At 51.4% G+C, this 230,686-nt stretch carries 192 protein-coding genes, 11 tRNA genes, 18 pseudogenes and 31 other annotated features (2 of these 252 cut by a window edge); of the genes and pseudogenes, 106 read left to right on the forward strand and 115 right to left on the reverse strand.

Going from position 1 to position 230,686, the window contains the following annotated elements; all coding sequences use genetic code 11:
* Nucleotides 1–581, reverse strand: partial view of a DNA-binding transcriptional activator AllS gene (ybbS, locus tag SF0443; RefSeq protein NP_706390.1) — the 5' portion only. It extends 346 nt beyond the left edge of the window; only the first 581 of its 927 coding nucleotides appear in the window; its start codon is at nucleotides 579–581; its stop codon lies off the left edge, out of view.
* Between the two features lie 229 nt (nucleotides 582–810).
* On the opposite strand from ybbS, the gene ybbT reads away from it, so the two are divergent.
* The 3 genes from ybbT to gcl all read left to right on the forward strand — a co-directional run bounded on the left by ybbT (nucleotide 811) and on the right by gcl (nucleotide 4,057).
* On the forward strand, nucleotides 811–1,293 hold the full coding sequence (gene ybbT, locus SF0444; RefSeq protein ID NP_706391.1) for an ureidoglycolate hydrolase: 483 nt from the start codon (nucleotides 811–813) through the stop codon (nucleotides 1,291–1,293).
* Between the two features lie 77 nt (nucleotides 1,294–1,370).
* Complete coding sequence (gene ybbU, locus SF0445; protein NP_706392.1) at nucleotides 1,371–2,186, forward strand: DNA-binding transcriptional repressor AllR; 816 nt, start codon at nucleotides 1,371–1,373, stop codon at nucleotides 2,184–2,186.
* 89 nt (nucleotides 2,187–2,275) lie between these two features.
* Entirely contained in the window at nucleotides 2,276–4,057 is a 1,782-nt protein-coding gene (gene gcl, locus SF0446) for a glyoxylate carboligase (RefSeq protein ID NP_706393.2), read from the forward strand.
* Nucleotides 4,058–4,346: 289 nt separating this feature from the next.
* Nucleotides 4,347–5,114 (reverse strand) — a mobile genetic element.
* Here the strand turns inward: gcl and insB (SF0447) are convergent.
* From insB (SF0447) to ylbB, 4 genes are all read right to left on the reverse strand, one after another.
* Nucleotides 4,362–4,757 carry an insertion element IS1 protein InsB gene (gene insB, locus SF0447; protein NP_706394.1) on the reverse strand — a complete coding sequence of 132 codons (396 nt, stop codon included), beginning with the start codon at nucleotides 4,755–4,757 and terminating at the stop codon, nucleotides 4,362–4,364. Its footprint overlaps the feature before it by 396 nt.
* Complete coding sequence (gene insA, locus SF0448; protein ID NP_706395.1) at nucleotides 4,784–5,059, reverse strand: insertion element IS1 protein InsA; 276 nt, start codon at nucleotides 5,057–5,059, stop codon at nucleotides 4,784–4,786. It lies within the feature at nucleotides 4,347–5,114.
* Entirely contained in the window at nucleotides 5,088–5,759 is a 672-nt protein-coding gene (ylbA, locus tag SF0449) for a hypothetical protein (protein NP_706396.1), read from the reverse strand.
* 10 nt (nucleotides 5,760–5,769) lie before the next feature.
* A complete protein-coding gene (gene ylbB, locus SF0450) occupies nucleotides 5,770–6,927 on the reverse strand; it encodes a hydantoin utilization protein (protein ID NP_706397.4) in 1,158 nt (385 codons plus the stop codon).
* A gap of 137 nt (nucleotides 6,928–7,064) precedes the next feature.
* On the opposite strand from ylbB, the gene ylbF reads away from it, so the two are divergent.
* A complete protein-coding gene (ylbF, locus tag SF0451) occupies nucleotides 7,065–7,652 on the forward strand; it encodes a carboxylase (protein ID NP_706398.1) in 588 nt (195 codons plus the stop codon).
* Nucleotides 7,649–8,542, forward strand: a complete 894-nt coding sequence (arcC, locus tag SF0452) for a carbamate kinase (protein NP_706399.1) — start codon at nucleotides 7,649–7,651, stop codon at nucleotides 8,540–8,542. The genes ylbF and arcC overlap by 4 nt, the downstream gene beginning before the upstream one ends.
* Nucleotides 8,543–8,678: 136 nt before the next feature.
* Here the strand turns inward: arcC and purK are convergent, their stop codons facing one another.
* From purK to ppiB, 4 genes are all read right to left on the reverse strand, one after another.
* A complete protein-coding gene (gene purK / locus SF0453; protein ID NP_706400.2) occupies nucleotides 8,679–9,746 on the reverse strand; it encodes a 5-(carboxyamino)imidazole ribonucleotide synthase in 1,068 nt (355 codons plus the stop codon).
* Nucleotides 9,743–10,252, reverse strand: coding sequence for a 5-(carboxyamino)imidazole ribonucleotide mutase (gene purE, locus SF0454; RefSeq protein NP_706401.2), 510 nt, complete (start codon nucleotides 10,250–10,252; stop codon nucleotides 9,743–9,745). Before purE ends, purK begins: the two co-directional genes overlap by 4 nt.
* A gap of 117 nt (nucleotides 10,253–10,369) precedes the next feature.
* Nucleotides 10,370–11,092 carry a UDP-2,3-diacylglucosamine hydrolase gene (gene ybbF, locus SF0455; protein ID NP_706402.1) on the reverse strand — a complete coding sequence of 241 codons (723 nt, stop codon included), beginning with the start codon at nucleotides 11,090–11,092 and terminating at the stop codon, nucleotides 10,370–10,372.
* Between the two features lie 2 nt (nucleotides 11,093–11,094).
* Complete coding sequence (gene ppiB / locus SF0456; RefSeq protein NP_706403.1) at nucleotides 11,095–11,589, reverse strand: peptidyl-prolyl cis-trans isomerase B; 495 nt, start codon at nucleotides 11,587–11,589, stop codon at nucleotides 11,095–11,097.
* Nucleotides 11,590–11,762: 173 nt separating this feature from the next.
* Between ppiB and cysS the strand changes: the two genes are divergently transcribed.
* Entirely contained in the window at nucleotides 11,763–13,148 is a 1,386-nt protein-coding gene (cysS, locus tag SF0457; RefSeq protein NP_706404.1) for a cysteinyl-tRNA synthetase, read from the forward strand.
* Between the two features lie 35 nt (nucleotides 13,149–13,183).
* Here cysS and ybcI read toward each other — a convergent pair whose 3' ends face one another.
* The 3 genes from ybcI to folD all read right to left on the reverse strand — a co-directional run bounded on the left by ybcI (nucleotide 13,184) and on the right by folD (nucleotide 14,881).
* Nucleotides 13,184–13,693, reverse strand: a complete 510-nt coding sequence (gene ybcI, locus SF0458) for a hypothetical protein (protein NP_706405.1) — start codon at nucleotides 13,691–13,693, stop codon at nucleotides 13,184–13,186.
* A 107-nt stretch (nucleotides 13,694–13,800) separates the two neighbouring features.
* Nucleotides 13,801–14,034: a hypothetical protein gene (gene ybcJ / locus SF0459; protein NP_706406.4), complete on the reverse strand. Its 234-nt coding sequence runs from the start codon at nucleotides 14,032–14,034 to the stop codon at nucleotides 13,801–13,803.
* On the reverse strand, nucleotides 14,015–14,881 hold the full coding sequence (gene folD / locus SF0460; RefSeq protein ID NP_706407.1) for a bifunctional 5,10-methylene-tetrahydrofolate dehydrogenase/ 5,10-methylene-tetrahydrofolate cyclohydrolase: 867 nt from the start codon (nucleotides 14,879–14,881) through the stop codon (nucleotides 14,015–14,017). The genes ybcJ and folD overlap by 20 nt, the downstream gene beginning before the upstream one ends.
* 447 nt (nucleotides 14,882–15,328) lie before the next feature.
* Between folD and sfmA the strand changes: the two genes are divergently transcribed.
* The 3 genes from sfmA to SF0463 all read left to right on the forward strand — a co-directional run bounded on the left by sfmA (nucleotide 15,329) and on the right by SF0463 (nucleotide 17,347).
* On the forward strand, nucleotides 15,329–15,904 hold the full coding sequence (gene sfmA / locus SF0461; RefSeq protein NP_706408.1) for a type-1 fimbrial protein subunit A: 576 nt from the start codon (nucleotides 15,329–15,331) through the stop codon (nucleotides 15,902–15,904).
* Between the two features lie 219 nt (nucleotides 15,905–16,123).
* Nucleotides 16,124–16,816, forward strand: a complete 693-nt coding sequence (gene sfmC / locus SF0462; RefSeq protein ID NP_706409.1) for a fimbrial chaperone protein FimC — start codon at nucleotides 16,124–16,126, stop codon at nucleotides 16,814–16,816.
* Between the two features lie 30 nt (nucleotides 16,817–16,846).
* Nucleotides 16,847–17,347, forward strand: coding sequence for a hypothetical protein (locus SF0463; protein ID NP_706410.1), 501 nt, complete (start codon nucleotides 16,847–16,849; stop codon nucleotides 17,345–17,347).
* Nucleotides 17,343–18,110, reverse strand: a mobile genetic element. (Overlaps the previous gene by 5 nt.)
* On the opposite strand, the gene insB (SF0464) is transcribed toward SF0463, so the two are convergent.
* The 3 genes from insB (SF0464) to SF0466 all read right to left on the reverse strand — a co-directional run bounded on the left by insB (SF0464) (nucleotide 17,358) and on the right by SF0466 (nucleotide 18,382).
* Nucleotides 17,358–17,753: an insertion element IS1 protein InsB gene (gene insB, locus SF0464; protein NP_706411.1), complete on the reverse strand. Its 396-nt coding sequence runs from the start codon at nucleotides 17,751–17,753 to the stop codon at nucleotides 17,358–17,360. It overlaps the preceding feature by 396 nt.
* A complete protein-coding gene (insA, locus tag SF0465) occupies nucleotides 17,780–18,055 on the reverse strand; it encodes an insertion element IS1 protein InsA (RefSeq protein NP_706412.1) in 276 nt (91 codons plus the stop codon). Its footprint lies within the feature at nucleotides 17,343–18,110.
* On the reverse strand, nucleotides 18,089–18,382 hold the full coding sequence (locus SF0466) for a hypothetical protein (RefSeq protein ID NP_706413.1): 294 nt from the start codon (nucleotides 18,380–18,382) through the stop codon (nucleotides 18,089–18,091).
* A gap of 179 nt (nucleotides 18,383–18,561) precedes the next feature.
* Between SF0466 and SF4444 the strand changes: the two genes are divergently transcribed.
* Nucleotides 18,562–18,638: transfer RNA gene (locus SF4444), tRNA-Arg, on the forward strand.
* A 45-nt stretch (nucleotides 18,639–18,683) separates the two neighbouring features.
* Here SF4444 and envY read toward each other — a convergent pair.
* From envY to ylcA, 6 genes and pseudogenes are all read right to left on the reverse strand, one after another.
* A complete protein-coding gene (gene envY / locus SF0467) occupies nucleotides 18,684–19,445 on the reverse strand; it encodes an envelope protein (RefSeq protein NP_706414.1) in 762 nt (253 codons plus the stop codon).
* 182 nt (nucleotides 19,446–19,627) lie between these two features.
* Nucleotides 19,628–20,518 carry a hypothetical protein gene (gene ybcH, locus SF0468; protein NP_706415.1) on the reverse strand — a complete coding sequence of 297 codons (891 nt, stop codon included), beginning with the start codon at nucleotides 20,516–20,518 and terminating at the stop codon, nucleotides 19,628–19,630.
* Nucleotides 20,519–23,487 (reverse strand) — a sequence feature ('Similar to Escherichia coli K12 bacteriophage N4 receptor, outer membrane protein gi: 1786780 (991 aa). BLAST with identity of 97% in 989 aa. This CDS contains an in-frame stop codon. The sequence has been checked and is believed to be correct.').
* Nucleotides 20,519–23,487, reverse strand: a pseudogene (gene nfrA, locus SF0469). It overlaps the preceding feature by 2,969 nt.
* Nucleotides 23,474–25,711: a bacteriophage N4 adsorption protein B gene (gene nfrB, locus SF0470; protein NP_706416.1), complete on the reverse strand. Its 2,238-nt coding sequence runs from the start codon at nucleotides 25,709–25,711 to the stop codon at nucleotides 23,474–23,476. The pseudogene nfrA and the gene nfrB overlap by 14 nt, the downstream one beginning before the upstream one ends.
* A 149-nt stretch (nucleotides 25,712–25,860) precedes the next feature.
* Nucleotides 25,861–27,303: a sensor kinase CusS gene (ybcZ, locus tag SF0471; protein ID NP_706417.2), complete on the reverse strand. Its 1,443-nt coding sequence runs from the start codon at nucleotides 27,301–27,303 to the stop codon at nucleotides 25,861–25,863.
* A complete protein-coding gene (ylcA, locus tag SF0472) occupies nucleotides 27,293–27,976 on the reverse strand; it encodes a DNA-binding transcriptional activator CusR (protein NP_706418.1) in 684 nt (227 codons plus the stop codon). Before ylcA ends, ybcZ begins: the two co-directional genes overlap by 11 nt.
* Before the next feature lie 156 nt (nucleotides 27,977–28,132).
* Between ylcA and ylcB the strand changes: the two genes are divergently transcribed.
* Both ylcB and ylcC read left to right on the forward strand, forming a co-directional pair.
* Complete coding sequence (gene ylcB / locus SF0473) at nucleotides 28,133–29,515, forward strand: copper/silver efflux system outer membrane protein CusC (RefSeq protein NP_706419.1); 1,383 nt, start codon at nucleotides 28,133–28,135, stop codon at nucleotides 29,513–29,515.
* A 23-nt stretch (nucleotides 29,516–29,538) separates the two neighbouring features.
* Nucleotides 29,539–29,871: a periplasmic copper-binding protein gene (gene ylcC / locus SF0474; RefSeq protein NP_706420.1), complete on the forward strand. Its 333-nt coding sequence runs from the start codon at nucleotides 29,539–29,541 to the stop codon at nucleotides 29,869–29,871.
* 1,261 nt (nucleotides 29,872–31,132) lie between these two features.
* Nucleotides 31,133–32,438 (reverse strand) — a mobile genetic element.
* Here ylcC and SF0476 read toward each other — a convergent pair.
* Nucleotides 31,175–31,843, reverse strand: a pseudogene (locus SF0476). Its footprint overlaps the feature before it by 669 nt.
* Nucleotides 32,058–32,384, reverse strand: coding sequence for an insertion sequence element IS629 protein (locus SF0477; protein NP_706422.1), 327 nt, complete (start codon nucleotides 32,382–32,384; stop codon nucleotides 32,058–32,060). Its footprint lies within the feature at nucleotides 31,133–32,438.
* Nucleotides 32,437–33,515, forward strand: a sequence feature (Similar to Shigella flexneri Bifunctional tail protein sp: Q9XJP3 (624 aa). BLAST with identity of 96% in 392 aa. This CDS has been truncated. The sequence has been checked and is believed to be correct.).
* Here SF0477 and SF0478 point away from each other — a divergent pair.
* Nucleotides 32,437–33,515: pseudogene (locus SF0478) on the forward strand. (Overlaps the previous feature by 1,079 nt.)
* Nucleotides 33,514–34,844, reverse strand: a mobile genetic element. It overlaps the preceding pseudogene by 2 nt.
* Here the strand turns inward: SF0478 and SF0479 are convergent.
* Together SF0479 and SF0480 are read right to left on the reverse strand one after the other, a co-directional pair.
* Entirely contained in the window at nucleotides 33,525–34,316 is a 792-nt protein-coding gene (locus SF0479; RefSeq protein NP_706423.1) for an insertion element IS2 transposase InsD, read from the reverse strand. It overlaps the preceding feature by 792 nt.
* Entirely contained in the window at nucleotides 34,388–34,798 is a 411-nt protein-coding gene (locus SF0480; protein NP_706424.1) for an IS2 repressor TnpA, read from the reverse strand. It lies within the feature at nucleotides 33,514–34,844.
* Before the next feature lie 726 nt (nucleotides 34,845–35,570).
* Here SF0480 and ybdE point away from each other — a divergent pair.
* Complete coding sequence (gene ybdE, locus SF0481) at nucleotides 35,571–38,714, forward strand: cation efflux system protein CusA (protein ID NP_706425.1); 3,144 nt, start codon at nucleotides 35,571–35,573, stop codon at nucleotides 38,712–38,714.
* Between the two features lie 100 nt (nucleotides 38,715–38,814).
* Complete coding sequence (gene pheP, locus SF0482) at nucleotides 38,815–40,191, forward strand: phenylalanine transporter (protein ID NP_706426.2); 1,377 nt, start codon at nucleotides 38,815–38,817, stop codon at nucleotides 40,189–40,191.
* Between the two features lie 67 nt (nucleotides 40,192–40,258).
* On the opposite strand, the gene ybdG is transcribed toward pheP, so the two are convergent.
* Nucleotides 40,259–41,506, reverse strand: a complete 1,248-nt coding sequence (gene ybdG / locus SF0483; protein NP_706427.2) for a transporter — start codon at nucleotides 41,504–41,506, stop codon at nucleotides 40,259–40,261.
* A gap of 107 nt (nucleotides 41,507–41,613) precedes the next feature.
* Nucleotides 41,614–43,605 (reverse strand) — a sequence feature (Similar to Escherichia coli K12 oxygen-insensitive NAD(P)H nitroreductase gi: 1786792 (218 aa). BLAST with identity of 98% in 663 aa. This CDS has been disrupted by insertion. The sequence has been checked and is believed to be correct.).
* A pseudogene (gene nfnB, locus SF0485) lies at nucleotides 41,614–43,605 on the reverse strand. Its footprint overlaps the feature before it by 1,992 nt.
* Nucleotides 41,950–43,278 (reverse strand) — a mobile genetic element. It overlaps the preceding pseudogene by 1,329 nt.
* Nucleotides 41,963–43,171 (reverse strand): insertion element iso-IS10R transposase, encoded by a 1,209-nt coding sequence (locus tag SF0484; RefSeq protein NP_706428.1) that lies wholly within the window; start codon nucleotides 43,169–43,171, stop codon nucleotides 41,963–41,965. Its footprint overlaps the feature before it by 1,209 nt. Before nfnB ends, SF0484 begins: the two are co-directional and overlap by 1,209 nt.
* 93 nt (nucleotides 43,606–43,698) lie before the next feature.
* Nucleotides 43,699–44,067, reverse strand: a complete 369-nt coding sequence (gene ybdF, locus SF0486) for a hypothetical protein (RefSeq protein ID NP_706429.1) — start codon at nucleotides 44,065–44,067, stop codon at nucleotides 43,699–43,701.
* Between the two features lie 64 nt (nucleotides 44,068–44,131).
* Complete coding sequence (gene ybdJ / locus SF0487) at nucleotides 44,132–44,380, reverse strand: hypothetical protein (RefSeq protein NP_706430.1); 249 nt, start codon at nucleotides 44,378–44,380, stop codon at nucleotides 44,132–44,134.
* A 65-nt stretch (nucleotides 44,381–44,445) separates the two neighbouring features.
* Nucleotides 44,446–45,564, reverse strand: a complete 1,119-nt coding sequence (ybdK, locus tag SF0488; RefSeq protein ID NP_706431.1) for a gamma-glutamyl:cysteine ligase — start codon at nucleotides 45,562–45,564, stop codon at nucleotides 44,446–44,448.
* 384 nt (nucleotides 45,565–45,948) lie between these two features.
* Nucleotides 45,949–46,430: a mobile genetic element (partial), on the forward strand.
* Between ybdK and SF0489 the strand changes: the two genes are divergently transcribed.
* On the forward strand, nucleotides 45,995–46,477 hold the full coding sequence (locus tag SF0489; protein ID NP_706432.1) for an insertion element IS150 protein: 483 nt from the start codon (nucleotides 45,995–45,997) through the stop codon (nucleotides 46,475–46,477). Its footprint overlaps the feature before it by 436 nt.
* Nucleotides 46,431–47,414, reverse strand: a mobile genetic element (partial). Its footprint overlaps the gene before it by 47 nt.
* Here SF0489 and SF0490 read toward each other — a convergent pair.
* The 4 genes and pseudogenes from SF0490 to SF0493 form a co-directional block, all read right to left on the reverse strand.
* Nucleotides 46,474–47,292 carry an insertion sequence element IS600 protein gene (locus tag SF0490; RefSeq protein ID NP_706433.1) on the reverse strand — a complete coding sequence of 273 codons (819 nt, stop codon included), beginning with the start codon at nucleotides 47,290–47,292 and terminating at the stop codon, nucleotides 46,474–46,476. Its footprint overlaps the feature before it by 819 nt. The genes SF0489 and SF0490 overlap by 4 nt on opposite strands.
* Nucleotides 47,415–48,720: a mobile genetic element, on the reverse strand.
* Nucleotides 47,457–48,340 (reverse strand): annotated as a pseudogene (locus SF0491). (Overlaps the previous feature by 884 nt.)
* Nucleotides 48,340–48,666 (reverse strand): insertion sequence element IS629 protein, encoded by a 327-nt coding sequence (locus SF0492; protein NP_706435.1) that lies wholly within the window; start codon nucleotides 48,664–48,666, stop codon nucleotides 48,340–48,342. (Lies within the feature at nucleotides 47,415–48,720.) Before SF0492 ends, SF0491 begins: the two are co-directional and overlap by 1 nt.
* The gene (locus SF0493; RefSeq protein ID NP_706436.1) at nucleotides 48,718–48,939 is read right to left on the reverse strand and encodes an insertion sequence element IS600 transposase; all 222 of its coding nucleotides are present in this window, start codon (nucleotides 48,937–48,939) and stop codon (nucleotides 48,718–48,720) included.
* Nucleotides 48,720–49,003, reverse strand: a mobile genetic element (partial). Its footprint overlaps the gene before it by 220 nt.
* Nucleotides 49,004–49,964: a mobile genetic element (partial), on the forward strand.
* On the opposite strand from SF0493, the gene SF0494 reads away from it, so the two are divergent.
* Together SF0494 and SF0494a are read left to right on the forward strand one after the other, a co-directional pair.
* Nucleotides 49,089–49,940 carry an insertion element IS150 protein InsB gene (locus SF0494; protein NP_706437.1) on the forward strand — a complete coding sequence of 284 codons (852 nt, stop codon included), beginning with the start codon at nucleotides 49,089–49,091 and terminating at the stop codon, nucleotides 49,938–49,940. Its footprint overlaps the feature before it by 852 nt.
* Before the next feature lie 71 nt (nucleotides 49,965–50,035).
* Entirely contained in the window at nucleotides 50,036–50,188 is a 153-nt protein-coding gene (locus tag SF0494a; protein YP_008439230.1) for a hypothetical protein, read from the forward strand.
* Between the two features lie 624 nt (nucleotides 50,189–50,812).
* On the opposite strand, the gene entD is transcribed toward SF0494a, so the two are convergent.
* Together entD and fepA are read right to left on the reverse strand one after the other, a co-directional pair.
* Nucleotides 50,813–51,442 (reverse strand): enterobactin synthase multienzyme complex phosphopantetheinyltransferase, encoded by a 630-nt coding sequence (gene entD / locus SF0495; protein NP_706438.2) that lies wholly within the window; start codon nucleotides 51,440–51,442, stop codon nucleotides 50,813–50,815.
* Nucleotides 51,443–51,607: 165 nt separating this feature from the next.
* Nucleotides 51,608–53,848, reverse strand: a complete 2,241-nt coding sequence (gene fepA / locus SF0496) for an outer membrane receptor FepA (RefSeq protein NP_706439.1) — start codon at nucleotides 53,846–53,848, stop codon at nucleotides 51,608–51,610.
* 242 nt (nucleotides 53,849–54,090) lie between these two features.
* Between fepA and fes the strand changes: the two genes are divergently transcribed.
* The 5 genes and pseudogenes from fes to fepE all read left to right on the forward strand — a co-directional run bounded on the left by fes (nucleotide 54,091) and on the right by fepE (nucleotide 61,480).
* Nucleotides 54,091–55,293: an enterobactin/ferric enterobactin esterase gene (gene fes, locus SF0497; protein NP_706440.1), complete on the forward strand. Its 1,203-nt coding sequence runs from the start codon at nucleotides 54,091–54,093 to the stop codon at nucleotides 55,291–55,293.
* Between the two features lie 216 nt (nucleotides 55,294–55,509).
* The gene (gene entF, locus SF0498; RefSeq protein NP_706441.1) at nucleotides 55,510–59,355 is read left to right on the forward strand and encodes an enterobactin synthase subunit F; all 3,846 of its coding nucleotides are present in this window, start codon (nucleotides 55,510–55,512) and stop codon (nucleotides 59,353–59,355) included.
* 28 nt (nucleotides 59,356–59,383) lie between these two features.
* Nucleotides 59,384–60,151 (forward strand) — a mobile genetic element.
* The gene (gene insA, locus SF0499) at nucleotides 59,439–59,714 is read left to right on the forward strand and encodes an insertion element IS1 protein InsA (RefSeq protein NP_706442.1); all 276 of its coding nucleotides are present in this window, start codon (nucleotides 59,439–59,441) and stop codon (nucleotides 59,712–59,714) included. (Overlaps the previous feature by 276 nt.)
* Nucleotides 59,741–60,136: an insertion element IS1 protein InsB gene (gene insB, locus SF0500; protein NP_706443.1), complete on the forward strand. Its 396-nt coding sequence runs from the start codon at nucleotides 59,741–59,743 to the stop codon at nucleotides 60,134–60,136. Its footprint lies within the feature at nucleotides 59,384–60,151.
* 195 nt (nucleotides 60,152–60,346) lie before the next feature.
* Nucleotides 60,347–61,480 (forward strand) — a sequence feature (Similar to Escherichia coli K12 ferric enterobactin (enterochelin) transport gi: 1786802 (378 aa). BLAST with identity of 97% in 378 aa. This CDS contains an in-frame stop codon. The sequence has been checked and is believed to be correct.).
* Nucleotides 60,347–61,480 (forward strand): annotated as a pseudogene (gene fepE, locus SF0501). It overlaps the preceding feature by 1,134 nt.
* Here fepE and fepC read toward each other — a convergent pair.
* From fepC to fepD, 3 genes are all read right to left on the reverse strand, one after another.
* The gene (fepC, locus tag SF0502; RefSeq protein ID NP_706444.1) at nucleotides 61,477–62,292 is read right to left on the reverse strand and encodes an iron-enterobactin ABC transporter ATP-binding protein; all 816 of its coding nucleotides are present in this window, start codon (nucleotides 62,290–62,292) and stop codon (nucleotides 61,477–61,479) included. The pseudogene fepE and the gene fepC overlap by 4 nt on opposite strands.
* Entirely contained in the window at nucleotides 62,289–63,281 is a 993-nt protein-coding gene (gene fepG / locus SF0503; RefSeq protein NP_706445.1) for an iron-enterobactin ABC transporter permease, read from the reverse strand. Before fepG ends, fepC begins: the two co-directional genes overlap by 4 nt.
* On the reverse strand, nucleotides 63,278–64,294 hold the full coding sequence (gene fepD, locus SF0504) for an iron-enterobactin ABC transporter permease (protein ID NP_706446.1): 1,017 nt from the start codon (nucleotides 64,292–64,294) through the stop codon (nucleotides 63,278–63,280). Before fepD ends, fepG begins: the two co-directional genes overlap by 4 nt.
* Nucleotides 64,295–64,392: 98 nt before the next feature.
* Between fepD and ybdA the strand changes: the two genes are divergently transcribed.
* A complete protein-coding gene (gene ybdA / locus SF0505) occupies nucleotides 64,393–65,625 on the forward strand; it encodes an enterobactin exporter EntS (protein ID NP_706447.1) in 1,233 nt (410 codons plus the stop codon).
* A 3-nt stretch (nucleotides 65,626–65,628) separates the two neighbouring features.
* Here the strand turns inward: ybdA and fepB are convergent, their stop codons facing one another.
* A complete protein-coding gene (fepB, locus tag SF0506) occupies nucleotides 65,629–66,585 on the reverse strand; it encodes an iron-enterobactin ABC transporter substrate-binding protein (protein NP_706448.1) in 957 nt (318 codons plus the stop codon).
* 291 nt (nucleotides 66,586–66,876) lie between these two features.
* Nucleotides 66,877–68,052, forward strand: a sequence feature ('Similar to Escherichia coli K12 isochorismate hydroxymutase 2, enterochelin biosynthesis gi: 1786809 (392 aa). BLAST with identity of 97% in 392 aa. This CDS contains an in-frame stop codon. The sequence has been checked and is believed to be correct.').
* On the opposite strand from fepB, the pseudogene entC reads away from it, so the two are divergent.
* The 7 genes and pseudogenes from entC (at nucleotide 66,877) to SF0513 (ending at nucleotide 74,370) form a co-directional block, all read left to right on the forward strand.
* A pseudogene (entC, locus tag SF0507) lies at nucleotides 66,877–68,052 on the forward strand. Its footprint overlaps the feature before it by 1,176 nt.
* 9 nt (nucleotides 68,053–68,061) lie before the next feature.
* Nucleotides 68,062–69,672, forward strand: coding sequence for a 2,3-dihydroxybenzoate-AMP ligase (gene entE / locus SF0508; protein NP_706449.1), 1,611 nt, complete (start codon nucleotides 68,062–68,064; stop codon nucleotides 69,670–69,672).
* A gap of 13 nt (nucleotides 69,673–69,685) precedes the next feature.
* A complete protein-coding gene (entB, locus tag SF0509; protein ID NP_706450.1) occupies nucleotides 69,686–70,543 on the forward strand; it encodes a 2,3-dihydro-2,3-dihydroxybenzoate synthetase in 858 nt (285 codons plus the stop codon).
* Nucleotides 70,543–71,289: a 2,3-dihydro-2,3-dihydroxybenzoate dehydrogenase gene (gene entA, locus SF0510; protein ID NP_706451.2), complete on the forward strand. Its 747-nt coding sequence runs from the start codon at nucleotides 70,543–70,545 to the stop codon at nucleotides 71,287–71,289. Before entB ends, entA begins: the two co-directional genes overlap by 1 nt.
* Nucleotides 71,290–71,291: 2 nt before the next feature.
* Nucleotides 71,292–71,705: a thioesterase gene (gene ybdB / locus SF0511; protein ID NP_706452.1), complete on the forward strand. Its 414-nt coding sequence runs from the start codon at nucleotides 71,292–71,294 to the stop codon at nucleotides 71,703–71,705.
* Nucleotides 71,706–71,885: 180 nt separating this feature from the next.
* The gene (cstA, locus tag SF0512; RefSeq protein NP_706453.1) at nucleotides 71,886–73,991 is read left to right on the forward strand and encodes a carbon starvation protein A; all 2,106 of its coding nucleotides are present in this window, start codon (nucleotides 71,886–71,888) and stop codon (nucleotides 73,989–73,991) included.
* 181 nt (nucleotides 73,992–74,172) lie between these two features.
* Nucleotides 74,173–74,370, forward strand: coding sequence for a hypothetical protein (locus tag SF0513; RefSeq protein ID NP_706454.1), 198 nt, complete (start codon nucleotides 74,173–74,175; stop codon nucleotides 74,368–74,370).
* A 9-nt stretch (nucleotides 74,371–74,379) separates the two neighbouring features.
* On the opposite strand, the gene ybdH is transcribed toward SF0513, so the two are convergent.
* Nucleotides 74,380–75,468, reverse strand: coding sequence for an oxidoreductase (gene ybdH, locus SF0514; protein NP_706455.1), 1,089 nt, complete (start codon nucleotides 75,466–75,468; stop codon nucleotides 74,380–74,382).
* Nucleotides 75,469–75,576: 108 nt separating this feature from the next.
* On the opposite strand from ybdH, the gene ybdL reads away from it, so the two are divergent.
* A complete protein-coding gene (ybdL, locus tag SF0515) occupies nucleotides 75,577–76,737 on the forward strand; it encodes a methionine aminotransferase (RefSeq protein NP_706456.1) in 1,161 nt (386 codons plus the stop codon).
* Nucleotides 76,738–78,619 (reverse strand) — a sequence feature (Similar to Escherichia coli K12 conserved hypothetical protein gi: 1786817 (210 aa). BLAST with identity of 99% in 627 aa. This CDS has been disrupted by insertion. The sequence has been checked and is believed to be correct.). It lies immediately after the preceding gene.
* Nucleotides 77,249–78,497 (reverse strand) — a mobile genetic element. (Overlaps the previous feature by 1,249 nt.)
* Here the strand turns inward: ybdL and SF0516 are convergent.
* The 3 genes and pseudogenes from SF0516 to SF0517a all read right to left on the reverse strand — a co-directional run bounded on the left by SF0516 (nucleotide 77,257) and on the right by SF0517a (nucleotide 79,569).
* The gene (locus SF0516; protein NP_706457.1) at nucleotides 77,257–78,096 is read right to left on the reverse strand and encodes an insertion sequence element IS911 integrase core domain-containing protein; all 840 of its coding nucleotides are present in this window, start codon (nucleotides 78,094–78,096) and stop codon (nucleotides 77,257–77,259) included. It overlaps the preceding feature by 840 nt.
* Entirely contained in the window at nucleotides 78,123–78,461 is a 339-nt protein-coding gene (locus SF0517; protein ID NP_706458.1) for an insertion sequence element IS911 transposase InsN, read from the reverse strand.
* A pseudogene (locus SF0517a) lies at nucleotides 78,592–79,569 on the reverse strand.
* Nucleotides 78,592–81,044: a sequence feature (Similar to Escherichia coli K12 conserved hypothetical protein gi: 1786818 (407 aa). BLAST with identity of 98% in 817 aa. This CDS has been disrupted by insertion. The sequence has been checked and is believed to be correct.), on the reverse strand. (Overlaps the previous pseudogene by 978 nt.)
* On the opposite strand from SF0517a, the gene SF0519 reads away from it, so the two are divergent.
* Together SF0519 and SF0520 are read left to right on the forward strand one after the other, a co-directional pair.
* Entirely contained in the window at nucleotides 79,669–79,953 is a 285-nt protein-coding gene (locus tag SF0519; RefSeq protein NP_706459.1) for a hypothetical protein, read from the forward strand. Its footprint overlaps the feature before it by 285 nt.
* Nucleotides 80,010–80,822: a hypothetical protein gene (locus SF0520; protein ID NP_706460.1), complete on the forward strand. Its 813-nt coding sequence runs from the start codon at nucleotides 80,010–80,012 to the stop codon at nucleotides 80,820–80,822.
* A gap of 146 nt (nucleotides 81,045–81,190) precedes the next feature.
* On the opposite strand, the gene SF0522 is transcribed toward SF0520, so the two are convergent.
* Both SF0522 and dsbG read right to left on the reverse strand, forming a co-directional pair.
* A complete protein-coding gene (locus SF0522) occupies nucleotides 81,191–82,093 on the reverse strand; it encodes a LysR family transcriptional regulator (RefSeq protein NP_706461.1) in 903 nt (300 codons plus the stop codon).
* A 209-nt stretch (nucleotides 82,094–82,302) separates the two neighbouring features.
* Nucleotides 82,303–83,109: a thiol:disulfide interchange protein gene (gene dsbG / locus SF0523; RefSeq protein NP_706462.3), complete on the reverse strand. Its 807-nt coding sequence runs from the start codon at nucleotides 83,107–83,109 to the stop codon at nucleotides 82,303–82,305.
* Between the two features lie 311 nt (nucleotides 83,110–83,420).
* Here dsbG and ahpC point away from each other — a divergent pair, with 311 nt between their 5' ends.
* Nucleotides 83,421–83,984 (forward strand): alkyl hydroperoxide reductase, encoded by a 564-nt coding sequence (gene ahpC / locus SF0524; RefSeq protein ID NP_706463.1) that lies wholly within the window; start codon nucleotides 83,421–83,423, stop codon nucleotides 83,982–83,984.
* Nucleotides 83,985–84,198: 214 nt separating this feature from the next.
* Entirely contained in the window at nucleotides 84,199–85,794 is a 1,596-nt protein-coding gene (ahpF, locus tag SF0525) for an alkyl hydroperoxide reductase (RefSeq protein NP_706464.1), read from the forward strand.
* A 120-nt stretch (nucleotides 85,795–85,914) separates the two neighbouring features.
* Here the strand turns inward: ahpF and ybdQ are convergent, their stop codons facing one another.
* Complete coding sequence (gene ybdQ, locus SF0526) at nucleotides 85,915–86,343, reverse strand: universal stress protein UspG (RefSeq protein NP_706465.1); 429 nt, start codon at nucleotides 86,341–86,343, stop codon at nucleotides 85,915–85,917.
* A gap of 220 nt (nucleotides 86,344–86,563) precedes the next feature.
* Here ybdQ and ybdR point away from each other — a divergent pair, with 220 nt between their 5' ends.
* Nucleotides 86,564–87,802 (forward strand): oxidoreductase, encoded by a 1,239-nt coding sequence (gene ybdR / locus SF0527; RefSeq protein NP_706466.1) that lies wholly within the window; start codon nucleotides 86,564–86,566, stop codon nucleotides 87,800–87,802.
* 230 nt (nucleotides 87,803–88,032) lie between these two features.
* Here the strand turns inward: ybdR and rnk are convergent, their stop codons facing one another.
* From rnk to insB (SF0536), 10 genes and pseudogenes are all read right to left on the reverse strand, one after another.
* Nucleotides 88,033–88,443, reverse strand: a complete 411-nt coding sequence (gene rnk / locus SF0528; RefSeq protein ID NP_706467.1) for a nucleoside diphosphate kinase regulator — start codon at nucleotides 88,441–88,443, stop codon at nucleotides 88,033–88,035.
* A 228-nt stretch (nucleotides 88,444–88,671) separates the two neighbouring features.
* Nucleotides 88,672–89,496, reverse strand: a complete 825-nt coding sequence (rna, locus tag SF0529; protein ID NP_706468.1) for a ribonuclease I — start codon at nucleotides 89,494–89,496, stop codon at nucleotides 88,672–88,674.
* Between the two features lie 95 nt (nucleotides 89,497–89,591).
* Nucleotides 89,592–91,054 (reverse strand) — a sequence feature (Similar to Escherichia coli K12 a membrane protein gi: 1786829 (488 aa). BLAST with identity of 99% in 487 aa. This CDS contains an in-frame stop codon. The sequence has been checked and is believed to be correct.).
* Nucleotides 89,592–91,054: pseudogene (ybdS, locus tag SF0530) on the reverse strand. Its footprint overlaps the feature before it by 1,463 nt.
* Nucleotides 91,055–91,104: 50 nt before the next feature.
* A complete protein-coding gene (locus tag SF0531a; RefSeq protein ID YP_008439231.1) occupies nucleotides 91,105–91,983 on the reverse strand; it encodes a 2-(5''-triphosphoribosyl)-3'-dephosphocoenzyme-A synthase in 879 nt (292 codons plus the stop codon).
* Nucleotides 91,958–92,508, reverse strand: a sequence feature (Similar to Escherichia coli K12 conserved hypothetical protein gi: 1786831 (184 aa). BLAST with identity of 98% in 183 aa. This CDS contains an in-frame stop codon. The sequence has been checked and is believed to be correct.). Its footprint overlaps the gene before it by 26 nt.
* Nucleotides 91,958–92,508 (reverse strand): annotated as a pseudogene (gene ybdU / locus SF0531). It overlaps the preceding feature by 551 nt. The gene SF0531a and the pseudogene ybdU overlap by 26 nt, the downstream one beginning before the upstream one ends.
* 3 nt (nucleotides 92,509–92,511) lie before the next feature.
* A complete protein-coding gene (gene citF, locus SF0532) occupies nucleotides 92,512–94,044 on the reverse strand; it encodes a citrate lyase subunit alpha (RefSeq protein NP_706469.1) in 1,533 nt (510 codons plus the stop codon).
* Between the two features lie 10 nt (nucleotides 94,045–94,054).
* On the reverse strand, nucleotides 94,055–94,963 hold the full coding sequence (citE, locus tag SF0533) for a citrate lyase subunit beta (protein NP_706470.2): 909 nt from the start codon (nucleotides 94,961–94,963) through the stop codon (nucleotides 94,055–94,057).
* A complete protein-coding gene (citD, locus tag SF0534) occupies nucleotides 94,960–95,256 on the reverse strand; it encodes a citrate lyase subunit gamma (RefSeq protein NP_706471.2) in 297 nt (98 codons plus the stop codon). The genes citE and citD overlap by 4 nt, the downstream gene beginning before the upstream one ends.
* Nucleotides 95,257–95,270: 14 nt before the next feature.
* Nucleotides 95,271–96,416: a [citrate (pro-3S)-lyase] ligase gene (citC, locus tag SF0535; protein NP_706472.2), complete on the reverse strand. Its 1,146-nt coding sequence runs from the start codon at nucleotides 96,414–96,416 to the stop codon at nucleotides 95,271–95,273.
* 363 nt (nucleotides 96,417–96,779) lie between these two features.
* Nucleotides 96,780–97,547: a mobile genetic element, on the reverse strand.
* The gene (insB, locus tag SF0536) at nucleotides 96,795–97,298 is read right to left on the reverse strand and encodes an insertion element IS1 protein InsB (protein NP_706473.1); all 504 of its coding nucleotides are present in this window, start codon (nucleotides 97,296–97,298) and stop codon (nucleotides 96,795–96,797) included. Its footprint overlaps the feature before it by 504 nt.
* 813 nt (nucleotides 97,548–98,360) lie before the next feature.
* On the opposite strand from insB (SF0536), the gene ybhA reads away from it, so the two are divergent.
* Nucleotides 98,361–99,179, forward strand: a complete 819-nt coding sequence (gene ybhA / locus SF0538; RefSeq protein ID NP_706475.2) for a pyridoxal phosphate (PLP) phosphatase — start codon at nucleotides 98,361–98,363, stop codon at nucleotides 99,177–99,179.
* Here the strand turns inward: ybhA and modC are convergent, their stop codons facing one another.
* The 4 genes from modC to SF0542 form a co-directional block, all read right to left on the reverse strand.
* Nucleotides 99,180–100,238: a molybdate transporter ATP-binding protein gene (gene modC, locus SF0539; protein ID NP_706476.1), complete on the reverse strand. Its 1,059-nt coding sequence runs from the start codon at nucleotides 100,236–100,238 to the stop codon at nucleotides 99,180–99,182.
* Nucleotides 100,239–100,240: 2 nt separating this feature from the next.
* Nucleotides 100,241–100,930: a molybdate ABC transporter permease gene (gene modB / locus SF0540; protein ID NP_706477.1), complete on the reverse strand. Its 690-nt coding sequence runs from the start codon at nucleotides 100,928–100,930 to the stop codon at nucleotides 100,241–100,243.
* Complete coding sequence (modA, locus tag SF0541; RefSeq protein NP_706478.1) at nucleotides 100,930–101,703, reverse strand: molybdate transporter substrate-binding protein; 774 nt, start codon at nucleotides 101,701–101,703, stop codon at nucleotides 100,930–100,932. Before modA ends, modB begins: the two co-directional genes overlap by 1 nt.
* A 166-nt stretch (nucleotides 101,704–101,869) precedes the next feature.
* The gene (locus SF0542; RefSeq protein NP_706479.2) at nucleotides 101,870–102,019 is read right to left on the reverse strand and encodes a hypothetical protein; all 150 of its coding nucleotides are present in this window, start codon (nucleotides 102,017–102,019) and stop codon (nucleotides 101,870–101,872) included.
* Between the two features lie 128 nt (nucleotides 102,020–102,147).
* Here SF0542 and modE point away from each other — a divergent pair, with 128 nt between their 5' ends.
* From modE to gpmA, 7 genes are all read left to right on the forward strand, one after another.
* Entirely contained in the window at nucleotides 102,148–102,936 is a 789-nt protein-coding gene (gene modE / locus SF0543) for a DNA-binding transcriptional regulator ModE (protein NP_706480.1), read from the forward strand.
* A 67-nt stretch (nucleotides 102,937–103,003) separates the two neighbouring features.
* The gene (gene modF / locus SF0544) at nucleotides 103,004–104,476 is read left to right on the forward strand and encodes a molybdenum transport ATP-binding protein ModF (protein NP_706481.1); all 1,473 of its coding nucleotides are present in this window, start codon (nucleotides 103,004–103,006) and stop codon (nucleotides 104,474–104,476) included.
* A 260-nt stretch (nucleotides 104,477–104,736) separates the two neighbouring features.
* The gene (gene galE, locus SF0545; protein ID NP_706482.2) at nucleotides 104,737–105,753 is read left to right on the forward strand and encodes a UDP-galactose-4-epimerase; all 1,017 of its coding nucleotides are present in this window, start codon (nucleotides 104,737–104,739) and stop codon (nucleotides 105,751–105,753) included.
* Nucleotides 105,754–105,762: 9 nt separating this feature from the next.
* The gene (galT, locus tag SF0546; RefSeq protein NP_706483.1) at nucleotides 105,763–106,809 is read left to right on the forward strand and encodes a galactose-1-phosphate uridylyltransferase; all 1,047 of its coding nucleotides are present in this window, start codon (nucleotides 105,763–105,765) and stop codon (nucleotides 106,807–106,809) included.
* A gap of 3 nt (nucleotides 106,810–106,812) precedes the next feature.
* Nucleotides 106,813–107,961 (forward strand): galactokinase, encoded by a 1,149-nt coding sequence (gene galK / locus SF0547; RefSeq protein NP_706484.1) that lies wholly within the window; start codon nucleotides 106,813–106,815, stop codon nucleotides 107,959–107,961.
* Nucleotides 107,955–108,995: a galactose-1-epimerase gene (gene galM, locus SF0548; RefSeq protein NP_706485.1), complete on the forward strand. Its 1,041-nt coding sequence runs from the start codon at nucleotides 107,955–107,957 to the stop codon at nucleotides 108,993–108,995. The genes galK and galM overlap by 7 nt, the downstream gene beginning before the upstream one ends.
* A gap of 202 nt (nucleotides 108,996–109,197) precedes the next feature.
* Nucleotides 109,198–109,950 carry a 2,3-bisphosphoglycerate-dependent phosphoglycerate mutase gene (gene gpmA, locus SF0549; RefSeq protein ID NP_706486.2) on the forward strand — a complete coding sequence of 251 codons (753 nt, stop codon included), beginning with the start codon at nucleotides 109,198–109,200 and terminating at the stop codon, nucleotides 109,948–109,950.
* A 166-nt stretch (nucleotides 109,951–110,116) separates the two neighbouring features.
* Here gpmA and aroG read toward each other — a convergent pair whose 3' ends face one another.
* Entirely contained in the window at nucleotides 110,117–111,169 is a 1,053-nt protein-coding gene (gene aroG / locus SF0550) for a 3-deoxy-7-phosphoheptulonate synthase (protein NP_706487.1), read from the reverse strand.
* Nucleotides 111,170–111,484: 315 nt separating this feature from the next.
* Between aroG and SF0551 the strand changes: the two genes are divergently transcribed.
* Nucleotides 111,485–111,865, forward strand: a complete 381-nt coding sequence (locus SF0551; RefSeq protein ID NP_706488.1) for a homeobox protein — start codon at nucleotides 111,485–111,487, stop codon at nucleotides 111,863–111,865.
* A 113-nt stretch (nucleotides 111,866–111,978) separates the two neighbouring features.
* The gene (gene ybgR, locus SF0552) at nucleotides 111,979–112,920 is read left to right on the forward strand and encodes a zinc transporter ZitB (RefSeq protein NP_706489.1); all 942 of its coding nucleotides are present in this window, start codon (nucleotides 111,979–111,981) and stop codon (nucleotides 112,918–112,920) included.
* Here ybgR and pnuC read toward each other — a convergent pair.
* The 18 genes from pnuC to hrsA all read right to left on the reverse strand — a co-directional run bounded on the left by pnuC (nucleotide 112,917) and on the right by hrsA (nucleotide 129,879).
* Nucleotides 112,917–113,636 carry a nicotinamide riboside transporter PnuC gene (pnuC, locus tag SF0553; RefSeq protein ID NP_706490.1) on the reverse strand — a complete coding sequence of 240 codons (720 nt, stop codon included), beginning with the start codon at nucleotides 113,634–113,636 and terminating at the stop codon, nucleotides 112,917–112,919. The genes ybgR and pnuC overlap by 4 nt on opposite strands.
* Before the next feature lie 37 nt (nucleotides 113,637–113,673).
* Complete coding sequence (gene nadA / locus SF0554) at nucleotides 113,674–114,717, reverse strand: quinolinate synthetase (RefSeq protein ID NP_706491.1); 1,044 nt, start codon at nucleotides 114,715–114,717, stop codon at nucleotides 113,674–113,676.
* Between the two features lie 248 nt (nucleotides 114,718–114,965).
* Nucleotides 114,966–115,041: transfer RNA gene (locus tag SF4445), tRNA-Lys, on the reverse strand.
* Between the two features lie 3 nt (nucleotides 115,042–115,044).
* A tRNA-Val gene (locus SF4446) sits at nucleotides 115,045–115,120 on the reverse strand.
* A gap of 135 nt (nucleotides 115,121–115,255) precedes the next feature.
* Nucleotides 115,256–115,331, reverse strand: a tRNA-Lys gene (locus SF4447).
* A 164-nt stretch (nucleotides 115,332–115,495) separates the two neighbouring features.
* The gene (gene ybgF / locus SF0555) at nucleotides 115,496–116,287 is read right to left on the reverse strand and encodes a tol-pal system protein YbgF (RefSeq protein ID NP_706492.1); all 792 of its coding nucleotides are present in this window, start codon (nucleotides 116,285–116,287) and stop codon (nucleotides 115,496–115,498) included.
* A gap of 9 nt (nucleotides 116,288–116,296) precedes the next feature.
* Nucleotides 116,297–116,818 (reverse strand): peptidoglycan-associated outer membrane lipoprotein, encoded by a 522-nt coding sequence (pal, locus tag SF0556; RefSeq protein NP_706493.2) that lies wholly within the window; start codon nucleotides 116,816–116,818, stop codon nucleotides 116,297–116,299.
* Nucleotides 116,819–116,852: 34 nt separating this feature from the next.
* Nucleotides 116,853–118,145 carry a translocation protein TolB gene (tolB, locus tag SF0557; protein ID NP_706494.2) on the reverse strand — a complete coding sequence of 431 codons (1,293 nt, stop codon included), beginning with the start codon at nucleotides 118,143–118,145 and terminating at the stop codon, nucleotides 116,853–116,855.
* Between the two features lie 132 nt (nucleotides 118,146–118,277).
* A complete protein-coding gene (tolA, locus tag SF0558; protein NP_706495.1) occupies nucleotides 118,278–119,519 on the reverse strand; it encodes a cell envelope integrity inner membrane protein TolA in 1,242 nt (413 codons plus the stop codon).
* Nucleotides 119,520–119,583: 64 nt separating this feature from the next.
* Complete coding sequence (gene tolR, locus SF0559; protein ID NP_706496.1) at nucleotides 119,584–120,012, reverse strand: colicin uptake protein TolR; 429 nt, start codon at nucleotides 120,010–120,012, stop codon at nucleotides 119,584–119,586.
* A 3-nt stretch (nucleotides 120,013–120,015) separates the two neighbouring features.
* Nucleotides 120,016–120,708 carry a colicin uptake protein TolQ gene (tolQ, locus tag SF0560; protein ID NP_706497.1) on the reverse strand — a complete coding sequence of 231 codons (693 nt, stop codon included), beginning with the start codon at nucleotides 120,706–120,708 and terminating at the stop codon, nucleotides 120,016–120,018.
* Nucleotides 120,705–121,109: an acyl-CoA thioester hydrolase YbgC gene (gene ybgC, locus SF0561; protein ID NP_706498.1), complete on the reverse strand. Its 405-nt coding sequence runs from the start codon at nucleotides 121,107–121,109 to the stop codon at nucleotides 120,705–120,707. The genes tolQ and ybgC overlap by 4 nt, the downstream gene beginning before the upstream one ends.
* A 149-nt stretch (nucleotides 121,110–121,258) precedes the next feature.
* On the reverse strand, nucleotides 121,259–121,552 hold the full coding sequence (gene ybgE / locus SF0562) for a hypothetical protein (RefSeq protein NP_706499.1): 294 nt from the start codon (nucleotides 121,550–121,552) through the stop codon (nucleotides 121,259–121,261).
* Nucleotides 121,553–121,679: 127 nt separating this feature from the next.
* Nucleotides 121,680–122,819 (reverse strand): cytochrome d ubiquinol oxidase subunit 2, encoded by a 1,140-nt coding sequence (gene cydB, locus SF0563; protein ID NP_706500.1) that lies wholly within the window; start codon nucleotides 122,817–122,819, stop codon nucleotides 121,680–121,682.
* Between the two features lie 15 nt (nucleotides 122,820–122,834).
* Nucleotides 122,835–124,406: a cytochrome d terminal oxidase subunit 1 gene (gene cydA, locus SF0564; RefSeq protein NP_706501.1), complete on the reverse strand. Its 1,572-nt coding sequence runs from the start codon at nucleotides 124,404–124,406 to the stop codon at nucleotides 122,835–122,837.
* A gap of 593 nt (nucleotides 124,407–124,999) precedes the next feature.
* Nucleotides 125,000–125,227 carry a hypothetical protein gene (locus SF0564a; protein ID YP_008439232.1) on the reverse strand — a complete coding sequence of 76 codons (228 nt, stop codon included), beginning with the start codon at nucleotides 125,225–125,227 and terminating at the stop codon, nucleotides 125,000–125,002.
* A 24-nt stretch (nucleotides 125,228–125,251) separates the two neighbouring features.
* Entirely contained in the window at nucleotides 125,252–127,885 is a 2,634-nt protein-coding gene (ybgG, locus tag SF0565) for an alpha-mannosidase (protein NP_706502.1), read from the reverse strand.
* 17 nt (nucleotides 127,886–127,902) lie between these two features.
* Nucleotides 127,903–129,879, reverse strand: coding sequence for a PTS system 2-O-a-mannosyl-D-glycerate specific transporter subunit IIABC (gene hrsA / locus SF0566; protein NP_706503.1), 1,977 nt, complete (start codon nucleotides 129,877–129,879; stop codon nucleotides 127,903–127,905).
* A 109-nt stretch (nucleotides 129,880–129,988) separates the two neighbouring features.
* On the opposite strand from hrsA, the gene farR reads away from it, so the two are divergent.
* A complete protein-coding gene (gene farR / locus SF0567) occupies nucleotides 129,989–130,711 on the forward strand; it encodes a DNA-binding transcriptional repressor MngR (protein ID NP_706504.1) in 723 nt (240 codons plus the stop codon).
* A 102-nt stretch (nucleotides 130,712–130,813) separates the two neighbouring features.
* Here the strand turns inward: farR and sucD are convergent, their stop codons facing one another.
* The 9 genes from sucD to sdhC all read right to left on the reverse strand — a co-directional run bounded on the left by sucD (nucleotide 130,814) and on the right by sdhC (nucleotide 140,520).
* Nucleotides 130,814–131,683, reverse strand: a complete 870-nt coding sequence (gene sucD, locus SF0568; RefSeq protein ID NP_706505.1) for a succinyl-CoA synthetase subunit alpha — start codon at nucleotides 131,681–131,683, stop codon at nucleotides 130,814–130,816.
* Nucleotides 131,683–132,849, reverse strand: coding sequence for a succinyl-CoA synthetase subunit beta (gene sucC, locus SF0569; RefSeq protein ID NP_706506.1), 1,167 nt, complete (start codon nucleotides 132,847–132,849; stop codon nucleotides 131,683–131,685). The genes sucD and sucC overlap by 1 nt, the downstream gene beginning before the upstream one ends.
* Before the next feature lie 93 nt (nucleotides 132,850–132,942).
* A complete protein-coding gene (gene sucB / locus SF0570; protein NP_706507.1) occupies nucleotides 132,943–134,160 on the reverse strand; it encodes a dihydrolipoamide succinyltransferase in 1,218 nt (405 codons plus the stop codon).
* A 14-nt stretch (nucleotides 134,161–134,174) separates the two neighbouring features.
* Nucleotides 134,175–136,976 carry a 2-oxoglutarate dehydrogenase subunit E1 gene (gene sucA, locus SF0571; RefSeq protein ID NP_706508.1) on the reverse strand — a complete coding sequence of 934 codons (2,802 nt, stop codon included), beginning with the start codon at nucleotides 136,974–136,976 and terminating at the stop codon, nucleotides 134,175–134,177.
* A complete protein-coding gene (locus SF0572; RefSeq protein ID NP_706509.1) occupies nucleotides 136,958–137,218 on the reverse strand; it encodes a hypothetical protein in 261 nt (86 codons plus the stop codon). Before SF0572 ends, sucA begins: the two co-directional genes overlap by 19 nt.
* A 58-nt stretch (nucleotides 137,219–137,276) precedes the next feature.
* Nucleotides 137,277–137,993, reverse strand: coding sequence for a succinate dehydrogenase iron-sulfur subunit (gene sdhB, locus SF0573; protein ID NP_706510.1), 717 nt, complete (start codon nucleotides 137,991–137,993; stop codon nucleotides 137,277–137,279).
* Nucleotides 137,994–138,008: 15 nt separating this feature from the next.
* Entirely contained in the window at nucleotides 138,009–139,775 is a 1,767-nt protein-coding gene (gene sdhA, locus SF0574) for a succinate dehydrogenase flavoprotein subunit (RefSeq protein NP_706511.2), read from the reverse strand.
* The gene (gene sdhD, locus SF0575; protein NP_706512.1) at nucleotides 139,775–140,122 is read right to left on the reverse strand and encodes a succinate dehydrogenase cytochrome b556 small membrane subunit; all 348 of its coding nucleotides are present in this window, start codon (nucleotides 140,120–140,122) and stop codon (nucleotides 139,775–139,777) included. Before sdhD ends, sdhA begins: the two co-directional genes overlap by 1 nt.
* Nucleotides 140,116–140,520 (reverse strand): succinate dehydrogenase cytochrome b556 subunit, encoded by a 405-nt coding sequence (gene sdhC, locus SF0576; RefSeq protein NP_706513.3) that lies wholly within the window; start codon nucleotides 140,518–140,520, stop codon nucleotides 140,116–140,118. The genes sdhD and sdhC overlap by 7 nt, the downstream gene beginning before the upstream one ends.
* Before the next feature lie 693 nt (nucleotides 140,521–141,213).
* Here sdhC and gltA point away from each other — a divergent pair.
* The 6 genes and pseudogenes from gltA (at nucleotide 141,214) to abrB (ending at nucleotide 148,981) form a co-directional block, all read left to right on the forward strand.
* Nucleotides 141,214–142,497 carry a type II citrate synthase gene (gltA, locus tag SF0577; protein ID NP_706514.1) on the forward strand — a complete coding sequence of 428 codons (1,284 nt, stop codon included), beginning with the start codon at nucleotides 141,214–141,216 and terminating at the stop codon, nucleotides 142,495–142,497.
* A gap of 390 nt (nucleotides 142,498–142,887) precedes the next feature.
* Nucleotides 142,888–143,454 (forward strand): fimbrial-like protein, encoded by a 567-nt coding sequence (gene ybgD, locus SF0578; protein NP_706515.1) that lies wholly within the window; start codon nucleotides 142,888–142,890, stop codon nucleotides 143,452–143,454.
* A gap of 50 nt (nucleotides 143,455–143,504) precedes the next feature.
* Nucleotides 143,505–145,964, forward strand: a complete 2,460-nt coding sequence (ybgQ, locus tag SF0579; RefSeq protein NP_706516.2) for a hypothetical protein — start codon at nucleotides 143,505–143,507, stop codon at nucleotides 145,962–145,964.
* Nucleotides 145,965–145,978: 14 nt separating this feature from the next.
* The gene (gene ybgP, locus SF0580; protein NP_706517.2) at nucleotides 145,979–146,710 is read left to right on the forward strand and encodes a chaperone; all 732 of its coding nucleotides are present in this window, start codon (nucleotides 145,979–145,981) and stop codon (nucleotides 146,708–146,710) included.
* Nucleotides 146,677–147,783, forward strand: a sequence feature (Similar to Escherichia coli K12 conserved hypothetical protein gi: 1786935 (363 aa). BLAST with identity of 96% in 369 aa. This CDS contains deletion. The sequence has been checked and is believed to be correct.). Its footprint overlaps the gene before it by 34 nt.
* Nucleotides 146,677–147,783, forward strand: a pseudogene (ybgO, locus tag SF0581). It overlaps the preceding feature by 1,107 nt. Before ybgP ends, ybgO begins: the two are co-directional and overlap by 34 nt.
* A 106-nt stretch (nucleotides 147,784–147,889) precedes the next feature.
* A complete protein-coding gene (gene abrB, locus SF0582) occupies nucleotides 147,890–148,981 on the forward strand; it encodes a transporter (RefSeq protein NP_706518.2) in 1,092 nt (363 codons plus the stop codon).
* On the opposite strand, the gene nei is transcribed toward abrB, so the two are convergent.
* The 5 genes and pseudogenes from nei to ybgI all read right to left on the reverse strand — a co-directional run bounded on the left by nei (nucleotide 148,978) and on the right by ybgI (nucleotide 152,877).
* On the reverse strand, nucleotides 148,978–149,769 hold the full coding sequence (nei, locus tag SF0583) for an endonuclease VIII (protein ID NP_706519.1): 792 nt from the start codon (nucleotides 149,767–149,769) through the stop codon (nucleotides 148,978–148,980). The genes abrB and nei overlap by 4 nt on opposite strands.
* Before the next feature lie 35 nt (nucleotides 149,770–149,804).
* On the reverse strand, nucleotides 149,805–150,539 hold the full coding sequence (gene ybgL, locus SF0584) for a LamB/YcsF family protein (protein NP_706520.1): 735 nt from the start codon (nucleotides 150,537–150,539) through the stop codon (nucleotides 149,805–149,807).
* Nucleotides 150,529–151,461 (reverse strand) — a sequence feature (Similar to Escherichia coli K12 carboxylase gi: 1786930 (311 aa). BLAST with identity of 97% in 310 aa. This CDS contains an in-frame stop codon. The sequence has been checked and is believed to be correct.). (Overlaps the previous gene by 11 nt.)
* A pseudogene (gene ybgK, locus SF0585) lies at nucleotides 150,529–151,461 on the reverse strand. (Overlaps the previous feature by 933 nt.) Before ybgK ends, ybgL begins: the two are co-directional and overlap by 11 nt.
* A complete protein-coding gene (ybgJ, locus tag SF0586; protein ID NP_706521.1) occupies nucleotides 151,455–152,111 on the reverse strand; it encodes a carboxylase in 657 nt (218 codons plus the stop codon). Before ybgJ ends, ybgK begins: the two are co-directional and overlap by 7 nt.
* 22 nt (nucleotides 152,112–152,133) lie before the next feature.
* Nucleotides 152,134–152,877 carry a metal-binding protein gene (gene ybgI / locus SF0587; RefSeq protein ID NP_706522.1) on the reverse strand — a complete coding sequence of 248 codons (744 nt, stop codon included), beginning with the start codon at nucleotides 152,875–152,877 and terminating at the stop codon, nucleotides 152,134–152,136.
* Between the two features lie 270 nt (nucleotides 152,878–153,147).
* Between ybgI and ybgH the strand changes: the two genes are divergently transcribed.
* Complete coding sequence (gene ybgH / locus SF0588) at nucleotides 153,148–154,629, forward strand: dipeptide/tripeptide permease D (protein NP_706523.1); 1,482 nt, start codon at nucleotides 153,148–153,150, stop codon at nucleotides 154,627–154,629.
* A 149-nt stretch (nucleotides 154,630–154,778) separates the two neighbouring features.
* On the opposite strand, the gene phrB is transcribed toward ybgH, so the two are convergent.
* Together phrB and ybgA are read right to left on the reverse strand one after the other, a co-directional pair.
* A complete protein-coding gene (gene phrB, locus SF0589; RefSeq protein ID NP_706524.1) occupies nucleotides 154,779–156,197 on the reverse strand; it encodes a deoxyribodipyrimidine photolyase in 1,419 nt (472 codons plus the stop codon).
* Complete coding sequence (ybgA, locus tag SF0590) at nucleotides 156,194–156,703, reverse strand: hypothetical protein (protein NP_706525.1); 510 nt, start codon at nucleotides 156,701–156,703, stop codon at nucleotides 156,194–156,196. Before ybgA ends, phrB begins: the two co-directional genes overlap by 4 nt.
* A 128-nt stretch (nucleotides 156,704–156,831) precedes the next feature.
* Here ybgA and SF0591 point away from each other — a divergent pair, with 128 nt between their 5' ends.
* Nucleotides 156,832–157,119: a hypothetical protein gene (locus tag SF0591; protein NP_706526.1), complete on the forward strand. Its 288-nt coding sequence runs from the start codon at nucleotides 156,832–156,834 to the stop codon at nucleotides 157,117–157,119.
* 1,017 nt (nucleotides 157,120–158,136) lie between these two features.
* On the opposite strand, the gene SF0594 is transcribed toward SF0591, so the two are convergent.
* The 4 genes from SF0594 to ybfA all read right to left on the reverse strand — a co-directional run bounded on the left by SF0594 (nucleotide 158,137) and on the right by ybfA (nucleotide 162,936).
* Nucleotides 158,137–160,944: a Rhs-family protein gene (locus tag SF0594; protein ID NP_706529.1), complete on the reverse strand. Its 2,808-nt coding sequence runs from the start codon at nucleotides 160,942–160,944 to the stop codon at nucleotides 158,137–158,139.
* A 600-nt stretch (nucleotides 160,945–161,544) separates the two neighbouring features.
* Nucleotides 161,545–162,291 (reverse strand) — a mobile genetic element (partial).
* A complete protein-coding gene (gene insB, locus SF0595) occupies nucleotides 161,560–161,955 on the reverse strand; it encodes an insertion element IS1 protein InsB (RefSeq protein ID NP_706530.1) in 396 nt (131 codons plus the stop codon). (Overlaps the previous feature by 396 nt.)
* The gene (gene insA, locus SF0596; protein NP_706531.1) at nucleotides 161,982–162,257 is read right to left on the reverse strand and encodes an insertion element IS1 protein InsA; all 276 of its coding nucleotides are present in this window, start codon (nucleotides 162,255–162,257) and stop codon (nucleotides 161,982–161,984) included. (Lies within the feature at nucleotides 161,545–162,291.)
* Before the next feature lie 438 nt (nucleotides 162,292–162,729).
* On the reverse strand, nucleotides 162,730–162,936 hold the full coding sequence (gene ybfA, locus SF0597; RefSeq protein NP_706532.1) for a hypothetical protein: 207 nt from the start codon (nucleotides 162,934–162,936) through the stop codon (nucleotides 162,730–162,732).
* Nucleotides 162,937–163,337: 401 nt separating this feature from the next.
* On the opposite strand from ybfA, the gene kdpA reads away from it, so the two are divergent.
* From kdpA to potE, 6 genes and pseudogenes are all read left to right on the forward strand, one after another.
* The gene (kdpA, locus tag SF0598; RefSeq protein NP_706533.2) at nucleotides 163,338–165,011 is read left to right on the forward strand and encodes a potassium-transporting ATPase subunit A; all 1,674 of its coding nucleotides are present in this window, start codon (nucleotides 163,338–163,340) and stop codon (nucleotides 165,009–165,011) included.
* 22 nt (nucleotides 165,012–165,033) lie between these two features.
* Nucleotides 165,034–167,081: a sequence feature ('Similar to Escherichia coli K12 ATPase of high-affinity potassium transport system, B chain gi: 1786914 (683 aa). BLAST with identity of 97% in 683 aa. This CDS contains an in-frame stop codon. The sequence has been checked and is believed to be correct.'), on the forward strand.
* Nucleotides 165,034–167,081, forward strand: a pseudogene (gene kdpB, locus SF0599). (Overlaps the previous feature by 2,048 nt.)
* Before the next feature lie 573 nt (nucleotides 167,082–167,654).
* Nucleotides 167,655–170,335, forward strand: a sequence feature (Similar to Escherichia coli K12 sensor for high-affinity potassium transport system gi: 1786912 (895 aa). BLAST with identity of 97% in 894 aa. This CDS contains an in-frame stop codon. The sequence has been checked and is believed to be correct.).
* Nucleotides 167,655–170,335 (forward strand): annotated as a pseudogene (gene kdpD, locus SF0600). It overlaps the preceding feature by 2,681 nt.
* Nucleotides 170,332–171,017: a sequence feature (Similar to Escherichia coli K12 regulator of kdp operon (transcriptional effector) gi: 1786911 (226 aa). BLAST with identity of 96% in 229 aa. This CDS contains an in-frame stop codon. The sequence has been checked and is believed to be correct.), on the forward strand. Its footprint overlaps the pseudogene before it by 4 nt.
* Nucleotides 170,332–171,017 (forward strand): annotated as a pseudogene (kdpE, locus tag SF0601). It overlaps the preceding feature by 686 nt. Before kdpD ends, kdpE begins: the two co-directional pseudogenes overlap by 4 nt.
* 824 nt (nucleotides 171,018–171,841) lie before the next feature.
* Nucleotides 171,842–173,904, forward strand: a sequence feature ('Similar to Escherichia coli K12 ornithine decarboxylase isozyme, inducible gi: 1786909 (733 aa). BLAST with identity of 95% in 688 aa. This CDS contains an in-frame stop codon. The sequence has been checked and is believed to be correct.').
* A pseudogene (gene speF / locus SF0603) lies at nucleotides 171,842–173,904 on the forward strand. (Overlaps the previous feature by 2,063 nt.)
* Nucleotides 173,901–175,220, forward strand: a complete 1,320-nt coding sequence (potE, locus tag SF0604; protein ID NP_706535.1) for a putrescine transporter — start codon at nucleotides 173,901–173,903, stop codon at nucleotides 175,218–175,220. Before speF ends, potE begins: the two are co-directional and overlap by 4 nt.
* A gap of 55 nt (nucleotides 175,221–175,275) precedes the next feature.
* Here potE and pgm read toward each other — a convergent pair whose 3' ends face one another.
* Complete coding sequence (gene pgm / locus SF0605) at nucleotides 175,276–176,916, reverse strand: phosphoglucomutase (RefSeq protein ID NP_706536.2); 1,641 nt, start codon at nucleotides 176,914–176,916, stop codon at nucleotides 175,276–175,278.
* Nucleotides 176,917–176,941: 25 nt separating this feature from the next.
* Nucleotides 176,942–177,487: a replication initiation regulator SeqA gene (seqA, locus tag SF0606; RefSeq protein NP_706537.2), complete on the reverse strand. Its 546-nt coding sequence runs from the start codon at nucleotides 177,485–177,487 to the stop codon at nucleotides 176,942–176,944.
* A 185-nt stretch (nucleotides 177,488–177,672) separates the two neighbouring features.
* On the opposite strand from seqA, the gene ybfF reads away from it, so the two are divergent.
* The 4 genes from ybfF to fur all read left to right on the forward strand — a co-directional run bounded on the left by ybfF (nucleotide 177,673) and on the right by fur (nucleotide 180,275).
* Complete coding sequence (gene ybfF / locus SF0607) at nucleotides 177,673–178,437, forward strand: acyl-CoA esterase (RefSeq protein ID NP_706538.1); 765 nt, start codon at nucleotides 177,673–177,675, stop codon at nucleotides 178,435–178,437.
* A gap of 70 nt (nucleotides 178,438–178,507) precedes the next feature.
* A complete protein-coding gene (gene ybfE, locus SF0608; RefSeq protein NP_706539.2) occupies nucleotides 178,508–178,870 on the forward strand; it encodes a LexA regulated protein in 363 nt (120 codons plus the stop codon).
* Between the two features lie 139 nt (nucleotides 178,871–179,009).
* Nucleotides 179,010–179,540 (forward strand): flavodoxin FldA, encoded by a 531-nt coding sequence (gene fldA, locus SF0609; protein NP_706540.2) that lies wholly within the window; start codon nucleotides 179,010–179,012, stop codon nucleotides 179,538–179,540.
* Between the two features lie 288 nt (nucleotides 179,541–179,828).
* Nucleotides 179,829–180,275 (forward strand): ferric uptake regulator, encoded by a 447-nt coding sequence (fur, locus tag SF0610; protein ID NP_706541.1) that lies wholly within the window; start codon nucleotides 179,829–179,831, stop codon nucleotides 180,273–180,275.
* Nucleotides 180,276–180,358: 83 nt separating this feature from the next.
* Here the strand turns inward: fur and ybfN are convergent, their stop codons facing one another.
* The 4 genes from ybfN to nagE all read right to left on the reverse strand — a co-directional run bounded on the left by ybfN (nucleotide 180,359) and on the right by nagE (nucleotide 186,520).
* Nucleotides 180,359–180,685 carry a hypothetical protein gene (ybfN, locus tag SF0611; RefSeq protein NP_706542.2) on the reverse strand — a complete coding sequence of 109 codons (327 nt, stop codon included), beginning with the start codon at nucleotides 180,683–180,685 and terminating at the stop codon, nucleotides 180,359–180,361.
* A gap of 36 nt (nucleotides 180,686–180,721) precedes the next feature.
* On the reverse strand, nucleotides 180,722–182,128 hold the full coding sequence (gene ybfM, locus SF0612) for a hypothetical protein (RefSeq protein NP_706543.1): 1,407 nt from the start codon (nucleotides 182,126–182,128) through the stop codon (nucleotides 180,722–180,724).
* Between the two features lie 578 nt (nucleotides 182,129–182,706).
* The gene (gene glnS, locus SF0613; protein ID NP_706544.1) at nucleotides 182,707–184,371 is read right to left on the reverse strand and encodes a glutaminyl-tRNA synthetase; all 1,665 of its coding nucleotides are present in this window, start codon (nucleotides 184,369–184,371) and stop codon (nucleotides 182,707–182,709) included.
* Between the two features lie 202 nt (nucleotides 184,372–184,573).
* On the reverse strand, nucleotides 184,574–186,520 hold the full coding sequence (gene nagE / locus SF0614; protein ID NP_706545.1) for a PTS system N-acetyl glucosamine specific transporter subunits IIABC: 1,947 nt from the start codon (nucleotides 186,518–186,520) through the stop codon (nucleotides 184,574–184,576).
* Between the two features lie 332 nt (nucleotides 186,521–186,852).
* Here nagE and nagB point away from each other — a divergent pair, with 332 nt between their 5' ends.
* From nagB to SF4454, 12 genes and pseudogenes are all read left to right on the forward strand, one after another.
* Complete coding sequence (nagB, locus tag SF0615; RefSeq protein NP_706546.1) at nucleotides 186,853–187,653, forward strand: glucosamine-6-phosphate deaminase; 801 nt, start codon at nucleotides 186,853–186,855, stop codon at nucleotides 187,651–187,653.
* 59 nt (nucleotides 187,654–187,712) lie between these two features.
* Nucleotides 187,713–188,861, forward strand: coding sequence for an N-acetylglucosamine-6-phosphate deacetylase (nagA, locus tag SF0616; RefSeq protein ID NP_706547.1), 1,149 nt, complete (start codon nucleotides 187,713–187,715; stop codon nucleotides 188,859–188,861).
* Between the two features lie 8 nt (nucleotides 188,862–188,869).
* Nucleotides 188,870–190,090, forward strand: a complete 1,221-nt coding sequence (nagC, locus tag SF0617; protein ID NP_706548.1) for a nag (N-acetylglucosamine) operon transcriptional repressor — start codon at nucleotides 188,870–188,872, stop codon at nucleotides 190,088–190,090.
* Nucleotides 190,091–190,137: 47 nt separating this feature from the next.
* Nucleotides 190,138–190,890, forward strand: a sequence feature (Similar to Escherichia coli K12 N-acetylglucosamine metabolism gi: 1786890 (251 aa). BLAST with identity of 97% in 251 aa. This CDS contains an in-frame stop codon. The sequence has been checked and is believed to be correct.).
* Nucleotides 190,138–190,890 (forward strand): annotated as a pseudogene (nagD, locus tag SF0618). It overlaps the preceding feature by 753 nt.
* Nucleotides 190,891–191,286: 396 nt before the next feature.
* The gene (gene asnB / locus SF0619; RefSeq protein ID NP_706549.1) at nucleotides 191,287–192,834 is read left to right on the forward strand and encodes an asparagine synthetase AsnB; all 1,548 of its coding nucleotides are present in this window, start codon (nucleotides 191,287–191,289) and stop codon (nucleotides 192,832–192,834) included.
* Between the two features lie 380 nt (nucleotides 192,835–193,214).
* Nucleotides 193,215–193,291: transfer RNA gene (locus tag SF4448), tRNA-Met, on the forward strand.
* A 9-nt stretch (nucleotides 193,292–193,300) separates the two neighbouring features.
* A tRNA-Leu gene (locus tag SF4449) sits at nucleotides 193,301–193,385 on the forward strand.
* A 23-nt stretch (nucleotides 193,386–193,408) separates the two neighbouring features.
* A tRNA-Gln gene (locus SF4450) sits at nucleotides 193,409–193,483 on the forward strand.
* Nucleotides 193,484–193,517: 34 nt separating this feature from the next.
* Nucleotides 193,518–193,592, forward strand: a tRNA-Gln gene (locus tag SF4451).
* A gap of 15 nt (nucleotides 193,593–193,607) precedes the next feature.
* Nucleotides 193,608–193,684: transfer RNA gene (locus SF4452), tRNA-Met, on the forward strand.
* A 47-nt stretch (nucleotides 193,685–193,731) separates the two neighbouring features.
* Nucleotides 193,732–193,806 (forward strand) — tRNA-Gln (locus SF4453).
* 37 nt (nucleotides 193,807–193,843) lie between these two features.
* Nucleotides 193,844–193,918 (forward strand) — tRNA-Gln (locus SF4454).
* Nucleotides 193,919–194,071: 153 nt separating this feature from the next.
* Here the strand turns inward: SF4454 and ubiF are convergent.
* Nucleotides 194,072–195,247: a 2-octaprenyl-3-methyl-6-methoxy-1,4-benzoquinol hydroxylase gene (ubiF, locus tag SF0620; RefSeq protein NP_706550.2), complete on the reverse strand. Its 1,176-nt coding sequence runs from the start codon at nucleotides 195,245–195,247 to the stop codon at nucleotides 194,072–194,074.
* A 145-nt stretch (nucleotides 195,248–195,392) separates the two neighbouring features.
* On the opposite strand from ubiF, the gene yleA reads away from it, so the two are divergent.
* The 11 genes and pseudogenes from yleA to ybeW all read left to right on the forward strand — a co-directional run bounded on the left by yleA (nucleotide 195,393) and on the right by ybeW (nucleotide 207,418).
* Nucleotides 195,393–196,817: a (dimethylallyl)adenosine tRNA methylthiotransferase gene (gene yleA / locus SF0621; protein ID NP_706551.1), complete on the forward strand. Its 1,425-nt coding sequence runs from the start codon at nucleotides 195,393–195,395 to the stop codon at nucleotides 196,815–196,817.
* Nucleotides 196,818–196,930: 113 nt separating this feature from the next.
* The gene (gene ybeZ / locus SF0622; protein NP_706552.2) at nucleotides 196,931–198,010 is read left to right on the forward strand and encodes a pho regulon ATP-binding protein; all 1,080 of its coding nucleotides are present in this window, start codon (nucleotides 196,931–196,933) and stop codon (nucleotides 198,008–198,010) included.
* Nucleotides 198,007–198,474, forward strand: coding sequence for a metal-binding heat shock protein (ybeY, locus tag SF0623; RefSeq protein NP_706553.1), 468 nt, complete (start codon nucleotides 198,007–198,009; stop codon nucleotides 198,472–198,474). The genes ybeZ and ybeY overlap by 4 nt, the downstream gene beginning before the upstream one ends.
* A gap of 89 nt (nucleotides 198,475–198,563) precedes the next feature.
* Nucleotides 198,564–199,442, forward strand: a complete 879-nt coding sequence (gene ybeX, locus SF0624) for a magnesium/cobalt efflux protein CorC (RefSeq protein ID NP_706554.1) — start codon at nucleotides 198,564–198,566, stop codon at nucleotides 199,440–199,442.
* Nucleotides 199,443–199,466: 24 nt separating this feature from the next.
* A complete protein-coding gene (gene lnt / locus SF0625; protein ID NP_706555.1) occupies nucleotides 199,467–201,005 on the forward strand; it encodes an apolipoprotein N-acyltransferase in 1,539 nt (512 codons plus the stop codon).
* Between the two features lie 396 nt (nucleotides 201,006–201,401).
* Entirely contained in the window at nucleotides 201,402–202,310 is a 909-nt protein-coding gene (gene ybeJ, locus SF0626) for a glutamate and aspartate transporter subunit (protein NP_706556.2), read from the forward strand.
* A 169-nt stretch (nucleotides 202,311–202,479) separates the two neighbouring features.
* Nucleotides 202,480–203,220 carry a glutamate/aspartate transport system permease gene (gltJ, locus tag SF0627; RefSeq protein NP_706557.1) on the forward strand — a complete coding sequence of 247 codons (741 nt, stop codon included), beginning with the start codon at nucleotides 202,480–202,482 and terminating at the stop codon, nucleotides 203,218–203,220.
* Nucleotides 203,220–203,894, forward strand: a complete 675-nt coding sequence (gene gltK, locus SF0628) for a glutamate/aspartate transport system permease GltK (RefSeq protein ID NP_706558.1) — start codon at nucleotides 203,220–203,222, stop codon at nucleotides 203,892–203,894. Before gltJ ends, gltK begins: the two co-directional genes overlap by 1 nt.
* Nucleotides 203,894–204,619 (forward strand): glutamate/aspartate ABC transporter ATP-binding protein, encoded by a 726-nt coding sequence (gene gltL, locus SF0629; protein ID NP_706559.1) that lies wholly within the window; start codon nucleotides 203,894–203,896, stop codon nucleotides 204,617–204,619. Before gltK ends, gltL begins: the two co-directional genes overlap by 1 nt.
* Before the next feature lie 117 nt (nucleotides 204,620–204,736).
* On the forward strand, nucleotides 204,737–205,672 hold the full coding sequence (rihA, locus tag SF0630; protein NP_706560.2) for a ribonucleoside hydrolase 1: 936 nt from the start codon (nucleotides 204,737–204,739) through the stop codon (nucleotides 205,670–205,672).
* An 83-nt stretch (nucleotides 205,673–205,755) separates the two neighbouring features.
* Nucleotides 205,756–207,418, forward strand: a sequence feature (Similar to Escherichia coli K12 dnaK protein gi: 1786870 (557 aa). BLAST with identity of 98% in 554 aa. This CDS contains an in-frame stop codon. The sequence has been checked and is believed to be correct.).
* A pseudogene (ybeW, locus tag SF0631) lies at nucleotides 205,756–207,418 on the forward strand. Its footprint overlaps the feature before it by 1,663 nt.
* Nucleotides 207,419–207,485: 67 nt before the next feature.
* Here ybeW and ybeV read toward each other — a convergent pair.
* Together ybeV and ybeU are read right to left on the reverse strand one after the other, a co-directional pair.
* A complete protein-coding gene (gene ybeV, locus SF0632; protein ID NP_706561.1) occupies nucleotides 207,486–208,937 on the reverse strand; it encodes a hypothetical protein in 1,452 nt (483 codons plus the stop codon).
* Nucleotides 208,934–209,641 (reverse strand): tRNA ligase, encoded by a 708-nt coding sequence (ybeU, locus tag SF0633; protein ID NP_706562.1) that lies wholly within the window; start codon nucleotides 209,639–209,641, stop codon nucleotides 208,934–208,936. The genes ybeV and ybeU overlap by 4 nt, the downstream gene beginning before the upstream one ends.
* 101 nt (nucleotides 209,642–209,742) lie before the next feature.
* On the opposite strand from ybeU, the gene ybeT reads away from it, so the two are divergent.
* The gene (ybeT, locus tag SF0634; protein ID NP_706563.1) at nucleotides 209,743–210,297 is read left to right on the forward strand and encodes a hypothetical protein; all 555 of its coding nucleotides are present in this window, start codon (nucleotides 209,743–209,745) and stop codon (nucleotides 210,295–210,297) included.
* Nucleotides 210,298–210,306: 9 nt separating this feature from the next.
* Here the strand turns inward: ybeT and ybeS are convergent, their stop codons facing one another.
* On the reverse strand, nucleotides 210,307–211,734 hold the full coding sequence (ybeS, locus tag SF0635) for a hypothetical protein (RefSeq protein NP_706564.1): 1,428 nt from the start codon (nucleotides 211,732–211,734) through the stop codon (nucleotides 210,307–210,309).
* Nucleotides 211,731–212,438: a hypothetical protein gene (gene ybeR / locus SF0636; protein NP_706565.1), complete on the reverse strand. Its 708-nt coding sequence runs from the start codon at nucleotides 212,436–212,438 to the stop codon at nucleotides 211,731–211,733. Before ybeR ends, ybeS begins: the two co-directional genes overlap by 4 nt.
* 157 nt (nucleotides 212,439–212,595) lie before the next feature.
* Here ybeR and ybeQ point away from each other — a divergent pair, with 157 nt between their 5' ends.
* Nucleotides 212,596–213,579, forward strand: a complete 984-nt coding sequence (ybeQ, locus tag SF0637; protein ID NP_706566.1) for a hypothetical protein — start codon at nucleotides 212,596–212,598, stop codon at nucleotides 213,577–213,579.
* Between the two features lie 69 nt (nucleotides 213,580–213,648).
* On the opposite strand, the gene ybeL is transcribed toward ybeQ, so the two are convergent.
* The gene (gene ybeL / locus SF0638) at nucleotides 213,649–214,131 is read right to left on the reverse strand and encodes a hypothetical protein (RefSeq protein NP_706567.1); all 483 of its coding nucleotides are present in this window, start codon (nucleotides 214,129–214,131) and stop codon (nucleotides 213,649–213,651) included.
* Nucleotides 214,132–214,365: 234 nt separating this feature from the next.
* Here ybeL and leuS point away from each other — a divergent pair, with 234 nt between their 5' ends.
* The 15 genes from leuS to lipA all read left to right on the forward strand — a co-directional run bounded on the left by leuS (nucleotide 214,366) and on the right by lipA (nucleotide 229,899).
* Nucleotides 214,366–216,948: a leucyl-tRNA synthetase gene (leuS, locus tag SF0639; protein ID NP_706568.2), complete on the forward strand. Its 2,583-nt coding sequence runs from the start codon at nucleotides 214,366–214,368 to the stop codon at nucleotides 216,946–216,948.
* A gap of 14 nt (nucleotides 216,949–216,962) precedes the next feature.
* A complete protein-coding gene (gene rlpB, locus SF0640) occupies nucleotides 216,963–217,544 on the forward strand; it encodes an LPS-assembly lipoprotein RlpB (RefSeq protein NP_706569.1) in 582 nt (193 codons plus the stop codon).
* Nucleotides 217,544–218,575: a DNA polymerase III subunit delta gene (gene holA / locus SF0641; protein ID NP_706570.1), complete on the forward strand. Its 1,032-nt coding sequence runs from the start codon at nucleotides 217,544–217,546 to the stop codon at nucleotides 218,573–218,575. Before rlpB ends, holA begins: the two co-directional genes overlap by 1 nt.
* A 1-nt stretch (nucleotide 218,576) precedes the next feature.
* Nucleotides 218,577–219,218 carry a nicotinic acid mononucleotide adenylyltransferase gene (nadD, locus tag SF0642; RefSeq protein NP_706571.1) on the forward strand — a complete coding sequence of 214 codons (642 nt, stop codon included), beginning with the start codon at nucleotides 218,577–218,579 and terminating at the stop codon, nucleotides 219,216–219,218.
* A 23-nt stretch (nucleotides 219,219–219,241) separates the two neighbouring features.
* Complete coding sequence (gene phpB, locus SF0643) at nucleotides 219,242–219,853, forward strand: alpha-ribazole-5'-phosphate phosphatase (protein ID NP_706572.2); 612 nt, start codon at nucleotides 219,242–219,244, stop codon at nucleotides 219,851–219,853.
* A 259-nt stretch (nucleotides 219,854–220,112) separates the two neighbouring features.
* Entirely contained in the window at nucleotides 220,113–220,430 is a 318-nt protein-coding gene (gene ybeB, locus SF0644) for a hypothetical protein (protein NP_706573.2), read from the forward strand.
* A 3-nt stretch (nucleotides 220,431–220,433) separates the two neighbouring features.
* Nucleotides 220,434–220,901, forward strand: coding sequence for a 23S rRNA (pseudouridine(1915)-N(3))-methyltransferase RlmH (gene ybeA / locus SF0645; RefSeq protein NP_706574.1), 468 nt, complete (start codon nucleotides 220,434–220,436; stop codon nucleotides 220,899–220,901).
* A 30-nt stretch (nucleotides 220,902–220,931) separates the two neighbouring features.
* Nucleotides 220,932–222,833 (forward strand): penicillin-binding protein 2, encoded by a 1,902-nt coding sequence (gene mrdA / locus SF0646; protein ID NP_706575.1) that lies wholly within the window; start codon nucleotides 220,932–220,934, stop codon nucleotides 222,831–222,833.
* 2 nt (nucleotides 222,834–222,835) lie between these two features.
* Nucleotides 222,836–223,948, forward strand: a complete 1,113-nt coding sequence (gene mrdB / locus SF0647; RefSeq protein NP_706576.1) for a cell wall shape-determining protein — start codon at nucleotides 222,836–222,838, stop codon at nucleotides 223,946–223,948.
* 10 nt (nucleotides 223,949–223,958) lie between these two features.
* Nucleotides 223,959–225,047, forward strand: a complete 1,089-nt coding sequence (gene rlpA / locus SF0648) for a rare lipoprotein A (protein ID NP_706577.1) — start codon at nucleotides 223,959–223,961, stop codon at nucleotides 225,045–225,047.
* A gap of 138 nt (nucleotides 225,048–225,185) precedes the next feature.
* The gene (dacA, locus tag SF0649) at nucleotides 225,186–226,397 is read left to right on the forward strand and encodes a D-alanyl-D-alanine carboxypeptidase subunit A (RefSeq protein ID NP_706578.1); all 1,212 of its coding nucleotides are present in this window, start codon (nucleotides 225,186–225,188) and stop codon (nucleotides 226,395–226,397) included.
* A gap of 110 nt (nucleotides 226,398–226,507) precedes the next feature.
* Nucleotides 226,508–226,771: a hypothetical protein gene (ybeD, locus tag SF0650; RefSeq protein NP_706579.1), complete on the forward strand. Its 264-nt coding sequence runs from the start codon at nucleotides 226,508–226,510 to the stop codon at nucleotides 226,769–226,771.
* A gap of 166 nt (nucleotides 226,772–226,937) precedes the next feature.
* Nucleotides 226,938–227,513 carry a lipoate biosynthesis protein LipB gene (gene lipB / locus SF0651; RefSeq protein NP_706580.4) on the forward strand — a complete coding sequence of 192 codons (576 nt, stop codon included), beginning with the start codon at nucleotides 226,938–226,940 and terminating at the stop codon, nucleotides 227,511–227,513.
* Between the two features lie 411 nt (nucleotides 227,514–227,924).
* On the forward strand, nucleotides 227,925–228,725 hold the full coding sequence (gene ybeF, locus SF0652; protein NP_706581.2) for a DNA-binding transcriptional regulator: 801 nt from the start codon (nucleotides 227,925–227,927) through the stop codon (nucleotides 228,723–228,725).
* 208 nt (nucleotides 228,726–228,933) lie between these two features.
* The gene (gene lipA, locus SF0653) at nucleotides 228,934–229,899 is read left to right on the forward strand and encodes a lipoyl synthase (protein ID NP_706582.1); all 966 of its coding nucleotides are present in this window, start codon (nucleotides 228,934–228,936) and stop codon (nucleotides 229,897–229,899) included.
* A gap of 100 nt (nucleotides 229,900–229,999) precedes the next feature.
* On the opposite strand, the gene tatE is transcribed toward lipA, so the two are convergent.
* Together tatE and ybeM are read right to left on the reverse strand one after the other, a co-directional pair.
* Nucleotides 230,000–230,203: a twin arginine translocase E gene (gene tatE / locus SF0654; protein ID NP_706583.1), complete on the reverse strand. Its 204-nt coding sequence runs from the start codon at nucleotides 230,201–230,203 to the stop codon at nucleotides 230,000–230,002.
* Nucleotides 230,204–230,331: 128 nt separating this feature from the next.
* A protein-coding gene (gene ybeM / locus SF0655) for an amidase (protein NP_706584.3) crosses the window boundary here: on the reverse strand, nucleotides 230,332–230,686 show its end. The gene runs 434 nt beyond the window's last position; 355 of the gene's 789 nt are visible here — the last part of the coding sequence; the start codon falls outside the window, past its right edge; it ends in the stop codon at nucleotides 230,332–230,334.

Raw genomic sequence — 230,686 nt, forward strand, 5'->3', positions numbered from 1 at the left:
AAGCGACGCAACTGCGCTTCTGTTAGCGGCTCTTCAACGTTCGCCAGCGGATGATCCGCCGCCATGACAAATCGCCATTGCACCGATCCTAAGGGATCAAGACTAAAGGTATTTGCCAGCGCCTCAGTTCCCGTGACCCCGATAGCCAGCGAAAAACCTTCGTACAATAGCGAGTCCCAGACGCCCATATAGATTTGTCGGGAGATGTGAAACTGGGTAAAGGGGTAACGCTCATTCAGCCACGCCAGCAACTGGGCGACGGCCTGGGGGTTATAGAGCAGGTTGTTGATGACAATATTCACCTGGCGTTCCACGCCATCATTCACCTGTTGCAGCTCGCTGGGCATACTTTCCAGCCAGCTCAGCCAGTCTCTGGCCTGGGAAAGTAGATGCTCGCCAGCCGCTGTCAACGTTACGCTACGAGTCGTACGGAAAAACAGCGCTACTCCGGTATTCTCTTCCAGAAGTTTAATGCGATAACTGATCGTCGCCGTGGTTTTACATAATCGTTCTGCCGCTTTTGAAAAACTTCCTGTTTCAGCAACCGCAATGAAAGTCCGCAAGGTTTCTGGATCGAACATCTTCAGGTATCCCCTTTTAAATCCGCAAGTTGCGTGATTTTCTTATCCTCTGATTTATCAGTATTTTTACATGATAATCCTGTTCAATTTGTGGACTAAATCTAGTTTTGGAAAAACATTCCAACTTTTGTATTAATGTTGTTCTCTTAAGGTTTTAGATTGCCTGTTATTGAAACCAAGCTGACCGGTCGGCGGTGGTTGAACGGAATTATGTTACAAGGACAAAAAGATGAAACTTCAGGTATTACCGTTAAGTCAGGAAGCCTTTAGTGCTTATGGCGACGTAATCGAAACGCAGCAACGGGATTTTTTCCATATTAACAATGGCCTGGTGGAGCGTTACCACGATTTGGCGCTGGTTGAGATTCTTGAGCAAGACCGTACGCTTATCAGCATTAACCGCGCGCAACCGGCGAATCTGCCGCTGACCATTCACGAACTCGAACGTCATCCGCTGGGCACTCAGGCCTTTATCCCAATGAAAGGTGAAGTGTTTGTGGTGGTCGTGGCGTTAGGCGACGACAAACCAGACCTGTCAACGCTGCGGGCGTTTATCACCAACGGTGAACAGGGGGTGAATTACCATCGTAACGTCTGGCATCACCCACTTTTCGCCTGGCAGCGCGTCACCGATTTTCTGACCATCGATCGCGGCGGCAGTGACAACTGTGATGTTGAAAGTATTCCTGAACAGGAACTCTGTTTTGCGTGACGCCTGCAACCGACTTGCATAAGATAAACTAATTGTTCATTGTTTATGCTCACTTGTAGGTCGGAGTTAACGTAGGTATGACGGAAGTTAGACGGCGCGGCAGGCCAGGACAGGCGGAGCCTGTGGCACAGAAGGGCGCACAGGCGTTAGAGCGGGGAATTGCGATTCTGCAATATCTGGAAAAAAGTGGGGGAAGTTCGTCGGTTAGCGATATTTCTCTCAATCTGGATTTGCCGCTCTCCACGACCTTTCGCTTGCTGAAGGTTTTACAAGCAGCGGATTTTGTCTATCAGGACAGTCAATTAGGCTGGTGGCATATAGGATTAGGTGTCTTTAACGTCGGTGCGGCGTACATCCATAACCGCGATGTCCTCTCCGTCGCCGGGCCGTTTATGCGCCGCCTGATGTTACTTTCCGGCGAAACGGTCAATGTCGCGATCCGTAACGGCAATGAAGCGGTATTAATTGGTCAGTTAGAGTGTAAATCGATGGTCAGGATGTGTGCGCCACTGGGCAGTCGTCTGCCGCTGCATGCTTCCGGTGCGGGCAAAGCGCTGCTTTATCCGCTGGCGGAAGAGGAGTTGATGAGCATCATTCTGCAAACCGGTTTGCAGCAGTTTACGCCAACTACGCTTGTGGATATGCCCACCTTGCTGAAGGACCTGGAACAAGCGCGTGAACTGGGCTATACCGTAGATAAAGAAGAGCATGTTGTAGGTCTGAATTGCATAGCTTCAGCAATTTACGATGATGTCGGTAGAGTTGTTGCCGCTATCTCCATCTCCGGGCCTTCATCAAGACTGACAGAAGATCGTTTTGTCAGTCAGGGTGAGCTGGTCAGAGACACCGCCCGCGATATCAGCACGGCGTTGGGACTGAAAGCACATCCATAGTGTCTGTCGCATCCCGCTCTGCGGAGCGGGTTTTTTTGACAAAATTTGAAAGTTGGAAAATTTTTCCAACTAATGGAGGTAGGAATAAAATGGCAAAAATGAGAGCCGTTGACGCGGCAATGTATGTGCTGGAGAAAGAAGGTATCACCACCGCCTTCGGCGTTCCGGGAGCTGCAATTAATCCGTTCTACTCAGCGATGCGTAAGCACGGCGGTATTCGTCACATTCTGGCGCGTCATGTGGAAGGTGTTTCGCACATGGCGGAAGGTTATACCCGCGCAACGGCAGGGAATATCGGCGTATGTCTGGGGACTTCCGGTCCTGCGGGCACGGACATGATCACCGCGCTCTATTCCGCTTCTGCTGATTCCATTCCTATTCTGTGCATTACCGGCCAGGCACCGCGCGCCCGTCTGCATAAAGAAGATTTTCAGGCCGTAGATATTGAAGCAATTGCTAAACCGGTCAGCAAAATGGCGGTTACAGTTCGTGAAGCGGCGCTGGTGCCTCGCGTGCTGCAACAGGCATTTCACCTGATGCGTTCTGGTCGTCCGGGTCCGGTACTGGTGGATTTACCGTTCGACGTTCAGGTTGCGGAAATCGAGTTTGATCCTGACATGTACGAACCGCTGCCGGTCTACAAACCTGCTGCCAGCCGTATGCAGATCGAAAAAGCTGTAGAAATGTTAATCCAGGCCGAACGTCCGGTGATTGTTGCCGGGGGCGGGGTAATCAATGCTGACGCAGCTGCACTGTTACAACAGTTTGCTGAACTGACCAGCGTTCCGGTGATCCCAACGCTGATGGGCTGGGGCTGTATCCCGGACGATCATGAACTGATGGCCGGGATGGTCGGTCTGCAAACCGCGCATCGTTACGGTAACGCAACGTTGCTGGCGTCCGACATGGTGTTTGGTATCGGTAACCGTTTTGCTAACCGTCATACCGGTTCGGTAGAGAAATACACCGAAGGGCGCAAAATCGTTCATATTGATATTGAGCCGACGCAAATTGGTCGCGTGCTGTGTCCGGATCTCGGCATTGTCTCTGATGCTAAAGCGGCGCTGACACTGCTGGTTGAAGTGGCGCAGGAGATGCAAAAAGCGGGTCGTCTGCCGTGTCGTAAAGAATGGGTCGCCGACTGCCAGCAGCGTAAACGCACTTTGCTGCGCAAAACCCACTTCGACAACGTGCCGGTGAAACCGCAGCGCGTGTATGAAGAGATGAACAAAGCCTTTGGTCGCGATGTTTGTTATGTCACCACTATTGGTCTGTCACAAATCGCTGCGGCACAAATGCTGCATGTCTTTAAAGACCGCCACTGGATCAACTGTGGTCAGGCTGGTCCGTTAGGCTGGACGATTCCGGCGGCGCTGGGGGTTTGTGCCGCTGATCCGAAACGCAATGTGGTGGCGATTTCTGGCGACTTTGACTTCCAGTTCCTGATTGAAGAGTTAGCCGTTGGCGCGCAGTTCAACATTCCGTACATCCATGTGCTGGTGAATAACGCCTATCTCGGCCTGATTCGTCAGTCACAACGCGCTTTTGACATGGACTACTGCGTGCAACTCGCTTTCGAGAATATCAACTCCAGTGAAGTGAATGGCTACGGTGTTGACCACGTAAAAGTAGCGGAAGGTTTAGGTTGTAAAGCTATTCGGGTCTTCAAACCGGAAGATATTGCGCCAGCCTTTGAACAGGCGAAAGCCTTAATGGCGCAATATCGGGTACCGGTAGTCGTGGAAGTTATTCTCGAGCGTGTGACCAATATTTCGATGGGCAGCGAACTGGATAACGTCATGGAATTTGAAGATATCGCCGATAACGTAGCGGATGCACCGACTGAAACCTGCTTCATGCACTATGAATAAGGGAGATAAATGATGTTACGTTTCTCTGCTAATTTATCGATGTTATTTGGTGAATATGATTTTCTCGCCCGTTTTGAGAAAGCTGCGCAGTGTGGTTTTCGCGGCGTTGAATTTATGTTTCCTTATGACTACGACATTGAAGAATTAAAACAGGTACTGGCGAGTAATAAACTCGAACATACGCTGCACAATTTACCGGCAGGTGACTGGGCGGCGGGCGAGCGCGGTATTGCCTGTATTCCTGGCCGTGAAGAAGAGTTTCGGGATGGCGTAGCAGCAGCGATTCGTTGGTAATGACTCCAACTTACTGATAGTGTTTTATGTTCAGATAATGCCCGATGACCTTGTCATGCAGCTCCACCGATTTTGAGAACGACAGTGACTTCCGTCCCAGCCTTGCCAGATGTTGTCTCAGATTCAGATTATGTCGCTCAATGTGCTGAGTGTAACGCTTGCTGATAACGTGCAGCTTTCCCTTCAGGCGTGATTCATACAGCGGCCAGCCATCCGTCATCCATACCACGACCTCAAAGGCCGACAGCAGGCTCAGAAGACGCTCCAGTGTGGCCAGAGTGCGTTCACCGAAGACGTGCGCCACAACCGTCCTCCGTATCCTGTCATACGCGTAAAACAGCCAGCGCTGACGTGATTTAGCACCGACGTAGCCCCAATGTTCGTCCATTTCAGCGCAGACAATCACATCACTGCCCGGTTGTATGCGCGAGGTTACCGACTGCGGCCTGAGTTTTTTAAGTGACGTAAAACCGTGTTGAGGCCAACGTCCATAATGCGTGCACTGGCGCGACATCCGACGCCATTCATGGCCATATCAATGATTTTCTGGTGCGTACCGGGCTGAGAGGCGATGTAAGTGAACTGTAGTTGCCATGTTTTACGGCAATGAGAGCAGAGATAGCGCTGATGTCCGGCAGTGCTTTTGCCGTTACGCACCACGCCTTCAGTAGCGGAGCAGGAAGGACATCTGATGGAAATGGAAGCCACGCAAGCACCTTAAAATCACCATCAGACACTAAATCAGTAAGTTGGCAGCATTACCGAGGTTATAAACCCCCTGACCGGAAAGAATATAGGCACCATGTTCCTGAACGTGTGTTTCGATATAACCGTGGCTGGCACCTGGTGCAAAAGAGAGGATATGCATGTTCATATCAAAACCTAACTCTTTGGGCAGAAAATCCAGCAGGATCACATCATCCATACCTTCATAGTGAATGCGTTCCAGTTCGCTGGCATTGCCAGAAAACAGCCACGGTGCATGGCCTTCTACCGGAACATAGCGGCGCTTATATAAAAAGATTTGGCTGTCTTCGGCCTGGGCGTTAACAAACGTCATTAAGGAGCCTGGTGGGCAATAAAGATAGCCACCTTCGCTTAAGGCAAATGTTTTGCCTTCGGCTTTGGCAGTGATATTTCCAGAGATCACATACAGGAACGTTTCAATGCCTTCGCCACCGAAGCCCTGTTGGTTGCCACCGTTTTGATGCAGTGTGACCAGATAATCAACAAAAGAGGCACCCAGCTTTGGCGTGGAGAGGATTGTCGCGTCACAATTTTCAAAGTCCGGAATAATATTTTTTATCAGACCATCCGGGGTTAACAGTGCGAAATTACCGTGTTTAACAATCGCACGGTTAGCCAGTAAATCTTCGCGGTAACCGGTGACGTTATTTAAATATCCCATTTATGACTCCTTATTCCTGCCAGGCAAGTTGATAAAGCATGAGTGCCAACGTTTTGACCCCTTCGGCAAGGTCAGTAATATTGGTGCGTTCCGCCGGGTTATGGCTGATCCCGTTGATGCTGGGGATAAAAATCATGCAGGTTGGTACGCGAGGCGCGAAAATTTGCGCGTCGTGCCCGGCACCACTGTGCATCACCCGGTAATTCAGTTTTTCTCTTTCACACAATTCTGTCAGGGTGGCGACCAGCTCCTTATTCATCGGCACGGGTTCTTCGTCCATCCATAAATCGATATCAATACCAATGTCCATTTCATCGCAAATCGCCCGCATGTCGTTTTCTAACTGTTGGGTGAAATCGCGCAGCACGGCAGCGTCGGTATGACGACAATCAATGGTGAACGTGGTTTTACCCGGCACCACATTTACCGTATTCGGGCGCGGCTCTACTTTGCCAAAGGTCAGAACCAGCGGATCGCCCATCTTTTTCGCTTTTTCGATCGACTGATGGCAAATGCGACTGAAAGCGTAAACCGTATCACGACGATAACCCATCGGCGTGGTGCCTGCATGGTTTGATTCGCCGTTCAGCGTCACCGTATAGCGACGCTGCCCGACAATTGCATTCACCACGCCAATTGATTGCCCATTACTTTCCAGCACACAGCCCTGTTCAATATGCAGTTCAACAAAGGCTTTTATAGCCTGACGCGGAGTTAGTGGGGCGTTCGGCAGAGTAAATCCGCAAGCCTTCATCGCATCGGCAAAACTATTTCCTTTGGCATCACAGATATTCCGCACGTCGTCAGGATTCGCCAGCCCAAAGATATTTTTACTGCCCCAGAAGACATACGGGAAGCGGCTGCCTTCTTCTTCTGCCATCGCCACCACTTCGACCGTACGTAACGGTGCGCCGTATTGCGTTTTCAACCAGTCAATTGCCAGCCACGCCGCCAGCGCGCCGAATTGCCCGTCGAGGTTACCGCCGTTAACCACGGTATCGATATGCGAACCGCTCAGAACCACTTCCTGTGGATATTCGGTGCCACTCAGGCGACCGTATAAATTCCCCACTTCATCGAAACGTGTTTCCAGCCCACTTGCTGCCATTCTTTTTTTAAATTGCTGCTGGGTTTCCAGCCATTCCGGCGAATAAAGTAAACGGGTCATCCCACCCGTTGGGTCAGCGCCAAAAGAGGAAAGCCAGGGCAGCGTTTCTTCTATAGCTTGACGGGAATGTGTAATTTCGCCGCACGCAATTCGATGCGTTATGCGGTGGATTATGCGGCAATGAACGACCACAGGTTGTGGCTCAAGGGATTCGCCTCGGGCGTTTCACGGTTAAACAGCCACAGCGTTATTGTTTGCTGCGTATTACGCCGCCTTCGCATCCTCAACCGCTTGCAGCTGCATGGATGCAACGCGCGGAGGAAACCGGACTTTTCGGGCCACTGGCGATGGCGGCAAGCGATCCGCTGCCCGCTGAATTACGCCAGTTTCGTCACTGTTTTCAGGCCGCGCTCAATGGCGTTAAGACCGACTGGCGGCACTGGCTGGGTAAAGGCCCCGGATTAACGCCAAGTCATGATGACACGTTGAGCGGAATGCTGCTGGCGGCCTGGTATTATGGCGCTTTAGATGCGCGCGCCGGTCGCCCGTTTTTTGCCTGTTCCGACAATCTTCAACTCGTTACCACAGCGGTGAGCGTCAGTTATTTACGTTATGCCGCGCAAGGATATTTCGCCTCGCCACTCCTGCACTTTGTCCATGCTCTGAGTTGCCCGAAACGTACCGCTGTTGCGATTGATTCGCTGCTGGCGCTGGGGCATACGTCAGGGGCAGATACGCTGCTGGGGTTCTGGCTTGGCCAACAATTATTACAAGGAAAACCATGAAAACACTGGTTGTAGCTCTTGGGGGCAACGCCTTACTCCAGCGCGGTGAGGCGCTGACGGCGGAAAATCAATATCGCAATATCGCCAGTGCTGTACCCGCGCTGGCACGCCTGGCCCGTTCTTATCGGCTGGCGATTGTTCACGGCAACGGGCCGCAGGTGGGGCTGCTGGCGTTACAGAATCTGGCGTGGAAAGAGGTAGAACCGTATCCGCTGGATGTACTGGTGGCGGAAAGCCAGGGGATGATTGGCTATATGCTGGCGCAGAGCTTGAGCGCACAGCCGCAGATGCCGCCTGTTACGACGGTGCTGACGCGCATTGAGGTTTCGCCTGATGATCCGGCGTTTTTGCAGCCAGAGAAATTTATTGGTCCGGTTTATCAGCCAGAAGAACAAGAGGCACTGGAAGCGGCTTACGGCTGGCAGATGAAACGTGATGGTAAATATTTGCGCCGGGTGGTGGCGTCTCCGCAACCGCGTAAAATTCTCGACAGCGAAGCCATCGAGTTGTTGCTCAAAGAGGGGCATGTGGTGATTTGCAGTGGCGGCGGCGGTGTGCCTGTGACGGAAGATGGGGCAGGGAGTGAAGCGGTGATTGATAAAGATCTCGCCGCTGCGTTGCTCGCCGAGCAGATTAATGCCGATGGACTGGTGATCCTCACCGATGCTGATGCGGTATATGAAAACTGGGGAACGCCGCAGCAACGTGCCATTCGCCATGCCACACCGGATGAGTTAGCGCCATTTGCCAAAGCCGATGGTTCGATGGGGCCGAAGGTAACGGCGGTGAGTGGTTATGTCAGAAGCCGTAGTAAACCCGCGTGGATTGGGGCGTTATCGCGAATTGAAGAGACGCTGGCGGGCGAAGCGGGGACCTGTATTTCGCTGTAGTGATGAGAGCATCCGGCAATCGGTGCACCATGCCTGATGCGACGCTTGACGCGTCTTATCAGGCCTACAATGGGTACCGGAGCGGTAAGCCGGATAAGGCGTTTACGCCGCATCCGGCAATCAAATGAGCACCTGCTTAACTGAACTTACTCTGCGCCCAAATCACGCCGCTGGCATACTCTGGCGGCAGCAGCGGGATTAAGGCTTCCAGCGTCGCAGTCAGACGCGATGTGTCGCTGTCGGTCAAATTCAGATGCCCCACTTTACGCCCCGGACGGACTTCTTTGTCGTACCAGTGCAGATGCACCAGCGGCAATTTCAGCCAGTCATAATTCACATCGCTACCAATCAGATTGATCATCACCGACGGATTATTCACTACTGGTTGCGGTAACGGCAGATCGGTAATCGCCCGCAGATGCAGCTCAAACTGGCTGATGCTGGCACCGTTTTGTGTCCAGTGACCGCTGTTATGCACACGCGGAGCCAGTTCGTTGATCAGCAGACCTTGCGGGGTGACAAAACACTCCATCGCCATCACGCCCACATAGCCCAGCTCCTGCATAATCGCCGACAGCATCTCTTCGGCTTGCGCCTGCTGCTGTGCGTTGGCCTGCGGAAAAGCGACGCTGGTGCGCAAAATACCGTCCTGATGCAGGTTATGCGTCAGCGGATAAAACACGGTGCTGCCATCAAAGCCGCGCGCGCCAACCAGCGATACTTCACCAGAGAAGTTAATGCCCTGCTCGACAATACATTCACCGTAACACTCTGCCGGTAACTGTTCGGTTTCATTGGCGCGTAAACTCCATTGACCGCGACCGTCATAGCCACCAGTGCGACGCTTAACAATCGCCAGTTCACCTAAACGATCAAACACCGCAGGCCACTCGCTGCGATCGGCAAGTAACTGCCACGGCGCGGTCGGCAGGTGGAGCTTATCGAAAAGCTGTTTCTGAGTCAGACGGTCAGCAATAATCGGGAACACATCGCGGTTCACAAAGGCCGGATGACGCGCCAGCTCGCGGGTTAATGCGGTTTCCGGCCAGCGTTCGATCTCAGCGGTAATCACGCTTTGTTGAAAAGGCACCGCCGCCGGTTCAGCGTCCAGCCCGACCGGCCAGACAGCAATGCCTAACGGTTCGCCTGCCTGACGCAGCATACGGCCTAACTGCCCGTTACCGAGGACGCAAACCTGTTTCATGCCGCACCTCGCGGGTCCGGGTTTTCCAGCACTTCGTCGGTCTGGGCTTTGCGCCAGCCATTCAGACGCTGGTGTAGCTCTTTATCGTGAGTCGCGAGAATTTGTGCTGCCAGTAATGCCGCGTTTGCCGCGCCAGCTTTACCAATCGCCAGCGTACCCACCGGAATGCCGCGCGGCATTTGTACGATGGAGTAGAGGCTATCGACACCGCTCAGTGCGGCGCTCTGTACTGGCACGCCCAGCACCGGCACCAGCGTTTTGGCGGCAATCATGCCTGGCAGGTGCGCTGCGCCGCCTGCGCCCGCAATAATCACCTGATAACCGTTCTCTTCGGCGCTTTCGGCGAAGCTGAACAGTTTATCGGGGGTGCGGTGAGCAGAAACCACTTCAACGTGGTGCGGGACATTCAGGATTTCGAAGATTTCGACGGCGAACTGCATGGTAGCCCAGTCGCTTTTGGACCCCATCACGATGGCGACACGCGCCGGATTATTGCGGGAAGACATGCGTCTTAAAACTCCTGTGGTGCACAACTCTCGGCTTTAGAGGGCACAGAGAATAGCACGGAAAGAGAGCAAGGAAAACGGTTGCGTGGCTGTGAAATCAGCAAAGTTGTGGGTTTTTTAAAACGGAAAATGAATCAGCTCAACGTCATCAGCCGTGACTTTCACCATCGAACCTTCCGTATGCCAGGCACCCAGTACCACGCGAAAAGCAGGTTGCTGGTTGGCGATAAGTTCATGCACCGCCGGGCGATGGGTATGCCCGTGGATTAGCCATTGCACCTGATGTTTTTCCATCGCACTGACCACAGCGTTTTGGTTAACGTCCATGATCGCCAGCGATTTACTGCTGTTGGCTTCTTTGCTGTTCGCGCGCATTCGCGCGGCAATGCGTTTGCGCACAAACAACGGCAGGGCGAGGAATAGCATTTGCAGCCAGGGTTTGTGGACTTTGGCGCGAAAAGCCTGATAACCCGCGTCATCGGTGCACAGCGTGTCGCCATGCATAATCAACACCCGGCGACCATAAAGTTCGAGCACCTTTTCTTCCGGCAATAATGTCATGCCGCTTTCACGGGCAAAGCGTTTGCCGAGCAGAAAATCACGGTTGCCATGAATGAAATAACAGGGAACGCCGGAATCGGACACCGCTTTGATCGCTGCCGCCATCTGGCGATGGAGTGGGTTGGGATCGTCGTCGCCAATCCATGCTTCAAACAGATCGCCAAGAATATACAGCGCGTCGGCCTTGCGGGCTTCCCCCGCTAAAAAACGCAGAAAACCGGCGGTGATCGCCGGTTCTTCCACGCAGAGATGAAGATCTGCAATAAAGAGTGTCGCCACGATTACTCGCTAACGGTCACGCTTTCAATGATAACGTCTTCTTTTGGCACGTCCTGGTGCATACCGTTACGACCGGTTGCAACACCTTTGATTTTGTCTACCACGTCCATGCCGTCAACCACTTCAGCAAACACGCAGTAGCCCCAACCTTGCAGGCTTTCGCCAGAGAAGTTCAGGAAGTCGTTATCAACCACGTTGATGAAGAACTGTGCAGTTGCAGAGTGCGGAGCCTGAGTACGTGCCATTGCCAGCGTACCACGGGTATTTTTCAGGCCGTTGTTGGCTTCGTTTTTGATCGGTTCTTTGGTGGCTTTTTGTTTCATGCCCGGTTCAAAACCGCCGCCCTGAATCATAAAGCCGTTGATAACACGGTGGAAAATGGTGTTGTTGTAAAAACCTTCGCGGCAGTAGTCCAGGAAGTTTTTAACTGTTTCAGGTGCTTTATCGTCAAAAGTTTTGATGACAATATCGCCGTGATTGGTGTGGAAAGTAACCATTTTTGCATCCTGTTCCGTTTGATTGGTGCTTCAACCCAGTTCGGGTCATATATAGGGTGGTGTTATAGCATAACCGCACGATCGGATCATCACGCAATGTATGCTGATTCGCGCGGGAAATATGGGTATTATACGCAACTCAATTACCCACACATGTCTAAACGGAATCTTCGATGCTAAAAATCTTCAATACTCTGACACGCCAAAAAGAGGAATTTAAGCCTATTCACGCCGGGGAAGTCGGCATGTACGTGTGTGGAATCACCGTTTACGATCTCTGTCATATCGGTCACGGGCGTACCTTTGTTGCTTTTGACGTGGTTGCGCGCTATCTGCGTTTCCTCGGCTATAAACTGAAGTATGTGCGCAACATTACCGATATCGACGACAAAATCATCAAACGCGCCAATGAAAATGGCGAAAGCTTTGTGGCGCTGGTGGATCGCATGATCGCCGAAATGCACAAAGATTTTGATGCTTTGAACATTCTGCGCCCGGATATGGAGCCGCGCGCGACGCACCATATCGCAGAAATTATTGAACTCACTGAACAACTGATCGCCAAAGGTCACGCTTATGTGGCGGACAACGGCGACGTGATGTTCGACGTCCCGACCGATCCAACTTATGGCGTGCTGTCGCGTCAGGATCTCGACCAGCTGCAGGCTGGCGCGCGCGTTGACGTGGTTGATGACAAACGCAACCGGATGGACTTCGTTCTGTGGAAGATGTCGAAAGAGGGCGAACCGAGCTGGCCGTCTCCGTGGGGCGCGGGTCGTCCTGGCTGGCACATTGAATGTTCGGCCATGAACTGCAAGCAGCTGGGTAACCACTTTGATATCCACGGCGGCGGTTCAGACCTGATGTTCCCGCACCACGAGAACGAAATCGCGCAGTCCACCTGTGCCCATGATGGTCAGTATGTGAACTACTGGATGCACTCCGGAATGGTGATGGTTGACCGCGAGAAGATGTCCAAATCGCTGGGTAACTTCTTTACCGTGCGCGATGTGCTGAAATACTACGACGCGGAAACCGTGCGTTACTTCCTGATGTCGGGCCACTATCGCAGCCAGCTGAACTACAGCGAAGAGAACCTGAAGCAGGCGCGTGCGGCGCTGGAGCGCCTCTACACTGCGCTGCGCGGCACAGATAAAACCGTTGCGCCTGCCGGTGGCGAAGCGTTTGAAGCGCGCTTTATTGAAGCGATGGACGACGATTTCAACACCCCGGAAGCCTATTCCGTGCTGTTTGATATGGCGCGTGAAGTGAACCGTCTGAAAGCAGAAGATATGGCAGCGGCGAATGCAATGGCATCTCACCTGCGTAAACTTTCCGCTGTATTGGGCCTGCTGGAGCAAGAACCGGAAGCGTTCCTGCAAAGCGGCGCGCAGGCAGACGACAGCGAAGTGGCTGAGATTGAAGCGTTAATTCAACAGCGTCTGGATGCCCGTAAAGCGAAAGACTGGGCGGCGGCAGATGCGGCACGTGACCGTCTTAACGAGATGGGGATCGTGCTGGAAGATGGCCCGCAAGGGACCACCTGGCGTCGTAAGTAATTGCGCAATTGCCGGATGCGAGTTTTCGCATCCGGTTATCGTCTGCGCCACCACAACATTCCCATCAGTAGCATCCCCGGCAACCACACCCACATCAATTCGGAAATAATCACCTGATGCCCGTACGCTGTGGTGTAACGAGACAATGCAAACGGCGCGACTTTAATCACCTGCCAGGGAGCGAAAAAGCGTTCATCTGACCACGGCCACAGCCAGCCAACGCCCTTACCGCCAGTGGTTACCGAATCCAGTAAGCTGTGCGATAGCAACGAGACGGTTAAAAACAGCCAGCAGCGAATCAGCCCAGCCCTGAACCATCGACGTCCAATCAGCACACATAAGAGCGGGACAACAAACGCAAACACCAGCGAATGGGTAAAACCGCGATGACCAAAAACATTGCCGTAAGCAACGCCAAATTTAAACGACAATACGTCGGCATCGGGCAGCATCGCCAGGATGATTCCGGCAAATAACAGACCTTTCGAACCCAACCCTAAACCAATGCAAAGGGGAACGGCGGCGTGCGTAATAACGGTTGGCATGATGGTCGCTTCGGCAAAATGTCGATGCTATCAGCATGGATGAACGGGGCGTAGAGGGCAAAAGTCTGAAAAGAGAACCGGCCTGTTGATACAGGCCGGGAAAGGGATCAGGCAACAACCTGTACGCTGTGTCCTGCAAAACTCACTGTCTGACCGGCGACGATTTTGCAGCGTTTGCGCGTTTCAACCGCACCGTCGACTTTCACCTGGCCTTCGGCAATCGCGATTTTCGCCTGCGCGCCGCTTTCGCTCCAGCCTTCCAGTTTCAGCAAGTCGCACAGCTCAACGTGCGGATGTTTACCTAAAGAAAATGTCGCCATGTTACTCACCCTGTGGATCATGATATTCAACGCACGCCTGTAGCGTGTTTTCAATCAGCGTGGCAACCGTCATCGGGCCAACGCCGCCGGGAACAGGCGTAATGTATGAGGCGCGTTTAGCCGCGTCTTCAAACACGACGTCGCCCACAACTTTGCCATTTTCCAGACGGTTGATGCCGACATCAATCACAATTGCGCCTTCTTTGATCCAGTCACCGGGAATAAAGCCTGGCTTGCCAACGGCAACGATCAACAGATCGGCATTTTCTACGTGATGACGCAGATTTTTAGTGAAGCGGTGAGTCACGGTGGTGGTGCAACCTGCGAGCAACAGTTCCATGCTCATTGGGCGACCGACGATATTCGATGCGCCAATCACCACGGCGTTGAGGCCGAAGGTATCAATGTTGTAACGCTCAAGCAGCGTGACGATACCGCGCGGGGTGCAGGGACGCAGACGCGGCGCGCGCTGGCACAGACGACCGACGTTGTAAGGATGGAAACCGTCCACGTCTTTGTCCGGATGAATACGTTCCAGCACTTTGACGTTATCAATACCCGCCGGTAACGGCAGTTGAACCAGAATGCCATCGATGGTGTTGTCGGCATTCAGCGCATCGATAAGCTCCAGCAGCTCCGCTTCGCTGGTGGTTTCCGGGAGGTCATAAGAGCGGGAGACGAACCCGACTTCTTCACAAGCCTTGCGTTTGCTTGCGACATAAATTTGCGATGCAGGGTTACTACCCACCAGCACAACGGCCAGTCCTGGTGCCCGCAGTCCGGCTGCAATACGAGCCTGAACTTTTTGAGCAACTTCAGAGCGCACCTGCTGCGCAATCGTTTTACCGTCAATAATCTTTGCTGCCATCAGAGAGAGGATTCCATCTGTTACGTAGGTCGAAGGGGATGCGTCTATTTTGTCAGAAGCGGGGCGCGCTGTCAGGTTTCGTTTCAGATTTATCGCGTGAAGCGACCTCTTGCGAAGGTTAGGCGCACCGTCGCTGAGGTCGCTGAGATTGAAAGCTTCATTTTTCGTACATGATGGCGTTGTAAATCTGGAACTGATTTATTTCCTTGTTTAAGGATTAAGATAATTTAAGAAATACCTGACAATATAAAAAGAATTTTCAGCCTGGTAATTTACCGCTTCAGGTCTATATTTGTGGTGAATATATTTTGCGCGGAAGTATTCATCTAACGGGGCTCTCTATTTTTTAGAATAGAGTGCATATTTTCAATTAAGACATTCTTAGAGGATAAAAAGGAATTTTACTACTATCAGTGTCTTAAATAAAGTAATCGGTTATATACGGATGTGGAGTCGATAAATGAGATTGAAGGAATATATATGAAATTAAGATTTATTTCGTCTGCGCTGGCTGCCGCACTATTCGCCGCTACGGGTAGTTATGCTGCCGTTGTAGATGGCGGTACAATTCACTTTGAAGGCGAACTGGTGAATGCTGCCTGTTCAGTGAATACTGACTCGGCAGACCAGGTTGTCACACTCGGTCAATATCGTACCGATATTTTCAATGCTGTTGGTAATACCTCTGCATTAATTCCATTCACCATTCAGTTGAACGACTGCGATCCTGTTGTTGCCGCTAATGCTGCCGTTGCATTTTCTGGTCAGGCTGATGCAATCAATGATAATTTATTGGCCATTGTATCCAGTACAAATACAACAACAGCAACGGGTGTCGGTATTGAAATACTTGATAATACATCCGCAATTCTCAAACCTGATGGGAATAGCTTCTCAACCAACCAGAACTTGATCCCCGGGACCAACGTTCTTCATTTTTCTGCACGTTATAAAGGCACCGGTACAAGTGCATCAGCAGGGCAAGCAAATGCTGACGCGACTTTTATTATGAGATACGAATAATCAAAACCACGTTGTTTTGAATTATATATCACGTCTTATAACAAAGTAATGTACCGGTTGTCTGAAGCGGTATGGTGGCAATGTAAATCGAAACCACGTTCACTTTGTATCATGCCGCTTTATTAAATGAAAAGGGAATGATGTGTTGTAAGAAGCCAAAGCAATCATTTCTTTATACTCCTTATTTTTGCCGTCAGGAATACACAAGGCGTATTAACTATGATGACTAAAATAAAGTTATTGATGCTCATGATATTTTATTTAATCATTTCGGCCAGCGCCCATGCTGCCGGAGGGATCGCATTAGGTGCCACGCGTATTATTTATCCCGCTGATGCTAAACAGACTGCGGTATGGATTAAAAATAGCCATACCAATGAGCTCTTTCTGGTCAATTCGTGGATTGAAAACAGCAGCGGTGTAAAAGAAAAGTCATTCATCATTACACCGCCACTATTTGTTAGTGAACCCAAAAGCGAAAATACTTTGCGTATTATTTACACCGGTCCACCGCTGGCGGCAGATCGTGAGTCTCTGTTCTGGATGAATGTTAAGACGATCCCTTCGGTAGATAAAAATGCATTGAACGGCAGGAATGTTTTGCAACTGGCGATTTTATCGCGCATGAAATTATTTCTCCGTCCAATTCAATTACAAGAATTACCCGCAGAAGCGCCGGACACACTCAAGTTTTCGCGATCCGGTAACTATATCAATGTTCATAATCCATCACCTTTTTATGTCACCCTCGTTAACCTGCAAGTGGGCAGCCAAAAGTTGGGGAATGCTATGGCGGCACCCAGAGTTAGTTCACAAATTCCCTTACCCTCAGGAGTGCAGGGAAAGCTGAAATTTCAGACCGTTAATGATTATGGTTCAGTAACCCCGGTCAGAGAAGTGAACTTAAACTAACCGAATCATCTGACAATATCAGAGCTAATTATGAAAATACCCACTACTACGGATATTCCGCAGAGGTATACCTGGTGTCTGGCCGGAATTTGTTATTCATCTCTTGCCATTTTACCCTCCTTTTTAAGCTATGCGGAAAGTTATTTCAACCCGGCATTTTTATTAGAGAATGGCACATCCGTTGCTGATTTATCGCGCTTTGAGAGAGGTAATCATCAACCTGCGGGCGTGTATCGGGTGGATCTCTGGCGTAATGATGAGTTCATTGGTTCACAGGATATCGTATTTGAATCGACAACAGAAAATACAGGTGATAAATCAGGTGGGTTAATGCCCTGTTTTAACCAGGTACTCCTTGAACGAATTGGCCTTAATAGCAGTGCATTTCCCGAGTTAGCCCAGCAGCAAAACAATAAATGCATCAATTTACTGAAAGCTGTACCTGATGCCACAATTAACTTTGATTTTGCAGCGATGCGCCTGAACATCACTATTCCTCAGATAGCGTTGTTGAGTAGCGCTCACGGGTAATGACTCCAACTTACTGATAGTGTTTTATGTTCAGATAATGCCCGATGACCTTGTCATGCAGCTCCACCGATTTTGAGAACGACAGTGACTTCCGTACCAGCCTTGCCAGATGTTGTCTCAGATTCAGATTATGTCGCTCAATGCGCTGAGTGTAACGCTTGCTGATAACGTGCAGCTTTCCCTTCAGGCGTGATTCATACAGCGGCCAGCCATCCGTCATCCATACCACGACCTCAAAGGCCGACAGCAGGCTCAGAAGACGCTCCAGTGTGGCCAGAGTGCGTTCACCGAAGACGTGCGCCACAACCGTCCTCCGTATCCTGTCATACGCGTAAAACAGCCAGCGCTGACGTGATTTAGCACCGACGTAGCCCCAATGTTCGTCCATTTCAGCGCAGACAATCACATCACTGCCCGGTTGTATGCGCGAGGTTACCGACTGCGGCCTGAGTTTTTTAAGTGACGTAAAACCGTGTTGAGGCCAACGCCCATAATGCGTGCACTGGCGCGACATCCGACGCCATTCATGGCCATATCAATGATTTTCTGGTGCGTACCGGGCTGAGAGGCGGTGTAAGTGAACTGTAGTTGCCATGTTTTACGGCAATGAGAGCAGAGATAGCGCTGATGTCCGGCAGTGCTTTTGCCGTTACGCACCACGCCTTCAGTAGCGGAGCAGGAAGGACATCTGATGGAAATGGAAGCCACGCAAGCACCTTAAAATCACCATCATACACTAAATCAGTAAGTTGGCAGCATTACCCTTTTCAGGAAGGTAAAACCGTCTGTTCCGGGCAAGTCTATATCCATAATGATTAAATCAACAGGACGGGTTCGGAGATAATCGATGGTTATGCGGTAATCATCCGTTTTCAGGACAATCTGCAATTCACTGTTTTTTTGCAACAGAACTTCAATAGACATTCTGATGATAGGATGAGTATCCATAATGATCACCGACGTTGGTTTCATAGTTACCAGTCTCATAGGAGCGGACAATTTTCCGTTAGGGCGGTAAATTGTACTTTGATACATGAAAATACGGGTTTTCTTGATTCAGACGCGCAGCGGTGTGCGTTTGTTTGCCGCTATAGCGAAATAAATCAGAAAATCAGACGCGGTCGTTCACTTGTTCAGCAACCAGATCAAAAGCCATTGACTCAGCAAGGGTTGACCGTATAATTCACGCGATTACACCGCATTGCGGTATCAACGCGCCCTTAGCTCAGTTGGATAGAGCAACGACCTTCTAAGTCGTGGGCCGCAGGTTCGAATCCTGCAGGGCGCGCCATTTCTTCTTCATTTATGCCCGTCTTATCCGTTTCCGCTTTGCCCTTCACCACATCACTTTTTGTCGCTGTTTGGCGAGATAATTCAACGGTGTCAGGCTGTAAAACGCCTTAAAAACAGAGATAAAGTACGACGTGCTGCTATAGCCACATAATTGCGCCACCTGAGTGATATTTTTGTTATCCATCAATAACATCTGTACGGCGTAACGCATACGACACTCTGTGACAATCTGGCTATAGCTGGTATTTTCGTTTTTTAATTTCTTTTTGAGCAGGCTGGGGCTTAAACATAGCGAACTGGCGACAATTCGCAGATTCCAGTAATGCTGAATATCGCTTTGAATAATGCGGCAGACGCTGTCGCGGACGCTGCTGCGTAAGATATACATCAGTAGGGCAATAAACCGCGATTGCTCAAGAAAGTTAGACAATACGGTAAAAAGTAATGCGCGCGTCAACTCCGCTTCGCAGGGTTTGCTGGATTGCTGCTTGCTGTGGTTGGTGGCTAGCCGGAACACTTCCGGTGTACGGCTATGACAAGCGATAACCGGGGTTGCTAGCCGCGACCAGGGCTTTACACAGGTTAATTTCTTATTTAAAAACAACAGATAATCGTTGATGATGTTACGGTTGATGTGGGTGATTAATACGTGATTTAACGTTGAGAGTTCAATGACGTTATTGTTGCACGCGAAGGCGGCCAGGTAGTTTTTCGGAAGGGTAAACGTAGCATGGTTATTGACGCTTACCTCTACCTCTTTTTCGGTCAGGATCACCACGCAAGGTTCACTGCTGCTCAATTGCATTTCGCACTCCTCAGATATCAGAAACTCCGCTCAAAGGATCTATGCTTCCTGCATGAGTGATCGGCCCGTTCGCCGATAACGATCTTCTTTCTTTAGCATGCTTTTTAGTAATTAATCTTGATGGAATTCTGACGAGAGCGAAAGAGGTAAGCCAGGTCGTACCCGACTTACCTGGAGGGGATTTAATACTCGAGAATGCCGTGCGCGACGGGCAAATAGCGCAGAGAGAAATAGAGCATGTCTTTACCGCAAGAGGAACGTTTCGCTAACAGCGAGGCAATTTCTGCGTCCGGTTTCGGTTTCGCTGTAAAGGTTTTGCCTTTGCCGGCGACAAACAGTTCATAAACAATGCCGCTTGCTGGGGCGGAGCTTTGGCAATCGGCGCTGGCCTGTAGATAACGTTCACGCTGTTCAGCGGTAAGTTTATCCACGCCGCTGCCATCCTGTACCCAGACATTAACTCCGGTTGCTTTAACTTGTTCCAGCAGTTGGCGATAGCCATCGGGCGACATGTTTCCGGCGAAAAAACTACTGATATAAACCGGTTTTGCTGAAACATCGCTAATCAGCCGCTGCGCGTTGTTTAACCATGTTAGCAAAGGTTGACGGGCGGCTTCGCTGCGCCAGTTCAGGTCGTCAATTTCCGCGCTGATGTACCAGCCATCCGGCGTTATGCCAGGCGCGGCGCTCCATAATCTGGCTTGCTGGAGATCGGCAGCCAGCAGGCGATTAAGATAGCTTTCCAGCGCTGCAGGCGACTGTTTCTGGTGCATAAAAAATTCCGGATCGGCGTTCAGCCCGACAATCAGCTTCAGGCCAGTCTGTTGCGCAGCTGCGGCACGCTTAAACAATAACGTGCGCTGTTCTGGCTGGGTAAATGCATCGCCGTAACGGGTCCATTGCAAAACCAGGGTATCGAAGCCTTGAAAACGTAACTGACTCATCAGCCCCTGCCACTGGGTATCGGTAACCTGACTATCTCGGTTTTGTGGTTGCCAGATAATACCTTTCATCGCAAAGGAAAAAGGGCTGACCAAAAGCAGTGTCAGCAATACGAAAATGAACTTACGCATTTACCAGTGCACTCCAATGGTGAGAAACGCGTTGTTGCGCTCTCCGTTACGTTGATTAATCGCCTTAAAGGTATGTTGATACTCGACGCCGAGACTGACTTTGTGCGGCCAGGCGTCGTAGTGCGTCTCGCCGGTCCAAATATTCCAGCGGACCCCGACACCGCCAAGCTGCGCGCCCTGAGTGCCTTTATCACGATAGCCGTTGTCCTGAACGTGAGCGTAAGGCTCAATAGTCTGTCCGTTAGCTACCTTCTGATGCCAGCTGACGCGATAATCTGCCGTCCACGCCTGAATATCCTGGCGGATATATTGCGCCGCATCGAGGTACAGGTTTTGGGCAAACCAGCCTGAACCGTTCGGGTGCCATTCGTCGCTGTATTTGCCGCCATTAAAGAATGAGGCGCTGGCGCGCAGCATGGTATCGGATGCGCCATTTTGCCCGTTCAGCGGCAACTGCTGTTCGACGGCGAGGAAAAAGATCTGATCGCGCAGCGGCTTCCAGCGCAGACCGGTGCCGGACATCGGATTTTTCACCGGCATCATCACCCCGTTTTCTCCGGTATCGGCAAAGACGCGGCTATAAACTGAGAGCAGGTCGCCTTCCAGCAGCATATTGCGTCCGATGCGGTACTCGGCTTCCAGTTGTCCGTAGCTACGATAGCTTTTCCCAGGCGCTGCACCGCCGACATTATTGTTAGCGGTACTCATTGCGCCGGAACGCAAGCCGATGGAAGAATCGAAACTGAACGTCCAGCGGCGACCGACCTCCTCATGCAAACGGCGGAAATTGAAGCGTTGCTGATTTTGCTCTGGGGTCAGTGGGGTTATGCCTGATTATCAATGTCATCAATCACGAGCCGGGCGTAGTGCTGCGTCGCAGGCATGTCATCCAGACGCTGGTTCACGTAGGCCAGTTGTCGGATCAGTGCCGGATCGTCCGGAAGCCCTTTATGCGCCTGTTCGAGCATTTCCCGCGACTGTGCGATATCACCGCTATCCCACAAGGCGTAACCAAGCGCTGCCTGGGTGTTGCTATTATTTGGTTCCAGTTCCAGCGCGGCGCGCAAATCACTCACCGCGGCCGGAACATTATGACGTTGGCGATAAATTGTCGCCCGCGCAACGTAAGAGTTGGCAGAAGGGGCAATATTGATTGAGCGCGTGAGATCGTTCAGTGCGAGTTCTGGCTGAGCTGGGATATAACGTCGCGCATGCAGCCACCAGTATTGAGCATTGTTTCCCAGCTCACGTTGTTCTGCCTGTTGAAGCCAGCGATCGCGAGCTGCGCCATTTCCCGCTGCCTGAGCGGTGTTGGCGGCGGCGAGCAGATCATCATTGCTCATGTCGTGAAGACTGATTTTCTGCCAGGCCGCCAGTGCGGTGGCGTAGTCCTCAACCTGATACGCCTGATAGGCTACCGCACGATGTTGCCAGGCGCTCGGTTGTCGTTGTTCGGCCTGAAGCCATGCATACAACGCCACACCGGGTAGCGTGTCCCGATAACACTTTGCCAGACGGTTCCAGGCGGCAGCATCGTAGGAAGGCGACATATCGCCCAGCAAGCGAACTATTGCCGGGCAATTATCTGCAATACCCGGCAACTGACTTTGCCACTGACGTTGCTCCGCCAGCGGTAAGGGTTTCGATAAAATCGCCACCTTCGCCGGCGTTGCTAGGTAAGGATGACTTTCCAGCAGAGACGCCAGTCGCGCCATTAAAGTCTGGCTGACACGCGCATCGCCCTGGAAAGGATAGCGTTGCAGCAATAAATCGGCAGCTTCGCGTGACTGCTCGTTCTGCATCAGTTGCCAGGTCAGTTGATCCAGGCGGGGAAGATTTGTCGGTTCTTGCTGATACAGCAATCGTGCCAGACGCAGAGATTCAGCCTTGTTACGGGTCGCCACGCTGACAGCATAACGCTCCTCAAGCATTTCATTGGCGGGGAGGGTGGCGAGCAGTTTTTGCGCTGCGTCGTACTGACCTTCTTTTAACAGCACCGGTAGCGTCGCGCCAACAACATACTGGCGGTTATCGGCAAACTGCACCGTATAATTCGCCAATGCCTGAACGGGGTTGGCGCTGTATTTAGATAACAGATAGAGCCAACTTTTCTCTTGTGCGCCCGTGGTAAACAGCGGCTTATTTTCAATGAGATAATGCTGGAGGCGTGCTTTTTCGCCACGATAAGCCAGCGCGGTCGCGTAAGTAATATATGACTGAGGATCGGTGAAGATCCCCTGTGATTGCAGTGCCAGGATCCGATCGTCCAGCTGCCCGGCAAGAAGCACGTCAAACCACTGACGGCGTTCTGCCGCGCTTAATGTGTTCTGCTGGCGTGCTTCATTGTATAGCGTATCTGCCTGGGATCATTGTTTCAGGTAGATTGCCCGTTGCAGCAGATCGGTTCGCAGCGTTTTTCCTTCCGGCGATGCAGCAAACGTCGCATCGTTCAGTTGCGCTCTGGCGACAGGTAATTGTGCCAGCCGCAGGGCATTCTGCCCGACTTCACTGCGACAACGCAGGGTCGGCGCAGCGTCGCCCGCTTTTTGCTGGGCAAGCAGTTCTTCAACAGTCGTAACGCTTTTCACTTCAACTGGAATAGCCGCCAGACTGCGCTCAAGTCGGGCATCTCCTGGGTGACGTTTCAGTTGATCCTCAAGCAACAGCCGCGCCCGGTCATCATGACCAAAATGACGATAGGCTTCCGCAAGGTATAAAGTCAGCGGAATATTATCCGGCACCTGTTGGTGTATATATTCAAATTCGCGGATGGCGGTTGCTTCGTCGTTATTTTTCTGTGCCTTCAGCGCCTTATCGAGACGGGGATAAATAACAAAATGGCGATAATCGCTCAGCCCCAGCTCTTCTGCGCTGGTGCCGATATTGTCTGCGAGTGCGCTGGTACTCAATAAAGACGTCAGCAGTAAACCAGACCATCCGATGACGCGATTAAGGTTATTCTCCTTCATTTTCGGACTCCAGTTGCGCAACCTGTTCTGTGTTTAAACCTGCTTTGAGTAATAGTGATTGCATCGAAACTTGTAATTCGCGTTGAATTGTCAGGACGCGATCCAACGTTTCCTGGCTGATAACGCCTTCGGTGACCAAAAACTTGCCGAGCGGCAGAGAACTGCGTTCATGGCGCAATAACAACACGTTAATTGCTGAACGATTAATATGACCGAGCGTGGTCAGTATTTCGGCGAACAGGAACTGATGCGGCACATATTGCCGCCAGATTTCACCGGTCTGCTGTTCCGTGAGCCACTGATGCTGAACCGCATTGTACAACATTGCCCGCGGATCGTGACCGCGTCGGCGTGCATACCAGTGGCGTAACCCTGTGACAATTTGTCCCCGCAGAACAATGACGTAACGCACTTTGCGTCCGACTTTACGCGTCAGGGCCGCCAGCGAAACCGGGTCAATACCATCTTCACTGCCGACAATTAACTCATCATTTTCCAGACGCAGCGGCAGTACTGCATAATGCAGCGCTACGGAGGCTGGCATTTCGGCAATCAGCGAGGACGGGATCTGCCAGGCATCGATGGATTCCCACGCCACGCCGTTTTGCTCTGCCAGCGCCTGTGCCAGCTGCTCGGCGCTAATCAGCCCCTGCATCAGCATTGAACCGCCCAGGCGTAGACCTTCGACGCGATTACGCAGTGCTGTATCGAGTTGTTCTTCAGTGATGACCTGATTTTCCAGCAGAATTTGACCTAACGGGCGCAACGAGCGGGTATCGCCAGTGACGCTGGGGAAGTCATGCGTTGTTTTATCCCACGCGACGCGACGCGGATCGCCGTGCTGAAGAACCTGTTTCAGCACGCGCCAGTTAGCCATAAAGTTAATCAGGTTGCCCCAGAAAAGACGCAGGACGGAAAGCAGGCCCTGCGTGAGGCCGTAGTAGCCAGTGACGAAAATCACTCGCTGCACGATGCGGTTAACCATCAAGCCAAAGTTTAGCCACAGCAGGGTCATTAACCATGCGCTGCCGCTAAAAATAGAAAGGAAATGCCAGGCATCGGGCCACAAACTTTCATACGCCAGCAACAGCAAAAGCTGGATCATCACCAGCATCGCGAGGAAGCTGACAAAGTTACTGATTGCCCCTTTGCGGTCGCGCCAGAGAAAGTAGTTCAGCGTCAGGCTGGAGGTCCATTTATGGGTTTTAAAGCCCTGGAAAACAATGCCGATGATCCAGCGAGATTTTTGTCGAACCGCAGTCGAAAAGGTATCGGGGAAATATTCGCGCACGCAGATCATGTTTGACGTCCGTGCGTGCTGTAAAAATTTACGCTGCTCGCGTTCTTTGGCTTCGTCCACCACCGGAAAACGGACAAAAATTTCCGTCATACCTTTTTCTTTCAGGCGGAAGCCAATGTCGTAATCTTCAGTAAGACTCTGCACGTCGAAAGCAATACCGTTACCGTCAGCTAACAGTGCGGTCACGGCGCGGCGGCTGAAACAGGTGCCGACGCCTGCGCTGGGCACTTGTCCGGCGAGGGCTTCACGCACCGGAACATCTTTGCCATGCAGTTCTGAAAACTCATCAATGTAAGTCATGCTGGTGAAGTGCGTCCATTCGCGTTCAAACGGATACACTGGGATCTGAATCAGATCTTTACGCTCGACCAGATAGTTGAACAGACGCAATTCCATCGGTGAAATCACATCTTCGGCGTCATGCAGAATAAAACCAGCAAAAGCGAAATTGGCGCTACGTTCAAACTGGGTGATGGCGTCCAGCACGTTGTTCAGGCAGTCGGCTTTGCTGGTGGGACCAGGACGCGCGCAGACTACCTTATGCACGTTCGGAAAGCGAGCGCACACTTCGTCAACATCACGTTGAGTATCGGGGTCGTTGGGGTAGGTGCCAACAAAGATATGATAGTTTTCGTAGTCGAGCGTGGTCGCCGCCAGCTCGGCCATATTGCCGATGACGCCCGTTTCATTCCACGCCGGAACCATAATCGCTAACGGTTTTTCATCTGGTTTATACAGTTCGCGGTAACTCATTCGCGGGTAGCGGCGATAAACACTCAACTTGCGTTTAATGCGGCGTACCCAGTAGACGACATCAATAAAAAAATCGTCCAGCCCGCTGATGAACATGATGACCGCTAACGTTATCGCGATTACTTTTAAGCCGTAGAGCCAGGTAGCAAAAACATCAAGAAGCCAGTCCACACAAAAACCTTACATTAACGCTGGTTATGTTTAGGGTGGCGTATATTAAGGTTTTTTATGAATTGTGACAGCTTTTTACCATTAATATGTATGACTATTGCGGCACGTTATTTTTACACTGGTTATAAAAGTTGCCGTTTGCTGAATAATTAAGCGGGTAATGTGATAACAAACCTTGTCCCCCGCGCATCTGACGTTACCGCAACCGTGCCTTTATGCGCGACAACAATCGATTTCACTATCGCCAGCCCAATACCGCTACCTTCACCTTTTCGCTGGCGGGAGGGGTCAACGCGATAGAAACGGTCAAACAATCGCGGTAAGTGCTCGGGCGCAATGGGCGTACCGGGGTTTTCGACGGAAACTTGCACCTGGTGATCGACCGTCTGACAGCGTACTACAATTGTCTCTCTGGTTGGCGTATAACGAAGGGCATTAGAAAGCAGGTTGCTTAGCGCCCGACGCAGCATCAACGGATCGCCCGCAACCTGACGTTTGTCGCCAACAAACCGCAACTCCACGCCGCGATCTTCCGCTAGCGCCTCGAAAAAATCGAACACTTTGCCGACTTCATCCGCCAGGTTGAGCATTTTCTTTTCGGGGATTAGCTGGTTGTTATCGGCCTGAGCGAGAAACAGCATATCGCTGACCATTTTCGCCATTCGCGTCAGCTCTTCGAGATTAGAGTAGAGCACATCTTCCAGCTCCTTCTGGCTGCGCGACTGGCTGAGGGCGATTTCCGTTTGCGTAATGAGATTAGTAATTGGTGTGCGAATTTCGTGGGCGATATCCGCTGAGAAATTGGACTGGCGAGTAAAGACATCCTCAATACGCTCGATCATATGGTTGAACGACAGTACCAGCTGTTCCAGCTCAATCGGCACGGTCTGCGGGTCAAGGCGAACGTCGAGATCTTTCGAGGTGATATTCTGGATTTGACGGCTGACGCTGCGGATCGGCGCGTGACCTTTATGTACCGCCAACAGCACGATAAAGACGATCAGGATGCTGATTACCGATGCGGTCATAATAAGTTTATTCATCAAATCATTTATGTAATGAAGATGAAAATCGATCGACAGCGCGATGTAGAGCGTATAAATCGGTTTGCCGTCCACCAACGGGCCAACCGGCAAGTTAATCATCCGCCAGTTGCTGTGTTCCATATGCCCGTGACCGTGGCCTGGCATCATAATCGTCGGGCCGGAAAGGAGATACACCTCGCCACCCCGCGCGTCTTTATCGGGTATGGCATCACGTGCAAACTCGCGGATATCAGGCGCACCGGGGGAGTGATACACCGTTTTGCCGTGGCTATCTGCCAGGGAAATCAACACGTTGGAATAACCACTGACGATATCTTCCAGCGTCATTAAGCGTCGGGCTTGCGTTTCGTCAGGGTGATTTAGTACCCGTTCAAGGGTGGCGCTAATCTCTTTTAAATCATTAATGTCCTGCTCGGCAAAATGCACTTTTACTGAGTGGATTATGATCCATGCAAAGGCGAAAAACGCCGCGATGGTGGCCAGGCTGATAAAAAAGGTCAGGCGGGTTGCCAGCGAAAACGGGCGCTGAAATGGCTTACTGACCATCCGGCACCTCAAGCATGTAACCCACGCCGCGCACGGTTTGAATCAGCTTCGGCTCAAAGTCGTTGTCGATTTTGCCGCGTAGCAGCTTCACCGCCACATCAATGGCGTTAGTGTCGCTGTCGAAATTCATGTCCCATACCTGCGAGGCGATAAGCGAGCGGGGCAGCACTTCGCCCTGATGGCGGAGAAAAAACTCCAGCAGAGTAAATTCTTTACTGGTCAGAGTGATGCGCGTGCCGCTGCGGGTGACTTTGCGGCTGACGAGATCGACCATCAGATCGGCAACCTGAAACTGACTTTCGATAATCACCGCCGCCCCGCGCCGCAGGAGAGTGCGCACCCGCGCCAGCAGTTCAGCAAAAGCGAACGGTTTCACCAGGTAGTCATCTGCCCCCAACTCCAGCCCCTTGACGCGATGTTCAATGGTGCCAAGCGCGGTAAGCAACAGAATCGGCATCCCTTTATTGGCGGAGCGCAACATGCGCACGATATCCCAGCCGTTCACGTCTGGCAGCATAATATCGAGGATTATCAGGTCATAATCACCGGTCATCGCCAGATGGTAGCCATTCAGCCCGTTGTCGGCCAAATCGACCACAAAACCGGCTTCGGTTAACCCTTTGGTCAAGTATTCTCCGGTTTTCTTTTCATCTTCGACAATCAACAGTTTCATATTTCCTCCGCATGTTGCCCGGGCAATTCTAGAGTAGCGGGATCAGATGGCAATCGCTTATTGGCAAAATGACAATTTTGTCATTTTCCTGTCACCGGAAAATCAGAGCCTGGCGAGTAAAGTTGGCGACATAAAATCACCAGAAATTATGAGCCTATGTCTCCTTGTAAACTTCTGCCATTTTGTGTGGCCCTTGCGCTAACTGGTTGTTCACTGGCACCGGATTATCAGCGTCCGGTAATGCCCGTACCGCAGCAGTTCTCACTCAGCCAGAACGGCCTGGTTAACGCAGCGGATAACTACCAGAACGTGGGCTGGCGCACCTTTTTTGTTGATAATCAGGTGAAGACGCTGATTAGCGAGGCGCTGGTGAATAACCGGGATTTGCGCATGGCGACGCTGAAAGTGCAGGAGGCACGGGCGCAATATCGTCTGACCGATGCCGACCGCTACCCACAGCTCAATGGCGAGGGCAGCGGCAGCTGGAGCGGCAATCTTAAAGGCGATTCAGCCACGACGCGGGAGTTCTCGACTGGCCTTAACGCCAGCTTTGATCTCGATTTTTTCGGTCGCTTAAAGAACATGAGCGAAGCCGAGCGCCAAAATTATTTAGCCACTGAGGAAGCCCAGCGCGCGGTGCATATTTTGCTGGTTTCTAATGTCGCGCAAAGCTATTTCAATCAGCAGCTGGCGTATGCGCAATTGCAAATAGCCGAAGAAACGCTGCGTAATTATCAGCAGTCATATGCGTTTGTCGAAAAACAACTGTTGACCGGTAGCAGCAATGTTCTGGCGCTGGAACAGGCTCGCGGGGTGATAGAAAGTACCCGCAGTGACATCGCTAAACGTCAGGGGGAACTGGCGCAGGCGAATAATGCATTGCAACTGTTATTGGGAAGCTACGGCAAGCTACCGCAAGCGCAGACAGTAAACAGCGGCAGCCTGCAAAGCGTTAAATTACCGGCGGGCTTGTCGTCGCAAATCTTATTGCAGCGCCCGGATATTATGGAAGCTGAACACGCGTTAATGGCGTCTAATGCTAATATTGGTGCTGCGCGTGCGGCATTTTTCCCGTCTATCAGCCTGACCAGCGGAATATCAACCGCCAGCAGCGATCTGTCGTCATTATTTAACGCTAGCAGCGGGATGTGGAATTTTATTCCTAAAATTGAGATCCCCATTTTTAATGCCGGACGCAACCAGGCCAATCTGGATATCGCCGAAATTCGCCAGCAGCAGTCGGTGGTGAATTATGAACAGAAAATCCAGAACGCCTTTAAAGAGGTGGCAGATGCGCTGGCATTACGTCAAAGCCTGGACGATCAAATCAGCGCCCAGCAGCGTTATCTGGCGTCGCTGCAAATTACCCTGCAACGGGCGCGGGCATTATATCAGCACGGCGCGGTAAGTTATCTGGAAGTGCTGGATGCCGAGCGTTCTTTATTTGCAACCCGACAAACTTTACTTGACCTGAATTATGCCCGTCAGGTTAACGAAATTTATTTGTATACCGCCTTAGGGGGCGGTTGGCAGCAATAATTTTTAACTCCAGGAGAGAATAAATGAAAAAAGCACTGCAAGTCGCAATGTTCAGTCTGTTTACCGTTATTGGCTTTAATGCCCAGGCTAACGAACATCATCATGAAACCATGAGCGAAGCACAACCACAGGTCATTAGTGCCACCGGTGTGGTAAAAGGTGTTGATCTGGAAAGCAAAAAAATCACCATCCATCACGATCCGATTGCTGCCGTCAACTGGCCGGAGATGACCATGCGCTTTACCATCACCCCGCAGACGAAAATGAGTGAAATTAAAACCGGCGACAAAGTGGCGTTTAATTTTGTCCAGCAGGGCAACCTTTCTTTATTACAGGATATTAAAGTCAGCCAGTAACCCAGGTTTAATGAGATGAAAAAAATCGCGCTTATTATCGGCAGCATGATCGCGGGCGGTATTATTTCAGCGGCAGGTTTTACCTGGTTTGACCAGGCGGAACCGCACGCAGAAAAAATGCCGACCGCAGAACGTAAAATCTTATTCTGGTACGACCCGATGTATCCCAATACGCGGTTCGATAAACCAGGTAAATCGCCGTTTATGGATATGGATCTGGTGCCGAAATATGCCGATGAAGAGAGTTCTGCGTCTGGTGTGCGCATTGACCCGACTCAGACGCAGAATCTGGGGGTGAAAACGGCTACCGTCACGCGCGGGCCGCTGACTTTTGCCCAGAGTTTCCCGACGAATGTCAGTTACAACGAGTATCAGTATGCCATTGTGCAGGCTCGCGCTGCCGGGTTTATCGACAAGGTGTATCCGCTTACCGTGGGCGATAAAGTACAAAAGGGCACACCGCTTCTCGACCTGACCATTCCCGACTGGGTGGAAGCGCAGAGTGAGTATTTACTGTTGCGCGAAACCGGCGGTACGGCGACCCAGACTGAAGGCATTCTTGAGCGGCTGCGACTGGCGGGAATGCCGGAGGCGGATATTCGCCACCTGATCGCCACGCAAAAAATCCAGACTCGCTTTACGCTCAAAGCGCCCATTGATGGCGTGATCACCGCGTTTGATCTGCGCGCGGGAATGAATATCGCCAAAGATAACGTGGTCGCGAAAGAGGAAGGTAGGTTGCTTATCTGTGTCTGTCATTGTCTAGCATTGTCCACTGTAGTTAATTAACTGTCTGTTATAACTCGAAAAACAACCTTTTTTTCACCTGAGTATGTCTACGAACGTCAAATATAGTTGTTTACTGTGCGCTGTTGTCCATGTGATATTGTGTACCAGATGTGTACCAAACCATTATTTCTGAGCGTACCAAATATTATTTATGGCTATAAGCGACACAAAACTGCGTACTATTTATGGTAAACCATATTCTGGCCCACAAGAAGTGGCTGATGCTGATGGCCTCAGCGTACGAATTTCACCGAAGGGGGTCATCCAGTTCCAGTACCGCTATCGCTGGCATGGCAAGCCTAATCGACTTGGGCTTGGTCGATACCCATCCCTGTCTTTGAAGGATGCCAGACAGATCACTGCTGACTTGCGAAAGCTCTATTTCTCAGGAACGGATCCACGCACTTATTTTGAAGAGAAGGTGGAGAACTCCATGACGGTCGCCCAGTGTCTCGACTACTGGTTCGACAACTGAACCGCCCCGGGTTTCCTGGAGAGTGTTTTATCTGTGAACTCAGGCTGCCAGATCATCGTTTCCGATGGAAGCATAATAAGCTTTTTCTGCTTCTGCCGGAGGGATGTGGCCCAGCCTTTCCAGCAATCGTCGATTGTTATACCAGTCCACCCACGTTAGTGTGGCCAGTTCCACTTCTGCACGGTTTTTCCAGCTCTTACGGTGTATTACCTCCGCTTTGTAAAGACCATTGATGCTCTCCGCCATCGCGTTGTCATACGAGTCGCCTGTACTTCCTGTTGATGCCAGTAATCCGGCTTCCTTAAGCCGCTGTGTGTAGGCCAGCGATACATACTGAGAACCTTTATCACTGTGATGGACCGTGCCGGACGGTCGACGGGCCCATAACGCCTGCTCCAGTGCATCCAGCACGAATGTCGTTTCCATGGACGATGAGACCCGCCACCCCACGATGTATCCGGCAAACACATCAATGATGAACGCCACATAGACGAAGCCCCGCCATGTGCTGACGTAAGTAAAATCAGCCACCCACAGCTGGTCAGGTCGTTCTGCCACGAACTGACGGTTTACGCGGTCGCCTGCGGCAACGGCTTTCCGGCTGATGGTCGTACGGACCTTTTTACCCCGGAGAACACCGGCAAGTCCCATAACCGCCATGAGACGTGCCACAGTGCATCTGGCCACTCTGATACCTTCCCGTAACAACTGACGCCAGACTTTACACCGTATACCTTGTGATTTTCATCGTATACGCGCTGTATCTCTTTCTTCAGCCAGTCATCGCGCTGCGCACGGGCACTGCGTTTATCCGGATGATGTCGCTGTTGCTGACAGTGGTAATACGTTGACGGGGCAATATGCAGTTCGCTGCATAGCGGTCCGACCCCGTACTGCTCACGCAGCTTATCCAGCAGTGGCATCATTTTTTCCAGAGGCGGTCGAACTCCGCCTTCGCAAAATAAGCGGAAGCCTGGCGAAGGATATCGTTACTGCGGCGCAGTTCACGATTTTCACGCTCCGGCTCTTTCAGACGCTGACGTTCAGCGGTGGTGAGCCCTCCATCACCGCCCCCGGTATCCCGCTCATGCTGGCGAACCCAGACACGCAGAGTCTCCGGCGTACAGCCAATCTTTGGAGCAATGGAACAAATTGTCGCCCATTGTGAGTCATATTCGCCCTGACTTTCCAGAACCATACGGACTGCCCGTTGACGGACTTCGGGGGAAAAACGAGTATTTTTAGTCATCCTGTTTACCTCTTTCTCAGGAAGTTTAGTCTCCAGGATTCCCGGGGCGGTTCAGGATAACACCAAAGGCGATGCCATGATTGGCGTCAAGCAGCCTTTACCAAAAGCAGTTTTAAGAACTCAGCATGACAAAAATAAAGAAGCAATAAGTATCCTGGATTTTGGTGTTATTGATGATGGTGTGACAGATAATTACCAGGCAATACAAAATGCTATAGATGCCGTTGCTTCACTACCCTCCGGCGGGGAGCTGTTTATCCCTGCGAGCAACCAAGCGGTGGGGTATATTGTTGGATCCACTTTGCTTATTCCTGGCGGTGTTAACATCAGAGGAGTTGGTAAGGCATCGCAACTCCGAGCAAAAAGCGGACTTACAGGATCTGTGTTAAGGCTGTCTTATGATTCAGACACTATCGGCCGTTATCTGAGAAATATACGAGTAACTGGTAATAACACCTGCAATGGTATTGACACAAACATTACAGCAGAAGACTCTGTCATCAGACAGGTTTATGGCTGGGTATTTGATAATGTAATGGTGAATGAAGTTGAAACCGCATTATTTAATGCAAGGGCTCTGGCACTCAAAATTTATAGCATGTCAGGCTGGAACCTGTAGAGTCGGTCTTCACTTTTTAGGCCAGTGCGTAAGTGTTAGTGTCAGCTCCTGCCATTTCAGCAGAGGAAATTATTCTGCTGATGAAAGCTTTGGCATCAGGATTCAGCCTCAAACGTATGCGTGGTCGTCAGAGGCAGTTAGGTCAGAAGCAATAATTTTAGACAGTGAGACCATGTGCATTGGTTTTAAAAATGCCGTCTATGTTCATGATTGCCTTGATTTGCATATGGAACAACTGGATTTAGATTATTGCGGCTCAACAGGCGTGGTTATAGAGAATGTAAACGGAGGATTTTCTTTCTCAAACTCATGGATAGCAGCAGATGCCGATGGCACTGAACAATTTACGGGGATATATTTTAGAACGCCGGCCTCAACGCAGTCACATAAAATTGTCAGTGGTGTTCATATCAACACTGCAAACAAAAACACGGCTGCAAACAATCAAAGTATAGCGATAGAACAGTCGGCGATCTTCGTCTTTGTAAGTGGTTGTACGTTAACTGGTGATGGATTTGCCCCTATATTTCCAGACATCTGTTATCACTTAACCCATTACAAGCCCGCTGCCGCAGATATTCCCGTGGCGAGCGATAACCCAGCGCACTATGCGGATGCCATTCGTTATAATGCTCGAACGCCTCTGCAAGGTTCTTTGCTGCCGTTAACCCGTCTGGTTTGGGCATGATACTGATGTAGTCACGCTTTATCGTTTTCACGAAGCTCTCTGCTATTCCGTTACTCTCCGGACTCCGCACCGCCGTGTTCTTCGGTTCAAGTCCCAACATCCGGGCGAACTGGCGTGTTTCATTAGCCCGGTAGCATGAACCATTATCCGTCAGCCACTCCACTGGAAACGACGGAAGATCGTTGCCGAAGCGGCGTTCCACCGCTCCCAGCATGACGTCCTGTACTGTTTCACTGTTGAAGCCGCCGGTAGTCCTCGCCCAGTGCAGTGCCTCACGATCACAGCAGTCCAGCGCGAACGTGACACGCAGTCTCTCTCCGTTATCACAGCAGAACTCGAACCCGTCAGAGCACCATCGCTGATTGCTTTCTTTCACGGCCACTCTGCCTGTATGTGCCCGTTTCGATGGTGATACAGCAGGTTTTCGCTCAAGCAACAGCGCATTCTGGCGCATGAGCCGGTAAACACGTTTGGCATTGATCGCAGGCATACCATCAAGTTCTGCCTGTCTGCGAAGCAGCGCCCATACCCGACGATAACCATACGTGGGCAGCTCTCCGATAACATGGTGTATACGGAGAAGCACATCCGTATCATCAGTGTGACGACTGCGGCGGCCATCCATTCAGTCATCGGTTCGTCTGAGAATGACGTGCAACTGCGCACGCGACACCCGGAGACAACGGCTGACTAAGCTTACTCCCCATCCCCGGGCAATAAGGGCGCGTGCGCTATCCACTTTTTTGCCCGTCCATATTCAACGGCTTCTTTGAGGAGTTCATTTTTCATCGTTTTCTTGCCGAGCAGGCGCTGGAGTTCTTTAATCTGCTTCATGGCGGCAGCAAGTTCAGAGGCAGGAACAACCTGTTCTCCGGCGGCCACAGCAGTAAGACTTCCTTCCTGGTATTGCTTACGCCAGAGAAATAACTGGCTGGCTGCTACACCATGTTGCCGGGCAACGAGGGAGACCGTCATCCCCGGTTCAAAGCTCTGCTGAACAATTGCGATCTTTTCCTGTGTGGTACGCCGTCTGCGTTTCTCCGGCCCTAAGACATCAATAATCTGTTCTCCAATGACAAGTCTAAAAACTAGTATTAAGACTATCACTTAAATAAGTGATACTGGTTGTCTGGAGATTCAGGGGGCCAGTCTACCTGCGCATGAAGACGGAACTAGTCCAGATGTGATATTTGTGGTGATCACATACATCATCAACGATGCTCGTTATGGTGAGTTTGATGACTACCCGCTGAAGTGAAAATAGTGTTGTGTACCAAATTGCGTACCAAACTAAAATCACAAATCATGAAACCCTTGTTCATGGCGGTTCTCAGGGGGATTGCGCGTAATCGCGAATTCAGGGTATGGACCCGGTGTGGGTCACTGCTGCGATCCCGGAGTCCATCGCCTGGCTGGTGAAAGATGCCTCGCAGTTTACCCTCACCGTTCCGGCGCGACCGGATAAAACACTCACCATCCGCAAATGGACGCTGCTACCTGGCGTGGATGCCGCGACCCGCACGCTGCAGCTGCGTCTGGAAGTCGACAACGCCGACGAGGCGCTAAAACCGGGCATGAACGCCTGGTTGCAACTCAACACCGCCAGCGAACCGATGCTGCTCATTCCGTCACAGGCGCTGATTGATACCGGCAACGAACAGCGGGTGATTACCGTTGATGCCGACGGGCGCTTTGTACCGAAACGCGTTGCTGTTTTCCAGGCATCGCAAGGCGTCACCGCATTACGCTCTGGTCTGGCGGAAGGTGAAAAGGTGGTTTCCGGCGGCCTGTTCCTGATTGATTCCGAAGCCAATATTTCTGGCGCACTGGAGCGGATGCGCTCTGAAAGTGCTACCCATGCGCATTGAGGGAATAACCAATGATTGAATGGATTATTCGTCGCTCGGTGGCGAACCGTTTTTTGGTGCTGATGGGCGCGTTGTTTCTGAGCATCTGGGGCACCTGGACCATCATTAATACGCCAGTGGATGCGTTGCCGGATCTCTCCGATGTGCAGGTGATTATTAAAACCAGCTATCCCGGCCAGGCACCGCAAATCGTTGAAAATCAGGTGACTTATCCGCTAACCACCACCATGTTGTCGGTGCCTGGCGCGAAGACTGTGCGTGGTTTCTCGCAGTTTGGCGACTCTTATGTGTATGTCATTTTCGAAGATGGCACCGATCCGTACTGGGCGCGTTCGCGGGTGCTGGAGTACCTCAACCAGGTACAGGGTAAGCTGCCTGCGGGAGTCAGCGCCGAGCTGGGACCAGATGCCACGGGTGTTGGCTGGATCTATGAATATGCACTGGTGGATCGCAGCGGTAAGCACGATCTTGCCGATTTACGCTCATTGCAGGACTGGTTTCTCAAATATGAGCTGAAAACCATTCCTGACGTTGCGGAAGTGGCGTCGGTAGGCGGTGTGGTGAAAGAGTATCAGGTGGTTATCGATCCTCAGCGCCTGGCGCAGTATGGCATCAGTCTCGCCGAAGTAAAAAGCGCGCTGGATGCTTCAAACCAGGAAGCGGGCGGTTCGTCAATCGAACTGGCGGAAGCAGAATATATGGTGCGCGCCAGCGGCTATCTACAAACGCTCGACGACTTTAATCACATCGTTTTAAAAGCCAGTGAAAATGGCGTGCCCGTTTATCTGCGCGATGTTGCGAAGGTCCAGATTGGCCCGAAGATGCGCCGGGGCATTGCCGAACTAAACGGCGAAGGCGAAGTGGCGGGCGGGGTGGTGATCCTGCGATCCGGCAAAAACGCCCGAGAAGTGATCGCCGCCGTGAAGGACAAACTGGAAACGCTGAAAAGTAGTCTGCCGGAAGGCGTGGAGATAGTTACAACATACGACCGCAGCCAGCTCATTGACCGGGCCATCGACAACCTCAGCGGCAAGTTGCTGGAAGAGTTTATTGTGGTGGCGGTAGTCTGCGCGCCGTTTCTCTGGCATGTGCGCTCGGCGCTGGTGGCGATTATTTCGTTGCCGCTGGGGTTGTGTATTGCTTTTATTGTCATGCCCTTCCAGGGGCTGAATGCCAATATTATGTCGCTGGGTGGCATTGCGATTGCCGTCGGGGCGATGGTCGATGCCGCTATCGTCATGATCGAGAATGCGCATAAACGGCTGGAAGAGTGGCAGCACCAGCATCCTGACGCCACGCTGGATAATAAAACGCGCTGGCAGGTGATCACCGATGCGTCTGTTGAAGTGGGGCCGGCGCTGTTTATCAGTCTGCTGATTATCACGTTGTCGTTTATCCCGATCTTCACCCTGGAAGGGCAGGAAGGGCGTCTGTTTGGCCCGTTGGCGTTCACCAAAACGTATGCGATGGCGGGTGCGGCGCTGCTGGCGATCGTAGTGATCCCTATCCTGATGGGTTACTGGATCCGTGGCAAAATTCCGCCGGAAAGCAGTAATCCGCTCAATCGCTTTTTGATTCGTGTTTATCATCCGCTGTTGCTGAAAGTACTGCACTGGCCGAAAACCACGCTGCTGGTGGCGGCGCTTTCGGTGCTGACGGTTCTCTGGCCGCTCAATAAAGTTGGCGGGGAATTTTTACCGCAGATCAATGAAGGCGACTTGTTGTATATGCCATCGACGCTGCCGGGGATTTCCGCAGCAGAGGCGGCGAGTATGCTGCAAAAAACCGACAAGCTAATTATGAGCGTACCTGAAGTGGCGCGGGTATTTGGCAAAACCGGGAAAGCGGAAACCGCCACCGATTCTGCTCCGCTGGAGATGGTAGAAACGACCATCCAGCTTAAGCCACAGGATCAGTGGCGGCCAGGCATGACAATGGACAAAATCATTGAGGAACTGGATAACACCGTGCGTCTGCCGGGGCTGGCGAATCTGTGGGTGCCGCCAATTCGTAACCGTATCGATATGCTCTCAACCGGCATTAAAAGCCCCATCGGCATTAAAGTTTCCGGCACTGTGCTGGCGGATATCGACGCGATGGCTGAGCAAATTGAAGAAGTGGCGCGAACGGTGCCAGGCGTAGCTTCTGCGCTTGCTGAGCGGCTGGAAGGTGGGCGCTATATCAACGTTGAGATTAACCGTGAAAAAGCCGCACGTTACGGTATGACGGTGGCGGATGTGCAGTTGTTTGTGACTTCTGCGGTGGGCGGGGCGATGGTTGGCGAAACGGTGGAAGGGATTGCCCGTTATCCAATTAATCTGCGTTATCCGCAAAGCTGGCGCGATAGTCCGCAGGCACTGCGCCAGTTGCCGATCCTGACGCCGATGAAGCAGCAAATCACCCTGGCAGACGTGGCCGACGTTAAAGTCTCTACCGGACCGTCGATGCTGAAAACCGAGAATGCGCGCCCGACGAGCTGGATTTATATCGATGCCCGCGATCGTGACATGGTGTCGGTGGTTCACGATTTGCAAAAAGCGATAGCTGAAAAAGTGCAGTTAAAACCGGGCACCAGCGTGGCATTCTCCGGGCAGTTCGAGCTACTGGAGCGCGCCAACCATAAGCTGAAACTCATGGTGCCGATGACACTGATGATCATCTTCGTGCTGTTGTATCTGGCATTCCGTCGGGTGGGCGAAGCGTTGCTGATTATCAGCAGCGTACCGTTTGCGCTGGTGGGCGGCATCTGGTTACTGTGGTGGATGGGCTTTCATCTTTCTGTGGCGACGGGTACCGGCTTTATTGCCCTTGCCGGGGTCGCCGCCGAATTTGGCGTGGTGATGCTGATGTATTTACGTCACGCCATAGAGGCCGAGCCGTCGTTGAATAATCCACAAACATTCAGCGAGCAGAAGCTGGATGAGGCGTTGTATCACGGCGCGGTCCTGCGCGTGCGCCCGAAAGCGATGACGGTGGCGGTGATTATCGCCGGTCTGCTGCCGATTCTGTGGGGAACGGGGGCTGGTTCAGAGGTGATGAGCCGGATTGCCGCACCGATGATTGGCGGCATGATCACCGCACCTTTGCTGTCGCTGTTTATTATCCCGGCGGCGTATAAGCTGATGTGGCTGCACCGACATCGGGTACGGAATTAAAGCAGGATACCTCGTTTAACCGTGTGGATTGTGTCTTGCGACGATGGGCACTAAATGTTAAAAGGTGCCCCTCAACAAAAAAGACACACAGGGGAAAGGCGTGAAAAACGCGTCAACCGTATCGGAAGATACTGCGTCGAATCAAGAGCCGACGCTTCATCGCGGATTACATAACCGTCATATTCAACTGATTGCGCTGGGTGGCGCAATTGGTACTGGTCTGTTTCTTGGCATTGGCCCGGCGATTCAGATGGCGGGTCCGGCTGTATTGCTGGGCTACGGCGTCGCCGGGATCATCGCTTTCCTGATTATGCGCCAGCTTGGCGAGATGGTGGTCGAAGAGCCGGTATCCGGTTCATTTGCCCACTTTGCCTATAAATACTGGGGACCGTTTGCGGGCTTCCTCTCTGGCTGGAACTACTGGGTAATGTTCGTGCTGGTGGGAATGGCAGAGCTGACCGCTGCGGGCATCTATATGCAGTACTGGTTCCCGGATGTTCCAACGTGGATTTGGGCTGCCGCCTTCTTTATTATCATCAACGCCGTTAACCTGGTGAACGTGCGCTTATATGGCGAAACCGAGTTCTGGTTTGCGCTGATTAAAGTGCTGGCGATCATCGGTATGATCGGCTTTGGCCTGTGGCTGCTGTTTTCTGGTTACGGCGGCGAGAAAGCCAGTATCGACAACCTCTGGCGCTACGGTGGTTTCTTCGCCACCGGCTGGAATGGGCTGATTTTGTCGCTGGCGGTAATTATGTTCTCCTTCGGCGGTCTGGAGCTGATTGGGATTACAGCCGCTGAAGCGCGCGATCCGGAAAAAAGCATTCCAAAAGCGGTAAATCAGGTGGTGTATCGCATCCTGCTGTTTTATATCGGTTCACTGGTGGTTTTACTGGCACTCTATCCGTGGGTGGAAGTGAAATCCAACAGTAGCCCGTTTGTGATGATTTTCCATAATCTCGACAGCAATGTGGTAGCTTCTGCGCTGAACTTCGTCATTCTAGTGGCATCGCTGTCGGTGTATAACAGCGGGGTTTACTCTAACAGCCGCATGCTGTTTGGCCTTTCTGTGCAGGGTAATGCGCCGAAGTTTTTGACTCGCGTCAGCCGTCGCGGTGTGCCGATTAACTCGCTGATGCTTTCCGGAGCGATCACTTCGCTGGTGGTGTTAATCAACTATCTGCTGCCGCAAAAAGCGTTTGGTCTGCTGATGGCGCTGGTGGTAGCAACGTTGCTGTTGAACTGGATTATGATCTGCCTGGCGCATCTGCGTTTTCGCGCGGCGATGCGACGTCAGGGGCGTGAAACACAGTTTAAGGCGCTGCTCTATCCGTTCGGCAACTATCTTTGCATCGCCTTCCTCGGCATGATTTTGCTGCTGATGTGCACGATGGATGATATGCGCTTGTCAGCGATCCTGCTGCCGGTGTGGATTGTATTCCTGTTTGTGGCATTTAAAACGCTGCGTCGGAAATAAGGCATTCACGCTACATCCGACAAAACGATGTCCGCTCTCATCCATTCGATGAGAGCGGTTTTTTTAATTACTGCTTAAATGCACCCGCCAGAGAGCGAATATCATTGCCGGTTGGCGACTGATGAAGTCGCAGACCAAACTCTTCGACAATCGCAAATATGTGATCGAATATATCAGCCTGAATGCTTTCATATTCCAGCCACACCACGGTGTTAGTAAACGCGTAGATCTCGAGCGGTAAACCGTTATCACCTGGAGCCAGTTGGCGTACCATTAAGGTCATATCTTTACGAATCCGCGGATGGTTACGCAGATATTCGTTCAGATAGGCACGAAAGGTTCCAATATTGGTCATTCGGCGCAGGTTTAATACCGACTCCGTAGAACCTTGCTGGCGATTCCACTCATTAATTTCCTGATGGCGGCTGGTTAAATAAGGCTTTAACAAATGCGCTTTATTCAGACGTTGCATTTCGTCTTCATCAAGAAAACGAATACTGGTGACATCAATACTGATACTGCGCTTAATACGTCGCCCGCCAGATGCTGACATCCCGCTCCAGTTTTTAAAGGAGTCAGAAACCAGAGACCAGGTGGGAATAGTGGTAATGGTATTGTCCCAGTTACGCACTTTGACGGTGGTTAACCCAATATCGATCACCGCGCCATCCGCGCCGTATTTCGGCATTTCCAGCCAGTCGCCCAGTTTCAGCATATCGTTCGCGGAAAGCTGAATACCTGCCACCAGACCAAGAATCGGATCTTTAAATACCAACATCAGCACGGCAGCCATTGCACCAAGACCGCTGATTAGAATCGCTGGCGACTGACCAATCAGCAGCGAGATCATCAAAATGCCGACCAGGATTGCGCCGATCAGTTTAATCCCCTGAAATATCCCTTTCAGCGGTAACTGAGATGCCGCCGGGAATTTCTGCGCCAGATTCAAAATAACATCCAGCAACGAGAAGACTGAAAGCAGCGCATACATCATGATCCACAACTGCGCGCAGGTAGTCAGAATATCTGCCGCTTCGGTGCCTTTTTGCAGCCAGAATACCGCCTGAATATTGACGATAATCCCCTGCAGGGTAAAAGCTAAACGGTGGAAGAGTTTATTCTGGGTAATGATTTGCAACCAAAGCCGTGAACTGGCGATGGCACGTTTTTCGAAGGTCCGCAGTACCACCCAATGCAAAATAATATGCACCACGACGGCGGTCAGAAAAATAATACCGAAAATCATCACCATCGAGGTGGTGTGATCGATCTCAATACCCGCTAAATCTTCAACCTGGGATATTAAATCCTGCATAACGTCTCCTTTATACAACAGCAGCCTATGATGACGGCTGAAACAGGGTTATGCAAATCAGGAGAATCTGAGGGGAAATAGCCGGGCAGATGCCCGGCAAGAGAGAATTACACTTCGGTTAAGGTGGTGTTTTGCGGCAGACGAGATTTCGGCAGCGTAGCGTTAAAATCTTCAACGCTGTGATGACCTACCGGAACAACCACCAGACTGGTGTAGCCTTTCTCTTTCAGACCAAATTCTGCATCGAGGATTGCGGCGTCAAAACCTTCGATGGGCACCGCGTCCAGACCCAGCGCCGCCACGCCGAGCAGGAAGTTACCGACGTTGAGATAAACCTGTTTTGCCATCCACTCTGCATCATCATGCAGATCTTTACGGTGCATATAGGCGAAGAACTTGCGACCTTTATCGTTCGCGGCTTTCGCTTCCGGCGTGGCAAAGCGCTGAGAGATCCCCTCATAATTTCCCCAAAACGTAACCATGTGTGAATAGATTTTGAGTAAGCAGGGTTGCAGCCACGAGTGAGTCTTCCCTTGTTATTGTGTAGCCAGAATGCCGCAAAACTTCCATGCCTAAGCGAACTGTTGAGAGTACGTTTCGATTTCTGACTGTGTTAGCCTGGAAGTGCTTGTCCCAACCTTGTTTCTGAGCATGAACGCCCGCAAGCCAACATGTTAGTTGAAGCATCAGGGCGATTAGCAGCATGATATCAAAACGCTCTGAGCTGCTCGTTCGGCTATGGCGTAGGCCTAGTCCGTAGGCAGGACTTTTCAAGTCTCGGAAGGTTTCTTCAATCTGCATTCGCTTCGAATAGATATTAACAAGTTGTTCGGGTGTTCGAATTTCAACAGGTAAGTTAGTTGCTAGAATCCATGGCTCCTTTGCCGACGCTGAGTAGATTTTAGGTGACGGGTGGTGACAATGAGTCCGTGTCGAGCGCTGATTTTTTCGGCCTTTAGAGCGAGATTTATACAATAGAATTTGGCATGAGATTGGATTGCTTTTAGTCAGCCTCTTATAGCCTAAAGTCTTTGAGTGACTAGATGACATATCATGTAAGTTGCTGATAGGTTTCCAGTTTTCCGCTCCTAGGTCTGCATATTGTACTTTTCCTCTTACTCGACTTAACCAGTACCAACCCAGCTTCTCAACGGATTTATACCATGGCACTTTAAAGCCAGCATCACTGACAATGAGCGGTGTGGTGTTACTCGGTAGAATGCTCGCAAGGTCGGCTAGAAATTGGTCATGAGCTTTCTTTGAACATTGCTCTGAAAGCGGGAACGCTTTCTCATAAAGAGTAACAGAACGACCGTGTAGTGCGACTGAAGCTCGCAATACCATAAGCCGTTTTTGCTCACGGATATCAGACCAGTCAACAAGTACAATGGGCATCGTATTGCCCGAACAGATAAAGCTAGCATGCCAACGGTATACAGCGAGTCGCTCTTTGTGGAGGTGACGATTACCTAACAATCGGTCGATTCGTTTGATGTTATGTTTTGTTCTCGCTTTGGTTGGCAGGTTACGGCCAAGTTCGGTAAGAGTGAGAGTTTTACAGTCAAGTAAGGCGTGGCAAGCCAACGTTAAGCTGTTGAGTCGTTTTAAGTGTAATTCGGGGCAGAATTGGTAAAGAGAGTCGTGTAAAATATCGAGTTCGCACATTTTGTTGTCTGATTATTGATTTTTGGCGAAACCATTTGATCATATGACAAGATGTGTATCTACCTTAACTTAATGATTTTGATAAAAATCATTAGGGGATTCATCAGGGCAAAGCGGCCATCGGCATCTTCCTGGTCAACAACCAGCTTCAGCCAGGCATCGTCCATCGCGGTTTTTGCACAGAACACCACGACGTGCGAGGCATCAAGTATTTTACGTTTGTTGAACACATAATTACCGGCAGCGGATTTGGCAACACGCGCTTTACCTTCTTCCGTGCTGGCAACAATAAAATGCCACGGCTGGGAGTTGGTGCTGGATGGGCTGTATTGCAGTAGCGTTTTGATCTGCTCGGCCTGTTCCGGGGTAAGTTTTTTGCTGGCATCAAATGCCTTAGTGGAATGACGCTTTAAGGCGACAGAAATGATATCCATAAAGACTCCATGTGTAAGTAATTTTGCGTGCCAGCAGATTACAAGGTTCAACGAGAAATGGTAAGCGAGAAAAATGCGCTATAGATTCCCGCTTTAGCCTGGACGCACTCTTTTTTGATCGCGTTTAGCCAGACCATCAACCACCAGATTCCACGAATCGTTGATCAGATCGCGAAGTAACGCTTCGGAGATTTCCTCGCCGGAATACACCGAAATCCAGTGCTTTTTATTCATGTGATACCCTGGCTTAATGCTTGGGTATATTTGCTGATTTAACAGGGATTTTTGTGGATCGGACTTCAGATTGATAAAGGGGACGCCGCGTAGCTCCGACGACAGCATAAAAATCTTGCCGCCAATTTTAAAAACATCGAACTCCGGGCCAAAAGGCCAGCAAAGCTCGACAAAGGGTAACTCAAGAGCTAGGCGTTTCGCCGTTTCGTGCAGTGATTGCTTATCCATAAACGTTCCTTTAGGCGAAGGAGAATAAGCAAAGTATGCCGCGAAGTTCGGCGATAATCGACGTTTAATCCGCCAGCGAGAACCAGCGTCGCCAGATAAAGCGCAGAACAAAATACTCAATAGCGCTCAGCACTAAAAACCACAGACAAAACAATAAAGTGTAAAGCTGGCTAAGATCCATCAGATGGAACATGGTCACCAGTTTTTGTGCCAGCGTCAGCCCCAGTGCGGGGGCGGGCAGCAGCAGGCAAGAGAGGAAAGCCATCAGCAAAATGCCTGCTGCGGTGGTCAAGGTTTCTAAAGGGTGTTTCATAACATTGTTAAATGTAAGTTAAAACACCATTGTCAGGGATATTCTTCTGTAAGGCAATTCCCGGCTTAGTCACCGGCCCAGATCTCACAATGCTTTTTCACCAGCCCAATCAGCGAGCCGCCATCGGCGACGAAATCGCGCATCAGCTGCGCTTCATTCAGACCGCTGACGACCTGGCGATGCAGTGCTTCAATTGCGCTCGATGCGCCAATTTTATGTGCTGAAGGGGCGATTTTTTCCAGCAATCGCAAGGTATCTTCCGTTAGCGGTCGACGATCGCCAGTGTGCGGATCGGTAATGACGCCTTCCAGACCATAGCGACAGGCCTGGAAACGGTTGAATTTATACAGCAGGTAATCTTTCTCCTGATGTTTGAACGGGCGTTCCGTCAGTAACCAGTGGGCGGTGGCCTGAATTAATCCCGCCATATTTACCGCGTGGCTAAGGGTTAACGGGGTATCCATCACCCGAACCTCCACCGTGCCAAAATGAGGACTGGGGCGAATATCCCAGTGCAGATCTTTAATGCTGTCGATCATCGTGGTGTAACTCAGACAGCGAAACAGGGCTTCAAATTGTTGCCAGTTACTGACCCACGGCATCGGGCCATTATCAGGAAAGGCGGAAAAAATATTCGGTCGTGAGGGGGCAAAACGCGTATCCGTTCCCTGCATATATGGCGACGCGGCGGAAAGGGCAATAAAGTGCGGCACAAACCGTGACAAGCCGTGCAGCAAATAAATGGCGTCATCGCCACTGGCACAGCCAACATGGACATGCTGACCAAAAACGGTCGCCTGCTGGATGAGATAGCCAAAGTTTTCCAGCGTTCGTTGATAGCGTTCGTTGTCGCATACCTCCTGACGCTGCCATTTCTGAAACGGGGGCGTGCCACCGCCGCAAATTTCCAGATGATGGTCTGCGGCTGCCTGCAATACGACTTTCTGCATCGCTGAAAACTGCCCGGCAGCCTGGTTGATATCACGGCAAACATCCGTCGCCAGCTCCAGCATACTTTCGGTGATATCGTGCTTTACCTCTCCGGCCGTGATCTTATTTTTAACCGCGTCAATCAGCATTGAAGAGTCCTGGCTTAAGTCATAGCCCGGCGGATTAACCACCTGCATTTCCAGTTCAATACCGAGGGTAAAAGGTTCAGAAACATGAAAATCGGGTAATGGCATAGGTTTCTCTTAAGTTGACGTTTTCTATTCAGTATAGAAGTCGGAGCGGCTGGGCGAGATGCGGAAGTTCTGGAATGTTTCTTTTTTTTGGTGATGGTGAACTGATGGTGCCTGAAGCACTTTGGCTACTTTTTCAATGTGGCAAGTTATGGCAGAGCTGGCTGGTGGCGAAGAATTTTGACGATTGAGGCATGCAGAAAAAAACGGGTTCAGCTTCAGTTGATCAAATGGGGAGTGAGAAGTCCGAAACAGGATTTGCTGTATAAATAAACAGCTATTTTGTTGAGGAAGGGTAAGATAACTGCGGGTGCCTGAAGCTTTCCGATTTCAGGTTTACTCTGAGGTCTGGAAAGATGAAGCCCCAGGAGATATTTCTATCAACCCGTACTGCACCCATTTTGTTGGACGATGAAATGGAATAGCCCCTAATATGTCAAAGCCAAAATACCCTTTTGAAAAGCGCCTTGAAGTCGTGAATCACTACTTCACTACTGATGATGGTTACAGGATCATCTCGGCACGTTTTGGTGTCCCCCGAACCCAGGTCAGGACATGGGTTGCCCTCTATGAAAAACATGGAGAAAAAGGTTTAATTCCCAAACCTAAAGGCGTTAGTGCTGATCCAGAGTTGCGTATTAAGGTCGTGAAAGCTGTGATCGAGCAGCACATGTCCCTTAATCAGGCTGCTGCTCACTTTATGCTTGCTGGTAGTGGTTCTGTAGCCAGGTGGCTGAAGGTCTATGAAGAGCGCGGAGAAGCTGGTTTACGCGCGCTCAAGATTGGCACCAAAAGAAACATTGCAATATCAGTTGATCCAGAAAAAGCGGCATCAGCATTGGAGCTGTCAAAAGACCGACGCATTGAGGTGAGGTGTACTGGCAATAGCGGACACTACCATTTGTTCTTTTTTTAAGCAGTCATCTGATGATATTTTTCCCTGAAGGCTGCCGGGGAGATATTCCCCAGACGAGAGTGACGACGCTGACGATTGTAGAAAATCTCAATGTATTCCCGTATTACTGAGATGGCTTCATCCCGGTTATTAAAACGATAGTGGCTCAGGCTCTCATTTTTCAGCGTTCCCCAGAAGCTTTCCATCGGAGCGTTGTCGTAACAGTTACCTTTACGCGACATTGATGTTTTCAGACCAGACTGCTCCTGTATGACCCGGTAATCGTATGCGCAGTACTGTGAACCTCGATCAGAGTGGTGGATTAGCCCGGCAGGTGGGCGCTGGCTCCTGAGCGCCATAAACAGGGCTTTACCTGTCAGCTCTTTTGTCATGCGCTCTCCCATGGCGTAGCCGACAATTTCGCACGTATAAACATCTTTGATGCCAGCGAGGTACAACCATCCCTCCTGTGTGGCAACATACGTCAGGTCCGCCACCCAGACCTGATTTGGTGCTGTAGGAGCGAACGTCTGGTTCAGCAGATTTGGCGCAACTGGCAGATTGTGGTTCGGGTTCGTAGTCGCTCTGAACTTGCGTTTCTGCTTACAGCGTAGCCTCAGCTCCTTACGAAGACGTGCCAGTCGGTCACGACCAACGATGATGCCATTCTCTGCCAGCTCCGTCTGGAGCCGCCGGGTTCCATATGTTTCGCGAGTGCGGATATGTGCCACCTTAATCTCCAGCTTTAGCCGCTCATCACTTTGTTTTCTGTCTGAGGGTTCATGCTGTACCCAGTTGTAATAACCGCTCCTGGATACACCAAATACCTGACACATCGCTTCAATGGGAAATTGTTGTCGCCATTGTTCGATTAACGCGTATTTTTCAGCGACTCCTGTGCAAAATACGCTGTTGCTTTTTTTAATATATCTCGCTCAAGGCGAGCTTCATTTAACGCTGAACCGCCCCGGGTTTCCTGGAGAGTGTTTTATCTGTGAACTCAGGCTGCCAGATCATCGTTTCCGATGGAAGCATAATAAGCTTTTTCTGCTTCTGCCGGAGGGATGTGGCCCAGCCTTTCCAGCAATCGTCGATTATTATACCAGTCCACCCACGTGAGTGTGGCCAGTTCCACTTCTGCACGGTTTTTCCAGCTCTTACGGTGTATTACCTCCGCTTTGTAAAGACCATTGATGCTCTCCGCCATCGCGTTGTCATACGAGTCGCCTGTACTTCCTGTTGATGCCAGTAATCCGGCTTCCTTAAGCCGCTGTGTGTAGGCCAGCGATACATACTGAGAACCTTTATCACTGTGATGGACCGTGCCGGACGGTCGACGGGCCCATAACGCCTGCTCCAGTGCATCCAGCACGAATGTCGTTTCCATGGACGATGAGACCCGCCACCCCACGATGTATCCGGCAAACACATCAATGATGAACGCCACATAGACGAAGCCCTGCCATGTGCTGACGTAAGTAAAATCAGCCACCCACAGCTGGTCAGGTCGTTCTGCCACGAACTGACGGTTTACGCGGTCGCCTGCGGCAACGGCTTTCCGGCTGATGGTCATACGGACCTTTTTACCCCGGAGAACACCGGCAAGTCCCATAACCGCCATGAGACGTGCCACAGTGCATCTGGCCACTCTGATACCTTCCCGTAACAACTGACGCCAGACTTTACACCGTATACCTTGTGATTTTCATCGTATACGCGCTGTATCTCTTTCTTCAGCCAGTCATCGCGCTGCGCACGGGCACTGCGTTTATCCGGATGATGTCGCTGTTGCTGACAGTGGTAATACGTTGACGGGGCAATATGCAGTTCGCTGCATAGCGGTCCGCCCCCGTACTGCTCACGCAGCTTATCCAGCAGTGGCATCATTTTTTCCAGAGGCGGTCGAACTCCGCCTTCGCAAAATAAGCGGAAGCCTGGCGAAGGATATCGTTACTGCGGCGCAGTTCACGATTTTCACGCTCCGGCTCTTTCAGACGCTGACGTTCAGCGGTGGTGAGCCCTCCATCACCGCCCCCGGTATCCCGCTCATGCTGGCGAACCCAGACACGCAGAGTCTCCGGCGTACAGCCAATCTTTGGGGCAATGGAACAAATTGTCGCCCATTGTGAGTCATATTCTCCCTGACTTTCCAGAACCATACGGACTGCCCGTTGACGGACTTCGGGGGAAAAACGAGTATTTTTAGTCATCCTGTTTACCTCTTTCTCAGGAAGTTTAGTCTCCAGGATTCCCGGGGCGGTTCACGCCTTACGCAGTTGCAGAATTTCAGATTCCAGTTCAGCCACCGTGCGGGAACCAGGAGTACCGAGCCCTTTTCTGGCGGCGGTAACCCATTGTCCTAAAGTGCCTTCAGGAAGGGATAATCGGGAAGCGCCTTCACTGATCGAAAGTTGATTTTCAAGAACCGTTCTGACAGCTTCGGCTTTGAACTCTTTAGAGTAACGTTGGGTTTTTCTGCTCATTATTAGCTCCTTCTGATGCCATTCTATTTCAGGAAGGAGTGTCCGTTAAACTCAGGCTACCTCAAGGATCTTGAAAGGCAAGTTCGATTTCTTGAAACGCGGCTTATGTATCTAAAAAAGCTGAAAGCCTTAGCTCATCCCACGAAAAAGTGAAAGTACTCAACGAGCTAAGGCAGTTTTATCCTCTTGATGAGCTTCTCAGAGCTGCGGAGATACCGCGCAGTACGTTTTATTACCATCTAAAGGCTCTCAGCAAGCCTGACAAGTATGCGGACGTTAAAAAGCGTATTGGTGAGATTTATCACGAGAATAGAGGCCGATACGGATACCGTAGGGTAACGCTGTCTCTTCATCGAGAAGGGAAACAGATTAACCATAAAGCTGTTCAGCGCCTGATGGGAACCCTCTCACTTAAAGCAGCGATTAAGGTCAAGCGATACCGCTCTTACAGAGGAGAGGTAGGGCAAACCGCCCCTAATGTTCTCCAAAGAGATTTCAAGGCTACGCGGCCAAACGAGAAGTGGGTTACCGATGTTACTGAATTTGCAGTCAATGGGCGCAAGCTGTATTTGTCTCCAGTAATAGATCTCTTCAACAACGAAGTTATTTCTTACAGCCTTTCGGAAAGACCAGTGATGAACATGGTTGAGAATATGCTCGATCAGGCATTCAAAAAGCTTAATCCTCACGAGCATCCTGTTCTGCACTCTGACCAGGGATGGCAGTATCGTATGAGAAGATATCAAAATATCCTTAAAGAACATGGTATTAAACAAAGCATGTCCAGAAAAGGCAATTGTCTGGATAATGCTGTGGTGGAGTGTTTCTTTGGAACCTTAAAGTCGGAGTGTTTTTATCTTGATGAGTTCAGTAATATAAGCGAACTGAAGGATGCTGTTACGGAATATATTGAATACTATAACAGCAGAAGAATTAGCCTGAAATTAAAAGGTCTGACTCCAATTGAATATCGGAATCAGACCTATATGCCTCGTGTATAACTGTCCAACTTTTTGGGGTCAGTAACCCTGGGGCTGCCACTCCAAACCAGACAATTTGGATGGTAGTCCCTTCTTCGCATGGAGGTAATATAAACATGCTGACGAAATATGCCCTTGTGGCAGTCATAGTGCTGTGTTTGACGGTACTGGGATTTACGCTTCTGGCCGGAGACTCGCTGTGTGAGTTTACGGTGAAGGAACGTAATATTGAGTTCAGGGCTGTTCTCGCTTACGAACCGAAGAAGTAGCCGTTGTGCGGGGAGTAATCCCCGCATATCCGGTTGTCAGGTCAGGATGGTAAGGCACCTGCTTTACACTTTCGCCCGCGGTCAGTGATGGCTGCGGGCGATTTCGTTTTAAGAGCAATGATGAGTTTTGCCGACAGAAGTCCGAAACAGGACTCACTGTATAAATAAACAGCTATTTTGCTAAGGAAGGGTAAGATAACGGCGGGTGCCTGAAGCTTTCCGGTTTCAGGTTAACTCTGAGGTTTGGAAAGATGAAGCCCCAAGAGATATTTCTATCAATCCTGGGGCTGCCACTCCGAACCTCAACAACTCGGATGGTAGTCCCTTCTTCGCATGGAGGCAATATAAACATGCTGACGAAATATGCCCTTGTGGCAGTCATAGTGCTGTGTTTGACGGTGCTGGGATTTACGCTTCTGGTCGGAGACTCGCTGTGTGAGTTCACCGTAAAGGAACGTAATATTGAGTTTAAGGCTGTTCTTGCTTACGAACCGAAGAAGTAGCCGTTGTGCGGGGAGTAATCCCCGCATATCCGGTTGTCAGGTCAGAGTGGTAAGGCACCTGCTTTACACTTTCGCCCGCAGTCAGTGATGGCTGCGGGCGAATCGTACCAGATGTTGTCAATTAATCGTGTTGGCACAGAGTTATGACTATTTTTTCTTTTATCTGCCAGTGCACAGCAAACATCTCATTCTCACGATGAATGATGACCTGCTGTTTATTCCAGCTAATTATCTGATAGTCCAGAAAACCTGCATCAGTTTGGATCTCACTTGCCTTAAATGCGCTCTCTTTGGCGGAAAATGCAAGTGTCAGCGCCAGAGAAAAGGCTAAACCGCAGTCTGCGAGTCGCTCGTGTTCTGCTGGTGTAATAATGTTGTCTGTCAATTCGGTCGCTGTTTGCGCAGAAAAAATTTCTTCGATATCAACGCCAATCGGTTGACGGGAAACCACGGCCAATGCCGTAGCCCCGCAGTGGCTAATACTGCCGTATACCTCCGCAGGCCACACCGGTTGGCGTAGCTCGCCGATTGCGGGCACACATTTATAGCCATATTCCCGCAAGGCATAAACAGCAGCGATCCGTCCGGCTAAATGCTCTGTTTTACGTTTACGTCCAGCGTGTTGCAGTTGTGCGTAGTGCGGCAGCCAGAGTAAATCCTGCTCACAAAAATTCGCCGGATCGAACTCAACAAAATGCAGCGTATGTCCGGCAAAGGGGAGGGAGGTATGCGTAGTTTTCATATCGACCATATTCGAGACTGATGACAAACGCAAAACTGCCTGATGCGCTACGCTTATCAGGCCTACGTGATCCTGCAATATATTGAATTGGCAAGATCTTTGTAGGCCGGATAAGGCGTTCACGCCGCATCCGGCGTGAACGACGCGCACTTTGTCAACAATCTGACGTTAGCATCAGAAGTGAGTATTAATGCTCATATACCACGTACGTCCCGGCTCGTTATAGGTATACGCGCCGGCACCGGCGATATAGTTGGCTCCTGCCAGATCGCCCGTGGTCTGGGCATTACCTGCACGCCACAAACGTTTGTCGAACAGGTTGTCCACGCCGCCGGTCAGACTGACATTCTTCGTCACATCCCAGGTCGCGCTCAGACCCACAATGCTGTAAGGACTGATTTCTTTGGTTTCCGGGCCAACCGCTGGCTGACCTTTATAGTTGTACTTCTTCGGCTGCTGCTTGCCGTACCAGGTGAAGGTCGTTTGCATCGACAAATCTTCCCGTGCCTGCCAGCTCAGCGTTGAGTTCAACGTGTACTCCGGGATGATCGACAAACGGTCGCCCGTGGTTTTGTTTTCACTCTTCAGCATATAAGTGATGTTATTGGTCCACATCACCGTTTCGCTAACTGGTACGTTTAACGATCCTTCCAGACCTTCAACCACTGCTTTCGGCACGTTATCCCACTGATAGAGATCAGTGCCGACTGCGTTTTGCCCTACAGCCACATAGCCCGCTTCAATCTTATTGCGATAATCGTTACGGAACCAGGTGACGCCCGCCAGCCAGCCGTCGCGTTTGAACTCCAGACCAATCTCTTTGTTGATGCTGGTTTCTACTTTCAGGTCATCGTTACCTTGCAGATAGCAGCCGCCCGCGCTGGCATAGCAGCCCTGACCTTTACTGTAGAGAATGTAGTTCGGGTTAGTCTGGTATAGGCTCGGCGCTTTATAGGCGCGGGCAATGCCTATTTTCAGCGTGAAGTCATCGCCTAAACCTTGCGATATGTTCAGCGCCGGGCTCCAGTTATTGCCGACAATACTGTGATGATCGAAACGCAGCCCCGGCGTTACGATGGTGCTGTCAGTCAGCTCCATGTTGTTTTCGGCAAACAGCGAGAAAATTTCTGCTTTTGAATACGGGCTACGGTCGGTGGCACTCACGCCATCAATAGCGCCACCGGTATTCGTTCCGGTCAGTGCTTGGGTGTTGGAACTTAAGTCCTTCATCCGTTGCTGATTCCACTCCGTACCCAGCGTCAGCGTCTGGTTAACGAGGAAATCAATCGGCAGGTTAACTTCGCTGTGCAGCATCACGTCATCGAGATCGATATCGACGAAATCCTGTGTCGCTTTTTCGTTAAATTTCCCTTCGGTACCGCCCGCCAGACCTTCCGGAATACGCGAGTTACGGGTGTGTTCATACTGCACCCAGTTGCTGGTGGTCACGCCGTTATCCCAGCCACCGTTCCAGGTCAGCGCGTAGTTCTGGCGATACAGGCGGTTGGTTTCATCGCCATATTTCGAGCGAGTGTAAGCGTCAGAGTTGGTGTTCTGGGTATCGCCCGCATACAGGTTACCCTGGCGGCTGTAACCCGCTTCCAGTTCCAGCGATTGCAATGGTGCGAAGTCCCAGCGCACCACGCCGTTAATATCTTTATTGATCACCCCTTCGCGCCCGGCTGGTAACGTCGTGGCATACGTTCCGGCACGCGCGGACTGATGGCCCTGGTTGATATCCCACGCGTCAGCCTGAGTTTTGTCGAGGTTGCCATACAAGCGGAAGCTGAATTCGTCGCCCAGCGGACCGGTCAGGCTAAAGTTAGTGCGTTTGGTGGCACCTTCCTCTTTATGTTCTGGCGCATTGAAATATGCGTCCCAGGAGCCGTGCCACTCGCCGCTGCCTTTTTTGGTAATGATGTTAACCACGCCGCCCGCCGCGCCGTTGCCATAACGCGCAGCTGCCGGACCACGCAGAACTTCAATACGTTCAATCATTTCAGGTGGCACCCAGGAGGTATCACCACGGGTATCGCGCTCGCCACGCCAGCCCTGACGCACCGAGTTACGGCTGCTTACCGGCTTGCCGTCAATCAAAATCAGCGTGTTTTCCGGACCCATACCGCGAATATCAATCTGTCGGTTATTCCCACGCTGACCACTGGTGGAGTTACCGGTCAGGTTAACGCCTGGCATGGTACGGATGATCTCCGACACATCGCGGGCAACCGGGTTTTTGCGGATTTCATCTGCGGTGATGGTCGAAACGCCAGGAGCCTGCAAGTTCTGCTCGGCGGCGGTAACGACAATGGTATCGTCATGTGAAACAGGTGTATCGGTCGGCTCTTGTGCCTGCGCTACCCCATAAATCCCCAGATTGACCAACAAGGCCAGGGAATGAATCTTCTTGTTCATTGTTTTATTCCTGCATTTTTGCCACGAATTGCAACTGTCGGGCATGGTCGTCATCAACACGACGCATCCCGTTACCGCGAAAACCTTTGATCCTGAAAGACACGCAGTGCAGTTGGTTAATTAATGTCCGCGCTTCCCACGGCGCGCCATTACGCTATTGCAAATGCAAATAGTTATTAATAACATTATCAATATATTTCTGCAATCAATGAAAAATTGCACAGTAAACATGGGGTTATGGTGTGACGGCGTTAAAAGTAGGAAGTGAGAGCTGGTGGCAGTCGAAACATGGCCCGGAATGGCAGCGTCTGAATGACGAAATGTTTGAGGTCACTTTCTGGTGGCGTGATCCCCAAGGTTCTGAAGAATACTCGACGATAAAGCGCGTATGGGTCTACATCACTGGTGTGACCGATCATCATCAGAACAGCCAGCCCCAGTCGATGCAGCGAATTGCAGGTACTGATGTCTGGCAGTGGACGACACAACTCAATGCCAACTGGCGCGGCAGCTACTGCTTTATTCCCACCGAACGCGATGACATTTTTTCTGCACCATCCCCCGATCGCCTCGAATTACGTGAAGGCTGGCGAAAACTATTACCCCAGGCAATAGCCGATCCGCTGAATCCACAAAGCTGGAAAGGCGGGCTAGGGCACGCTGTTTCTGCACTCGAAATGCCGCAAGCGCCTCTGCAACCGGGATGGGATTGTCCGCAAGCGCCAGAAATACCAGCCAAAGAAATTATCTGGAAAAGTGAACGGTTGAAAAATTCACGTCGTGTATGGATTTTTACCACCGGCGATGTAACAGCAGAAGAACGCCCGCTGGCAGTTTTGCTCGATGGCGAATTTTGGGCGCAAAGTATGCCCGTCTGGCCTGTGCTGACTTCGCTGACCCATCGTCAGCAACTTCCTCCCGCCGTGTATGTGTTGATCGACGCTATCGACACCACGCACCGCGCCCACGAACTGCCGTGTAATGCGGATTTCTGGCTGGCAGTACAGCAAGAGTTATTACCCCTGGTGAAAGTTATTGCCCCTTTTAGCGATCGCGCCGATCGCACCGTGGTCGCCGGGCAGAGTTTTGGTGGGCTGTCCGCGCTGTATGCCGGACTGCACTGGCCTGAACGCTTTGGCTGTGTATTAAGCCAGTCAGGATCGTACTGGTGGCCGCATCGGGGCGGGCAGCAAGAGGGCGTGTTACTTGAAAAGCTAAAAGCTGGTGAAGTTAGCGCCGAAGGTCTGCGCATTGTGCTGGAAGCGGGTATTCGCGAGCCGATGATCATGCGGGCCAATCAGGCGCTGTATGCGCAATTACACCCTATAAAAGAATCCATTTTCTGGCGTCAGGTTGACGGCGGACATGATGCGCTTTGTTGGCGCGGTGGCTTGATGCAGGGGTTAATCGACCTCTGGCAACCACTTTTCCATGACAGGAGTTGAATATGGCATTCAGTAATCCCTTCGATGATCCACAGGGAGCGTTTTACATTTTGCGCAATGCGCAGGGGCAATTCAGTCGTGGCCGCAACAATGCGCCTTACCGGCAGGCTGGGACATTGTGTGTCAGCCGCAGTCACAAGAGTCCTGCCAGCAGTGGCTTGAAGCCCACTGGCGTACTCTGACACCGGCGAATTTCACCCAGTTGCAGGAGGCACAATGAGCCAGCATTTACCTTTGGTCGCCGCACAGCCCGGCATCTGGATGGCAGAAAAACTGTCGGATTTACCCTCCGCCTGGAGCGTGGCGCATTACGTTGAGTTAACCGGAGAGGTTGATGCGCCATTACTGGCCCGCGCGGTGGTTGCCGGATTAGCGCAAGCAGATACTTTGCGGATGCGTTTTACGGAAGATAACGGCGAAGTCTGGCAATGGGTCGATGATGCGCTGATATTCGAACTGCCAGAAATTATCGACCTGCGAACCAATATTGATCCGCACGGTACTGCGCAGGCATTAATGCTGGCGGATTTGCAACAAGATTTGCGCGTCGATAGCGGTAAACCACTGGTCTTTCATCAACTGATACAGGTGGCAGATAACCGCTGGTACTGGTATCAGCGTTATCACCATTTACTGGTCGATGGCTTCAGTTTTCCGGCCATTACCCGCCAGATCGCCAACATTTACTGCGCATTGCTGCGTGGCGAACCAACGCCTGCTTCGCCGTTTACGCCTTTCGCTGATGTAGTGGAAGAGTACCAGCAATACCGCGAAAGCGAAGCCTGGCAGCGTGATGCGGCATTCTGGGTGGAACAGCGTCGCCAACTGCCACCGCCCGCGTCACTTTCTCCGGCACCTTTAGCGGGGCGCAGCGCCTCGGCAGATATTTTGCGTCTGAAAATGGAATTTACCGACGGGGAATTCCGCCAGCTGGCTACGCAACTTTCAGGTGTGCAGCGTACCGATTTAGCCCTTGCGCTGACGGCTTTGTGGCTGGGGCGATTGTGCAATCGCATGGACTACGCCGCCGGATTTATCTTTATGCGTCGACTGGGCTCGGCGGCGCTGACGGCTACCGGACCCGTGCTCAACGTTTTGCCGCTGGGTATTCATATTGCGGCGCAAGAAACGCTGCCGGAACTGGCAACCCGACTGGCAACCCGACTGGCAGCACAACTGAAAAAAATGCGTCGTCATCAACGTTACGATGCCGAACAAATTGTCCGTGACAGCGGGCGAGCGGCAGGTGATGAACCGCTGTTTGGTCCGGTACTCAATATTAAGGTATTTGATTACCAACTGGATATTCCTGGTGTTCAGGCGCAAACCCATACCCTGGCAACCGGTCCGGTTAATGACCTTGAACTGGCCCTGTTCCCGGATGAACACGGTGATTTGAGTATTGAGATCCTCGCCAATAAACAGCGTTACGATGAGCCAACGTTAATCCAGCATGCTGAACGCCTGAAAATGCTGATTGCCCAGTTCGCCGCGGATCCGGCGCTGTTGTGCGGCGATGTCGATATTATGCTGCCAGGTGAGTATGCGCAGCTGGCGCAGATCAACGCCACTCAGGTTGAGATTCCAGAAACCACGCTGAGCGCGCTGGTGGCAGAACAAGCGGCAAAAACACCGGATGCTCCGGCGCTGGCAGATGCGCGTTACCTGTTCAGCTATCGGGAAATGCACGAGCAGGTGGTGGCGCTGGCGAATCTGCTGCGTGAGCGCGGCGTTAAACCAGGGGACAGCGTGGCGGTGGCACTACCGCGCTCGGTCTTTTTGACCCTGGCACTCCATGCAATAGTTGAAGCTGGCGCGGCCTGGCTACCGCTGGATACCGGCTATCCGGACGATCGCCTGAAAATGATGCTGGAAGATGCGCGTCCGTCGCTGTTAATTACCACCGACGATCAACTGCCGCGCTTTAGCGATGTTCCCAATTTAACCAACCTTTGCTATAACGCCCCGCTTACCCCCCAGGGCAGTGCGCCGCTGCAACTTTCACAACCGCACCACACGGCTTATATCATCTTTACCTCTGGCTCCACCGGCAGGCCGAAAGGGGTAATGGTCGGGCAGACGGCTATCGTCAACCGCCTGTTGTGGATGCAAAATCATTATCCGCTCACAGGCGAAGATGTCGTTGCCCAAAAAACGCCGTGCAGTTTTGATGTCTCGGTGTGGGAGTTTTTCTGGCCGTTTATTGCCGGGGCTAAACTGGTGATGGCTGAACCGGAAGCGCACCGCGACCCGCTCGCTATGCAGCAATTCTTTGCCGAATATGGCGTAACGACCACGCACTTTGTGCCGTCGATGCTGGCAGCATTTGTTGCCTCGCTGACTCCGCAAACCGCTCGCCAGAGTTGCGTGACGTTGAAACAGGTTTTCTGTAGTGGTGAGGCCTTACCGGCTGATTTATGCCGCGAATGGCAACAGTTAACCGGCGCGCCGTTGCATAACCTGTATGGCCCGACGGAAGCGGCGGTAGATGTCAGCTGGTATCCGGCTTTTGGCGAGGAACTGGCACAGGTGCGCGGCAGCAGTGTGCCGATTGGTTATCCGGTATGGAATACGGGTCTGCGTATTCTTGATGCGATGATGCATCCGGTGCCGCCGGGTGTGGCGGGTGATCTCTATCTCACCGGTATTCAACTGGCGCAGGGGTATCTTGGACGACCCGATCTGACCGCCAGCCGCTTTATTGCCGATCCTTTTGCTCCTGGTGAACGGATGTATCGTACCGGAGACGTTGCCCGCTGGCTGGATAACGGCGCGGTGGAGTACCTCGGGCGCAGTGACGATCAGCTAAAAATTCGCGGGCAGCGTATCGAACTGGGCGAAATCGATCGCGTGATGCAGGCGCTGCCGGATGTCAAACAAGCCGTTACCCACGCCTGTGTGATTAACCAGGCGGCAGCCACTGGTGGTGATGCGCGTCAGTTGGTGGGCTATCTGGTATCGCAATCGGGCCTGCCGTTGGATACCAGCGCATTGCAGGCGCAGCTTCGCGAAACATTGCCGCCGCATATGGTGCCAGTCGTTCTGCTGCAACTGCCGCAGTTGCCACTTAGCGCCAACGGCAAGCTGGATCGCAAAGCCTTACCGTTGCCTGAACTGAAGGCACAAGCGCCAGGGCGTGCGCCGAAAGCGGGCAGTGAAACGATTATCGCCGCGGCATTCGCGTCGTTGCTGGGTTGTGACGTGCAGGATGCCGATGCTGATTTCTTTGCGCTGGGCGGTCATTCGCTACTGGCAATGAAACTGGCAGCGCAGTTAAGTCGACAGTTTGCTCGTCAGGTGACGCCGGGGCAGGTGATGGTCGCGTCAACCGTCGCCAAACTGGCAACGATTATTGATGGTGAAGAGGACAGCTCCCGGCGCATGGGATTCGAAACCATTCTGCCGTTGCGTGAAGGTAATGGCCCGACGCTGTTTTGTTTCCATCCGGCGTCCGGTTTTGCCTGGCAGTTTAGCGTGCTCTCGCGTTATCTCGATCCACAATGGTCGATTATTGGCATTCAGTCGCCGCGCCCTCATGGACCCATGCAGACAGCGACAAACCTGGATGAAGTCTGCGAAGCGCATCTGGCAACGCTACTTGAGCAACAACCGCACGGCATTGCGGCGCGGCTGCGTGCCCGTGGCGAACAGGTGGCATTTCTTGGTTTGCTGGATACCTGGCCGCCAGAGACGCAAAACTGGCAGGAAAAAGAGGCTAATGGTCTGGACCCGGAAGTGCTGGCGGAGATTAACCGCGAACGCGAGGCCTTCCTGGCGGCACAGCAGGGAAGTACTTCAACGGAGTTGTTTACCACCATTGAAGGCAACTACGCTGATGCTGTGCGCCTGCTGACGACTGCTCATAGCGTACCGTTTGATGGTAAAGCGACGCTGTTTGTTGCTGAACGCACGCTTCAGGAAGGTATGAGCCCCGAACGCGCCTGGTCGCCGTGGATTGCGGAGCTGGATATCTATCGTCAGGATTGTGCGCATGTGGATATTATCTCTCCAGGGGCGTTTGTAAAAATTGGGCCGATTATTCGCGCAACGCTAAACAGGTAAATTAATATTATCTATAAACCCATAATTCGGTAATGCTGCCAACTTACTGATTTAGTGTATGATGGTGATTTTAAGGTGCTTGCGTGGCTTCCATTTCCATCAGATGTCCTTCCTGCTCCGCTACTGAAGGCGTGGTGCGTAACGGCAAAAGCACTGCCGGACATCAGCGCTATCTCTGCTCTCATTGCCGTAAAACATGGCAACTACAGTTCACTTACACCGCCTCTCAGCCCGGTAAGCACCAGAAAATCATTGATATGGCCATGAATGGCGTCGGATGTCGCGCCAGTGCACGCATTATGGGCGTTGGCCTCAACACGGTTTTACGTCACTTAAAAAACTCAGGCCGCAGTCGGTAACCTCGCGCATACAACCGGGCAGTGATGTGATTGTCTGCGCTGAAATGGACGAACATTGGGGCTACGTCGGTGCTAAATCACGTCAGCGCTGGCTGTTTTACGCGTATGACAGGATACGGAGGACGGTTGTGGCGCACGTCTTCGGGGAACGCACTCTGGCCACACTGGAGCGTCTTCTGAGCCTGCTGTCGGCCTTTGAGGTCGTGGTATGGATGACGGATGGCTGGCCGCTGTATGAATCACGCCTGAAGGGAAAGCTGCACGTTATCAGCAAGCGTTACACTCAGCGCATTGAGCGACATAATCTGAATCTGAGACAACATCTGGCAAGGCTGGTACGGAAGTCACTGTCGTTCTCAAAATCGGTGGAGCTGCATGACAAGGTCATCGGGCATTATCTGAACATAAAACACTATCAGTAAGTTGGAGTCATTACCCATAATTACAGAAAATAATTATGGGTTTTTTATTTGTTTGATTTATAGGTTTGATGAATATTTCTCTTAAATAGAGTGAATGTTGCATTCAGTGGAAGGAATTTACAAACTTCAGCTTCGGATAATTCTCACCAACTGGTAAAGTGAGCGCCGTGGAGATTTTCCCCTATTGGACTCATTTTCAGGTTATACCCCATGTCATCATTGAATATTAAACAGGGAAGTGACGCTCATTTTTCTGAGTATCCTCTGGCGTCGCCCAGTAATAATGAAATTGATTTACTTAATCTAATCGAAGTTTTATGGCGGGCCAAAAAAACGGTCATGGCGGTCGTTTTTGCATTTGCCTGCGCAGGTTTACTGATCTCTTTCATCCTGCCGCAAAAATGGACCAGCTCAGCCGTTATTACTCCCGCCGAAGCCATTCAGTGGCAGGACCTGGAGAAAACCTTTACCAAACTCCGCGTTCTTGATCTCGATGTTAATATCGACCGTGGCGGTGCATTTAACCTGTTTATCAAGAAGTTTCAGTCTGTTAGCTTGCTGGAAGAGTACCTGCGTTCATCACCTTATGTGATGGACTAATTAAAAGAGGCGAAAATCGATGAACTGGATTTGCATCGCGCTATTGTTGCATTGAGCGAAAAAATGAAAGCGGTTGATGACAATGCTAGTAAGAAAAAAGATGAACCGTCACTGTATACATCCTGGACGCTAAGTTTTACCGCGCCAACCAGTAAAGAGGCGCAGACCGTTTTGAGCGGGTATATCGATTATATCTCTGCGTTGGTGGTGAAAGAGTCGATAGAAAACGTCCGTAATAAACTGGAGATCAAAACCCAGTTTGAAAAAGAAAAACTGGCTCAGGATCGCATTAAAACGAAAAATCAACTTGATGCAAACATTCAGCGCCTCAATTATTCACTCGACATTGCCAACGCGGCAGGAATTAAAAAGCCCGTATACAGTAATGGTCAGGCCGTTAAAGATGACCCCGATTTCTCTATTTCCCTCGGCGCAGACGGTATTGAACGCAAACTGGAAATTGAAAAAGCGGTTACTGACGTTGCGGAACTGAACGGTGAATTACGTAATCGGCAATATCTTGTCGAGCAATTAACAAAAGCAAATGTCAACGATGTGAATTTTACGCCGTTTAAATATCAGTTAAGCCCGTCATTGCCAGTGAAAAAAGACGGTCCGGGTAAGGCGATTATTGTGATCCTTTCCGCGCTGATCGGCGGGATGGTGGCTTGTGGTAGCGTGTTATTGCGCTATGCGATGGCATCCAGAAAACAGGATGCCATGATGGCAGACCACTTAGTTTAACTATTTGCGGTTGAAGGTGCCGTTCGTCCGAGCGGCACCACAAGCGGCATTCCGGCTACCGGATCGTCAATGATCATGCATCGCAGACCATAAATGCGCTCAATCAGTTCAGCAGTGACAATCTCCTTCGGCGCTCCCTGAGCAACAATTTTCCCTTCCCGCAATGCAATCAAATGGCTGGCGTAACGACAGGCCTGATTAAGATCGTGCAGCACCGCCGCCAGGGTATAGCCTTTCTCGCGGTTCAGTTCGCTTAACAGTTCCAGTAGATCAATCTGATGACTGATATCCAGCCAGGTCGTGGGTTCGTCGAGCAGCATAATTGCCGTTTCCTGGGCCAGCACCATCGCGATCCACGCTCGCTGGCGTTGTCCGCCAGAAAGGGTATCCACGCTTTGATCTGCCAGATGAGTTATTCCCGTGGCCTGCATCGCTTTCGTTACCGCTTCTTCATCCTCTTTGCGCCAGCGGGTAAACAGCGGTTGATGCGGATAACGTCCACGCGCCACCAGCTCCTGCACGGTGATATCGCCCGGCGTGGTAGCATTTTGCGCCAACAGACCAATCCGGCGTGCAACTTCTTTACTGGCGTAATGTTGAATGTGCTCGCCATCCAGCCAGACATGCCCGTGAGCAGGCGTCATCAGGCGGCTTAAGGTACGCAGTAACGTGGATTTACCACAGCCATTTGGTCCGATAATTGCCGTGAAGTGACCATCAGGAATTTCTACAGTCAGATTTTCCGCAACGGTATATTTGCCATATCCCAGGGTTAACTGTTCGCCGCGCAAACGGGCTACTGATTCGGTCATTTTTTGCGAGACTCCTGAATTAACAAGACGATAAGGTAAATACCGCCGAGGCTGACGGTAACGACGCCAACCGGAAGTTGATACGGCATAAACAGTTGTTGGGCGCAGAGAACGGCCGCCAGCAGTAACAGCGCTCCGCACAGCGCCGCCTGGGTCAGCCCCCAGCGAGCGGTGCCGCTAATGCGTCGGGCAATGTGCGGCGCGACTAAAGCAATAAAGGAAATCGGCCCGGCAAGCGCCGTTGCCGCAGCGGTAAGCACCACTGCAACCAGCATCATTAACAGACGCGAACGCTCGACGCTGACGCCCAGCGCGCAGGCGGTATCATCGCCCATCTCCAGCAAGCGCATTCGCCGCACCAGCAAGGTGGCGGCAATGAGCATCAATATAATGATGGGTGCGGAAGGCGAGGTTTTTGCCCACGTCAGGCCGTTGAGCGATCCGGCATTCCACAAACCTGCTGTTAGCGCCGTTTCTAAAGACGCTTTCAGCAACAGCCAGGTATTAAAGGCCACCAGCATGGCGCGAACGCCGATACCGATAATAATCAACCGAAAGGTGTCGATACCGTTACGCCAGGCGAGCAGCCAGACCAACAGCGAAGTGATAATGCCGCCCACCATTGCTGCCAGCGCGATAGCCGTCAGATCCTGACCAAACAGCACCATCGCCACCAGCACGCCGCTCCACGCCCCGGTGTTAAAGCCCATTACGTCAGGGCTGCCGAGCGGGTTACGCATCAGCGACTGAAAAATCGCGCCGCTGACGCCCAGCGCCGCGCCAATCAACAGCGCCATCAGCACGCGTGGTAAACGCCATTCGGTGACCACCATCGTCATACTGCGCGGCGCATCGCCCATCAACGCGGCGAATACCTGCGAGATTTCCAGCGTGACGGCACCGCTGCGTAATCCCCAGATACCTGCAACCACACAGGCGGAAATCAGCAGCAAACAGGTGATGAGTAATCGGCGAGAGACGTAAATCATGCACCACCTCGCGTTTTACGTCGCACGAGGAAGATCAGCACCGGTGCACCAATAAACGCACTGACCACAGAAACGCGCAGTTCGCCGGGCACAATCACCCGCCCGATGATATCGGCAAACAGCAGCAGGGCAGGGGTAGCAAGTAGCGTGACGGGCAGCGACCAGCGATGATCGGCACCTACCAGCCAGCGCGCCATGTGCGGCATCATCAGGCCGATAAAGGCAATCGGGCCAACTACCGCCGTCGCACTACCACAAAGCACGGTAATCGCCAGCAGACCAATCAACTGTGTGCGCGCCACGCGACTGCCCAGCGCCGTCGCGGTGTCACTGCCGAGGCTCAAACTGTTCAGCGCGCGACTCAGTAATAGCGCAGTTGCTCCGGCGATCAGAACCGGGATCAGCACCACTTTTAAGGTATGTAGATTGCGAATATCCAGCGAACCGGCTTGCCAGAAACGCAGTTGATCGTAGACGTCAGGATTAAGCAGGGCGATGCCGCTGGTCAGTCCTTCCAGCACCGCCGCCAGCGCCACGCCCGCCAGGGTTAAACGCACCGGACTTAACTGCCCTCCACCCTGACTGCCGGTAAAGGCAACAATCAATGAGGCCACCAGCGCCCCGGCGAAGGCCATCGCCAGTTGTTCCTGTGCGGATGAGTAACCAAACAGCGCCGCACCCAGCACAATGGCAAAGCTGGCTCCGGCGTTCACGCCAAGCAAGCCGGGGTCGGCAAGTGGGTTTCGGGTGAGGGTTTGCATTAACGCCCCGGCAAGGCCAAGCGCGCCGCCTGCCAGTAAACCGGCAAGGGTACGCGGCAGCCGCGCGTCGAGCACGATGGTGCAGTCGGCGCTCTGGCAGGTGCCGGAGAAGGCCTCCAGCACTACGGAAGCGGGGAGTGATTTTGCCCCAATGAGCAGGCTTAATGCCGTCGCGATAATCAGTAATAACAGCAATCCGGGCACGGCAATGGCGCGTGTCACGGCAACAGAACCAGATATACGAACTTCCATGATAATGAAATTAATTATCGTTATCGATCTTATTTGGATATGTTAACATGTGCAGCCTAAGAATAGGTATTTAAAATATTTGATGGCAAGGCATTGTAATGAATAAACAATCCTGGCTGCTTAACCTCAGCCTGTTGAAAACGCACCCGGCGTTTCGCGCAGTATTCCTCGCTCGTTTTATCTCAATTGTGTCTCTGGGTTTGCTCGGCGTCGCGGTGCCGGTGCAGATCCAGATGATGACCCATTCTACCTGGCAGGTGGGGCTTTCGGTGACGCTGACCGGCGGCGCGATGTTTGTTGGCCTGATGGTTGGCGGTGTGCTGGCGGATCGCTATGAACGCAAAAAAGTGATTTTGCTGGCGCGCGGCACCTGTGGCATTGGCTTCATTGGACTGTGCCTTAATGCACTGCTGCCGGAGCCGTCATTGCTGGCAATCTATTTACTTGGTTTATGGGATGGTTTTTTCGCATCACTTGGTGTTACGGCGCTACTGGCGGCAACATCTGCACTGGTAGGGCGTGAAAACTTAATGCAGGCCGGGGCGATCACCATGTTGACCGTGCGCCTGGGGTCGGTGATTTCGCCCATGATTGGCGGTTTATTGCTGGCGACCGGCGGCGTAGCCTGGAACTACGGGCTGGCGGCGGCGGGCACGTTTATTACCTTGTTACCGTTATTAAGCCTTCCGGAGTTGCCACCGCCACCGCAGCCGCTTGAGCATCCGTTGAAATCATTACTGGCAGGATTTCGTTTTCTGCTTGCCAGCCCGCTGCTGGGTGGTTTATTGACGATGGCGAGCGCGGTGCTGGTACTGTATCCGGCGCTGGCTGACAACTGGCAGATGTCAGCGGCACAGATTGGTTTTCTCTACGCGGCGATCCCGCTCGGCGCGGCTATTGGTGCGTTAACCAGCGGGAAGCTGGCACATAGTGCGCGACCAGGGTTATTGATGCTGCTCTCCACGCTGGGATCGTTCCTCGCCATTGGTCTGTTTGGCCTGATGCCGATGTGGATTTTAGGCGTGGTTTGTCTGGCGCTGTTCGGCTGGCTGAGCGCGGTTAGTTCGTTGCTGCAATATACAATGCTGCAAACGCAAACCCCGGAAGCGATGTTAGGGCGGATTAACGGTTTGTGGACGGCGCAGAACGTGACGGGCGATGCCATAGGCGCGGCGCTGCTGGGTGGTTTGGGCGCGATGATGACACCGGTTGCTTCCGCAAGCGCGAGCGGTTTTGGTTTGTTGATTATCGGCGTGTTGTTATTGCTGGTGCTGGTGGAGTTGCGACGTTTTCGCCAGACGCCGCCGCAGGTGACAGCGTCCGACAGTTAATGCTTAAAACAGCGCCTTAAGCCGTTCCAGCACTTGCATGGCGCTGTAGTAATCCAGGCGGAACGTCTCGGTTCCCAGCGCATAAACCTGCTTGTTTTGTACCGCAGGCAGGTGCGCGAGCAGTGGATTGGCATAAATCGCATCGGCATCTTTCTGATCACCAGCGAACAGGAATAGCGATTCACCGTTTAACCCCGCAGCCAGATTTTCCCCACCAAGCTGAATGATGTCATGGCGTTTGCCCTGGCTTTGGCTGGCGTTTAACCCTGCGGGCAATTTCGCCAGCGTAAAGCCGAGTTGTTCCAGCATCTGCCCTTGTGCTGATTCCGGCGTCCAGAGATTGGCACTGTGTGCAGCGGCGGTATAGACAATGGCAGTGACCGGCTGCGGCGGTAATTTGATTTGCTCTTTCGCCGCTGCCAGTTGCTTATCAAACTGTGCAATCCGCTCTGCCGCTTGTTTCTCATGCCCGGTAATTTCGCCAAGCTGCGTTAACAGCGACTGCCAGCTTTTGTCGTCGTAATTGATGATTAATGTCGGGGCGATGGTGGAAAGCTGATCATACAGCGCCAGCGCCGAATCCCCGCCGGTTGCGCTAATTAAAATCAGATCCGGCATTTGCGCGGCAACGGCTTCGGCGCTCGGTTCGCCGATATAGAGCCGTTGCAGTTTGCGTTCTTTCGCCACCTTGCTCCACTGGCGTAAAAAGCCCTGGTCATCTGCGACGCGGTTATTCGGCGTGGTCGCGCCGCTGGCGATCACCGGAGCATCAATCGCCAGCAGTGATCCGGTCAGGGTGACGCTGGTGGAAACAATACGCTGCGGCTGGCTTTCCAGGGTATGAGTGCCCCGGCTGTCAGTAATCTGACGCGGCCAGTCGGCGGCCTGAACTACGGCTATTCCTGAAAGCAAAAGTCCTGTTAATAGAAGGGCGTTGCGGTAGAGCGGGGCGAGTCTCACAAGTCAGCTTCCTGTTATTAATAAGGTTAAGGGCGTAATGACAAATTCGACAAAGCGCACAATCCGTCCCTTTGGGGAGAGGGGGCAAAACGGCGCAGGACATCACATTGCGCTTATGCGAATTCATCAATAATGCTTCTCATTTTCATTGTAACCACAACCAGATGCAACCCCGAGTTGCAGATTGCGTTACCTCAAGAGTTGACATAGTGCGCGTTTGCTTTTAGGTTAGCGGCCGAAAATATAAGTGATAATCATTATTAAAGCCTTTATCATTTTGTGGAGGATGATATGGATACGTCACTGGCTGAGGAAGTACAGCAGACCATGGCAACACTTGCGCCCAATCGCTTTTTCTTTATGTCGCCGTACCGCAGTTTTACGACGTCAGGATGTTTCGCCCGTTTCGATGAACCGGCTGTGAACGGGGATTCGCCCGACAGTCCCTTCCAGCAAAAACTCGCCGCGCTGTTTGCCGATGCCAAAGCGCAGGGCATCAAAAATCCGGTGATGGTCGGGGCGATTCCCTTCGATCCACGTCAGCCTTCGTCGCTGTATATTCCCGAATCCTAGCAGTCGTTCTCCCGTCAGGAAAAACAGACCTCAGCCCGCTGTTTTACCCGCAGCCAGTCGCTGAACGTGGTGGAACGCCAGGCAATTCCTGAACAAACCACGTTTGAACAGATGGGTGCCCGCGCCGCCGCACTTACCGCCACGCCGCAGGTCGACAAAGTGGTGTTGTCACGATTGATTGATATCACCACTGACGCCGCCATTGATAGTGGCGTATTGCTGGAACGGTTGATTGCGCAAAACCCGGTTAGTTACAACTTCCATGTCCCGCTGGCTGATGGTGGCGTCCTGCTGGGGGCCAGCCCGGAACTGCTGCTACGTAAAGACGGCGAGCGTTTTAGCTCCATTCCGTTAGCCGGTTCCGCGCGTCGTCAGCCGGATGAAGTGCTCGATCGCGAAGCGGGTAATCGTCTGCTGGCGTCAGAAAAAGATCGCCATGAACATGAACTGGGGACTCAGGCGATGAAAGAGGTACTGCGCGAACGCAGTAGTGAGTTACACGTTCCCTCCTCTCCACAATTGATTACCACGCCGACGCTGTGGCATCTCGCAACTCCCTTTGAAGGTAAAGCGAATTCGCAAGAAAACGCACTGACTCTGGCCTGTCTGCTGCATCCGACCCCCGCGCTGAGCGGTTTCCCGCATCAGGCCGCGACCCAGGTTATTGCTGAACTGGAGCCGTTCGACCGCGAACTGTTTGGCGGCATTGTGGGTTGGTGTGACAGCGAAGGTAACGGCGAATGGGTGGTGACCATCCGCTGCGCGAAGCTGCGGGAAAATCAGGTGCGTCTGTTTGCCGGAGCGGGGATTGTGCCTGCGTCGTCACCGTTGGGTGAGTGGCGCGAAACAGGCGTCAAACTTTCTACCATGTTGAACGTTTTTGGATTGCATTAAGGAGCGAGGATGAGCATTCCATTCACCCGCTGGCCGGAAGAGTTTGCCCGTCGCTATCGGGAAAAAGGCTACTGGCAGGATTTGCCACTGACCGACATTCTGACTCGCCACGCTGCGAGTGACAGCATCGCGGTTATCGACGGCGAGCGGCAGTTGAGTTATCGGGAGCTGAATCAGGCGGCGGATAACCTCGCCTGTAGTTTGCGCCGTCAGGGCATTAAACCTGGTGAAACCGCGCTGGTACAACTGGGTAACGTCGCTGAACTTTACATTACCTTTTTCGCGCTGCTGAAACTGGGCGTCGCGCCGGTGCTGGCGCTGTTCAGCCATCAGCGTAGTGAACTGAACGCCTACGCCAGCCAGATTGAACCGGCGTTACTGATTGCCGATCGCCAGCATGCGCTATTTAGCGGGGATGATTTCCTCAACACATTTGTTGCAGAGCATTCTTCCATTCGCGTGGTGCAACTGCACAACGACAGCGGTGAGCATAACTTGCAGGATGCGATTAACCATCCGGCAGAGGGTTTTACTGCCACGCCATCACCTGCTGATGAAGTGGCCTATTTCCAGCTTTCCGGCGGCACCACCGGCACACCGAAACTGATCCCGCGCACTCATAACGACTATTACTACAGCGTGCGTCGTAGCGCCGAGATTTGTCAGTTCACACAACAGACGCGCTACCTGTGCTCGATCCCGGCGGCTCATAACTACGCTATGAGTTCGCCAGGATCGCTGGGCGTCTTTCTTGCCGGAGGAACGGTTGTTCTGGCGGCCGATCCCAGCGCCACGCTTTGCTTCCCGTTGATTGCAAAACATCAGGTTAACGTTACCGCGCTGGTGCCGCCGGCAGTCAGCCTGTGGTTGCAGGCGCTGGCTGAAGGCGAAAGCCGGGCGCAGCTTGCCTCGCTGAAACTGTTACAGGTCGGCGGCGCACGTCTTTCTGCCACGCTTGCAGCGCGTATTCCCGCTGAGATTGGCTGCCAGTTGCAGCAGGTGTTTGGCATGGCGGAAGGGCTGGTGAACTACACCCGTCTTGATGATAGCGCGGAGAAAATTATCCATACCCAGGGTTACCCAATGTGTCCGGACGATGAAGTGTGGGTTGCCGATGCCGAAGGAAATCCACTGCCGCAAGGGGAAGTTGGACGCCTGATGACGCGCGGGCCGTACACCTTCCGTGGCTATTACAAAAGTCCGCAGCACAATGCCAGTGCCTTTGATGCCAACGGTTTTTACTGTTCCGGCGATCTGATCTCTATTGATCCAGAGGGTTACATCACCGTGCAGGGGCGCGAGAAAGATCAGATCAACCGTGGCGGCGAGAAGATCGCTGCCGAAGATATCGAAAACCTGCTGCTGAGCCATCCGGCAGTGATCTATGCCGCACTGGTGAGCATGGAAAATGAGCTGATGGGCGAAAAAAGCTGTGCTTATCTGGTGGTAAAAGAGCCGCTGCGCGCGGTGCAGGTGCGTCGTTTCCTGCGTGAACAGGGTATTGCCGAATTTAAATTACCGGATCGCGTGGAGTGTGTGGATTCACTTCCGCTGACGGCGGTCGGGAAAGTCGATAAAAAACAATTACGTCAGTGGCTGGCGTCACGCGCATCAGCCTGAAGGAGAGAACACGATGGCTATTCCAAAATTACAGGCTTACGCACTGCCGGAGTCTCACGATATTCCGCAGAATAAAGTTGACTGGGCCTTTGAACCGCAACGTGCCGCGTTGTTAATCCATGATATGCAGGACTATTTTGTCAGCTTCTGGGGCGAGAACTGCCCGATGATGGAGCAGGTGATCGCGAATATTGCTGCGCTGCGCGACTACTGCAAACAGCACAATATCCCGGTTTATTACACCGCCCAGCCGAAAGAGCAGAGCGATGAAGATCGGGCGCTGTTGAATGATATGTGGGGGCCGGGCCTGACCCGCTCGCCGGAACAGCAAAAGGTGGTGGATCGCCTGACGCCAGATGCCGACGACACGGTGCTGGTGAAGTGGCGCTACAGCGCGTTTCATCGTTCTCCGCTGGAGCAAATGCTCAAAGAGAGTGGACGTAACCAGCTGATTATTACAGGAGTATATGCCCACATTGGCTGTATGACCACCGCAACCGACGCATTTATGCGCGATATTAAACCGTTTATGGTGGCGGATGCGCTGGCTGATTTCAGCCGTGACGAGCATTTGATGTCGCTGAAATATGTGGCCGGACGTTCTGGCCGGGTGGTGATGACCGAAGAATTACTGCCAGCACCTATCCCCGCCAGCAAAGCGGCGCTGCGTGAGGTGATCCTGCCGTTGCTGGACGAGTCCGATGAACCGTTCGATGACGACAACCTGATCGACTACGGTCTGGATTCGGTGCGCATGATGGCGCTGGCGGCGCGCTGGCGCAAAGTGCATGGTGATATCGACTTTGTCATGCTGGCGAAAAACCCGACCATCGACGCCTGGTGGAAGCTACTCTCCCGCGAGGTGAAATAATGGATTTCAGCGGTAAAAATGTCTGGGTAACCGGCGCAGGTAAAGGTATCGGCTACGCCACGGCGCTGACGTTTGTTGAGGCGGGAGCGAAAGTTACAGGTTTTGATCAAGCGTTCACTCAGGAGCAATATCCCTTTGCGACCGAAGTAATGGATGTTGCCGACGCCGGGCAGGTGGCGCAGGTATGTCAGCGACTGTTAGCTGAAACGGAGCGACTGGACGTGCTGATCAATGCGGCGGGAATTTTGCGCATGGGCGCGACCGATCAGCTCAGTAAAGAGGACTGGCAGCAGACTTTTGCGGTTAACGTCGGCGGTGCGTTTAACCTGTTCCAGCAAACCATGAACCAGTTTCGCCGTCAGCGGGGCGGGGCGATTGTCACTGTGGCGTCCGACGCCGCACACACGGCGCGTATTGGTATGAGTGCTTATGGCGCATCGAAAGCGGCGCTGAAAAGCCTGGCGTTGAGCGTCGGGCTGGAACTGGCGGGTAGCGGCGTGCGCTGTAATGTGGTTTCGCCTGGCTCCACCGACACCGATATGCAACGCACGCTGTGGGTGAGCGATGACGCCGAAGAACAGCGTATTCGCGGCTTTGGCGAGCAGTTTAAACTCGGCATTCCGCTGGGGAAAATCGCCCGTCCACAAGAGATCGCCAACACGATTTTGTTCCTCGCCTCTGACCTCGCCAGCCATATCACCCTACAGGATATTGTGGTCGATGGCGGCTCAACGCTGGGGGCATAAGCATGATCTGGAAACGCCATTTAACGCTCGACGAACTGAACGCCACCAGCGATAACACAATGGTGGCGCATCTGGGAATTGTGTATACCCTTCTGGGAGATGATGTGCTGGAAGCCGAAATGCCGGTTGATACCCGTACTCATCAGCCGTTTGGCCTGCTGCATGGCGGCGCGTCGGCGGCGCTGGCTGAAACGCTGGGATCGATGGCCGGATTTATGATGACCCGTGACGGGCAGTGTGTGGTGGGCACGGAACTTAACGCCACCCATCATCGCCCGGTGTCTGAAGGCAAGGTACGCGGCGTCTGCCAGCCGCTGCATCTTGGGCGGCAAAATCAGAGTTGGGAAATCGTCGTTTTCGATGAACAGGGGCGGCGTTGCTGCACTTGTCGGCTGGGTACGGCAGTTTTGGGATGAGCCCGACAGAATTAAATGAGATTGCAGGAAAACTCGGTTAACGGAGTGATCGAGTTAACATTGTTAAGTTAAATATTGGTTTCAACTCCGATTTACATGGTTACCGTGTTGTTAAATCGTACAAAGATGTTATAGAAACAAAATGTAACATCTCTATGGACACGCACACGGATAACAACTATGAACAAATCAGGGAAATACCTCGTCTGGACAGTGCTCTCTGTAATGGGAGCATTTGCTCTGGGATACATTGCTTTAAATCGTGGGGAACAGATCAACGCGCTGTGGATTGTGGTGGCGTCGGTCTGTATCTATCTGATCGCTTACCGTTTTTATGGGCTGTATATCGCCAAAAATGTGCTGGCGGTTGACCCGACGCGTATGACGCCAGCGGTGCGCCATAACGACGGGCTGGACTATGTGCCGACGGACAAGAAAGTGCTGTTCGGTCACCATTTTGCGGCCATTGCCGGAGCAGGGCCGCTGGTGGGGCCGGTGCTGGCAGCGCAAATGGGCTACCTGCCGGGGATGATCTGGCTGCTCGCCGGGGTGGTTCTCGCCGGTGCGGTGCAGGATTTCATGGTGCTGTTTGTTTCTACGCGCCGTGACGGTCGCTCGCTGGGTGAGCTGGTCAAAGAAGAGATGGGGCCAACTGCCGGGGTGATTGCGCTGGTAGCCTGCTTTATGATCATGGTCATTATCCTTGCAGTACTGGCGATGATCGTGGTGAAAGCCCTGACTCATAGCCCGTGGGGAACGTATACCGTTGCGTTCACCATTCCGCTGGCGATTTTTATGGGAATCTACCTGCGCTATCTGCGTCCGGGCCGCATTGGCGAAGTGTCAGTGATTGGCCTGGTGTTCCTGATTTTCGCCATTATCTCTGGCGGCTGGGTGGCAGAAAGTCCGACCTGGGCACCGTACTTTGACTTTACCGGCGTGCAGCTGACCTGGATGCTGGTGGGCTACGGTTTTGTGGCGGCGGTGCTGCCGGTGTGGTTGCTGCTGGCCCCGCGTGACTATCTCTCGACCTTCCTGAAAATCGGGACTATCGTCGGTCTGGCGGTAGGCATTTTGATTATGCGCCCGACGCTGACCATGCCTGCGCTGACCAAATTTGTCGATGGCACTGGCCCGGTATGGACCGGTAACCTGTTCCCGTTCCTGTTTATCACCATCGCCTGTGGTGCGGTGTCTGGCTTCCATGCGCTGATCTCTTCCGGCACCACGCCGAAGATGCTGGCGAACGAAGGGCAGGCGTGCTTTATCGGCTACGGTGGGATGTTGATGGAATCCTTCGTGGCGATTATGGCGCTAGTTTCTGCCTGTATCATCGATCCGGGCGTGTATTTTGCCATGAACAGCCCAATGGCGGTGCTGGCTCCGGCAGGGACGGCGGATGTAGTCGCTTCTGCCGCGCAGGTGGTGAGTAGCTGGGGCTTTAGCATTACACCAGATACGCTCAACCAGATTGCCAGCGAAGTGGGTGAACAGTCGATCATTTCCCGTGCGGGCGGTGCGCCGACGTTGGCGGTGGGGATGGCTTACATCCTGCACGGTGCGCTGGGTGGTATGATGGATGTGGCGTTCTGGTATCACTTCGCCATTCTGTTTGAAGCTCTGTTTATTCTGACGGCGGTAGATGCGGGTACGCGTGCTGCGCGCTTTATGTTGCAGGATCTGCTGGGCGTGGTGTCTCCTGGCCTGAAGCGGACCGATTCACTGCCTGCTAACCTGCTGGCAACAGCGCTGTGCGTACTGGCGTGGGGCTACTTCCTCCATCAGAGCGTGGTCGATCCGCTGGGCGGTATTAACACTCTGTGGCCGCTGTTTGGTATTGCCAACCAGATGCTGGCAGGGATGGCGCTGATGCTCTGTGCCGTGGTGTTGTTCAAGATGAAACGTCAACGTTACGCCTGGGTGGCGCTGGTACCAACGGCCTGGCTGCTGATTTGTACCCTGACCGCTGACTGGCTGAAAGCGTTTAGCCCGGATGCGAAAGTCGGCTTCCTGGTCATTGCTAACAAGTTCCAGGCAATGATCGACAGCGGCAATATTCCGTCGCAGTATACTGAGTCACAGCTGGCGCAACTGGTGTTCAACAACCGTCTGGATGCCGGGTTAACCATCTTCTTTATGGTGGTCGTGGTGGTCCTGGCACTGTTCTCGATTAAGACGGCACTTGCGGCATTGAAAGATCCGAAGCCAACGGCGAAAGAAACGCCGTATGAGCCGATGCCGGAAAATGTCGAGGAGATCGTAGCGCAGGCGAAAGGCGCGCACTAAAGTCAGAGTGAGGGGGGATGTTGGCGAATGTTGGCATAGTGCCGAGGGTTCCCCCTCACCCTAACCCTCTCCCCGATGGGGCGAGGGGACTGACCGAGTGCGTTGATAGCATTTGTAGGCCGGATAAAGCGTTCACGCCGCATCCGGCACTCTTTCAGCAACATGGTTAGCGGAGGCCAAGATGTTTGATTCACTGGCAAAAGCCGGAAAATATTTAGGTCAGGCGGCGAAGCTGATGATTGGTATGCCTGATTACGACAACTATGTCGAACATATGCGGGTTAATCATCCCGATCAAACGCCGATGACCTACGAGGAGTTTTTCCGTGAGCGGCAGGACGCGCGCTACGGTGGAAAAGGCGGCGCGCGCTGCTGCTAAATTTGCACGTCAGGCTTTAAACGATTCCACTTTTTCGAACGCTGCACGCAACGTATCTGGTGTCAGCGTGACTGGCAGGTAATGAATGGACTCCACCGGGCGCAAGGTGTGGGCAATCACTTTGTCGATCTCCGCCTGATTATTGATATCCACCTCCAGCTCCGCCAGCGTAGTCGGCAGATGAAAACGCTGATACGCCCCGGTTAATTGCGCCAGCACATCATCCTGACCCAGCAAGGCGCTTTGCACCAGAATTCCGTAAGCGACTTTGGTGCCGTGAAGAAACTTCTCGGTTTGCGGCAGGACAGTCAGACCGTTATGCACGGCATGAGCCGCCGCCACACGCGTAAAACGATCGCCCAGACCACCGACCATCCCACCACCAGCAATAATAGCATCCACCACATCGCAAAATGATTGCGTTAACTGCTGATTTTGCTGATCGGCAAGTGCCTGTTCGCTACTGTTTAACAAGACGTCGCGAATGGCCTGCGCATTATTGATCCCCAGCCGCACGGTTAGCGGCAACGTTTCTGGTTGCGGAGCCAGCACCACCGCTTCATACCATTTCGCCAGCGTGTCACCGATCCCCGCCAGCAGATATTGTTGCGGTGCATTGAGGATAATCTCCGGTTCCACCAGCACCATAAAATTGGCGTCGTCGAAAATCTCATAATGCAGCGCCTGTCCGGCATCGTTATACCAGACGGAGAGCGGTGTCCAGGCTGCGCAGGTGGCGGCGATCGTCGGAGCGGCAACAAATGGCAGACCGAGACGGCGGGCGAGGGCTTTCGCGGTGTCGAGCAGTGCGCCGCCGCCGACGCCAATCACCACGCTGCGATCGTCACCGGACTCAGCCGCCAGTTGCTGTACATCGCTTTCGCTGCAATGACCACGAAACAAAATATGCTTTGCCCCTGGAAGTCCAAACGCTGGCGGAAGTTTGGTTTGCGCCGCAGCAATGGCGCGTTTGCCGTAGATCCACACCGCGCGAGAAAGTTGTTCATCAGTGAAAAAATTGTGCAGGTGATTGAAACTTCCTGGATGTGAAAAGTAGTTAGCCGGGCCGACGACCACGCGGATAGGATTGTGAGGCATGTTGTGTTGTCCTTATTGTTTTATTTAGACATCTAAACGTCTTGATTGCCAAATACTGGCATCGTGTTATAGTGCCTTCAACACGCAACTTCGTCAGGTACAATAAAAATGACAAATAACCCTCTGATTCCACAAAGCAAACTTCCACAACTTGGCACCACTATTTTCACCCAGATGAGCGCGCTGGCGCAGCAACACCAGGCGATTAACCTGTCGCAAGGCTTTCCTGATTTTGATGGTCCGCGCTATTTACAGGAGCGGCTGGCGTACCACGTTGCCCAGGGGGCAAACCAATACGCGCCCATGACCGGCGTGCAGGCCTTGCGCGAGGCGATTGCTCAGAAAACGGAACGTTTGTATGGCTATCAACCAGATGCCGATAGCGATATCACCGTAACGGCAGGGGCGACGGAAGCGTTATACGCGGCGATTACCGCACTGGTGCGCAATGGCGATGAAGTGATTTGTTTTGATCCCAGCTATGACAGTTACGCCCCCGCCATCGCGCTTTCTGGGGGAATAGTGAAACGTATGGCACTGCAACCACCGCATTTTCGCGTTGACTGGCAGGAATTTGCCGCATTATTAAGCGAGCGCACCAGACTGGTGATCCTCAACACTCCGCATAACCCCAGTGCAACTGTCTGGCAGCAGGCTGATTTCGCCGCTTTGTGGCAGGCGATCGCCGGGCACGAGATTTTTGTCATTAGCGATGAAGTCTACGAGCACATCAACTTTTCACAACAGGGCCATGCCAGTGTGCTGGCGCATCCGCAGCTGCGTGAGCGGGCAGTGGCGGTTTCTTCATTTGGCAAGACCTATCATATGACCGGCTGGAAAGTGGGTTATTGTGTTGCGCCAGCGCCCATCAGCGCCGAAATTCGCAAGGTACATCAGTATCTGACCTTTTCGGTGAATACCCCGGCACAGCTGGCGCTTGCTGATATGCTACGTGCAGAACCTGAGCATTATCTTGCGTTACCGGACTTTTATCGCCAGAAGCGCGATATTCTGGTGAATGCTTTAAATGAAAGCCGGCTGGAGATTTTACCGTGTGAAGGTACATACTTTTTGCTGGTGGATTACAGCGCGGTTTCTACCCTGGATGATGTTGAGTTTTGCCAGTGGCTGACGCAGGAGCACGGCGTAGCGGCGATTCCGCTGTCGGTGTTTTGCGCCGATCCCTTCCCACATAAACTGATTCGTCTCTGTTTTGCCAAGAAGGAATCGACGTTGCTGGCAGCAGCTGAACGCCTGCGCCAGCTTTAGCTATTTAACCGTCCAGGCGCGGGAATATTGACGGTCGGCAAACAACTCTTGCAGGCCGTTAATTTGCTTCAGTCGCAGCACTTCGTCGCTGTCCATTCCCAGCTCTTTGCCAATTTTATTATCATCCCATCCCAACTGGCTAAGTTCACGGACGATTTCCGACATGGCGGTGATTTGATGGCGTCCACGAGCGCGATTATGACGAATAGTCGCGGCGATGCGTTGATTACGCGTACCTTCCAGACAGGTCACCGGCAAATAACCTTTTAAGCGTAATTTTAATGATGATGAGCCTTTACCAATTTCATGGCGGTGAAAACCATCCACGATTTCCATGGCATTTTTATCCGTATGTGTGACCACAATGGGTTGGGTAAAACCATCTATTTCAATGGATTTTTGCAGCAGTTTTTTTTCGGGTGGTGCCACGTTGTTTGGGTTGTAATCATTAGGCATAAGTTGGCTGTTTTTAACCCACAGAACGCAATCCACTGGCTTTTCACGAAAGGGGTGAAGTGGTCAACAAAAACTGGCCACCGAGTTAGAGTTTTTCCAGTATCGATTTTCCGATTCGTTTGGGGGTAACCCACCGTTATATTCGTGCGGTCTTAGTGCGCTGTAATATCCAACGATATAGTCCGTTATGGCGTGAGCTGCCTCGCTGAAGCTTACGTAACCCACCACCGGCATCCATTCGTTCTTCAGACTCCTGAAGAAGCGTTCCATTGGGCTGTTATCCCAGCAGTTTCCGCGCCGGCTCATACTCTGTCTGATCTGGTATCGCCACAATAACTGCCGGAACTGCCTGCTCGTATAATGACTGCCCTGATCGCTGTGGAACATCACCCCGCCGGGCTTACCACGGGTTTCCCATGCCATTTCCAGCGCTTTCATGGTGAGCCTGCTGTCCGGCGAGAACGACATGGCCCAGCCCACTGGTTTTCTTGCGAACAGGTCGAGAACAACGGCGAGGTACGCCCAGCGCTTACCCGTCCAGATATAGGTCACATCACCGCACCACACCTGATTTGGCTCGGTCACGGCGAACTGCCTTTCAAGGTAGTTAGGGATAGCAACATGTTCATGACCACCACGTTTATACCGGTGAGTCGGCTGCTGACAGCTGACCAGCCCCAGCTCTTTCATGAGCCTGCCAGCAAGCCAGCGTCCCATCTGGTAGCCTCTCCGGGTTGCCATTGTGGCGATGCTTCTTGCTCCGGCCGAACCGTGGCTGATGCCATGTAGCTCAAGTACCTGACTGCGTAATACAGCCCGTCTGCCGTCTGGTTTTTCAGGACGATTTTTCCAGTATCTGTAGCTGCTGCGATGAACCCCGAACACATGGCAGAGTGTGACCACAGGATAATGCGCTCTGAGTTTCCCGATTATCGAGAACTGTTCAGGGAGTCTGACATCAAGAGCGCGGTAGCCTTTTTTAATATTTCATTCTCCATTTCAATGCGTTGTAGCTTTTTCCTGAGCTCACGGATTTCAATTTGTTCCGGGGTAATGGGGGAGGCTTTTGGTGTTTTGCCCTGACGCTCATCACGCAGTTGTTTGACCCATCTTGTCATTGTGGAAAGGCCAACATCCATAGCTTTGGCGGCATCTGCCACCGTGTATTTCTGGTCAACAACCAGTTGAGCGGATTCGCGTTTAAACTCTGCGCTAAAATTTCTTTTTTTCATTGGAGCACCTGTGTTGTTCTGAGGTGAGCATATCACCTCTGTTCAGGTGGCCAAATTCAGTGTGCCACTTCAGGGCTAACCTGATGGATCGCCATGCGGATTTCATTAATCGCTTTGATGCGATCATCTTCCGGCAAGCTGGCGAGAAATTGCGTTAAATCCTGCGTTAATCGTTGTTGCATAGTATCCCCCATTCCTGACGTTTTCCTTTTATCCGTTCGTTATAACGCTGATAGTTCTTCGCTTTCGTAGGACTAAATGATAATGCCCGACACCAGTAATCGTTATTGAGTAAAACTTTGCATATCCGCCGCCAGGAGGGGATATCTTTCGCGCCAATGTCCCCTTGCTGGGTTTGTGGAACCTCGATGCCTTTTTTCTGATACCAGTGCAAATAAATGGCGATTTTATTGCGGTAATGCTCAGCTGTTTTTTCCGGCATGCTATTGAGCAGCAATAATGCATATTCTTGCCAGTCTAAATGTTCTGGTTTGAGGATTTTCCGATGCCCATAGAAATGATTGTCATGTCCGGCGTAAATGCCGCCACTTTTTACCCCGCTGACTCGTGCGCACATAGCAGCCCAGCGATCCGGTTCGATAACGTGACAGAGCCATAATCCTTGTCGTTGCTCCGGGCCAAAAGGTTCGCAAATTCGCATATGACGCAGAGGAACGCCTGCCTGATACATTAGGTTATACAGTGGGTTGCAGAGATTTTGATGATTTGCATATCAGGTCCAGATATCAGCCACTTTCCAGTCGTAAATGGGGTAAATGTACCAGCTATGACCGCCTGGTGCGGCCGTAGTCCATGGTTTATCGTCGGCAAAACGTTGTTTATTTAAACTGGCGATGGCGACAAAACGGTTGTAGGACTCATCCGCACGGATGCCGATCATCATCGCCGCCGGACGTTTTTGTGAAAACCATTCGGCAAACTCACGTACAAATTGTTCGAAGGTCATGCCTGGCTGGTAAAAGCAGAAAAAGTCAGGAGCGGTTATCGCATCTTGCGGGGGCTGACGCACCCATTCGACATCAGGTTCCCAGCACTGCCATTCGGGTTGGTATTGTGAAAGGGAATTTTGCGTCGTAAGCGGGAGCGCAACCCAGTAAAACTCTTCGATGACATCGGTGTACAACTCGCGCAGGGACTGAACATAGTTAATGGTGCAAGAGAATTGTGAATCGCCACGGGTTTAACAGACACCTCAGAGTCATTTAAGATGGTTTAAAGAGAGGTGCCCATGAGCGGTAAGCGTTATCCCGAAGAGTTTAAAACTGAAGCAGTCAAACAGGTTGTTGATCGCGGTTATTCTGTTGCCAGCGTTGCAACACGTCTCGATATCACCACCCACAGCCTTTATGCCTGGATAAAGAAGTACGGTCCGGATTCTTCCACTAATAAAGAACAGTCAGATGCTCAGGCCGAGATCCGCCGTCTCCAGAAAGAGCTGAAACGGGTTACCGACGAACGGGACATATTAAAAAAAGCCGCGGCGTACTTCGCAAAGCTGTCCGACTGAGGTACGCCTTTATCCGTGACAACTCCTGTTGCTGGCCTGTTCGCCTGCTCTGTCGGGTGCTGGATGTTCATCCCAGTGGTTTTTACGCCTGGCTTCAGCAGCCGCATTCACAACGCCATCAGGCAGACCTGAGACTGACAGGACAGATTAAACAGTTCTGGCTGGAATCGGGATGCGTCTATGGTTATCGCAAAATCCATCTGGATCTGCGTGACAGCGGACAACAGTGCGGAGTAAACAGAGTCTGGAGACTGATGAAACGTGTCGGAATAAAGGCTCAGGTCGGATACCGAAGCCCGCGGGCACGTAAAGGCGAGGCCAGTATCGTGTCACCCAACAGGCTCCAGCGACAGTTCAATCCGGATGCTCCTGATGAGCGTTGGGTAACGGACATAACCTACATCAGGACCCACGAAGGCTGGCTGTATCTTGCCGTTGTTGTTGATCTGTTCTCACGCAAAATTATCGGCTGGTCCATGCAATCCCGGATGACAAAGGACATTGTCCTGAACGCACTGCTGATGGCTGTATGGCGGCGTAATCCCGAAAAACAGGTGCTGGTTCATTCGGATCAGGGCAGTCAGTACACAAGCCATGAGTGGCAGTCGTTCCTGAAATCACACGGCCTGGAGGGTAGCATGAGCCGTCGCGGTAACTGCCATGATAATGCGGTTGCAGAAAGTTTTTTCCAGTTGTTGAAACGTGAACGGATAAAGAAAAAGATCTACGGAACGCGGGAAGAAGCCCGCAGTGATATTTTTGATTACATCGAAATGTTTTATAACAGTAAGCGTCGGCATGGTTCTAGCGAACAGATGTCACCGACAGAATATGAAAACCAGTATTATCAACGGCTCGGAAGTGTCTAGATTATCCGTGGCGATTCATTGCGCCTCCCAGTTGATAAACAAAACGCAGATTTTTTTGCCCATTTGTCGGGCAAGTTCGGCTGTCAGATGCAGCATTAAACCAGAGTCTTTGCCGCCAGAAAATGAGACACAAACGCGGGGTAGGGTGTTGAGTGTCTAGGTAATACGCTCTCGTGCAGCTTCCAGAATATTGAGCGGAAGAGGAATTTTATAAATAGACATCTGAAGACGCTCTCTGAACGTTACAGGGTGAACAGTGAGATAAGACTGTTAATTATAAAGTAAACACTGTAAAGCAGAGTGTTTTATTTTTCATTCGCGCTGTGAATAAATAGATGAAAGTTATAGTAGCTGTCTATAGTTATATATCAAAAACTCTCATTTAGACGGTCAATAAATCGGGAGAACACCAAATTATTTAAAGAAGATTTATTATAGGAAATGTAAAGCTTTATTGAAGGTAACGGATGTTCTAGTTTTATCTCTTTTAAATTAAGAAAGTCACGGTGGTAGTTATAAAGTTCATAGGGGACTATTCCCAGTAAATCTGTAACAGCAATGCTATTAATTATTGTCAGCAAAGAGGAACCACGAAATGAAATTTTGCGATTCATAAACTTCTCGTCTATTTCCATTTGAATATCATCAACTCCTGCTGATTTGGCTATTAATTGGGTGAACTCTTCTGCCATAATTTGTTCATAAGTGCTATTGTCAGTAATTCGCGGATGCTTATTACTACAAATTAGAGTATTGCGAATTGTATGCAATGGCATGCAAATGACGGAACGGCTGATCACTGGCATTTGGGTGATCACCAGATCGGCTTTGCGGTGAACCAACAGTTCTTCAGCATTCTCTGCTGACATGAGGATATCATGGCACTCAATCTCGACAGAGGCATCTTGCCGTAGGCAGCGGATCAGCATACTATTATTAGAGCAAGAAATGAGCTGAGGGCCGTAGATAATAAAGTTTTTCTTTAGTTCGGACTTATTGACTATATTAATTGTTTGTTCAAGGCCTTTGAGGTTTTTCTCAAGATGGTGATGCAGATTCAACCCTGTTGTCGTCGGCGCGATACCTTTTCCTGAGCGAATGAATAAAGGGTCATTAAATTGCGCACGTAAGCGTTGTAACGACTGGCTCACGGCTGATGGGGTGATATATAGTGATTCAGCAGCTTTGCTAATGCTTAAATGCTGGTAAATACACTCAAATATGACAAGAAGATTTAAGTCGAACTTTTTCAAGTCGTAGAGATTGGCCATACACTACTCCGGTTTATATTTTTCTTCCATGGTATATTCACTTAATCAATGTTTTTTGCGTATGTATTTTTATTGATTATGTTTTTTTGCTTAACTCAGGATTAAGTTTTTCTAAAATAGCACAGCCACTTAGGGTAGAGCGAGAAATTCATGCTTTTTTAGGATGGTTGAAAAGCAGGGATATAGTTCAACCATCCATGAATTACCTTTTATTTATTTCCCATAATGATATTAAGCGTTTTCTGATCGGGCAACCCCACGGCCTGTTGCAGCGTATTTTCCTTACTCATGTAATAGATAGCCGGCGTGACATTTGCCCCCAGATCGTCCATCAGTTTCTCATTGTCACTTAACACTTTCATTTGCTCTGTACTTACGTTTGCAGGCACGTTTAGCTTAAGCTTGCAACCAGAGGCTTCATATTGTTGCCAGGTTTTTGCGGGATCTTTGGAGGCAAGAATTGCCGCTGCTGTCGCCGGGCTTTCTGGCTTGATAACCCCAACCAACAATGTTCTTAATTGCACTTTGCCAGAATCTACCCACGGGCGCGCCTGCTGCCAGAACTGTTTACAATATGGGCAGAACGGATCGGAGAAGACGTAGACAATGACCGGCGCATCTTTTTTACCGTCGAGGAGCCAGTGGGATTGTTCCATCCGTTGCCACATTTCGCGTCCGGCTGGTGCGTAAATTTCTTTTTCGATAAGTGTGTTACTCAGGTTTTCACCTTTCTCGTTGTACATGTAACCAGAGATAGCGTGCTTACCATCGGGAGTCAGGTAGATGGTGACGCCCATATCCTGATACTTTCCGAGATAACCTTTCATTCCTCCGGGGGCATCGAACGTTTTGATGATTGTAATGCCCTGTTTTTCAATCGCTTTTACTGGGGAAGGAAGTTCCTCTGCGAAGGCGATTGCAGGAAGCAGAGCCAGTAAAAGTATCTTTTTTAACATTAATTTGTTCTTTTCAGTCAGTGCAAAAGTCGAGTAAAAGGCATAACCTATCACTGTCATAGGTAAGAGCTTAGATCAGGTGATTGCCCTTTGTTTATGAGGGTGTTGTAATCCATGTCGTTGTTGCATTTGTAAGGGCAACACCTCAGCCTGCAGGCAGGCGCTGAAGATACCAAAGGGTAGTTCAGATTACACGGTCACCTGGAAAGGGGGCCATTTTACTTTTTATCGCCGCTGGCGGTGCAAAGTTCACAAAGTTGTCTTACGAAGGTTGTAAGGTAAAACTTATCGATTTGATAATGGAAACGCATTAGCCGAATCGGCAAAAATTGGTTACCTTACATCTCATCGAAAACACGGAGGAAGTATAGATGTCCTTGATTAACACCAAAATTAAACCTTTTAAAAACCAGGCATTCAAAAACGGCGAATTCATCGAAATCACCGAAAAAGATACCGAAGGCCGCTGGAGCGTCTTCTTCTTCTACCCGGCTGACTTTACTTTCGTATGCCCGACCGAACTGGGTGACGTTGCTGACCACTACGAAGAACTGCAGAAACTGGGCGTAGACGTATACGCAGTATCTACCGATACTCACTTCACCCACAAAGCATGGCACAGCAGCTCTGAAACCATCGCTAAAATCAAATATGCGATGATCGGCGACCCGACTGGCGCCCTGACCCGTAACTTCGACAACATGCGTGAAGATGAAGGTCTGGCTGACCGTGCGACCTTCGTTGTTGACCCGCAGGGTATCATCCAGGCAATCGAAGTTACCGCTGAAGGCATTGGCCGTGACGCGTCTGATCTGCTGCGTAAAATCAAAGCAGCTCAGTACGTAGCTTCTCACCCAGGTGAAGTTTGCCCGGCTAAATGGAAAGAAGGTGAAGCAACTCTGGCTCCGTCTCTGGACCTGGTTGGTAAAATCTAAATTTCCTTCGTCTTTCACGCCATAGCGGCGTTGGCGTCGCCCGCTCACCCCGGTCACTTACTTGTGTAAGCTCCCGGGGATTCACAGGCTAGTCGCCTTGCTCTGACGCGAAATACTTCGGAAATTCACCTAATTCTTCGGGTGCTGCGGCACCCGATTTTCTTCCCCGCACCATGATGCAAGCTGCATCCAGGTAGCCGCAGAGGCCGCTTGCATGATGATGTTTAAAGCCCAGGAGATAAACATGCTCGACACAAATATGAAAACTCAACTCAAGGCTTACCTTGAGAAATTGACCAAGCCTGTTGAGTTAATTGCCACGCTGGATGACAGCGCTAAATCGGCAGAAATCAAGGAACTGTTGGCTGAAATCGCAGAACTGTCAGACAAAGTCACCTTTAAAGAAGATAACAGCTTGCCAGTGCGTAAGCCGTCTTTCCTGATCACCAACCCAGGTTCCAACCAGGGACCACGTTTTGCAGGCTCCCCGCTGGGCCACGAGTTCACCTCGCTGGTACTGGCGTTGCTGTGGACCGGTGGTCATCCGTCGAAAGAAGCGCAGTCTCTGCTGGAGCAGATTCGCCATATTGACGGTGATTTTGAATTCGAAACCTATTACTCGCTCTCTTGCCATAACTGCCCGGACGTGGTGCAGGCGCTGAACCTGATGAGCGTATTGAACCCGCGCATCAAGCACACTGCAATTGACGGCGGCACCTTCCAGAACGAAATCACCGATCGCAACGTGATGGGCGTTCCGGCAGTGTTCGTAAACGGGAAAGAGTTTGGTCAGGGCCGCATGACGTTGACTGAAATCGTTGCCAAAATTGATACTGGCGCGGAAAATCGTGCGGCAGAAGAGCTGAACAAGCGTGATGCTTATGACGTATTAATCGTTGGTTCCGGCCCGGCGGGTGCAGCGGCAGCAATTTACTCCGCACGTAAAGGCATCCGTACCGGTCTGATGGGCGAACGTTTTGGTGGTCAGATCCTCGATACCGTTGATATCGAAAACTACATTTCTGTACCGAAGACTGAAGGGCAGAAGTTGGCAGGCGCACTGAAAGTTCACGTTGATGAATACGACGTTGATGTGATCGACAGCCAGAGCGCCAGCAAACTGATCCCGGCAGCGGTTGAAGGTGGTCTACACCAGATTGAAACAGCTTCTGGCGCGGTACTGAAAGCACGCAGCATTATCGTGGCGACGGGTGCAAAATGGCGCAACATGAACGTTCCGGGCGAAGATCAGTATCGCACTAAAGGCGTGACCTACTGCCCGCACTGCGACGGCCCGCTGTTTAAAGGCAAACGCGTAGCGGTTATCGGCGGCGGTAACTCCGGCGTGGAAGCGGCAATCGACCTGGCGGGTATCGTTGAGCACGTAACGCTGCTGGAATTTGCGCCAGAAATGAAAGCCGACCAGGTTCTGCAGGACAAACTGCGCAGCCTGAAAAACGTCGACATTATTCTGAATGCGCAAACCACGGAAGTGAAAGGCGACGGCAGCAAAGTCGTTGGTCTGGAATATCGAGATCGTGTCAGCGGCAATATTCACAACATCGAACTGGCCGGTATTTTTGTCCAGATTGGTCTGCTGCCGAACACCAACTGGCTGGAAGGCGCAGTCGAACGTAACCGCATGGGCGAGATTATCATTGATGCGAAATGTGAAACCAACGTCAAAGGCGTGTTCGCAGCGGGTGACTGTACGACGGTTCCGTACAAGCAGATCATCATCGCCACTGGCGAAGGTGCCAAAGCCTCTCTGAGTGCTTTTGACTACCTGATTCGCACCAAAACTGCATAAGAAGAAGTAAGATTCACCTGCAATTGCTTAGCCGCCGGGGTCAAACCTGGCGGCTTTTTTATGGCATTAAAAAGCCCTGCCGGGATGTTCCAGGCAGGGCGGCATAAATACTTTTATCTGTTAGCGAACGACCAGTACAGGCAGATTGGCGTGGCGGATCACGCTCGAGGCGTTAGAACCTAACAGATGGGTCGAAATCGATGGGTTGCGAGAACCGATAACTACAACATCAGCCCCCAGTTCTTCTGCCAACTCATTGACTTCATCCCGCACGCTACCAAAACGGACATGTTGTTTAATGCGGGAAGGATCGATGGTGAAGTGGCTGACCATCGTTTGCAGACGTTCTTCTGCTTCATGTTGCAGATGCTCTTCAAAACGACGCACATCAGCGGCAAAACGGTGCAGGCTCAGGCTGGCTGACCCGGGTAGTACGTGAAGTAGATGAATAACTCCGTCATCCTGGGCGAGGAATTCAGCGTGGCGAACAGCTTTGTCGCTCAATTCCATTTCAAATACATCAACTGGCATAATGATTGCCTTATACATAACCCTTTCTCCCTGTTAATCATGAACAAATCATTCTCCATGATTATAATATTTATCCCTGATATTTGTCTGGTTCTTTTTCCTTACGAACGGTTTCTGTGATTAATATATTCTCACTGAACACTAGGAATTCTCCCAAAACCTGCGGTACCGCCCGTTTTCCCGCTGTGATAGCTACCCTTAAAGACTGACTCTTTTTTGAACTGTCTCTGGAGGTTGCATGAAAGCATTGACTTATCACGGCCCACATCACGTTCAGGTAGAAAATGTTCCCGATCCGGGCATTGAACAGGCAGATGATATTATTCTGCGTATTACGGTAACGGCGATCTGTGGCTCTGACCTCCATCTTTATCGAGGCAAAATACCCCAGGTTAAACATGGCGATATTTTTGGTCATGAATTTATGGGGGAAGTCGTTGAAACCGGGAAGGACGTAAAAAATTTGCAAAAAGGCGACCGGGTGGTAATTCCGTTCGTCATTGCTTGTGGCGACTGTTTTTTCTGTCGATTACAGCAATATGCCGCCTGCGAAAATACCAATGCGGGTAAAGGCGCTGCGCTCAATAAAAAACAGATACCTGCTCCCGCGGCATTGTTTGGTTATAGTCACCTGTATGGTGGCGTTCCTGGCGGGCAGGCGGAATATGTCCGCGTCCCGAAAGGGAATGTGGGGCCGTTTAAAGTACCGCCTTTGCTTTCAGATGATAAAGCCCTTTTCCTTTCTGATATTCTGCCAACGGCATGGCAGGCAGCAAAAAATGTGCAGATCCAACAAGGTTCAAGCGTTGCAGTCTATGGTGCTGGTCCTGTGGGATTGTTGACAATCGCCTGTGCACGGTTGCTCGGTGCGGAACAGATTTTTGTTGTTGATCATCATCCCTACCGCTTGCGTTTCGCCGCTGACCGCTACGGCGCGATCCCGATTAATTTCGATGAAGATAGCGATCCGGCACAGTCAATTATTGAACAAACGGCAGGTCACCGGGGCGTGGATGCAGTAATAGACGCCGTCGGTTTTGAAGCGAAAGGCAGCACCACGGAAACGGTGCTGACTAACCTGAAACTGGAGGGCAGCAGCGGTAAAGCGTTGCGCCAGTGTATTGCGGCGGTCAGGCGTGGCGGCATTGTTAGCGTACCGGGCGTCTACGCTGGATTTATTCACGGTTTCCTGTTTGGCGACGCCTTTGATAAAGGGTTGACGTTTAAAATGGGACAGACCCACGTTCACGCATGGCTGGGAGAATTATTACCGTTAATTGAGAAAGGATTACTGAAACCAGAAGAAATTGTTACCCACTATATGCCGTTTGAAGAGGCCGCCCGGGGATATGAGATTTTCGAAAAACGTGAAGAGGAGTGCCGTAAGGTGATTCTGGTACCCGGTGCACAAAGCGCAGAGGCGGCGCAGAAGGCGGTTTCAGGTCTGGTGAATGCGATGCCGGGGGGAACAATATGATCGTCAGGAGTGGTTTTCGAGGTAAAGGACAGCCATGACGATAATCGCCGCCATAATCAGAAATCCTATCAGGATGTAAAATGCTTCTGCCATGGTTATTCCCACAAACGAAACGGAATAATTTTGCAGCAAAAGTGAACAGTGAGAACCAGGAAAAATTGCTGATTTTGCGTAAAGAGGATGCGAGTGCATCCTCTGGGCAAAGCGAGTTATCGCTTGTGCAGATGGGATTAAAGCAGGTAGTCGCCAGCAGCTTCTGGCTGGTATTCGAGTTCCAGCACTTCAAGGTGGGTTGCAACGCCGCCCGGAAGTTCCCAGTGAATGGAATCGCCAACGCGCAGCCCCAGCAGTGCGGCACCTACCGGAGCCATAACGGAAAGCTGAGTATTGCTATCGGTCATTTTTGCCGGATACACCAGCGTGCGCACACGCACTTCGCCATCGCTAAGATTGCGGAATTTAACCCGGCTGTTCATTGTCACCACGTCGTGTGGCATCTCTTCTGGCGAACACATTTGGGCGCGATCCAACTCTGCGTTTAACGCGTCGGCGATTGGCAAACCAGCATAGGCGGGTTGCTCCAGCAGAATATCGATGCGTTCGGCATCCAGGTCGTTAATGATGATAGTTGGTCTGGACATTTTTACTCCATGTCGTCGGTACTGCGAGTGTCGCAGATAAACATACCCAAAAGAAAACCCTCACCGTCAGGCGGCGAGGGTTTAACTCACATGATGATACTGACTGTTGCTCACTCTTTGAAGTGATTTGCGTCACATTCAGGGAATTCCTCAATGCAGCGCATTATGTATAATTCTTAATCGGCATGGTTATGGAAGACGAATTAGCGTGTTTTGTAAATCAGAGGATTAATAACCCGCTTTATCAATCACAAAGGTTTTGCCACAGTTACCTGGGTGAGGTTGTGGCAAGAATGAGTTTGCAGAAAGCGGAGCGTTGATGGCGTCAGCTTTGATCGAGATCTGAATTTCAGTCAAATACGCAGGGTTACCCTGGCACGTTAGCTTAACTGCTTTCACGTTCTCTTTTCCCCAGCTTTTGGCAAAGGCGGCGTCAAAGTCACGGCGGCTCACTGTTTTACCGTAATTATCCGCAAGGAATTTTCCGGCTTCGCTCTCTTTAATTTCTTGATTCAGGCGTACCATCGTACCGAAGTATGCGTCCGGATCAAAACCAAAGCAGGCACCGTGTTTGGCATATTCGTAGCGTTCCAGGCAGGAACGTCCGCCAGCTCCTGGCATGACTTCACTTAGTTTAGCGGCCGTTTCCAGTGATAACCCGGTTTCCGGCGATGAACACATTCGGCTGGCGCGTGCTTCTGGTAGATTCGGGATTGGGCGAGTAGCGCAACCGAAGCGCATCCAGCGGCGTTCATCAACACCACGGGCAGCAACCGATTTAGGCAATCCTGGCCACAGACCATGTACGGTCAGAAAATCAGTTTTGTTGGTCGTTTCGGTTTGCAGGCGACATTCATCTCGTTCGTTACGATTTCGATCGTGTTGACTCTGGCAAAATCCGGTTTGCCAGGAGAGGGCCAGGACATAGCGATCAAAATCGCCATACTGTTTTGCCTGCAACGCTACGGCGTTGGCAGAAGATAAGGGAAGCAGAGAAACCGCGAGCAACGCGGCGTTACGGCAGAATGCTTTCATAATGGGTGTGGAACTCATACATACACTGAATACTATCTATTAAATCATAAAAAAGCCCGCCAGGTGGGCTTACCTGGCGGGCGTGATGATTTATTCAGCGTTTGGCGAACGTATTAGTTCCACATGGCGAGAATCGGCCAGCCAACCAACAGCAACATAGAGATGTAAATCACCCCGAAGATTGCGCCAAGACGCCAGTAATCTTTTGATTTCACATAGCCACAGCCGTAAATAATCACCCCAGGACCGGTTGCATACGGCGTCAGACAGCCCATGATACCGATAGACAGCACCAGCAGGATACACAGTTGTTCCATTGGTACGCCCGGAATACCTTTACCGACGGCCAGAATAACCGGCAGCATGGTTGCGGTGTGCGCAGACAGGCTGGCAAACAGGTAGTGTGCAAAGTAGAACACCAGAACCAGTACAATCACCGTTGCGTTTGGTGAGAATCCTTCCAGGTGCGTACTCATGGTACCGGCGAACCAGTCAATAAAACCAGAACGAGTCAGGCCGTTAGCCATCACAACCAGAGTTGCCAGGTTGACCAGCGTGTTCCATGCGCTGTTATAGCGGGTAATGTCTTTCCACGGCACAACGTGCAGAGCCAGCATTAGCGAAACTGCCAGCAGACCAACCGCAGTAGCATTAATGACTTCACTGCCAAATACCCACAAACCTAAGCTGAGCAATACAAGGCCAATCAGCGTCCACTCTCTGCGTGTCAGCGCACCCATGGTTTTTAGTTCATCACCCGCCCAGGTTGCCACTTCTTCACTGTGTGTGATTTCCGGTTTGTACAGCACGTAGGAAAGCCACGGCGCAATGATAAGCAAGATAACCCCAACCGGCAGGAAGCAGAGGAACCACTGCAACCAGCTAATCTGGATACCGGCAATTTTGCTGACGAACTCCAGACCCAGCACGTTTGGTCCGCACCGGTGACAAACATGGACGAACTCAGACTGGTACTAATGACCATCATCCACATCAAATAGCCGCCAATACGACGCGCGGACGGATCGTTCGGGAATGATTTAAACAACGGCGGCAGGTTTTTAATGACCGGAAAAACCGTACCCCCGGTACGCGCGGTGTTGGACGGTGTAAACGGTGCCAGCAGAATGTCGATAATGACAATCGCATAACCCAACGTCAGCGTGCGTTTGTCCATGAATTTCACCAGGAAAAGGGCAATGCGACGACCTAACCCGGAAACTTCATACCCTAATGCAAAAATAAATGCGCCAAATACCAGCCATACCGTGGTGCTGGAAAAACCAGCCAGGCCCCATTTCAGCGCCTGTTTTTGCGCATTAAACGCTGGGTCAGCTAATTCTTTGGCATCAAAGAGCAGGTAATTACTGCCAATAACGCAAATAGTAACCGCAATAAAACTGATCGCTGTTGCCGGAATTGGCTCGAGGATCATGCCGACAATCATTGCCACAAACACAGCGAAGTAATGCCATGCCTGCGGCGGCATACCGTCGGGGACAGGGATAAGAAACATGACACCCATCACCACCAGTGGGGCCAATAGTTTCCATATATTATCTTTTGCTAAAGACATACGGGTTCTCCGAAAATTAATATTTCCAAATTTATCAAGTGCTTAAATAATTAAATCTGTGCTAAAAAACAGGTAAGGATCAGCAGGTCGGCACTGCCGCCTGGACTGAGATTTCGTTCGATACACTCCCTGTCGAACTGCCGGAGATAATCGAGATCGGTGGGGGTTCGAATGCCCCCTTTTTGCAATAATGTTTGCGCCTCGCGCTGTAGCCAGCGCAGGCCCCCCTCGCCACCGCGCGATGCAACGTTGGTATCGCCGTTGGTAGCCATCAGTAGGAGCAAGGTATCGAGCAATGCCAGTTCAGGATCTAACCCCTGATCCAGCAGAGTGAGGTAATGCGGCAAGGCGTGGTTGATCACCAGTGGATAACCTGCTTCGGCTTCACCGCGTGCGCCGGTAAGGCCAAGCTGCTGGTACAACCGTTGACCTGCCGTCAGTCGTGAATTATTGGTACGCAGTTCGCGATCGGTCAGGCCACGGCAGAAACTTGCCGCCGTAGAACAAACGGTTGTTGGCGTAACCGGCTGGTTGAGCTGAAGCAAACGGCCAATTGCCGCACATAGCAGCCCTAAAGAAAAAATGCTGCCTTTATGCGTGTTTACGCCCGCAGTGGCGCGGAACATATCACCTTCGCAAGCCATACCAATTGGGCGTAATCCGTGGAGTACCGCTTCCGGTGCCATTTCTGCACTACAGGCACCAAATTCAATGAAACGGGGTAACCAGCCCTGAATCGCCAGCGCGCTGCGGTGGAAATCTTCCAGCGCCATATCTTTGTGCGCACCGCAGTTAATGCGATCCACGAGGCCTGGTTTCGGTGACAGATTGACTTCAGTCAGCATGGCGCGCCAGCCCAGCAGGGCGTACTCATCGATTAATGACGTCGCAAGCTTTGTGGTTTTAGTTGACGTTGCAGGCATCGACATCGTTCAGCAGTGCCTCCATGCGGTTGAGTAAATCGGTCAGTTGATGGGTTTTTCCACGCGCGCAGACGGCTGCGCTTTGCTCGCACAACAGGCAGCGGCGAGGCGCAGTGAATAGTCGCGGCGGGAGAGAATTTCGCCTTCGGGCGTCAGGACATCGATATCCCATAACCGCCCGAGAGGATGACTATGTTCAAGCTCAATGGTGGCGAGCTTGAGGTCGCGAGCCGGGGCGGCAATGCTCAACATGCCCTCCGGCCCGCTGGCGGAAACCAGTGCAGCCTGCTCCTGAATTTGCCAGCCCTGCTTTGTGGCTAAGGCACGCAAGGCTGTCACGCGATGATTAAAAATTCGGCGTGTGACCTCGCTGTCTTTAATCGGCCCAGGCGCAACCACGGTAAAGGAGACCAGTGGAACAGGATGGTGCTTGAGCCAGGCGTGTTGCCGTGCTTGCCTTTCATCCCGGCTGACGAGCAGCTCGGGAATTGACACCGCATGGTGGCTGGCGAGTTCAGGAAGCAGGTGCATGGCTTATTCCTTCACCTGATGCACAACATCGATCACCGAGCCATCGCGGTAACGCACAACGGCAACGACGCGGTCGGTGAATTCAATCGGCTGTGGTTCACCGGTCAGCAGACGCGCACGTTCGCGCAGCCACTCAATGGAAACCACTTTAATGCCCGCTTCCTGCAGACGTTCTGCTAGTTCCGGACGTGCCGGGTTAACTGCGATACCGTGGTCTGTGACCAGAATATCGACACTGGAGCCCGGGGTGATGCAGGTCAGCACGTTATCCACCAGAGTCGGAATACGACCGCGTACCAGTGGCGCGACGATGATGGAAAGCGCAGAGGCAATCGCGGTATCGCAGTGACCACCGGAAGCGCCACGCAGTACGCCGTCAGAACCGGTCAGCACGTTAACGTTGAACTGCCTGTCAATTTCCAGCGCGCTCAGTACCACCACGTCGAGACGATCAACCGATGCGCCTTTCGAACCCCAGTTAGCGTACTGGTTGGCGCTGATTTCGATGTGATTGGGGTTACGGGCCAGCGATTGCGCAGCATGGCTGTCAAAGCTCTGCACATCCAGCAGTTTGCGGATCAGACCTTTTTCGTGCAGATCAACCATCGTCGCGGTAATACCGCCGAGGGCGAAGTCGGCGCGAATATCGCGGCTACGCATTTTGTCTTCCAGGAAACGGGTTACCGCCAGCGAAGCGCCGCCGGTGCCGGTTTGCATGGAGAAACCTTCTTTGAAGTAGCCAGAGTTGACAATCACATCCGCAGCGCTACGGGCAATAAGCAGTTCGCGCGGGTTAGTGGTCATACGGGTAGTACCAGCGCCGATTTTTGCAGCATCGCCAACGCGATTAACTTTGACGATCAAATCAACCTGATCTTGCTCAATGCTTGCCGGATTATGCGGATAAGGCAGCAGTTCTTCGGTAAGCATCACGACCTGTTTTGCGTTGTCGGCATCAACCATTGCATAGCCGAGGGAGCCGCAGCAGGCTTTACCGGTGTAGCCGTTGGCATTACCGAATTCATCACAGGACGGGACGCCGAGGAAAGCCACGTCGATATTCAGTTCGCCGCTCTGTACCAGATGCACACGACCGCCGTGAGAGTGGATCTGCACCGGTTCCGCCAGCAGACCACGGGAGATCTCTTCCGCCAGTGGACCGCGTAGGCCAGAGGTATAAATGCGGGTAACCACGCCCTGGCGAATGTGTTCTACCAGCGGCGCATGGCAATCACTCAGGGAGCTGGACGCCAGGGTCAGGTTTTTAAAGCCCATCTTCGCGATGACGTCCATCACCATATTGACGGTCAGGTCACCGCCACGGAAAGCGTGATGGAAGGAAACCGTCATGCCGTCCTGTAAACCTGAGCGACGAATCGCTTCTTCCAGGTTGGCGCACAGTTTGCGATCGCGCGCTTTTTCAGCCTGGTAGGTTTGCTTTGGTGAGTTCTGGAAAGCGGCAAGATCGCATTCAGTGCGACGATTCCAGGCCGCTACCCGTTCTTGTCGTTGAGATTGTTCAATTTTCTGCGTCATTTTGATTGCCTTATTCTTCGCGGATGCCGGAAAGTTCTGCACGGGAGAGCACCAGACGGGCGCGATCGATAACCGGACCGTCCACCATCTTGCCGTTCAGGGAAACCACGCCGAGGCCTTCGCGAGCGGCGGCTTCAGCGGCTTCTACGACGCGGTGGGCGTGATCCACTTCTTTCTGGGTCGGTGCGTAGAGGTTGTGCAGCAGATCAATCTGACGCGGGTTGATCAGCGATTTGCCGTCAAAGCCCAGCTGTTTGATGTGGGCGGCTTCTTGCAGGAATCCGGCTTCGTTGTTAGCGTCGGAATAGACGGTATCGAACGCCTGAATACCCGCAGAGCGCGCGGCCTGCAAAATGGAACAGCGTGCGAACAGCAGTTCAGTTCCTTCCGGGGAGCGTTCTGTACGCAGGTTGCGCACATAGTCTTCTGCACCGAGGGCGATACCGATCAAACGCTCGGAAGCGTGAGCGATTTCCACTGCGCGGGTAATGCCCAGCGGAGATTCAATCGCCGCCAGCAGGCCGGTGCTGCCGGGTTCACGACCACAGGCTTTTTCTATACGCAGGATCTCTTTTTCAATATCCAGAACATCCTGAGCGGTATCGGTTTTCGGCAGACGCACAACGTCCGCACCACCGCGAACGACGGCTTCCAGGTCGTTAACACCCCATTCGGAATCCAGCGCGTTGACACGCACAATGGTTTCAATATCGCGATACAGCGGATGTTGCAGCGCGTGATAAACCATGCGGCGGGCGGTGTCTTTTTCACGTAATGCCACGGAGTCTTCGAGGTCAAACATCAGGGCATCAGCCGGGTAGATGAAGGAGTTGCTGACCATCGCGGCATTGGCACCAGGCACAAACAACATGCTGCGGCGGGTGCGAGTTTTACGTTGTTGCAGCGAAGCGGAAATCATTGGCAATCCTCCCATGGCAGAGCCGGGATACCGCTGGCGCGTGCCAGCAGGGCTTCCAGTCGTGCATGTAAAATGCAGTCCAGTGCGCCTTTGTCATCGACATTCAGCTGTACGCCGCGCACGTTGTAGCGGGCGAGAACGTCCAGAATGGTGGTGCGAATTGCATCGCCAAACTGTTTCTCAACGCTGCTATTGATTTGCAGGTCGATATCCTGCGTATCGAGTGGGGCGATGCGTATCATCACATCCCCAGACTCAAGGGTGCCTGCAACGGCGGGCTGGTTTATTTTCATTTTTCACCTGTTTCTCATGCGGGGGTCTTTTGACGAGCTGCCGCGTCCTGGCGGGAGTGCTCAAGCAGGTTCTGCAAATAATGCAGCGTGACTGCAGGGACCAGCGGCGCGATAGCCGTGAGATCGTTTTTCGCCAGCAGTTGACGTACCCGGGAAGCGGATATCGGCATCTCCTGGTAACGCAGCCGCTCAATTTCAACCAGTTCGATGGGCGCTGCGGAGATAGTCGGCGTTTCCAGCCAGTAGCGCATATCCTGGTTGTACTGGGCGGTAACGCGACAAAAGGGTTCAGTACCGACAAAGCGGTGAGTTACACCAAGCGCGGGAGCGAGGTACTGACGGAAAATCTTCAGATCAATTTCGGTGTAACAATGGTTAATGACGCTCTGTTCTTTAATGAAGTAGCAAGGGAACGTAGCGCGGGAGATGATGTATTCTGAGCCGCGATGCACAGTCAGGCGTGGAATATCGGCGGTGCCTTTTAACACCAGATCCAGCCGGTCTTCATAGGGGAAGCGTGAAGAATCTTCTTTGACTAAAAACAGATGCAACCAGTCGCACTGTGCCGCAGCTTGTTGAATCAGATAACGGTGACCATTCGTAAAGGGATTGGCGTTCATCACAATGCAGCCAATCTTGTTCCCTGGATGACGAAATTTTTTCAGCGATTCGGCATAGCGTTTCAGTCGCGTGGCGCTGTTTTCCATCAGCACCATCACGCCGGGTACGCAGGTCAGCGTGGAAAAACCGCACTGGCGGAACAGCGCCTCGTATTCGGTTTTGGTATAAATAAACAGATGCGTGCTGTGCCGCTCATAGGCGAGGTTTATCAGTTCAGTGGCTAATGTCAGCGCCAGTCCTTCACCGCGAACGGATTCACTGATAGCAACGCATTTAATAATATTTCCGGCAATTCCACCGCACGCGATAAGCTTTTCATCGCGGGTTACGGTAATAAATACTTCGACTGTGGTGTCAACGCTCAAATCATTTTCATGCAGGAATTGGGCGATTTCCGCCATTTTTTTATTTTCTGAACGTTTTACGCGGGTGAAAATATCATTGCCGAACATAATAAATAGTATCCTGAAGGTGCATGTTGTTATCGATTTGCAACGAATGTTGTTCAATGTTGCAAACTGATAACCTTTTATTTTCACTTGGGAGAAAGGGGGGTGATCGAGGTATATCTTTTTCTCCTTTCGCTATACATCCTAAGGAGTATTTCGGCGTGAAATTTTGATTTATTTCACATAGAGTTAGTGGTTTTTTATTTATTTAATGGTTTTAAGTTTTTTAATTAATGTAATTACGAAATGACTCGCAGGTTTAAGTGATTTAATTGATTTAATGAATAAAATTTGCCACGATCATAATTAATATCTATGTATTTTGATTCAACATTTTAATTACATCCGTCAAAGAGGCTCGGGACAACCCGCAAGGAAAACAATGTTGCAGCTTAACGAGAATAAACAGTTTGCATTTTTCCAAAGACTGGCATTTCCGCTGCGTATCTTTTTGGTAATGACTCCAACTTACTGATAGTGTTTTATGTTCAGATAATGCCCGATGACCTTGTCATGCAGCTCCACCGATTTTGAGAACGACAGTGACTTCCGTACCGGCCTTGCCAGATGTTGTCTCAGATTCAGATTATGTCGCTCAATGCGCTGAGTGTAACGCTTGCTGATAACGTGCAGCTTTCCCTTCAGGCGTGATTCATACAGCGGCCAGCCATCCGTCATCCATACCACGACCTCAAAGGCCGACAGCAGGCTCAGAAGACGCTCCAGTGTGGCCAGAGTGCGTTCACCGAAGACGTGCGCCACAACCGTCCTCCGTATCCTGTCATACGCGTAAAACAGCCAGCGCTGACGTGATTTAGCACCGACGTAGCCCCAATGTTCGTCCATTTCAGCGCAGACAATCACATCACTGCCCGGTTGTATGCGCGAGGTTACCGACTGCGGCCTGAGTTTTTTAAGTGACGTAAAACCGTGTTGAGGCCAACGCCCATAATGCGTGCACTGGCGCGACATCCGACGCCATTCATGGCCATATCAATGATTTTCTGGTGCGTACCGGGCTGAGAGGCGGTGTAAGTGAACTGTAGTTGCCATGTTTTACGGCAATGAGAGCAGAGATAGCGCTGATGTCCGGCAGTGCTTTTGCCGTTACGCACCACGCCTTCAGTAGCGGAGCAGGAAGGACATCTGATGGAAATGGAAGCCACGCAAGCACCTTAAAATCACCATCATACACTAAATCAGTAAGTTGGCAGCATTACCGTCTTGCCGAAGAAGATCCAGCTTCTGCAACCAGGCCATTCAGAACTGAAGTGAAGCGCAGTCGACTGTTAATTGACGAGTATCTGTTAATCAGGAAAATAGCAGACGTCCAGAACGAATGGTTCGGCCTTTGCATGGATCTTGCACTGGTAACAGGACAGCGCAAAGGAGATCTGGCGGCTATGAGATGGGAGGATATAAGAGATAGCAGGCTATACGTGGAACAACAAAAAACAGGGGCAAAAATTCGCATTTCTCTCCCCACCACGATTTCCAGATTGAATTTAACACTTGCCGATGTACTGGATAACTTGAAAAAAATAAACGGTAAAAACGAAAAGTTACTCGGAGGGAAGACAGCCAGGACAATTGCAGCACAGTTCAGGATTGCCCGAGACACATCCGGATTGAAATGGGAAGGTGACCCACCGCCATTTCATGAAATCCGAAGTTTATCCGGTCGCCTGCACTCAGCAGAAAAAGGCAGTGATTTCACTCAGGCGCTCCTTGGACATCGTTCATCCAGCATGACGGATAAATACCGTGACGGACGAGGGAGGGAATGGAAAGACATTTAGAATTAATTTCGAATGATTTCGAAATGCCACTTGTAATTAATTGATTATAAAGAATTAATTCCTAAAGAGCATTTGCTTCATGAATGCTCCTTTGCATTTAGCAACTGACTGTAACAGCTAAAATTAGTCGCTTTTGGCGGTGAATGCTGAATTAAAACGCAGAATTTTGTCCGATAGTGGTATCGGTGTACCATTCGCGCAGACGAAAATTCTTAACCTTAATCTGGAATACGCCATGACCACACGCGTGATTGCTCTCGACTTAGACGGCACCTTATTGACCCCGAAAAAGACCTTGCTTCCATCATCGATAGAAGCCCTGGCCCGCGCTCGCGAAGCAGGCTATCAATTAATCATCGTCACAGGTCGCCATCACGTCGCTATTCATCCTTTTTATCAGGCGCTGGCGCTGGATACACCTGCTATTTGCTGTAATGGCACCTATTTGTATGATTATCATGCAAAAACCGTGCTGGAAGCGGACCCAATGCCCGTTAATAAAGCCCTGCAACTCATTGAGATGCTGAATGAACACCACATTCACGGTCTGATGTATGTCGATGATGCAATGGTCTATGAGCACCCGACCGGGCATGTCATTCGCACGTCTAACTGGGCGCAAACCCTGCCGCCGGAACAGCGTCCGACTTTCACACAAGTCGCTTCTCTGGCTGAAACGACGCAACAAGTTAACGCCGTATGGAAGTTCGCCCTGACGCACGATGACCTGCCGCAATTGCAGCATTTTGGTAAGCATGTCGAACATGAACTGGGACTGGAGTGTGAATGGTCCTGGCACGATCAGGTTGATATTGCACACGGCGGCAACAGCAAAGGTAAACGTTTGACGAAATGGGTTGAGGCGCAAGGTTGGTCGATGGAAAACGTCGTGGCATTCGGCGATAACTTTAATGATATCAGTATGCTGGAAGCCGCTGGTACAGGCGTGGCGATGGGCAACGCCGATGACGCGGTAAAAGCGCGCGCCAACATTGTGATTGGTGATAACACCACCGACAGCATTGCCCAGTTCATTTATAGCCACCTGATTTAATCAGGCGGTTATCGACACACTTTTAATTTGCGCGTACAGCCACAGGCCAGGTTTGATCGCCAGTTCATCCCTGGCCCACGGGCTGATACGCGCCCACAGCGTTTTACCGCCGACTTCCAGCTCCACTTCCACCTGGCCGTTGTCGTCATAACTATTAACAACTTTTGCCCGCAATACGTTACGAATGCTGGTTTGCTGCGGCGGTTGTAAAACCAGAGAAACATCGGAAGCCTGAATGCGGATACGTAGCGCAGCTTGCAGCGGTTCGCCCAGCTTATTGACCCACAAATGCTGATCGCCCAGCGCCAGCGCGGTCATCGCGTAATGCGGATGATGCTCAAGCACCGTCACTTTCAGAATGCTACTTTGTTGCTCTTTCGGCAGCCACGGATTCATCACGCTACTGCCCCACACTTCCTCCAGCGCGCCAAAGGCTTTCACCTGACCGTTTTCCAGTACCATCACTCTGTCTGCCAGATGGAGGATCTCATCCAGCGAATGGCTGACATACAACATCGGAATGTTGATTTCCCGTGTCAGCCGTTGCAGATAAGGCAACAGTTCGCGTTTACGCGGAATATCCAGTGACGCCAGCGGTTCATCCAGCAACAGCAATTCCGGTGCTGTCAGCAAAGCCCGACCAATCGCCACGCGCTGTTTTTCGCCTCCGGACAGGCTGCCTGGTAAACGGTCAAGCAACGGTTCAATGCCTAAAAGCGCCACCAGCTTATCGAACTGATCGACCATACTTTTCGACATGCCGTAGCGCAGATTGCCACGCACTTTGTAATGCGGGAACAACCGCGCATCCTGAAAAACATAGCCAACACGACGCTTTTCCGGCGTCAGGCAGATACCTTTTTCGGCATCATTTAGTACCCGCCCATTGAGGACAATCCGCCCTTTTTGCGGGCGCGTCAGTCCACTGATGGCGTTAATCAGCGAAGTTTTTCCGGCACCGGAGACGCCAAAGATAGCAGTGATGCCATTGGCGGGCAGCGTTTCATTAATGGTCAGGCAATGGTTGCCCAACGTCTGGGAAAAATTCAGCTCCAGCATGATTAGCGCCCCGCCCGTTCACGGCTGATTCTGGCCAGCCATTCTGAAATCAACAGGGAGATCATCGCCAGCGCAATAGAAATAATGCACAGTCTCGCCGCGCCACTTTCCCCGCCGGGGGTCTGGATCAGGGTATACATGGCAGAAGGAATGGTTCGCGTTTCGCTAGGAATGTTCGACACAAAGGTGATGGTTGCACCAAACTCACCGAGAGAACGAGCAAAAGCCAGTACCGTACCAACAATAATTCCCGGTAAGGTCAGCGGTAACGTGATAGTAAAGAAAACGCGCCAGCGCCCGGCACCTAGTGTTCTTGCGGCCTGTTCCAGTTTGACATCAACCCCTTCCAGCGCCAGACGAATTGCCCGCACCATCAGCGGAAACGACATGACGGCGGCAGCGAGAACCGCGCCGCGCCAGCTAAAGGCGAAGGTAATACCAAACCAGTCATACAGACGTTCACCGATAAATCCGCGCCGTCCCATCGAAACTAATAATAAGTAACCGACGACCACGGGCGGTAACACCAGCGGTAGATGCAGTACGCTGTCGAGCAGAGCTTTGCCCGGAAACGTGCAACGCACCAGTAACCAGGCAAAAAAGATCCCAAACGGCAGGCTAAACAGCACAGCCAGGGAAGAAACTTTCAGGCTTAATAAAACTGCCTGCCATTCTGGATCGGTCAGTATCATTACTTGGTTGTAAATCCGTAACGTTTAAAGATTTCCGCTGCCTGCGGTCCCTTCAGATAATCATAAAATGCTTTCACTGTCGCATTGTTATGCCCTTCCACAACAGCAACCGGATATTCCACTTTTTTATGTGAATCTTCCGGGAAGGTGGCAACCACTTTTACCCCTTTGCTGGCAACTGCGTCAGAACCGTAGACAATGCCCAGAGGCGCTTCGTTACGTTCGACCAGCGCCAGCGCCCCACGAACATCTTCCGCTGGGGCCAGTTTCGGAGAGAGCGTATCCCATGCGCCCAGTTTTTGCAGTGCTTCTTTTGCATAAATGCCAGCGGGAACATGTTCCGGATCGCCAACCGCCAGGCGACCGCCATTCAGCAGCGAAGTCCAGTTAGTTTTGCTGTCGATGGTGAAATCTTTCTGCTCGCTGGCTTTCGGTGCTACAACGACCAGGCTATTGCCGAGCAGTGTCTGACGCGTAGCAGTATCGATCGCTTTTTTATCAACCGCATAATCCATCCATTTCTGATCGGCAGAAATAAACAGATCCGCAGGGGCACCCGCTTCAATCTGACGGGCGAGAGTAGATGACGAAGCGAAAGAAGAAACCACATCCACGCCTTTCTCTTTTTTATACTGCGTAGCAATGTCCTGCATTGCGTTAGTCAGTGATGCGGCGGCGAACACCGTGATTTTCCCTTCATCTGCCAGTGCATTGCCAGCAACTGCGAAAGAGAGTGCCGCCCCGGCAAACAAGTTCAACCATTTACGAGCCATTGGTAACCCCTTAATGTAACGTTATGTAGGCGACAATATAACGACTAACTCGGAATTTTCCCAGCAGTTATTGCTAACCTTTGTGAGGTAGATAAGAAAAAATATCGGCAGGAAAAGCAGGAAGTTGAGAAAAAGAAAATGCCCGACTAAGCGGGCACTCAGGGAATCAATGATTTTGTCCGGGCTGGTCTTTTTTACCAACACCAGAAAAGATGTTGAATACTTCACCAAGACCGTAAATCAGACCCAGGATGATGGCCATCACGACAGGTACCATGATTACGGCGAATACCAGACTTTTTAATAACTCTAACATGGTCAACTCCAGATATAGTCATGAGACTATTCTAACCGCTAAGCACAGAAAAGCACTCCCCTTTTGTGCGGTCAGCTTTGCGTGGCGTTCGTTTTCCGTCACAATAAGACTTTTGCCAGGACATTGTTATGCAGGCCGAAATCCTTCTCACCCTTAAGCTCCAACAAAAATTATTCGCCGACCCGCGCCGCATTTCGCTACTAAAACACATTGCGCTTTCCGGTTCCATTAGCCAGGGAGCGAAAGATGCCGGTATCAGCTATAAAAGCGCCTGGGATGCCATTAACGAGATGAATCAGTTAAGTGAGCATATTCTGGTCGAGCGCGCAACAGGCGGTAAAGGTGGCGGAGGCGCAGTACTGACCCGCTATGGTCAGCGACTGATTCAGCTCTATGACTTACTGGCGCAAATCCAGCAAAAAGCCTTTGATGTGTTAAGTGACGATGACGCCCTGCCGCTGAACAGCCTGCTGGCCGCGATCTCACGTTTTTCACTGCAAACCAGCGCCCGTAACCAGTGGTTCGGTACCATCACCGCCCGCGATCATGATGACGTTCAACAGCATGTTGATGTCTTACTGGCTGACGGAAAAACACGCCTGAAAGTCGCAATTACCGCACAAAGCGGCGCACGTCTGGGGCTGGATGAAGGCAAAGAAGTGTTGATATTGCTAAAAGCGCCGTGGGTAGGCATTACTCAGGACGAAGCGGTCGCACAAAACGCCGACAACCAATTACCGGGTATTATTAGTCATATTGAGCGCGGCGCAGAGCAGTGCGAAGTATTAATGGCGCTACCCGACGGGCAAACACTGTGCGCCACAGTGCCGGTAAATGAAGCGACTTCTCTTCAGCAAGGGCAGAATGTCACGGCCTACTTTAATGCCGACAGCGTGATTATCGCCACGCTGTGCTAAGCGTGTTGACAATTTGTTATGAAACACGTATCCCTGTCAGTAATCGCTGCACAAAATGGGATATAAAATGTCATCGTTGCAAATTTTGCAAGGCACGTTTCGTCTTAGCGACACAAAAACGCTGCAATTGCCTCAGCTAACGTTAAACGCGGGTGATAGTTGGGCGTTTGTCGGTTCGAATGGAAGTGGAAAGTCGGCGCTGGCCCGCGCGCTGGCGGGGGAACTTCCGCTTTTGAAAGGTGAACGGCAAAGCCAGTTTTCCCACATCACTCGTCTCTCCTTCGAGCAATTGCAAAAGCTCGTCAGCGACGAATGGCAACGGAATAACACCGATATGCTCGGCCCTAGCGAAGATTACACCGGACGCACTACGGCTGAGATTATTCAGGATGAAGTAAAGGATGCACCGCGTTGCATGCAACTGGCGCAGCAGTTCGGTATTACCGCCCTCCTCGACCGACGCTTTAAATACCTTTCCACTGGCGAGACGCGAAAAACCCTGCTGTGTCAGGCGCTGATGTCGGAGCCTGACTTGTTGATTCTTGATGAGCCGTTCGATGGCCTGGATGTTGCCTCACGTCAGCAGCTGGCTGAGCGACTCGCCTCGTTACATCAGTCCGGTATTACTTTGGTACTGGTGCTCAATCGCTTCGATAAGATCCCGGAATTTGTCCAGTTTGCTGGCGTGCTGGCGGATTGTACGTTAGCGGAAACTGGCGCTAAAGAGGAACTGCTCCAGCAAGCACTCGTCGCGCAACTTGCGCATAGTGAACAGCTTGAAGGTGTGCAACTGCCGGAGCCGGATGAACCTTCAGCACGTCACGCCTTACCCGCCAACGAATCGCGCATTGTGCTGAACAATGGCGTGGTTTCTTATAATGATCGCCCCATTCTTAATAACCTTAGCTGGCAGGTGAATCCAGGCGAACACTGGCAAATTGTCGGGCCAAATGGCGCGGGAAAATCGACGTTATTAAGCCTGATTACTGGCGATCATCCGCAAGGTTACAGCAACGATTTGACGCTTTTCGGCCGACGTCGCGGCAGCAGCGAAACCATCTGGGACATCAAAAAGCATATCGGTTACGTCAGCAGTAGTTTGCATCTGGATTACCGGGTCAGCACTACCGTGCGTAATGTGATTCTTTCTGGCTATTTTGATTCGATTGGCATTTATCAGGTCGTTTCGGATCGCCAGCAAAAACTGGTGCAGCAGTGGCTGGATATTCTCGGCATTGATAAACACACGGCTGACGCTCCGTTCCATAGTCTTTCCTGGGGACAGCAGCGTTTGGCGCTGATCGTCCGCGCACTGGTGAAACATCCGACGTTGCTTATTCTCGATGAACCACTACAGGGGCTTGATCCGCTCAATCGCCAACTTATCCGCCGTTTTGTTGATGTGCTGATTAGCGAAGGTGAAACGCAATTGTTGTTTGTTTCGCACCACGCTGAAGATGCGCCTGCCTGTATTACCCATCGCCTTGAGTTCGTGCCGGACGGTGGACTCTATCGCTATGTGCTGACAAAAATATATTGAGTCGGTAGTGCTGACCTTGCCGGAGGCGGCCTAAGCGCACTCTCCGGCCAACGGTTCGACGCATGCAGGCATGAAACCGCTTCTTTTTTCAGATAAAAAGCGCAATCATTCATAAACCCTCTGTTTTATAATCACTTAATCGCGCATAAAAAACGGCTAAATTCTTGTGTAAACGATTCCACTAATTTATTCCATGTCACACTTTTCGCATCTTTGTTATGCTATGGTTATTTCATACCATAAGCCTAATGGAGCGAATTATGAGAGTTCTGGTTACCGGTGGTAGCGGTTACATTGGAAGTCATACCTGCGTGCAATTACTGCAAAACGGTCATGATGTCATCATTCTTGATAACCTCTGTAACAGTAAGCGCAGCGTACTGCCTGTTATCGAGCGTTTAGGCGGCAAACATCCAACGTTTGTTGAAGGCGATATTCGTAACGAAGCGTTGATGACCGAGATCCTGCACGATCACGCTATCGACACCGTGATCCACTTCGCCGGGCTGAAAGCCGTCGCCGAATCGGTACAAAAACCGCTGGAATATTACGACAACAATGTCAACGGCACTCTGCGCCTGATTAGCGCCATGCGCGCCGCTAACGTCAAAAACTTTATTTTTAGCTCCTCCGCCACCGTTTATGGCGATCAGCCCCAAATTCCATACGTTGAAAGCTTCCCGACCGGCACACCGCAAAGCCCTTATGGCAAAAGCAAATTGATGGTGGAACAGATCCTCACCGACCTGCAAAAAGCCCAGCCGGACTGGAGCATTGCCCTGCTGCGCTACTTCAACCCGGTTGGCGCGCATCCGTCGGGCGATATGGGCGAAGATCCGCAAGGCATTCCGAATAACCTGATGCCATACATCGCCCAAGTTGCTGTAGGCCGTCGCGACTCGCTGGCGATTTTTGGTAACGATTATCCGACCGAAGATGGTACTGGCGTACGCGATTACATCCACGTAATGGATCTGGCGGACGGTCACGTCGTGGCGATGGAAAAACTGGCGAACAAGCCAGGCGTACACATCTACAACCTCGGTGCTGGCGTAGGCAGCAGCGTGCTGGACGTGGTTAATGCCTTCAGCAAAGCCTGCGGCAAACCGGTTAACTATCATTTTGCACCGCGTCGCGAAGGCGACCTTCCGGCCTACTGGGCGGACGCCAGCAAAGCCGACCGTGAACTGAACTGGCGCGTAACGCGCACACTCGATGAAATGGCGCAGGACACCTGGCACTGGCAGTCACGCCATCCACAGGGATATCCCGATTAAGGAACGACCATGACGCAATTTAATCCCGTTGATCATCCACATCGCCGCTACAACCCGCTCACCGGGCAATGGATTCTGGTTTCACCGCACCGCGCTAAGCGCCCCTGGCAGGGGGCGCAGGAAACGCCAGCCAAACAGGTGTTACCTGCGCACGATCCAGATTGCTTCCTCTGCGCAGGTAATGTGCGGGTGACAGGCGATAAAAACCCCGATTACACCGGGACTTACGTTTTCACTAATGACTTTGCGGCCTTGATGTCTGACACGCCAGATGCGCCAGAAAGCAACGATCCTTTGATGCGTTGCCAGAGCGCGCGCGGTACCAGCCGGGTGATCTGCTTTTCACCGGATCACAGTAAAACGTTGCCAGAACTGAGCGTTGCGGCATTGACGGAAATCGTCAAAACCTGGCAGGAGCAAACCGCAGAGCTGGGAAAAACGTACCCGTGGGTGCAGGTCTTTGAAAACAAAGGTGCGGCGATGGGCTGCTCTAACCCGCATCCGCACGGACAGATTTGGGCAAATAGCTTCCTGCCTAACGAAGCTGAGTGCGAAGACCGCCTGCAAAAAGAATATTTTGCCGAACAGAAATCACCAATGCTGGTGGATTATGTTCAGCGCGAGCTGGCAGACGGTAGCCGTACCGTTGTCGAAACCGAACACTGGTTAGCCGTTGTGCCTTACTGGGCTGCCTGGCCGTTCGAAACGCTACTGCTGCCCAAAGCCCACGTTTTGCGGATCACCGATTTGACCGACGCCCAGCGCAGCGATTTGGCGCTGGCGTTGAAAAAGCTGACCAGTCGTTATGACAACCTCTTCCAGTGCTCCTTCCCCTACTCTATGGGCTGGCACGGCGCACCATTTAATGGCGAAGAGAATCAACACTGGCAGCTGCACGCGCACTTTTATCCGCCTCTGCTGCGCTCCGCCACCGTACGTAAATTTATGGTTGGTTATGAAATGCTGGCAGAGACCCAGCGAGACCTGACCGCAGAACAGGCAGCAGAGCGTTTGCGCGCAGTCAGCGATATCCATTTTCGCGAATCCGGAGTGTAAGAAATGAGTCTGAAAGAAAAAACACAATCTCTGTTTGCCAACGCATTTGGCTACCCTGCCACTCACACCATTCAGGCGCCTGGCCGCGTGAATTTGATTGGTGAACACACCGACTACAACGACGGTTTCGTTCTGCCCTGCGCGATTGATTATCAAACCGTGATCAGCTGTGCACCACGCGATGACCGTAAAGTTCGCGTGATGGCAGCCGATTATGAAAATCAGCTCGACGAGTTTTCCCTCAATGCGCCCATTGTCGCGCATGAAAACTATCAATGGGCGAACTACGTTCGTGGCGTGGTGAAACATCTGCAACTGCGTAACAACAGCTTCGGCGGTGTGGACATGGTGATCAGCGGCAATGTGCCGCAGGGTGCCGGGTTAAGTTCTTCCGCTTCACTGGAAGTCGCGGTCGGAACCGTATTGCAGCAGCTTTATCATCTGCCGCTGGACGGCGCACAAATCGCGCTTAACGGTCAGGAAGCAGAAAACCAGTTTGTTGGCTGTAACTGCGGGATCATGGATCAGCTAATTTCCGCACTCGGCAAGAAAGATCATGCCTTGCTGATTGACTGCCGCTCACTGGGGACTAAAGCAGTTTCCATGCCGAAAGGTGTGGCTGTCGTCATCATCAACAGTAACTTCAAACGTACCCTGGTTGGCAGCGAATACAACACCCGTCGTGAACAGTGCGAAACCGGTGCGCGTTTCTTCCAGCAGCCAGCTCTGCGCGATGTCACCATTGAAGAGTTCAACGCTGTTGCACATGAGCTGGACCCAATCGTGGCGAAACGCGTGCGTCATATCCTGACTGAAAACGCCCGCACCGTTGAAGCTGCCAGCGCGCTGGAGCAAGGCGACCTGAAACGTATGGGCGAGTTGATGGCCGAGTCTCATGCCTCTATGCGCGATGATTTCGAAATCACCGTGCCGCAAATTGACACTCTGGTAGAAATCGTCAAAGCTGTGATTGGCGACAAAGGTGGCGTACGCATGACCGGCGGCGGATTTGGCGGCTGTATCGTCGCGCTGATCCCGGAAGAGCTGGTGCCTGCCGTACAGCAAGCTGTCGCTGAACAATATGAAGCAAAAACAGGTATTAAAGAGACTTTTTACGTTTGTAAACCATCACAAGGAGCAGGACAGTGCTGAACGAAACTCCCGCACTGGCACCCGATGGTCAGCCGTACCGACTGTTAACTTTGCGTAACAACGCAGGGATGGTAGTCACGCTGATGGACTGGGGTGCGACTTTACTTTCCGCCCGTATTCCGCTTTCCGATGGCAGCGTCCGCGAGGCGCTGCTCGGCTGTGCCAGTCCGGAATGCTATCAGGATCAGGCTGCGTTTCTGGGGGCCTCTATTGGTCGTTATGCCAACCGCATCGCCAATAGTCGCTATACCTTTGACGGTGAAACCGTGACGCTTTCGCCAAGCCAGGGCGTTAACCAGCTGCACGGCGGCCCGGAAGGGTTCGACAAACGTCGCTGGCAGATTGTGAACCAGAACGATCGTCAGGTGCTGTTTGCCCTGAGTTCAGATGATGGCGATCAGGGCTTCCCGGGTAATCTCGGCGCGACGGTGCAATATCGTCTGACCGACGATAACCGTATCTCCATTACTTATCGCGCCACAGTTGATAAACCTTGCCCGGTGAATATGACTAATCACGTCTATTTCAATCTTGACGGCGAGCAGTCTGACGTGCGCAATCACAAGTTGCAGATTCTGGCGGACGAATATCTTCCGGTTGATGAAGGCGGCATTCCGCACGACGGCTTGAAATCTGTCGCCGGAACGTCTTTTGATTTCCGCAGCGCCAAAATCATCGCCAGTGAGTTTCTTGCCGACGACGATCAGCGCAAAGTGAAAGGTTACGATCACGCATTCTTGTTACAGGCCAAAGGCGATGGCAAGAAAGTGGCGGCGCATGTCTGGTCAGCAGATGAAAAATTGCAGCTGAAGGTCTACACCACCGCTCCGGCTCTTCAATTCTACTCCGGCAACTTCCTCGGCGGCACACCGTCGCGGGGAACCGAACCTTACGCCGACTGGCAAGGGCTGGCGTTGGAAAGCGAGTTTCTGCCGGACAGCCCGAACCACCCTGAATGGCCGCAACCGGACTGCTTCCTGCGTCCTGGCGAAGAGTATTCCAGCCTGACGGAATATCAGTTTATTGCTGAGTAATGTTAAGCCCTCGTCATGAGGGCTTTATCTTCATATTGTTCAAATCACCAGCAAACACCGACATATTTGCAACTCAATATTCACAACAACCTTACACTGCGCCACTATTTTCGCTATGGTTATGCGTAAGCATTGCTGTTGCTTCGTCACGGCAATATAATGAGAATTATTATCATTAAAAAATGATTTGAGGAGTAAGCATATGGCTGTAACTAAGCTGGTTCTGGTTCGTCATGGCGAAAGTCAGTGGAACAAAGAAAACCGTTTCACCGGTTGGTACGACGTGGATCTGTCTGAGAAAGGCGTAAGCGAAGCAAAAGCAGCAGGTAAGCTGCTGAAAGAGGAAGGTTACAGCTTTGACTTTGCTTACACTTCTGTGCTGAAACGCGCTATCCATACCCTGTGGAATGTGCTGGACGAACTGGATCAGGCATGGCTGCCCGTTGAGAAATCCTGGAAACTGAACGAACGTCACTACGGTGCGTTGCAGGGTCTGAACAAAGCGGAAACTGCTGAAAAGTATGGCGACGAGCAGGTGAAACAGTGGCGTCGTGGTTTTGCAGTGACTCCGCCGGAACTGACTAAAGATGATGAGCGTTATCCGGGTCACGATCCGCGTTACGCGAAACTGAGCGAGAAAGAATTGCCGCTGACGGAAAGCCTGGCGCTGACCATTGACCGCGTGATCCCTTACTGGAATGAAACCATTCTGCCGCGTATGAAGAGCGGTGAGCGCGTAATCATCGCCGCACACGGTAACTCCCTGCGTGCGCTGGTGAAATATCTTGATAACATGAGCGAAGAAGAGATTCTTGAGCTGAATATCCCGACTGGCGTGCCGCTGGTGTATGAGTTCGACGAGAATTTCAAACCGCTGAAACGCTATTATCTGGGTAATGCTGACGAGATCGCGGCGAAAGCAGCAGCCGTTGCGAACCAGGGTAAAGCGAAGTAAACGTCATTCGTTTAAAAAATGAGAAAGCCGACTGCAAGTGAGTCGGCTTTTTTGTTTGTCGTTGCTAACAATGGAGCACATTGCCTGATGCGACGCTGCGCGTCTTATCAGGCCTGTGGTGATTCATCGGATACGCCACTCTGACGGCGCATCCGACAATTAAACCTTACCCGCGACGCGCTTTTACTGCATTCACCAGTTGACGTAACAGAGCATCGGTATCTTCCCAGCCAATGCAGGCATCGGTGATGCTCTTACCGTAGGCCAGCGGCTCCCCGCTATCGAGGCTCTGATTGCCTTCCACCAGATGGCTTTCCACCATCACGCCAATAATGGCCTTTTCGCCACCGGCAATCTGCTGGCAAACGTCAGCACAAACATCCATCTGCTTTTTGAATTGTTTGGACGAATTAGCATGGCTGAAATCGATCATCACCTGAGCTGGCAGACCTGCTTTGTTCAGCCCTTCTTTCACTTCAGCAACGTGCTTCGCGCTGTAGTTAGGCTCTTTACCGCCGCGCAGAATGATATGGCAATCGCCGTTACCACTGGTATTCACAATCGCCGAATGCCCCCATTTAGTTACGGACAGGAAGCAGTGCGGCGCACCGGCGGCATTAATGGCATCGATAGCCACTTTAATCGTACCGTCTGTGCCATTTTTAAAACCTACCGGACAAGAAAGACCAGACGCCAGTTCGCGGTGCACCTGCGATTCCGTGGTACGTGCACCAATTGCGCCCCAGCTCATCAGGTCAGCGAGATACTGAGGAGTGATCATATCGAGAAACTCACCCGCCGCTGGCAGACCGCTGTCGTTAATATCAAGCAGCAATTTACGGGCTATACGCAGACCGTCGTTGATCTGGAAGCTGTTATCCATATGCGGATCGTTAATCAACCCTTTCCAGCCCACCGTGGTACGCGGCTTTTCAAAATAGACGCGCATTACGATTTCCAGCTCATCTTTCAGCTCTTCACGCAGCGCCAGCAAGCGAGTGGCATACTCTTTAGCCGCGACAGGATCATGAATTGAGCACGGGCCAATCACCACCAACAGGCGATCATCATTACCTTTCAGGATCTTATGGATCGCTTTTCGGGCATGGGCAACCGTATTCGCGGCATTTTCAGTTGCGGGGAATTTTTCCAGCAATGCGACAGGAGGAAGTAACTCTTTGATTTCTTTGATGCGTAAATCGTCGTTCTGATAATTCATGTCTGTTCCAGTGTTGCCATACTTATCTTAGTGAATGCAATACTTCCAATCTATATCTTCCGTCAGAATGTGTAAACGGGGTTTTACACTATGAACGGATTAATCCTGGAATTAGCAAGAAAAACGCCAGATTGTCGCGAAAAACGAGATCTCTCCTACAATTTCTAACTGTAACTCCTTTGTTTGTTAATTATTTCAAGATTCTCTGCTGCGTTTCATAAACTGGCTGAAATCTTAAACCAATGCCTTATATTCACCTGCAAATGCACTGTTGGAAGAGGTTATCCGACATAACGACCATAACAGGAGCATCCTATGAAAATGACAAAACTGGCCACATTATTTCTGACTGCCACTCTAAGCCTTGCCAGCGGTGCCGCACTGGCTGCCGATAGCGGAGCGCAAACTAATAACGGCCAGGCAAACGCCGCAGCTGATGCGGGCCAGGTAGCCCCTGACGCCCGTGAAAATGTCGCGCCAAATAACGTCGACAATAACGGGGTAAATACCGGTTCTGGCGGCACAATGCTGCATTCGGATGGTTCTTCAATGAACAATGACGGAATGACCAAAGATGAAGAGCACAAGAACACCATGTGCAAAGATGGTCGATGTCCGGATATCAATAAAAAGGTACAAACCGGTGATGGCATCAATAATGATGTCGATACCAAAACCGACGGTACCACGCAGTAACCCTGCAAAATAGCCAATAATGGGAGAGCGGAGTCTCTCCCTTTTAATTTTTCACTTCTAAAAGCAGTATGATGTCATAAAGTTAAGTGAGAATAATTAAGGGATGACTCGTCATGGCGCACTCACACTCACACACGTCCTCACACCTGCCAGAAGATAATAATGCTCGTCGCTTGTTGTATGCTTTCGGCGTGACTGCCGGGTTTATGCTGGTAGAAGTCGTTGGTGGTTTTCTTTCTGGTTCTCTGGCATTGCTGGCCGATGCGGGTCATATGTTGACCGATACTGCCGCCCTGCTTTTCGCCCTACTCGCCGTGCAATTTTCACGTCGTCCTCCCACCATTCGCCACACTTTCGGTTGGCTAAGACTGACCACGCTCGCGGCGTTTGTGAATGCCATCGCCCTCGTGGTAATTACCATTTTGATTGTCTGGGAGGCGATAGAACGCTTCCGCACGCCGCGTCCGGTCGAGGGAGGCATGATGATGGCAATTGCCGTGGCTGGGTTGCTGGCAAATATACTTTCTTTCTGGTTACTTCATCACGGCAGCGAAGAGAAAAACCTCAACGTACGAGCAGCGGCACTGCATGTGCTCGGGGACCTGCTGGGTTCGGTTGGGGCTATTATTGCCGCGTTGATTATTATCTGGACTGGCTGGACACCTGCTGACCCCATTCTCTCGATACTGGTGTCGCTTCTGGTTCTGCGTAGCGCGTGGCGACTGTTGAAAGATAGCGTGAATGAATTACTTGAAGGTGCACCGGTATCGCTGGATATCGCTGAACTGAAGCGTCGTATGTGCCGGGAAATCCCGGAAGTCCGCAATGTGCACCATGTACATGTATGGATGGTAGGCGAGAAGCCGGTGATGACGTTGCATGTGCAGGTGATCCCGCCACACGATCACGATGCCTTGTTGGATCAGATCCAACACTACCTGATGGATCACTATCAGATTGAGCACACCACCATTCAGATGGAATATCAACCTTGTCATAGGCCAGACTGCCACCTGAATGAAGGGGTGTCTGGCCATTCACATCATCACCATTAATGGGACAGCGCGCGTGAGCCTCTTTCACGTGCGCTGTTGATCCACATCCGGCTGCCGTTGAGCGCAATAAAGGTCAGGATGATGTACTCCAGAGACATGGCGTAAACGCCCTGAAGTGCAAAAATAACGACGCTAATCACGTTAATAATCACCCACAACAGCCAGTTTTCCACATACTTACGCGTCATCAGAATCATTGCCACGATAGATAACACCATCATGCATGAATCCCAGAACGGGAAAGCGTCCGGTTGCAGTTCAGGCATCACAACCTGTAATCCTAATGCTTGCATGATCATGACTGCCACGCGGGTCAAAAATGCAAACACCGGATTGATAAATACCGTCATCAGACCAATCGAAACAACGCAAACCGCCAACCAGCTGAGTGCCTTCGGCAATGGCAACCAGCGAATTTTCAACTCCGCCTCGTTCTGACTGGTTTGTCGCGACCACGCATACCAGCCGTAAATATTCGCGGCAAAGAAAAACACCTGTAATAGCAGGCTGGCATACAGCTGAATCTGAAAGAAAATAATGCCAAACAAGGTAACGTTGATCAGGCCAAAGAAGTAGTTGCTGATCTTCTCCAGACTGGCAAGGCCAATACACAGCAACCCGGCGATCGTGCCTACCGCTTCGATCCATGAGAGATCATAACCGCCCGCCCCTATTGGTATATGTACCAGGATATTCTGCACACTAAAAAAATCCATCTTTCCCCCAAAGCGTAACGTTACGCCTTATTATTCGTTATCCACGTAGTGTAGCCGCAAAATCCAGCATACGATTGAGCGGCACCAGCGCCCTCTCTCGCAGCCTCTCATCGACATGAACCTCGTGATTACTTCCTTCCTGTTCTAATGCCTCTGCGATAGCCTGAAGGTCATTCATGGCCATCCACGGACAATGCGCGCAGCTGCGGCAGGTTGCGCCCTCACCCGCGGTTGGTGCTTCCAGTAACTCTTTATCTGGCACCGCCTGCTGCATTTTGTAGAAAATACCCCGATCGGTTGCCACAATAAGCCTCTGATGAGGCAATGCTTTTGCAGCAGCGATCAGTTGACTGGTGGAACCGACCGCATCCGCCATATCGACAATAGCTTGTGGTGATTCTGGATGCACCAGTATGGCAGCATCCGGGTATTCTTCTTGCAAGCGGGTTAACGCCTGAGTCTTAAATTCATCATGCACAATGCAGGCACCCTGCCAGCATAAAATGTCTCCACCCGTCTGTTTTTGCACGTAACGCCCCAGATGTTTGTCGGGTGCCCAGATGATTTTTTCACCCAAACTATCAAGATGATCAATAAGTTCGACGGCAATGCTTGAAGTTACCACCCAATCTGCGCGCGCTTTTACCGCAGCAGAAGTGTTGGCGTAGACGACGACAGTACGATCGGGATGGGCATCGTAAAATGCGTTAAATTCTTCAACAGGGCAGCCGAGATCCAGTGAACACTCAACCTGAAGTGTCGGCATCAGAATTGTTTTTTCCGGACTGAGAATTTTGGCGGTTTCTCCCATAAATCTCACCCCAGCGACTAACAAAGTAGAAGCGGGATGCTTTGCACCGAAGCGCGCCATTTCCAGAGAATCAGAAATACAGCCACCGGTTTCTTCTGCCAGTTGTTGAATTTCGGGATCGGTATAGTAGTGGGCAACCATCACCGCATTACGTTCTTTTAGCAGACGTTTTATCTTCTCGCGGTAATACGCTTTTTCATCAATGCTTAACGGCGTCGGCTTCGGGGGGAAAGGATAAATCGCCGTGTCTGGATCAAACATTACGCTCATCTTACCATCTCGTTTTACAGGCTTAACGTTAAAACCGACATTAGCGTAACATTCGCTGTTATCGGTGTAATTTGTTTTATATGCTAAACAAGATAGTCGAATGGTGGGGAAAAGTCACTCGAATTACGCCTAATTCCACCGACGTAGAGTTGCTTGCACAGTAAGCTCTGACGATGTCATCAGGTTTACAAAGTGAAATTGAGGATGCCTGAATAGCAAAAAAGCGCCTTTAGGGCGCTTTTTTGCATTGGTGGGTCGTGCAGGATTCGAACCTGCGACCAATTGATTAAAAGTCAACTGCTCTACCAACTGAGCTAACGACCCGAGTGGTGGGTGATGACGGGATCGAACCGCCGACCCCCTCCTTGTAAGGGAGGTGCTCTCCCAGCTGAGCTAATCACCCGATACTGCGCTGGATACTACAACTAACTATGTTAGTGGGGGTCGTGCAGGATGACTCGACTTCGTCTCGCCCTTCGGCGCCGTTGCTGATGCAACGTTATCCTTCACGTTTTACTACCGCTTCCACCTTAGCGATTGGTGGGTCGTGCAGGATTCGAACCTGCGACCAATTGATTAAAAGTCAACTGCTCTACCAACTGAGCTAACGACCCACTTTTTCGTTGCTTTCGGTTTGTTTGATATCCCGTGGCAACGGCGGCATATATTACTGATTTCAGACTTGAGCGCAACAAAAATTTCGATGCAGATCACTCAACTGCTTATGATTCGCACGACACGACCAGAAATAATGCGACTTCTGGTCGTGTGTTATGCATTACATCGCGTTCAGACGTTTTTGTGCCTGTTTAGCGCCATCAGTACCAGGGTATTTACTGATAACCTGCTGGTATACGGCTTTCGCTTTTGCGGTGTCACCTTTGTCCTGCATGATGACGCCGACTTTAAACATCGCATCAGCAGCCTTTGGTGACTTCGGATAGTTTTTCACTACCGAAGCAAAATAGTACGCCGCATCATCTTTTTTACCCTTGTTGTAGTTTAACTGACCCAGCCAATAATTGGCGTTTGGCAGGTAAGTTGAATCAGGGTAATTTTTGATGAAATTCTGAAATGCCACCATTGCGTCATCCTGGCGGGATTTATCCTGCACCAGCGCAATAGCTGCATTGTAATCCGTGTTTGCATCGCCGCTTTTCACCGGCGCGCCAGCATTCGCAGTACCAGCATCAGCTGTCGGCGTCGTTGATGCCGTCGCACCGCTTTGATCGCTGCTGGTTGATTGCGCCGCTGCACCACCGCTGCTGAGGCTGTCGATCTGCAACAGGATCTGCTTTTGCCGCTCCACGACCTGATTCAGTTGATACTGATTTTCCTGAATCTGACCACGCAGGGAATCAATATCGGATTGATTATCAGAAAGTTGTTGCTGGAGTTGGGTTAAAAGCTGGCTGTGAGCATTAGAAATACGCTCAAGTTGAGTGACGCGGTCTTCGACCGAGCCTGAGCTGACACTACTGATTGGTGCCTGAGCAAAAGCGGCCCAGTGGGCCGCTATACCAACCAGTAACGACAGACTCAATAGTTGATGTCTGAAGTTACTGCTCATGCAATTCTCTTAGTAAACCAGTACCGCACGACGGTTTTTGGAGTATGCCGCTTCGTCATGACCCAGTACTGCAGGTTTTTCTTTACCGTAAGAAACGATGGAGATCTGGTCTGCAGAAACGCCTTTACCCTGCAGGTACATCTTAACGGCGTTCGCACGACGTTCACCCAGGGAGATGTTGTATTCCGGAGTACCACGTTCGTCCGCGTGACCTTCTACGGTGACTTTGTAAGACGGGTTGCTACGCAGGAAGTTTGCATGTGCATCCAGCATTTGAGCGAAGTCAGAACGGATATCGTACTTGTCCAGATCGAAGTAAACGATGTTGTTCTGCTGCAGCTGTTGCATTTGCAGACGAGCCTGCTCTTCGGAAGACATGTTGCCGTTGCCGCCGTTCGCATCCATACCAGTGCCGGCACCCAGCATGCCTTCGCTGCCGTCATTGCTGGCGTTCTTGTTGGAAGAACATGCCGCAATTGCCATAACAGGCAGAGCAATCATCAGCCCTTTCAGCACTTTGTTCAGTTGCATTTCAATGATTCCTTTACTATTCAATTAATTATTATCACAGATACGGCGACCAGGCAGGGAATTTGACCTGTCCATCAGTTGCCGGAAGACGCGCTTTGAAACGCCCATCTGTAGAAACCAAATTCAGCACGGATCCCATCCCCTGAGAAGAGCTGTAGATTACCATAGTGCCGTTAGGTGCCAGACTTGGCGTTTCATCCAGGAACGTGGACGACAGAACTTGTACGCCTCCCGTTGCCAGATCTTGTTTGGCAATGTGCTGCTGCCCACCATTGGAGCTGACCATTACCATAAATTTACCGTCGCTGCTGACATCCGCATCCTGGTTCTGCGAACCTTCCCAGGTAATACGTTGTGGCGCACCGCCGTTGATATTCACTTTATAAACCTGCGGACGACCGGCCAGGTCAGAAGTAAATGCCAGGTTCTGGCTATCCGGGAACCAGGTCGGTTCGGTATTGTTACTGCGACCATCAGTCACCTGGCGGATCTGACCAGAAGCCAAATCCATTACGTACAGGTTCAGACTACCGGTTTTCGACAAGGCGAATGCCAGTTTGCTGCCGTCTGGCGAGAATGCAGGTGCACCGTTGTGACGCGGGAATGAAGCCACCTGACGTACAGCGCCATTTGCCAGCGTCTGAATAACCAGCGCGGAACGACCGCTTTCGAAGGTCACATAAGCCAGTTTAGAACCGTCTGGTGACCACGCCGGAGACATCAGCGGGTGCGGTGAACGGTGAACGACAAACTGGTTGTAACCGTCATAGTCAGATACGCGCAGTTCATACGGGAACTGACCGCCGTTGGTCTGAACAACGTAGGCAATACGGGTACGGAACGCACCTTTAATGCCGGTCAGTTTTTCAAACACTTCATCACTGGCGGTATGACCAGCATAACGCAGCCACTGCTTGTTCACTTTGTACGAGTTCTGAGCAAGTACAGTACCCGGTGCGCCGCCAGTGTCAACAAGTTGATAAGCAACATTGTAAGAACCATCCGGATTCGGAGTGACTTGACCGACAACTACAGCGTCAATGCCCAGTGCGGACCATGCAGCTGGTTGTACTTCCTGCGCACTACCCGGCTGCTGTGGCAGACGAGCGCGATCTAACGGATTAAATTTACCGCTGTTACGCAAGTCAGCAGCAACGATGCCGCCAATATCTTCAGGTGCCGCACCAGGCCCCGCCCACTGGAAAGGAACAACACCAATAGGACGACCGGAATCTACACCGCTGTCGATCACAATGCGGACTTCAGCATGCAGAACTGATGCCCACAGTATGAGAAAACCAAATGCTACTCGTAATGCCTGCTTCATCATATCTCCCTTATCTGGACCGATGGCCCACGATAATTTAGCAGAATGTTAACAAACTAAAATACACAAAACTACCAGAACCCCGTGGCAACCGGTGCCTGATGTTGACCGTCCGAACAGTCAACATCGCGATTACGGTTTGAAGTCCAATGGCGCGTTTTTGAACACTTCATATACTGCCTGGCTTGGTGGTTTCGGGATCTTCGCAAGTTTAGCTGCTGCCAACGCAGCCTGACAAAGTGCGGGATCGCCACCTTCAGGTTTGATATCCAGTAACATACCATCGGGTGCCAGTTTTATGCGCAGCGTACAGGTTTTGCCTGCATAGGACGATGCGTCATAGAACTTACTTTCGATAGCAGATTTAATCTGCCCGGCATAGTTATTGATATCGGCCCCTGATGCGCCATTGTTTTTAGTATTACCACTCCCGGCAGGCGAAGCATTGTTCCCTTTCGCCCCTCCCCCCGTTTTCGGTGCATTCTTACCAGAGCTTAGCTCACCGAAAATATCATCTGCCTCTGCGGCAGCTTTTGCTGCAGCGGCTTTTTCAGCTGCTGCTTTTGCCGCTGCCGCTTTTTTGTCTGCGGCGGCTTTTTCTGCCGCTGCTTTCTTATCAGCTGCTGCCTTATCAGCAGCCGCTTTTTCTGCTGCTTTTTTGTCGGCTGCAGCTTTCTCTGCTGCCGCTTTCTTATCAGCTGCAGCCTTTTCAGCAGCCGCTTTCTTCTCAGCTTCTGCCTTGGCTTTTTCAGCAGCTTCAGTTGCCGCTTTCTTTCTTGCTTCAGCTGCAGCTGCTTCTGCCGCTTCCGCTTTCTTCTTCAGTGCCGCAGCGGCTACCTCGGCTTTTTTCTGCGCTTCGGCTGCGGCTTTGGCGGCTTCTGCTTCTGCTTTTTTCTTCGCGTCTGCAGCCGCTTTCTTCGCTGCTTCTTCCGCAGCTTTAGCATCTGCCGCCGCTTTCGCTGCCGCCACTTCAGCTTGCTTCTGCTTTAACTCGGCCTGTTTTGCGGCTTCTTCAGCCTGCTTTTTCTGCTCCTGAGCCGCTAACCGCTCTTTCTCAAGTTGCTTCAGGCGTTCCTGTTCAGCCGCTTGTTTCTCACGCAGTTCTTCAGCAGCCTGCTGTTCCTTCATCTTGCGCTGTTCATCAGAACGCTTCGCGCTTGATTCCTGGCTTTGCATGCGTTTGTACTGCTCAACTACCGCACCTGAATCAACCATGACAGCGTCGATGGACGAACCACCGCCGCCTCCGGCTGAAGCTTCTATATTCTCATCGAACGAACTCCAGATCAGCGCCGCAAATAAGATGACATGCAGCACTGCTGAAATAATTATCGCCCGCTTGAGCTTGTCGTTTTGTTCGGTTGCCTTTGACACTCTCGGTTTCCAAAAACTGTTCGCCTGTTACCCGCTCTCTTTCAAGCAAGGGAAACGCAGATGTTTAGATAGGCTGCGTCATTAAACCAACCGATTTCACACCCGCACTATGTAACAAGTTCAGTGCTTTAATTATTTCATCGTAAGGCACATCTTTTGCGCCACCGATCAGAAAGACCGTTTTCGGGTTGGCCTTGAAACGGCTGGACACTTCCGCCACCACCTGCTCTGGTGGTAAACGCTCCAGGCGATCTTTCTCAACCACCACGGTGTACTGACCAATACCAGACACTTCAACAATCACTGGCGGATTATCGTTACTGCTCACCGCCTGTGATTCAGTAGCGTCTGGCAGATCGACCTCCACGCTCTGGGTGATGATGGGCGCTGTCGCCATAAAGATCAGCAACAGCACCAGCAGTACGTCCAGCAACGGAACAATGTTGATTTCGGACTTGAGATCGCGACGACCTCGTCCACGCGCTCTGGCCATGGCTTACCCCTTGTTGCTCTCGCTAACGGTAAACGCCTGGCGGTGCAGAATCGCGGTAAACTCTTCCATAAAGTTGTCGTAATTCAGTTCCAGTTTGTTTACGCGCTGGTTGAGACGGTTATAAGCCATTACCGCCGGAATTGCGGCGAACAGACCAATTGCCGTCGCAATCAACGCTTCTGCGATACCGGGCGCAACCATTTGCAGTGTTGCTTGTTTTACCGCCCCGAGGGCGATAAAGGCGTGCATGATCCCCCAGACCGTACCAAACAGACCAATATACGGGCTGATGGAGCCAACCGTACCGAGGAACGGAATGTGCGTTTCCAGATTTTCAAGTTCACGGTTCATGGAGATACGCATAGCACGCGACGCCCCTTCCACTACGGCTTCCGGCGCATGGCTATTGGCACGATGCAGGCGCACAAACTCTTTGAACCCGCTGTAAAAGATTTGTTCCGAACCAGTCAGATTATCCCGTTTCCCCTGACTCTCTTGATAGAGGCGAGAGAGTTCGATTCCAGACCAGAATTTATCTTCAAACGCTTCGGCTTCACGCGCCGCTGCGTTAAGAATACGGGTTCGCTGGATAATAATGGCCCAGGATGCGATTGAAAAACCAATCAAAATCAACATGATAAGTTTAACCAGAAGGCTAGCCTTCAGGAACAAATCAAGGATATTCATGTCAGTCACTGCTTAAACTCCGCGACAATAGACTTGGGAAGCGCACGAGGCTTCATTTTGAGTGGGTCAACGCAAACAACCAGAACCTCTGCTTCATTCAGCAAAGTATTCTCGGCGTTGACAATACGTTGCGTGAAAACCAAAGAGGTGCCACGCATTGATGTTATTTCAGTCTGTATTTCGAGCATATCGTCGAGCCGCGCAGGTGCGTAATATTCCACCGTCATTTTACGTACCACAAAGGCAACGCGTTCAGCCATCAGCGCCTGCTGACTGAAGTGATGATGACGCAGCATCTCTGTGCGTGCTCTTTCATAAAAAGCGACGTAACTGGCGTGGTACACCACACCACCGGCATCGGTATCTTCATAGTAGACGCGAACCGGCCATCGAAACAGCGTTGTATTCACTTTACATCCCGGTAATGCAACAAAAGTTAGAGCTTTTAAACGCTGCTACTATACGCGCGCGATTGAGGTTTGGGAATGAGGGCAAGTTAAGGGCGCGTAAAAATTTATGGGCCTGGAGCGGCCCATAATTTTTTAAAGAGAATTCTGATTTAAAAGAAGAAGAAAATCAGCCCGACAATGAGAACAATATCGGCAAGCAATGGGCAAAAAATCCCTTGCCAAAGAACCTTCTGCGGACGAAAGCCCACGCCGTGAATCACACCAGCACAGACGGCCCACATCAGCAATAAACCATGCCAGATTTCCAGTTCACTGGTCTTCGCGGCAAAACGAGATGGGTCCCAAAACATACATCCTGCTAACAGAAGCGCCATCACGAAGGAAAGCGCCCGCAGGGGGCGCTTGTCCATTACCGCATACAAGGTCGCGATAATCTTACTCATCAGATGTCTTCTTGACCGGCTTTGCCTGATTCGACGTGTTCAAGCGCCAGCGCGGTGATTACCCCAAACGAACAGGCAAGAAGCGTTCCCAGAATCCATGCGAAATACCACATTTTTAGCTCCTTACTTAGTACAGAGAGTGGGTGTTACGTTCAATATCTTCTTTGGTGATACGACCGAACATTTTCCAGTAACACCAGGCGGTGTAGAGCAGAATGATCGGTACCAGAACCACCGCAACCCAGGTCATGACGTTAAGCGTCAGCTGGCTGGAAGTTGCATCCCACATTGTCAGACTTGCGTTCATCATGGTGCTGGACGGCATCACAAACGGGAACATTGCGATACCGGCTGTCAGGATGATGCAGGCCAGCGTCAGGGAGGAGAACACAAACGCCCACGCGGCTTTATCCATACGTGCAGTCAGGATGGTCAGCAGCAGCAGAACCACACCCAGTGCCGGAATAGCCCACAGAATTGGCGTGTTGTTGAAGTTAACCAGCCATGCGCCAGCTTCACGAACCACTTCTTTATTCAGTGGGTTAGAGGCTGCGTAATGGTCCATTGTCGATTTCACGACATAACCATCGATACCGTACATCACCCATACGCCAGCCAGTGCGAAACAGACCAGTGTCACCAGCGCAGCCACCTGAGCCGTTGCACGGGTACGCAGGTGCAGTTCGCCCACGGTACGCATTTGCAGATAGGTTGCGCCCTGAGTAATGATCATCCCTACGCTCACCACGCCTGCCAGCAGGCCGAACGGGTTAAGCAACTGGAAGAAGTTACCGGTGTAGTACAGACGCAGATATTCATCAACGTTGAACGGTACGCCCTGCAACAGGTTACCGAACGCTACACCAATTACCAGCGGCGGAACGAAGCTACCAATGAAGATGCCCCAGTCCCACATGTTACGCCAGCGGGTTTCTTCAATCTTGGAGCGGTAGTCAAAACCGACCGGACGGAAGAACAAAGACGCCAGCACGAGGATCATCGCCACATAGAAGCCGGAGAACGCAGCGGCATAGACCATCGGCCAGGCAGCAAAGAGTGCGCCGCCCGCGGTGATCAGCCAAACCTGGTTACCGTCCCAGTGTGGTGCAATGGAGTTAATCATAATTCGACGCTCGGTGTCGTTACGACCGAGGAAACGGGTGAGCATGCCCACCCCCATGTCGAAACCGTCAGTGACTGCAAAACCAATCAGCAGAACGCCAACCAGCAGCCACCAGATAAAACGCAATACTTCATAATCGATCATTTGACGACTCCTGTCTTAGCGTGCCGGCTGAGTAGTCGTGGAAGACTGCTCAAAGTGATAGCGACCGGTTTTCAGGCTGCTTGGGCCGAGGCGTGCAAACTTGAACATTAAGAACAATTCTGCCACCAGGAACAGGGTATACAGGCCGCAAATCAGCACCATTGAGAAGATGAGATCGCCTGCGGTCAGTGACGAATTCGCCACAGCTGTCGGCAGCACTTCACCGATAGCCCACGGTTGGCGGCCATATTCAGCCACGAACCAGCCCGCTTCTACAGCAATCCACGGCAGCGGAATACCGTACAGCGCGGCGCGCAGAAGCCATTTTTTCTCGCCAATGCGGTTGCGGATGACACTCCAGAAAGAGAGCGCGATGATTGCCAGCAGCAGGAAGCCACACGCCACCATGATACGGAACGCAAAGTACAGCGGCGCTACACGCGGGATGGAGTCTTTGGTTGCCTGTTGAATCTGCGCTTCAGTCGCATCAGCCACGTTTGGCGTATAGCGTTTCAGCAGCAGACCGTAACCGAGGTCTTTCTTCATGCTATTGAACTGGTCACGAACCGCCTGGTCGGTAGAACCAGAACGCAGTTGTTCGAGCAGAGAGTACGCCTTCATCCCGTTACGAATGCGTTCTTCATGCTGCACCATCAGCTCTTTCAGGCCGATAACCGGGGTATCCACGGAACGCGTTGCAATGATGCCCAGTGCGTAAGGGATCTGAATCGCAAATTTGTTCGTCTCCTCTTCCTGATCAGGAATGCCGAACAAAGTAAAGGCAGCAGGCGCAGGTTGCGTTTCCCACTCGGCTTCAATAGCAGCCAGTTTGGTTTTCTGCACGTCGCCCATTTCGTAGCCGGATTCATCACCCAGAACAATAACAGACAGAACAGCAGCCATACCGAAGCTGGCAGCGATAGCAAAGGAGCGTTTAGCGAAGGCGAAGTCACGACCTTTCAGCATATACCATGCGCTGATACCGAGGATGAACATCGCGCCAGTCACATAACCAGACGCTACAGTGTGAACGAATTTCACCTGAGCAACCGGGTTAAGCACCAGCTCGGAGAAGCTCACCATCTCCATACGCATAGTTTCAAAGTTGAAATCGGACGCGATTGGGTTTTGCATCCAGCCGTTCGCAACCAGAATCCACAGTGCGGACAGGTTTGAACCGAGCGCCACCAGCCAGGTGACACACATATGCTGAACTTTACCCAGACGATCCCAACCGAAGAAGAACAGACCTACAAAGGTGGATTCGAGGAAGAAGGCCATCAGACCTTCGATTGCCAGCGGCGCACCGAAGATATCCCCTACATAGTGGGAATAGTAAGACCAGTTAGTCCCGAACTGGAACTCCATGGTCAGACCGGTAGCCACACCCAGAGCGAAGTTGATACCAAACAACTTGCCCCAGAACTTGGTCATATCTTTATAAATCTGTTTGCCGGAGAGGACGTAGACCGTTTCCATAATGGCCAGGAGGAACGCCATACCGAGCGTCAGTGGCACAAAAAGGAAGTGGTACATCGCGGTCAAGGCAAACTGTAAGCGCGACAGTTCGACTATATCTAACATCATGACTCCTTGCTCATCGCATGAAGACTCCGAGAGTGAACCCCGTTAGAAAGGGTCACACGCATGCCCCAATAGAAATTTGTTTGAACACTTTCATCATACCATGTGAATGCACACAAAAACGGCGTAAAGAAAGGTTGCAAACATGTTAATAAAAACTCAAATTGATCCCACGTATATATTACGCCGCAAAATCCTTACAATAAACAGGTTTTTGTTGAAGCAAATTTGCATTTTTCGACGGTGATCAATTTATAGCTAAATTGCCGCCTTTCAGCCAATTTGATCGAGAACAATTTATCTCTTTTTGATGCCCATTTCCAAGACTTATACATTGATAAATATCAATTTCTACAAATTATGTTAATCATGTTTCAACAAGGTAACTTTAGTGATATTTATGTTTAAAATGTGTGAATTATAAGACTGAAATTAGTTTCGGTTGGCAATTAAAGATAAAAAGAGACGAAGCAAAAACAGCACGGTTGACCTTAATTCTTTTTTTGGTCACTGGCTAATACGACGCAGAGTTTCAGGATTATTAATAAAGGCATAAATCTCCCCCCCGCCGATATTAACATTTAATTAACTTATAATTATATTATAATTAACTCACCCGTGGTTATTATTTTGTTAAAAATAAAGCCACATATACGTAGCTTGAGAGTGAAGATAAACACAAAATTACCTGATGCGCTACGCTTGCCAGTGTCTACATCATCTCTGCAATATATTGAATTTGCCTGCTTTTGTAGACCGAATAAAGCGTTCATGCCGTATCCGGCATGAACAAAGCGCCCTTTGTCAACAATCTGGCCGCGCATATGTGGCTTCGGTTTGATTGCTATTCAGGCAAGCCGGTAACTGAACGTCCGTGACTGGCCGGGTAAAAAAGGCCCCGATAGATTTGAACCTTGATTTTCCTCGGTGGTAATGTGTTCATCCATCATCGTTTCTGAGCAAGAAATCACCTCGCGACTGAAAGCAACAGTCGCATCACAGGTTGCTGATTCAGCCGGATTAAACAGCCGTAAAATCACTTCTTGTCGGTCTTCAGCTTTCTTAAGTGCGCTTATCAGGCATCCCACTGGGGGCATTTTCAACAAACTATAACTTTCCGGCACGTTGAATCCGGCTTTGTTGAGCTTCATCGCATCCCATGGGATTTTGTTGTAACACTGTACTGGAGTCAGCCATGCTCGCGCCTGCTGAGCTACACCAGCGGCGGTTGGCGTACCGGTATAACTCAATAAACTTAGGCGACAAGAAAGCAGACCACGTAGTTGTGAGTCCGGGACTGGCATTTTAATTCCCGAAGGCCGCCTAGGCCTTAAAAGCAGATCTTCTTTCCCCAGTAAGCCCACGCCGCGCAGCAACGTAATGGCAAAGGTTTTCTTCTCTTCACCGATGACTTCAAATTCACGTAGCCCTTCGCTAAAGACAGCCATGCCGTTACGCCCTTCCTGTAAGGCTGCATAGTTGAGCATATTCCATACCGGAACCGGCGCTTCTTTCCAGCTTTCTTGCTGCCAGTTGTTCATTGCACTGTCGTTCACGGGGCGCGTTAGCGAACCAAACTGGGTATCTGCCAGAACACTATCGGTGTTAAAAGATGTAGGGATCAGGACGCGAAGGCGATGATCGTCAGCCTGGTTATCAAGGTTGATATCCACATCAATGCGCCTGTTGTTATGACTAAGAGTGACAACCAACTCGACATCTACTCTGCCAGTGGATTGTCTTGCGCTGCGTTGTTGCAGATTACGCGGCACCGCCATTTCATAGCGGATAACAGCCCTGCTCTGCCAGGCCTCATGAATAATCTCGCATTGCGGTTTCGCATTCGCCGAAGTAATTACCCACTCTTCTTTTGCGGGTGAATAGTCATATTCATCACCATCATCAGAGCTTTCTTCAATTTGCAACACCCGGTCATAGCGCACACCGCTATCTTTATCTACCAGTTGTAGCGTTCCATCCTCATTGAGCGCAATTTGCCAGAAAGCATTTTCCAGTATCCCTTCAGCGTCACTTTTTGCCGCAATCACGTTGCCAGGCTGATTCGCTTCGATATAAAGCGTGCGATAGCCCATAGAAGGGACAATCTGGTTGATCTGTATATCAAACTCCATAAAGGGATCGTAATTACCGTAATGAACTATTTGCCGATCGATTAGGCCTGGATCGATCTCACGGGCATGGCGAATAAAATACGGTACAGGCTGACCGCGATCGTCTCGTAGATTAAACTGGCTGGCGCGCAGCCGCACAGTGGTGTTGATCACTTCTTCCCGCGGCCAGGGCATCAGGTTAAACAGGACGAGTTTGTCGGCGTCGCTCTGCGGCATGTTGTCGGCGATTTTACGCATATAGAAACGCAGCAGATTATCCGCCATGTCTTCAGCCAGTTCGAAGCGGGCGACGATTTCGCGATGAACTTTGTCACGACAGCAGCAGCCGATGCTGTCGTGGGCATGATTTTTTAAGATCTCTTTCCACATTTTCTCCAGCAAGCCGTGGTGGTATCCAAAACCCAACGTCCTGGCCAGCGTTGCCAGCGGTTCCAGCAGATTAACAATCTTATTTTCAATACGTGCGTGGGCAACTTTGATATCCATGCGCGTGGAACCGATGGTGCGATGCACGCGCATATATTTGCCATCAATAAATTCCCCTTTCAGGGTTGCCAGATTATCTCGCTGCGCTTCGATCTTCTCAAATACCTCTTCAAAACGGCTCATCACAAACTTTCGTTGAGGATAAATTTCGCGCAGTTTCTCCATCACTTCGAAGATATTTTGCTGCAATGGCATCTGATCATGCCCATTCGGCAGCAAAATCTCTTTGGTTACAGACGCTTTTTCCAGCACGTCAAAATAACTGTCGAGGCGTTTGCGTAATCCGTTTTCGTCCGCAGGTAAGTACTTACCGATGGCATAACCCAACGGCATCACCTGCGCCGTCACTTCGCTACCGTCACTGCTTTGCCACAAAAACTCGGTTTTATCCGTACCGTGGCGCTCAGAACATCCACGCCAGAACATGGTGCAGGTAATGCCAAATCCATTGTAGATATGCGGCAGTTGCCCGGACATGCCAAAGGAATCGGGTAAATAACCTATTTTCATCGGCTCGCCAAACGCGAGGCAGTCACGCATTCCGTACATCAGATTACGGACGATGGATTCCGCAGAAACAATCGTGGTATCGGTCTGGGTATACCAGGGGCCGATAATCAACTTGCCGGCTTCTACCAGTTTCTTCAAGCGGTCTTTGTTTTCCGGTTTCACCGCGAAATAATCTTCGAGGATCGCCGTTTGCCCGTCGAGTACGTAATATTTGTATTCGTTGTCCTGTTCCAGTCGGCACAGGATCTCTTCCATATTATTGACCAGCAGAATGCGTGACTCTTCGGTGGTGAAATACCACTCCCGATCCCAGTGCATATGCGGGGTGATGTGAACGCGAGATACCGCTTTCATCGTCGTTTCCTTTTTGTTTATGGCATTACGCCATCAGTCAGATAGTTGCCATGCTTAACCGCGTGACGCCGCCAGATCAGGAGAATTGCAGTCGAGATTGCAGCCCCCACCAATGCCGCACCAAACCAGCCAATTGCCGCCATAACACCGCCCGCGCCATTATCATGAAGTAAAAAGAGCGAGAAAATGCCAGCACCGGGTGTCGAAAGGCCGATATTCATCGCACCGACAATAGCGCCCGTTACCATAGAGCCCAGCACAAACGAACCAATAACCCGCAGCGGATCTTCAATCGCCATCGGGATCGCCCCTTCGGTAATACCTGCCAGCCCTAACAGCCAGGTGGATTTCCCGGTCTCAATTTCAAACTCTTTAAACAGGCGCGGTGCGAGCATCGTGGAAGCGGTTACGGTAAATGCCGAAACCATTTTGACGGAGGCGAAAATGGCATACGGGCCGTAAACGCCGTTCGCCATTGCGCCCAGGCAGAATGCATAAGCGGCTTTATTCACTGGCCCTCCAAGGTCAAAGGAACACATAAAACCGAGAATGGCACCCAGCAACAGCGCGTTACTTCCTGACAGACCGTTCAGCCAGGCGGTAAGCGAGTTATTGATCCAGGCGACAGGTTCCCCCACCACAAACAGCATCAGACTGCCCGCTCCCAATGTACCGAGCACCGGGTAGAGATAAAAAGTCAGGAAGCCATTGAATTTACTGCTAAGACGCAAGTGATTTTTCATCCAGCGTATCAAGTAACCGGCTATCAATCCGCCAACGACCGCGCCGAGAAACCCGGAGCCGATCATGTTGGCGGCAAGTCCAGCCGCAAAGCCTGGCGCTAACGCCGGTTTATCTGCCAGCGAATAGGCGGTATAGGCTGCCAGCACCGGTACCATCAAAATTCCGAGCAGCCCGCCGCCCAGTTTGCGGTACATCCACAGCCAGGAGTTTTCTTCATTAAACAGATCTTGTAGCCCGAAGATTTGCGACAGTAATACCGCGACCGCCAGCACCGTCCCCCCCGCGACAATCAACGGTACGGCAAAAGAGATCCCGCTCAACAGTGCCTGTTTCAGCTCCGTTTTGACGCTTTTCACCGGTTGCGTATCTTGCTGTAAGGTACGCGTCTCATCGCCACGCTCGAGGGTAAGCGATTGTTGGATCAACGCTTCTGCATGGCGAATCGGCTCGGCAACAGGCACAGAAAGCGCAGGAATGCCGTTAAAACGCTCACTCTCCTTGATGGCGACTTCAGCCGCAAAAATACAGGCAGTTGCACTATTGAGTTGATCCGCCGTTAAACGCCCTTCAATACCGTTAGCACCTTGCTTTTCAACGTAGACATTCACGCCGAGTTTGCGTCCGGCTTTTTCCAGATACTCCGCAGCCATGTAGGTGTGAGCAATACCCGCCGGGCAGGCCGTTACGCAAACGATAGTTGGCGCGTTGGAAAAAGAGGCAGAAGGTTGCGTGCCTCCCTTGTCATCCAGCGCCGAGAGCAATTCATCAGGCGTCGTCGCCGACTGTATACGCGCCCGAATCTCATCATCCGCCAGGCGCGTGGTCAGCGCTGTCAGCAGTTGCATGTGCGTAGTACCCGCTTCATTGAGGGGAATCGCCAGCAACACCACTAAATCAACCGCTTCCGGGCCATCCACGCCTTCCCACTGAAGCGGCTCGCTGAGTGTGGCGACCGCAAACGCCGCTTCTTTTACCGCAGCAGTTTTGCCATGCGGCACAGCCAACCCTTCACTTAAGGCGGTCGGGCCAAGGCTTTCACGGCGATACACTTCTTTCAGAAATTGCTCAGTACTGGAAATTTTCCCCAGAGCAGCAAGACGTTGAGTCAACGCGTGAATGGCCTCTTCACGGCTGGTAAAGCGCGCATTCAGACACAACGCATCGCGGTGGGTCAGAGTCGTCAGGTTCATCATGATCCTCACTTGATCGTTTTTATAGTCGCGCCAGTGTGCCCGACAAAACAATACCATTGCGTAATCAATTTCACTTGATTGAAATTATTTGCATTTTATTTGTATTGTTTACAGGATGAGTTTATCGGGCATAATGGCTAAATTCGTATTAATGAGATGCTAAATAATGGGACACAAACCCTTATACCGACAGATTGCTGATCGCATTCGTGAGCAAATTGCGCGTGGCGAGCTTAAACCTGGCGATGCGTTACCTACCGAATCGGCATTACAAACAGAGTTTGGCGTCAGCCGGGTTACGGTGCGTCAGGCTTTGCGCCAGTTAGTCGAGCAACAGATCCTCGAAAGCATTCAGGGCAGCGGGACTTACGTCAAAGAAGAGCGGGTCAATTACGATATTTTTCAGTTAACCAGTTTTGATGAAAAACTGTCGGACCGTCACGTCGATACACACAGTGAAGTTCTGATATTTGAAGTGATTCCGGCTGACGATTTTCTTCAGCAACAGCTACAAATCACCGTGCAGGATCGTGTGTGGCATGTGAAGCGCGTGCGCTATCGCAAGCAAAAGCCAATGGCGCTGGAAGAAACCTGGATGCCGCTTGCGTTGTTCCCGGATCTCACCTGGCAGGTCATGGAAAATTCGAAATATCACTTTATTGAAGAAGTGAAGAAGATGGTTATCGATCGTAGCGAACAGGAAATCATTCCTCTGATGCCAACCGAAGAGATGAGCCGTCTGCTTAATATCAGCCAGACAAAGCCGATTCTTGAAAAAGTATCGCGTGGATATTTAGTTGATGGTCGGGTGTTTGAATATAGCCGCAACGCTTTTAATACCGATGACTATAAATTTACCCTGATAGCGCAGCGAAAATCATCGCGATAAGCACAAAAAGGCCATCATACGATGGCCAACCATGTCGAAACCGACAGCCCTTCGCCATTCCTGTAGAGGGAAGCGGCGAGGGCTATTTCTTATTACAGATATTTATTTCAGAACAGTTTTCAGTGCTTCACCGATATCCGCCAGGCTGCGAACGGTTTTCACGCCTGCGGCTTCCAGAGCAGCGAATTTCTCATCCGCAGTCCCTTTCCCACCGGCAATGATCGCACCCGCGTGGCCCATACGTTTGCCTTTCGGCGCAGTCACACCAGCGATGTAACCCACAACTGGCTTGGTAACATGCTCTTTGATGTACGCTGCCGCTTCTTCTTCAGCGCTACCGCCGATCTCACCGATCATCACGATCGCTTCGGTCTGCGGATCTTTTTCGAACATTTCGAGAATGTCGATAAAGTTAGAGCCAGGGATCGGGTCACCGCCGATACCGACACAGGTCGACTGACCGAAACCGTAATCCGTGGTCTGTTTAACCGCTTCATAGGTCAGTGTACCGGAACGGGAAACGATACCCACTTTACCCGGTTTGTGAATGTGACCCGGCTGGATACCAATTTTGCATTCACCCGGGGTGATAACGCCTGGGCAGTTCGGGCCGATCATACGAACGCCTGCTTCGTCCAGTTTCACTTTCACGGTCAGCATATCCAGCGTCGGGATGCCTTCAGTGATGGTGATAATCAGTTTGATGCCTGCATCGATAGCTTCCAGAATGGAGTCTTTGCAGAACGGTGCTGGTACGTAAATAACAGACGCGGAAGCGCCAGTAGCAGCAACAGCTTCACGCACGGTGTTGAACACCGGCAGGCCGAGGTGGGTAGTGCCGCCTTTACCTGGAGTTACGCCACCAACCATTTTAGTGCCGTATGCAATGGCCTGTTCTGAGTGGAAAGTCCCCTGGCTACCGGTAAAGCCCTGGCAGATAACCTTGGTGTTTTTATCAATTAAAATGGACATTATTTCCCCTCCACTGCGGCAACAACCTGCTGAGCTGCATCCGTCAGACCTTTTGCTGCAATAATATTCAGGCCGCTGTCAGCCAGTTTCTTCGCGCCGAGTTCGGCGTTGTTACCTTCCAGACGTACCACGACCGGTACGTTAACACCCACTTCCGCTACCGCGCCGATGATACCGTCAGCGATCAGGTCGCAACGAACGATACCGCCGAAGATGTTAACCAGAACGGCTTTCACTTTGTCGTCAGAGAGGATGATTTTGAACGCTTCGGTTACACGTTCTTTGGTTGCGCCGCCGCCAACGTCCAGGAAGTTAGCCGGTTCGCCGCCGTGCAGTTTAACTATGTCCATCGTACCCATCGCCAGACCTGCGCCGTTAACCATACAACCGATGTTACCGTCCAGCGCAACGTAGTTCAGTTCCCACTGTGCAGCCTGTGCTTCACGCGGATCTTCCTGCGACTGGTCACGCATTTCGCGCAGATCAGGCTGGCGGAACAGGGCGTTGCCATCAGCGCCCAGTTTGCCGTCGAGGCAAATCAGATCGCCCTGTTTGGTGATGACCAGCGGGTTGATTTCGATCAGCGCCAGGTCGCGCTCCAGGAAAATGGTCGCCAGGCCCATGAAGATTTTGGTGAACTGCTGAACCAGTTTACCTTCCAGACCCAGTTTGAACGCCAGCTCGCGTCCCTGATACGGCATCGGGCCAGTCAGCGGATCAAGCGCAACTTTATGGATCAGGTGCGGAGTTTCTTCCGCCACTTTTTCGATTTCCACGCCGCCTTCGGTGGAGGCCATAAAGACCACGCGACGGGAACTACGGTCTACAACGGCACCGAGATACAGCTCTTTAGCGATATCGGTCGCCGCTTCAACCAGAATCTGGTTAACCGGTTGGCCATTGGCATCTGTTTGATACGTTACCAGACGCTTGCCCAGCCAGTTTTCTGCAAAAGCACGGATGTCTTCTTTGCTGTTTACAACTTTCACACCGCCCGCTTTACCGCGGCCACCAGCGTGAACCTGACATTTCACTACCCACGGACCGGCACCGATTTTTGAAGCGGCTTCTTCTGCTTCGCGCGGAGTAGTACAGGCATAACCCACCGGTGCTGGTAAGCCATAGCGGGCAAACAGTTGTTTTGCCTGATATTCATGTAAGTTCATGTGTTCTGTCCATCCTTCAGTAATCGTTATCTTTTAAACCGTAGACCGACACCCTATCCACGTCGGTCTACAGTGCAGGTGAAGCTTAAACTACTACACGTCCAGCAGCAGACGCGTCGGCTCTTCCAGTAACTCTTTGATCGTTACCAGGAAGCCCACGGATTCGCGACCATCGATCAGACGGTGATCGTAGGACAGCGCCAGGTACATCATCGGCAGGATCTCAACCTGACCATTCACCGCCATCGGACGATCTTTGATAGCGTGCATACCCAGAATTGCGCTCTGCGGCGGGTTGATGATCGGCGTAGACATCAGGGAACCGAACACACCACCGTTGGTGATGGTGAAGTTACCACCGGTCAGATCTTCAACCGTCAGCTTGCCATCACGGCCTTTGACTGCCAGCTCTTTGATTTTCTTCTCGATGTCTGCCATGCCGAGGGTATCGACATCACGCAGAACCGGCGTCACCAGGCCGCGCGGCGTAGAAACCGCCATGCTGACGTCGAAATAGTTGTGGTAAACCACGTCATCGCCGTCGATAGACGCGTTCACTTCCGGGTAACGTTTCAGGGCTTCAACCACCGCTTTCACGTAGAAGGACATAAAGCCCAGACGGATGCCGTGGCGTTTTTCAAACGCTTCACCGTACTGCTTACGCAGATCCATAATCGGCTTCATGTTGACTTCGTTGAACGTGGTCAGCATGGCGGTGGAGTTTTTCGCTTCCAGCAGACGCTCTGCCACACGCTTACGCAGGCGAGTCATCGGGACACGTTTTTCACTACGTGCAGCCAGAGCCGGTTGCGCCGCCGGAGCAGCCGCTGCCGGAGCAGACTCTTTCGCCGGGGCTTTCGCCAGATGTTTTTCCACATCTTCACGAGTCAGACGACCACCCACACCGGTGCCTTTAATGGCGCTGGCGTCGAGATTGTGTTCAGCCAGCAGGCGACGGATCGCCGGGCTTAACGCATCGTTGTTTTGCTCTTCCAGAGACGCCTGCTGGCGTTGCGCCGGAGTGGACGCTTTCTCTTCAGATTTGGCGCTGGTTTCTTTACCGGCGCTGTTGCCTTCACGCAGGCGACCAAGGATCTGACGAGACGTTACCGTTGTACCTTCATCTTCCAGAACCGCATCCAGAATGCCGTCTGCTGATGCCGGTACTTCCAGTACCACTTTGTCAGTTTCGATTTCTACCAGCACTTCATCACGTACGACTGCGTCGCCGGGTTTTTTATGCCAGGTTGCGACGGTGGCATCGGCTACGGATTCAGGCAGGTCAGGGACCAGAATATCTACGCTACTCATTGTGTATCCTTTATTTATTCGACGTTCAGCGCGTCATTAACCAGATCTTGTTGCTGTTTCTGGTGAACGGACATATACCCTACCGCCGGAGAGGCGGAGGCCGGGCGGCCTGCATAACGCAGAGAAGCCCCAAACGGAATCACTTCACGGAAATGATGCTGGCTGCAGTACCATGCGCCCTGGTTGAGCGGCTCTTCCTGGCACCAGACAAAATCCTTGACGTGAGCAAACTGCTGCAACACTTCCTGCATCGCTTTATGCGGGAACGGGTAGAGTTGCTCGATACGCACAATGGCGACATCGTGTTGATTGTTCTTACGACGCTGTTCCAGCAGGTCGTAATAAACCTTACCAGAACACATCACTACGCGCTTCACGCCCTTCGGATCAAGCTCGTCGATTTCACCGATGGCTGGCAGGAAGGTGCCGTTCGCCAGTTCTTCGAGGCTGGAAACCGCCAGCGGATGACGCAGCAGGGATTTCGGCGACATCACGACCAGCGGACGACGCATCCCGCGCAGCGCCTGACGACGCAGCATGTGGTAAACCTGTGCCGGGGTAGACGGTACGCAAACCTGCATGTTTTGCTCAGCACAAAGTTGCAGATAACGTTCCAGACGCGCGGAGGAGTGCTCCGGCCCCTGCCCTTCGTAACCGTGCGGCAGCAACATCACCAGACCACACATCCGGCCCCATTTCTGCTCGCCAGAGGAGATGAACTGGTCGATAACCACCTGCGCACCGTTGGCGAAGTCACCGAACTGCGCTTCCCAGATGGTCAGGGTGCGTGGTTCTGCGGTGGCATAACCATATTCAAACGCCAGCACGGCTTCTTCTGACAGTACGGAGTCCCAGACACGGAACGCGCCCTGACCGTTATGGATGTGTTGCAGCGGCGTGTAAGTGGAACCGTTAGACTGGTTGTGGATCACCGCGTGGCGGTGGAAGAAGGTACCGCGACCGGAGTCTTCACCCGACAGGCGAACCGGAATGCCTTCATCAACCAGCGTGGCGTAAGCGAGGTTTTCCGCACCGCCCCAGTCGAACAGTTTCTCACCGGCTGCCATCGCCTGGCGATCGCCATAAATCTTGGCAACGCGAGACTGCATTTCAACTGCTTCTGGTACCGTACTGATACGTTTAGCCAGTTCCTGCAGGCGCTTCATCTCAACTTTGTTCGGGTACTCTTCGTCCCATTCGTGGTTGAGGTACGGCGACCAGGTGAAAGAGTGCATGTTCATCGGACGCCACTCTGCCACTACGCAATCGCCAGCATCCAGCGCATCGCGGTACAGGTTAACCATCTCGGTGGCATCTTCCAGCGTCGCCACTTTTTCCTGCTCCAGCTTGTCAGCGTAGATTTTGCGCGGTGTCGGATGTTTTTTGATTTTCTGATACATCAGTGGCTGGGTTGCGCTCGGCTCGTCGGCTTCGTTGTGGCCGTGACGGCGGTAGCATACCAGGTCGATGAAGACATCACGTTTAAAGGTGTTACGGAAATCGAGCGCCAGACGGGTCACAAAGGCAACGGCTTCCGGATCATCCGCGTTAACGTGGAAAATCGGTGCCTGAACCATCTTACCGATATCAGTACAGTACGGTGTAGAACGGGCATCCAGCGGGTTAGAGGTGGTGAAACCAACCTGGTTGTTGATAACGATACGTACCGTACCGCCAACTTCATAACCACGCGCTTTCGACATGTTCAGAGTTTCCTGAACCACGCCCTGCCCGGTCACTGCGGCGTCACCGTGGATGGTGATTGGCAGCACTTTGTTGCTGTTCGGCTCATCAAGTCTGTCCAGACGGGCACGAACAGAGCCGATAACGACCGGGCTTACAATCTCAAGGTGAGACGGGTTAAACGCCAGCGCCAGGTGCACCAGGCCGCCATCGGTCTGGAAGTCAGACGAGAAGCCCATGTGGTATTTCACGTCGCCTGTGCCGAGGTGTTCTTTATGTTTACCGGCGAACTCGTCGAACAAGTCTTGCGGTTTTTTACCCAGCACGTTCACCAGCACGTTCAGACGACCACGGTGCGCCATCCCGAGAACCACTTCGCGGGTGCCGCTGTTGCCAGCGTGGCGGATCATCTCTTTAAGCATCGGGATTAACGCGTCACCGCCTTCCAGCGAGAAGCGTTTTGCGCCAGGGAATTTTGCGCCGAGGTAACGCTCAAGGCCTTCAGCGGCGGTCAGTTCGCTTAAGAAGCGTTTTTTCTCTTCGCTATTGAAAGTCGCGCGACCAGACTCGATACGCTGTTGGATCCAGCGTTTTTCTTCGGTGCTGGTGATGTGCATATACTCGGCACCAATCGGGCCGCAGTAGGTTTGCTTGAGGGCGGAAATAAGCTCGCCGAGTTTCATGGTTTCTTTGCCGCTGGCAAATGAACCGACGTTGAAGGTTTCCTGGAAGTCTGCTTCGGTCAGATCGTGGAAAGACGGATCCAGATCGGCCACTTTATCTTGCTGCCACAGTCCCAGCGGATCTAGATTCGCATGCTGGTGACCACGGAAGCGGTATGCGTTAATGAGCTGCAGGACTTTAACCTGCTTCACATTGGTGTCAGGGTCGGAGATCGTTGAAGAGTAACGTGAAGCGTCTTTCGCCAGGCGGCGGAAATATTCACGCGTTTGAGAGTGGAATTGATCCGGTTTGACTCCCGTACCAGGTAACTGCTGGAACGTCGAACGCCAGTTAGCGTCAACCGAGTCAGGATCGGTTAAGAAGTCTTCATAGAGCTGTTCTATCCAGCTCTGGTTTGCGCCAGAGAGGTAAGAAGAGTCCAACCAGGCTTTCAAAGCGCTGTTCTGCATCGTGATCCCTTAAGCATCTTTTTTATGCTTACTTCGCCGTGGATACTACCACGCACAGTGATGTGCGTGCCGGGGTTCACTTGCGAGCTCTTGTCTACGTAGTGGCTCGCGAAGGAACCTTTAAAAACTGTCTTAGTGTCAGGGGCAGTTTTTAAAGATTTCCTGCATTTCTTTGTTACGCCTGATGCGCTGCGCTTATCAGGCCTGCGGGTAATGACTTGTAGGCCGGATAAGGCGTTCACGCCGCATCCGGCACTGGTTGCCTGATGCAACGCTTGCGCGTCTTATCAGGCCTACAGTTTACGCATTACGTTGCAACAACATCGACTTGATATGGCCGATGGCGCGCGTCGGGTTCAGCCCCTTCGGACATACACTGACGCAGTTCATGATGCTGTGACAGCGGAATACGCTGAATGCATCGCTCAAACCGTCGAGGCGGCTGTCAGTCTCGGTATCACGGCTATCGATCAGGAAACGATATGCCGCTAACAAGCCTGCCGGGCCGATAAACTTATCGGGATTCCACCAGAAAGACGGACAAGAGGTTGAACAACATGCGCAGAGAATACATTCATACAGCCCGTCGAGTTTTTCGCGCTGCTCTGGCATCTGTAAATGCTCGCGAGCTGGCGGATTTTGTCCATTATTCAACAGGTAAGGCTTAATTTTCTCATATTGCGCATAGAATTGTCCCATGTCTACCACCAAATCGCGGATCACCGGTAAACCTGGCAGCGGGCGAATCACAATCTTCTTGCCCGGCTGGTTGAGTGCCGAAATCGGGGTAATACAGGCCAGACCATTCTTGCCGTTCATGTTCAGACCGTCGGAACCGCACACACCTTCACGGCAGGAGCGGCGGAACGACAGGCTGGGATCTTTCTCTTTCAGCTGGATAAGCGCATCCAGCAGCATCATGTCGCGACCTTCTTCCGCTTCCAGGGTGTAATCCTGCATACGCGGAGCATCATCAACATCCGGGTTATAGCGATAAATTGAAAACTCGAGTCTCATTTTCCTGTCTCCGCATTAGTAAGTACGAATCTTCGGCGGGAATGCCGGGCGCAGTTTCGGTTCCATGTTGACGCTTCGGCGCGTCATGGATTCCGACTCAGGCAGATACAGGGAGTGGCACAGCCAGTTTTCATCATCACGATCCGGGAAGTCGAAGCGGCTATGTGCGCCACGGCTTTCGGTACGGAAGTTGGCAGAAACAGCCGTTGCATACGCCGTTTCCATCAGGTTATCCAGTTCCAGGCACTCAACGCGCTGGGTGTTGAACTCGCTGGAAGTGTCATCCAGACGGGCATTTTTCAGACGCTCGCGGATCACTTTCAACTGCTCAAGCCCTTTCGCCATCGCATCACCTTCACGGAAGACCGAGAAGTTATGCTGCATACATTCTTGCAGCGCTTTACGGATCGCCACCGGATCTTCACCGTTACGATTATTGTTCCACCGGTTCAGGCGATCCAGAGACGCTTCAACATCAGACTCGCTGGCATCGTGCAGTGCGCCCTGCTCGGCGATAGACTCTTGCAGATGCAGACCTGCCGCGCGACCAAAGACCACCAGGTCCAGCAGCGAGTTGCCGCCCAGACGGTTAGCGCCGTGTACCGATACACAAGCGATTTCACCAACGGCAAACAGTCCCGGAACAACCACATCTTCGCCTTTCTCATTCACAGTCAGCGCCTGACCGGTAACTTTGGTCGGAATACCGCCCATCATGTAGTGACAGGTTGGGATAACCGGAATCGGCTCTTTCACTGGATCGACGTGAGCGAAGGTACGGGAAAGCTCCAGGATACCCGGCAGACGGGATTCGAGAACTTCTTTACCCAGGTGATCGAGTTTCAGTTTCGCGTGTGGCCCCCACGGACCATCACAGCCGCGACCTTCACGGATTTCAATCATGATGGAACGCGCCACCACATCACGGCCCGCCAGGTCTTTGGCGTTCGGCGCATAACGCTCCATAAAGCGTTCGCCATGTTTGTTCAGCAGATAACCGCCTTCACCACGGCAACCTTCGGTGACCAGTACGCCCGCACCGGCAATGCCGGTCGGGTGGAATTGCCACATTTCCATATCCTGCACCGGTACGCCTGCGCGGATAGCCATGCCGACACCGTCGCCAGTGTTAATGTGGGCGTTAGTGGTGGACTGATAAATACGCCCTGCTCCGCCAGTCGCCAGCACGGTAGCGCGGGCTTTGAAATAAACCACTTCACCGGTTTCGATGCACAGTGCGGTACAACCCACCACCGCGCCATCCTGGTTTTTCACCAGATCCAGCGCATACCACTCGGAGAAAATGGTGGTGTGGTTTTTCAGGTTCTGCTGATAAAGCGTGTGCAACAGTGCGTGACCGGTACGGTCAGCAGCCGCCGCAGTGCGTGCCGCCTGCTCGCCGCCGAAGTTTTTCGACTGACCGCCAAACGGACGTTGATAGATACGACCATCATCGAGACGCGAGAACGGCAGGCCCATGTGTTCGAGTTCCAGAATCGCTTCCGGCCCGGTTTTACACATATATTCAATCGCGTCCTGGTCACCGATATAGTCCGACCCTTTTACGGTGTCGTACATATGCCATTCCCAGTTATCTTCATGGGTATTACCCAGCGCAACGGTAATGCCGCCTTGCGCAGAAACGGTATGGGAACGGGTCGGGAAGACTTTAGAGAGCAGGGCACAGGTCTGGCCGCTCTGGGAAATTTGCAGCGCCGCGCGCATACCTGCGCCACCGGCACCAATCACAACTGCATCAAATTCTCTGACTGGCAATTTCATCACACACCCCACACCACAACGAATCCATAAATCACGTAAACCACCAGTGCAACGACAATCACCAGTTGCAGCATCAGGCGCAAGGCCAGCGGTTTAACGTAGTCGGTCAACACCTGCCACATGCCGATCCAGGCATGAATCAAGATAGAAAACAGCGCCAGCAGGGTGAACACTTTGGTGAACGCAGAGGCGAAGAAACCGATCCAGACTTCATATGTCAGTTCGCCACTGGTGGCGAAAAAACCGACCATATAAATGATGTAGAGCGTCAGGACGATAGCGGTAGCGCGAACGAGGATGAAATCATGTACGCCATTGCGTCCTAATGCGGAGGCGTTGCTTACCATACGAGGACTCCTGCGAGAAGTGAAAGCACGACAGTAATAACAAAGGAGATTTTGGCGGAGCGTTTACCCGCTTCGAATGTTTCTTCCAGATAGCCAAAATCCATCATCATGTGGCGAATACCTACGACGACGTGATACGCCAGAGCGGTAAGGATGCCCCACATGATAAATTTGACGAAGAAGCTGCCCATAATCGCGGAAGCTTGCTCGAAACCTTCAGGGGAAGAGAGGCTGGTACCCAGAAGCCACTGCAGGATGCCCACTGCAACAAAGGTGATCACACCGGAAACGCGATGGAGAATGGACGCTATCGCCGTGATGGGGAACCGGATGGTCTGTAGGTCCAGATTAACAGGTCTTTGTTTTTTCACATTTCTTATCATGAATAACGCCCACATGCTGTTCTTATTATTCCCTGGGGACTACGGGCACAGAGGTTAACTTTCTGTTACCTGGAGACGTCGGGATTTCCTTCCTCCGGTCTGCTTGCGGGTCAGACAGCGTCCTTTCCATAACTGCGCGTCATGCAAAACACTGCTTCCAGATGCGAAAACGACACGTTACAACGCTGGGTGGCTCGGGATTGCAGGGTGTTCCGGAGACCTGGCGGCAGTATAGGCTGTTCACAAAATCATTACAATTAACCTACATATAGTTTGTCGGGTTTTATCCTGAACAGTGATCCAGGTCACGATAACAACATTTATTTAATTTTTAATCATCTAATTTGACAATCATTCAACAAAGTTGTTACAAACATTACCAGGAAAAGCATATAATGCGTAAAAGTTATGAAGTCGGTATTTCACCTAAGATTAACTTATGTAACAGTGTGGAAGTATTGACCAATTCATTCGGGACAGTTATTAGTGGTAGACAAGTTTAATAATTCGGATTGCTAAGTACTTGATTCGCCATTTATTCGTCATCAATGGATTCTTTACCTGCAAGCGCCCAGAGCTCTGTACCCAGGTTTTCCCCTCTTTCACAGAGCGGCGAGCCAAATAACAAACGGGTAAAGCCAGGTTGATGTGCGAAGGCAAATTTAAGTTCCGGCAGTCTTACGCAATAAGGCGCTAAGGAGACCTTAAATGGCTGATACAAAAGCAAAACTCAACCTCAACGGGGACACAGCTGTTGAACTGGATGTGCTGAAAGGCACGCTGGGTCAAGATGTTATTGATATCCGTACTCTCGGTTCAAAAGGTGTGTTCACCTTTGACCCAGGCTTCACTTCAACCGCATCCTGCGAATCTAAAATTACTTTTATTGATGGTGATGAAGGTATTTTGCTGCACCGCGGTTTCCCGATCGATCAGCTGGCGACCGATTCTAACTACCTAGAAGTTTGTTACATCCTGCTGAATGGTGAAAAACCGACTCAGGAACAGTATGACGAATTTAAAACTACGGTGACCCGTCATACCATGATCCACGAGCAGATTACCCGTCTGTTCCACGCTTTCCGTCGCGACTCACATCCAATGGCAGTCATGTGTGGTATTACCGGCGCGCTGGCGGCGTTCTATCACGACTCGCTGGATGTTAACAATCCTCGTCATCGTGAAATTGCCGCGTTCCGCCTGCTGTCGAAAATGCCGACCATGGCCGCGATGTGTTACAAGTATTCCATTGGTCAGCCATTTGTTTATCCGCGCAACGATCTCTCCTATGCCGGTAACTTCCTGAATATGATGTTCTCCACGCCGTGCGAACCGTATGAAGTTAATCCGATTCTGGAACGTGCTATGGACCGTATTCTGATCCTGCACGCTGACCATGAACAGAACGCCTCTACCTCCACCGTGCGTACCGCTGGCTCTTCGGGTGCGAACCCGTTTGCCTGTATCGCAGCAGGTATTGCTTCACTGTGGGGACCTGCGCACGGTGGTGCTAACGAAGCGGCGCTGAAAATGCTGGAAGAAATTAGCTCCGTTAAACACATTCCGGAATTTGTTCGTCGTGCGAAAGATAAAAATGATTCTTTCCGCCTGATGGGCTTCGGTCACCGCGTGTACAAAAATTACGACCCGCGCGCCACCGTAATGCGTGAAACCTGCCATGAAGTTCTGAAAGAGCTGGGCACCAAAGATGACCTGCTGGAAGTGGCTATGGAGCTGGAAAACATCGCGCTGAACGACCCGTACTTTATCGAGAAGAAACTGTACCCGAACGTCGATTTCTACTCTGGTATCATCCTGAAAGCGATGGGTATTCCGTCTTCCATGTTCACCGTCATTTTCGCAATGGCACGTACCGTTGGCTGGATCGCCCACTGGAGCGAAATGCACAGTTACGGTATGAAGATTGCCCGTCCGCGTCAGCTGTATACAGGATATGAAAAACGCGACTTTAAAAGCGATATCAAGCGTTAATGGTTGATTGCTAAGTTGTAAATATTTTAACCCGCCGTTCAAATGGCGGGTTAATTTTTATATGCCTAAACACAAAAAATTGTAAAAATAAAATCCACTATCGGACATTCATATATTCTAAAAAAAAATACATCGGTATAAATTATAAACAAATAGATGATTTTTAATCATCTATCTTCCTCTCAGTTACATGAATAAACCACCAAATATAGCGCACCCCTATAATTCCCAATACTTTATTCATCAAACATTTAATTCATACCATCAATTAATTACTTTTACATTTAATAAAATTAATAATATTTTTAAGAAAAACTAAAAACATTCGACAATCAAATAAGATATTCTTGCACCGATATACTTTTTTCTTTTCTGTTAAAGGACTCAGTTATGTTTAAAGGACAAAAAACATTGGCCGCACTGGCCGTATCTCTGCTGTTCACAGCACCTGTTTATGCGGCTGATGAAGGATCCGGTGAAATTCACTTTAAAGGTGAAGTTATTGAAGCACCGTGTGAAATACATCAGGATGATATTGATAAAGAGGTTGAACTCGGTCAGGTGACCACCAGCCACATTAATCAGTCACATCACAGCGATGCCGTTGCTGTCGACCTGCTCTTAGTCAACTGTGATCTGGAAAACTCCAGCAACGGTTCCGGTGGCAAGATTTCTAAAGTTGCAGTCACCTTTGATAGCTCAGCGAAAACCACCGGCGCAGATCCGATTCTCAACAACACCAGCACGGGTGAAGCCACCGGCGTCGGCGTACGTTTAATGAATAAAGATCAAAGCAATATCGTTTTAGGCACCGCTACTCCAGATATCGACCTGGCTCCGACCTCCAGCGAACAAACGCTGAATTTCTTTGCCTGGATGGAACAAATTGATCAGGCTACACCTGTAACGCCAGGCGCAGTTACGGCGAATGCAACCTACGTGCTGGATTATAAATAAGTATTACTTTGGCGGCGCTATCGCCGCCTTTCATAAAATATTTATCAGGTATGGACACCGTGAATATTTATCGACTCTCTTTTGTATCCTGCCTGGTCGTGGCGATGCCTTGCGCATTGGCGGTCGAATTCAATCTGAATGTTCTCGATAAATCAATGCGCGACCGCATTGATATTTCATTATTAAAGGAAAAAGGAGTCATTGCTCCCGGTGAGTATTTTGTTAGCGTTGCGGTAAATAATAACCAAATCAGTAACGAGCAAAAGATTAACTGGCACAAAAATGACGATAAAACCATTCCGTGCATCAATGATTTACTGGTCGATAAATTTGGCTTAAAACCTGAAGTCCGTCAGTCGTTACCATTGATAAATCAGTGCGTCGATTTTAGCTCCCGACCTGAAATGCTCTTCAATTTCGATCAAGCCAATCAGCAACTGAATATTAGTATTCCGCAAGCCTGGCTGGCGTGGCACTCAGAAAACTGGACCCCACCCTCCACATGGAAAGAAGGTGTCGCCGGTGTCCTGATGGATTACAACTTGTTTGCCAGCAGCTACCGCCCACAGGATGGCAGCAGCAGCACTAATCTTAACGCCTATGGAACAGCCGGAATCAACACGGGGGCATGGCGCTTACGCAGTGATTATCAGTTGAATCATACTGATAGCGATGATAACCATGAACAGTCAGGCGAAATATCACGTACCTATCTTTTTCGCCCGTTACCGCAATTAGGTTCAAAATTAACCCTCGGCGAAACGGATTTTAGTCCCAATATTTTCGACGGTTTTTCTTATACCGGCGCGGCACTGGCAAGTGACGATCGAATGTTGCCATGGGAACTACGCGGCTACGCCCCACAAATTAGCGGTATTGCACAGACCAATGCCACGGTGACGATCAGTCAATCAGGCCGCGTCATTTACCAGAAAAAAGTCCCACCAGGCCCATTTATCATTGACGACCTTAATCAGTCTGTTCAGGGCACACTGGATGTCAAAGTGACGGAAGAAGATGGTCGGGTGAACAATTTCCAGGTTTCAGCAGCATCGACGCCCTTCCTGACTCGTCAGGGACAGGTTCGCTATAAACTGGCCGCGGGTCAGCCACGGCCCTCCATGTCACATCAAACTGAAAATGAAACCTTTTTTAGCAATGAAGTTTCCTGGGGGATGCTGTCAAACACCTCGCTGTACAGCGGCCTGCTGCTTTCTGGTGATGACTACCATTCTGCCGCAATGGGTATTGGGCAAAATATGCTGTGGCTTGGTGCGCTGTCGTTTGATGTCACGTGGGCCAGTAGCCATTTTGATACTCAGCAGGACGAGCGGGGCTTAAGCTACCGTTTTAATTACAGCAAACAAGTGGATGCCACTAACAGCACGATTTCCCTCGCCGCTTATCGTTTCTCCGATCGTCATTTTCACAGCTACGCCAACTATCTGGATCACAAATACAACGACAGCGATGCGCAGGACGAAAAACAGACGATCAGCTTATCTGTGGGCCAACCGATTACCCCACTAAACCTCAATCTTTACGCCAACCTGCTACATCAAACCTGGTGGAATGCAGACGCCTCCACGACCGCCAACATCACGGCAGGTTTTAATGTTGATATTGGTGACTGGAGAGATATCTCTATTTCTACGTCATTCAATACAACCCATTACGAAGATAAAGATCGCGACAACCAGATTTACCTGTCGATTTCGCTCCCCTTCGGTAACGGTGGTCGGGTTGGCTATGACATGCAAAACAGTAGCCACAGCACCACACACCGCATGTCGTGGAACGATACGCTGGATGAACGTAATAGCTGGGGCATGTCTGCCGGACTGCAATCCGACCGTCCTGACAATGGAGCCCAGGTGAGCGGTAACTATCAGCACCTGAGTTCAGCGGGTGAGTGGGATATTTCTGGTACCTATGCCGCCAATGATTACAGTTCCGTCAGCAGCAGCTGGAGCGGTTCTTTCACCGCAACCCAATATGGTGCAGCGTTTCATCGCCGCAGCTCCACCAATGAACCACGCCTGATGGTCAGCACCGATGGCGTGGCAGATATTCCGGTTCAGGGCAATCTCGACTACACCAACCATTTTGGCATTGCGGTGGTGCCGTTGATTTCCAGTTACCAGCCTTCCACCGTGGCGGTGAACATGAATGACTTACCCGACGGCGTAACAGTTGCAGAAAACGTTATCAAAGAAACGTGGATTGAAGGCGCGATAGGTTACAAATCACTGGCTTCCCGTTCCGGTAAAGACGTTAACGTCATCATTCGCAACGCCAGCGGTCAGTTTCCTCCCCTCGGAGCGGATATCCGCCAGGATGACAGCGGCATTAGCGTGGGGATGGTTGGCGAGGAAGGACATGCCTGGTTAAGCGGAGTCGCTGAAAATCAAAAGTTTACCGTGGTCTGGGGTGATAGCCAGCATTGCTCGCTCCATCTTCCTGAACATATGGAAGACACCGCAAATCGCCTGATTTTACCTTGTCATTAATTAAGGAAATGAAAATGACATTTATGAAAGGACTACCCCTTTTGTTGTTGGTTGCCAGTCTGTGCAGCCACGCTGCACTACAACCCGATCGCACTCGTATTGTGTTTAACGCTAATGATAAAGCTACCAGTCTGCGGGTGGATAATCGTAGCGATAAACTCCCCTACCTCGCTTATTCCTGGCTCGAAAATGAAAAAGGGGAGAAAAGCGATGATCTTCTGGTCGCCCTGCCGCCGATACAACGTCTGGAACCGAAAGCAACAACACAGGTACGGATAGTAAAGCAAGCCTCGACCACAAAATTACCGGGCGATCGCGAAACGCTATTTTTCTACAATATGCGTGAAATTCCTCCCGCCCCGGAAAAAAACAGCGACCATGCCGTTCTGCAAGTCGCCATTCAGAGTCGTATCAAGGTGTTCTGGCGACCGGCTGCATTACGCAAGAAAGCAGGAGAAAAGGTCGAACTGCAGTTACAGGTCAGCCAGCAGGGCAACCAACTGACACTGAAAAATCCTACCGCGTATTATCTGACCATTGCCTACCTGGGACGAAATGAAAAAGGCGTTCTCCCCGGCTTCAAAACCGTGATGGTTGCGCCTTTTAGTACGGTCAACACAAACACCGGAAATTATAGCGGCAGCCAGTTTTATCTCGGTTATATGGATGATTACGGCGCGTTACGCATGACGACGCTCAACTGCAGCGGACAATGCCATTTACAAGCCGTGGAGGCGAAGAAATGAGTGCTGGCAAGGGAGTGTTGCTCGTCATCTGTCTGTTATTTCTGTCGTTGAAGTCTGCGCTTGCCCTGAACTGCTACTTTGGTTCATCCGGTGGCTCGGTAGAAAAATCAGAAGCGATTCAACCTTTTGCTGTACCAGGCAATGCCAAACTCGGCGATAAGATCTGGGAATCTGACGATATTAAAATAAGATCTGGGAATCTGACGATATTAAAATTCCCGTCTATTGTGACAACAATACCAACGGCAACTTTGAAAGCGAACATGTCTACGTATGGGTAAACCCCTACCCGGGGGTGCAGGATCGTTATTATCAACTCGGAGTAACTTACAATGGCGTTGATTATGACGCCAACCAGGGAAAAAGCCGCATCGACACTAACCAGTGTATCGACAGTAAGAACATTGACATTTATACCCCTGATGGGATGGCAGAACAAAATTTGCTCGGGTGATCCCGCTAATATTCACATGTCGCGAACCTTTCTCGCTCGCATGCGGTTATACGTCAAAATACGAGAAATGCCGCCGCATGATTATCAAAGTACGCTTAGCGACTATATCGTCGTGCAATTTGACGGTGCCGGTAGCGTTAACGAAGACCCTACTGCCCAAAACCTGAAATATCATATTACTGGTCTGGAAAACATTCGCGTGCTGGATTGCAGCGTCAATTTTTCCATTTCACCGGAAACACAGATGATTGATTTTGGTAAATTTAATTTGCTGGATATTCGTCGCCACACAATGTCGAAAACATTCAGTATTAAGACGACAAAATCACAAAATGACCAATGCACCGACGGATTTAAAGTCAGTTCCTCCTTTTATACCGAAGAAACGTTGGTTGAAGAAGATAAAGCATTGTTGATTGGTAATGGTCTGAAGCTACGTTTGCTGGATGAAAACGCCTCGCCTTATACCTTCAATAAATATGCTGAATACGCCGATTTCACCAGCGACATGTTGGTCTACGAAAAAACCTATACAGCTGAACTTTCGTCCATTGCAGGTACCCCCATCGAGGCTGGGCCCTTCGATACAGTGGTGCTTTTTAAAATTAACTATAACTGATTTGCCATGATGCCCTTTGCAGCCGGAAAGGGCATCTCTTTCAGAAAATTGCTGATTTTCCCCTTTTCCTTGATTGCTGTTATTTTTTCCTAGCCCGGCTTTCTTTATGCTGTATCGATACACCAAAGAGAAAATAATGAGGGAGCGAAGGATGCCAGTTTTGCAGTGGGGAATGTTATGTGTGCTATCACTTCTCCTTTCTATTGGTTTCCTCGCGGTACATCTCCCGGCGGCGCTATTACTTGGGCCGATGATCGCCGGGATCATCTTCAGTATGCGCGGAATTACTCTGCAACTTCCCCGCTCCGCTTTTCTCGCCGCGCAGGCCATTCTTGGCTGCATGATTGCGCAAAACCTCACTGGTTCGATTCTCACCACGCTGGCCGCCAACTGGCCGATCGTGCTTGCTATTTTACTGGTGACGCTGCTTTCCAGCGCCATCGTGGGTTGGTTATTGGTGCGCTATAGCTCACTGCCTGGAAATACCGGTGCCTGGGGTTCTTCTCCAGGCGGCGCAGCGGCAATGGTCGCTATGGCGCAAGATTACGGCGCAGATATTCGCCTGGTGGCGTTTATGCAATATCTGCGAGTGCTGTTCGTCGCGGGGGCCGCTGTTCTGGTCACCCGCATGATGCTGGGTGATAACGCTGAAGCGGTTAACCAGCAAATCGTCTGGTTCCCGCCAGTGAGCATTAATCTCCTGCTTACGATTTTGCTCGCAGTCGTTGCCGGTACGGCGGGATGCATGCTGCGTCTTCCTTCCGGCACGATGCTCATCCCGATGCTGGCGGGCGCAGTGCTCCAGTCTGGTCAGCTCATCACCATCGAACTACCGGAATGGCTGCTGGCGATGGCGTATATGGCAATTGGCTGGCGGATTGGTCTTGGTTTCGATAAACAAATCTTACTGCGGGCACTACGCCCGCTACCGCAAATCCTGCTGTCGATTTTTGCTCTGCTGGCTATTTGTGCAGGTATGGCGTGGGGACTGACCCGGTTTATGCATATTGATTTTATGACTGCCTACCTCGCCACCAGTCCCGGCGGGCTTGATACCGTGGCGGTCATCGCCGCAGGGAGCAATGCCGATATGGCGCTTATTATGGCGATGCAAACCCTGCGCCTGTTCAGTATTTTGCTGACGGGGCCAGCCATTGCGCGGTTTATTTCAACCTATGCGCCGAAGCGGTCGGCCTAGTGCTGGCAGCCTGGACACCAGTAAAACGGGCGCGAGGACAACGTGGTTTTCTCAATGATGCCGCCACAGCGTTCGCACAGTTCGCCATCACGATGAAAAACCTTAAAGCGAAACAGCGCCCCATGATGCTTATTCTCATCCACCTGCCCCCGCGTAGCGTAAGAAAACCGAGGAATCTCCAGTAACGCGTGTGCGAGTGCATCCAGTTGCGCCGCATTGAGATCTTTCGCTTTATGATTTCCAGTCAACCCAACCTGCCAGAGGATCTCCACCCGCAAATAATTGCCAAGCCCAGCCAGAAACGCCTGATCGAGCAGTAATCCTGCAAACTGACGGTTACGAAAGCGCGGCGACAATAACCGTTCCTTTACCACCTCCGGCGTCAGATTCGGATCCAGCACATCGGGACCAACGCGTTGTAAAAACGGATGCGTGGTCAGTTGTTCCGGCCTCAACATCTCAATATCCGAGGCGCTATAAAGCAGAATGGTTTTGTCAGCCGTTTGCAGTTTTACCCGCAATACTCGCGTGGTCTGCGGCTCTTCGCCGGTATCAACCACGCGCCAGACGCCGTAAAGCTGATTATGGCTGTAGAGCGTTAAACCGTTGGGAAAATGAGTTAACAACGCCTTACCACGCGTTTCCACATGGGTAACGTGTTGACCGATAAGTTGTGATTGATAAGTTTTTAACTGCGGGAAGGCAAACCAGACATCAGTTAGTGGTTTGCCTTTGATCGCCGCCTCCAGGTTATCCGCTGCACGGCGGATCTCCGGGCCTTCAGGCATGGTGATATCCTTTTTTCATTCTTTATTAAGCGGGGTTATGCTGCGACAACAATCCCCTTTTTGGCAAATGTAGCTCGTAATCGGCGGGCGAACGCCAGAGCGTGCTCGCCGTCGCCATGCAGGCAGACCGTTTGCGCCGCGACCGTTGCCCATTCGCCGGTGATACTTTTGACTCTGCCGTGTTGCACCATCTCCAGCGTTTGCGCCAACGCCTGTTCTTCGTTTTCAATCAACGCGCCTGGCTGACTTCGCGGCACCAGCGAGCCGTCAGCCTGATAACCGCGATCGGCAAACACTTCCTCGCGCGTTGTCAGGCCATATTGCTTGCCTGCACGAATCAGCTCGCTTCCTGCCAGCCCAACGAGAACCAATGCCGGATCGCAAGCGTATACCGCTCTGGCGATGGCGTCTGCCAGTTGTGCTTCTTTCGCCGCCTGGTTGTACAACATGCCGTGCGGTTTGACATGACGCATTACGCCGCCTTGCGCACGGGCAATCGTTGCCAGCGCGCCAATTTGATACAGCGTCTGGGCGTAAACGGTTTCCGGCGGCAGCTGCATGGCGCTGCGACCAAAATTTTCCCTGTCGGGAAAACTCGGGTGAGCGCCAATCGCGACACCATTTTTTATTGCTTCACGCACGCAAGCCTGCATGGTTTGCGCATCGCCTGCATGAAATCCACAAGCAATATTGGCAGAGGAAACCAGCGTTAATAGCTCTGCGTCGCTGGCGCAGCCTTCGCCCAGATCGGCGTTCAGGTCAATTTTCATTGTGCAGCCGCCACGCTAATTGTTCAAAATAACGTTGCTGATCTTGCCGCGCTTTCAGTGCCTCTTCCAGTGAACACTGGACAAAATGAATCGGCTGACCGAGCGGAATTTGCGCCAGATGGTACATATCAGCCTCAATGATACAGGCAATACGTGGATAACCACCGGTGGTCTGTGCGTCGTTCATCAACACAATCGGCTGCCCGTTATGCGGCACCTGCACCACGCCCGGTAACAAACCGTGAGATAACAGTTCGCGATCGGTGATGCGTTTTAAAATTTGCCCCTGTAAACGATAGCCCATTCGGTTACTTTGCGAGCTAAGCTGCCAGGGCGAACGCCAGAATGCATCCTGCGAGGCGCGATCGAACTCATGATATTCCGGCCCCGGCAAGGCGCGAATGCGGTTGCCCCACAGCAGCTGTTTAACGCCCTGCGCTTCCATAAAATCACGCTTCGATTTGCCAATCGGGAGTCAGTCACCATCCTTCAGTAAACGGCCTTCCAGCCCGCCAATCCCCACTTTGAGATCGGTGCTGCATGACCCCATTACCGGCGGAACATCAATACCACCCGCGACCGCCAGATAACTGCGCATCCCGTGCTGCGGGCGTTTAAGCGTTAAACGCTGGCCTGCTTTCATCGGCAATCGCCAGCCGGTCCAGACGGCGTTATCATCCAACCGCGCTTCGCAACCTGCACCCGTCAGGGCAAACCACCCATCAGTTTCGAACTCAACTGTTAACTGACCGAGCGTGATCTCCAGCGCGGGGGCATTGGCGTCATTACCCACCAGCAGGTTAGCAATGCGCAGCGCAGGCATATCCAGTGCGCCACAGTGGCTGATACCCGACTGGCAAAAACCGTGACGACCGCCATCCTGCACAGTGGTGTACATGCCCGCACGAATAATCTTCAGCATATTCCCTCCTTCTGCGGTACAAATCGCACGCTGTCTCCCGGACGTAATAAGATGGGTTCGTCACGCGCCGGATCAAACAGGCTGAGTGAGGTATGACCAATCAACTGCCAGCCACCCGGCGTTGCCAGCGGATAAACACCAGTCTGCGGCCCGCCGATCCCGACAGAACCTGCCGGAACGAGCAAGCGCGGTTCAGCGCGCCGTGGCGTGTGTAGTTGTTCCGGCAAACTCCCGAGATACGGGAAGCCCGGTTGAAAACCTAAAAACCAGACCACGTATTCCACGGAGGAGTGCAATTCAACAACCTGTTTTTCGCTCAACCCGCAATACGCCGCGACCACCGCCAAATCCGGTCCGCCTGCACCACCGTAAACCACCGGAATTTCAATAAAGCGAGACTCAGGTTCCAGGGCCTCGCTCTCCTCCCACCAGCGTTGCAAACGCTCTATGGCATCCAGCGCCAGCGACTCAGGATTACGCAAAATCACCGTGATATTGTTCATGCCGGGAATGGCTTCAACCACATTCGGCATATCCACCAGACGCTGCGCCAGTCGCCAGATCCGTTTCTGGCTAGCCAGCGTCACCGGCGGTTCCAGTTCCAGCACTACCGCCGTTTCACCTATCAGATAACAACGCGCTCGTTGCACTTTCGATCCCTCTGATTATTCGTTATGCAGGATTAGGAATATCAATAAAGGTCACATCAAGATCGGTATTTTCATTCAGCCACTCGCTCAATGCGCGAATACCACCGCGTTCAGTGGCATGGTGACCTGCAGCATAAAAATGCAATCCCTGCTCGCGGGCTGAATGAATGGTCTGTTCAGAAACTTCGCCAGTAATAAAAGCATCCACGCCAAAACGCGCGGCGCTATCGATAAAACTTTGCCCGCCGCCCGTGCACCAGGCGACGCGCTGGACCACCTCAGGTCCGGTATCGCCACACCATAACGGCTTACGTCCCAGACGCGCTTCAATCCAGGAGGCTAGTTCCATTCCCGGCACAGGCATGGTCAGCTCTCCCCACGGCACCAACGGCTCAATTTCGCCCATGACCGTGATCCCCAGTAACGCCGCCAGCTGTGCGTTATTGCCCAGCTCAGGATGTGCGTCAAGCGGCAAATGCCAGCCATACAGGTTGATATCATTCGCCAGCAACGTTTTTAAACGGTTACGCTTCATTCCGCGAATGACCGGAGACTCTCCTTTCCAGAAGTAGCCATGATGCACAATGACCGCATCCGCGCCCAGACGCACTGCCTCATCGAGCAAAGCCTGGCTGGCGGTGACACCGGTAACAATTTTTTGCACCGTCTCTTTGCCTTCCACCTGCAAACCATTCGGCGCGTAATCACTAATCGCCGCGCTGTTCAGTTTTTCGTTAATCAGTTGTTCCAGTTCGGTGTTTTTCATCTTCGCGCCTTCCGTATTCTGATAGCTACACCGTTAACATAGCGTTACATCGCCTGTTCGTCGATAGCCAATCTTTTGACATATTAAGAAACAAACCCGACGCCAAAAGACGCAAATTGTTTATATCATCACGCTTCAGCTAATGTATATTTATGCAATCAGACAGCATATTGCATAAATAATCAGATCTGTATCAAAGTTTTAACTTTAAGGAAACACAAGCACGCCGCGCAACTATTACGTGACGTTGCCGTCAATTGTGGAATTATTATGAATAAACACGCATCACAACCGCGCGCTATTTACTATGTCGTTGCGCTGCAAATCTGGGAATATTTTAGCTTTTACGGCATGCGTGCCCTGCTGATTCTCTATCTCACCAATCAACTAAAATACAACGATACTCACGCCTACGAGTTATTTAGCGCCTACTGTTCGCTGGTGTATGTCACGCCAATCCTCGGTGGCTTTTTGGCGGATAAAGTTCTCGGCAATCGCATGGCGGTGATGCTGGGGGCGTTGTTGATGGCGATCGGTCATGTGGTGCTGGGTGCCAGTGAGATCCATCCGTCATTCCTCTATCTGTCCCTGGCGATTATCGTCTGCGGCTATGGCCTGTTTAAATCTAACGTAAGCTGTCTGCTCGGCGAGCTGTATGAGCCAACCGATCCGCGTCGTGATGGCGGTTTCTCGCTGATGTATGCGGCGGGTAACGTGGGGTCTATTATCGCACCTATCGCCTGTGGTTACGCCCAGGAAGAGTACAGCTGGGCGATGGGCTTTGGCCTGGCGGCGGTTGGAATGATCGCGGGTCTGGTCATTTTCTTATGTGGCAATCGTCATTTCACTCATACCCGCGGCGTTAACAAAAAAGTACTGCGTGCGACAAACTTTCTCCTGCCGAACTGGGGATGGCTGCTGGTTCTGCTGGTGGCAACGCCTGCACTGATTACCGTGCTGTTCTGGAAAGAGTGGTCGGTATACGCCTTAATTGTCGCGACTATTATTGGCCTGGGTGTACTGGCAAAAATTTATCGCAAAGCAGAAAACCAGAAACAGCGGAAGGAGCTGGGGCTGATTGTGACGCTCACCTTCTTCAGTATGTTGTTCTGGGCCTTCGCACAACAGGGCGGTAGCTCGATTAGCCTTTATATCGACCGCTTCGTTAACCGCGATATGTTTGGTTATACCGTTCCGACCGCGATGTTCCAGTCGATTAATGCCTTCGCAGTTATGCTGTGCGGTGTGTTCCTGGCGTGGGTGGTTAAAGAAAGCGTCGCAGGTAATCGTACCGTGCGCATCTGGGGAAAATTTGCTCTTGGCCTTGGCCTGATGAGCGCCGGATTCTGCATTCTGACCTTAAGCGCCCGCTGGTCCGCAATGTATGGTCACTCTTCTCTGCCACTGATGGTGTTAGGCCTCGCGGTGATGGGCTTTGCGGAACTGTTTATCGACCCGGTTGCCATGTCGCAAATTACGCGCATTGAAATTCCGGGCGTGACCGGCGTATTAACCGGCATCTACATGCTGCTTTCTGGCGCGATCGCGAACTATCTGGCGGGCGTGATTGCCGATCAGACATCGCAGGCTTCGTTTGATGCTTCCGGGGCGATCAACTACTCCATCAATGCATATATTGAAGTATTTGATCAAATTACCTGGGGCGCACTGGCGTGTGTAGGACTGGTACTGATGATTTGGCTGTATCAGGCGCTGAAATTCAGAAACCGCGCGCTGGCGCTGGAGTCATAATAGGCCAGCACCGATGCCTGATGCGACGCTTGACGCGTCTTATCAGGCCTACGTATTTCCTGCAATTTATTGAATTTGCACAAATTTGTAGGCTGGATTAGGCGTTCACGCCGCATCCGGCATCTGGGCTCGATTGCCTGACGCGTCTGTTATTTCCCCTTCCGCGCCGCCTCATACGCTGCCAACGTTTGTACTCTCGCCTCTTTGTGCTCGACTATCGGTTGCGGATAATCCAGCTTCACACCTGCTTTCTGCGCCCACTTCCACGGCTCATGCACCGCTTTCCCTGGTACATCGCGCAGCTCCGGTAACCATCGACGAATAAACTCGCCCTCACGGTCAAATTTCTCGCCCTGAGTTATCGGATTGAAAATACGAAAATACGGCGCAGCATCAGTACCCGTAGAAGCCGCCCACTGCCAGCCACCGTTATTAGCTGCCAAATCACCATCAATCAGCTGCGACATGAAATATCGCTCGCCTTCGCGCCAGTCGATCAACAAATCTTTCACCAGAAAACTGGCTGTAATCATCCGTAGCCGGTTATGCATCCAGCCAGTGCTGTTAAGCTGACGCATAGCGGCATCAATAATCGGGTATCCCGTTTTGCCTTTCTGCCAGGCCTGTAAATGTGCGGGATTGCTTTGCCACTGCACACGATCCGTCCAGGCAATAAATGGACGATGTTTACACAACGAGGGGTAATACGTCATCAGATGACGGTAGAACTCGCGCCAGATCAGCTCACTAAGCCAGACACTACCGGCCCCACCGTCCAGCGCCTGCGGCTGTTCCGCCAACAAGCGATGCAAACACTGGCGAGGCGATAACCCGCCCGTTGCCAAGCTGGCGGACAAACGGCTGGTGCCTTCCACTGCCGGAAAATCTCGTTGTTGCTCATACTCTCCAGCACCGTTCTCGCAAAACTGGCGTAATTGCGCAATCGCCGCTTTTTCTTCCACCGGGAAATGCGCAGTATCGAAAGACTGACGAGGATAATTCAGCGTAATGGATGGCGCGGGCTTTATCGATCCGCTACTACGAACTTTTGGTGCAGCGACGCACTCCGGCATCCCTTCCCGCAGCCGTTTCAGCCAGGCATTCTTAAAAGGCGTAAAGACTTTGTACATCTCGTGATTGCCGGTCATCACCGCCCCCGGCGGCAGGATCACGCTGTCATCAAATCCTTCACACACCACGTTACGCAGCGCTCTTTCAACGTCCACATCCCGCGCTCGCTCATTCACCTCATACTGATAGTTATAAAAAAGATGAGTAACGCTGTTTTCCGCGCACACCTGTTTAACTATTTCGACACTGGCGACAAAGTCATCCACTTCACGGAACAATAAAGGAATACCTTTTTCCGCCAGCGCGATTTGTAGCCCATTCAGTTGAGCATTGATAAGTTCAGCCTGACGCGGCGACATGTTATGCGTCTCCCACTTGCGTGGTGTAGCGATATACAGCGCCAGCACGCGTGCAGACGAATTGCGGCAGGCGGCAGCCAGTGCGAGATTATCGTGCAGACGTAAATCCTGGCGAAACCAGGCCAGATGGGTAGTCATAAAACTCCTGAATGGCGCAAGTTAATCACACGCGGCCAAAGTTCGAAATAACGCTGCCCTGAAAGCCAGGCGTCAGGATAAAGCGCCATATAGTGTTTGATACGCATCAGCGGCGCAAGAAGTGGTTGCTCGCCACGGCGATAACTGTCGATAAGCGCAGCCAGCTGCTGGCGTTCTGTGGAATCAATATGCGGGCGAAAATAACCCTGAACGTGCATCAAAACGTTGGTGTGATCGCGCGGGTTGGCGGGATGAGAAAGCAAAACAATTACGCGTTGGCGGTACTGGTTGTAAAAATCATCCAGATTTTGCCACTGATGAATATCAGCCACAAACGGGCCAAGTTTGCGGTACTCGGGCTGAGAATGGGCCAGAAAGACGAGTTTATAGCGGCTGTGATAATCGAGAAGCGCCCCGCGCGTTAAGCCATGTTCTTTCAGTCGATGTAACTCATGAAGGGCGAAGATACGGATTAGGGTGCTGTCATCAAATCGTTGTAGATTCATTACTGCTCCTGAACGGTATACAGGAGTAAGTGTAGGCGTTGGTAAATGATGTTTGTGAAGTTAATCCGCTAGCAGGGCAAGATTACGAAAGCGCGCTCCCCGCAAGCAACTAATCAAGGTAGTTAATCATGGCTGAACACGATATTACGCCAGAAGTCACCATTTCCAAAACACAGCGCCGCTATAAAGTCGGCTATGTCAGAGCCCGCCACCAGGACCGCAAAACCGGTATAGCCCGGTATTATTCACAACATCCCAGTCTGCACCTTAAGGGCGACTGGCTGAAAGAGGCCGGATTTGATACCGGACGGGGTGTCACGGTGAAGATTTCGGAGGGGGGCCTGACCATCATCGCTGACAGTGACGAGGTGCAGGAACTGCGGGATGGGATGTTTAGTGTGCTGAACGAAAGTTAAATATTAAAAAAGCTGGGAAGATTTAAAACCTTCCTAGCTTTTTATTCTGTCTTATTATAATGGATACTCATCATCTTCCGATGAATTTATAAATTGCTCCAAGTTTACATGAAGAGTACTTAACCTAGTTTTTAACTCATTAAGTGAAGCGATAATTTCATATTTTCCAACATAATCATATGATGGATCGTATTCATTATCTATGTCAGAAGCTAAAAATGATGATATTCGTAGTTTAAATTTAGCTTCATCTTTATTACATTCATTGGCATAAGGTGAATGCCCTATCATAGCATATTCATCTAATCTAAAAGGATAAGATGGTTTTAATTCATCGATCAATGAAATTTCAATCCATGTTCTATATCCAGGCATTAATGGACTAATTTCTTTGAGCAAAACCTTTCCACTTAATAATGTATTGAGATTGTTCATTATTATGTCTCCCACGGGAAAAATATATGTCTAACACTTCCACCATGTTGATGAACTTGTAAATGTGGTAAATCACCATCAGGATTTCCTGGTCCATGACCTGACACTCTATATGAAGGTTTTGTTACAGAAGGATCTTTTATATCATCCCAATGATATGAACCTGCTTTTGTTTTATTTTCAGTAAGATATTCCATTAAGTTCTTAGTGCTGGGGCCTGACTCACCTGTCATATTTTTATAATTATGACCTAAATATCTATCCATAAACAATTGTTCAGCGTCACTTCTAGACCTAACAGTAACTTTGGTTTCACTACTATCTAATAAACGATTCGCTTTTTGGTTACTAACAGCACATGGAGTTAATCCAAGTGGATCAGCATATTTTAGAGGATTAGGTGCATAACTGTAGAGATTTAAACCGCCTCTCAACCCTATCGGGTCAGTTACCATGAACCGCCCGACATCCGGATCATAGTACCTGTGCAGATTGTAGTGCAGCCCCGTTTCCCTGTCGAGGTACTGTCCCTGGTAGCGCAGGTTCTGCTCCACCCCGCCGTGGTCCTTCTCCTGTATCGTGTTACCCCAGACCTGATACCCCGTCTCCCACACGATTTTCCCGTCGCTGTCCGTCATCTCTTACCGGCGCGCCGTTCACATCCGTGTGAAAATACAGTATCCGGTTCGGGCCCTCTTTGCCCGCCTTATCCACCCGCGCCAGCGGTTCATAACTCCCCTGGTCCCTGTAGATGTACAGGCTGCCTGTTCCCTCCGGCCTGCTCTCCTGCGCCAGCCGCATTCCGTCCCATAAAAATTTTGTCCGGTTGTACGGCTTACCGTCAGGGCTGATGTGCTGTTTTTCCGTCCGCCTCCCCAGTGCATCGTACACATACCGGTATGTCCCCCGCGCTGTCGTCACTTCCACCATCCGGTGTTCCGCATCATAACGGTAACTCTGCGTTCCGCTCCGGCCCTCCTTTTCCACCGCACGGCCAAATTCGTCATAACGGTAGTGCACACCACGGTAAGACATCAGCCGGTTGAACGGCACCACGCTGTTTTCTGCCGTGGCCCTTTCCCCCGCGCGCCTCCCCAGCAGGTTTCCCGCCGCGTCCACCTCCGTTTCCGGCTGGTGCCACACCGGGTGCCACTGCGCCTGCTCCACCCGCCCCAGCGGGTCGTGCGTCTCCGTGATATGCCCCTGCAGGTCATACACATAGCGCCATTTGCCGCCCTGAGGGTCGGTCATCCCCAGCAACAGTCGTTCTTCGTCGCTCCAGCGGAATGTCGTCACCTGTCCGGCTTCGTCCTGGTACGCCGTCACCTGATTCTGCGCATCCCACTGGTGATAACGTGTGCGCCCCAGTCCGTCCGTCACGCACAGCCTGCGCTGCGCCAGGTCCCACGCCAGCCGGTACTGTTCACCGCTGTCCGTGTGGTGCCCCGTCACCCGCCATGCCGCGTCATCCGGACCTTCATACCAGCCCCACTGGTAATAATACCCTTCGCCGCCCGGCTGGCGGTGCAGCGTCATGCAGTGGTTTTCGTCGTAAGCAAACTCACGCAGCAGGTGCCCCGTGCTGTCGTACACGCCGTTCAGGTGGCCGGCCTCGTCATAGCTGTAACGACGCAGCAGTAAAGGTGCAGTCTCAGGGAAATGCTGATAAATCTGTGTCACCCGCCGGGGATGCGCCGCCAGTTCGTAATACAGACGGATGCACGGACGCTGCTGTTCGCCGCTGATTTCCACAATGCGGCCCCGGTCGTCGTAGTACAGATTCAGACAGTTGCTGTTACGGTCGCCCAGCATTTTCAGCCGCTGGCGCTGCGGGTGGTGCGGGTCAGCCTCAAACAGAAAACACTGCCCGTCATCGCTGCTGATAAGCCAGTGCCCCTGCTCACCACGCCTTACCGCCAGCCCTTCACCGGGGCTGTAAAACCCGCCCCCCGGCAGTACGGCTTCCATATCCAAGCGTCGCCCCATGCCCGACACAAAGGTCATGCAGTTTTCGTCTGCGCTACCCGGTGTGCACACGAGGCTGACTTCATACATTACACTCCAGCCCTGACCAAACATTCCTTCCGTACGTTCGTCACGACTGCTGTACACGCGCTGCCAGTCCAGCGGAAAGTGGCCCGGCAGACTGAAATCGAAGTCATCGTCATCGGCCAGGTATTTGGCCCCGGTGGCGGCATTGACCGGATGCGGAAGGGCACTGGTGGCCTTCTGCGTCAGCATGCTCATCCCGACACTGGCAGCAAAACAGGCGATTTTAGAAAGCATTTTGCCCGGGCGAAGAAACATCAGCGCCACGGTTGCCACCAGGGTTATCTGCGACCTGCCGCTTCTGATATCCCTGACCACCAGTAACGGACCGCCAATGCGCACATCCGGTGACACAAACGCCCCGTTCCCCGGCTCATTCACCACCCTGGCCTCGCAGGTACAGCGTGCCCCGCTGCGTGTCGCCGGCTGGCTGTTGATACGCACATCCCGCGCGCCTTCCGCGATATATTCCGCTGCGGGCGGCTCGTCATCGCCTTTGAACAGATTACTGATGCTGCCAATAACCGCATTCACTCCCTGAAAGGCGGTTTCCAGCATACCGCCCGGATTCAGCAGGTTAAGGGCCGTTCCCAGGGGGTCATCCAGAAAGGCGGCTTTTTTTTGTGCGAGAAACTGCGTCAGTGAGGAAGGATGTTTATGGCAGTCGATTTTATCGTCAGGGGTCGGGGTGGATCCCGGGGCCGCACTGGCCACAGTGGGCTGCCATAGTTCCGACACAAAATGTGTCACGCCATCCACCATTTCAGAACGCCCTTCTTCCGTACTGAGCTGGTCGTGCAGAGCCCGGGACATCAGCACAGGCCCTGTCACCGGGTTAACCGCCAGGGCTATGGCCCCCGCCATTTCCAGATATTCCCCGGCCACATCCCGGAACGTTCTGGCATCCTCCTGACGCTGCGCTTCTTCCTGTTCTGCCTTCGCCTGCGCTTCCTGCGCCTCTATGTCCTGCCGCGATGCCGCAGTCGCCGCTGCCCGCGCGGCAGGTTTGCTGTTGATCCATGTGTCACCAGAGCCGGTGAGGATGTAACCTTCAATCTGAGGCGGGAAAAGCATATTTGCGAGGGCTGAACAGGCTTCGCTGACCTTTTCTGTCACGCCGGTGTACACCATCGCCACACCCGCCACAAAACCGGTCAGCACGACGGCCGTGCACCCCATCGTGATCCCCACTGACGTCGCCAGTAACGAGGTTGTGCCGACAATGAGGGCATCAATAACGACATTTGCGGCCACCTCCAGCACCGCCCCCAGCACATCTGCCATAAACGACGTATGCAGCAGGGCATCACCCTGTCTTGCCGCCCAGAATGCCTCTTCCATGTCCCGTTCCCTGTATGATTAATTCGTCCTGACTTCCTGCCGCATCCTGAAGCGCAGATTCTTTTTAATTTCAGCCCAGCGCGTCATATCTGCCGGGGTCAGCGGTGTGGTTCTGGCGTAGGTGAAGGCCATCATGACCCGCTCACCCGGCAATACAAATGCCACCTGACACTGGTACACCTGCTCGTTACCCCGGAGAAACTGGCTCTGTATTTCCAAACCGCCTCGTTGAGATAATATTCCGTCATAATGTAAATAGTCCGTTTTAATAAAGGAATTATTTATTGACAGGTTCTGTTTTTTTAATCATGAATGTAATACCCATCACCGCTTTACAGCACACTTTATCTTTCCAGTCATAATCACTAATAATATTAAGCAATTAGCAATATTTACAACGACCAGAGCGGATACATAGTTATGTATTTAACAATCCCAATATATTCACTATGCAAATAAAACCACTAGTAACAGACACGCTACCGCCTCCATATAAAAATGGACACCTTATAAAATTGTATCTTGCATAGAAAAAGCTGAAATATCGGATGCGTTTTAATTATCAACTATAAATCTATAAGCTTTTTATTAACAACAAAAGGTAATGACTCCAACTTACTGATAGTGTTTTATGTTCAGATAATGCCCGATGACCTTGTCATGCAGCTCCACCGATTTTGAGAACGACAGTGACTTCCGTACCAGCCTTGCCAGATGTTGTCTCAGCTTCAGATTATGTCGCTCAATGCGCTGAGTGTAACGCTTGCTGATAACGTGCAGCTTTCCCTTCAGGCGTGATTCATACAGCGGCCAGCCATCCGTCATCCATACCACGACCTCAAAGGCCGACAGCAGGCTCAGAAGACGCTCCAGTGTGGCCAGAGTGCGTTCACCGAAGACGTGCGCCACAACCGTCCTCCGTATCCTGTCATACGCGTAAAACAGCCAGCGCTGACGTGATTTAGCACCGACGTAGCCCCAATGTTCGTCCATTTCAGCGCAGACAATCACATCACTGCCCGGTTGTATGCGCGAGGTTACCGACTGCGGCCTGAGTTTTTTAAGTGACGTAAAACCGTGTTGAGGCCAACGCCCATAATGCGTGCACTGGCGCGACATCCGACGCCATTCATGGCCATATCAATGATTTTCTGGTGCGTACCGGGCTGAGAGGCGGTGTAAGTGAACTGTAGTTGCCATGTTTTACGGCAATGAGAGCAGAGATAGCGCTGATGTCCGGCAGTGCTTTTGCCGTTACGCACCACGCCTTCAGTAGCGGAGCAGGAAGGACATCTGATGGAAATGGAAGCCACGCAAGCACCTTAAAATCACCATCATACACTAAATACAACATAACATCTTATTGGATTAGATATGTTAACAATTAATTATTCTTAATATATCAATAAAGTATATATTACTCTCTTTACTATCTGTTTTTATTGCGGTAGCGATACTAATAACAAAATTCGGAATTTATTTAGATGCTGGAATTAGAAAAAGGGATGACGGCTTTCTCACCTTACCCTGAAGTTTCACGAAAGTGTGTAAGGAAGTATGCAATCTAACTGGAGATTTCTGATGATCTAGTCGCTTAGAGCGACAATGAAGGTGACCGCATCCTGGGTAGCCCTATGAAAGGATACTATTGAAACGTGATGCTAAAACAGTGATGAAATGAATAATACGATGGAAACGTCTTCCATGTTAATTATCATGGAAGACGTTGATGTTGAACACCTAAACCAGCCCCCTGATACGAGGCTGGCTTAAGCGCGCAGGCAATCAGTAAAAATCACCGGTTGCCTTTTCGGCCTGATCCATCCACACCGGTTTATCGCTGGTTTTCGACCAGACGCGGTGCAGGTAGCTGTAAAAGCGGGCGCGGTCTTTCCAGAAAAGCATGAAAGGCAGCGCCAGAACGCCCGCTGCAACCGCATATGTACGGCGTAAAAAGATAAGCCATGCAGGATATTCTCTGTAGAGTTCCATACTTTTCTCCCCCTTTTGTATCTACCCGGTGAATAGCACCGGAAAAATGAATTTGTTTATCTGATGAAAATAGTACCGCCTTTTGTGTAATTTTACTACTCATCCGACCACTTATTTTTGCTTATTGATGGTTTATTTACATTCACACTGTAATTAAATTACACAAAAGTTAAATTAATACTAACCATCAGTTAAATCATGGCCTTTGCCATTTTTATACTTTTTTTACACCCCGTCCGCAGATTTTTGCGAAATCTTTGCAGCCAGAATTCTACTCTTCCGGTATCACTTTTAGGCCACTGGAGGTGCACTGTGAGTGCAGGCGTGATAGCCGGCGTGTTGCTGGTGTTTTTATTACTGGGCTATTTGGTTTATGCCCTGATCAATGCGGAGGCGTTCTGATGGCTGCGCAAGGGTTCTTACTGATTGCCACGTTTTTACTGGTATTAATGGTGCTGGCGCGTCCTTTAGGCAGCGGGCTGGCGCGGCTGATTAATGACATTCCTCTTCCAGGTACAGCGGGCGTTGAACGTATACTCTTTCGTTTACCTGGCGTCTCTGACCATGAGATGAACTGGAAGCAATATCTTTGTGCCATTCTCGGCCTGAACATGCTGGGGCTGGCGGTGCTGTTTTTTATGTTGCTCGGTCAGCACTATCTGCCGCTTAATCCACAGCAGTTGCCGGGGCTGTCGTGGGATCTGGCGCTGAATACCGCCGTCAGCTTTGTCACGAATACCAACTGGCAATCTTATAGCGGTGAAACCACGTTGAGCTATTTCAGCCAGATGGCAGGCTTAACGGTACAAAACTTTCTTTCTGCCGCCAGCGGGATTGCGGTGATTTTTGCCTTCATCCGTGCGTTTACTCGCCAGAGCATGAGCACACTCGGGAATGCCTGGGTCGATCTGCTACGCATCACGTTATGGGTGCTAGTCCCTGTGGCGTTGTTGATCGCACTGTTTTTTATTCAACAAGGTGCGCAGCAAAACTTTCTGCCCTATCAGGCAGTGAATACCGTTGAAGGAGCGCAACAGCTGTTACCCATGGGACCAGTAGCTTCTCAGGAAGCGATCAAGATGCTCGGTACTAACGGCGGTGGCTTCTTTAATGCCAACTCGTCGCATCCGTTTGAAAACCCAACCGCACTGACCAACTTCGTGCAGATGCTGGCGATCTTCTTGATCCCAACAGCGCTGTGCTTTGCCTTTGGTGAAGTGACGGGCGATCGCCGCCAGGGGCGCATGTTGCTGTGGGCGATGTCAGTGATTTTTGTCATCTGCGTAGGCGTGGTTATGTGGGCAGAAGTTCAGGGTAATCCTCATCTGCTGGCGCTCGGCGCAGACAGCAGCATCAATATGGAAGGTAAAGAGAGCCGTTTCGGCGTGCTGGTCAGTAGCCTGTTTGCGGTCGTGACTACGGCGGCGTCCTGTGGCGCGGTGATTGCGATGCATGATTCGTTTACCGCTCTCGGCGGCATGGTGCCGATGTGGCTAATGCAAATTGGTGAAGTGGTGTTCGGCGGTGTCGGTTCTGGTCTTTACGGCATGATGCTGTTTGTCCTGCTGGCGGTGTTTATTGCCGGGCTGATGATTGGTCGTACACCGGAATATCTGGGTAAAAAAATAGACGTACGCGAGATGAAACTGACTGCACTGGCGATTCTGGTTACTCCAACACTGGTACTGATGGGCGCGGCGTTGGCGATGATGACCGACGCCGGACGTAGCGCCATGCTTAACCCTAGCCCGCATGGTTTTAGCGAAGTGCTGTACGCCGTGTCGTCCGCCGCTAACAACAACGGCAGCGCCTTTGCCGGATTAAGCGCCAACTCTCCGTTCTGGAACTGTTTACTGGCGTTCTGCATGTTTGTCGGTCGCTTCGGGGTGATTATCCCGGTGATGGCAATTGCCGGTTCGCTGGTGAGTAAAAAGAGCCAACCCGCCAGCTCCGGCACGCTGCCAACGCACGGCCCGCTGTTTGTTGGCCTGTTAATCGGCACCGTGTTGCTGGTTGGCGCACTGACCTTTATCCCTGCCCTGGCGCTTGGTCCGGTGGCGGAATATCTCTCCTGATGATATTGAGTGAGCACTGAATATGAGTCGTAAACAACTGGCGCTATTCGAACCAACACTTGTCGTTCAGGCGCTGAAAGAAGCGGTGAAAAAATTAAACCCGCAGGCGCAATGGCGCAATCCGGTGATGTTTATCGTCTGGATCGGCAGTCTGCTGACCACCTGTATTAGCATCGCGATGGCAAGCGGTGCGATGCCTGGCAATGCGCTGTTTAGCGCGGCAATTAGCGGCTGGCTGTGGGTCACCGTACTGTTCGCTAATTTCGCCGAGGCGCTGGCAGAAGGCCGCAGTAAAGCGCAGGCCAACAGTCTTAAAGGGGTGAAAAAAACTGCCTTTGCCCGCAAGCTGCGTGAGCCGAAATATGGCTCTGCGGCGGACAAAGTTCCTGCCGATCAACTGCGTAAAGGTGACATCGTGCTGGTAGAAGCTGGCGATATTATCCCCTGCGATGGTGAAGTCATTGAAGGCGGCGCATCGGTCGATGAAAGCGCCATCACCGGGGAATCGGCACCGGTGATCCGTGAATCCGGCGGCGATTTTGCCTCCGTCACCGGCGGCACGCGTATTCTTTCTGACTGGCTGGTGATTGAGTGTAGCGTTAACCCCGGTGAGACATTTCTGGATCGGATGATCGCGATGGTGGAAGGCGCACAGCGACGCAAAACACCGAACGAGATTGCCCTGACTATCCTGCTGATTGCTCTGACCATCGTCTTTTTACTGGCAACCGCCACGCTGTGGCCGTTTTCCGCGTGGGGCGGTAATGCCGTGAGTGTAACGGTACTGGTGGCGCTGCTGGTCTGTCTGATCCCAACCACTATTGGTGGCCTGTTGTCAGCGATCGGCGTCGCCGGGATGAGTCGGATGCTGGGCGCGAATGTGATTGCCACCAGCGGACGTGCAGTTGAAGCGGCAGGTGACGTTGACGTTCTGCTACTGGATAAAACCGGCACCATCACACTCGGTAACCGTCAGGCGTCGGAGTTTATCCCCGCGCAGGGCGTGGATGAAAAAACGCTGGCTGACGCCGCACAACTGGCTTCGCTGGCTGATGAAACGCCGGAAGGTCGCAGTATTGTGATCCTCGCCAAGCAACGTTTTAACCTGCGCGAGCGCGATGTGCAGTCGCTCCATGCCACCTTTGTACCGTTTACTGCGCAAAGCCGGATGAGCGGGATCAACATCGACAACCGCATGATCCGTAAAGGTTCTGTCGATGCCATTCGCCGCCATATTGAGGCTAACGGCGGTCACTTCCCTGCCGATGTTGATCAAAAAGTCGATCAGGTTGCGCGTCAAGGAGCCACGCTGCTGGTGGTGGTGGAAGGTTCTCGTGTGCTGGGCGTTATTGCGCTGAAAGATATCGTCAAAGGCGGTATTAAAGAGCGCTTCGCCCAGCTGCGCAAATGGGCATTAAAACGGTGATGATTACCGGCGATAACCGTCTGACTGCCGCCGCGATAGCTGCGGAAGCGGGTGTCGATGATTTTCTCGCCGAAGCGACACCGGAGGCCAAGCTGGCATTGATCCGTCAGTATCAGGCGGAAGGTCGTTTGGTAGCGATGACCGGCGACAGCACCAACGATGCTACGGCGCTGGCGCAGGCAGATGTCGCGGTGGCGATGAACTCCGGCACCCAGGCGGCTAAAGAGGCGGGCAATATGGTGGATCTCGACTCTAACCCGACCAAGTTGATCGAGGTGGTGCACATTGGCAAACAGATGCTGATGACCCGTGGCTCGCTGACCACCTTCAGCATTGCCAACGATGTGGCGAAATACTTCGCCATTATTCCGGCGGCGTTCGCGGCAACATATCCGCAGTTAAATGCGCTGAACATCATGCGCCTGCATTCGCCCGACTCCGCCATTCTCAGTGCGGTCATTTTCAACGCCTTGATTATCGTCTTTTTGATTCCTCTGGCGTTAAAAGGCGTGAGTTATAAACCGCTTACCGCTTCTGCCATGTTGCGCCGTAACTTATGGATTTACGGTCTGGGTGGGCTGCTGGTGCCGTTTATTGGTATCAAAGTCATTGATTTACTGCTAACCGTTTGTAGTCTGGTGTGAGGTTTACCATGAGTGGATTACGTCCGGCATTATCGACATTTCTCTTTCTGTTATTGATTACTGGCGGCGTTTACCCGCTGCTGACCACCGCACTGGGGCAATGGTGGTATCCCTGGCAGGCCAACGGTTCGTTGATTCGTGAAGGTGATACGGTGCGCGGTTCGGCATTAATCGGGCAAAATTTTACCGGCAACGGCTATTTTCATGGTCGCCCGTCGGCAACAGCAGAAATGCCCTATAATCCACAGGCTTCTGGCGGGAGCAATCTGGCAGTCAGTAACCCGGAGCTGGATAAACAGATAGCCGCACGCGTTGCCGCATTACGGGCCGCTAACCCGGACGCCAGCACGAACGTTCCGGTTGAACTGGTGACGGCGTCGGCAAGCGGACTGGACAATAACATCACCCCGCAAGCGGCGGCCTGGCAGATCCCACGCATCGCAAAAGCGCGTAATCTCAGCGTTGAACAGCTCACGCAGCTGATCGCAAAATACAGCCAACAACCGCTGGTGAAATATATCGGCCAGCCGGTCGTCAACATTGTCGAACTCAATCTGGCACTGGATAAGCTTGATGAATAACGAACCCTTACGTCCCGACCCCGACCGTCTGCTGGAACAAACTGCCGCGCCGCATCGGGGGAAGCTGAAAGTTTTCTTCAGTGCCTGTGCAGGCGTCGGGAAGACCTGGGCGATGCTGGCAGAAGCCCAGCGACTGCGGGCGCAAGGGCTGGATATTGTGGTTGGTGTGGTAGAAACCCATGGGCGGAAAGATACCGCCGCCATGCTTGAAGGGCTGGCTGTTCTGCCTCTGAAACGCCAGGCGTACCGTGGGCGGCATATCAGCGAGTTTGATCTCGATGCCGCCCTCGCCCGCCGTCCGGCGCTGATCTTAATGGACGAACTGGCGCACAGTAATGCGCCAGGTTCTCGTCATCCTAAACGCTGGCAGGATATCGAAGAACTGCTGGAAGCTGGCATTGATGTTTTCACAACCGTCAACGTTCAGCATCTGGAAAGTCTGAATGATGTGGTCAGCGGCGTCACCGGAATTCAGGTACGGGAAACCGTGCCCGATCCTTTTTTCGATGCCGCCGACGACGTGGTGCTGGTGGACTTGCCCCCGGACGATCTGCGCCAGCGGCTGAAAGAAGGCAAAGTCTATATTGCCGGGCAGGCGGAGCGCGCCATTGAACATTTTTTCCGCAAAGGCAATCTGATCGCCCTGCGCGAACTGGCACTGCGCCGTACTGCCGATCGCGTTGATGAGCAAATGCGCGCCTGGCGGGGGCATCCTGGCGAAGAGAAAGTCTGGCACACGCGCGACGCGATCCTTTTATGCATCGGCCATAACACCGGCAGCGAAAACTGGTCCGCGCGGCGGCGCGGCTGACGTCACGGCTGGGGAGCGTCTGGCACGCGGTGTATGTTGAAACCCCTGCCCTGCATCGCTTACCGGAGAAAAAACGTCGGGCAATTCTCAGCGCCTTACGTCTGGCGCAGGAGCTGGGCGCGGAGACGGCAACACTTTCTGATCCAGCGGAAGAGAAAGCGGTAGTGCGTTATGCCCGTGAACATAATCTCGGCAAGATTATTCTCGGTCGCCCAGCCTCGCGCCGCTGGTGGCGTCGGGAAACATTTGCTGACCGACTGGCGCGCATCGCCCCCGATCTCGATCAGGTGCTGGTCGCGCTTGATGAACCACCCGCCCGCACGATTAACAACGCGCCGGATAGCCGCTCATTTAAAGACAAGTGGCGGGTACAGATTCAGGGATGCGTGGTTGCCGCCGCGTTATGCGCCGTTATCACCTTAATTGCCATGCAGTGGCTGATGGCGTTTGATGCCGCCAACCTGGTGATGCTGTATCTGCTTGGCGTGGTGGTGGCGCTATTTTATGGACGCTGGCCTTCGGTGGTTGCCACCGTCATTAATGTGGTGAGTTTCGATCTCTTTTTTATCGCCCCACGCGGCACGCTCGCCGTCTCTGATGTGCAATATCTGCTGACCTTCGCGGTGATGTTAACCGTCGGGCTGGTGATCGGGAACCTTACTGCTGGTGTGCGTTATCAGGCGCGGGTAGCCCGTTACCGCGAGCAACGCACACGGCACTTATATGAAATGTCGAAAGCTCTGGCGGTGGGCCGCAGTCCGCAGGACATCGCCGCCACCAGCGAACAATTTATTGCCTCCACGTTTCATGCCCGCAGTCAGGTGTTGTTGCCCGATGACAACGGTAAATTGCAGCCGTTAACACATCCGCAAGGAATTACGCCATGGGACGATGCCATCGCGCAGTGGAGTTTTGATAAAGGCCTGCCTGCGGGCGCGGGCACCGACACGTTACCCGGTGTACCGTACCAGATTTTGCCGCTAAAAAGCGGCGAGAAAACCTACGGGCTGGTGGTGGTGGAGCCGGGGAATCTGCGCCAGTTGATGATCCCGGAACAGCAGCGCCTGCTGGAGACTTTTACGCTGTTAGTCGCCAATGCCCTTGAGCGGCTGACGCTAACCGCCAGCGAAGAACAGGCGCGGATGGCAAGCGAACGTGAACAGATCCGCAACGCCCTGCTGGCAGCGCTTTCGCATGATTTACGCACGCCGCTTACGGTGCTGTTTGGTCAGGCAGAAATCTTAACGCTCGATCTGGCAAGCGAAGGATCACCCCACGCCCGCCAGGCCAGCGAGATTCGTCAGCATGTGCTGAACACTACCCGACTGGTGAATAATCTACTGGATATGGCGCGAATTCAGTCCGGCGGCTTTAATTTGAAGAAAGAGTGGTTAACGCTGGAAGAAGTAGTCGGCAGCGCGCTGCAAATGCCGGAACCGGGTTTATCGTCGCCCATCAATCTTTCTCTGCCAGAACCGCTGACCTTAATCCACGTTGACGGGCCACTCTTTGAACGGGTGCTGATTAATCTGCTGGAGAACGCGGTGAAATATGCGGGTGCGCAGGCCGAAATTGGTATCGATGCCCACGTTGAGGGCGAAAATCTACAACTGGATGTCTGGGATAACGGCCCCGGTCTTCCGCCAGGCCAGGAGCAGACGATATTTGATAAGTTTGCTCGCGGGAATAAAGAGTCGGCGGTGCCGGGTGTCGGGCTTGGGTTGGCAATTTGTCGGGCGATTGTGGATGTACACGGCGGCACCATTACCGCGTTCAACCGACCGGAAGGTGGTGCCTGTTTTCGTGTTACACTTCCCCAGCAAACCGCTCCTGAACTTGAAGACTTTCATGAGGATATGTGACAAACGTTCTGATTGTTGAAGATGAACAGGCTATTCGTCGCTTTCTGCGCACGGCGCTGGAGGGCGACGGGATGCGCGTCTTTGAGGCCGAAACTCTGCAACGCGGCTTGCTGGAAGCGGCAACCCGTAAGCCAGATTTGATTATTCTCGATCTCGGCCTGCCCGATGGTGATGGGATTGAGTTTATCCGCGACCTGCGCCAGTGGAGCCCGGTGCCGGTGATTGTGCTTTCCGCACGCAGCGAAGAGAGCGACAAGATCGCCGCGCTGGATGCCGGAGCGGATGATTATCTGAGTAAGCCGTTTGGTATTGGCGAATTGCAGGCCCGTCTGCGCGTCGCTTTACGCCGCCACTCCGCCACTCCGCCACCGCCGCGTCCGATCCGCTGGTGAAATTTTCCGGTGTTACCGTCGATTTAGCCGCCCGCGTGATTCACCGGGGTGAGGAAGAGGTGCATCTCACACCAATTGAGTTCCGCCTGCTGGCGGTGCTGCTCAACAATGCCGGAAAAGTACTCACCCAGCGCCAGCTCCTTAACCAGGTGTGGGGGCCAAACGCGGTCGAACACAGTCACTATTTGCGTATTTATATGGGACATCTGCGACAAAAACTGGAACAGGATCCGGCCCGGCCTCGCCACTTCATTACTGAAACCGGTATTGGGTATCGGTTTATGCTTTGAATTGTTATTCAATAAATTCGCTTAAATAGTGATTAATTTATTATTAAACCTGCGCCGAATATTATTATTTGGCAGGTTTAATTTCTTAACGCAAATATAAAACACGAAATTACAACATTTAAGTAACAAAACAGCATCTAATATGGCGATATTCATAATTAATGATTTATTATCTGGGGTATGATCGTTTTTTGTTGATCTTCTTCACAGATTATAGCCATTTCATGGATAGAATAACTCTACCTTCAACTGACACAGCAAGCGGTAAAGGTAAATGGAAAATAATAACCGCTTAATGCCTCATATAAGGCGGACAACCCATATCATGAAGTTTGCCCATCGTAATAGTTTTGACTTTCATTTCTTTAATGCCCGCTAGTCTTCTGACTAAAGGGCACCCCAACGTACAGGTCTCCCTGACTTTAAGCATTACAGGTTAATACCTGTATTCCTCGGTGCTCATATACTGCTAACCCTTTTAAACTCTAAATAATTCGAGTCGCAGCACTTGCAACTTGAGGTATGACGAGTATAGCCAGTTACCGGGCTGGTCTGGGTTATTGCATCTGCAAAAAGCAAACTACTGATTTATTTATCAGCGGTGGAGCTTTGCTTTTTTTCCGACGTGATCGATTTCTCCTTTGAGAAATTGAGGACCTGCTATTACCTGAAATAAAGAGATGAATAAAATGTCAGAATTAAAAATTGCCGTTAGCCGTTCTTGCCCGGATTGTTTTTCCACTCATCGTGCATGCGTGAATATTGACGAAAGTAATTATATTGACGTTGCCGCCATTATTTTATCAGTCAATGATGTTGAACGTGGAAAACTCGATAAAATAGACGCTACTGGCTATGGCATTCCTGTTTTTATTGCAACGGAAAATGAAGAACGTGTACCAGCAGAATATCTGCCACGTATTTCTGGTGTCTTCGAGCATTGCGAATCACGGAAAGAGTTTTATGGACGTCAGTTAGAAACCGCTGCTAGCCATTATGAAACGCAACTGCGCCCGCCCTTCTTCCGCGCACTGGTCGATTATGTCAATCAGGGCAATAGCGCTTTTGACTGCCCGGGTCATCAGGGAGGTGAGTTTTTCCGTCGTCATCCGGCAGGGAATCAGTTCGTGGAGTACTTCGGAGAAACGCTGTTCCGTTCCGACTTATGCAACGCAGACGTAGCAATGGGCGATCTGCTGATTCACGAAGGCGCGCCATGCATTGCACAGCAACATGCGGCAAAAGTGTTTAATGCCGATAAAACATACTTCGTTCTAAATGGCACTTCATCTTCTAACAAAGTGGTTTTAAACGCCCTGCTAACACCGGGTGATCTGGTGCTGTTTGATCGCAATAACCACAAATCTAACCACCACGGAGCGTTGCTACAGGCTGGTGCAACACCGGTTTATCTGGAAACGGCACGTAACCCGTATGGCTTTATCGGTGGCATTGATGCGCACTGTTTTGAAGAAAGTTACCTGCGTGAGCTGATCGCGGAAGTCGCACCGCAGCGGGCAAAAGAGGCTCGTCCTTTCCGCCTCGCTGTGATTCAGTTAGGCACCTACGACGGTACGATTTATAACGCCCGCCAGGTGGTGGATAAAATTGGTCATCTGTGTGACTACATTCTGTTTGACTCCGCATGGGTTGGCTATGAGCAATTTATCCCGATGATGGCTGACTGTTCGCCGCTGTTGCTGGATCTTAATGAGAACGATCCGGGTATTCTAGTTACGCAATCCGTACATAAACAGCAGGCTGGTTTTTCTCAAACTTCACAAATCCATAAAAAAGACAGCCACATCAAAGGGCAACAGCGTTATGTACCGCACAAACGCATGAACAACGCCTTTATGATGCACGCCTCCACCAGCCCGTTCTATCCGCTGTTTGCCGCACTGGATATCAACGCCAAAATGCATGAAGGTGTCAGCGGTCGTAATATGTGGATGGATTGTGTGGTAAATGGCATTAATGCCCGCAAACTGATCCTCGATAACTGTCAGCATATTCGTCCGTTCGTACCTGAACTGGTGGATGGTAAACCCTGGCAGTCGTATGAAACAGCGCAAATTGCGGTTGATCTGCGCTTCTTCCAGTTTGTACCAGGGGAACACTGGCATTCTTTTGAAGGCTATGCAGAGAATCAATACTTTGTCGATCCTTGCAAACTGTTGCTGACAACCCCAGGTATTGATGCACGTAACGGCGAATATGAAGCGTTCGGTGTACCCGCGACGATTCTTGCTAACTTCCTGCGCGAAAATGGCGTAGTGCCGGAAAAATGCGATCTTAACGCCATCCTCTTCCTGCTGACTCCGGCAGAAGATATGGCCAAACTTCAGCAACTTGTGCCCTGCTGGTACGCTTCGAAAAACTGCTTGAGTCCGACGCGCCATTAGCAGAAGTGCTGCCTTCCATCTACAAACAGCATGAAGAGCGCTACGCCGGTTATACCCTGCGTCAGTTGTGCCAGGAAATGCATGATTTGTATGCCCGCCACAACGTGAAACAACTGCAAAAAGAGATGTTCCGCAAAGCGCACTTCCCACACGTCAGCATGAATCCGCAAGAAGCCAACTACGCCTATTTACGCGGTGAAGTGGAGCTGGTTCGTCTACCGGATGCCGAAGGTCGTATCGCTGCCGAAGGGGCGCTTCCTTATCCTCCGGGTGTGCTGTGTGTTGTTCCGGGTGAAATCTGGGGTGGTGCTGTTTTGCGTTACTTCAGCGCTCTGGAAGAAGGGATCAACCTGCTGCCAGGTTTTGCACCGGAGCTGCAGGGTGTCTATATCGAAGAACATGATGGTCGTAAGCAAGTTTGGTGCTATGTCATCAAGCCTCGTGATGCGCAAAGCACCCTGTTGAAAGGGGAAAAATTATGAGTCAGGCTAAATCGAACAAAATGGGCGTCGTTCAGTTAACCATACTGACGATGGTCAACATGATGGGCTCCGGTATCATCATGCTGCCGACAAAGCTTGCCGAAGTTGGGACAATTTCAATTATCTCCTGGCTGGTGACAGCCGTAGGCTCAATGGCACTGGCATGGGCATTCGCAAAATGCGGTATGTTCAGCCGTAAATCAGGTGGTATGGGCGGTTATGCCGAGTATGCTTTCGGTAAATCCGGTAACTTTATTGCGAACTATACCTACGGCGTCTCACTGCTGATTGCTAACGTCGCGATTGCTATTTCGGCGGTTGGTTACGGCACCGAACTGCTCGGCGCGAGTTTGTCGCCAGTGCAGATTGGTCTTGCGACCATCGGGGTGCTGTGGATTTGTACCGTGGCTAACTTTGGTGGTGCGCGCATTACCGGGCAAATCAGTAGCATTACCGTGTGGGGGGGCATTATTCCGGTGGTAGGCCTGTGCATTATCGGCTGGTTCTGGTTTAGCCCGACGCTTTACGTTGATTCCTGGAATCCGCATCATGCACCGTTCTTCAGTGCAGTAGGTTCTTCCATCGCTATGACGCTGTGGGCTTTTCTTGGTCTGGAGTCTGCGTGTGCGAATACTGATGTAGTGGAAAACCCGGAACGTAATGTGCCAATCGCGGTACTCGGCGGTACGTTAGGTGCGGCGGTGATTTATATCGTCTCCACCAACGTGATTGCAGGGATTGTGCCTAATATGGAGCTGGCAAATTCAACGGCACCATTTGGCCTGGCCTTCGCACAGATGTTTACACCAGAAGTGGGTAAAGTCATTATGGCGCTGATGGTGATGTCCTGCTGCGGTTCGCTGCTTGGCTGGCAGTTCACCATTGCCCAGGTGTTTAAATCTTCATCTGATGAAGGCTACTTCCCTAAAATTTTCTCCCGTGTAACCAAAGTGGATGCACCGGTGCAGGGAATGTTGACCATTGTGATTATCCAGAGCGGGTTGGCGCTGATGACGATTAGCCCGTCGCTAAACAGTCAGTTCAACGTGCTGGTTAACCTGGCCGTGGTGACCAATATCATTCCGTATATTCTGTCAATGGCGGCATTAGTCATTATTCAGAAGGTCGCTAATGTGCCCCCCTCAAAAGCGAAAGTTGCAAACTTTGTTGCTTTTGTTGGCGCGATGTATAGCTTTTATGCGCTGTACTCATCCGGGGAAGAAGCCATGCTGTACGGTTCCATCGTGACCTTCCTTGGTTGGACACTGTATGGTCTGGTATCACCACGCTTTGAACTGAAAAATAAACACGGTTAAAAAAGCAAAGTAAAAAAGGGCGATCTTGCGACCGCTCTTTTTTTATTAAATGTGTTTACGCGTTTTTCAGAACTTCGCTAACAATCTCAACCGCTTCTTTCTCAATCTGCTTGCGATGTTCTTCACCGAGGAAGCTTTCGCAGTAGATCTTATATGCGTCTTCCGTGCCTGACGGACGCGCGGCGAACCAGCCGTTGTCAGTCATCACTTTCAGACCGCCAATAGAAGCACCGTTGCCCGGAGCAGCAGTCAGGCGCGCGGTGATCGGGTCACCTGCCAGGGTGCTGGCGCTCACCATTTCCGGAGACAGCTTAGACAGCGCCGCTTTTTGTGCGGAAGTCGCAGCTGCCTGCAAACGGTTGTAGCTCGGCGCACCAAAGCGTTTTGCCAGTTCGTTGTAGTGTTCCTGCGGGTTCTTACCGGTGACAGCGGTGATTTCCGCCGCCAGCAGACACATAATGATGCCGTCTTTGTCGGTGGACCACGGCGTGCCGTCGAAACGCAGGAAGGAAGCCCCTGCGCTCTCTTCGCCGCCAAAGCCGAAGCTGCCGTCGAACAGACCATCAACAAACCATTTGAAACCTACCGGTACTTCTACCAGCTTACGGCCCAAGTCATTGACCACACGGTCGATCATCGCAGAAGAAACCAGCGTTTTACCGACAGCAACATCTTTGCCCCACTGCGGACGATGCTGGAACAGGTAGTTGATCGCCACCGCCAGGTAGTGGTTCGGATTCATCAAACCTGCCGGAGTGACGATACCGTGACGGTCATAATCCGGGTCGTTAGCAAACGCCAGATCGAACTTATCACGCAGTGCCAGCAGACCCGCCATCGCACACTCGGAGGAGCAGTCCATACGGATCGCACCGTCTTTATCGAGGTGCATAAAGCGGAAGGTTTGATCGACCTGATCGTTAACGATGGTCAGGTTGAGGTTGTAATACTCGCCAATGCGCTTCCAGTATTCGATACCGGAACCGCCCAACGGATCAACGCCCAGCGTCAGGCCCGCTTTCTGAATCGCCGCCATATCAACGATATCGGCCAGCCCTTCCACGAACGGCTGCACCAGATCCTGCTCTTTCACATAGCCGGATGCCATCGCTTCGTCGAGGGAGATACGCTTCACGCCTTTCAGGCCATCGGCCATCAGTGCGTTGGCCTTGTCTTCCACCACTTTGGTGACGTTAGTATCAGCCGGGCCACCATTTGGCGGATTGTACTTGATACCACCATCTTCCGGCGGGTTATGGGACGGTGTAATCACGATACCGTCTGCCAGCGGGCCACCTTTTTTATTGTGAACCAGGATGGCATTGGAAACGGCAGGCGTCGGAGTGAAGCCATTGTTTTCCTGCACAATGACATCAACGCCGTTCGCTGCCAGCACTTCCAGTACGGAAATGAACGCAGGCTCGGACAGGGCGTGAGTATCTTTACCCACATAGCAAGGGCCAGTGATGCCGTTTTTCGCACGTTCTTCAGCAATTGCCTGAGCGATCGCCAGAATGTGCGGCTCGTTAAAGCTGTGGCGCGCTGCACTGCCACGGTGACCGGAAGTACCGAATTTCACCGCGTGCTCCGCATTCCCTGCTTCTGGTTTCAGTACATAATATTGCGCCGTCAGTTGGGCGACGTTAATCAAATCACTCTGTTGTGCAGGTTGGCCTGCACGATTGTGGATTGCCATTGCTTTGTCCTTTGTCTGCAACGTTTTAGATAGTTCCGCAAACCTTCTCAATCAATTCCGCCGGGAATTGCATCGACTGCATGATGTGTTCGATCATGCTGCATTTACGGCCGGTGTTGGTGTTGGTGATCACCCAATACGGCGTGCCTGGCACATGTTTCGGCTTGGTCTGATTACCATTTTTCAGCAGCGTTTGTTCATCTGCCGCAAAGTACACGCGTGTACGACCGTGCAACGATTCCGTTGCTTCGGCAAACGCCTGGGCGTCAAGAGAATATAGTGTAGACAACAGCAGCATAAAGCGATTGACCGCTCGCTTTTGCTCTGCGTATTCGTCCGAAAGCAGAAGTTCACGCATTGCGCGAACCTTGTCTTTAATCGTTTTGACCGGCTTCGCTTCGACGATAGCAGGTGACGCAACGCGAACCTCTTTCGTCACCGGAGCAGCAGGCTGTGATGCGGCGGAAAATTTCAACATACGCCGTAAAATGTCGGATGCGCTCTCGCCGATATGCTTAGTGTGGCTGGCAATATAGCTGTAGAGTTCATCATCAACTTCAATCGTTTTCATCTTAATCCAGTGCAGTGTCTTAGCTGAATACAAGTCGCCTAGAGTATATGACATAAATCCCGGCAGCGGATAGCGTCAAGCCTGGCTTGCAGAAAAACTCGGAATAAACCTTATTTGTTGCAGCCCTGTGGCACAATGGTCAACATAATACCCTAACCCGACAACGCGAAAAAAAGAACTTTGCCATGAAATTAAATATCCGCGCGCAAACTGCACAAAACCAGCACAATAATTCTCCCATCGTTCTTGTCCATGGTCTGTTTGGTAGCCTCGACAACCTTGGCGTACTGGCTCGCGATCTGGTAAACGATCACAATATCATCCAGGTTGATATGCGTAACCACGGTCTTTCACCGAGAGAGCCGGTAATGAATTACCCGGCGATGGCGCAGGATCTTGTTGATACCCTGGATGCACTGCAGATCGACAAAGCAACATTTATCGGTCACTCCATGGGCGGTAAAGCGGTAATGGCACTTACTGCACTGGCCCCCGATCGCATCGATAAACTGGTGGCGATCGATATCGCACCGGTCGACTATCACGTACGCCGTCATGATGAGATTTTCGCAGCTATCAACGCGGTCAGTGAATCGGACGCACAAACTCGCCAGCAAGCAGCAGCAATAATGCGCCAGCATCTTAATGAAGAAGGGGTGATTCAGTTTCTGTTGAAATCTTTTGTTGACGGGGAGTGGCGCTTTAACGTGCCGGTATTGTGGGATCAGTATCCGCATATTGTGGGTTGGGAGAAAATCCCGGCATGGGATCACCCTGCCCTGTTTATCCCTGGCGGCAATTCTCCGTATGTTAGCGAGCAGTACCGTGATGATTTACTGGCACAATTTCCACAGGCACGGGCGCATGTGATTGCAGGCGCGGGTCACTGGGTCCATGCTGAAAAACCGGATGCGGTATTACGCGCTATCCGTCGCTATCTCAATGATTAACGCAACTGATTAAAAACCCAGCGTCCGCGTCGCTTTCCGCGCGTGGGCGTTGGCGTGACTCATCGCGCTGATGTATTATGGCGCGCTATCCATCCGGGCAGAGGCCTGGCTGATTGTTTCCCCCGAAGTCACCAAGATCATGGCCAAAGAACAAACGGACCGTACGACATTAGATCTGTTCGCGCACGAGCGTCGACCGGGACGACCGAAAACTAATCCGCTTTCGCGCGATGAACAGCTGCGTATTAATAAACGCAACCAGCTAAAACGCGACAAAGTACGTGGCCTTAAGCGTGTCGAACTGAAGCTGAACGCGGAAGCTGTCGAGGCGCTGAACGAGCTGGCGGAATCGCGTAATATGAGCCGTAGCGAACTGATCGAAGAGATGTTAATGCAGCAACTGGCGGCGCTGCGTAGTCAGGGCATCGTTTAAATTTCCACTTTCATGTAGCACAGTGTGCAGTCCTGCTCGTTTGCTGATTCCGCAAGACTGCCTGTTCTGCTATGATTGCCTTTATCCGTGGGCAATTTTCCACCCCCATTTCAATAAGTTTCAAGAGGTTATTTCACTCATGGCTATCCATGGCATCTTTTTCGGCAGCGACACCGGTAATACCGAAAATATCGCAAAAATGATTCAAAAACAGCTTGGTAAAGACGTTGCCGATGTCCATGACATTGCAAAAAGCAGCAAAGAAGATCTGGAAGCTTACGACATTCTGCTGCTGGGCATCCCAACCTGGTATTACGGCGAAGCGCAGTGTGACTGGGATGACTTCTTCCCGACTCTCGAAGAGATTGATTTCAATGGTAAACTGGTTGCGCTGTTTGGTTGTGGTGACCAGGAAGATTACGCCGAATATTTCTGCGACGCATTGGGCACCATCCGCGACATCATTGAACCGCGCGGCGCAACCATCGATGCTGACTGGCCAACTGCGGGCTATCATTTCCAAGCATCAAAAGGTCTGGCGGATGACGACCACTTTGTCGGTCTGGCTATCGACGAAGACCGTCACCCGGAACTGACCGCTGATCGTGTAGAAAAATGGGTTAAACAGATTTCTGAAGAGTTGCATCTCGACGAAATTCTTAATGCCTGATGTGATGCGGCGTAGACTCATGTCTACGCCGTATTAATAGATAATGCCAATCAAAATAATTGCTACAAATTTGTAACTTTTGCTGTTGTACCTATACAATGTCCCAGTGTTCAAGTGGCCTTGCCGTTGTAAATGTAAGCTGTGCCACGTTTTTATTAACAATATTTGCCAGGGACTTGTGGTTTTCATTTAGGCGTGGCAATTCTATAATGATACACATTCCCTCAGGAGCAAATTCTGTCACTTCTTCTAATGAAGTGAACCGCTTAGTAACAGGACAGATTCCGCATGACTGATAACAATACCGCCCTAAAGAAAGCTGGCCTGAGAGTAACGCTTCCTCGTTTAAAAATCCTGGAAGTTCTTCAGGAGCCGGACAACCATCACGTCAGTGCGGAAGATTTATACAAACGTCTGATCGATATGGGTGAAGAAATTGGTCTGGCTACGGTATATCGCGTACTGAACCAGTTTGACGACGCTGGTATCGTCACCCGCCACAATTTTGAAGGCGGTAAATCCGTATTTGAACTGACACAGCAACATCACCACGATCACCTGATTTGCCTCGACTGCGGCAAGGTTATCGAATTTAGTGATGATTCCATCGAAGCGCGTCAGGGGGAAATTGCCGCAAAACATGGCATTCGCCTGACTAACCACAGTCTCTATCTTTACGGTCACTGTGCCGAAGGCGATTGCCGCGAAGATGAGCACGCGCACGAAGGCAAATAAGCCAGCCTGAACGAGAAAAGCCAACCTGCGGGTTGGCTTTTTTATACAAGGGAAATAAGAAAAGCGAGAGTTACAGCTCTCACTTATTTGTTATTACTGCGTATTTCCTGCCAGACCTTATCACAATCGGCTTTCACCGCCTGATCATTTCCGGTTTGCGTTGCACGCAGACACTGCTGATAATCCAGTACGCGTACACTTTCCTGGTCGGCAAACTGCTGATGTTGTTTCTCTTTCTTCAGCACGTTTAACACGCTCTGGCAGGCTTCAATTTTTTCTGGCGAACCTTGCGCGGTGTTGATACAGGCGCTGTATGCCTCTTTCAGACGGCTGTCTTCCTGTGGTGCGGTTGATTGCGCACAAGCTACCAGCCCCGATGCCATCATGGCGATGAGAATCAGTTTTTTCATTGAATGCGGCAGGCACAAAACCTGCCGCGTCGGGCATCAGAAGATGGTGAATGGTGCGATTACCATAAATTTCACGTCACGCTCATCCTGGAAGATGTTACCGTAACCGCCGCCCCAGCTTGGGATGTCGGAGTGGTTGTCGTATTCGGTGAAGTGCAGTTTGAACATCGTGCCTTTGGCGCGACCGTCCTGAATGGTGTAGACCGCATCCAGGCTGTAGGCAGACTCTTCAATAGTCCGGTTTTTGTCGTAGTACGCATCCGGATTGCTCTGCCAGGTCGCAGGTTTAGCATCCCATGCGTAAACGTAGGAAGCGCCGATGGCGAAGCCTGGAAGATTCCAGTTTTTCAGGTCATACATCGCACTGAAGAAGACCGCTTTTTCGCCGTTAGCGTTGAAGTCGGAACGGTTATCCCACCAGATATCCAGGCGGCCGTTGGAGGAAGCGTAGGTTGGGGTCATACGTTGCAGGAAGTATCCCTGCTGACTGTCAGCCTTAATCCAGGTGCCTTCGAGGCGCAAATCCACTACGTCAGCCGCCCGGTAACCAAAGGTCAACGCTTGCAGCCAGGCGGTGCCGTCATAAAGATCGTTGACGCTGCGATCGTCAACTTTATCGCGGGTACCATAGAACTGGTAGCTGGTGGTTAACGGGCTACCGGCGATATCAAATTTGTAGCTGGCTTTGGCAAAATATTGATCGATATACCCTTCCGCCTGACCAAATGCCGCTTCCAGTACGAAGTTATTTTTGAAGTCGTATTTCGCACCGATGGAGTGCAGATAATCAACTTTGGTGGTTTTATCGTTCTGATAAAACTCATCCATTTCCAGATGCCACGGCGCTTTGTATTCGTTGGTCCACATGTAGGAGAAACTCAAGGCACCAGCATCGCCGTAATCAAAATTCGCCCCGGCTTCCGCCCCCTGATAAGTACCCGGCATAAAGCTCCAGTGCGGCGCTAACAGCGTTTGACCGGTTGGCTGAATGTAACCTGCCCTCGCCCAAACCGGACCGTATTTAAATTTGGCCGCAGCTTTATACAGGCTTATACCGCTTTTGTCGCCGGACCAGTCTTCGTCATAGGCTTTATTACTTTTTGAAAACGCGATTTCGTTCGGGTGGGAGCTGTCGCCGTTTTCCGCCATTTCAATCGCCGTAAACGCAGCAATATCAAGGCCGAACATATCAGCAGCATAACCGGACTGAAAATCGAGGTTGGCATTCCAGGTGGAGTGAGAAAGGTTGGTTTTGTATTTGTCGCCGTCGGTAACATCTTTACGGTCGCGTTCACGCTGCCAGTAATAGATACCGCCGGTTAAGGTTGAATCGTCGATGAATCCTTCGGCGCGAGCCTCCGGCATTGCCATAAAGCCCGACATTGCTGTAACACCGGCAATAGCCAGCGCCAGCGTACTACGTTTGCCACTAAACGTACGCATGGGTTAATCCTCTTTGACGTATAAATTGCTGCACCAAAGGTGAACAGCGAAAAAAAATAAAAATTAAAAAAGTAGCGTTGAGAAAAGTCTCGCTGACTACAGGAACAGACTATTTTTCGCGACGCGAATTATCAATCTCTTTCTGTAACCAGAATGTAAGAACATGAGCAACCGCACATATTTTGATGATTTTTGTTACAAGGCTTAAGTTTGCGGTTGAAAGGCTTGCAGAAGAATAAAAACGTGAAATTCCAGCAAGATGAAAGCGGTTACATTTTATTTAATTATGTTTTGTGATTTTAAATTTATTTTATGGATAAATTGCGAAGCGGAATTAATTCGCGAAGAAAAGCAGAAAAAACGCCGCAGAGCGCGGCGTTTGGGATTGTTTGCTATTTCTTGCCGGATGCGGCGTGAACGCCTTATCCGGCCTACAAAAGCACGCAAATTCAATATATTGCAGAGATCATGTAGGCCTGATAAGCGAAGCGCATCAGGCAATTTAGCGTTTGAAATTTATTGTCTATTTATTGCCGGATGCGACGTAAATGCCTCACCCGGCTTGGTAGAACTTAAAATTACTCGCCTACTTTCGCCCAGGTATCACGCAGCCCAACGGTGCGGTTAAATACCGGTTTTTCGGCCGTGGAATGGCGGCTGTCGAGGCAGAAGTAACCTTCACGCTCAAACTGGAATGCTTTACCCGCAACCGCATCTTTCAGCGACGGTTCAGCAAAGCCCTGTTTGATCACCAGCGATTCCGGGTTAATCACCGACAGGAAATCATCCGCAGCACCTGGGTTAGGCACGCTGAACAGACGATCATACAAACGGATTTCAACCGGCAGCGCATGTGCCGCGCTCACCCAGTGAATAACACCTTTGACTTTACGACCATCTGCCGGATCTTTGCTTAAGGTGTCGGCGTCATAAGTACAGAAGATGGTGGTGATATTACCTTCGGCATCTTTCTCCACGCGTTCAGCCTTAATGACGTAAGCATTACGCAGACGCACTTCTTTACCCAGCACCAGACGTTTGTACTGCTTGTTAGCTTCTTCGCGGAAATCGGCGCGATCGATCCAAATTTCACCGCTAAACGGCACCTGACGGCTCCCCATTTCCGGTTTGTTCGGATGGTTCGGCATGGTGACCATTTCGCCTTCGCCCTGATAGTTTTCGATAACCAGTTTCACCGGATCGATAACCGCCATTGCGCGCGGCGCATTTTCGTTGAGATCTTCACGGATGCAGGATTCCAGCGACGCCATCTCAATGGTGTTGTCCTGCTTGGTCACGCCGATGCGTTTGCAGAACTCACGAATAGAAGCCGCAGTGTAACCACGACGACGCAGACCGGAAATGGTCGGCATACGCGGGTCATCCCAGCCTTCAACGTGCTTGTCGGTCACCAGCAGGTTCAGCTTACGCTTGGACATCACAGTGTATTCCAGATTCAGGCGCGAGAATTCGTACTGGCGCGGATGAACAGGAATGGTGATGTTATCCAGTACCCAGTCGTACAGACGACGGTTGTCCTGGAACTCAAGCGTACACAGAGAGTGCGTAATACCTTCCAGCGCATCGCTGATGCAATGGGTGAAGTCGTACATCGGGTAGATGCACCACTTGTTGCCAGTCTGGTGGTGTTCAGCAAATTTAATGCGGTACAGCACCGGATCGCGCATTACGATAAATGGCGACGCCATGTCGATTTTCGCACGCAGGCAGGCTTTACCTTCTTCAAAACCACCGGCACGCATTTTTTCGAACAGCGCCAAGTTCTCTTCAACGCTGCGGTCGCGGTACGGGCTGTTTTTACCCGGCTGCGTCAGGGTACCGCGGTATTCGCGGATCTGTTCCGGTGTCAGTTCATCAACGTACGCCAGGCCTTTATTGATCAGTTCGATCGCATAGGCGTGGAGCTGATCAAAATAATCGGAGGAGTAACGGACGTTACCAGACCAGTGAAAACCTAACCACTCTACGTCGTTTTTGATCGAATCGACATACTCGATATCTTCTTTTACCGGGTTAGTGTCGTCGAAACGCAGGTTGCACTGGCCTTTATAGTCCTGGGCGATCCCGAAGTTCAGGCAGATAGATTTCGCATGGCCAATATGCAGATAGCCATTCGGCTCCGGCGGGAAACGGGTGTGTACTGTGATGTGCTTACCACTGGCCAGATCTTCATCGATGATCTGACGGATAAAGTTAGTCGGGCGGGCTTCTGCCTCACTCATCGTGGATTCCTCAAAGCGTAAACAACGTATAACGGCGTATGATCTTATAAGCGGGACAGGCTGACAACTGTTAGTTTTTTAAAATTGATAATCTAACAAGGATTATGGGGATGATTGATGAAAAAAAAAGCGGCAGAGAAGATCTCCACCGCTTGTCATTGTTGGATGCGACGCTGCCGTGTCGCATCAGGCATAAAGCAGATTACTTTTTGATTTCATACAGCGGTGTTTGACCCGCCACAACATGGCCCTGAGCTTTAATGAGCAAGCCACTGAAATCGTCGATATTGCTGCAAACCACCGGGCTAATCATCGAGCGGGCGTTAGCGTTCAGGTAATCCAGATCCATTTCCAGAATCGGTTGCCCTGCGCTTACCTGCGCACCCTCTTCCACCAGACGTTTAAAGCCTTTACCTTCCAGCGCTACGGTGTCGATACCCATATGGACGACGATCTCCGCGCCTTTTTCGGTTTCCAGGCAGAACGCGTGGTTGGTGTTGAAGATTTTCACGATTGTCCCTGCGGCTGGTGATACGACGATTTTATCTGTCGGTTTCACCGCCACACCGTCACCCACCGCTTTGCTGGCGAATGCTTCGTCAGGAACCTGATCCAGTGCCACGACATCACCGGTAATCGGCGATACCAGCTCCGCGATAGATACCGCGTTTGGTACAGCCTGCGGTTTTGCTACAGGCGCGGCAGTTGCCGGAGTTGCTTCAGCTGACGCAGCGGCTACCGGACCACGGGCAACGACTTTCTTCATCGCATCGCCGATGGATTCTGCTTTCGCGCCAACAATCACCTGAATAGTCTGTTTGTTCAGTTTCACTACACCAGAAGCACCCAGACGTTTACACATCGTATCGTTGACGCGGGCAGAGTCAGCCACGGTCAGGCGCAGACGGGTAATACAGGCATCAATCGCTTTCAGGTTGTCAGTACCGCCAACCGCAGCAATATAGTTGGTTGCCAGTTGAGTCAGACATGAATCAGTATTGCTGTTGGCTTCTTCAGTAACGATCTCGTCTTCTTTATCTTCACGACCCGGCGTTTTCAGGTTGAACATGCGGATAACCAAACTGAACACCACGAAGTAGATAGCGAAGAAGATAACGCCCATCACCAGCAGCATCCAGACGTTCTGGCTGGCGGCAGGCAGGTTATACATCAACGCGTAGTCGATAGCACCCGCAGAGAAAGAGAAGCCGGCATGGATACCCAGCAGCGTTGCCACAAACAGGCTGATACCGGTCAGCAGTGCGTGCAGGAGGTACAGCAGCGGCGCAAGGAACATGAACAGGAATTCCAGCGGCTCAGTCACACCGGTCAGGAACGCAGTAACAGCAACAGAAAGCAGCATCCCGCCAACCATCGGACGACGCTCTTTCGGTGCTGCGAAGTACATCGCCAGCGCCGCACCCGGCAGACCGAACATCATGATCGGGAAGAAGCCGGACATGAACATCCCCGCGGTGCCGTCACCAGCGTAGAAACGGTTGATGTCGCCGTGGAAAACCGTACCCGCCGCGTTGGTGAATTCACCAATCTGGAACCAGGCGATGGTGTTCAGCACCTGATGCAGACCGGTTGGGATCAGCAGACGGTTGATGAAACCAAAGATACCGGAACCCAGCGCGCCCGCAGAAACGATCCACTCGCCGCCTGCATGGATAGCGTGCTGTACCGGCGGCCAGACGTAACCAAAAATGGCCGCCAGCACCAGACAGAAGAAGCCGGTGGCGATCGGCACAAAGCGTTTGCCGCCGAAGAAGCTCAGGAAGTCCGGCAGTTTAATATCGGACCAACGGTTATAGGCTGCGCCACCAACCAGACCGGTAATGATACCCGCCAGTACACCCATGTTAATTTCTGGGTTGATGGTCACCATCGCTTTGGTTAACACAAAGTAACCTACCGCACCCGCCAGCGCCGCCGCACCTGCGCTGTCTTTCGACCAGCTGGATGCCACACCGATGGCGAAGATTAATGCGAGGTTATCAAAAATTGCACCGCCCGCCTGGGCAATAAACGCAACGTTAAGTAAATCTGGCTGACCGAATCGCAGCAACAGCGCCGCCACCGGCAGCACCGCGATAGGGAGCTGTAACGCCCTACCGAGTCGCTGGAAAAAACCTAAAATATTCATCTTATTCCCCCTACGAGAACCCTATTTGGCTCGTTTAAAGCCGTATTTTTATTTTGCTGCAAATTTTACTGCCGATGTTCTGTAATCAGATTGTTAGATCATCTGCTACAGAGTGTGTGAAAATTTAATTCGCATCGCAAATTAAACGCGTGTCTTTTGTGAGTTTTGTCACCAAATATCGTTATCATCACTCCCTTTTACTGGCTAAACCAGAAAACTTATTTTATCATTCAAAAAATCAAGTCGGATTGACGCCTGTCTGCGCAAATCCAGGTTACGCTTAAAGATGTCTAATCCGCCAACGGCTTACATTTTACTTATTGAGGTGAATAATGAGACTGATCCCCCTGACTACCGCTGAACAGGTCGGCAAATGGGCTGCTCGCCATATCGTCAATCGTATCAATGCGTTCAAACCAACTGCCGATCGTCCGTTTGTACTGGGCCTGCCGACTGGCGGCACGCCGATGACCACCTATAAAGCGTTAGTCGAAATGCATAAAGCAGGCCAGGTCAGCTTTAAGCACGTTGTCACCTTCAACATGGACGAATATGTCGGTCTGCCGAAAGAGCATCCGGAAAGCTACTACAGCTTTATGCACCGTAATTTCTTCGATCACGTTGATATTCCAGCAGAAAACATCAACCTTCTCAACGGCAATGCCCCGGATATCGATGCCGAGTGCCGCCAGTATGAAGAAAAAATCCGTTCTTACGGAAAAATTCATCTGTTTATGGGCGGTGTAGGTAACGACGGTCATATTGCATTTAACGAACCGGCGTCTTCTCTGGCTTCTCGTACTCGTATCAAAACCCTGACTCATGACACTCGCGTCGCGAACTCTCGTTTCTTTGATAACGATGTCAATCAGGTGCCAAAATATGCCCTGACTGTCGGTGTTGGTACACTGCTGGATGCCGAAGAAGTGATGATTATGGTGCTGGGTAGCCAGAAAGCACTGGCGCTGCAGGCCGCCGTTGAAGGTTGCGTGAACCATATGTGGACCATCAGCTGTCTGCAACTGCATCCGAAAGCGATCATGGTGTGCGATGAACCTTCCACCATGGAGCTGAAAGTTAAGACTTTAAGATATTTCAATGAATTAGAAGCAGAAAATATCAAAGGTCTGTAATTGTTATCCCTGCCCTGGTTCCTTGCTCAGGGCAATATTTTTTAAAATCGGGGGGCAGAATGTATGCATTAACCCAGGGCCGGATCTTTACCGGCCACGAATTTCTTGATGACCACGCGGTTGTTATCGCTGATGGCCTGATTAAAAGCGTCTGTCCGGTAGCGGAACTGCCGCCAGAGATCGAACAACGTTCACTGAACGGGGCCATTCTCTCCCCCGGTTTTATCGATGTGCAGTTAAACGGCTGCGGCGGCGTACAGTTTAACGACACCGCTGAAGCGGTCAGCGTGGAAACGCTGGAAATCATGCAGAAAGCCAATGAGAAATCAGGCTGTACTAACTATCTGCCGACGCTTATCACCACCAGCGATGAGCTGATGAAACAGGGCGTGCGCGTTATGCGTGAGTACCTGGCAAAACATCCGAATCAGGCGTTAGGTCTGCATCTGGAAGGTCCGTGGCTGAATCTGGTAAAAAAAGGCACCCATAATCCGAATTTTGTGCGTAAGCCTGATGCCGCGCTGGTCGATTTCCTGTGTGAAAACGCCGACGTCATTACCAAAGTGACCCTGGCACCGGAAATGGTTCCTGCGGAAGTCATCAGCAAACTGGCAAATGCCGGGATTGTGGTTTCTGCCGGTCACTCCAACGCGACGTTGAAAGAAGCAAAAGCCGGTTTCCGCGCGGGGATTACCTTTGCCACCCATCTGTACAACGCGATGCCGTATATTACCGGTCGTGAACCGGGCCTGGCGGGCGCGATCCTCGACGAAGCTGACATTTATTGCGGTATTATCGCTGATGGCCTGCATGTTGATTACGCCAACATTCGTAACGCTAAACGCCTTAAAGGCGACAAACTGTGTCTGGTTACCGACGCCACCGCGCCAGCAGGTGCCAACATTGAACAGTTCATTTTTGCGGGTAAAACAATATACTACCGTAACGGACTTTGTGTGGATGAGAACGGTACGTTAAGCGGTTCATCCTTAACCATGATTGAAGGCGTGCGTAATCTGGTCGAACATTGCGGTATCGCACTGGATGAAGTGCTGCGTATGGCGACGCTCTATCCGGCGCGTGCGATTGACGTTGAAAAACGTCTCGGCACGCTCGCCGCAGGTAAAGTAGCCAACCTGACCGCATTCACACCTGATTTTAAAATCACCAAGACCATCGTTAACGGTAACGAGGTCGTAACTCAATAAGAGAAAGTATGACACCAGGCGGACAAGCTCAGATAGGTAATGTTGATCTCGTAAAACAGCTTAACAGCGCGGCGGTTTATCGCCTGATTGACCAGTACGGGCCAATCTCGCGGATTCAGATTGCCGAGCAAAGCCAGCTTGCCCCCGCCAGCGTAACCAAAATTACGCGTCAGCTTATCGAACGCGGGCTGATCAAAGAAGTTGATCAGCAGGCCTCCACCGGGGGCCGCCGCGCTATCTCCATCGTCACCGAAACCCGCAATTTCCACGCAATCGGCGTACGGCTTGGTCGTCATGACGCCACCATCACTCTGTTTGATCTCAGCAGCAAAGTGCTGGCAGAAGAACATTACCCGCTGCCGGAACGTACCCAGCAGACGCTGGAACATGCCCTGCTGAATGCCATTGCTCAGTTTATTGATAGCTACCAGCGCAAGCTGCGCGAGCTAATCGCCATTTCGGTGATCCTGCCAGGGCTTGTTGACCCGGACAGCGGCAAAATTCATTACATGCCGCATATTCAGGTAGAAAACTGGGGGCTGGTAGAAGCACTGGAAGAACGTTTTAAAGTGACCTGTTTCGTTGGTCACGATATCCGTAGTCTGGCGCTGGCGGAGCACTACTTCGGTGCAAGTCAGGATTGCGAAGACTCCATTCTGGTGCGTGTCCATCGCGGAACCGGGGCCGGGATTATCTCTAACGGGCGCATTTTTATTGGCCGCAACGGTAACGTCGGTGAAATTGGCCATATTCAGGTCGAACCGCTGGGTGAACGCTGCCACTGCGGCAACTTTGGCTGCCTGGAAACTATCGCCGCCAACGCTGCCATTGAACAACGGGTGTTGAATCTGTTAAAGCAGGGCTACCAGAGCCGTGTGCCACTGGACGACTGCACCATCAAAACTATCTGCAAAGCCGCGAACAAAGGCGATAGCCTGGCCTCGGAAGTGATTGAGTATGTCGGTCGTCATCTGGGTAAAACCATCGCCATTGCTATCAACTTATTTAATCCGCAAAAAATTGTTATTGCTGGTGAAATCACCGAAGCCGATAAAGTGCTGCTCCCTGCTATTGAAAGCTGCATTAATACCCAAGCGCTGAAGGCGTTTCGTACTAATCTGCCGGTGGTACGTTCTGAGCTGGATCACCGCTCGGCAATCGGCGCTTTTGCGCTGGTAAAACGCGCCATGCTCAACGGTATTTTGCTCCAGCATTTGCTGGAAAATTAATGTGCTTTTATAGTGGCGCTTATTGTTGTCAATATTCTGGGTAGTCCATGACCATTAAAAATGTAATTTGCGATATCGACGGCGTGCTGATGCACGATAACGTCGCCGTACCGGGTGCAGCGGAATTTTTGCACGGGATTATGGATAAAGGCCTGCCGCTGGTGTTGCTGACCAACTATCCTTCGCAGACTGGGCAAGATCTGGCGAACCGCTTTGCCACTGCCGGTGTCGATGTGCCGGATAGCGTGTTTTATACCTCTGCGATGGCGACCGCCGATTTCCTGCGTCGCTAGGAAGGCAAGAAAGCGTATGTGGTGGGCGAAGGCGCACTGATTCATGAACTGTACAAAGCCGGTTTCACTATTACCGATGTGAACCCTGATTTCGTGATTGTTGGCGAAACACGTTCCTACAACTGGGACATGATTCATAAAGCAGCCTATTTCGTCGCTAACGGTGCACGCTTTATCGCCACCAACCCGGACACCCACGGGCGCGGTTTTTATCCCGCTTGTGGCGCGTTGTGTGCAGGGATTGAGAAAATCTCCGGGCGCAAACCGTTCTATGTTGGTAAGCCCAGCCCGTGGATCATCCGCGCGGCATTAAACAAAATGCAGGCGCATTCGGAAGAAACAGTGATTGTCGGCGATAACCTGCGTACCGATATTCTGGCGGGCTTCCAGGCCGGTCTGGAGACGATTCTGGTGCTTTCTGGTGTTTCATCGCTCGACGATATCGACAGTATGCCGTTCCGCCCAAGCTGGATTTACCCGTCAGTCGCTGAAATCGACGTTATCTGAATACCACCCACGTCTGCGGACGTGGTTGGCTCTGATGACAAACGCCAAACTGCCTGATGCGCTACGCTTATCAGGCCTACGCAGCTCCTGCAATATATTGAATTTTCATGCTTTTGTAGGCCGGATAAGGCGTTCACGCCGCATCCGGCATGAACAAATCGCACTTTATCAGCAATTTGGCCCCCGTAAAATATAACCATTCAATAAAACCCGCTAAAAATTATCGATTCATCAATAAATACATCCTCACACCAGACCCTTTTTCACCAATCGACAATCACCATTACGTTTTTTATTTTTGCACTGCCAAATAGCTTGCGCACAGTGCTGCTTTGCGGCATTTTTTTAAACAAGCAAACACAACAAGCAACAAATACCAGGTTAACGGAGAAGGTTATGTGTTCAATTTTTGGCGTATTCGATATCAAAACAGACGCAGTTGAGCTGCGTAAGAAAGCACTCGAGCTGTCACGCCTGATGCGTCATCGTGGCCCGGACTGGTCCGGTATTTATGCCAGCGATAACGCCATTCTCGCTCACGAACGTCTGTCAATTGTTGACGTTAACGCGGGGGCGCAACCTCTCTACAACCAACAAAAAAACCACGTACTGGCGGTAAACGGTGAAATCTACAACCACCAGGCATTGCGCGCTGAATATGGCGATCGTTATCAGTTCCAGACAGGGTCTGACTGTGAAGTGATCCTCGCGCTGTATCAGGAAAAAGGGCCGGAATTTCTCGACGACTTGCAGGGCATGTTTGCCTTTGCCCTGTACGACAGCGAAAAAGATGCCTACCTGATTGGTCGCGACCATCTGGGGATCATCCCACTGTATATGGGGTATGACGAACACGGTCAGCTGTATGTGGCCTCAGAAATGAAATCGCTGGTGCCAGTTTGCCGCACGATTAAAGAGTTCCCGGCGGGGAGCTATTTGTGGAGTCAGGACGGCGAAATCCGTTCTTATTATCATCGCGACTGGTTCGACTTTGATGCAGTGAAAGATAACGTGACCGACAAAAACGAGCTGCGTCAGGCACTGGAAGATTCCGTTAAAAGCCATCTGATGTCTGATGTGCCTTACGGTGTGCTACTTTCTGGTGGTCTGGATTCCTCAATTATTTCCGCTATCACCAAGAAATACGCAGCCCGTCGCGTGCATCACGAAATTCACTTCACTGTACAGGAAGGTCTGGATGCCATCCGCGACGTGATTTACCACATCGAAACTTATGATGTGACCACTATTCGCGCTTCAACACCGATGTATTTAATGTCGCGTAAGATCAAGGCGATGGGCATTAAAATGGTGCTGTCCGGTGAAGGTTCTGATGAAGTGTTTGGCGGTTATCTTTACTTCCATAAAGCGCCCAACGTTAAAGAACTGCATGAAGAGACGGTGCGTAAACTGCTGGCCTTGCATATGTATGACTGCGCGCGCGCCAACAAAGCGATGTCAGCCTGGGGCGTGGAAGCACGCGTTCCGTTCCTCGACAAAAAATTCCTTGATGTGGCGATGCGCATTAACCCGCAGGATAAAATGTGCGGTAACGGCAAAATGGAAAAACACATCCTGCGTGAATGTTTTGAGTCATACCTGCCCGCAAGCGTGGCCTGGCGGCAGAAAGAGCAGTTCTCCGATGGCGTCGGTTACAGTTGGATCGACACCCTGAAAGAAGTGGCGGCGCAGCAGGTTTCTGATCAGCAACTGGAAACTGCCCGCTTCCGCTTCCCGTACAACACGCCGACCTCAAAAGAAGCGTATCTGTACCGCGAGATCTTTGAAGAACTGTTCCCACTTCCGAGTGCCGCTGAGTGCGTGCCGGGCGGTCCTTCCGTCGCGTGTTCTTCAGCTAAAGCGATCGAATGGGATGAAGCGTTCAAAAAAATGGACGATCCGTCTGGTCGTGCGGTTGGCGTTCACCAGTCGGCGTATAAGTAAGAAATGCGGTACTGCCCCGGAGAAATCCGGGGCTGTTTTAGTTATTGCGCTGCTTGTTGATTCTGATATGCAGTAAGGAAATGTTCCGGGTTTGCCACATCACTGTTTGACAACTCATCACTGTAGGCCAGTATTTCATAGATTAATTTCCCACCACTATTGTTGAATTCCGAATTTCATCCTGTACGACAAAAGAATGGCTGTAGGGTGGGGAAAAACACAAAGTAAACAATAATTGACGAATATAGCGCCACGCTGTTCGCAACCTAAACCAAACAGTCACTTTCGAGCAATTTTCCTTGAAAAAGAGGTTGACGCTGCAAGGCTCTATACGCATAATGCGCCCCGCAACGCCGATAAGGTATCGCGAAAAAAAAGATGGCTACGTAGCTCAGTTGGTTAGAGCACATCACTCATAATGATGGGGTCACAGGTTCGAATCCCGTCGTAGCCACCATCTTTTTTTGCGGGAGTGGCGAAATTGGTAGACGCACCAGATTTAGGTTCTGGCGCCGCAAGGTGTGCGAGTTCAAGTCTCGCCTCCCGCACCATTCACCAGAAAGCGTTGTACGGATGGGGTATCGCCAAGCGGTAAGGCACCGGTTTTTGATACCGGCATTCCCTGGTTCGAATCCAGGTACCCCAGCCATCTTCTTCGAGTAAGCGGTTCACCGCCCGGTTATTGGGGTATCGCCAAGCGGTAAGGCACCGGTTTTTGATACCGGCATTCCCTGGTTCGAATCCAGGTACCCCAGCCATCGAAGAAACAATCTGGCTACGTAGCTCAGTTGGTTAGAGCACATCACTCATAATGATGGGGTCACAGGTTCGAATCCCGTCGTAGCCACCAAATTCTGAATGTATCGAATATGTTCGGCAAATTCAAAACCAATTTGTTGGGGTATCGCCAAGCGGTAAGGCACCGGATTCTGATTCCGGCATTCCGAGGTTCGAATCCTCGTACCCCAGCCAATTTATTCAAGACGCTTACCTTGTAAGTGCACCCAGTTGGGGTATCGCCAAGCGGTAAGGCACCGGATTCTGATTCCGGCATTCCGAGGTTCGAATCCTCGTACCCCAGCCACATTAAAAAAGCTCGCTTCGGCGAGCTTTTTGCTTTTCTGCGTTCATTCAATGTCGAATGCGATGTTGACACGTCTTATCCTTCAATGTCGGATGCGACGCTGCCGCGTCTTATCCGACCTACGGCTGGCACGCATCCGGCAATGTTGTAAGGCTACAACCCTAACGCATATTTCAGCGCCTGACGTTTCAACACGCCAGCACGCTCTGCCGCCATTAACCCGAGATTACGCACAAAACGCAGCGGCGGCAGATTATTACTGAATCCGGCATAAAACAGATCCATACCACTTTGCATAATGAAGTTATCCGCCATGCGCCGCATCTGGTAACGCTTGAGGACAGGATAACTGGCCCACGCTTCACCGTAGCTGCGGGCATTCACCAGAACATCAATCAGGGCATCGACATCACGATAACCAAGATTCACCCCCTGCCCCGCCAGCGGATGGATGGTATGCGCGGCATCGCCCACCAGCGCAAGCCCCGGCTGCACATACTGCAACGCATGTCGGCGCGTCAGCGGAAACGCACCAGCGGCAAGCGGTGTAACGTAACCCAGACGCGACGGGAAATGCTTCGCGATTTCCGCCTGGAGTTGCGCCATATTCATATTCTGCAACTGGCGAATACGCGTCGGAGAGTCATACCACACCAGCGATGCCCAGTTATCAAACAACGGCAGAAACGCACGCGGTCCGTCCGGGGTAAATTGCTGCCAGGTGCTGTCGCCGGGATCGTTCTCACACTGTACGCTAATCAACATGCACGACTGCGCATACTGCCAGGCATGAACGCCAATTCCCGCCATCTGCCGCACCTGAGAATTTGCGCCGTCGGCACCAATCACCAGTTTCGCGCGGATCGTTTCACCGCCCTTCAGTTCCAGCTCCTGAAGATCATTATCTCGATGTAATGCAATCAGCGAGGTTGGCACACGTAACGTTACTTTCGGATGCGCTTCCAGCGCCTGCCACAACGCCTGTTGCAGGACTGTGTTTTCCACCATGTAGCCAAGCAACGGCAACTTTAATTCGGCTGCGTCAAATACCACATGTGCCGTTTCCCACTCCCAGGTTTCCAGTCTGCGGTAAGGATGGCAACGCATAGCCTGTACTGCATCCCAGACCCCTAACCCTTTAAGCAATGATACCGAAGCCGCGCTGATCGCCGAGATCCGCACGTCCGGTTGGCTGTCAGCGACAAACGGTGCAGGTTCTGCGTGCTCGATCACCGTTACCGAAAATCCGTGCTGTGCCAGCCCCAGCGCCAGTGCGCCGCCGACCATTCCTCCGCCGACAATGGCAATTTCCGTTGGTTGATTTGTCATGGTCAATCATCCTGTTAGCAATATGCTTTAAGTTTACAGGATTTTTACCCCCAAGGGCTGATAACGCTCATACTGGTCACAACGGCAGCAAAGCATTACACTATGCGCCCTGCATTCCTGGCTACTATTTCGCAAGAGCAAGTCGATGACCAAAAAACTCCATATTAAAACCTGGGGCTGTCAGATGAACGAGTACGATTCATCGAAGATGGCCGATCTGCTGGATGCCACCCACGGCTATCAACTGACCGACGTGGCGGAAGAAGCGGATGTGCTACTGCTGAACACCTGCTCAATCCGCGAGAAGGCTCAGGAAAAAGTCTTCCATCAGTTGGGTCGCTGGAAACTGTTAAAAGAGAAGAATCCAGACCTGATTATCGGCGTCGGTGGCTGCGTGGCATCGCAAGAAGGCGAGCACATTCGCCAGCGCGCCCACTATGTCGATATTATTTTTGGGCCGCAAACGCTGCACCGTCTGCCGGAGATGATCAACTCCGTGCGCGGCGACCGCAGCCCGGTTGTAGATATCAGCTTCCCGGAAATCGAGAAGTTTGACCGTCTGCCGGAACCGCGCGCCGAAGGGCCGACCGCGTTTGTCTCCATCATGGAAGGCTGCAATAAATATTGCACCTACTGCGTGGTGCCTTACACCCGTGGTGAAGAGGTAAGCCGTCCGTCTGACGATATTCTGTTTGAGATTGCCCAGCTTGCGGCTCAGGGCGTGCGTGAAGTCAACCTGCTCGGTCAGAATGTGAATGCCTGGCGTGGTGAGAACTACGACGGCACCACCGGATCGTTTGCCGATCTGTTGCGTCTGGTTGCTGCGATCGACGGGATCGATCGTATTCGCTTTACCACCAGCCATCCGATCGAATTCACCGACGATATCATCGAAGTGTACCGCGACACGCCTGAGCTGGTGAGCTTCCTGCATCTGCCGGTACAGAGCGGTTCCGATCGCATTCTGAACCTGATGGGACGTACCCATACGGCGCTGGAGTACAAAGCGATCATCCGTAAACTGCGTGCGGCGCGTCCGGATATTCAGATCAGTTCTGACTTCATTGTTGGCTTCCCTGGCGAAACCACCGAAGACTTCGAGAAAACGATGAAGCTGATTGCCGACGTCAATTTCGACATGAGCTACAGCTTTATCTTCTCTGCACGTCCAGGAACGCCTGCCGCCGATATGGTTGATGATGTTCCGGAAGAAGAGAAGAAGCAGCGTCTGTATATTCTGCAAGAACGTATCAATCAGCAAGCGATGGCATGGAGCCGTCGGATGCTCGGCACCACCCAGCGTATTCTGGTAGAAGGGACTTCGCGTAAGAGCATCATGGAGCTTTCCGGGCGTACCGAAAATAACCGCGTGGTCAACTTCGAGGGCACACCGGATATGATCGGTAAATTCGTCGATGTAGAAATTACCGACGTCTACCCGAACTCTCTGCGCGGTAAAGTGGTGCGAACTGAAGATGAAATGGGTCTGCGCATGGCAGAAACACCGGAGTCGGTGATTGCCCGCACCCGCAAAGAAAACGACCTTGGCGTGGGTTATTATCAGCCGTAATTCTCAGGCCTGCCGTTCCGGTGGGCCTTGTTTTTTCTCTCTTTATCCCCATCTTTATCGCAATGCTTGCGCCTTTTTCCTGTGGCGTGAATAATTTCCTTATAGGCCGGTGAATGTTCAGCTTCCGGCGGCATACAGATAAGAGGAACGGTTTGAACATAGACACTCGCGAAATCACCCTGGAGCCAGCAGACAATGCGCGTCTGTTGAGCCTGTGCGGCCCGTTTGATGACAACATCAAGCAGCTCGAACGCCGTCTCGGCATCGAGATCAATCGCCGCGATAACCACTTTAAACTGACCGGCCGTCCGATTTGCGTCACCGCTGCGGCAGACATTCTGCGTAGCCTGTATGTCGATACTGCCCCGATGCGCGGTCAGATTCAGGATATCGAACCGGAACAGATCCACCTTGCGATTAAAGAAGCGCGGGTACTGGAGCAAAGCGCGGAGAGCGTGCCGGAGTACGGCAAAGCGGTCAATATCAAAACTAAACGCGGCGTAATTAAGCCGCGCACGCCAAACCAGGCGCAGTACATCGCCAATATTCTCGACCATGACATTACCTTCGGCGTTGGCCCGGCGGGTACGGGTAAAACCTACCTGGCAGTGGCTGCGGCAGTTGATGCCCTGGAGCGTCAGGAAATTCGCCGTATTCTGCTGACTCGTCCGGCGGTCGAAGCCGGTGAGAAACTGGGCTTCCTGCCTGGCGATTTAAGCCAGAAAGTAGACCCGTATCTGCGCCCACTGTACGACGCGCTGTTTGAAATGCTGGGCTTTGAGAAAGTCGAGAAACTGATTGAGCGCAACGTTATTGAAGTCGCGCCGCTGGCCTATATGCGTGGTCGTACGCTGAACGACGCGTTTATCATTCTCGATGAGAGCCAGAACACTACCATCGAACAGATGAAGATGTTCCTGACCCGTATCGGTTTTAACTCAAAAGCGGTTATCACCGGCGACGTCACACAGATCGACCTGCCGCGTAATACTAAATCAGGCTTACGTCATGCCATTGAAGTGCTGGCCGATGTCGAAGAGATCAGCTTTAACTTCTTCCACAGCGAAGACGTGGTTCGTCACCCGGTGGTGGCGCGTATCGTTAACGCTTATGAAGCCTGGGAAGAAGCAGAACAAAAACGTAAAGCGGCGCTGGCAGCAGAACGCAAGCGCGAAGAACAGGAACAAAAATGAGTCAGGTGATCCTCGATTTACAACTGGCATGTGAAGATAATTCCGGGTTACCGGAAGAGAGCCAGTTTCAAACATGGCTGAATGCGGTGATCCCGCAGTTTCAGGAAGAGTCGGAAGTGACTATTCGCGTGGTCGATACCGCCGAAAGCCACAGTCTGAATCTGACCTATCGCGGTAAGGATAAGCCGACCAACGTGCTCTCCTTCCCGTTTGAAGTGCCGCCTGGCATGGAGATGTCGCTACTGGGCGATCTGGTTATCTGCCGTCAGGTGGTTGAGAAGGAAGCTCAGGAGCAAGGCAAACCACTGGAGGCGCACTGGGCGCATATGGTGGTGCACGGCAGTCTGCATTTGTTAGGTTACGATCACATTGAAGATGACGAAGCAGAAGAAATGGAAGCCCTCGAAACAGAGATTATGCTTGCTCTGGGCTATGAGGATCCGTACATTGCCGAGAAAGAATAATTTGCCAGGCATTTGACTGGCAGACGTCCCCGCCGTTGGTGATTAACGACGGCGTTTTGATTAACTAACATGAGAACCCATACGACGCCATGAGCGACGACAATTCACACAGTAGTGACACGATAAGCAACAAGAAGGGATTTTTCTCCCTGTTACTCAGCCAACTTTTCCACGGTGAACCGAAAAACCGTGACGAACTGCTGGCGCTGATCCGTGATTCCGGGCAGAACGACCTTATCGACGAAGATACGCGCGATATGCTCGAAGGGGTGATGGACATCGCAGACCAACGCGTTCGCGACATCATGATCCCCCGCTCCCAGATGATTACCCTGAAACGCAACCAGACGCTGGACGAATGCCTTGATGTCATCATCGAGTCCGCCCACTCACGTTTCCCGGTGATTAGCGAAGACAAAGATCACATTGAAGGGATTCTGATGGCGAAAGACTTGCTGCCGTTTATGCGCAGCGATGCTGAAGCCTTCAGCATGGACAAAGTGTTACGTCAGGCGGTTGTCGTTCCTGAAAGTAAGCGCGTAGACCGGATGCTGAAAGAGTTTCGCTCTCAGCGTTACCACATGGCGATCGTTATTGACGAATTCGGTGGGGTTTCCGGTCTGGTGACCATTGAAGACATCCTGGAACTGATTGTTGGTGAGATTGAAGACGAGTATGACGAAGAAGATGATATCGACTTCCGTCAGCTGAGTCGTCATACCTGGACCGTGCGCGCACTGGCTTCCATTGAAGACTTCAACGAAGCGTTCGGCACCCACTTTAGCGATGAAGAAGTCGACACTATCGGTGGTCTGGTGATGCAGGCGTTTGGGCATCTTCCGGCGCGTGGCGAAACTATCGACATCGACGGTTACCAGTTCAAAGTGGCGATGGCCGATAGTCGGCGTATTATTCAGGTTCATGTCAAAATCCCGGATGACTCACCCCAGCCAAAGCTGGATGAATAAAACCGAAACTGGATAGATAACTACATGGATTTTGCCTCATTAATTGAACGCCAGCGCATTCGCCTGCTGCTGGCGTTATTATTCGGTGCCTGCGGAACGCTGGCCTTCTCTCCTTACGACGTCTGGCCTGCGGCGATTATTTCGCTGATGGGGCTTCAGGCGTTGACCTTTAACCGTCGCCCACTCCAGTCTGCCGCTATTGGCTTTTGCTGGGGATTTGGCCTCTTTGGCAGCGGTATTAACTGGGTCTATGTCAGCATCGCGACCTTTGGCGGGATGCCTGGCCCGGTTAACATCTTCCTGGTGGTGCTGCTGGCGGCGTATTTGTCGCTGTATACCGGACTGTTTGCTGGCGTGCTGTCGCGTCTGTGGCCGAAAACCACCTGGCTGCGCGTGGCGATTGCCACCCCTGCTCTCTGGCAAGTGACCGAGTTTCTGCGCGGTTGGGTGCTGACTGGCTTCCCGTGGTTACAGTTCGGCTATAGCCAGATTGATGGCCCGTTAAAAGGGCTGGCACCGCTAATGGGCGTGGAAGCCATTAACTTCCTGCTGATGATGGTTAGTGGCCTGCTGGCACTGGCGTTGGTCAAACGCAACTGGCGTCCGCTGGTGGTGGCCGTCGTGCTGTTTGCCCTACCCTTCCCGCTGCGTTACATCCAATGGTTTACCCCGCAACCGGAGAAAACCATTCAGGTTTCGATGGTTCAGGGCGATATTCCGCAATCGCTGAAATGGGACGAAGGCCAGCTTCTTAATACGCTAAAGATTTACTACAACGCAACGGCACCGCTGATGGGCAAATCATCGTTGATTATCTGGCCGGAGTCGGCGATAACCGATCTGGAAATTAATCAGCAACCGTTCCTCAAAGCACTGGACGGTGAGTTGCGTGATAAAGGTAGCTCGCTGGTAACCGGGATTGTCGACGCGCGTCTCAATAAGCAGAACCGCTACGATACCTACAACACCATCATCACGCTGGGTAAAGGTGCACCGTACAGCTACGAATCAGCCGATCGCTATAACAAAAACCATCTGGTGCCGTTTGGCGAGTTTGTCCCGCTGGAGTCGATTCTGCGTCCGTTAGCACCGTTCTTTGATCTGCCGATGTCGTCGTTCAGCCGTGGGCCATATATCCAGCCGCCGCTGTCGGCAAATGGTATTGAGCTTACTGCGGCTATTTGCTACGAGATTATTCTCGCCGAGCAAGTGCGCGATAACTTCCGCCCGGATACCGACTACCTGCTGACTATCTCCAACGATGCGTGGTTTGGTAAATCTATTGGTCCATGGCAACACTTCCAGATGGCGCGAATGCGTGCGCTGGAGCTGGCGCGCCCACTGTTGCGCAGCACCAACAACGGCATTACGGCGGTGATTGGCCCGCAGGGTGAGATTCAGGCGATGATCCCGCAGTTCGCCCGCGAGGTGTTAACCACTAACGTGACGCCGACCACCGGACTCACACCATACGCACGTACCGGCAACTGGCCGCTGTGGGTGCTGACGGCACTGTTTGGTTTTGCTGCTGTGTTGATGAGTCTGCGTCAGCGACGTAAATAATCCCTTCTTATCGTGCCGGAATACATCCCATATTTCGGCACGCTCACCGGATGCGGCATCAGTGCATTATCCGGATAACAATATTCTCCTATCCAACTTTGGCACATCTATTGCTTTGTTATACAAGGCAAAGCTTGAACCAGCATCAGTACAACCCGGTTGCACCACAGCAATCCACCGGTAGCACCAAAAGAGTGCATTTTAAGAATTTTGCTTCAGAATGGTGCGGTGCACCTCGCAAAAACAAACAATAAAACATCAATATCTTTACATTTAGCCAAACTAAATGTTACCTAACAGGCACAACACTGCACAATAAAGTTGCAGACGATAACAACACAAACACTCACAACGGGTATCCATGCGTTCTTAACGCAGAAGATAAAGGTGTTGGATATGCAATTACGTAAACCTGCCACAGCAATCCTCGCCCTGGCGCTTTCCGCAGGACTGGCACAGGCAGATGACGCCGCCCCGGCAGCAGGCAGTACGCTGGACAAAATCGCCAAAAACGGTGTGATTGTCGTCGGTCACCGTGAATCTTCAGTACCTTTCTCTTATTACGACAATCAGCAAAAAGTGGTGGGTTACTCGCAGGATTACTCCAACGCCATTGTTGAAGCAGTGAAAAAGAAACTCAACAAACCGGACTTGCAGGTAAAACTGATTCCGATTACCTCACAAAATCGTATTCCACTGCTGCAAAACGGCACTTTCGATTTTGAATGTGGTTCTACCACCAACAACGTCGAACGCCAAAAACAGGCGGCTTTCTCTGACACTATTTTCGTGGTCGGTACGCGCCTGTTGACCAAAAAGGGCGGCGATATCAAAGATTTTGCCGACCTGAAAGGCAAAGCCGTAGTCGTCACTTCCGGCACTACCTCTGAAGTTTTGCTCAACAAACTGAATGAAGAGCAAAAAATGAATATGCGCATCATCAGCGCCAAAGATCACGGTGACTCTTTCCGCACCCTGGAAAGCGGTCGTGCCGTTGCCTTTATGATGGATGACGCTCTGCTGGCCGGTGAACGTGCGAAAGCGAAGAAACCAGACAACTGGGATATCGTCGGCAAGCCGCAGTCTCAGGAAGCCTACGGTTGCATGTTGCGTAAAGACGATCCGCAGTTCAAAAAGCTGATGGATGACACTATCGCTCAGGTGCAGACCTCCGGTGAAGCGGAAAAATGGTTTGATAAATGGTTCAAAAATCCAATTCCGCCGAAAAACCTGAACATGAATTTCGAACTGTCAGACGAAATGAAAGCACTGTTCAAAGAACCGAATGACAAGGCACTGAACTAATTACAAGAACCAGGGGCGGAAATTCCAGCCCTCTCGATTGTTACGTAGCACGGACAGACTATACGCCTGATGGTCGTTCCCCATCGGGCCTGAAAACCGCAATACGCTGGGTAACAATCTTCGAGGGTAGCAGTTAACGCTGCTACCCTCTTTTTTCTGGAGTAGATTTATGTCTATAGACTGGAACTGGGGTATTTTTTTACAACAAGCCCCGTTCGGCAATACCACCTATCTTGGTTGGGTCTGGAGTGGTTTTCAGGTGACGATCGCTTTGTCGATCTGCGCCTGGATTATCGCTTTCCTCGTCGGTTCATTTTTCGGCATTTTACGTACCGTTCCAAACCGTTTTCTCTCCGGTCTGGGTACGTTGTATGTCGAACTGTTCCGCAACGTGCCGTTGATTGTGCAATTCTTTACCTGGTATCTGGTGATCCCGGAGCTGCTGCCGGAGAAAATCGGCATGTGGTTTAAGGCCGAGCTGGATCCCAATATTCAGTTTTTCCTTTCATCCATGCTCTGCCTGGGGCTGTTTACCGCCGCCCGTGTTTGCGAACAGGTACGCGCCGCTATTCAGTCGCTACCGCGTGGGCAGAAGAATGCCGCGCTGGCGATGGGCCTGACGCTACCGCAGACTTATCGATACGTACTGCTGCCTAATGCTTATCGCGTTATCGTCCCGCCGATGACTTCCGAGATGATGAACCTGGTGAAAAACTCCGCCATCGCCTCGACCATCGGTCTGGTGGATATGGCGGCGCAGGCGGGTAAATTGCTCGACTACTCGGCTCACGCCTGGGAGTCGTTTACCGCCATCACGCTTGCGTATGTGTTGATTAACGCTTTTATCATGCTGGTGATGACGCTGGTTGAACGTAAAGTTCGCCTGCCCGGCAACATGGGGGGCAAATAATGTACGAGTTTGACTGGAGTTCCATTGTTCCTTCCCTGCCATATCTGCTCGACGGGCTGGTGATCACCCTGAAAATCACCGTCACGGCAGTCGTGATTGGTATTTTGTGGGGTACCATGCTGGCGGTGATGCGCTTGTCCAGCTTCGCGCCTGTTTCGTGGTTTGCCAAAGCCTACGTTAACGTATTCCGCTCGATTCCTTTAGTCATGGTTTTGCTGTGGTTTTACTTGATTGTGCCGGGATTTCTGCAAAATGTGCTGGGATTATCGCCAAAAAATGATATTCGTTTAATTTCGGCGATGGTGGCGTTTTCGATGTTTGAAGCGGCCTACTATTCAGAGATTATCCGTGCCGGTATTCAAAGTATTTCCCGTGGTCAGTCGAGCGCCGCGCTGGCGTTGGGGATGACTCACTGGCAGTCGATGAAACTGATTATTCTGCCGCAGGCTTTCCGCGCGATGGTGCCGCTGCTGCTCACTCAGGGCATCGTACTGTTCCAGGATACCTCGCTGGTGTATGTGTTATCTCTGGCCGATTTCTTCCGTACCGCCTCAACCATTGGTGAGCGTGATGGTACGCAGGTCGAGATGATCCTGTTTGCCGGATTTGTTTATTTCGTTATTAGCCTTAGCGCGTCGTTGTTGGTCAGCTACTTGAAAAGAAGGACAGCATAATGATTACCCTGAAAAATGTTTCAAAATGGTATGGTCACTTTCAGGTGCTGACCGACTGCTCAACCGAAGTGAAAAAAGGCGAAGTGGTGGTGGTTTGCGGCCCGTCTGGTTCCGGCAAATCAACGCTGATTAAAACCGTCAACGGCCTCGAACCAGTGCAGCAAGGTGAAATCACCGTCGATGGTATCGTGGTTAACGACAAGAAAACCGATCTGGCAAAGCTGCGCTCCCGCGTCGGGATGGTATTCCAGCATTTCGAGCTGTTCCCTCATCTGTCGATTATCGAAAACCTGACCCTGGCGCAGGTGAAAGTGCTTAAACGCGATAAAGCGCCCGCTCGTGAAAAAGCATTGAAATTGCTGGAGCGCGTGGGACTTTCCGCACATGCCAATAAATTTCCGGCGCAGCTTTCCGGCGGTCAGCAGCAGCGCGTGGCAATCGCTCGCGCATTGTGTATGGCTCCTATTGCGATGCTGTTCGACGAACCGACATCGGCGCTGGATCCGGAGATGATCAACGAAGTGCTGGACGTGATGGTGGAACTGGCGAACGAAGGAATGACCATGATGGTGGTGACCCACGAAATGGGCTTTGCCCGCAAAGTGGCGAATCGGGTGATCTTTATGGACGAGGGTAAAATTGTCGAAGACTCGCCGAAAGACGCTTTCTTCGATGATCCGAAATCGGACCGCGCAAAAGACTTCCTCGCGAAAATCCTGCATTAATCACTCTGGCGCACATACCCAATTGCGCGCCATCTCACGCTTTATCGTTTCGCCCCTCGTATCTGTTACATCCTGGCGTTACCCTTGTCGCAAAGAAGCACACAACAAGGAGCAACAATGGCACTGCCAATTCTGTTAGATTGCGACCCAGGTCATGATGACGCTATCGCAATAGTTCTCGCACTCGCCTCACCAGAGCTTGATGTCAAAGCAATTACGTCTTCCGCCGGAAACCAGACACCAGAAAAAACCTTACGCAATGTTCTGCGTATGCTGACCTTGCTTAATCGCACCGATATTCCGGTGGCAGGCGGCGCGGTAAAACCGTTAATGCGTGAGTTGATTATCGCGGACAATGTGCACGGCGAAAGCGGTCTCGACGGCCCGGCATTACCGGAACCGACGTTCGCACCGCAAAACTGTACGGCGGTGGAGCTGATGGCGAAAACGCTGCGCGAAAGTGCGGAACCTGTCACGATTGTTTCTACCGGACCGCAAACTAACGTTGCCTTGCTGCTCAATAGCCATCCGGAACTGCATAGCAAAATTGCCCGTATCGTGATTATGGGCGGCGCAATGGGGCTTGGTAACTGGACGCCTGCGGCTGAATTTAATATTTACGTTGACCCGGAAGCGGCAGAAATTGTCTTCCAGTCAGGGATCCCGGTGGTGATGGCCGGTCTGGATGTTACTCATAAAGCGCAAATCCACGTTGAAGACACCGAGCGTTTCCGCGCGATTGGCAACCCTGTTTCAACCATTGTTGCCGAACTGCTGGATTTCTTCCTCGAATATCATAAAGACGAAAAATGGGGCTTTGTCGGCGCACCGCTGCATGACCCATGCACCATCGCCTGGCTGTTGAAACCCGAGTTGTTTACCACTGTTGAGCGCTGGGTTGGCGTGGAAACACAGGGGAAATATACCCAGGGTATGACGGTTGTTGATTATTATTATCTGACTGGCAATAAACCGAATGCCACTGTAATTGTCGATGTTGATCGTCAGGGCTTTGTTGATTTACTGGCTGATCGTCTGAAATTTTACGCTTAACACTCGTCATTGATTAAGATCACCACGCGTTACCTGGGTGGTCTTAATCTATTTATCTCTTTTTCTTTCAAGATATAAATGCAATGGATAATGCAGAACTCGCCATAGGTATCGATCTCGGCACTACCAATAGTTTAATTGCCGTCTGGAAAGACGGTGCCGCGCAATTAATTCCAAATAAGTTCGGTGAATATTTAACACCATCCATAATTAGCATGGATGAAAATAATCATATTTTAGTCGGAAAACCGGCTGTATCACGGCGTACTTCGCATCCGGATAAAACGGCAGCGTTATTTAAACGTGCAATGGGCAGTAATACCAACTGGCGGTTAGGCAGCGACACATTTAACGCGCCAGAACTGTCCTCTTTGGTATTACGCTCATTAAAAGAAGATGCCGAAGAATTTCTGCAACGTCCGATTAAAGATGTGGTGATCTCCGTTCTGGCTTATTTCAGCGATGAACAACGCAAGCATACCCGTTTAGCAGCGGACTTAGCCGGGTTAAATGCGGTACGCTTAATTAATGAACCCACAGCAGCTGCGATGGCGTATGGCCTGCATACCCAACAAAATACCCGTTCGCTGGTGTTTGATCTCGGTGGCGGCACGTTTGACGTTACGGTGCTTGAGTACGCCACGCCGGTGATTGAAGTTCACGCCTCCGCTGGCGACAACTTCCTCGGTGGCGAAGATTTTACCCATATGTTGGTCGATGACGTTTTAAAGCGCGCGGATGTCACAAGGACCACGCTTAACGAGAGTGAACTGGCAGCCTTGTACGCCTGTGTGGAAGCGGCAAAATGTAGCAATCAATCGCCAATGCACATTCGCTGGTAGTACCAGGATGAAACGCGGGAATGCGAATTTTACGAGAACGAACTGGAAGATTTGTGGTTGCCGCTGCTCAATCGCTTGCGAGTGCCGATTGAACAGGCGTTGCGCGATGCGCGTCTGAAGCCGAGTCAAATCGACAGTCTGGTGCTGGTTGGCGGCGCGTCACAAATGCCGCTGGTGCAGCGAATCGCCGTGCGTCTGTTTGGCAAATTACCGTATCAAAGTTACGATCCGAGCACCATTGTCGCGCTGGGCGCAGCAATCCAGGCCGCCTGCCGCTTACGCAGTGAAGATATTGAAGAAGTGATCCTCACTGATATTTGCCCTTACTCGTTGGGCGTTGAGGTTAACCGCCAGGGCGTTTCCGGCATTTTCTCGCCGATTATTGAACGAAACACCACTGTGCCCGTGTCGCGTGTAGAAACTTATTCAACCATGCACCCGGAACAGGATTCAATTACGGTTAACGTCTATCAGGGAGAAAACCACAAAGTTAAAAACAACATTCTGGTGGAATCCTTCGATGTGCCGTTGAAGAAAACCGGGGCTTATCAGTCGATTGATATTCGCTTTAGTTATGATATCAACGGGTTGCTTGAAGTTGACGTGCTTCTGGAAGACGGCAGCGTTAAGTCCAGAGTGATTAACCACAGCCCGGTAACATTGAGCGCGCAGCAGATTGAAGAGAGTCGGACGCGGTTATCCGCATTGAAAATTTATCCGCGCGATATGCTCATCAATCGCACCTTTAAAGCCAAACTGGAAGAGTTGTGGGCGCGGGCGCTGGGTGACGAGCGAGAAGAGATTGGCCGGGTGATCACCGATTTTGATGCGGCGCTGCAGTCAAACGATATGGCCCGCGTCGATGAGGTCAGGCGGCGGGCGAGCGTTTATTTAGCCATTGAGACCTCATAATCACGGCTGCCGGATGCGGCGTAAATGCTGCATCCGGCATCGGCGCAAAAAACACATCGTCAACTAAACAACATCGCGATTTTGCCGAGAGCATAACCTATAACCAGCACCGTTAAACTGATTTTGATAATGCTGGTAATGCTCTGTGGTTTTTCACCCTCATCATTTTTTTCTTCATGGTTTTCAGGTGTTGGCTCATCGACATCTTCATCCTCCGGCTCGAGTTTTACTTTCGTCAACAGCATCCGGGTGATAATGGCCTCTAATGGATGAGCATCTCCGCCTTCCAGCCTTGTATTAAGACGGGCCAGCATCTCTTGTTTCGGAAACGCTTCAAGTACTACCTGTTCCGCTACCCGATACAAATCCAGTAACGGTGAATCTTCTTCTGTCTCGCTACCGACTCTCGATTTCCACCACGCCCATGCTTTGCGTTTGAAGAATAACGACTCAATAAACGATTGACCTAACGGCGATAATTTTCCGCTATGTAAAATTTCCGCCCATAACAGCCGCGTCCGGGCGCTCTCACCAGGAACATATTTCAGCGGTTGACCTTGCGCATCTACCATGCTCCGCGCTTCGATAACCATCACTAATAACGCGAAATAATCCGGGCAATGACGCTTGCTCCACTGCAACAACAAATTATCAGCTTGTGTAGATGGGTAACTTTCCCAGTACGCGCCGAGATCAGCAAGCAGGCTTTCCCCCTCGCCGCAGTACAAACGTTGTGCACACTGGTAATACCGGGCATCTTCGCTTTCTGGTTCTTCCGCTTGCCACTGTTTGGCTACAGGAATGAGTTCCACCATACCTGTTTGCACCGAGCTGTACCAGCGCAACAGTTTGCGATGTAACTTTGCATCATCAGGAATGAACCACGGTCCTTCCATCGCCAAAAACGCAGTGACATAGTCAGGATGGTAACGGCAGCAACGTTCCAGCGCGAAGTAATATTCAACAGTCTGGTTCTGTAACGCGACGGGATATTCCAGAAGGCTAAGGAAATCGAAACAATCACCAGCCTGAATGGCCTCAAGAAAAGCCTCCCTTTCTTCCTCATCCATTCCTTCGCTGTCATTAAACGAATGCCAGTTCAAACGCTCTGCCAACAAAGAAGCACAATTTAATGACAGATATCGCGCTTCTATAGCGATTGCACACAGCGGCCAGCGTAATTGATCGACATCCTCCATGTTCCAGGTATTTAATTGCTGAATAAATTTCTGCCAGGCGGAGGGCTGAAAACGATCACTTTCTGAATCCAGTAATGTCCTGAATGCACGTAGTATTTCATGTTCAGCGGTGGCATCTTTTTCTTCATCATCTGCTTCCTCGACAGGATTTACCGCCAGTCGCAGCGCCTCTTCATAGGCCTGGCGTAATGCTTTAAACCCCTGCGGATCGGTTTCGGGATGACACAACGGTAAGCGAGCAAGATAAGCCTGGCGGATAATGTCTATTTGCGTCGTGCTTTCAATTTCGAGGATTTGCCAACATGTTTTCATAGGTCGCTCACATCCTTAAGCGTTACCGGGCATTCAGGCTGGACAGTTAATGGCTGCCAGGGAAGCGTGGCATAGAAACGGTCGCTTCCCGCTGCCAGCTCTTCGAACATCCGACTCCCGGCGCTATCGTATTTGTACAGGGTTAGCGCCTCGCGTAGCGAAGCGTTGTCTTCGCACTGAGAAGATTGCCAGTAGAGACGCCCTAGTGAATAGGCAGAAAAATAGTGCATCCAGCTGTGATAGTAATGGTGAGCTCGTGCATAGACGCGCGATTGCAGCCATAAACTCTCTTCTTCCGTCAGCCAGTTGTTGAGCACACCGGCCCGTGACAGAAATCCCATTCGAACATAATCCCAGGCTTTGATTCCCCCTTCTCCACAGCACATAGCGGTTTGGGCAACGAATTGGGTATAAATCAACCCTCTCTCCGAGCCACCAGCAATTAATGCTTTCCACTCTTCAGGGGAAGAGCGTTGCCATGTCAGATATAAGCCAGCTAAATCATTGGCATGACCATCATCAGTCATCTGATAAATAGTCTGAATTAAATCATCACGATTATTTATTCCCCAGGATGATGAGAGATCGAATTCTTTTATCCCGGTATACATTTTTGGCGAGTCATGCGCGGGTTTGCAACTCTGATTAAGTATTTCCATGGGCGCAGAAAGCGCAAAAAGAAGATATTGTTCTTCCTTATTCATTTTTTAATAATCCCTTAAGTGCATTAACTGACTACTTTTTTATTATTGATGAGTATAAACTTGACGCTTTCAAAATAAAAAGAAAATCGAAGCATTCACACATGAATAAAAAATTAATGTATATATTCGCAATTTTTATAGTTGCAGCAATTACCTGTATTAGCCAACCCAAGAAAACGATGTTGCGTGATAAAGCCATGGTGAATTATGCCTTTGATTATTTAAGATCACCAGGCAGTCTACCGTTAACCACGGCAGCCACGGAGCTTTCCGCGATTCATGGTCACTCAACATCGCAATATCGCCTTGGCGAATTTTATCTTCATGGTAGCGACGGTAAACCACTGGATTATACACAGGCGAGATACTGGTATGAGCAATCAGCAGAACAGGAAAATCCGCGCGCACAAAGCAAACTGGGGTGGATCTACCTGAAAGGCCTGGGAGTCAAACCCGATACCCGTAAAGCAATTCTCTGGTATAAGGAAGCAGCTGAACAAGGGTATGCTCATGCTCAATATACTTTGGGTTTGATCTACAGAAATGGCACTGGTATTAATGTTAACCATTATGAATCTCAAAAATGGTTAAAACTGGCCGCCAAACAACATTACAAAAATGCGGAAAGATTACTTGCCGGACTTCCCGCACATTAACGTCGACTGTCACCCGAAGAGATGGAGTATTTTCCCTATCAAACCGGCAAAGATAAAAATGTAGAAAATAATTTTGATGACGCCCAGACAGCCCAGCCCGCCATCATCAACGGGCATTGGCTGCGGTTGCGGCTCCGGCTCGACGGTTTCCTGACCGGTAAAATTCGCCGCCTGAATTAATAATCGACGAATAATTAATGCTTCCAGTGGACAACGATCTTCTGCATCAAGGCGGCTCACAATCGGCATTAATGATTCTTCTGTCGGTTGGCTGGCCTGCACTAATTGTTTGGCAACTAAATATAATGGCCATAAGGGATGTTCTGTATCACGCGTGAGTGAGATCCGCGGCTTACGTCCTTTGTGCAAAACCATCTCGACCAGTGAACGCCCCAGCGCAGAGAGTTTTTCATCGCTGAGTATTTCGTATAAATGAAAACGCGTACGGGCGCTGTCGCCGGGGACATAAAGTAGCGGTTTTCCCTGATCGTTAACCAGATCACGCGCTTCAATCATCATCACCACTAATGGGTAATAATAGACCCGATGCTGACGGCACCATTGCAACATTAAAGCATCCGCCTGGGTGGAGGGATACTCGCGCCAGTAGTAACAAAGTTCTGCCAGCAGGCTTTCGCCTTCTCCACAATAGACGCGTTGTGCGTATTCATAATAACGCGCATCTTCATTATCAGGTTCAGCTTCCCGCCACGACCGGGCGTAATCCAGGAGTTCGGGGATTCCCAGGCGGCTTGCGCTATACCAGCGGAGTAAATTTCTGTGCAGTTTTGCATCATCGGGGATAATCACTGCGCGATGTTGCGCTAAATACAATGTCAGCCATTCTGGATGCGATGACCAAATCCGAGCGAACATTTGGTAAAAATCGATGGTGTCATTTTGCACGGCAACTGGCAGATGCAGAATGGTCTGGAAGTTAAAAACATTCCCCTTCGCAATGGCATATAAAAAGGATTCCAGTTCTTCTTCGTCTATTTCCCCGACGTTTTCCTCCTGCAACCACCGCAATCTTTCTGCTAATAACACCACGCACTCGAAGGATAAATGGGCAGTGTTCATGGCGATTGTGCACAGCGACCAGCGTAATTCATCAATCTCTTCCATCGAGCAATAATTTAATTGCTGAATGAATCGCTGCCAGGCGGAGGGCAGAAAACGTTCGCTATCAGAGGCAAGTAACGCGCGAAAGGCGAGCAGAATTTCATGTTCTGCTACCTCATATTCTTCTGGTTGCCAAACAGATTTAGCAGGCGACTGCGCAATCCGTAGCGCCTCCTCATACGCCTGACGAAGTTGTTTAAAACCCTGCGGATCGGTTTCTGGATGAAAGGACGGTAACAGCGCCAGATAAGCGCGGCGGATAATATCGACGTCAGTCGTTTCCTCTATATCGAGGATCTTCCAGCAATTTTTCATAAGTCGCTCATATCCTTAAGCGTTTCCGGGCATGTGGGGTAGTCAGCCAGTGGTTGCCAGGACAAGGTAGGGTAATACGCATCATCACTGGCAAATAATTGATAAAACATATCATTGCCGGAATCGTCGTATTCTTTACGCGCTAAGAATTCGCGTAATAAAGGCAGATGATCATCTTCGGGAGACTGCCAATATTGCCGACCAAAGGTATAACCGGCAAAGTATTGCCGCCAGTTACTATAATAACGTAGAGCCCGTAGATGAATACGCGACTGGATCCATAGACTTTCTTCTTCACTCAACCAGTTATTAAGTACGCCCATTCGACTTAAAAAACCCATCCGGACATAATCCCATGCTTTAATTCCTCCCTCACCACAGCATTCGGCTGTGCTGGCGACAAATTGCGCATAAGCCTGACCTTGCTCATTTAATTCAGCAAGATAGTCACGCCATTCACATGGAGAATAACGAAACCAGCGGTGATAAAACCCTGCCAACCGATCGGCATGACCGTTCTCGATCATTCGGTGAATTATGCGCAGCAGGTCATCACGGTCATCAATTCCCCATGAGGAAGAAAGGTCAAAAAAGCATGTACCTAAATACATTTTGGGGGATGAATGCGAAGGTAAACAGCATTCATTGCGTATTTCCATCGGAGTGGAAAGTGCAAACAATATTTTTTGCGACCCCATGTCCATATAATTTATCCTTAAACATTCATTTAATGAATGTAAACTACATTTCGAGGCTCAGTTATTTATACTTTTCTGACGCAACATAATACGCATAAAATAAGGCTTACGCAAAAATGGAACACATAAAAATATAATATATTTTATCTACAACCATAAGGAAATGATAATGATTTTTACGTCAAGTTGCTGCGATAATTTATCAATAGATGAGATTATCGAACGTGCTGAAAAAGGCGATTGCGAGGCTCAATATATTGTTGGGTTTTATTATAATCGCGATAGCGCAATTGACTCTCCGGACGACGAAAAGGCCTTTTACTGGCTGAAGCTGGCCGCTGAGCAAGGTCATTGTGAAGCACAGTATTCCTTAGGGCAAAAGTATACCGAGGATAAAAGCCGTCATAAAGATAATGAGCAAGCCATCTTCTGGCTGAAAAAAGCTGCCCTACAAGGCCATACTTTCGCTTCCAACGCCCTTGGCTGGATACTGGATCGTGGAGAAGACCCCAACTATAAAGAAGCGGTTACCTGGTATCAGATAGCCGCGGAGAGCGGAATGTCTTATGCGCAAAATAATCTTGGATGGATGTACAGAAATGGCAACGGAGTCGCACAAGACTATACGCTGGCATTTTTCTGGTACAAACAAGCTGCATTACAAGGCCATAGTTACGCACAAGACAATCTGGCCGATCTTTATAAAGACGGAGAAGGCGTTGCTCAAAACAAGACACTCGCCGCATTCTGGTATTTGAAAAGCGCACAGCAGGGTAATCGGCACGCCCAGTTTCAAATTGCATGGGATTATAACGCTGGCGAAGGGGTGGACCAGGACTATAAGCAAGCGATGTACTGGTATCTGAAGGCTGCCGCTCAGGAAAGCGTCGGCGCTTACGTCAACATCGGTTATATGTATAAACACGGACAAGGCGTTGAGAAAGATTATCAGGCTGCCTTTGAATGGTTTACGAAAGCCGCTGAATGCAATGACGCCACTGCCTGGTATAACCTGGCCATTATGTATCACTACGGAGAAGGAAGACCTGTCGATCTCCGACAGGCTCTCGACCTGTATCGTAAAGTTCAGTCATCCGGAACCAGAGATGTCAGTCAGGAAATTCGTGAGACTGAAGCTTTACTGTAGAAATAAAAACAAGGGCCGGGGAATTTCATTCTGCCCATATTCTCTTTATTGCTGTGCGAAATCAGACTATTACGGCTCAAACGGGCGTCTCTGGAACTGGTCATAACCACATTTCGGGCATAGCGTCAGCACTTCCGGTGTGTAGATCGGGAGATGGAAGTGACATTTCTCGCAGACCAGATTTCCCAGCCCGACCACTTCTCCGCTGTGATAAACCCCATGATGATTGAGGTCCTGGAAAATTTCGCGCCATTCAAGCTGCGTTTTATCGGTGATGTCTGCCAGCTCCTGCCACAAGCTTTCTTTAATCACCCGCATAAAGACGCTGTCAGATTCTTCTTTCAGGCTCTCTTCATAGCTCATGGCGAACTCTTCCAGGTCACGTCTGACAGCTCGCGTCAGCTCATCGATCTCGGTTCGCGTTAACTCCCCTGTTTTTATTACGCGCTCGCGCGCCTGTTCCACCAGTGCGTCGATATCACGTTCGCCATTGCGCAGGCGTTCGTTCAGTGACGCGACCAGTTCACGGTAATATTGAGCAACCTTGTTCATCGTTTCATCTCCCGGGTCGTTAACTGACTATAATAATAGACGTTCTTTGTTCCTTGCTTTGCTAATACGCCCACAAACTCTGTAAATTAATGTACGAATAATCCGGGCATCATTTCAACGTCGAGTGCGCGAAAGGCTGTTTTGACGCGGACGTTTGGGCTATGCTATGCGGATCTGAAAAACCACCTCAACGCTACATTTGTAGCCGTATTGAAAACAGGACCACTGGCTGCCATGCAAGAGCAATACCGCCCGGAAGAGATAGAATCCAAAGTACAGCTTCATTGGGATGAGAAGCGCACATTTGAAGTAACCGAAGACGAGAGCAAAGAGAAGTATTACTGCCTGTCTATGCTTCCCTATCCTTCTGGTCGACTACACATGGGCCACGTACGTAACTACACCATCGGTGACGTGATCGCCCGTTACCAGCGCATGCTGGGCAAAAACGTTCTGCAGCCGATCGGCTGGGACGCGTTTGGTCTGCCTGCGGAAGGCGCGGCGGTGAAAAACAACACCGCTCCGGCACCGTGGACGTACGACAACATCGCGTATATGAAAAACCAGCTCAAAATGCTGGGCTTTGGTTATGACTGGAGCCGCGAGCTGGCAACCTGTACGCCGGAATACTACCGTTGGGAACAGAAATTCTTCACCGAGCTGTATAAAAAAGGCCTGGTATATAAAAAGACTTCTGCGGTCAACTGGTGCCCGAACGACCAGACCGTACTGGCGAACGAACAAGTTATCGACGGCTGCTGCTGGCGCTGCGATACCAAAGTTGAACGTAAAGAGATCCCGCAGTGGTTTATCAAAATCACTGCTTACGCTGACGAGCTGCTCAACGATCTGGATAAACTGGATCACTGGCCAGACACCGTTAAAACCATGCAGCGTAACTGGATCGGTCGTTCCGAAGGCGTGGAGATCACCTTCAACGTTAACGACTATGACAACACGCTGACCGTTTACACTACCCGCCCGGACACCTTTATGGGTTGTACCTACCTGGCGGTAGCTGCGGGTCATCCGCTGGCGCAGAAAGCGGCGGAAAATAATCCTGAACTGGCGGCCTTTATTGACGAATGCCGTAACACCAAAGTTGCCGAAGCTGAAATGGCGACGATGGAGAAAAAAGGCGTCGATACTGGCTTTAAAGCTGTTCACCCATTAACGGGCGAAGAAATTCCCGTTTGGGCAGCAAACTTCGTATTGATGGAGTACGGCACGGGCGCAGTTATGGCGGTTCCGGGTCACGACCAGCGCGACTACGAGTTTGCCTCTAAATACGGCCTGAACATCAAACCGGTTATCCTGGCGGCTGACGGCTCTGAGCCAGATCTTTCTCAGCAAGCCCTGACTGAAAAAGGCGTGCTGTTCAACTCTGGCGAGTTCAACGGTCTTGACCATGAAGCGGCCTTCAACGCCATCGCCGATAAACTGACTGCGATGGGCGTTGGCGAGCGTAAAGTGAACTACCGCCTGCGCGACTGGGGTGTTTCTCGCCAGCGTTACTGGGGCGCGCCGATTCCGATGGTGACGCTGGAAGACGGTACCGTAATGCCAACCCCGGACGACCAGCTGCCGGTGATCCTGCCGGAAGATGTGGTGATGGACGGCATTACCAGCCCGATTAAAGCAGATCCGGAGTGGGCAAAAACTACCGTTAACGGTATGCCAGCGCTGCGTGAAACCGACACTTTCGACACCTTTATGGAGTCCTCCTGGTACTATGCGCGCTACACTTGCCCAGAGTACAAAGAAGGTATGCTGGATTCCGAAGCGGCTAACTACTGGCTGCCGGTGGATATCTACATTGGTGGTATCGAACACGCCATTATGCACCTGCTCTACTTCCGCTTCTTCCACAAACTGATGCGTGATGCAGGCATGGTGAACTCTGACGAACCAGCGAAACAGTTGCTGTGTCAGGGTATGGTGCTGGCAGATGCCTTCTACTATGTTGGCGAAAACGGCGAACGTAACTGGGTTTCCCCGGTTGATGCTATCGTTGAACGTGACGAGAAAGGCCGTATCGTGAAAGCGAAAGATGCGGCAGGCCATGAACTGGTTTATACCGGCATGAGCAAAATGTCCAAGTCGAAGAACAACGGTATCGACCCGCAGGTGATGGTTGAACGTTACGGCGCGGACACCGTTCGTCTGTTTATGATGTTTGCTTCTCCGGCTGATATGACTCTCGAATGGCAGGAATCCGGTGTGGAAGGGGCTAACCGCTTCCTGAAACGTGTCTGGAAACTGGTGTACGAGCACACAGCAAAAGGTGATGTTGCGGCACTGAACGTTGATGCGCTGACTGAAGATCAGAAAGCGCTGCGTCGCGATGTGCATAAAACTATCGCTAAAGTGACCGATGATATCGGCCGTCGTCAGACCTTCAACACCGCAATTGCGGCGATTATGGAGCTGATGAACAAACTGGCGAAAGCACCGACCGATGGCGAGCAGGATCGCGCTCTGATGCAGGAAGCACTGCAGGCCGTTGTCCGTATGCTCAACCCGTTCACCCCGCACATCTGCTTCACGCTGTGGCAGGAACTCAAAGGCGAAGGCGATATCGACAACGCGCCGTGGCCGGTTGCTGACGAAAAAGCGATGGTGGAAGACTCCACGCTGGTCGTGGTGCAGGTTAACGGTAAAGTCCGTGCCAAAATCACCGTCCCGGTGGACGCAACGGAAGAACAGGTTCGCGAACGTGCTGGCCAGGAACATCTGGTAGCAAAATATCTTGATGGCGTTACTGTACGTAAAGTGATTTACGTACCAGGTAAACTCCTCAATCTGGTCGTTGGCTAAGCGCGGGAGGAAGCGTGCGATATCTGGCAACACTGTTGTTATCTCTGGCGGTGTTAATCACCGCCGGGTGTGGCTGGCATCTGCGTGACACCACGCAGGTTCCTTCCACTATGAAGGTCATGATCCTGGACTCAGGCGATCCGAACGGGCCATTAAGCCGTGCGGTGCGTAACCAGTTACGTCTGAATGGTGTCGAGTTGCTTGATAAAGAAACCACGCGTAAGGACGTTCCATCCCTGCGTTTGGGTAAAGTGAGCATCGCGAAAGATACCGCATCGGTATTCCGTAACGGTCAAACAGCAGAGTATCAGATGATCATGACGGTGAATGCGACCGTGTTGATCCCCGGCCGTGATATCTACCCGATTAGCGCCAAAGTCTTCCGTTCATTCTTCGATAACCCGCAAATGGCGTTAGCGAAAGATAACGAACAAGACATGATCGTAAAAGAGATGTACGACCGTGCTGCCGAACAGCTGATTCGTAAGCTGCCAAGCATCCGTGCTGCGGATATTCGTTCCGACGAAGAACAGACGTCGACCACAACGGATACTCCGGCAACGCCTGCACGCGTCTCCACCATGCTGGGTAACTGATGATTCGGTTGTACCCGGAACAACTCCGCGCGCAGCTCAATGAAGGGCTGCGCGCGGCGTATCTTTTACTTGGTAACGATCCTCTGTTATTGCAGGAAAGCCAGGACGCTGTTCGCCAGGTAGCTGCGGCACAAGGATTCGAAGAACACCACACTTTTTCCATTGATCCCAACACTGACTGGAATGCGATCTTTTCGTTATGCCAGGCTATGAGTCTGTTTGCCAGTCGACAAACGCTATTGCTGTTGTTACCAGAAAACGGACCGAATGCGGCGATCAATGAACAACTTCTCACACTCACCGGACTTCTGCATGACGACCTGCTATTGATCGTCCGCGGTAATAAATTAAGCAAAGCGCAAGAAAATGCCGCCTGGTTTACTGCTCTTGCGAATCGCAGCGTGCAGGTGACCTGTCAGACACCGGAGCAGGCTCAGCTTCCCCGCTGGGTTGCTGTGCGCGCAAAACAGCTCAACTTAGAACTGGATGACGCGGCGAATCAGGTGCTCTGCTACTGTTATGAAGGTAACCTGCTGGCGCTGGCTCAGGCACTGGAGCGTTTATCGCTGCTCTGGCCAGACGGCAAACTGACATTACCGCGCGTTGAACAGGCGGTGAATGATGCCGCGCATTTCACCCCTTTTCATTGGGTTGATGCTTTGTTGATGGGAAAAAGTAAGCGCGCGTTGCATATTCTTCAGCAACTGCGTCTGGAAGGCAGCGAGCCGGTTATTTTGTTGCGCACATTACAACGTGAACTGTTGTTACTGGTTAACCTGAAACGCCAGTCTGCCCATACGCCACTGCGTGCGTTGTTTGATAAGCATCGGGTATGGCAGAACCGCCGGGGCATGATGGGCGAGGCGTTAAATCGCTTAAGTCAGCCGCAGTTACGTCAGGCCGTGCAACTCCTGACACGAACGGAACTCACCCTCAAACAAGATTACGGTCAGTCAGTGTGGGCAGAGCTGGAAGGGTTATCTCTTCTGTTGTGCCATAAACCCCTGGCGGACGTATTTATCGACGGTTGATATGAAATCTTTACAGGCTCTGTTTGGCGGCACCTTTGATCCGGTGCACTATGGTCATCTAAAACCCGTGGAAACGCTGGCGAATTTGATTGGTCTGACGCGGGTCACAATCATCCCTAATAATGTTCCTCCGCATCGTCCCCAGCCGGAAGCGAACAGCGTGCAGCGTAAACACATGCTTGAACTGGCGATTGCCGACAAGCCATTATTTACTCTTGATGAACGCGAGCTAAAGCGCAATGCCCCCTCTTACACTGCGCAAACACTGAAAGAGTGGCGGCAGGAACAAGGACCGGACGTGCCGCTGGCGTTTATTATTGGTCAGGATTCATTGCTGACCTTTCCGACCTGGTACGAATACGAAACGATACTCGACAATGCACATTTGATCGTCTGTCGGCGTCCAGGTTACCCACTTGAAATGGCGCAACCGCAATACCAGCAATGGCTGGAAGATCATTTGACACATAACCCGGAAGATCTTCACCTTCAGCCTGCCGGTAAAATTTATCTGGCTGAAACGCCGTGGTTTAACATCTCGGCGACCATCATCCGCGAACGTTTGCAAAACGGTGAATCGTGTGAGGATTTATTGCCGGAACCGGTATTGACTTACATTAACCAACAAGGCTTGTATCGCTGATACCTGTCGTTACGGAGGGCATGATGCGACTGTGGTTAATTCGTCATGGCGAAACACAAGCGAATGTCGATGGTCTGTACAGCGGTCATGCGCCCACACCCCTGACCGCACGCGGTATTGAGCAAGCGCAAAATCTGCATACACTGCTAGATGATGTTTCCTTTGACTTGGTTTTATGCAGTGAACTGGAACGGGCACAGCATACCGCGCGACTGGTTCTCAGTGACCGCCAGCTCCCCGTTCATATCATCCCTGAACTCAACGAAATGTTTTTTGGCGACTGGGAGATGCGACATCATCGCGACCTCATGCAAGAAGATGCCGAAAACTATAGCGCGTGGTGCAATGACTGGCAGCATGCTATCCCCACGAACGGTGAAGGATTTCAGGCATTTTCGCAACGTGTGGAACGCTTTATCGCAAGGCTTAGTGAATATCAGCACTATCAGAATATTTTAATCGTCAGCCATCAGGGCGTACTGAGTCTGTTAATTGCTCGTTTAATTGGCATGCCTGCCGAGTCTATGTGGCATTTTCGCGTTGACCAGGGGTGTTGGAGCGCCATTGATATCAACCAAAAATTCGCGACGCTACGCGTCCTCAATAGCCGTGCCATCGGGGTCGAGAACGCATGACTTTTCTGTTTTTTTACGGGTAAGCCGCAACGACCATTGACAGCCCCGGGCAGGCTGATATTCTCCGCAGCCAGACTTTTTCCGCCAGACACGACTTTGTAGAAATTGTTTTACAAAAATGGCGATGCAATCTGCGGCGCGGGGTGGGATGATAGCCCACTTTCGAAAGCCGATTCGGCGACAATTGTCCCGAAATCGCCTCTGGTTCAGGTATACTGACAGACCATTTTTATCTATTTGATTCACCCAGGGGGAAAACTTGCAGGGTAAAGCACTCCAGGATTTTGTTATCGACAAAATTGATGACCTCAAAGGTCAGGACATCATCGCCTTAGACGTTCAAGGCAAATCCAGCATCACCGACTGCATGATCATCTGTACGGGTACGTCCAGCCGTCATGTTATGTCCATTGCTGACCACGTTGTGCAGGAGTCTCGCGCAGCGGGCCTGTTACCGCTCGGCGTAGAAGGTGAAAACAGCGCCGACTGGATTGTCGTGGATTTGGGCGATGTGATTGTCCATGTCATGCAGGAAGAGAGCCGTCGCCTGTATGAACTGGAAAAACTCTGGAGTTAATGCGTGAAGCTGCAACTTGTCGCCGTGGGAACGAAAATGCCGGACTGGGTACAAACCGGTTTTACCGAGTACCTGCGTCGTTTTCCGAAAGATATGCCCTTCGAGCTGATTGAAATTCCGGCCGGCAAACGCGGCAAGAATGCGGACATCAAGCGCATACTCGACAAAGAGGGTGAGCAGATGTTGGCGGCCGCAGGCAAAAACCGCATTGTCACCCTCGATATTCCAGGCAAGCCCTGGGATACGCCGCAGTTAGCCGCTGAGCTGGAACGCTGGAAGCTGGATGGTCGCGACGTAAGTCTACTGATTGGCGGGCCTGAAGGGTTGTCGCCTGCCTGTAAAGCGGCGGCTGAGCAGAGCTGGTCGCTGTCGGCGCTTACCCTCCCCCATCCGCTGGTTCGCGTGCTGGTCGCAGAGAGTCTGTACCGGGCGTGGAGCATCACCACCAACCATCCTTATCACCGTGAGTGATAAGGGAGCTTTGAGTAGAAAACGCAGCGGATGAAACTACAGAACTCTTTTCGCGACTATACGGCAGAGTCCGCGCTGTTTGTGCGCCGGGCGCTGGTCGCCTTTTTGGGGATTTTGCTGCTGACCGGCGTGCTTATCGCCAACCTGTATAATCTGCAAATTGTTCGCTTTACCGACTACCAGACCCGCTCTAATGAAAACCGCATTAAGCTGGTGCCTATCGCGCCCAGCCGCGGCATTATCTACGACCGTAACGGTATCCCTCTGGCCCTCAACCGCACTATCTACCAGATAGAAATGATGCCGGAGAAAGTCGATAACGTGCAGCAAACGCTGGACGCTTTGCGCAGCGTGGTAGATCTGACCGATGACGATATTGCTGCATTCCGAAAAGAGCGCGCACGTTCACACCGTTTCACCTCTATTCCGGTGAAAACTAACCTAACCGAAGTACAAGTAGCTCGCTTTGCCGTCAATCAGTACCGTTTTCCGGGTGTCGAAGTTAAAGGCTATAAACGTCGTTACTATCCTTACGGTTCGGCGTTGACCCACGTCATCGGCTATGTGTCGAAAATCAACGATAAAGACGTCGAACGCCTGAATAATGACGGCAAACTGGCCAACTATGCGGCAACGCATGATATTGGTAAGCTGGGCATTGAGCGTTACTATGAAGACGTGCTGCACGGTCAGACCGGTTATGAAGAGGTTGAAGTTAACAACCGTGGGCGTGTTATCCGCCAGTTAAAAGAAGTACCACCGCAAGCCGGACACGATATTTACCTGACGCTGGATCTCAAACTCCAGCAATATATTGAAACGCTGCTGGCGGGTAGCCGCGCAGCTGTGGTTGTTACCGAACCGCGTACAGGTGGGGTGCTGGCGCTGGTTTCCACGCCTAGTTATGACCCAAACCTGTTTGTTGACGGTATCTCCAGCAAAGATTATTCCGCCTTGCTGAACGACCCGAATACACCGCTGGTGAACCGCGCCACACAGGGGGTTTATCCTCCCGCGTCTACAGTTAAACCCTATGTGGCGGTTTCGGCATTAAGCGCCGGGGTGATCACGCGCAATACGACGCTGTTTGACCCAGGCTGGTGGCAACTACCAGGGTCGGAAAAACGTTATCGTGACTGGAAAAAATGGGGCCACGGGCGTCTGAATGTCACAAGATCGCTGGAAGAATCTGCGGATACCTTCTTCTATCAGGTGGCCTACGATATGGGGATCGATCGCCTCTCCGAATGGATGGGTAAATTCGGTTATGGTCATTACACCGGTATCGACCTGGCGGAAGAACGTTCCGGCAACATGCCTACCCGCGAATGGAAACAGAAACGCTTTAAAAAACCGTGGTATCAGGGTGACACCATTCCGGTTGGTATCGGCCAGGGTTACTGGACAGCGACCCCAATCCAGATGAGTAAGGCACTGATGATCCTGATTAATGACGGTATCGTGAAGGTTCCGCATTTGCTGATGAGCACCGCCGAAGACGGCAAACAGGTGCCATGGGTACAACCGCATGAACCGCCCGTCGGCGATATTCATTCCGGTTACTGGGAGCTGGCGAAAGACGGTATGTACGGTGTTGCTAACCGCCCTAATGGTACGGCGAATAAATACTTTGCCAGCGCACCGTACAAAATTGCGGCGAAATCTGGTACCGCTCAGGTCTTCGGTCTGAAAGCGAACGAAACCTATAATGCGCACAAAATTGCCGAGCGTTTACGTGACCACAAACTGATGACCGCCTTTGCGCCATACAACAATCCGCAAGTGGCTGTCGCCATGATTCTGGAGAACGGCGGCGCGGGTCCGGCGGTTGGTACGCTGATGCGCCAGATCCTCGACCACATTATGCTGGGTGATAACAACACCGATCTGCCTGCGGAAAATCCAGCGGTTGCCGCAGCGGAGGACCATTAATCATGACGGATAATCCGAATAAAAAAACATTCTGGGATAAAGTCCATCTCGATCCCACAATGCTGCTGATTTTACTGGCATTGCTGGTTTACAGCGCCCTGGTTATCTGGAGCGCCAGCGGTCAGGATATTGGCATGATGGAGCGTAAAATCGGCCAAATCGCGATGGGTCTGGTCATCATGGTGGTGATGGCGCAAATTCCTCCACGCGTTTATGAAGGCTGGGCCCCCTATCTCTATATCATCTGTATTATTTTGCTGGTGGCGGTAGATGCTTTCGGAGCCATCTCTAAAGGCGCTCAACGCTGGCTGGACCTCGGTATTGTTCGTTTTCAGCCGTCGGAAATTGCCAAAATAGCCGTACCACTGATGGTTGCGCGCTTTATCAACCGCGACGTTTGCCCGCCATCGTTGAAGAATACTGGCATCGCGCTGGTGCTGATATTTATGCCCACGCTGCTGGTGGCTGCACAGCCTGACCTGGGAACATCAATCCTCGTTGCGCTTTCCGGTCTGTTTGTACTGTTCCTCTCTGGCCTTAGCTGGCGTCTGATTGGCGTCGCAGTAGTGCTGGTAGCGGCGTTCATTCCGATTCTGTGGTTCTTCCTGATGCATGATTACCAGCGCCAGCGCGTAATGATGCTCCTGGACCCGGAATCAGACCCACTCGGCGCGGGCTATCACATTATTCAGTCTAAAATTGCTATTGGCTCCGGCGGATTACGCGGCAAAGGCTGGCTGCACGGCACTCAGTCACAGCTTGAATTTCTCCCCGAACGCCATACTGACTTTATCTTCGCGGTACTGGCGGAAGAGCTGGGATTAGTGGGCATTCTGATTCTGCTCGCTCTCTACATTCTGCTGATCATGCGCGGGCTGTGGATAGCCGCCAGAGCGCAAACCACCTTTGGTCGCGTCATGGCTGGTGGCTTAATGCTGATATTATTCGTTTATGTCTTCGTAAATATTGGTATGGTAAGCGGTATTCTGCCGGTTGTAGGGGTTCCGCTCCCACTGGTCAGTTATGGAGGATCGGCGCTAATTGTGCTGATGGCTGGGTTCGGGATTGTAATGTCAATCCACACCCACAGGAAAATGTTGTCGAAAAGCGTGTAACCGGTGCGCAATGCGTAAGCAGTGGCTCGGGATCTGCATCGCGGCAGGAATGCTCGCGGCATGTACAAGCGATGATGGTCAGCAACAGACGGTAAGTGTACCGCAGCCTGCGGTATGTAACGGCCCCATAGTTGAAATTAGCGGGGCGGACCCGCGTTTCGAACCACTGAACGCGACGGCAAATCAGGATTACCAGCGCGACGGTAAAAGCTACAAAATCGTGCAGGATCCGTCTCGATTTAGCCAGGCGGGACTGGCGGCAATCTATGATGCCGAACCAGGCAGTAACCTGACGGCCTCTGGCGAAGCTTTCGATCCGACAAAGCTGACGGCGGCCCATCCAACGCTTCCGATCCCCAGCTACGCCAGAATCACTAACCTGGCTAACGGGCGAATGATCGTGGTGCGCATTAATGATCGCGGCCCTTACGGCAACGACCGCGTTATTTCGCTTTCTCGCGCGGCAGCTGACCGTCTTAACACGTCAAACAACACCAAAGTTCGTATCGATCCGATTATTGTCGCCCAGGATGGTTCGCTTTCTGGTCCTGGTATGGCTTGTACCACAGTCGCCAAACAGACTTACGCCCTGCCTGCACCTCCCGATTTAAGCGGTGGCGCGGGAACAAGTTCAGTGTCTGGCCCGCAGGGTGACATTCTTCCGGTCAGTAATTCGACGCTAAAAAGCGAAGATCCGACCGGCGCGCCGGTAACCAGTAGCGGTTTCCTCGGCGCTCCAACGACCTTAGCGCCTGGTGTACTGGAAGGCAGCGAACCGACGCCTGCGCCACAGCCCGTTGTTACAGCTTCGTCGACAACGCCTGCAACCTCGCCTGCAATGGTGACACCGCAAGCCGCCTCGCAAAGCGCCAGCGGCAACTTTATGGTGCAAGTCGGGGCCGTAAGCGATCAGGCTCGTGCGCAACAGTACCAACAGCAACTGGGACAGAAGTTCGGCGTCCCCGGTCGCGTAACTCAAAATGGCGCGGTCTGGCGGATCCAGCTTGGCCCATTCGCCAGCAAAGCCGAAGCCAGTACCTTGCAGCAACGTTTGCAAACCGAAGCCCAATTACAGTCATTTATTACTACCGCGCAGTAGCGTAAAGCAGGCATCTGATGTGTCAATTTCTGTAAATGACGTTAACAAAGTCACGCGGAAAGTCAGATGCCTGCCGGTAGTGCATTTGCTATAGTAGGGCACTTTTTTAATTCCATCACGGATGTCGTAGTTCAGACCATGAATACCATTTTTTCCGCTCGTATCATGAAGCGCCTGGCGCTCACCACGGCTCTTTGCACAGCCTTTATCTCTGCTGCACATGCCGATGACCTGAATATCAAAACTATGATCCCGGGTGTACCGCAGATCGATGCGGAGTCCTACATCCTGATTGACTATAACTCCGGCAAAGTGCTCGCCGAACAGAACGCAGATGTCCGCCGCGATCCTGCCAGCCTGACCAAAATGATGACCAGTTACGTTATCGGCCAGGCAATGAAAGCCGGTAAATTTAAAGAAACTGATTTAGTCACTATCGGCAACGACGCATGGGCCACCGGTAACCCGGTGTTTAAAGGTTCTTCGCTGATGTTCCTCAAACCGGGCATGCAGGTTCCGGTTTCTCAGCTGATCCGCGGTATTAACCTGCAATCGGGTAACGATGCTTGTGTCGCCATGGCCGATTTTGCCGCTGGTAGCCAGGACGCTTTTGTTGGCTTGATGAACAGCTACGTTAACGCACTGGGCCTGAAAAATACCCACTTCCAGACGGTACATGGTCTGGATGCTGATGGTCAGTACAGCTCCGCGCGAGATATGGCGCTGATCGGCCAGGCATTGATCCGTGACGTACCGAATGAATACTCGATCTATAAAGAAAAAGAATTTACGTTTAACGGTATTCGCCAGCTGAACCGTAACGGCCTGTTATGGGATAACAGCCTGAATGTCGACGGCATCAAAACCGGACACACTGACAAAGCAGGTTACAATCTTGTTGCTTCTGCGACTGAAGGCCAGATGCGCTTGATTTCTGCGGTGATGGGTGGACGTACTTTTAAAGGCCGTGAAGCCGAAAGTAAAAAACTGCTAACCTGGGGCTTCCGTTTCTTCGAAACCGTTAACCCACTGAAAGTAGGTAAAGAGTTCGCCTCTGAACCGGTTTGGTTTAGTGATTCTGATCGCGCTTCGTTAGGGGTTGATAAAGACGTGTACCTGACCATTCCGCGTGGTCGCATGAAAGATCTGAAAGCCAGCTATGTGCTGAACAGCAGTGAATTGCATGCGCCGCTGCAAAAGAATCAGGTCGTCGGAACTATCAACTTCCAGCTTGATGGCAAAACGATCGAGCAACGCCCGCTGGTTGTGTTGCAAGAAATCCCGGAAGGTAACTTCTTCGGCAAAATCATTGATTACATTAAATTAATGTTCCATCACTGGTTTGGTTAAAAATTGAACACTTGAAAGTGTAATTTCCGTCCCCATATACTAAGCATCAGTAAAAAAACTCCCGCCTTCTGGCGGGAGTTGCTATTTAATTACGTTACGCCGGAGCTGACATGAAAACCAAACTTAACGAACTGCTTGAATTCCCTACTCCTTTTACTTACAAAGTTATGGGGCAGGCGTTACCTGAGCTGGTTGATCAGGTGGTTGAAGTGGTACAGCGCCATGCGCCAGGTGACTACACCCCAACGGTAAAACCAAGCAGCAAAGGCAACTACCACTCGGTATCTATCACTATCAACGCCACTCATATCGAGCAGGTTGAAACACTGTATGAAGAACTGGGCAAAATCGATATTGTCCGCATGGTTCTGTAACTCGCTTCTCCGTTACCCGGCTCCTGGTCGGGTAACTCCCCTCTCCTCGCTGTGATATACTTTTCCCCCACTTTTACTCATTCTCCACGGAGATGCCGTTTTGTATCAGGATAAAATTCTTGTCCGCCAGCTCGGTCTTCAGCCTTACGAGCCAATCTCCCGGGCTATGCATGAATTCACCGATACCCGCGATAATAGTACCCTTGATGAAATCTGGCTGGTCGAGCACTATCCGGTATTCACCCAAGGTCAGGCAGGAAAAGCGGAGCACATTTTAATGCCGGGTGATATTCCGGTGATCCAGAGCGATCGCGGTGGGCAGGTGACTTATCACGGGCCGGGACAACAGGTGATGTATGTGTTGCTTAACCTGAAACGCCGTAAACTCGGTGTGCGTGAACTGGTGACCTTGCTTGAGCAAACAGTGGTGAATACCCTGGCTGAACTGGGTATAGAAGCGCATCCTCGGGCTGACGCGCCTGGTGTCTATGTCGGGGAAAAGAAAATTTGCTCACTGGGTTTACGAATTCGACGCGGTTGTTCATTCCACGGTCTGGCATTAAACGTCAATATGGATCTTTCACCATTTTTACGTATTAATCCTTGTGGGTATGCCGGAATGGAAATGGCTAAAATATCACAATGGAAACCCGAAGCGACGACTAATAATATTGCTCCACGTTTACTGGAAAATATTTTAGCGCTACTAAACAATCCGGACTTCGAATATATTACCGCTTAATTCCATACATCAATGGCCCAATTTACACTGGGTCATTACTCATAATACCTGCTAATGCTTTACATCTCCTTCGCGTTTGTATATTTTCTTTATCACTTGCAGAAATGCGGTGCCACGCCTTGCTCCGTAACTCACCCCATTGATTAACCTATTGAAATAGTTGATTATGGTGAGCAAAAGCGTTCCGTTCCAATTAGACATAAGATTATTGTAATTTTTTAAATATTATTTTTCCATGAATAAAATTGGAGTAAGTGCGTGGATAGTAATAATCAAATTGAACCCTGTTTAAGCAGAAAGTCGTCAGAAGGTAAACCACAAATATTTACAACCTTACGAAATATTGATCTTAACCTTCTGACTATTTTTGAAGCTGTATATGTACATAAAGGGATCGTTAATGCAGCGAAAGTGCTTAATCTGACCCCCTCGGCAATCAGTCAGTCTATTCAGAAACTGCGCGTTATATTCCCTGACCCATTGTTTATTCGCAAAGGCCAGGGTGTCACTCCTACCGCATTTGCGATGCATCTACATGAGTATATCAGTCAGGGCCTTGAGTCCATTCTTGGCGCGCTGGATATCGAAGGAAGCTATGATAAGCAACGAACGATAACTATTGCGACCACTCCCTCGGTCGGAGCCCTGGTCCTTCCTGTCATCTATCGGGCGATTAAAACTCACTATCCGCAGCTTTTACTGCGCAACCCGCCCATCAGCGACGCGGAAAACCAACTCAGTCAGTTTCAAACCGATCTCATCATCGATAACATGTTTTGCACCAATCGTACGGTGCAACATCATGTTCTGTTCACCGACAATATGGTGTTAATTTGCCGCAAGGGAAATCCACTACTCTCTTTAGAAGATGACAGAGAGACTATCGACAACGCTGCGCATGTACTTCTGTTACCGGAAGGGCAAAATTTCAGCGGTCTGCGGCAGAGAGTTCAAGAGATGTTTCCGGACCGGCAAATCAATTTCACCAGCTACAACATTTTGACAATCGCTGCACTGGTTGCCAACAGTGACATGTTAGCGATTATTCCCAGCCGTTTTTATAACCTGTTTAGTCGTTGCTGGCCGCTGGAAAAACTGCCTTTTCCGTCCTTAAATGAGGAGCAAATAGATTTCTCTATCCACTACAACAAATTCATCCTGCGTGATCCCATCCTGCACGGAGTAATAGATGTTATCCGTAATGCATTTTGAAAAAGTATTGTTACAGCCAGATCACAGCGCAGAACGATAAAATGGCACAATCCAACAACAATTTTACATTTTCGCGACCGCTTTGGCTGCTTTCAGGTCCGTTTCAATGATATACTGCCAGTCGTTAATTCAAAAATAGTTGATAATTACAACAATCTATTGAATTGAAACGCTTTCCTTCGTAATTCGCAACTGGAACACGCACGCTATGAGTAAACCCATTGTGATGGAACGCGGTGTTAAATACCGCGATGCCGATAAGATGGCCCTTATCCCGGTTAAAAACGTGGCAACAGAGCGCGAAGCCCTGCTGCGCAAGCCGGAATGGATGAAAATCAAGCTTCCAGCGGACTCTACACGTATCCAGGGCATCAAAGCCGCAATGCGCAAAAATGGCCTGCATTCTGTCTGCGAGGAAGCCTCCTGCCCTAACCTGGCGGAATGCTTCAACCACGGCACAGCAACGTTTATGATCCTCGGCGCTATTTGTACCCGCCGTTGTCCGTTCTGTGATGTTGCCCACGGTCGCCCGGTAGCTCCTGATGCCAATGAACCAGTGAAACTGGCGCAGACCATTGCCGATATGGCGCTGCGTTATGTGGTTATCACCTCCGTTGACCGTGATGACCTGCGCGATGGCGGTGCCCAACACTTTGCGGATTGTATTACTGCCATTCGGGAAAAAAGCCCGCAAATCAAAATTGAAACTCTGGTGCCGGATTTCCGCGGTCGAATGGATCGTGCTCTGGATATTCTGACTGCAACGCCCCCAGATGTGTTCAACCATAACCTGGAAAACGTACCGCGTATTTACCGGCAGGTACGGCCTGGCGCAGATTACAACTGGTCGCTGAAGCTGCTGGAACGCTTTAAAGAAGCGCATCCGGAAATCCCGACCAAGTCTGGTCTGATGGTGGGTCTGGGTGAAACCAATGAAGAAATTATTGAGGTAATGCGCGACCTGCGCCGTCATGGTGTGACGATGTTAACGCTGGGGCAATATTTGCAGCCAAGCCGCCATCACCTGCCGGTTCAACGTTACGTTAGCCCGGATGAGTTCGACGAAATGAAAGCCGAAGCGCTGGCGATGGGCTTTACCCATGCTGCATGCGGTCCGTTTGTCCGCTCTTCTTACCACGCCGATTTGCAGGCGAAAGGAATGGAAGTTAAGTAATCCTGTAATAATTACTTACATCTGTCTGATAAAAAACCCGCTTTTTGAAGCGGGTTTTTTGTATCGAACAAGATATTGAGGGAGCGTCCTGCTCGCCACGTCACTCTTTATGAGAGAGCTTTTCAGCCTGAAGATCAACGTCTGCGCCTTTTTTCGCCGCAGCATCGTCATCATTCATCGCCTTCTTGAACCCTTTAATGGCCGCTCCAAGGTCTCCGCCCAGCGTACGTAACTTCTTAGTCCCAAACAGCAGAACGACCAGCGCCGCAACTACCAGCAGTTTGGTAATACTAATCTCACCCATAGATACCTTCTTGACATATAACCGGCAACAGAACGCGCCTTAAAAACCAGAGAATATTAACGGTCATTCGACGCGCGCACACAATAGCAATCTGTAACAAGGTGAATCAAGCGCCGAGTAAAAAAACATCATAATAATTGCGGCGGCGCAAAGCGACGGTTGTTTAAGATGGGCAGTTGCGCGCGCACCTGACGCACACGTTCGGGCGTCACTTCCGCCATAATGAGTGCAGGCATTTCTGACGCTGCCGCAATGGTGACGCCAAAGGGATCTATAATCCGGCTTTGCCCGATATTTTTGTTCCCGCACTCCCCCGCCGCCACCATATAACAGGTGGTATCCAGCGCACGAGCGGCAAGCAACGTTGACCAGTGATGCTCTTTGAGCGGCCCACGAACCCAGGCGGCAGGAAGTACCAGGATTTCAGCTCCCTGTAAAGCCTGTGCCAGCGCCAGCTCTGGAAAGCGTAAGTCATAACAGGTC

The sequence above is a fragment of the Shigella flexneri 2a str. 301 genome (assembly GCF_000006925.2).
GTDB lineage: Bacteria > Pseudomonadota > Gammaproteobacteria > Enterobacterales > Enterobacteriaceae > ECMA0423.

Bases quoted from the DNA above. Each gene is read 5' to 3' on its own strand.
- ybbT (NP_706391.1), top strand. From the start codon at position 811: ATGAAACTTCAGGTATTACCGTTAAGTCAGGAAGCCTTTAGTGCTTAT.
- ybbU (NP_706392.1), top strand. From the start codon at position 1,371: ATGACGGAAGTTAGACGGCGCGGCAGGCCAGGACAGGCGGAGCCTGTG.
- gcl (NP_706393.2), top strand. From the start codon at position 2,276: ATGGCAAAAATGAGAGCCGTTGACGCGGCAATGTATGTGCTGGAGAAA.
- ylbA (NP_706396.1), bottom strand. From the start codon at position 5,759: ATGGGATATTTAAATAACGTCACCGGTTACCGCGAAGATTTACTGGCT.
- ylbB (NP_706397.4), bottom strand. From the start codon at position 6,927: ATGACCCGTTTACTTTATTCGCCGGAATGGCTGGAAACCCAGCAGCAA.
- arcC (NP_706399.1), top strand. From the start codon at position 7,649: ATGAAAACACTGGTTGTAGCTCTTGGGGGCAACGCCTTACTCCAGCGC.
- purK (NP_706400.2), bottom strand. From the start codon at position 9,746: ATGAAACAGGTTTGCGTCCTCGGTAACGGGCAGTTAGGCCGTATGCTG.
- purE (NP_706401.2), bottom strand. From the start codon at position 10,252: ATGTCTTCCCGCAATAATCCGGCGCGTGTCGCCATCGTGATGGGGTCC.
- ppiB (NP_706403.1), bottom strand. From the start codon at position 11,589: ATGGTTACTTTCCACACCAATCACGGCGATATTGTCATCAAAACTTTT.
- cysS (NP_706404.1), top strand. From the start codon at position 11,763: ATGCTAAAAATCTTCAATACTCTGACACGCCAAAAAGAGGAATTTAAG.
- ybcI (NP_706405.1), bottom strand. From the start codon at position 13,693: ATGCCAACCGTTATTACGCACGCCGCCGTTCCCCTTTGCATTGGTTTA.
- ybcJ (NP_706406.4), bottom strand. From the start codon at position 14,034: ATGATCCACAGGGTGAGTAACATGGCGACATTTTCTTTAGGTAAACAT.
- folD (NP_706407.1), bottom strand. From the start codon at position 14,881: ATGGCAGCAAAGATTATTGACGGTAAAACGATTGCGCAGCAGGTGCGC.
- sfmC (NP_706409.1), top strand. From the start codon at position 16,124: ATGATGACTAAAATAAAGTTATTGATGCTCATGATATTTTATTTAATC.
- SF0463 (NP_706410.1), top strand. From the start codon at position 16,847: ATGAAAATACCCACTACTACGGATATTCCGCAGAGGTATACCTGGTGT.
- SF0466 (NP_706413.1), bottom strand. From the start codon at position 18,382: ATGTATCAAAGTACAATTTACCGCCCTAACGGAAAATTGTCCGCTCCT.
- envY (NP_706414.1), bottom strand. From the start codon at position 19,445: ATGCAATTGAGCAGCAGTGAACCTTGCGTGGTGATCCTGACCGAAAAA.
- ybcH (NP_706415.1), bottom strand. From the start codon at position 20,518: ATGCGTAAGTTCATTTTCGTATTGCTGACACTGCTTTTGGTCAGCCCT.
- ybcZ (NP_706417.2), bottom strand. From the start codon at position 27,303: ATGGTCAGTAAGCCATTTCAGCGCCCGTTTTCGCTGGCAACCCGCCTG.
- ylcA (NP_706418.1), bottom strand. From the start codon at position 27,976: ATGAAACTGTTGATTGTCGAAGATGAAAAGAAAACCGGAGAATACTTG.
- ylcB (NP_706419.1), top strand. From the start codon at position 28,133: ATGTCTCCTTGTAAACTTCTGCCATTTTGTGTGGCCCTTGCGCTAACT.
- ylcC (NP_706420.1), top strand. From the start codon at position 29,539: ATGAAAAAAGCACTGCAAGTCGCAATGTTCAGTCTGTTTACCGTTATT.
- SF0477 (NP_706422.1), bottom strand. From the start codon at position 32,384: ATGACTAAAAATACTCGTTTTTCCCCCGAAGTCCGTCAACGGGCAGTC.
- SF0479 (NP_706423.1), bottom strand. From the start codon at position 34,316: ATGGATGGCCGCCGCAGTCGTCACACTGATGATACGGATGTGCTTCTC.
- ybdE (NP_706425.1), top strand. From the start codon at position 35,571: ATGATTGAATGGATTATTCGTCGCTCGGTGGCGAACCGTTTTTTGGTG.
- ybdG (NP_706427.2), bottom strand. From the start codon at position 41,506: ATGCAGGATTTAATATCCCAGGTTGAAGATTTAGCGGGTATTGAGATC.
- SF0484 (NP_706428.1), bottom strand. From the start codon at position 43,171: ATGTGCGAACTCGATATTTTACACGACTCTCTTTACCAATTCTGCCCC.
- ybdF (NP_706429.1), bottom strand. From the start codon at position 44,067: ATGGATAAGCAATCACTGCACGAAACGGCGAAACGCCTAGCTCTTGAG.
- ybdJ (NP_706430.1), bottom strand. From the start codon at position 44,380: ATGAAACACCCTTTAGAAACCTTGACCACCGCAGCAGGCATTTTGCTG.
- ybdK (NP_706431.1), bottom strand. From the start codon at position 45,564: ATGCCATTACCCGATTTTCATGTTTCTGAACCTTTTACCCTCGGTATT.
- SF0489 (NP_706432.1), top strand. From the start codon at position 45,995: ATGTCAAAGCCAAAATACCCTTTTGAAAAGCGCCTTGAAGTCGTGAAT.
- SF0490 (NP_706433.1), bottom strand. From the start codon at position 47,292: ATGTGTCAGGTATTTGGTGTATCCAGGAGCGGTTATTACAACTGGGTA.
- SF0492 (NP_706435.1), bottom strand. From the start codon at position 48,666: ATGACTAAAAATACTCGTTTTTCCCCCGAAGTCCGTCAACGGGCAGTC.
- SF0493 (NP_706436.1), bottom strand. From the start codon at position 48,939: ATGAGCAGAAAAACCCAACGTTACTCTAAAGAGTTCAAAGCCGAAGCT.
- SF0494a (YP_008439230.1), top strand. From the start codon at position 50,036: ATGCTGACGAAATATGCCCTTGTGGCAGTCATAGTGCTGTGTTTGACG.
- entD (NP_706438.2), bottom strand. From the start codon at position 51,442: ATGGTCGATATGAAAACTACGCATACCTCCCTCCCCTTTGCCGGACAT.
- fepA (NP_706439.1), bottom strand. From the start codon at position 53,848: ATGAACAAGAAGATTCATTCCCTGGCCTTGTTGGTCAATCTGGGGATT.
- entF (NP_706441.1), top strand. From the start codon at position 55,510: ATGAGCCAGCATTTACCTTTGGTCGCCGCACAGCCCGGCATCTGGATG.
- fepC (NP_706444.1), bottom strand. From the start codon at position 62,292: ATGACCGAATCAGTAGCCCGTTTGCGCGGCGAACAGTTAACCCTGGGA.
- fepG (NP_706445.1), bottom strand. From the start codon at position 63,281: ATGATTTACGTCTCTCGCCGATTACTCATCACCTGTTTGCTGCTGATT.
- fepD (NP_706446.1), bottom strand. From the start codon at position 64,294: ATGGAAGTTCGTATATCTGGTTCTGTTGCCGTGACACGCGCCATTGCC.
- ybdA (NP_706447.1), top strand. From the start codon at position 64,393: ATGAATAAACAATCCTGGCTGCTTAACCTCAGCCTGTTGAAAACGCAC.
- entE (NP_706449.1), top strand. From the start codon at position 68,062: ATGAGCATTCCATTCACCCGCTGGCCGGAAGAGTTTGCCCGTCGCTAT.
- entB (NP_706450.1), top strand. From the start codon at position 69,686: ATGGCTATTCCAAAATTACAGGCTTACGCACTGCCGGAGTCTCACGAT.
- entA (NP_706451.2), top strand. From the start codon at position 70,543: ATGGATTTCAGCGGTAAAAATGTCTGGGTAACCGGCGCAGGTAAAGGT.
- ybdB (NP_706452.1), top strand. From the start codon at position 71,292: ATGATCTGGAAACGCCATTTAACGCTCGACGAACTGAACGCCACCAGC.
- cstA (NP_706453.1), top strand. From the start codon at position 71,886: ATGAACAAATCAGGGAAATACCTCGTCTGGACAGTGCTCTCTGTAATG.
- SF0513 (NP_706454.1), top strand. From the start codon at position 74,173: ATGTTTGATTCACTGGCAAAAGCCGGAAAATATTTAGGTCAGGCGGCG.
- ybdH (NP_706455.1), bottom strand. From the start codon at position 75,468: ATGCCTCACAATCCTATCCGCGTGGTCGTCGGCCCGGCTAACTACTTT.
- ybdL (NP_706456.1), top strand. From the start codon at position 75,577: ATGACAAATAACCCTCTGATTCCACAAAGCAAACTTCCACAACTTGGC.
- SF0522 (NP_706461.1), bottom strand. From the start codon at position 82,093: ATGGCCAATCTCTACGACTTGAAAAAGTTCGACTTAAATCTTCTTGTC.
- dsbG (NP_706462.3), bottom strand. From the start codon at position 83,109: ATGACAGTGATAGGTTATGCCTTTTACTCGACTTTTGCACTGACTGAA.
- ahpC (NP_706463.1), top strand. From the start codon at position 83,421: ATGTCCTTGATTAACACCAAAATTAAACCTTTTAAAAACCAGGCATTC.
- ahpF (NP_706464.1), top strand. From the start codon at position 84,199: ATGATGATGTTTAAAGCCCAGGAGATAAACATGCTCGACACAAATATG.
- ybdQ (NP_706465.1), bottom strand. From the start codon at position 86,343: ATGTATAAGGCAATCATTATGCCAGTTGATGTATTTGAAATGGAATTG.
- ybdR (NP_706466.1), top strand. From the start codon at position 86,564: ATGAAAGCATTGACTTATCACGGCCCACATCACGTTCAGGTAGAAAAT.
- rnk (NP_706467.1), bottom strand. From the start codon at position 88,443: ATGTCCAGACCAACTATCATCATTAACGACCTGGATGCCGAACGCATC.
- rna (NP_706468.1), bottom strand. From the start codon at position 89,496: ATGAGTTCCACACCCATTATGAAAGCATTCTGCCGTAACGCCGCGTTG.
- SF0531a (YP_008439231.1), bottom strand. From the start codon at position 91,983: ATGTCGATGCCTGCAACGTCAACTAAAACCACAAAGCTTGCGACGTCA.
- citF (NP_706469.1), bottom strand. From the start codon at position 94,044: ATGACGCAGAAAATTGAACAATCTCAACGACAAGAACGGGTAGCGGCC.
- citE (NP_706470.2), bottom strand. From the start codon at position 94,963: ATGATTTCCGCTTCGCTGCAACAACGTAAAACTCGCACCCGCCGCAGC.
- citD (NP_706471.2), bottom strand. From the start codon at position 95,256: ATGAAAATAAACCAGCCCGCCGTTGCAGGCACCCTTGAGTCTGGGGAT.
- insB (NP_706473.1), bottom strand. From the start codon at position 97,298: ATGTCGCGCCAGTGCACGCATTATGGGCGTTGGCCTCAACACGGTTTT.
- ybhA (NP_706475.2), top strand. From the start codon at position 98,361: ATGACCACACGCGTGATTGCTCTCGACTTAGACGGCACCTTATTGACC.
- modC (NP_706476.1), bottom strand. From the start codon at position 100,238: ATGCTGGAGCTGAATTTTTCCCAGACGTTGGGCAACCATTGCCTGACC.
- modB (NP_706477.1), bottom strand. From the start codon at position 100,930: ATGATACTGACCGATCCAGAATGGCAGGCAGTTTTATTAAGCCTGAAA.
- modA (NP_706478.1), bottom strand. From the start codon at position 101,703: ATGGCTCGTAAATGGTTGAACTTGTTTGCCGGGGCGGCACTCTCTTTC.
- SF0542 (NP_706479.2), bottom strand. From the start codon at position 102,019: ATGTTAGAGTTATTAAAAAGTCTGGTATTCGCCGTAATCATGGTACCT.
- modE (NP_706480.1), top strand. From the start codon at position 102,148: ATGCAGGCCGAAATCCTTCTCACCCTTAAGCTCCAACAAAAATTATTC.
- modF (NP_706481.1), top strand. From the start codon at position 103,004: ATGTCATCGTTGCAAATTTTGCAAGGCACGTTTCGTCTTAGCGACACA.
- galE (NP_706482.2), top strand. From the start codon at position 104,737: ATGAGAGTTCTGGTTACCGGTGGTAGCGGTTACATTGGAAGTCATACC.
- galT (NP_706483.1), top strand. From the start codon at position 105,763: ATGACGCAATTTAATCCCGTTGATCATCCACATCGCCGCTACAACCCG.
- galK (NP_706484.1), top strand. From the start codon at position 106,813: ATGAGTCTGAAAGAAAAAACACAATCTCTGTTTGCCAACGCATTTGGC.
- gpmA (NP_706486.2), top strand. From the start codon at position 109,198: ATGGCTGTAACTAAGCTGGTTCTGGTTCGTCATGGCGAAAGTCAGTGG.
- aroG (NP_706487.1), bottom strand. From the start codon at position 111,169: ATGAATTATCAGAACGACGATTTACGCATCAAAGAAATCAAAGAGTTA.
- SF0551 (NP_706488.1), top strand. From the start codon at position 111,485: ATGAAAATGACAAAACTGGCCACATTATTTCTGACTGCCACTCTAAGC.
- ybgR (NP_706489.1), top strand. From the start codon at position 111,979: ATGGCGCACTCACACTCACACACGTCCTCACACCTGCCAGAAGATAAT.
- pnuC (NP_706490.1), bottom strand. From the start codon at position 113,636: ATGGATTTTTTTAGTGTGCAGAATATCCTGGTACATATACCAATAGGG.
- nadA (NP_706491.1), bottom strand. From the start codon at position 114,717: ATGAGCGTAATGTTTGATCCAGACACGGCGATTTATCCTTTCCCCCCG.
- ybgF (NP_706492.1), bottom strand. From the start codon at position 116,287: ATGAGCAGTAACTTCAGACATCAACTATTGAGTCTGTCGTTACTGGTT.
- pal (NP_706493.2), bottom strand. From the start codon at position 116,818: ATGCAACTGAACAAAGTGCTGAAAGGGCTGATGATTGCTCTGCCTGTT.
- tolB (NP_706494.2), bottom strand. From the start codon at position 118,145: ATGAAGCAGGCATTACGAGTAGCATTTGGTTTTCTCATACTGTGGGCA.
- tolR (NP_706496.1), bottom strand. From the start codon at position 120,012: ATGGCCAGAGCGCGTGGACGAGGTCGTCGCGATCTCAAGTCCGAAATC.
- ybgE (NP_706499.1), bottom strand. From the start codon at position 121,552: ATGAGTAAGATTATCGCGACCTTGTATGCGGTAATGGACAAGCGCCCC.
- cydB (NP_706500.1), bottom strand. From the start codon at position 122,819: ATGATCGATTATGAAGTATTGCGTTTTATCTGGTGGCTGCTGGTTGGC.
- cydA (NP_706501.1), bottom strand. From the start codon at position 124,406: ATGATGTTAGATATAGTCGAACTGTCGCGCTTACAGTTTGCCTTGACC.
- SF0564a (YP_008439232.1), bottom strand. From the start codon at position 125,227: ATGCGCGGCCAGATTGTTGACAAAGGGCGCTTTGTTCATGCCGGATAC.
- ybgG (NP_706502.1), bottom strand. From the start codon at position 127,885: ATGAAAGCGGTATCTCGCGTTCACATCACCCCGCATATGCACTGGGAT.
- hrsA (NP_706503.1), bottom strand. From the start codon at position 129,879: ATGGTATTGTTTTGTCGGGCACACTGGCGCGACTATAAAAACGATCAA.
- farR (NP_706504.1), top strand. From the start codon at position 129,989: ATGGGACACAAACCCTTATACCGACAGATTGCTGATCGCATTCGTGAG.
- sucD (NP_706505.1), bottom strand. From the start codon at position 131,683: ATGTCCATTTTAATTGATAAAAACACCAAGGTTATCTGCCAGGGCTTT.
- sucC (NP_706506.1), bottom strand. From the start codon at position 132,849: ATGAACTTACATGAATATCAGGCAAAACAACTGTTTGCCCGCTATGGC.
- sucB (NP_706507.1), bottom strand. From the start codon at position 134,160: ATGAGTAGCGTAGATATTCTGGTCCCTGACCTGCCTGAATCCGTAGCC.
- sucA (NP_706508.1), bottom strand. From the start codon at position 136,976: ATGCAGAACAGCGCTTTGAAAGCCTGGTTGGACTCTTCTTACCTCTCT.
- sdhB (NP_706510.1), bottom strand. From the start codon at position 137,993: ATGAGACTCGAGTTTTCAATTTATCGCTATAACCCGGATGTTGATGAT.
- sdhA (NP_706511.2), bottom strand. From the start codon at position 139,775: ATGAAATTGCCAGTCAGAGAATTTGATGCAGTTGTGATTGGTGCCGGT.
- sdhD (NP_706512.1), bottom strand. From the start codon at position 140,122: ATGGTAAGCAACGCCTCCGCATTAGGACGCAATGGCGTACATGATTTC.
- sdhC (NP_706513.3), bottom strand. From the start codon at position 140,520: ATGTGGGCGTTATTCATGATAAGAAATGTGAAAAAACAAAGACCTGTT.
- gltA (NP_706514.1), top strand. From the start codon at position 141,214: ATGGCTGATACAAAAGCAAAACTCAACCTCAACGGGGACACAGCTGTT.
- ybgD (NP_706515.1), top strand. From the start codon at position 142,888: ATGTTTAAAGGACAAAAAACATTGGCCGCACTGGCCGTATCTCTGCTG.
- ybgQ (NP_706516.2), top strand. From the start codon at position 143,505: ATGGACACCGTGAATATTTATCGACTCTCTTTTGTATCCTGCCTGGTC.
- ybgP (NP_706517.2), top strand. From the start codon at position 145,979: ATGACATTTATGAAAGGACTACCCCTTTTGTTGTTGGTTGCCAGTCTG.
- abrB (NP_706518.2), top strand. From the start codon at position 147,890: ATGCTGTATCGATACACCAAAGAGAAAATAATGAGGGAGCGAAGGATG.
- nei (NP_706519.1), bottom strand. From the start codon at position 149,769: ATGCCTGAAGGCCCGGAGATCCGCCGTGCAGCGGATAACCTGGAGGCG.
- ybgL (NP_706520.1), bottom strand. From the start codon at position 150,539: ATGAAAATTGACCTGAACGCCGATCTGGGCGAAGGCTGCGCCAGCGAC.
- ybgI (NP_706522.1), bottom strand. From the start codon at position 152,877: ATGAAAAACACCGAACTGGAACAACTGATTAACGAAAAACTGAACAGC.
- ybgH (NP_706523.1), top strand. From the start codon at position 153,148: ATGAATAAACACGCATCACAACCGCGCGCTATTTACTATGTCGTTGCG.
- phrB (NP_706524.1), bottom strand. From the start codon at position 156,197: ATGACTACCCATCTGGCCTGGTTTCGCCAGGATTTACGTCTGCACGAT.
- ybgA (NP_706525.1), bottom strand. From the start codon at position 156,703: ATGAATCTACAACGATTTGATGACAGCACCCTAATCCGTATCTTCGCC.
- SF0591 (NP_706526.1), top strand. From the start codon at position 156,832: ATGGCTGAACACGATATTACGCCAGAAGTCACCATTTCCAAAACACAG.
- SF0594 (NP_706529.1), bottom strand. From the start codon at position 160,944: ATGGAAGAGGCATTCTGGGCGGCAAGACAGGGTGATGCCCTGCTGCAT.
- ybfA (NP_706532.1), bottom strand. From the start codon at position 162,936: ATGGAACTCTACAGAGAATATCCTGCATGGCTTATCTTTTTACGCCGT.
- kdpA (NP_706533.2), top strand. From the start codon at position 163,338: ATGGCTGCGCAAGGGTTCTTACTGATTGCCACGTTTTTACTGGTATTA.
- potE (NP_706535.1), top strand. From the start codon at position 173,901: ATGAGTCAGGCTAAATCGAACAAAATGGGCGTCGTTCAGTTAACCATA.
- pgm (NP_706536.2), bottom strand. From the start codon at position 176,916: ATGGCAATCCACAATCGTGCAGGCCAACCTGCACAACAGAGTGATTTG.
- seqA (NP_706537.2), bottom strand. From the start codon at position 177,487: ATGAAAACGATTGAAGTTGATGATGAACTCTACAGCTATATTGCCAGC.
- ybfF (NP_706538.1), top strand. From the start codon at position 177,673: ATGAAATTAAATATCCGCGCGCAAACTGCACAAAACCAGCACAATAAT.
- ybfE (NP_706539.2), top strand. From the start codon at position 178,508: ATGTATTATGGCGCGCTATCCATCCGGGCAGAGGCCTGGCTGATTGTT.
- fldA (NP_706540.2), top strand. From the start codon at position 179,010: ATGGCTATCCATGGCATCTTTTTCGGCAGCGACACCGGTAATACCGAA.
- fur (NP_706541.1), top strand. From the start codon at position 179,829: ATGACTGATAACAATACCGCCCTAAAGAAAGCTGGCCTGAGAGTAACG.
- ybfN (NP_706542.2), bottom strand. From the start codon at position 180,685: ATGAAAAAACTGATTCTCATCGCCATGATGGCATCGGGGCTGGTAGCT.
- ybfM (NP_706543.1), bottom strand. From the start codon at position 182,128: ATGCGTACGTTTAGTGGCAAACGTAGTACGCTGGCGCTGGCTATTGCC.
- glnS (NP_706544.1), bottom strand. From the start codon at position 184,371: ATGAGTGAGGCAGAAGCCCGCCCGACTAACTTTATCCGTCAGATCATC.
- nagE (NP_706545.1), bottom strand. From the start codon at position 186,520: ATGAATATTTTAGGTTTTTTCCAGCGACTCGGTAGGGCGTTACAGCTC.
- nagB (NP_706546.1), top strand. From the start codon at position 186,853: ATGAGACTGATCCCCCTGACTACCGCTGAACAGGTCGGCAAATGGGCT.
- nagA (NP_706547.1), top strand. From the start codon at position 187,713: ATGTATGCATTAACCCAGGGCCGGATCTTTACCGGCCACGAATTTCTT.
- nagC (NP_706548.1), top strand. From the start codon at position 188,870: ATGACACCAGGCGGACAAGCTCAGATAGGTAATGTTGATCTCGTAAAA.
- asnB (NP_706549.1), top strand. From the start codon at position 191,287: ATGTGTTCAATTTTTGGCGTATTCGATATCAAAACAGACGCAGTTGAG.
- ubiF (NP_706550.2), bottom strand. From the start codon at position 195,247: ATGACAAATCAACCAACGGAAATTGCCATTGTCGGCGGAGGAATGGTC.
- yleA (NP_706551.1), top strand. From the start codon at position 195,393: ATGACCAAAAAACTCCATATTAAAACCTGGGGCTGTCAGATGAACGAG.
- ybeZ (NP_706552.2), top strand. From the start codon at position 196,931: ATGTTCAGCTTCCGGCGGCATACAGATAAGAGGAACGGTTTGAACATA.
- ybeY (NP_706553.1), top strand. From the start codon at position 198,007: ATGAGTCAGGTGATCCTCGATTTACAACTGGCATGTGAAGATAATTCC.
- ybeX (NP_706554.1), top strand. From the start codon at position 198,564: ATGAGCGACGACAATTCACACAGTAGTGACACGATAAGCAACAAGAAG.
- lnt (NP_706555.1), top strand. From the start codon at position 199,467: ATGGATTTTGCCTCATTAATTGAACGCCAGCGCATTCGCCTGCTGCTG.
- ybeJ (NP_706556.2), top strand. From the start codon at position 201,402: ATGCAATTACGTAAACCTGCCACAGCAATCCTCGCCCTGGCGCTTTCC.
- gltJ (NP_706557.1), top strand. From the start codon at position 202,480: ATGTCTATAGACTGGAACTGGGGTATTTTTTTACAACAAGCCCCGTTC.
- gltK (NP_706558.1), top strand. From the start codon at position 203,220: ATGTACGAGTTTGACTGGAGTTCCATTGTTCCTTCCCTGCCATATCTG.
- gltL (NP_706559.1), top strand. From the start codon at position 203,894: ATGATTACCCTGAAAAATGTTTCAAAATGGTATGGTCACTTTCAGGTG.
- rihA (NP_706560.2), top strand. From the start codon at position 204,737: ATGGCACTGCCAATTCTGTTAGATTGCGACCCAGGTCATGATGACGCT.
- ybeV (NP_706561.1), bottom strand. From the start codon at position 208,937: ATGAAAACATGTTGGCAAATCCTCGAAATTGAAAGCACGACGCAAATA.
- ybeU (NP_706562.1), bottom strand. From the start codon at position 209,641: ATGAATAAGGAAGAACAATATCTTCTTTTTGCGCTTTCTGCGCCCATG.
- ybeT (NP_706563.1), top strand. From the start codon at position 209,743: ATGAATAAAAAATTAATGTATATATTCGCAATTTTTATAGTTGCAGCA.
- ybeS (NP_706564.1), bottom strand. From the start codon at position 211,734: ATGAAAAATTGCTGGAAGATCCTCGATATAGAGGAAACGACTGACGTC.
- ybeR (NP_706565.1), bottom strand. From the start codon at position 212,438: ATGGACATGGGGTCGCAAAAAATATTGTTTGCACTTTCCACTCCGATG.
- ybeQ (NP_706566.1), top strand. From the start codon at position 212,596: ATGATAATGATTTTTACGTCAAGTTGCTGCGATAATTTATCAATAGAT.
- ybeL (NP_706567.1), bottom strand. From the start codon at position 214,131: ATGAACAAGGTTGCTCAATATTACCGTGAACTGGTCGCGTCACTGAAC.
- leuS (NP_706568.2), top strand. From the start codon at position 214,366: ATGCAAGAGCAATACCGCCCGGAAGAGATAGAATCCAAAGTACAGCTT.
- holA (NP_706570.1), top strand. From the start codon at position 217,544: ATGATTCGGTTGTACCCGGAACAACTCCGCGCGCAGCTCAATGAAGGG.
- nadD (NP_706571.1), top strand. From the start codon at position 218,577: ATGAAATCTTTACAGGCTCTGTTTGGCGGCACCTTTGATCCGGTGCAC.
- phpB (NP_706572.2), top strand. From the start codon at position 219,242: ATGCGACTGTGGTTAATTCGTCATGGCGAAACACAAGCGAATGTCGAT.
- mrdA (NP_706575.1), top strand. From the start codon at position 220,932: ATGAAACTACAGAACTCTTTTCGCGACTATACGGCAGAGTCCGCGCTG.
- mrdB (NP_706576.1), top strand. From the start codon at position 222,836: ATGACGGATAATCCGAATAAAAAAACATTCTGGGATAAAGTCCATCTC.
- rlpA (NP_706577.1), top strand. From the start codon at position 223,959: ATGCGTAAGCAGTGGCTCGGGATCTGCATCGCGGCAGGAATGCTCGCG.
- dacA (NP_706578.1), top strand. From the start codon at position 225,186: ATGAATACCATTTTTTCCGCTCGTATCATGAAGCGCCTGGCGCTCACC.
- ybeD (NP_706579.1), top strand. From the start codon at position 226,508: ATGAAAACCAAACTTAACGAACTGCTTGAATTCCCTACTCCTTTTACT.
- lipB (NP_706580.4), top strand. From the start codon at position 226,938: ATGCATGAATTCACCGATACCCGCGATAATAGTACCCTTGATGAAATC.
- lipA (NP_706582.1), top strand. From the start codon at position 228,934: ATGAGTAAACCCATTGTGATGGAACGCGGTGTTAAATACCGCGATGCC.
- tatE (NP_706583.1), bottom strand. From the start codon at position 230,203: ATGGGTGAGATTAGTATTACCAAACTGCTGGTAGTTGCGGCGCTGGTC.